Below are 230,686 nucleotides of genomic sequence, written 5' to 3' on the forward strand. Positions count from 1 at the left end.
AGGACGGAATGGGAGAGCTTGTGCCGCGGGTCGGTCGCCAGTATGGCCAGGCCACGCTCCAGCAGGTCACGCCTGTCGGCGGTCAGGCTGTCGCGCACTTTGGCGGCCTGTTCGGTGAACGCAACGCTGTACGGCAACATGTGATGCTCCTTCCCTGTCCGCATTGTGCCAGGACGTCAGTCGCAGCCGCAGCCGCTCCCCGTGGCCACCGGCAGCGGAGCCGGTGCCCCGATCTTCGGCAGGCCGAGCATCACGCCCGCCGGCTTCGCGGCCTCCGCGGTGTTGCGCTTCTCCCAGGCGTCACCCGCGCGCGTGGGACGCACGTTCAGGACGGCGCCCTCGGCGAGGAGGTGGTGCGGGGCGGCGTACGTGATCTCGACCGTGACCACGTCCCCGGGGCGTACCTCGGTGTCCGGTTTGGTGAAGTGGACCAGGCGGTTGTCGGGAGCGCGGCCGGAGAGACGGTGGGTGGCGCCGTCCTTGCGGCCCTCGCCCTCGGCGACCATCAGCTCCAGGGTGCGGCCGATCTGCTTCTTGTTCTCGTCCCAGGAGATCTCCTCCTGGAGGGCGGCGAGACGCAGGTAGCGCGCCTGGACGACCTCCTTGGGGATCTGGTTCTCCATGGTGGCGGCGGGCGTGCCGGGCCGCTTGGAGTACTGGAAGGTGAACGCCTGCGCGAACCGGGCCTCGCGGACCGCGTGCATCGTCTGCTCGAAGTCCTCCTCGGTCTCGCCGGGGAAGCCGACGATGATGTCGGTGGTGATCGCCGCGTGCGGGATGGCGGCCCGCACCTTCTCGATGATCCCCAGGTAGCGCTCCTGGCGGTACGAGCGGCGCATCGCCTTCAGGATCGGGTCCGAGCCGGACTGCATGGGCATGTGGAGCTGCGGCATCACGTTCGGGGTCTCGGCCATGGCGGCGATGACGTCGTCGGTGAAGTCGCGCGGGTGCGGCGAGGTGAAGCGGACGCGCTCCAGGCCGTCGATCTTCCCGCAGGCCCGCAGCAGCTTGCTGAACGCCTCACGGTCGCCGATGTCTGCGCCGTACGCGTTGACGTTCTGGCCGAGCAGGGTGATCTCGGAGACGCCCTCGCCGACCAGGGCCTCGATCTCGGCGAGGATGTCGCCGGTGCGACGGTCCTTCTCCTTGCCGCGCAGGGCCGGGACGATGCAGAAGGTGCAGGTGTTGTTGCAGCCGACGGAGATCGACACCCAGGCCGCGTACGCGCTCTCGCGCCGCGTCGGCAGCGTCGACGGGAACGCCTCCAGGGACTCGGCGATCTCGACCTGGGCCTCTTCCTGCACGCGCGCGCGTTCGAGCAGGACGGGCAGCTTGCCGATGTTGTGCGTACCGAAGACGACGTCCACCCAGGGCGCCTTCTTCACGATGGTGTCGCGGTCCTTCTGGGCGAGGCACCCGCCCACGGCGATCTGCATCCCGGGGCGCTTGGTCTTCATCGGGGCGAGCCTGCCGAGGTTGCCGTACAGCCGGTTGTCGGCGTTCTCACGCACGGCGCAGGTGTTGAAGACGACGACGTCCGCGTCGCCGTCCGCATCCTTGGGAGCGCGCACATAACCGGCGTTTTCGAGCAGACCGGACAATCGCTCGGAATCATGGACGTTCATCTGGCACCCATAGGTGCGCACTTCGTAGGTCTTGACGTCCACTGCCGGGCTCCGGTCGTTGCTGCTCATGCGACAAGGGTAGGCGGTCGTGAACGGAGTCCCGGTCGGGTCATCGGTTGACCGCCATCACGGTCTTGCGGCCCGCGCAGGCGTACCAGCCGAGGGCGTCGGCCGTGAGGGCGGTGACGGGGGCGGGAGCTGTGCGGGTGTGCGTCTCGGTGAGGCCCTTCGCGGTCGTCCGCAGTGCCGCGCTGGCGCGGCCCGCTGCCGCGTAGACGGCGGGTGGGCACTGGGCGGGGCCGGTGCCCTCGAACTGCCTCTCCCGGCCGCGGGACCGGCCCGTGCGCGGATCGAGAGGGGTGAGGGTACGGCCGTCCTTCCAGTGCATCAGCAGTCCGCCGGCGACGGCGGGGACGTGGACGCCCCCGGGGCTCCAGGTCAGGCGTGCGTCGCCGAGGCCGAAGCCGTGCAGGGTGGAGCCGGTCAGGAGGAGGCCGCCGATGCCGGTGCGGGCGAGAGCCGTGGCTCCGCGCGAGATGTCGGTCTTCAGGGCGCGGGCGACCGCACGGTCTCCGCTGCGGGCGTCGACGACACGCAGCACGCCCTTCTCGGAGAACAGGGCGAGCAGGTCCGGCGGCGGTGCGCCGCGTACGCGTCTCCGGCCGGGCCCTGCCACAGGCCCCCACCGCCGGGGCGAGACCCTGACCGGCCGCTTCCGCGACCACCACGCGTTCCTGGCCCGCCTGCGTCCGGCGCTCGGCCTGCTCGACGTCGCCACTGGGGCAGAACACCTAGAGCAGGCGGTACGTGGAGCAGAGCCGTACGGGTTACCGCTCGCCCGTGTTCCACCCCTGCCGGCGCAGCACGGCCCCCACGTCCGGGGCCCGGTAGTGGTCGCCCTTGAGTACCTTGCCGTCGGCCCTGCGGGCGACCAGGCCGTCCGGGCCCAGCTTCGTCATGTTGGCGCGGTGGATCTCCGCGATCACCGCGTCGAGGTCGATCCCGTGGACCAGGGCCGTGCCGTACGCGACGTACACGACGTCGGCCAGCTCGTGCGCCAGCCGGTCCAGGGGGCCCGTGATCGCGACCTCGGCGACCTCCGCGGCCTCCTCCGCGAGCAACTCGCCCCGGTGCGCCGCGAGTTCCGGGGAGACCTCGGTGGGCGTACTGCGGGCGGCGAGTCCGAAGGCGAGGTGGAACTCCCGGACGAGGTCGGCGGGCGACGAGGCGGGGGCGTCGGTGGGGCGCATGCGGTGACTCTAGCGATCTCACGGCGCTCCTCCAGGGGCCGGTCCGATCGTCGTACGGGCGACAACCCCGCCCGTGCCGGCTCCCGCTCCCCTGGCCAGTACCGGTGCCGTACTGGCAGGATCGCGCGCATGCTCAAGGTGCTCCCCCGGATCCGCAGGCGTCAGGCCCTGATGGGCTCGGCCGCCGGTTTCGTGGTCTTCGGGCTGCTGCTGTGGTGGCTGCTGCCGCTGGACGAGGAGCCCCCGGACGGGACGATCACGTTCAGCACCGGGACCCAGGCCGGCGTCTACCAGCAGTACGGCTCGCGGCTCAGCAAGGCCTTCGCCAAGGACATGCCGAAGCTCGAAGTACGGCTGCTGACCAGCCAGGGATCGCAGGAGAACGTCGAGCGGGTGGCCACCGGCAACGCCGACTTCACCATCGCGGCGGCCGACGCGGTGGAGACGTACAAGCTGAGTAACCGGCCGGGGGCGAGTTCGCTGCGCGGGGTCGCGCGGCTCTACGACGACTACCTGCAACTCGTCGTACCCCGCGACTCCAAGATCTCGACCGTGCGGGACCTGAAGGGCAAGCGGGTGTCCATAGGGCCGGAGAACTCCGGCGTACGGCTGATCGCGAACCGGGTGCTGACCGCCGCCGGGCTCGACCCGGCCAAGGACATCAAGCCCTTCGCCGACGGCATCGACACCGGTCCCGGTCGGCTCCGGCAGGACCAGATCGACGCCTTCTTCTGGTCGGGCGGGCTCCCGACGAACGGTCTGGTGAAGCTGGCGAAGGACTTCTCCTTCCGCTTCGTGCCGATCGACGCGGACCTGGTCGCCAAGCTGCACGAGACGGGCGCCGCCTCCCGCTACTACCGGGCCGCCGACATGCCCGAGTCGGCCTACCCGACCGTCCAGGACGGCGAGACCGTGGCGACGCTCGCGGTGTCCAACCTGCTCATCACCCGCGAGGACATCGACCCGAGGCTCACCGAGTGGCTGACCCGGTCGGTGATCAACAGCCGGGACGGCATCGGCGCCCATGTCCACTCGGCGCAGCTCGTGGATCTGCGCACCGCCATCTACACCGACCCGCTGACCCTGCACGAGGGCGCCCGGCGCTACTACCGCTCGGTCAAGCCGTAGGGCCCTTCAGGACATAGGCCCCTTCAGGACGCCGGACCCGACCTGGGCACCCGGACGGTCACCTTGAGGCCGTGCGGTTCGTGATGGTCGTACGAGATCGTGCCGCCGCCCGCCGCCAGCAGGACCCGGGAAATGGACAGCCCGAGGCCCGAACCCTTGACGTTCTGATGCCGGCCGCTGCGCCAGAAGCGGTCGCCGATCCGGACGAGTTCCTCGTCGGTGAGGCCCGGGCCGCCGTCGGTGACCACGACCGTCGAGGTCTCGCCGTTCGACGCGACCGACACCTGCACGCGTTCGTCCTCGGGGGTGAACTTCACCGCGTTGTCGATCACCGCGTCCAGGGCGCTGGACAGCGTGACCGGGTCGGCCCACGCGGTGGTGGCAGGGCAGTCGCCGACCAGCCGCACGCCCTTGGCCTCGGCGAGCGGGGTCCAGGCCGCGACGCGCTCGGCCGTCAGCGCGCCGATGTCGGTGAGGGCGAGGTCCGCCTCGGCGTGCTCGGCCAGCGCCAGGTCGAGGAGGTCGTCCAGGACCTCGGCCAGACGCTTGCCCTCGGTACGGACCGAAGCGATCTCCTCGTTGTCCTCCGGCAGTTCGAGTGCGAGCAGTTCGATCCGCAGCAGCAGCGCCGAGAGAGGGTTGCGCAGTTGGTGCGAGGCGTCGGCGACGAAGGCGCGCTGCTGCTCCAGCACGTCCTCGACGTTGTCCGCCATCTCGTTGAACGACCGGGCCAGCCGTCTGAGTTCCGGCGGCCCGCCGGCCACCGCGACCCGGGACTTCAGGCTGCCGGTCGCGATGTGGTGCGTGGTGGCGTCGAGCACGCGTACGGGTCTGAGCACCCAGCCGGTGAGGCGCAGCGCGGCGCCCACGGCGAGCAGCATCGCGGCGATCTCGCCGGCGCCGATGACGATCCAGCCGTGCAGGGTCTGCGAACGCATGTGCCCGGTGGGCGAGTCGGTGACCACGACGGCCACGACATCGCCGTCCCTGATGACCGGCGACGCGACGACGAGCCGGTTCCGCTGCCAGGGCCAGACCTGTTGCGGATCGTGGCTGCGGCGCGAGAGGAGCGCTTCGGCGAACGCGTCGCGCACCTCGCCCGTTTCCGGCAGGTACCAGTCGGCCGGCGCGTTGGCCATCGGGACGTCGTTGCGGTAGAAGACACCGGCACGGATGCCGTAGACGTCGTAGTAGCTCTCCAGTTCCCGCTGGAGGGTCTCGCCGCGCTCGTCGGTGGCCGTGTCCTTGACGCGGGACCCGGTGGGCCGGTCGGTGACGAACTGGGCGAGCGCCGCGAAGCGCGCGGTGTCGTCGATCCGGTCGACGACCACGGTCTGCTGCTGAGCGGCGGCCACGCTGACGGCGAGCGGGATGCCGAGCGCGAGCAGCACGGCCGCCATCAGGACGATGAGCAGCGGGAGAAGACGTGTGCGCACCCGTCCCCGCTACGGCGTCGGGGCGACGAGCCGGTAGCCCACGCCGCGGACGGTCTCGATCAGTGCCGGCATGCGCAACTTGGCGCGCAGGGACGCGACATGCACCTCCAGGGTGCGGCCGGTCCCCTCCCAGCTGGTGCGCCAGACCTCGCTGATGATCTGTTCGCGGCGGAACACCACTCCGGGACGCTGCGCGAGGAGGGCGAGCAGATCGAACTCCTTGCGGGTCAGCTGGACGACCGAACCGTCCACGAGGACCTGTCGGGTGGACAGTTCGATCCGCAGGGACCCCAGAAGCAGCGCGTTGTCACCGGCGTCGCCGGCGTCCTCGTGGAGGGTGCGGCGGCTGACGGCGTGGATCCGGGCGAGCAGTTCCCCGGTGTCGTACGGCTTCACCACGTAGTCGTCGGCGCCGAGGTTGAGGCCGTGGATGCGGGAGCGGACGTCGGAGCGCGCGGTGACCATGATCACGGGGGTGCTGGTGCGCTTGCGGATCTTGCCGCACACCTCGTAGCCGTCCTGGTCGGGCAGGCCCAGGTCGAGCAGCACCACGCCGAAGCCGTTGCCCTCAGGGACGAGCGCCTGGAGGGCCTCCTCGCCGCTGCGGGCGTGCGTGACATCGAATCCGTGCCGCGCCAGGACCGCGGAGAGCGCGGCGGCGACATGGTTGTCGTCCTCGACCAGGAGCAGTCGCATCGCGGCCCCCTTCGGTTCATCGGCCGTACCGCTTCGACTTGTACACCACGGGCGGTGCACCAGCGGAGTACACCATGTGGACACACGCACGCGCGTGCCTGGTTCCGGGTCCGGGTCGCTTCCGTTATCCAGCCGGTACACCTCTTTCGAGGGGCGCTACAAAACGTGTTGACCTGACATCGGATCGTTATCCTCAATTCTCGCTCAGATGTAATGACGCTGGTCTCACGCGGTCACTACTGTCCTCCGAAACCGAGCAGGACGGAGCCAGTCAGCGATGACCGAAGTATCGGTGACCAAGGACGACGTGGCCGCGACCGGCGATCTGGTCGTCCTGAAGAGCGTCAACAAGCACTTCGGCGCGTTGCACGTTCTCCAGGACATCGACCTGACCATCGCCCGCGGCGAGGTGGTCGTGGTCATCGGACCCTCCGGGTCCGGTAAGTCCACCTTGTGCCGCGCCATCAACCGGCTGGAGACGATCGACTCCGGCGACATCGCCATCGACGGCAAGCCACTGCCCCAGGAGGGCAAGGAACTGGCTCGGCTGCGCGCCGACGTCGGCATGGTGTTCCAGTCCTTCAATCTGTTCGCGCACAAGACCGTGCTCGAGAACGTGATGCTGGGCCAGCTCAAGGTCCGCAAGGCCGACAAGAAGGTGGCCGAGGAGAAGGCCCGCGCCCTGCTCGACCGGGTGGGCGTGGCCACGCAGGCCGACAAGTACCCCGCACAGCTGTCCGGCGGCCAGCAGCAGCGTGTCGCCATCGCACGCGCCCTGGCCATGGACCCCAAGGTCATGCTCTTCGACGAGCCCACGTCGGCGCTCGACCCGGAGATGATCAACGAGGTCCTCGAGGTCATGCAGCAGCTCGCCCGCGAGGGCATGACCATGATCGTCGTCACCCACGAAATGGGGTTCGCTCGTTCGGCTGCGAACCGAGTGGTGTTCATGGCCGACGGCCGCATCGTCGAAGAGGCTGTGCCGGACCAGTTCTTCAGCAACCCGCGCAGCGACCGCGCGAAGGACTTCCTGTCCAAGATCCTGCACCACTGACGATCTGCGTCACTGCCAACCTGCGCGTCTCCGACAAGCCTCGCCCGTCAGGCCCCGCACGGCACCGACGGCCCGCGTCTCTCCATCAGCCAAAGGATGTTCACCATGAAGCTTCGCAAGGTCACCGCCGCGACCGCCGCAGCGCTCGTCCTCGCCCTCACCGCGACGGCCTGTGGCGGCGACGACGACAAGAGCGACACCAGCTCCGGCTCCGGCGGCGGTGACAAGATCAAGGTCGGCATCAAGTTCGACCAGCCCGGTATCGGCCTGAAGGAGCCCGACGGTTCCTTCTCCGGCTTCGACGTGGACGTGGCGACGTACGTCGCCAAGCAGCTCGGTTACGAACCCGACCAGATCGAGTGGACCGAGACCAAGAGCGCCGACCGGGAGACCGCGCTCGCCCGTGGCGACGTGAAGTTCATCGCGGCCTCGTACTCCATCAACGACGAGCGCAAGCAGAAGGTCGACTTCGCCGGCCCCTACCTGCTCACCCACCAGGACCTGCTGGTCAAGGCAGACTCCGACATCGCCAAGGGCACGGACCTCAACGGCAAGAACCTCTGTTCCGTGACGGGATCCACCTCGGCGCAGAACGTCAAGGACTCGATCGCTCCGAAGGCCAACCTGCGTGAGAACGCGGGCTACTCGGAGTGCATCGCCGCCCTTCAGAGCGGTGCCGTCGACGCGGTGACCACGGACGCCTCGATCCTCGCGGGCTTCGCCGCCCAGGACAAGTACAAGGGCCAGTTCAAGCTGGCGGGCCTCGAGCTGAGCAACGAGAACTACGGCATCGGTGTCAAGAAGGGCGACACCGCGACCGTCGACAAGATCAACACGGCCCTCGAGAAGATGGTCAGCGACGGCGCGTGGGACACCGCGGTCAAGGACAACTTCGGTCCGGCCGGCTACAAGAACGAGCCGGCTCCGAAGATCGGCGAGATCGTCAAGTAACCCAGGGTTCCGCAGGCGCACCGCCGCCCACCGCGATCAGGGCGGCGGTGCGCTGCGTCTGCCACGTACGCCACATCCGCCACACACCCGGAAGCGCGGGAGATCGTGTTCGACTTTCTTGAAGGTTACGACGTCCTCGGGGCGTTCTGGATGACGGTGAAACTCACCGTCTTCTCCGCCCTCGGCTCCCTGGTCTGGGGCACCCTGCTGGCCGCGATGCGGGTCAGCCCGGTCCCGCTCATGCGCGGATTCGGCACCGCCTACGTGAACATCGTCCGCAACATCCCCCTGACGGTCATCATCGTCTTCACCTCGCTCGGCCTCGCCGACATCTTCGGTATGACGATGGGCGCGTCCGACGACTTCGCGCTCCAGGGCTTCCGGTTGGCGATCCTCGGCCTCGTCGCCTACACCGCCGCCTTCGTCTGCGAGGCGCTCCGCTCCGGTATCAACACCGTGCCCCCGGGGCAGGCCGAGGCGGCCCGCGCCATCGGGCTGAGCTTCAGCCAGGTGCTGGGCCTCGTCGTACTGCCGCAGGCGTTCCGGTCGGTCATCGGCCCGCTGGCCAACGTACTGATCGCGCTGACCAAGAACACGACCGTGGCCGCCGCGATCAGCGTGGCCGAGGCCGCGAGCCTGATGAAGACAATGATCGAGAACGAGGCCCAGTTGGTGCTCATCGGCGCGGTGTTCGCCTTCGGTTTCGTGGTACTCACCCTGCCCACCGGGCTCGCCCTCGGCTGGCTGAGCAAGCGACTGGCGGTGAAGCGATGACCTCCGTCCTCTACGACGCGCCGGGACCCCGCGCCAAACAGCGCAACGTCGTCCTCACGGTCGTCTTCTTCGTACTGCTCGCCCTGCTCCTGTGGTGGGTCTGGCAGAAGATGGACGACAAGGGGCAGCTGAAGTGGTCCCTGTGGGAGCCGTTCACCACCTCCCAGGCCTGGACGACCTACCTGCTGCCCGGCCTCGCCGACACGATGAAGGCTGCGGCGCTCTCCATGGTGATCGCCCTTCCCCTGGGTGCGGCCCTCGGTATCGGACGGATGTCCGACCACCGGTGGGTCCGGGTTCCGGCCGGTGTGGTGGTCGAGTTCTTCCGGTCGATTCCGGTGCTGCTGCTCATGCTGTTCGCCAACGAGTTCTACGTCAGCTCCACGGACGTCAGCAGTGAGTCCCGCCCCCTCTACGCGGTCGTCACCGGTCTGGTGCTCTACAACGCCTCGGTGCTCGCCGAGATCGTACGGGCGGGCATCCTGTCGCTCCCCAAGGGGCAGACGGAGGCCGCCCTCGCGATCGGTCTGCGCAAGGGCCAGGCGATGACGAGCATCCTGCTCCCGCAGGCCGTCACGGCCATGCTGCCGGCGATCGTCAGCCAGCTCGTCGTCATCGTGAAGGACACCGCGCTGGGCGGCGTGATGCTCAACTTCACCGAGCTGCTCAACTCGCGCAGCACGCTCGCGGCCAACTACGCCAACGTCATCCCGAGCTTCGTCGTGGTCGCGGTGATCTTCATCGTGATCAACTTCCTCATCACCAGCTTCGCGAGCTGGTTGGAGGGCCGACTCCGACGCGGCAAGAAGTCGACCGGTGTGGTGCTCGGACCGGAGACGGTGGCCGGCACGGCGGCGACCGGCGCGGGCGGCGGGGGAATGTGACGGACACTCGACTCGGATGATCTGCCCGGAGGCAGCGGCGCGTTCGCCGCTGCCTCCGTTGCGTGCCGTCGGTACCGGGCGCACATGGCGTACCAGGGGAAACGTCGGGTGTGGCGGGGCGGACGCCTGTGGTGCGTCCAGCTTGACCGGGTGGCGTGGAGTCTGTTGCATACGTTCTGTGATCGTGCACCCTGCTCAAACTTCCTGTTCACTTACGTCAATGAAGACGTCGCTCTGGGCAGGGGGCGCCGCGCCATGGACCCGGTGATCATCGTCGGAGCGGGGCCGGTCGGGCTCACGCTGGCGCTTGCGCTGGCGCGCCAGGAGGTCCCCTCGGTCGTCCTCGACGAGGGACCGGGCAAGGACGATCAACGCCCCGCGCGCACGGTCGTGCTGCGCGAGGACACCGCCGCGCTCCTGGCACGGCTGACCGGTGCGCCGATCGCGGAGGCCGGTCTCCACTGGGCCGGATGGCGGTCGATGCGGCGCAAGCAGGTGATGCGTCAGATCTCTTTCGGCGCTGAGGAACCCGAAGAGCCGGCCGACGCACTCCCCTCGGGTCCCGGAACGGAGCCCTTCACCGAGTCCGACATCCCCCTGCACGTCGCCCAGCACGTACTGACCGGCGCCCTGCGGACCGCCATCGCGCGCGAGCGGCTCGTCAAGGTCGCCGTCAACAGCCGCCTCGACTCGATCGAGCAGGAGCCCTCCGGCGTCACGGCGCACACCCGCGGCCCGAACGGCACATGGTGGCGCGGCAGTTACCTGATCGGCTGCGACGGCCCGCGCTCCACCGTCCGCAAACTCCAGGACATCCGCTTCCCCGGACGTACGGCCGTGGAACGACACGCCGTTGCGGCGCTGCGTACGGAACTTCCGTGGCCCGGTGAGGCGTTGTTGCACCGGATGCCGCCGTGGCGGACATCGGGGCCGTCGGCCGGGGAGATCACCGCACGCCCGCTCCCCGACGGCGTGTGGCGACTGGACTGGCTGCTGCCGCCCGGCAAGGACCTGGTCACGCCCGAACTCCTGGTGACCCGCGTCCGGGAGACCCTCGCGGGCTGGAGCGGCGGCAGCACACCGCCGTACGACCTGCTCGACACCGGCGTCCACATCGTCCACCACCGGCTCGCCCGGCGCTGGCGGGCCGGCCGGGTCTTCCTCGCCGGGGACGCCGCGCATCTGCTCGGTGCGCTCGGCACCCAGGGGCTGGACGAGGGGCTGCGGGACGCCGACAACCTCGCCTGGAAGCTGGCCCTGGCCTGGCACCACGGTCCGCACGAGGCACTGCTGGACAGCTACCAGACCGAGCGGCGCGCCGCCGTCTCCGCCCGGCTGCGCGCCGCCGACCAGACGCTGCCGCTGCTGCGCGGCGGCGGAGGGCTGCGGTCGTACGTCCCCGGGTCGGCCCGCGGACACGACGCGCTGCTCACGGACGGTCACTTGGGGCGCGGCATCCTGGGTGCGCCGGGGGCGTACGCCCAGTCTCCGCTGGCGCCTCAGCACATCGAGGCGGAGACCCCGGTGGATACCCCGCCGGGCGCACAGGTGACGGACGTACGCGTCACCGCGGAGGACGGTTCCTTCGTGGGGCTGCGGGAGCGGCTGGGGCGCGGCGCGCTGCTGGTGGTGCTGATCGCTCCGGGTACGGGTGTGTGGGAGCGCAAGCACTGGGTGAGCGCCGGGCTCATGCCCCGGCTCGCGGCCGCGGTGGCCGCGCTGCCGCACCCCGCCGAACTGCTGGTCACCGAGAGCTACCCGGGCGCCGCCGCCCACACGGTGCTGCTGATCCGCCCGGACGGACACCTGGTCACGGCGCTGAGCGGGGTACGCCCGGCCGACCTGTACACGGCGGCCGAGGCGACGCTCGGCGGTCCCGCGCGGGACCGCACGGACGACACCACGGACAAGGCGAGCAGGGCGGGCGGGACCGGCAAGGCAGGCGAGTCGAACGCATCGGCGAACACCGAGGCCGCGGCGAGCACGCGCTGACGTCTCCCGGCAGCCCCGCCCGTCGGCCGCCTCCGCTTACCGTCCGTCCTGTGCTGTCCGCCGCCTCCCACCAGCACCCGTCCACATGGTGACAACGAGTTGACCACTCCGCACCGTCATGCTGTACTCCGGAACGTGACCGATGCCGACACCGATGTGCGCCTGTGGCGGAGGGTCCATATGGACCTCGTCCGCTACGCGGGCTGCGTGTGTCGTCCGTCCTGCTGAATTCGCATCCCCCTATTCCCGCGCACGCCGCTCTCCGGCGTTCCCGCGCTCCCGCGAACGTTCACCAGGACGGTATCCGTGTCCGTGTCACCCTCCGTTTCCGCCCCCGCTCAGGTCTCCGGGACCCCGAAGACCCCGACGCAGGCCGATCTCCTCGACTTCGTACGACGTACGGCCGCCGACGCCGAGCTGATCGCCTCCCTGCCGCTCGACCCCGAGGGCCGCACCTGGGTGCGCCTCGAGGGCCCCGGCGGCAGCGAGGCCTGGCTGATCGGCTGGCCGCCCGGCACCGGTACCGGCTGGCACGACCACGCCGAGTCGGTCGGTGCCTTCATCACCGCGACCGGCGAACTCAAGGAGCACTCGCTCGCCGCCCGGCTGCCCGCCGACGGCTGGAAGACCCTCGAACTCACCGAGGGCGTCGACCGGGAGCGGCGGCTGCCGGCCGGTCAGGGCCGGGCCTTCGGCCGCCACCATGTGCACGAGGTGCTCAACGAGTCCCGCGACCAGCATGCGATCTCGGTCCACGCCTACTACCCGCCGCTGCCCCAGATCCGCCGCTACAGCCGTACGGGCCAGGTGCTCCGCCTGGAGCACGTCGAGCGCCCGCAGGACTGGCAGTGAGTGAACAGCCCGCCGGCATCGACGAGTTACTGGACCGCGTACGCGACACCTACCCGCGCGTGGAGACACACGAGGCGTACGAAGCCGCGCAGGCCGGCGAGGCGCTACTGGTGGACATCCGGTACGCGGCCCTGCGGGAGCAGGACGGCCTGATCCCCGGCGCGCTCGTGATCGAGCGCAACGAGCTGGAGTGGCGCCTGGACCCCCGGGGCAGCCATCGCACGCCTCAGGCGACCGGCCACGACCTGCGGATCGTGGTGATCTGCAACGAGGGGTACGCGTCGAGCCTCGCGGTCGCGTCCCTGCACCAGTTGGGGCTGCACCGGGCGACCGACCTGGTCGGAGGGTTCCAGGCCTGGCGGGCGGCGGGGCTTCCGGTCACGCCGTAGACCCGCTGCCCGCGCGAAGCAGTCGTGCCGTCCGCCCGGCCCTGAACGCGATCGGCGCCCCCGCGCGTCCATCGTGTCCAGGGCCGTGGACGTAGACCTCCCGAGCCGTCAACTGCCTCTCGGGACGGTCGGATCTCGGCTCGACGGCGGGCTCAGTACCCGTCGTCCGCGAGGAACTCGGTGTCCTCGCCCTCTTCCTCCAGTGCCTGCCGGACCACTCTCAGGGCCATGCCCTGGGAGTAGCCCTTGCGGGCGAGCATGCCCGCGAGCCGCCGTATCCGCTTGTCGCGGTCGAGGCCGCGGGTCGCCCGCAGTTTGCGTGCGACGAGTTCACGTGCGGTCGTCTCCTCCTGCTCGGAGTCGAGCTGTCCGACGGCCTCGTCGATGAGCGTCGCGTTCACGCCCTTGGTGCGCAGTTCCTGTACGAGCGCCCGCCGGGCCAGTCCCCGGCCGTGGTGCCGGGACTCGACCCAGGCGTCCGCGAACGCGCTGTCGTTGATCAGCCCGACCTCCTCGAACCGCGACAGCACCTCCTCGGCGACCTCGTCCGGAATCTCGCGCTTGTGCAGGGCGTCCGCGAGCTGTTTCCGCGTGCGCGGGGTCCCGGTGAGCAGGCGCAGGCAGATGCCCCGCGCCCGCTCAGCCGGGTCCCCTGGGGGCTCCGCCGTCTCGGCCCTCGACGAGGAGACGGAACCTCCGTCCTGTGGGTCGCCGCCCGGCTCGCCGAAGCCGCGCTGCCGCCGACGACCACGTCCACCACGCGAGCCCTCGCCGCGTGAACCGCCCGCTCCGTACGAGCTGCTTTCGCCGTTCAGGCCACCGCCGCCACGGCGTCGCCTGCCTCCCGAAGAACCGTCGCCCCGACGCGAACCGTCCCCCGGCGGCTCTTCACCGCGGCGCGGTCCGGCACCGGAGCCTCCGTCGCCCTCGTACCACCCGTCGCCCTCGTGGGTCCCGCGGCCACCCCCGTATGGCCCGGCATCCCCGTCGGCGCTGTCCCCACGCCCGACGGAGCCCTCGCGGCCCCCGTCGCCCCGGTCCTCCGAGGCAGCGGGGTATGCGTACTCGGCCCAGTCGGTTCGTCGTGTCATCGGTCAGCTCTTGGCCGCCGTGGCCTTGGCCTTGGTGGTCTTGGCCGCCGACGCGGGAGCCGGGACCGTCTTGCCGGCCTCGTCCGTGGTCGCGCCCGGGGCCGTCGAGACCGCCGCGTCCGCACCCGGCTCGGCGGTCGGCTTCTCGGGCCGTACGCCGACGCCCAGCTTCTCCAGGATCTTCTTCTCGATCTCGTTGGCGAGGTCGGGGTTGTCCTTCAGGAAGTTACGGGCGTTCTCCTTGCCCTGGCCGAGCTGGTCGCCCTCGTACGTGTACCAGGCGCCGGCCTTGCGGACGAAGCCGTTCTCCACGCCCATGTCGATCAGGCCGCCCTCGCGGCTGATGCCCTGCCCGTAGAGGATGTCGAACTCGGCCTGCTTGAAGGGCGGGGCGACCTTGTTCTTGACGACCTTGACGCGGGTGCGGTTGCCGACCGCGTCGGTGCCGTCCTTCAGCGTCTCGATGCGGCGGATGTCGAGTCGCACCGAGGCGTAGAACTTCAGCGCCCGGCCACCGGTCGTGGTCTCCGGGGAGCCGAACATCACGCCGATCTTCTCGCGCAGCTGGTTGATGAAGATCGCGGTGGTCTTGGACTGGTTGAGCGCACTGGTGATCTTCCGCAGCGCCTGGCTCATCAGACGGGCCTGGAGACCGACGTGGCTGTCACCCATCTCGCCCTCGATCTCCGCGCGCGGGACGAGCGCGGCGACGGAGTCGATGACGATGAGGTCCAGGGCACCGGAGCGGACCAGCATGTCCACGATCTCCAGGGCCTGCTCGCCGTTGTCCGGCTGCGACAGGATCAGGTTGTCGATGTCGACGCCGAGCTTCTTCGCGTACTCGGGGTCGAGGGCGTGCTCCGCGTCGATGAAGGCCACCTGGCCGCCGGCCTTCTGCGCGTTCGCCACCGCGTGCAGGGTCAGGGTCGTCTTACCGGAGGACTCCGGGCCGTACACCTCGACCACTCGGCCGCGCGGCAGACCGCCGACGCCGAGGGCGACATCGAGTGCGGTCGACCCTGTGTGGATGACCTCGATGGGCTCGTTCGGCCGCTCGCCGAGGCGCATCACCGCGCCCTTGCCGAACTGCCGTTCAATCTGTGCGAGAGCGGCGTCGAGCGCCTTCTCGCGGTCAGTACCTGCTGCCATGGGTTCCACCCGATTTGCTTGAGTCGATCGCTTCACGTCAAAGACGCTAACGCCTGCCACTGACAATGCGCCCCGACGCCCGTCCGGCCTGTGGATAACTCGGGCACATCTCCATGAAAACCCTGACGAAATCCCCGTCGAGAGCCTCGCCGGAATCTCCATCAGAATGGATGTTCGATTTTTGTGTCAAGCGTGACACCCGGCACCTCCGAGACTACGTTCGCGGTCCGACAAGGGGCCGGATGCCGGGTGCGACACCCCAGGAGTGCATGACATGGGGGTGCCCTCGACCGGACAGGACGGCGCCGAGCACCCCTGTCACGCGGTTGACGGCGGGGCTACGCGGCGTCCGTCACCGGCGCTGCGGCCCGGGCGCCGCTCACTCGGGCGTGGAGCCCTTCCCGGAGCCGGATTCCGGCGGCCCGGACTCCGGCGCCCCCGCAGAGTCCGCGGAGTCCCCGGGGCCGCCGACCCGCCGCCCCTCCAGCAGACTCCGCACCCGGGTGACGACGCTCGCGCCCCGGCCCCGTCCGCGGTGCCCGTGGACACGGGGGTCGTCCGTGACGTCGTACCGCTTCACGTACGCCCCCAGGAACGCCTGGAGCGTGGCGACCGCCGGGATGGCGATCAGCGCGCCGACGGCGCCGAGGAGCGCGGTGCCGGCGATGACCGAGCCGAAGGCGACCGCGGGATGGATGTCGACGGTCTTCGCGGTCAGCTTGGGCTGGAGCACGTAGTTCTCGAACTGCTGGTAGACCACGACGAAGACCAGCACCCACAGCGCGTACCAGGGATCGACGGTGAAGGCGATCAGCATCGGCAGGGCGCCCGCGAGATAGGTGCCGATGGTCGGGAGGAACTGCGAGACGAGCCCCACCCAGACAGCCAGCACGGGCGCGTACGGCACGTCCAGGAACTCCAGCAGGATGTAGTGGGCCACCCCGGAGATGAGCGCCATCAGACCGCGCGAGTACAGATAGCCGCCCGTCTTGTCGACGGCGATCTCCCACGCGCGCAGCACCTCGGCCTGCCGGGCGGGCGGCAGCACGGAGCACAGCGCGCGGCGCAGTCTCGGCCCGTCGGCGGCGAAGTAGAACGAGAACAGGGTGATCGTCAGCAGTTGGAAGAGACCGCCGAGGACCTGGGCGGAGACGTCCAGAACGCCGGTGGCGCTGTTCTGGACGTAACTGCGCAGCCAGTCGGAGCGGAGCAGCCCCTCCTGGACGTCCACGCGCTTCAGGTCGGTGTTGAAGTGCGCGTTGATCCAGCTGATGACGGAGTCGAGATAGGCCGGGAAGTCCTCGACGATCTTGATGATCTGGCCCGCGAGCATGGAGCCGAGCAGGGTGATGAATCCGGCGATCGCGATGAGCAGGCCGATGAAGACCAGGAAGGTGGCGAGGCCCCGGCGCATCCCGCGCGCGGCCATCCGGCTCACCGCGGGTTCGATCGCGAGCGCGGCGAAGAACGCGATGAGGACGTTGATCAACAGGCCCGTGAGCTGGTGGAAGGCCCAACTGCCCAGCTGGAACAGGCCGACGAGGGCGAGGGCCAGCATCATGGCGCGCGGCAGCCAGCGCGGCATGCGCGCGCCCTGCCCGGCGGCGTCTCCGGCCGGGGGTGTGGGCGGCGTCGTGCCGAACGGGGACGCCTGTTGTCCGAGCTGCCCGGTCTCGTCTGTGGATGCCACGGAGCAAGTCTCGCCCACGCCGCCGACAATCGGTCGCCGCCCTACGATCTTCGCGGCCGACCGACGTCGATTCAGTGCGATTTCACCGGTTTTCCGCCGGAACGTTCATGGCCGTGCACACCACACGCCACACGTCCTTCGCCTCCCAGCCTGCGTCCAGGGCCTCGTGGACGGTCCGTCCGCCGAGTTCCGTCATCACGTGATCGCGCGCGAAGGTGTCGGCGTACCCCGAGCCGAAGTGATCCGCCATCCGCTGCCAGAAGACCGTCAACCGCATGACGTCAGTATCCCGCCCCTGAGAGTGGGCCCGCGCCGGGACCGCTCACCGGGACCGCTTCGCGCCCTACGGTCAGACGCATGGCCGAAACAGGAGCAGCCCCACTCCCCCCGACGCCCCCGGCGCGTTCCCCGCTCTTCCGCGCCGAGCACTTCGTGTGGCTCACCGCGCGCGTGCTGGAACAGCGCCGCTTCGCGTATCACTTCCTGAACGGGGGCGCCGACGCGGTCGAGACCGCGCTGGACGCCTACCGCAACGAGGACGGCGGATACGGCCACGCGCTGGAACCCGATCTGCGCGGCCCCGTCAGCCAGCCCCTGCACACCGGGCACGCGCTGCGGGTCCTGGACGCCATCGGGCGCTGCGGCGGGCAGCGGGTGGAGCGTGTGTGCCGCTATCTGACCTCCGTCTCCACGCCGGACGGCGCGCTGCCGGCGGTCCATCCCAGCCAGCGCGGCTATCCGGCGGCGCCGTTCGTGCAGGTCGTGGCCGAACCGCCGAGCGAACTCCTCGCCACCGGCCCGGTGGTGGGCCTGCTGCACCGCAACGAGGTGTGGCACGCCTGGCTGTTCCGGGCCACGGACTTCTGCTGGCAGGCGGTCGCGTCGCTGGAGAAGTCCCATCCGTACGAGGTGCAGGCCGCCGTGGCCTTCCTGGACTCGGTTCCGGACCGCTCACGCGCGCAGGCGGCGGCCGACCGGCTGGGCCGCCTGGTACGCGAGCACCGGCTCGTGGCCCTCGACCCGGAGCGCGTCGACGCCCACCCGGTGGCGCCCGGCTACGCGGCGGGCGAGCACCACTTCCCGTACGACTACGCGAGGACGCCGGGCTCCCTCGCGCGCGCGTGGTTCACGGACGAGGAGATGACGCGTTCCCTGGACTTCCTCGCGGGCGAGCAGCGCGAGGACGGCGGCTGGCCCGTCCGCCGACGCGCGTGGGCACCGGGCACCGCCCTGGAGGCACGCCCCATGGCGACGGTTGAGGCACTGCGCACCCTGAAGGCGTACGGCCGCCCAATCGGCTGAACACTCAGCCGGTCATCGCCCGTACCCCCGCCGTCACCACCACGGCCGCCGCGACGACCAGCAGGAAGGGAGCACGCACCATCAGCGCCACGGCGGCTGCGGCGAGCCCTGCGGCCTTCGCGTCCAGGACGAGCACCCGCCCGTCGGCGAAGGCCTGCTGGGCCGTGAGAGCGGCGAGAAGGGCGACGGGCAGCAGGGCGGCCAACCGCCTGACGAGCGGACGTTCCAGGACACCGGCGGGCACGAGGAGCCCGACGAGCTTGACGACGTAACAGCCAAGAGCCGTCACGCCGATCGCGATCCAGACGTTCAACGGTCTCCCCCCTTCCCGCCCTTCGCCCCGCGCCGACCCTCCACGCAGAGAATGACCGGCGCCGCGAGGGCGGCCACCAGAACCGGCACACCGCCCGGCAGTACGGGCAGCAGCCCGAGCCCCAGCACCACGGCGAGGCCCGCGACAGCGCGCTCCACACCGGACTTCAGCATCGGTGCGAGCAGCGCCAGGAAGACGGCGGGCCCGGCGGCGTCCAGCCCCCACGCGTCGGTGTCCCCGATGGCCTCGGCCCCCAGCCCGCCGAGCAGTGTCGTGAGGTTCCACAGCACGTACAGGGTGAGCCCGGTGACGGCGAACCCGATACGGGCACCGCGCCGCGTGGGCTGCGCCAAGGCGACCACCGTGGTCTCGTCGATGACCCATTGGGCGGCGAACGGACGCACCGCGCGCGGGAGGGCCAGCAACTGCGACAGCCGCAGCCCGTAGAAGGCGTTGCGCACCCCCAGGAAGAAGGCGCCCGCCGCCGCGGTGAGCGGATTGCCGCCGGCCGCGAGGGCGCCCACGAGCGCGAACTGGGAGGCCCCGGTGAACACCAGGAGGCTGAGCGCACAGGTCTGCAACAGCGTGAGCCCGCTGCCGACCGAGGTCACCCCGAAGGCGAAACCGGACAGTCCGACGGCGACCCCGACTCCGAGGGCGTCGCGTACGACGGCGGCGTCCGGTTTGCCTCCGCCTTGGGCACGTATGTCTGCGAGAGCTGTCTGTTCTGCCACCCGTCGGACGATAGGAGCAGCTGCCCCGAAGGGTCTTGTACGTTCTTGCGCTCACGCTGGTACGCCCCAGGAGGCACGCCCACGATCCGGGCGAAGTGCCGGTTGAGATGTGGCTGATCGGTAAACCCGACCGCAACAGCCACGTCGGCGGGCGCGGTACCCGCGTCCAGCAGCCGCCGAGCCCGCCGCACCCGCGCGTCCGTCAGCCAGGCGTGCGGCGGCAATCCGTACGTGTCACGGAACGCCCGGAGCAGCGCGAAGGGGCTGGTACCCAGATCCTTGGCGAGCCTCTCCAGGGTCGGCGGCTCGGCCATCGTCTCCTCCAGCACGGCACGCGCGCGTGCCGCGATCCGCCCGCCCGCCGTACGCACCGCCCGCTCCTGAAGGACCCCGCCGTTGAGCCGGAGCAACCGGGTCACCGCGACCCGCAGCAACGTGTCGGCGGCCAACGCGTTGCCTTCCTCGGCCGCACGCAGCACCTCATGAACAAGGGTGACCGAGTACGGATCATCAAACACGGGAGCGACGAATCCAGGCGTCCCCCGAATCCCCGTGGTCTCCGCAGCGATCTCCGCGACCACCTCGGGCGCCGGATAGACAGCCCCGTACCGCCACCCTTCGGGAACCCCCGCACGCCCGGTGTGCGGCGTATCGGGATTGACCAGAGCGAGCGCCCCCGACCCCGCGTGCTGATCGACCCCCCGATGACGAAAGACCTCCACGCCCTCAGTGATGGCGGCGATGACGAAGTTCTCGTGGGTGTGCCGGACAAAGGTCTTCTGAATGTACCGAGCACGCAGAAGATCGACACCGGGCAGTTCCACGTACCGCCAGTGCCGAGCCCGCTCCCCCGAACCCGCCATGCCCCCATTCTCCGCGAAGCCGCCCCAGCCCGCCGAGCCGCACCACCACGCACCCGCAGCCGCGCACGGCGAGCAGGGGACGTGTCGGGGGGTGTCCGCCCGCAGCGGCGGGCGTCCAACACCGAGCACATCCACATCAGACAGCACCGCCCGACCGAGGACGGACACCCCCCGGCGCGGCCCCGACCCACCACCCGACCGAAGGCGCGACCACCGACCGGGAGTCGGCACACAACCGCACCCACAGACCACCGCACCGCACCCGCCCCACCGCCGGAGGCAAACCCGCAGGTCAGCCCGATTGTCAGTGCCGAGGTGCAGGATGTACGCATGGTCAGCTCCACGCACCGAGCCCTCGACGGCTTCTCCCCCGCGACCCGCGGCTGGTTCACGGGGGCCTTCTCCGCGCCCACCGCGGCCCAGGCGGGCGCGTGGCAGGCCATCGGCGAGGGCTCGGACGTGCTGGTGGTGGCCCCGACCGGCTCCGGCAAGACCCTGGCCGCGTTCCTGGCCGCACTCGACCAGCTCACCTCGACACCCCCGCCGGCCGACCCCCACAAACGCTGCCGCGTGCTCTACGTGTCACCGCTCAAGGCCCTCGCGGTCGACGTGGAACGCAACCTGCGCAGCCCCCTCACGGGCATCCGCCAGGAGTCCGTACGTCTGGGCCTGCCCGAACCCGAGGTCAAGGTGGGCATCCGCTCCGGCGACACCCCGCCCGCCGAGCGCCGTGCCCTGGCCACCCGGCCGCCGGACATCCTGATCACCACCCCGGAGTCGCTGTTCCTGATGCTCACGTCGGCCACGCGCGACGCGCTGACGGGCGTGGAGACGGTGATCCTGGACGAGGTGCACGCGGTCGCGGGCACCAAACGCGGCGCGCATCTCGCGCTCTCCCTGGAGCGGCTGGACGAGCTGCTGCCGAGGCCCGCCCGGCGCATCGGCCTCTCCGCGACCGTCCGCCCGGTCGACGAGATCGCGCGTTACCTCTCCCCCCAGCGCAAGGTGGAGATCGTCCAGCCCAAGTCCGGCAAGGAGTTCGACCTCTCGGTCGTCGTCCCCGTGGAGGACCTGGGCGAACTGGGCGGCTCCCCGGTCGCCGACGCGAACGACGGCGCCGAACGCCCCTCCATCTGGCCGCACGTCGAGGAGCGGATCGCCGATCTAGTCCAGGCGCACCGCTCGACGATCGTGTTCGCCAACTCCCGCCGTCTCGCGGAGCGCCTGTGCAACCGGCTCAACGAGATCGCGTACGAGCGGGCCACCGGTGAGCCCCTCGCCGAACACCACGCGCCCGCGGAGCTGATGGGCGGCTCGGGCGCGGCCCAGGGCGCACCGCCGGTCATCGCCCGGGCCCACCACGGCTCGGTCTCCAAGGAGCAGCGGGCGCTCGTCGAGGAGGATCTCAAGGCGGGCCGGCTGCCCGCCGTGGTGGCCACCTCCAGCCTCGAACTGGGCATCGACATGGGCGCCGTGGACCTGGTCATCCAGGTCGAGTCACCTCCGTCCGTGGCCTCCGGGCTGCAACGCGTCGGCCGCGCCGGGCACCAGGTGGGCGCGGTCTCCACGGGCGTCGTCTTCCCCAAGTACCGGGGAGATCTCGTCCAGGCGGCCGTGGTCACCGAGCGCATGCGCACCGGCTCCATCGAGTCCCTGCGGGTCCCCGCCAACCCCCTGGATGTCCTCGCCCAGCAGCTCGTCGCGATGGTGGCGCTGGACACCTGGCAGGTCGACGACCTGCTGTCCACGGTCCGCCGTGCGGCCCCGTTCGCCGCCCTCCCGGAGTCGGCGTTCACCGCGGTCCTGGACATGCTCGCGGGCCGCTATCCGTCCGACGCGTTCGCGGAACTGCGCCCGCGCGTGGTGTGGGACCGCGTCGCCGGCACGGTGACCGGCCGCCCCGGTGCGCAGCGCCTCGCCGTCACCTCCGGGGGCACGATTCCGGACCGCGGGCTCTTCGGGGTCTTCCTCGCCGGTGCCGACCCCAAGAAGGGCGGCGGCCGGGTCGGCGAGCTGGACGAGGAGATGGTGTACGAGTCCCGCGTGGGGGACGTCTTCACGCTCGGTACGAGTTCCTGGCGCATCGAGGACATCACCAGGGACCGCGTCCTGGTGTCCCCCGCGCCCGGGGTCCCCGGCCGCCTCCCCTTCTGGAAGGGCGACCAGCTGGGCCGCCCGCTGGAACTGGGCCGCGCGGTGGGCGCGTTCCTGCGCGAGGTCGGCTCGCTGTCCGAGGAGGCCGCCCGCAGCCGCCTGCTCGCGGCCGGACTCGACACCTGGGCCGCGGGCAACGTCATCTCCTACCTGGCCGAACAGCGCGAGGCCTGCGGCCACATCCCGGACGACCGGACCATCGTCGTGGAGCGGTTCCGCGACGAACTCGGTGACTGGCGGGTCGTCGTGCACTCGCCCTTCGGCGCCCAGGTCCACGCCCCGTGGGCCCTCGCGCTGGGCGCCAAGCTCTCCGAGCGGTACGGCATGGACGCCCAGGTCATGCACGCCGACGACGGCATCGTGCTGCGCCTCCCGGACGCCGATCTGATGAGCCTGGACCTGCTCGACCAGGAACCGATGAAGTCCGGCACGGAATACGACGCCGAGCAGGCCCCCGTGGGCGCGGCGGACGTGACCTTCGACAAGGGCGAGGTCGACCGGATCGTCACCGACGAGGTGGGCGGCTCGGCCCTGTTCGCGGCCCGCTTCCGCGAGTGCGCCGCGCGCGCCCTGCTGCTCCCCCGCCGCAGCCCCGGCAAGCGCACCCCGCTGTGGCAGCAGCGCCAGCGGGCCTCCCAACTGCTCCAGGTGGCAAGCGAGTTCGGTTCGTTCCCCATCGTCCTCGAAGCGGTCCGCGAATGCCTCCAGGACGTCTTCGACGTGCCCGGGCTCGTGGAACTGATGGGCGACATCGAGTCCCGCAAGGTCCGCCTGGTCGAGGTCACCACCCCGGAGCCCTCCCCCTTCGCCCGCTCCCTCCTCTTCGGGTACGTCGCCCAGTTCCTGTACGAGGGCGACTCCCCGCTGGCCGAGCGGCGCGCCGCCGCCCTGTCGCTGGACTCGCGGCTGCTGGCCGAGCTGCTGGGCCAGGCGGAACTGCGCGAGCTGCTGGACGCCGAGGTGCTGACGGAGCTGGAGCGGGAGTTCCAGTGGCTCACCGAGGACCGACGCGTGAAGGACGCCGAAGGCGTCGCGGACCTGCTGCGCATGCTGGGCCCGCTCACCGACGCCGAACTGGCCGAGCGCGGCGCCGACCCGCAGTGGGCCCGGGAGCTGGCCGGCGCCCGCCGCGCGATCCGGGTCCGTATCGGCGGCGCCGACCACTGGGCGGCGATCGAGGACGCGGGCCGGCTGCGGGACGCGCTCGGTACGGCGCTGCCGGTCGGCGTCCCGGAGGCCTTCACCGAGCCGGTCAAGGACCCGCTCGGCGACCTCCTCGCCCGCCACGCCCGCACCCACGGCCCGTTCACCTCGGCCACGGCGGCGGCCAGGTTCGGCCTGGGTGTGGCGGTCACCGACGGCGCGCTCCAGCGGCTGGCGGCGAACGGCCGTGTCGTACAGGGGGAGTTCCACCCGGCGGGCATCGGCCAGGAGTGGTGCGACGCGACGGTCCTGCGCCGCCTCCGGCGCCGTTCGCTGGCCGCACTGCGGCACGAACTGGAGCCGGTGCCGCCCGCGGCGCTCGCGCAGTTCCTGCCGCAGTGGCAGCACATCGGCAAGGGCCACGGGCTGCGCGGCATCGACGGACTGGTGCGAGCGGTCGAGCAGTTGCAGGGCGCCTCCGTGCCCGCGTCCGCCCTGGAGAAGCTGGTCCTGCCGTCCCGGGTGGCGAACTACGCCCCGGCGATGCTCGACGAACTCACGGCAGCCGGGGAGATCGTCTGGGCCGGAGCGGGCGCCCTCCCCGGCAAGGACGGCTGGGTGTCCCTGTACCTCGCGGACGCGGCCCCGCTGCTCCTGCCTCCGCCCCACCCCCTGGAACCCACCGCACTCCATCAGTCCGTCCTCGACACCCTCACCGGGGGCTACGGGCTCTTCTTCCGCCAGATCGCCGACCAGGTCCGCGCCACCACGCACCCGGACGCCACGGACCCCCAACTGGCCGACGCCGTCTGGGACCTGGCCTGGTCGGGCCGGCTCACGAACGACACGCTCGCCCCGATGCGTTCCCTCCTGGGCTCGGGTCGCACGGCAGGCTCGACGGCACACCGGGCGAAACGCGCCGTCCCGCGCGGCCGGTACGGCTCACTGACGGCCGCCGCACGCCCCGCCTCACGCACCGGCCCCCCGACCGTGGCGGGCCGCTGGTCCCTGCTCCCCGCCCATGAGCCCGACCTCACCGTCCGCGCCCACGCCCTGGCCCGCACCCTGCTCGACCGCCACGGAGTGGTGACCCGGGGAGCCGTCGCCGCGGAAGGCGTGGAGGGCGGCTTCTCAGCCGTGTACCGCATCCTCTCCGCCTTCGAGGACAGCGGCCAGGCCCGTCGCGGCTACGTGGTGGAGGGCCTCGGCGCCGCCCAGTTCGCCATGGACGGCGCGGTGGACCGCCTCCGGGCAACAGCGAACGCCCGAGACCGCGGCGACTACCGGCCCACCCCGACCTCCCGCCCGACCGACGCGCACGACGCCACCACCCCCGCAGACCACGCCTTCGTAGAAGACCTCGACTTCGACCTCGGCCCCGATTTCCCCCGTACCCCCGCCCGGGACACCCACGGCTTCGCCGAGAGCGCCCTGTCCCGCCCCTACTCCCCTACCTCTGCCTCCTCGCTCCCCTCCTCCGGAGCCACCCGTGCCGTAGTACTCGCAGCCGCAGATCCGGCGAACGCGTACGGCGCCGCGCTCCCCTGGCCCGAGCCCCCGACCGGCGCCGGTCACAAGGCGGGCCGCAAGGCCGGTTCGCTGGTGGTGCTGGTGGACGGAGAGCTGACGCTCTACATGGAACGCGGCGGCAAGACACTCCTGGCGTGGCCCTCCGAACCGGATGTCCACCCCACCGAGGACCCCCGTCTGCGCGCGGCGGCGGAAGCCCTGGCCGCAGCGGCCCGCGCAGGCTCCCTCGGCACGGTCACGGTGGAGCGGGTCAACGGCGCCGCGGCCCTGACCTCCCCCCTCGGCACCCTGCTGGAAGGAGCGGGCTTCATCGCGACCCCGCGCGGCCTGCGCCTGCGCGCATGACCAACCACAGAACCCACCCCGACATGCCACCCTGGTCCCATGCCCGAAGGTGACACGGTCTGGCAGGCCGCGAGGAGGCTGCACACCGCACTCGCCGGGAAGGTGCTGACCCGCTCCGACCTCCGCGTGCCCAAGTACGCCACGGCCGACCTCACCGGCCGCACCGTCCTGGAGGTCACCCCGCGCGGCAAGCACCTCCTCACCCGGGTCGAGGGCGGCCTGACCCTCCACTCGCATCTGCGGATGGACGGCTCCTGGAAGGTGTACGAGAACGGCAGCCGCTGGACCGGCGGCCCCTCGCACCAGATCCGGGCGATCCTCGGCACCGCGGACCGCACCGCCGTCGGCTACCGCCTCCCCGTACTCGAACTCCTCCGCACCACCGACGAACACCGGGCCGTCGGCCACCTCGGCCCCGACCTCCTGGGCCCCGACTGGGACCCCGACCAGGCCCTCGCCAACCTCCTCGCGGACCCCACCCGCCCCCTCGGCGAGGCCCTGCTCGACCAGCGCAATCTCGCCGGCATCGGCAACGTCTACAAGAGCGAGCTGTGCTTCCTCCTGGGCGTCACCCCATGGCTCCCCCTCGGCGACCTGCCCGCCGACCGCACCGCGAAGCTGCCCGCGCTCGCGAAGAAACTCCTCGAAGCCAACCGGGACCGCCCGATCCGCAGTACGACGGGCCTGCGCGGCCAGGACCTCTTCGTGTACGGCCGCGCACCCCGCCCCTGTCTGCGCTGCCGCACCCCGATCCGCGTCGCCGACCAGGGCGACGGCTCCCGCGAACGCCCCACCTACTGGTGCCCGACCTGCCAACCGGGCCCGGCCCCGGCCCCCGGCGCCGCGCGAGCCCGGCGCACGTCACCCCCGTACAACTGACCCGTACACCTGACACCACACACAACTAGTTGACGACCCGTCAGAAACCCTCGTACCGTCCCAGCATGCCCGTACAGGCGTACGACCTCACCGGACGCACCGCATTCGTCACCGGGGCCGCCAGCGGCATCGGACGCGCATCCGCCGTACTGCTCGCCGAAGCGGGCGCCGTGGTGCACTGCGCCGACCGGGACGCGCAGGGGCTGCACGAGACGGCGACCCTGATCAAGGGGATGGGCGGCACGGCCCGTACCCACCACCTGGACGTCACCGACAGGGCCCAGGTCCGGCAGGCCGTGGCCGCGTGCGAGCAACTGGACGTCATGGCGGCGGTCGCCGGGATCATGCACAGCAGCCCCGTACTGGAGACCCGCGACGAGGATCTGGACCGGGTCCTGGGCGTCAACTTCAAGGGCGTGCTGTACGCCTGCCAGGAGGCGGCCCGTCTGATGATCGCCCGGAACACCAGGGGCAGCATCGTCACCATGGCCTCGGGCGCCGTGGACACCGGCAACCCCGGCCTGCTCTGCTACGGCGTGGCGAAGGCGGCGGTCGTCCAGCTGACGAAGACGCTGGCCGCCGAGATCGGACGCCACGGCATCCGCGTCAACGCCGTCGCGCCGGGCTGGATCCGTACGCCGATGACCGACCGCCACGACGGCGAGGCACAGGCGCACACCGAGGCGCTGATGTCCCGGATGGCTCCGCTGGGCCGGGTCGGCGAACCGGAGGAGGTCGCCCACGCGGTGCTGCACCTGGCGTCCGACGCGTCGGCGTTCACGACGGGCCAGATCCTCCGCCCGAACGGCGGCGTAGCGATGCCCTGGTAGAACCGGCTTCCCCACCGGCGCCCCGGCCGACACCCCCGTCAGCCCGCCCCGCAACCGCCACTGCGACACCCGCGGCCCCTGCCCCGCGCACCGCCCGCCCCACCCGCCCCTTCGGCACACAGTGCACCGGCAGCAGACTGAGCCCCCATCCCCCGGCCGCGACCGCCCCCTCCAGCACCCCCGCACCGGGCGCCAGCGCGAGCCGGAGTACGGCCCACCACCACACGGCACCGAGCCCCAGCAGCGCCCCCCAGCGAACTGTCCGCACCGCCATGGCTCACCTCCAGCCTCACGCTAGAACGCCACGCTCACCCGCAAACAGGGCGCATCACCGGCACAGAGGCGCACCGCAATCCCAGCCGCGACAGCCCGGGACCCCGCACGCGCCCGCCTCCTCCCCACCATGACGGCCCCACGACACACCGGCAAACGCACCCATGTGGACAGCCGCCGAGAGTGCGCACAACGCGAAAACCCCGACCGCGCTCCCCCGGGTCTCCCCGGAGAAGCCCCGGCCGGGGCTCTCACACACTCACTGGTCGTGCTGTTCGTGCACCTCAGGCGGCGACGACATCCACCGCCTCGGCGGGCGCCTTGATGGTCACCCGTTCCGGTGGCACACCGGCCACCGAGACGGAACCCAGCATGGGACGCACCGGCGTGGGTACAGGTTCGTTGGCCGCAGCAGACTGGGCCAGCTCGGCGAGGGCGAGTTCGTCACTCACTTCCCGCATGAGCTCGGACATCCGTACGTCCAGCGCGTCGCAGATCGCGGACAGCAGCTCGGAGGATGCCTCCTTCTGCCCCCGCTCCACCTCGGAGAGATAGCCGAGTGAGACTCGGGCGGACGAGGAGACTTCGCGCAGAGTACGGCCCTGGCGCTGGCGCTGCCGACGCAGCACGTCACCCAACAGGCGACGGAGCAGAATCATCGGTGGCTCCCTCCTCGGACCGCGTAGCCGCATCCTTCACGCCCCACCGTACCGCCTTGCGCCGCGGCCGTGCGGGGAGCGATGTCGTGTTCACTCAGGGCTGCAAACATCAGGTCCCCCCGTTCTGTTCCGTATCCTGTGCCCGCTCATTCCCGGTCTGTTCGCCCGCAATCCCCTCCAGGAGGAGTGCAAGTACGCTCCGTACACTCTCCATACGAATTTCCGCCCGGGAGCCGTTCAACCGCAGGGACGCCACTTTTCCGCCACCTTCGGCGCCGGAGTCCGCCCCGAAAGGGCCGTCCACAGCCACGAAAACCGTCCCGACGGGCTGCCCGTCCTGGGACTCAGGGCCGGCCACACCGGTGGTCGCGATGCCCCAGTCGGCGCCGAGAGCCCTGCGGACTCCGGCCGCCATCTGGGCCGCGACCTGCGGATCCACCGCTCCTCGGGCGGCCAGCAGGGTGGCGTCGACGTCGAGCACCCGGTGCTTCAGTTCGGTCGCGTACGCCGTCACCGCGCCCCGGAACGCCTTGGAGGCTCCGGGCACCGATGTGATCTCCGCCGCAACGAGACCACCCGTGAGGGACTCCGCGACAGCGAGCGTCTCACCCCTCACTGTCAGTAGTCTCACCACGTCGGCGGCCACGGAACTCACCGTTCCGCCTCCACCGACGCGGCCTCGCGCTCGGCGATTCCCTGCCTGCGCAGCACAATGGCCTGTCTTACATAGTCGAGCCCGGTCACCACGGTCAGCACGACCGCCGCGGCCATCACCCAGAACCTCAGCGTCGCCAGCGGACCCGTCAGCGCCAGGACGTACATCCCGACGGCCACGCCCTGCGTGAGCGTCTTGACCTTGCCGCCGCGGCTCGCGGGGATCACCCCGTACCGGATCACGACGAAGCGCAGCAGGGTGATCCCGAGCTCGCGCCCGAGGATCACACCGGTCACCCACCACGGCAGATCGCCGAGCGCGGAGAGACAGATCAGCGCCGCGCCCATGATCGCTTTGTCAGCGATAGGGTCGGCGATCTTCCCGAAGTCGGTGACGAGGTCGTACGTACGTGCCAGATGACCGTCGAAGATGTCGGTGATCATGGCAACGGCGAAGGCCGCCCAGGCGAGCGAGCGCCACGCCGGGTCGTACCCGCCGTCGGCCAGCATCAGGGCCACGAAGCCCGGCACCAGCAGCAGCCGGATCATCGTAAGAATGTTCGCGATGTTCCAGAGGCTGGCCTGATTGACGGCCGCGGCGCCCAGTTTCCCGCCGCGCACCGCCTTCACACCCCCCTGAGCACCGGAATCCACGGAGTCGAGAGAGGGAGATCCTGACGTCCCGGAGCCGACAACCGGCCCGACGGACTCAGAGACGACCGAGGAACCGGAGACCCCGGTGGCACCCAACGCGCCCGGCACACCCACCGCTCCCGGCACGCCCTTGGCGTTCCGCGCGCTGGAGGAGCCGCCCGCCGCGGATGCCGGGACTCCGGTCATCTGGCCGCCTCCTCTGACTCCGAACACGCGAGCGAGCCGAGCGAGCCCGGGAGCAGCTCGGCCACCAGGTCGACACCTTCCGTACCGACCACCTTGGCCTCGACGATACGGCCGACGCTCAGGCCTTCGCCGCCCGTGGAGCCCTCGAAGTCCGCGAAGTTGGTGAACAGCACCTGGCCGTCCGTCTCAGGCGCCTGGTGCTCACCACGGCCGTACGCGCCCTCCTCGCCGCCGACCGACTCGACCAGCACCCGCAAGGTCTCGCCGACGCGCTCCTCGGCGCGCTGCGAGACCAGCTCCTCGGCCAGCCGCGAGACCCGGGCGAGCCGGGCCGCGACGACGTCCTCGTCCAGCTTGTTCTCGTACGTCGCCGCCTCCGTGCCGTCCTCGTCGGAGTAGCCGAAGACCCCGATGGCGTCCAGGCGCGCGTTGTTCAGGAACCGCTCCAGCTCCGCCAGGTCGGCCTCGGTCTCACCGGGGAAGCCCACGATGAAGTTGGACCGCACGCCGGCCTGCGGGGCCTTGCTCCGGATGGTGTCGAGCAGCTCCAGGAAGCGGTCGGTGTCACCGAAGCGCCGCATCGCGCGCAGCACGTCGGGCGCGGAGTGCTGGAAGGAGAGGTCGAAGTAGGGGGCGACCTTGGGGGTCGAGGTCAGTACGTCGATGAGCCCCGGGCGCATCTCGGCGGGCTGGAGATAGCTCACGCGCACCCGCTCGATGCCGTCGACGTCCGCCAGCTCGGGCAGCAGCGACTCCAGCAGCCGGATGTCGCCCAGGTCCTTGCCGTACGAGGTGTTGTTCTCGGAGACGAGCATGACCTCCTTGACGCCCTGCTCGGCGAGCCACCTGGTCTCGTTCAGCACGTCGCTCGGGCGGCGCGAGATGAAGGAGCCGCGGAAGGACGGGATGGCGCAGAAGGAGCAGCGCCGGTCGCAGCCGGAGGCGAGCTTCACCGAGGCGACGGGCGCGCCGTCGAGCCGCCGGCGCAGCGGCGCACGCGGCCCGGAGACCGGGGCGACACCTTCGGGCAGGTCGGCGGGGGCCTCGACGGGCTCCACCGGTGCGGCGTCAGCGTCGGTGGCAGTGCCGTGCCCCGGAAGAGCGACCCCGGCACCCGCGCTCTGGCGTTCCGCCGGGCTGATCGGCAGCAGCTTGCGCCGGTCGCGCGGGGTGTGCGAGGCGTGGATGCCGCCGTTCAGGATGGTCTGTAGGCGGTCGGAGATGTCGGCGTAGTCGTCGAAGCCGAGCACACCGTCGGCCTCGGGGAGGGCCTCGGCGAGTTCCTTGCCGTACCGCTCGGCCATGCAGCCCACCGCCACGACGGCCTGGGTTCTGCCGTGCCCCTTGAGGTCGTTGGCCTCCAGGAGGGCGTCGACGGAGTCCTTCTTGGCGGCCTCGACGAAGCCACAGGTGTTGACGACGGCGACGTCCGCGTCCTCGGCGTCCTCCACGAGTTGCCAGCCGTCCGCCTCCAAGCGGCCTGCGAGCTCCTCCGAGTCCACCTCGTTACGGGCGCAGCCAAGGGTGACGAGTGCGACGGTACGGCGTTCAGGCATGGGCTCAAGACTACTTCGTCCCACTGACACCCCACGTCGACGGGGCTGGCCCCGTCTGGGCCAGCCCCGTACCTGTGAACCGTGTAAGCGCGCTGTCGCTCAGCCGACCTCGGGGTCGCCCTTCGTGTAGGTGAGCCGCTCGACGGCTCCGGGCTGGAACTCGTCCTCGATCTTCTTGCCGTTCACGTAGAGCTGGATCGCGCCCGCGTCGCCCAGGACGAGGTTGATCTCCTCGTTGTCCTGGAAGGTCTGGGACTGACCCTGCTTGAGCAGGCCGTCGAAGAGCAGCCGGCCGTTGTGGTCCTTGGCGGAGATCCAGCTGCGCCCGTCCGCGGCGCTCACCTGGACGGTCACCTTGTCGCGCGGGGCCGCCGCGATCGCGCTGTCCGACGGGTCCGGCTTCGGGTCTGCGGGCTTGTCCTTCTTGGGTGTGGGCGAGGCCGACTGGCTGGCCGTGGGCGTGGTGCCCTCGGCGACGCCTGCCTGCGTGCCCTCGTTGTCGTCGCCCCCGTTGACCAGGGTGAAGCCGACGAAGCCGATCACGGCGACGATCGCGGCGACCATCGCCGCGGTCCAGTTCGGACCGCGGCGCTCGGGGCGGATGCGTTCCGCCTCGAACAGGGGTGCGGCCGGGGTAGGCGCCGGACGCCCGCCGCGGGCGTCGGCGAACTCCGCGAGCAGCGGTTCGGGATCGAGGTGGACGGCGCGAGCGAGAGTCCGGATGTGCCCGCGCGCGTAGACGTCTCCGCCGCAGGCGTCGAAGTCGTCCTGTTCGATCGCGTGCACGATGGCGATCCGGACCCGGGTGGCGGAGCTGACGTCGTCGACGGTCAGCCCGGCCGCGATGCGGGCCTGCTGGAGGGCGCGACCGATCGAGGGGCGGGCTGCTTCCTCGCGGTCGTCGCGGTCTTCTTCGGACGGACGCTCGCCTTGTGGAGAGTTGCCGATGGACACGGGGGCGCCTTTCGAGCGTTTAGCCACCTGTGCTGGAGGTTCAGTTTAGGGGGGTTCGGAAAGGGTGGGGCAACTGGGCGGAGGGACTTTGTACGCCATCGGAATGGCCAGGACACGCCGATGGTCAGGTCATGGTGAGGCAACGGTCTGTCGCCTCCCTCAACTTGACGTACGCGGAAGGGAAACGGTTGCTCAATGATCCCTTACGAGTGAGTCACGATCGACCACCCGGTTGCCGCACACACGGACGCCGCACACCGGGCGAGTCCCTAGGACTCAGTCTCCCCACGAATCACCGCGAGCATCTCGTCCAGACCGTCAGCCTTCACAAGAACGTCACGCGCCTTGGAGCCCTCGCTCGGCCCGACGATCCCCCGTGTCTCCATGAGGTCCATCAGCCGCCCCGCCTTGGCGAATCCGACCCGCAGCTTGCGCTGGAGCATCGACGTGGATCCGAACTGGCTGCTGACGACGAGTTCGGCCGCCGCGCACAGCAGTTCGAGGTCGTCGCCGATCTCCTCGTCGATCTCCTTCTTCTGCTTGGTGCCCACGGTGACGTCGTCCCGGAAGACCGGCGCCATCTGGTCCTTGCAGTGCTGGACGACGACCGCGACCTCGTCCTCGGTCACGAAGGCGCCCTGCATTCGGGTGGGCTTGTTGGCGCCCATCGGCAGGAACAGCCCGTCGCCCTTGCCGATCAGCTTCTCGGCGCCGGGCTGGTCCAGGATGACCCGCGAGTCGGCCAGGGAGGAGGTGGCGAAGGCGAGCCTCGACGGCACGTTCGCCTTGATCAACCCGGTCACCACATCAACAGAAGGCCGCTGGGTGGCGAGGACCAGGTGGATGCCGGCCGCGCGCGCGAGCTGCGTGATGCGCACGATCGCGTCCTCGACGTCCCTGGGGGCCACCATCATCAGGTCGGCCAGCTCGTCGACGATCACCAGCAGGTACGGATACGGCGACAGCTCGCGCTCGCTGCCCTCGGGCAGCTTGACCTTGCCGTTCCTGATGGCCTCGTTGAAGTCGTCGATGTGCCGGAACCCGAACGCGGCCAGATCGTCGTACCGCAGATCCATTTCCCGTACGACCCACTGGAGCGCCTCAGCGGCCCGCTTGGGGTTGGTGATGATCGGCGTGATCAGGTGCGGGATGCCCTCGTACGCGGTCAGCTCGACGCGCTTGGGGTCGACGAGGACCATGCGGACGTCCTCGGGGGTCGCCCGGACCATGATCGACGTGATCAGGCAGTTGATACAGGACGATTTGCCGGAGCCGGTCGCACCTGCGACGAGCATGTGCGGCATCTTGGCGAGGTTGGCCATCACATAGCCGCCCTCGACGTCCTTGCCGAGCGCGACCAGCATCGGGTGGTCGTCCTCGGCCGCGTCGGCCAGCCGGAGCACGTCCCCCAGGTTGACCATCTCGCGGTCGGTGTTGGGGATCTCGATGCCGACCGCCGACTTGCCGGGGATCGGGCTGATGATCCGTACGTCGGGGCTGGCGACGGCGTACGCGATGTTCTTGGCGAGGGCGGTGATCCGCTCGACCTTGACCGCGGGGCCCAGTTCGACCTCGTACCGCGTGACCGTCGGACCGCGGGTGAAGCCGGTGACCGCGGCGTCGACCTTGAACTCCATGAAGACGTTCGTGAGGGAGGCGACCACCGCGTCGTTCGCCGCGCTGCGGGTCTTGCCGGGGCCGCCGCGCTCCAGGAGGTCGAGCGAGGGCAGCGAGTAGGTGATGTCCCCGGAGAGCTGGAGCTGTTCGGCGCGCGGCGGCAGGTCGCGCATCTCCTCCGGCGGTGCCTTCGTGAGGTCCGCGACCGCGGCCTTGACCGGCTCCGCCCTGAGCTTCTCCTGCTTGGGCCGCGCCGCCGGTACGGGAGTGGGTGTCGGGGTCGTCTCCTCGCGGTCGCCGCCCGCGCTCACCCCCTGGGTGAGGTCGGCGACGATCGGCGAGGGCGGCATGCCGTGCAGAACGGCCCCGTCGAGGGCTGCGGCGGCCGCTGCGGCGACGTCCACGGCGTCCATGGGCCGCCCGGGGTCGGGCTGCCGTACGGAGCGCCTGGGGCGGCTCCGGCGCTTGGAGAGCGCGTCCTGCTCGGCGCTGTCCGGGTCGTACGCCTCGGGGGCGGACCCGCGTCTGCGGGAGCGCGCGGGCAGCGAATCGCGCCACTGGTCCTCGTACTGCTCGTCGTCCTCGGAGAACGCGTCGTCCTCGGGGTCGTGGAGGATGCCGAGCCGGACCCCGAGCTGCCGCAGCCGCTGCGGGATCGCGTTGACGGGCGTCGCGGTGACCACGAGCAGCCCGAACACGGTGAGCAGCACCAGCAGCGGTACGGCGAGGACCTGGCCCATGGTGTACGTCAGCGGGGTGGCCGCTCCCCAGCCGATGAGCCCGCCGGCGTCCCTTATGGCCTGCATGCCCTCGCTGCGCGCGGGGGCGCCGCACGCGATGTGGACCTGCCCGAGCACACCGATGACGAGCGCGGAAAGCCCGATGACGATCCGGCCGTTGGCCTCGGGCTTCTCGGGGTGGCGGATGAACCGTACGGCGATGACCGCCAGCAGTATCGGCACCAGCAGGTCGAGCCGGCCGAACGCGCCGGTGACCAGCATCTCGACGAGGTCGCCGACGGGACCGCGCAGGTTGGACCAGGTGCCCGCGGCGACGATCAGCGCGAGGGCGAGCAACAGCAGTGCCACGCCGTCCTTCCGGTGTGCCGGGTCGAGGTTCTTCGCGCCCTGCCCTATCCCGCGGAACACGGCGCCGACGGCGTGCGCGATGCCGAGCCACAGGGCGCGTACGAGGCGGTAGACGCCCCCGGTCGGGCTGGGCGCCGGAGCGGGCGCGGCCTTCTTCGCCGCTGTCTTCTTGGCGGGCGCCCTCTTCGCGGGGGCTTTTTTGGCCGCGGCCTTCTTCGCCGGAGCCTTCGCGGGCGCGGCTGCCTTCTTCGCGGGCGGCTTCTTGGCTGCGGAAGGACGTGGGGCCATGTGTGTGAGGTTACCGGTGGAGGCGACAGCCGACACGTGTGTAACTGCTTCACCCGTTCGTGTCGCCCTGGCGTGAGCGCGAAACTGACGCGCGCTCACGCGCAACTACGCCCGACGGACGGGTGAGTTCGACGACTTCGGTGCGGGAAGTGACGACCGGCGTACGGGTCAGTTCTGCGACGGCAGCGAAGCCGCCCCGCTCCCGGTTCCCGGTTCGAGCGCGTCCAGGGCCCGGCGCAGGCCGGTCAGTTTGCGTTCGAGATGCGCCGCCGTGGCCACCGCGGCCGCGTCCGCCGACTCGTCGTCGAGCTGTTTGGACAGCGCCTCGGCCTGTTCCTCGACGGCCGCGAGCCGCGCGGACAGTTCGGCGAGCAGGCCCGCCGGCTCCTTGGCCGCACCGACCGCCGCCTTGCCGCCACCGCCCTCCAGCTGGAGCCGCAACAGGGCGGCCTGCTCGCGGAGTTGACAGTTCTTCATGTACAGCTCGACGAACACCGAGACCTTCGCCCGCAGCACCCATGGGTCGAACGGCTTGGAGATGTAGTCCACCGCACCCGCCGCGTACCCCCGGAAGGTGTGGTGCGGACCGTGGTTGATCGCGGTGAGGAAGATGATCGGGATGTCCCGGGTCCGCTCCCGCCGCTTGATGTGCGCGGCCGTCTCGAAGCCGTCCATGCCAGGCATCTGGACGTCCAGCAGAATGACCGCGAAGTCGTCCGTCAGAAGTGCCTTGAGCGCTTCCTCCCCGGACGATGCCCGCACCAGTGTCTGATCCAACGCAGAGAGGATGGCCTCCAGCGCCAGCAGATTCTCCGGCCGGTCATCGACCAGGAGGATCTTGGCCTTCTGCACCATGGCCCGCCCTCCTCGCCCCGGCTTGGGGCCTCCCCTGTCCTCAGGACTTGGGGCGGCACCACCGCGCGCCGCCCCAGGGGACGGCTCCCTTGCGCCGCCCGTCCTCGTGCCGGTCATGGTAGCCGCACCCCGCCCGTCGCCACACCCTGTCACCGCGATGTCACTGTGCACGTAGCAGAAACGTAGCGGGAGACCAGAAGGTTCCCCGAATCCCGTACTTCTACACGGCTTCGGCCACACTGAGTCAGCAACTCCGTGTGAACACCGGAGGTTCCCGCCCTCGCGTCGGAAACACCCAGCTCAGCCGTCACTCCTCCCGCATCCACTGCTCCATCACCGACAGCAGGTGATCGGGGTCGACGGGCTTGGTCACATAGTCCGAGGCCCCCGACTCGATCGCCTTCTCCCGGTCGCCCTTCATCGCCTTCGCGGTCAGCGCGATGATCGGCAGCCCGGCGAACTGCGGCATCCTGCGGATCGCCGAGGTCGTCGCGTATCCGTCCATCTCCGGCATCATGATGTCCATCAGTACGACTGTCACATCGTCGTGCTGTTCCAGGACTTCGATGCCTTCCCGGCCGTTCTCGGCATACAGCACCGACAGCCCGTGCTGCTCCAGGACGCTCGTCAGCGCGAACACGTTGCGGATGTCGTCGTCGACGATCAGCACCTTCTCGCCGTCGAAGTGGATGCCCCGGCGCGGCTGTTGCGCCGTCTCCTGCTCGCCCGCCGCCGCCCAATGGCCGTTCGCCCTTGAGGAGGCGTTCAGTTCGGCCACCGAGACGGCCCTGCGGCGCCGCCTGAAGAGCGCTGCGGGCCCGTTCTGTGCCTCCTGGTACGACTTCACCTCGGCCGGCGTCTCGATGTCCGCGCCGGCCAGCTCCGCCTCGGAGGCCAGCAGTTCACCGACCTCCAGGGAGGGCGTCAGCTGCGCGTAGCCCTGCGGGGGCAGTTCACTCGGGTGCAGCGGCAAATACAGCGTGAACGTCGAGCCGCGGCCCGGCTCGCTCTGCGCGTGGATCTCGCCGCCGAGCAGCCGCGCGATCTCCCGCGAGATGGACAGCCCCAACCCCGTACCGCCGTACTTGCGACTGGTCGTGCCGTCCGCCTGCTTGAACGCCTCGAAGATCACCCGCATCTTGCTGGCCGCGATACCGATGCCGGTGTCGGTCACCGAGAACGCGATCATGTCGGCGTCCGCGTCCCGCAGCGAGCCCGCCTCCAGCAACTGCTCCCGGATCGCCACCGGGACCTCCGCACCGGCCGGCCGGATCACCAGCTCGACCGCTCCCGTGTCGGTGAACTTCACCGCGTTGGACAGCAGGTTGCGCAGCACCTGGAGCAGCCGCTGCTCGTCCGTGTGCAGCGTGGCAGGCAGGTCGGGCGAGACCCGTACGGAGAAGTCGAGACGCTTCTCCGCGGTCAGCGGCCGGAAGGTGGCCTCCACGTAGTCGACGAGCTGCACGAGCGCGATGCGCGTCGGGGAGACGTCCATCTTGCCAGCCTCGACCTTCGACAGATCGAGGATGTCGTTGATCAGCTGCAACAGGTCCGAGCCCGCCCCGTGGATCGTCTCGGCGAACTCGACCTGCTTCGGGGTGAGGTTGGTGTCCGCGTTGTCGGCGAGCAGTTTGGCCAGGATCAGCAGCGAGTTGAGCGGCGTACGCAGCTCGTGCGACATGTTGGCGAGGAACTCGCTCTTGTACCGCATCGACACGGCGAGTTGCTCGGCGCGCTCCTCCAGGACCTGCCGCGCCTCCTCGATCTCCGTGTTCTTGACCTCGATGTCGCGGTTCTGCTGGGCCAGCAGCTCGGCCTTCTCCTCCAGCTCCGCGTTGGACGACTGAAGCGCCTTCTGCCGGTTCTCCAGCTCGGCCGAGCGCTCCCTCAACTGCTCGGTCAACTCCTGCGACTGCTTCAGCAGCACCTCCGTCTTGGTGTTGACGGAGATGGTGTTGACGCTCGTCGCGATCATCTCGGCGATCTGGTTGAGGAAGTCCTTCTGGATCTGCGTGAACGGCGTGAACGACGCCAGTTCGATGACCCCGAGCACCTTCCCCTCGAACAGCAACGGCAGCACGATCACCTGCGCGGGCGGCGCCTCCCCGAGCCCCGAGGAGATCTTCAGATAGCCGCTCGGCGCGTTCTCCACGAGGATCGTGCGCTTCTCCTGCGCGGCGGTCCCGACCAGCGCCTCACCGGGCCGGAACGACGTCGGCATGGAGCCCATGGAGTAGCCGTACGAGCCGAGCATGCGCAGTTCGTACGCGTTCTCCGGAACGCCTCCCGGGTCCTTGGCGTCGACCGTCTGCATCGCCAGGAAGAACGCGCCGTGCTGGGCGGTCACGACCGGCGTCAGCTCGCTCATGATCAGCGAGGCCACGTCGTCGAGGTCCCGGCGGCCCTGCATCAGGGCGGAGATCCGCGCCAGGTTGCCCTTGAGCCAGTCCTGTTCCTTGTTGGCGATCGTGGTGTCACGCAGGTTGGCGATCATCTTGTTGATGTAGTCCTGAAGTTCCTGGATCTCCCCGGAGGCGTCCACGTCGATCTTCAGGTTGAGGTCACCACGGGTCACCGCGGTCGCCACGCGCGCGATGGCACGCACCTGCCGGGTCAGGTTCCCGGCCATCTCGTTCACCGACTCGGTGAGGTCGCGCCAGGTGCCGTCGACGTCACGCACGCGTGCCTGGCCGCCGAGCTGGCCCTCCGTACCCACCTCGCGGGCGACTCGAGTGACCTCCTCGGCGAAGGACGACAGCTGATCAACCATGGTGTTGATCGTCGTCTTCAGCTCAAGGATCTCGCCACGAGCGTCAATGTCGATCTTCTTCGTCAAGTCACCCTTGGCGATGGCCGTCGTGACCATCGCGATGTTGCGCACCTGGCCGGTCAGGTTGGACGCCATCCCGTTCACCGACTCGGTGAGGTCCTTCCACGTACCCGACACACCCGGTACGCGCGCCTGCCCGCCCAGGATGCCGTCCGTACCCACCTCGCGGGCCACCTTGGTGACCTGGTCGGCGAACGAACTCAGCGTCTTCACCATGGTGTTGAAGGTGTCGGCGAGCTGCGCGACCTCACCGCGCGCCTCGATCGTCACCGTCCGCGTGAGGTCGCCGTTGGCGACGGCCGCCGCGACCTGGGAGATGTTCCGCACCTGGACGGTCAGGTTGTTGGCCATCAGGTTGACGTTGTCGGTGAGGTCCTTCCAGATGCCCGTGACACCCGACGCGTGGGCCTGGCCCCCGAGGATGCCCTCCGTGCCCACCTCGCGCGCGACTCGCGTCACCTGCTCGGCGAACGACGACAGTTGATCAACCATGGTGTTGACCGTCGTGACGAGTTCAAGGATCTCGCCCTTCGCGTCAACAGTGATCTTCTTCGACAGGTCGCCCTTGGCGACGGCGGTCGTGACTTCGGCGATGTTGCGCACCTGGATGGTCAGGTTGTTCGCCATGAAGTTCACGGACTGCGTGAGGTCCTTCCAGGTGCCGGAGACACCCTGCACCTCGGCCTGCCCGCCGAGCATGCCCTCCGTACCCACCTCACGGGCCACACGCGTGACCTCCTGGGCGAACGACGACAGCTGGTCGACCATCGTGTTCAGGGTGTTCTTCAGCTCCAGGATCTCCCCGCGCGCGTCCACGGTGATCTTCTGGGACAGGTCACCCCGGGCCACCGCGGTCGCCACCTGGGCGATGTTGCGCACCTGGGCGGTGAGGTTGCCGGCCATGCCGTTCACGGAGTCGGTGAGGTCCCGCCACACACCGGCGACCCCTGGCACCTGCGCCTGTCCGCCGAGGCGGCCCTCCGTACCCACGTCACGGGCGACCCGGGTCACCTGGTCGGCGAAGGCCGAGAGTTGATCAACCATGGTGTTGATCGTGTTCTTCAACTCGAGGATCTCGCCGCGAGCGTCAACATCGATCTTCTGGGAGAGGTCGCCCCGGGCCACGGCAGTCGTCACCTGGGCGATCTGCCGCACCTGGGAGGTCAGGTTGCCACCCATGAAGTTGACGGAGTCGGTGAGTTCCTTCCACGTACCGGACACGCCGTCCACGCGCGCCTGACCGCCGAGGCGGCCCTCCGTACCCACGTCACGGGCCATCCGCGTCACCTGGTCGGCGAAGCTCGACAGCTGGTCCACCATCGTGTTCACGGTGTTCTTCAGCTGGAGCATCTCGCCGGACACATCGACGGTGACCTTCTGGGACAGGTCGCCATTGGCCACCGCGGTCGTCACCTGGGCGATATTCCTCACCTGTCCGGTGAGGTTCCTGAACGCCGTGTTGACGGAGTCCGTCAGGTCCTTCCACGTACCCGCGGCGCCCGGCACCTCGGCCTGGCCGCCCAGCTCGCCCTCGACACCGATCTCCCGCGCCACCCGGGTCACCTCGGCACCGAACGCGGACAGCTGATCGACCATCCCGTTGACGGTGTTCTTCAGCTCCAGCATCTCGCCGGCGACCTCGACGCTGACCTTCTGCGAAAGGTCACCGCTGGCCACAGCCGTCGTCACCGCGGCGATGTCCCGCACCTGGGTGGTGAGATTCCGGAAGACCGTGTTGACGGAGTCCGTCAGGTCCTTCCATGTCCCCGCCGCGCCCGGCACGTTCGCCTGCCCGCCGAGCCGTCCCTCGCCACCGACCTCGTTGGCGACGCGGGTGACCTCGTCCGCGAACGTCCGCAGCGTCTCGGTCATCTGGTTGATCGTCTCGGCGAGCTGGGCGACCTCACCGCGCGCCGAAACCGTCACCTTCTGCGACAGATCACCATTGGCGACCGCCGTCGTCACCTGCGCGATCCCACGCACCTGGGCCGTCAGGTTGCCGGCCATAAGATTCACCGAATCGGTGAGGTCTTTCCACACTCCCGCCACACCAGGCACCTGCGCCTGGCCGCCCAGCTCGCCCTCGGTACCCACCTCGCGCGCGACTCGCGTCACCTCGGAGGAGAAAGAGGACAGCTGATCGACCATCGTGTTGACGGTGTTCTTCAGCTCCAGCATCTCGCCGGCGACGTGAACCGTGACCTTCCGGGACAAGTCACCCTTCGCGACCGCCGTCGTCACCAGCGCGATGTCCCGCACCTGCGCCGTCAGCCGGTACGCCATGGTGTTGACCGAGTCCGTGAGGTCCCGCCACGAACCGGACATCCCGCGCACCTGGGCCTGACCGCCCAGCTTGCCCTCCGTACCGACCTCGCTGGCCACGCGCGTGACCTCGTCGGTGAACGTCGACAACTGGTCGACGAGATTGTTGACCGTGCGCCCGACCCTGAGGAACTCCCCGCGCAGCGGATGCCCGTTGCCGTCGTCGGCCTGCGCCCGCAGCTCCATCCGGGGCGACAGATCGCCCTCCGCGACCGCGCTGAGCACCCGGCCGACCTCGGATACCGGACGTACGAGATCGTCGACAAGAGCGTTCGAGGCATCGATGGCGGCGGCCCACGAGCCCTCGCTCGCCCCCGACTCCAGCCGTTCGGTCAGCTTGCCCTCGCGCCCCACCATGCGCCGTACGCGCGACAATTCACCCGTCAAGTGCAGATTACGGTCGGCCACCTCATTGAAGACGGCCGCGATCTCCGACATGACGCCGTCACCGGACACCGTGAGCCGCTTACGGAAGTTGCCGTCACGCATCGATTCCAGGGCCGACAGCAACTTGTCCAGAGCAGCCGTGTCCACCTCGGTCGTGCCGTTGCGCGGTTTGCGCCGGTTGCTCAGGGACTGTCCGCCTTTCGCGCGCGTCTTAGTGCCCCGCGTCGCTGCGCCAGACTCCACTGTGTCCCTCCCGAAGGGGTCGACCGTTTCTGCTCTGCGTGCTCTGCCATCACTCGGGCGTACCCGGATACTGCCTGCCGTGCGTAGACCTTCTCCTGGAGCCTGCCCAGTGTTTCACCCAGTCCGAACCCGGCCATAACAGTTCGGCAGCTTCGCACACCGTCCGCACACTCTGGGGACGTAAACACTGCAGACCTGCATCCGCATGGACCGCGAAGGTAAGTAACCTTGCATGCGGCTGTCCAGCCACACCGGTCCGTCCGGTCTGGGCGGTGGCACGACCACGAGCGGGCAGGCATCGGAGGGGCACCGCACCATGACCACCGGACTGCATCCCGGGGAAGCACCCCAGGATCCCCGGCCGACGGGGAACCAGACCCTGCCCCGGCAGGAGCGGATCGGCCCCGGCACGCCGCACTCCGACAACCGGACGAGGAGTTCTGTGATCACCGCGCGCGCGGCAGCCACCTTCGACCCGGTCGGGCGATCGGTCGCGACCGCCCGATCATTCGTCCGCGACACCCTCCAGGGCTGGGGCTTCGCGGACATCGTCGACGACGCCGTGGTCCTCACGAGCGAGCTGGTCACCAACGCCGTGATCCACGCGGGCACCTCCGCGGACGTCCTGTGTCTACGCAGTGACGACGGTGTCCGTATCGAGGTCGCCGACCGCTACCCGGAGCGCGAGATCCCCCTCCAGGGCTCGCCCGTCAACATGGGCAGCCCCGACCGGGAGGGAGGCCGCGGCCTCCAGTTGTGCGCGGCGCTGGCCGGCCGCTGGGGCGTCGAATACACGTCCACGCAGAAACAGGTCTGGTTCCAGCTCGAACTCCCGCACCGCGCGGTGGGCACCCGCTCCGCGGGCCCGTCCCTCCCCGCCGACCTCCTCCCGCTGGCCGACGGCCGCGTCCGGGTCGCGGTCATCCAGATCGACCGCGCCGGATCCATCGCCGCATGGAACGAGGACTCCGAGGAACTCTTCGGCTACGCACCCGAGTCGGTCATCGGCAAACCCCTCACCGACCTCGCCGCCTGGCCGCACACCCCCGGCACCAGCACCGGCATCGTCGAGGCCCTCCAACTCTCCCGCTGGGAAGGCAGTTACGGCATAAGGGGTGCCAACGGCCGCGTCACCCCGGTGTACGCCTCCCACCTCCGCGTCCGCGACACGGACGGCGAGCCCTCAACGGTCTGCCTCCTCGTCCGCGACCACGAACGGGCGGTCCTCCAGACCCCGTTGCGCGGCAGCTCCTCCGACTCGACGTCGTCCTCCGACGGCCCGAACACGGACCCCTTCGAGGTGTTCATCGGCTCCCCGGCCCCGGACGACCTCGACGGCCTCCTCCAGCGCACGGTGGAACGCGCCCGCGACATGCTCGACGCCGACTCCGCCTTCCTCCTCCTGGCCACGGACGACGAAACGGAGTTGGAGGTACGGGCCTCGACCGGCCTCCCCTCCGCCCGCCAGCGCTTCGCCCGCGTCCCGGTCGAGGCCGGCCCCGGCCGCTACGGCTCGGCCCGTATGCCGGCCGTCCACGACGACCTCTCGGCCGTCCCCGGAGTCGTCCCCCTCCTCAGCGGCACGGGCATGCGCTCGGTCGTCACGGTCCCCCTGAAGGTGGAGGGCCGCCTCACCGGCTCCCTCGGCGTCGCAGCGGAGTCCCCGGGCCGCTATACGAACGAAGAGGCCCTGCGCCTCCAATTCGCCGCCGACCGCATCGCGTTGGCGGTGGAGTCGGCCCGCCTCGGCGAACTGGAACGCCTGCGCCGAGGCTCGCTGAGCTTCCTGGTGGAGGCCTCCGACCTCCTCGCGGGAACGCTCGACCGCGACCAGACCCTCGCCCTCATGGCGCAGATGACGGTCCCGACCCTGGCCACCTGGTGCGCGGTCTACACGATCGCCGACCAGGCCTCGGATCCTTACCTCTCGTACGTCCTGCACGAGGACGAGGACCGCATCGACGGCCTCAAGGCCCTCCTCTCGAAGATCTCCCCGCCGGACCCGGTACCCACCCCCGGTGCCCGCGTCTGGTCGGCCCCCGCCGAAGCGGCCCACCAGGCGGCCCTGCGCACCTCCATGCGCAGCCTGGGCCTCAACGCGCCCACCACCACGGTCAGCTCGGGCATCGGCACCACTCTCGCGACGGCGGCGGCAGTCGGCGGCGAGACGGTCGTCCTCCCGCTGGTCGCCCGCAACCGCGTGATCGGCATGCTCACCCTCGGCAAGCCGACGGACGAACACTTCCGCCAGGAAATCCTGGAACTGGCCGAGGACCTGAGCCGCCGCGCCGCCCTTGCCCTGGACAACGCCCGCCTCTACTCGGAACGCACCGCCATCAGCCAGTCCCTCCAACGCAGCCTCCTCCCCCCGGAGTTGCCGGAGATCGACGGCGTCGAGGTGGAGGTCATCTACCGCGCGGCCGGCGAGGGCAACGAGGTCGGCGGCGACTTCTACGACCTCTTCCCCATCCGCGACGGCGCCTACGGCTTCGCCATCGGCGACGTCTGCGGCACGGGCCCGGAGGCCGCCGCGGTGACGGGCCTGGCCCGGCACGCCCTCCGCCTGCTGGCGAGAGAGGGCTTCGGCGGCCCCGCGGTCCTGGAGCGCCTCAACTCGGCGATCCTCGACGAGGGCGCCCGCAGCCGCTTCCTGACCCTCCTGTACGGCGAGTTGTGGCCCCAGGAGGACGGCAGCGCCGTACTGAAGGTCGTCTGCGCCGGCCATCCCCTCCCGCTCCGCCTGCGCCAGGACGGCACGGTGGAACCGGCAGCGGAGCCCCAGCCCCTCCTGGGCGTCCTGGAGGACCTGGAGCTGTACGAGCAGACGATCACCCTCGACCCCGGCGACGTCCTCCTCTGCGTCACGGACGGCGTCACGGAACGCCGCGAGGGCACCCGCATGCTGGGCGACGACGGCCTGACGGACGTCCTCAAGACCTGCACGGGCCTGACGGCCGGCGCGGTGGCGGCCCGCATCATGCGCGCGGTCGAACGCTTCGCCTCCGACGCCCCGTCCGACGACATGGCGATCCTCGCGATGCGCGTGCCGGGCCTCCAGAAGAACTGACGGCAGACATGAGAGAGGCCCCGCCCAATTGGGCGGGGCCTTCTGCGTGGAGCCCCCCAACGGAATCGAACCGTTGACCTTCTCCTTACCATGGAGACGCTCTGCCGACTGAGCTAGGGGGGCCAGTTACTTTTCGAGGTTTCCCTCGCGGCAACGAAAGAGATCATACCCCGAACAGCCCCGTGCTCCCAACTACGCTCGCCCGATCAGTACGCAGGCTGCAACAGCCCTCCGAGCGAGTTGCACGCGGACACGATCCGTTGCATGTCCCGCTTGGTCAACGAGGCGTCCACCGGCAGCGCCAGCGTCTCGAAGGCAGCCAGCTCGGTCTCGGGCAGCGACACACAACGCCGGAACGCGGGCATGCGATGCACCGGCGCCTTCACCGGCACCCGGCAGTCAACTCCCCTGGCCCGCAAGGCCCGAGCGAAGGCATCCCGATCGGGCCGCCCATTGCCGGGCACCCGCACGACGTACTGCTGATAGGTGTGCCCGTCCCCGTCGTCGGGCGTCCGCACACCCCTCAACTTGAGATCGAGAAACGCCGCACGCTGCCGCCGCTGAGCGATCTCGTCGTACGGCGCCTCGGACTCCCCGTGCTGCAACACCAGCAGCCCGTGCCGCTGCCCGACCTCAAGCATCCGCCCCACGTCGGCCGGCCGCCCGAAGCGATGTACGACAACGACGGCCGCTGTCCGAGGAGTTGTGGCCGCCTCGACAGCCGACGGGTCGAGGCAGTACGTCACCGGATCTATGTCGGCGAACACCGGCAGCCCACCGGCCTGGATCACGGCCTCGGCGACTTCCGCGTTCCCGAAGGCCGGCACGACGACCTCGTCACCGACTCCGACGCCGGCGGCCCTGAGCATTGCAGCAGTACCCATGCTCTGGATGGTTGCCGCGCGACGTGAACGTCAAGTGACACACAACAAAAAAGGGTTGGACCCCGAACCGAAGTTCAGGATCCAACCCTTTCAATATTTGTTCGGCGGTGTCCTACTCTCCCACAGGGTCCCCCCTGCAGTACCATCGGCGCTGTAAGGCTTAGCTTCCGGGTTCGGAATGTAACCGGGCGTTTCCCTCACGCTATGACCACCGAAACACGGTGAAACACATCAACCGCACCACCCAGTGGCCCTGGGCGGGGTTGTTCGTGGTTTCAGAACCAACACAGTGGACGCGAGCAACTGAGGACAAGCCCTCGGCCTATTAGTACCAGTCACCTCCACCCGTTACCGGGCTTCCAGATCTGGCCTATCAACCCAGTCGTCTACTGGGAGCCTTAACCCCTCAAAGGGGGTGGGAACACTCATCTCGAAGCAGGCTTCCCGCTTAGATGCTTTCAGCGGTTATCCCTCCCGAACGTAGCCAACCAGCCATGCCCTTGGCAGAACAACTGGCACACCAGAGGTTCGTCCGTCCCGGTCCTCTCGTACTAGGGACAGCCCTTCACAATGTTCCTGCGCGCGCAGCGGATAGGGACCGAACTGTCTCACGACGTTCTAAACCCAGCTCGCGTACCGCTTTAATGGGCGAACAGCCCAACCCTTGGGACCGACTCCAGCCCCAGGATGCGACGAGCCGACATCGAGGTGCCAAACCATCCCGTCGATATGGACTCTTGGGGAAGATCAGCCTGTTATCCCCGGGGTACCTTTTATCCGTTGAGCGACGGCGCTTCCACAAGCCACCGCCGGATCACTAGTCCCGACTTTCGTCCCTGCTCGACCCGTCGGTCTCACAGTCAAGCTCCCTTGTGCACTTACACTCAACACCTGATTGCCAACCAGGCTGAGGGAACCTTTGGGCGCCTCCGTTACTCTTTAGGAGGCAACCGCCCCAGTTAAACTACCCATCAGACACTGTCCCTGATCCGGATCACGGACCCAGGTTAGACATCCAGCACGACCAGACTGGTATTTCAACGACGACTCCCACCGAACTGGCGTCCGATGATCAAAGTCTCCCAGCTATCCTACACAAGCCGAACCGAACACCAATATCAAACTGTAGTAAAGGTCCCGGGGTCTTTCCGTCCTGCTGCGCGAAACGAGCATCTTTACTCGTAGTGCAATTTCACCGGGCCTATGGTTGAGACAGTCGAGAAGTCGTTACGCCATTCGTGCAGGTCGGAACTTACCCGACAAGGAATTTCGCTACCTTAGGATGGTTATAGTTACCACCGCCGTTTACTGGCGCTTAAGTTCTCAGCTTCGCCACCCCGAAGAGTGACTAACCGGTCCCCTTAACGTTCCAGCACCGGGCAGGCGTCAGTCCGTATACATCGCCTTACGGCTTCGCACGGACCTGTGTTTTTAGTAAACAGTCGCTTCTCGCTGGTCTCTGCGGCCACCCCCAGCTCATGAAGTAAATTCAATCACCGGTGATGGCCCCCCTTCTCCCGAAGTTACGGGGGCATTTTGCCGAGTTCCTTAACCATAGTTCACCCGAACGCCTCGGTATTCTCTACCTGACCACCTGAGTCGGTTTAGGGTACGGGCCGCCATGAAACTCGCTAGAGGCTTTTCTCGACAGCATAGGATCATCCACTTCACCACAATCGGCTCGGCATCAGGTCTCAGACTATGTGTGATCCGGATTTGCCTAGACCACGTCCTACACCCTTACCCCGGGACAACCACCGCCCGGGATGGACTACCTTCCTGCGTCACCCCATCACTCACCTACTACAGATCTGGTTCGCCGGCTCCACCACTTTCCATTCCCCGAAGGGTCCGGAACGGCTTCACGGACTTAGCATCGCCTGGTTCGATGTTTGACGCTTCACAGCGGGTACCGGAATATCAACCGGTTATCCATCGACTACGCCTGTCGGCCTCGCCTTAGGTCCCGACTTACCCTGGGCAGATCAGCTTGACCCAGGAACCCTTAGTCAATCGGCGCACACGTTTCCCACGTGTGTATCGCTACTCATGCCTGCATTCTCACTCGTAAACCGTCCACGACTGGCTTCCGCCGCCGCTTCACCCGGCATACGACGCTCCCCTACCCATCCACACACCCGTTGGGGCTGTTGTATGAATGACACGACTTCGGCGGTACGCTTGAGCCCCGCTACATTGTCGGCGCGGAATCACTAGACCAGTGAGCTATTACGCACTCTTTCAAGGGTGGCTGCTTCTAAGCCAACCTCCTGGTTGTCTCTGCGACTCCACATCCTTTCCCACTTAGCGTACGCTTAGGGGCCTTAGTCGATGCTCTGGGCTGTTTCCCTCTCGACCATGGAGCTTATCCCCCACAGTCTCACTGCCGCGCTCTCACTTACCGGCATTCGGAGTTTGGCTAAGGTCAGTAACCCGGTAGGGCCCATCGCCTATCCAGTGCTCTACCTCCGGCAAGAAACACACGACGCTGCACCTAAATGCATTTCGGGGAGAACCAGCTATCACGGAGTTTGATTGGCCTTTCACCCCTAACCACAGGTCATCCCCCAGGTTTTCAACCCTGGTGGGTTCGGTCCTCCACGAAGTCTTACCTCCGCTTCAACCTGCCCATGGCTAGATCACTCCGCTTCGGGTCTTGAGCGCGCTACTAAAACGCCCTATTCGGACTCGCTTTCGCTACGGCTTCCCCACACGGGTTAACCTCGCAACACACCGCAAACTCGCAGGCTCATTCTTCAAAAGGCACGCAGTCACGAGACACCAAGCAAGCTTGATGTCCGACGCTCCCACGGCTTGTAGGCACACGGTTTCAGGTACTATTTCACTCCGCTCCCGCGGTACTTTTCACCATTCCCTCACGGTACTATCCGCTATCGGTCACCAGGGAATATTTAGGCTTAACGGGTGGTCCCGCCAGATTCACACGGGATTTCTCGGGCCCCGTGCTACTTGGGTGTCTCTCAAACGAGCCGTCAATGTTTCGACTACGGGGGTCTTACCCTCTACGCCGGACCTTTCGCATGTCCTTCGCCTACATCAACGGTTTCTGACTCGTCTCACAGCCGGCAGACTGTGAAAGAGAGATCCCACAACCCCGCATACGCAACCCCTGCCGGGTCTCACACGTAAACGGTTTGGCCTCATCCGGTTTCGCTCGCCACTACTCCCGGAATCACGGTTGTTTTCTCTTCCTGCGGGTACTGAGATGTTTCACTTCCCCGCGTTCCCTCCACACACCCTATGTGTTCAGATGTGGGTGACAGCCCATGACGACTGCCGGGTTTCCCCATTCGGAAACCCCCGGATCAAAGCCTGGTTGACGACTCCCCGGGGACTATCGTGGCCTCCCACGTCCTTCATCGGTTCCTGGTGCCAAGGCATCCACCGTGCGCCCTTAAAAACTTGGCCACAGATGCTCGCGTCCACTGTGCAGTTCTCAAACAACGACCAACCACCCGTCACACACCACTTACGTGATGCTGCACCGGGGTCGGCGTCGAGGGGGTTCATTCCCTCAGACACCCAACAGCGTGCCCGGCCCACTCGCCGCTTCCCTCATTCGTTCCACGCCCCGAAGGACAGTACTGGAAGGAGAAGACGATCAAGTGTGCCGAATAATCAACGTTCCACCCATGAGCAACCACCGTCGAACGTGTGCCGACGTAATGGCCCTGGACGCCGACTCCGAAGAGCTGGCGCCTAGATGCTCCTTAGAAAGGAGGTGATCCAGCCGCACCTTCCGGTACGGCTACCTTGTTACGACTTCGTCCCAATCGCCAGTCCCACCTTCGACAGCTCCCTCCCTTACGGGTTGGGCCACCGGCTTCGGGTGTTACCGACTTTCGTGACGTGACGGGCGGTGTGTACAAGGCCCGGGAACGTATTCACCGCAGCAATGCTGATCTGCGATTACTAGCAACTCCGACTTCATGGGGTCGAGTTGCAGACCCCAATCCGAACTGAGACCGGCTTTTTGAGATTCGCTCCGCCTCACGGCATCGCAGCTCATTGTACCGGCCATTGTAGCACGTGTGCAGCCCAAGACATAAGGGGCATGATGACTTGACGTCGTCCCCACCTTCCTCCGAGTTGACCCCGGCAGTCTCCTGTGAGTCCCCAACCCTCCGAAGAGGTTGCTGGCAACACAGAACAAGGGTTGCGCTCGTTGCGGGACTTAACCCAACATCTCACGACACGAGCTGACGACAGCCATGCACCACCTGTACACCGACCACAAGGGGGCGACCATCTCTGGCCGTTTCCGGTGTATGTCAAGCCTTGGTAAGGTTCTTCGCGTTGCGTCGAATTAAGCCACATGCTCCGCTGCTTGTGCGGGCCCCCGTCAATTCCTTTGAGTTTTAGCCTTGCGGCCGTACTCCCCAGGCGGGGAACTTAATGCGTTAGCTGCGGCACCGACGACGTGGAATGTCGCCAACACCTAGTTCCCACCGTTTACGGCGTGGACTACCAGGGTATCTAATCCTGTTCGCTCCCCACGCTTTCGCTCCTCAGCGTCAGTAATGGCCCAGAGATCCGCCTTCGCCACCGGTGTTCCTCCTGATATCTGCGCATTTCACCGCTACACCAGGAATTCCGATCTCCCCTACCACACTCTAGTCTGCCCGTATCGAATGCAGACCCGGGGTTAAGCCCCGGGCTTTCACATCCGACGCGACAGACCGCCTACGAGCTCTTTACGCCCAATAATTCCGGACAACGCTTGCGCCCTACGTATTACCGCGGCTGCTGGCACGTAGTTAGCCGGCGCTTCTTCTGCAGGTACCGTCACTTGCGCTTCTTCCCTGCTGAAAGAGGTTTACAACCCGAAGGCCGTCATCCCTCACGCGGCGTCGCTGCATCAGGCTTGCGCCCATTGTGCAATATTCCCCACTGCTGCCTCCCGTAGGAGTCTGGGCCGTGTCTCAGTCCCAGTGTGGCCGGTCGCCCTCTCAGGCCGGCTACCCGTCGTCGCCTTGGTGAGCCACTACCTCACCAACAAGCTGATAGGCCGCGGGCTCATCCTGCACCGCCGGAGCTTTCAACCCCCACCCATGCGAGCAGAAGTATCATCCGGTATTAGACCCCGTTTCCAGGGCTTGTCCCAGAGTGCAGGGCAGATTGCCCACGTGTTACTCACCCGTTCGCCACTAATCCCCACCGAAGTGGTTCATCGTTCGACTTGCATGTGTTAAGCACGCCGCCAGCGTTCGTCCTGAGCCAGGATCAAACTCTCCGTGAATGTTTTCCCGTAATCGGGACCACACACGAGAGCGGAACAGTCAGGCGGAATAAGCCCGACCGTTCACAGCGTCCTCGCTGTGTTGTGTTACTTCAAAGGAACCTCGACCACCACGAATGTGATGGACGGGGTATCAACATATCTGGCGTTGATTTTTGGCACGCTGTTGAGTTCTCAAGGAACGGACGCTTCCTTCGTACTCACCCTCTCGGGCTTTCCTCCGGGCAGTTTCCCTTCGGTCTTGCGTTTCCGACTCTATCAGACCGTTTCCGGATCCGATTTCCTCGGTGCTTTCCAGGTTTTCGCTTTCGCGTTTCCCTTTCCGGCGGTTCCGACTTTATCAGAAGTTCTGAGTCGGAATTTCCACCCGCTTGGGCTGGTCCCTGGTGCGCAGTTGCACCGGGTTCCCTTGCTGGCGGAGCCGTAAACCTACTGGAGCGGGGCTCCTCGATGCAAATCGAGGAGCCCCGCTCCAGGTTGGGCCGTCAGACCTCCACGACGACCGGGAGGATCATCGGGCGCCGGCGGTAGTTGTCCGACACCCATTTGCCCAGCGTGCGGCGGATGAGCTGCTGCATCTGGTGGGGCTCCACCACGCCGTCCTGTGCCGAGCGCTCCAGCACCTCGGCGATCCTCGGGACGACGTCTGTGAAGGCCGAGTCGTCGATGCCCGAGCCGCGGGCCTGGATGTGCGGGCCGCCCGTGATCTTGCCCGTGGACGAGTCCATCACCACGAAGACCGAGATGATGCCCTCGTCGCCGAGGATCCTGCGGTCCTTCAGGGTGGGTTCGCCGACATCGCCGACCGAGAGGCCGTCGACGTACACGTACCCGGCCTGGACCTTGCCGGAGATCTTCGCCTTGCCCTCGATGAGGTCGACGACCACACCGTCCTCGGCGATGACGATCCGGTCGTGCGGGACGCCCGTCATAGCGCCCAGTTCGGCGTTGGCCCGCAGATGGCGCCATTCGCCGTGGACCGGCATCAGGTTGCGCGGCTTACAGATGTTGTAGAAGTACAGGAGCTCGCCGGCCGAGGCGTGGCCGGAGACGTGCACCTTGGCGTTGCCCTTGTGGACGACCTTCGCGCCCCAGCGGGTCAGGCCGTTGATCACGCGGTACACCGAGTTCTCGTTACCGGGGATCAGCGACGAGGCCAGGATCACCGTGTCGCCCTGGACGATACGGATCTGGTGGTCCCTGTTGGCCATGCGGGACAGCGCTGCCATCGGCTCGCCCTGCGAGCCCGTACAGACCAGCACGACCTCGTGGTCCGGGAGATCGTCGAGGGTCTTGACGTCCACGACCAGGCCCGGCGGGACCTTCAGATAGCCCAGGTCCCGGGCGATGCCCATGTTGCGGACCATCGAGCGGCCGACGAAGGCGACCCTGCGGCCGTACTCGTGGGCCGCGTCCAGGATCTGCTGAATGCGGTGGATGTGGCTCGCGAAGCTCGCCACGATGACCCGCTTGCTGGCGCCCGCGAAGACCTGGCGCAGCACGTTCGAGATGTCGCGCTCGGGCGGGACGAAGCCCGGGACCTCGGCGTTCGTCGAGTCGGAGAGAAGGAGGTCGATGCCTTCTTCGCTCAGCCGTGCGAACGCGTGCAGGTCTGTGAGGCGGCCGTCCAGCGGGAGCTGGTCCATCTTGAAGTCGCCCGTGTGGACCACCATGCCCGCAGGGGTGCGGATGGCGACCGCGAGGGCGTCCGGAATGGAGTGGTTGACCGCGATGAACTCGCAGTCGAAGGGGCCGATGCGCTCGCGGTTCCCCTCCGTCACCTCAAGGGTGTACGGGCGGATCCGGTGCTCCTGGAGCTTCGCCTCGATGAACGCGAGGGTCAGCTTGGAGCCGATCAGCGGGATGTCCGGCTTCTCCCGCAGGAGGTAGGGGACGGCGCCGATGTGGTCCTCGTGGCCGTGCGTGAGGACGATGCCCTCGATGTCGTCGAGGCGGTCCCTGATGGACGTGAAGTCCGGCAGGATCAGGTCGATTCCGGGCTGCTCCTCCTCCGGGAAGAGGACGCCGCAGTCGACGATGAGCAGGCGGCCGCCGTACTCGAAGACGGTCATGTTGCGGCCGATCTCGCCGAGGCCGCCCAGCGGGGTGACCCGGAGGCCGCCCTTCGGGAGCTTCGGCGGAGCGCCGAGTTCAGGATGCGGATGACTCAAAAGACTCTCCTCACCACACGCGCCACGTACCGGTAAGGCACGTGGCGCGCATGACGTTCGTGCAAAAGCAGTTGTTGGATGTGGACTGCGGACACAGTTGTCCCGCGTATTCAGTTGTGAAGTCTGATGTCAGAGCTGTACCCCGCCGGCGGCAAGATCGATCTTGAGCTGCGCGATCTCGTCGGCCGACAGCTCGACCATCGGAGCGCGCAGGGGTCCGGCGGGCAGGCCCTGGAGGGCGAGCGCGGCCTTGGTGGTCATGACGCCCTGGGTGCGGAACATGCCGGTGAAGACCGGGAGCAGCTTCTGGTGGATCTCGGTGGCCTTCTGGACGTCGCCCGAGACGAACGCCTCGACCAGAGTGCGCAGCTCCGGTGTGACGACGTGGCCCACGACCGAGACGAAGCCGACCGCGCCCACGGACAGGAGCGGCAGGTTCAGCATGTCGTCGCCCGAGTACCAGGCGAGGCCGGAACGAGCGATGGACCAGCTGGCCCGGCCGAGATCGCCCTTGGCGTCCTTGTTGGCGACGATCCGGGGGTGCTCGGCGAGCCGGACGATCGTCTCGGTGCTGATCGGGACACCGCTGCGGCCCGGGATGTCGTACAGCATGACCGGGAGTTCGGTGGCGTCGGCGATGGCCGTGAAGTGCCGGTACAGGCCCTCCTGCGGGGGCTTGTTGTAGTACGGCGTGACGGTCAGGAGGCCGTGTGCGCCGGTCTTCTCCGCCGCGCGGGCCAGTTCGACGCTGTGGTGGGTGTCGTTCGTGCCGACGCCCGCGATGATGTGGGCCCGCTCGCCGACCGCCTCCAGTACGGCTCGTACGAGATCCGATTTCTCCGCGTCGCTGGTGGTCGGGGACTCGCCGGTGGTGCCGTTGATGACCAGGCCGTCATTGCCTGCGTCCACCAGGTGGGTGGCGAGCCGCTGAGCGCCGTCGAGGTCGAGCGCGCCGTCCGCCGTGAAGGGCGTGACCATGGCGGTGAGGACCCTCCCGAAGGGGGTCTGCGGAGTGGAGGTCGGAGCCATGGGTACCACGCTACTCGCTGCTCAGGGCGCGGTCTGCCCTAGGGGTGCGGGAAAAGTCAGGACAAATACGGAGCCCGGCACTGCCTGCTCGGGGGTTCAAGCAGTGCCGGGTCCGTTTGATCAGGCTAGATGAACCTCTCGAAATACCGCAATACGGACACTTCGCGAGGCTGATCCGCACATCTGTGCCCGGCGGTAGAACACGCGCGTGCGTCTGCCCTACGGCGCGACCCTGCCGTTCTTGTTGAAGGCCGCGTGCGTCAGCGGCATGAGCCCGGCCCATGCCGCCTCCATCTTCTCGCCGACCATCTCGATCTCCCGCTGCGGGAACGACGGCACCTTCGCCAGCTCGTGCTGTGTGCGCAGGCCGAGGAAGTGCATCAGGGAGCGCGCGTTGCAGGTCGCGTACATCGACGAGAACAGGCCGACGGGGAGGACCGCGCGGGCGACCTCGCGGGCGACGCCCTGCGCGAGCATCTGCTGGTAGTTCCGGTACGCCTGGCGGTACGCGTCCTCCATGGCGTGCTCGACGACTCCGTGCTGCTCGGGGGTGCCCTCGACGAAGACGTACTTGCCCGGCCGGCCCTGCTGGACGAGCTTGCGCGAGGTGTCCGGCACGTAGAACACGGGCTGCAGCTCCCGGTATCGCCCGGATTCCTCGTTGTACGACCATCCCACCCGGTGCCGCATGAACTCGCGGAAGACGAAGATCGGGGCGCTGATGAAGAACGTCATGGAGTTGTGCTCGAACGGGCTGCCGTGCCGGTCTCGCATGAGGTAGTTGATCAGCCCCGTCGAGCGCTCTGGGTCCTTGTTCAACTCGTCCAGGGACTGCTCCCCGACGGTCGACACACGGGCCGCGAACAGCACGTCGGAGTCCGACGCGCTGTGTTTGACCAGCTCGACGGTCACATCGCTACGCAGGTCGATCTTGAACTCGTCGTCGGGGGTGGGCGTCACGGTTCGGAGGGTCCTTCCCATCTCGTCACTTGGCGACGCCACTCTACGACCCACCAAACGGGACTTTCTCCATCGTCACGGAGTTAATTCAGTGAAACCGGGCACCATTTGGGGCGCTCGCTCGTCTGTACAGACAGCAGTGATTCGTTCGACTTCCAGAGTTCGATCCCAAGGGAGAAGTACCCCCATGTTGCGCCGGCGCGAGCCCGTACCGTTCGCCTTCATCGCCGAAGCCGACAAGTTCCGCAGCAATGTCGCTCCACCGCCCCGTGAGCGCGCGTCCGCCGGTGACATAGCCGGGCGCTGGCTCCTGGGGCTCACCATCGTCGCCGGGCTCGTGGGCTCCCTGGTCCTCGGGATGCCCGCCCTGTCGGTCGATCAGGCCGGCGGGCAGACACAGCAGTCCCAGGCGGCCGACAGCCGTTGAGGGCCCGGCGGGCCGCGGCCGAATGGCGTGGTCCGGCCCTCCTCGGACCCCCGAGGCTGGTGACCGGGCAGCCGGCTCGATAACCTCACCGGGCACAGCCCGCGCATGGAATTGAGTGAGGACCAGCCGTGCCCCTGCCCTTCCTTACGGCCGACCGCGCCTCCGACGAGGCCGCGGCCGGCGTCGCGCTGCCGTTCGACGACCGCGACCGCTGGCGGCGCCCGTACCGGCCCGGCCCGTGGCGGGTGGGTGTGGCGGCGCTTCTGCTGCTGCTCGCCTCGTACGTCCTGTTCGCGGCGGTCGTCATCGCGGCCACCGGCGAGTTGTCCGGCGGCGCCGTGTGTCTCGGCATCGCGCTGGGCGTCATCGCCGTGGCGCTGCGACTGCTGCGTGCCGGCGTGTGGGTGAGTGCGCGCGGGCTGCGCCGGGTGGGCTTCTTCGGTACGCGGACGACGCGCTGGGAGAAGGTCGTCGCCGTACGGACGGTGCAGCAGCCGGTCCGTTGGCTGGGCCTGCCGCGCACCGTCCAGGGGCAGGCACTGGTCCTCGTACGACGGGACCGGGCCGCTGACGATCTGGCGCCGCTGCTGACCACGCACAACGCGGACTTCCTGGGCCGCATGGAGGCGTTCGACCGGGCGGCGGACAGCGTCGAGGCGTGGGCCGCCGAGTTCGGGCGGGGTTAGACAGCACCTCAGCGAACAGTGCGAGGGCCGGTCCGCGGTTGCGGGCCGGCCCTCGAAATCTGTGTTCAGGCCGGCTGGGCCGGTGTCCTGCCGTCGTGCAGGGCGATCGCGCGCTGCATCGCCTTGCGGGCGCGGGGGGTGTCGCGGGCGTCGTGGTAGGCGACGGCGAGGCGGAACCAGTTGCGCCAGTCGTCGGGGGCCGACTCCGTCTCGGCCTTGCGCCTCGCGAAGACCTCGTCGGCCGAGTCGCGGTCGACCCGGCCGCTCGGAGTACGCCTCAACTCGTCGGCGGGCAGGCCGCCTTCGGCATCCAACTCGGCGGCGAGACGGTTGGCGTTCCGGACGAACTGCGTGTTCTTCCAGAGGAACCACACGCCGATGACCGGCAGGATCAGGACCGCCACGCCGAAGGTGACGGTCAGGAGCGTGCCGGTCTGTATGAGCATGACCCCACGGCTGCCGACCAGGACGAAGTAGAAGACCAGGACGGCGGCCGTGAGGGCGTAGGAGAGCTTCGCGCGCATGATGTTCCTCAGTCCTCGATCCTCAGCCGAGGTCGAGGAAGTGTTCCAGGCCGAAGGTGAGGCCCGGGGTGTCCACGACGCGGCGCGCGCCGAGCAGGATGCCCGGCATGAAGCTGCTGTGGTGGAGCGAGTCGTGGCGGACGGTCAGCGTCTCGCCCTCGCCGCCCAGCAGGACCTCCTGGTGGGCCAGGAGGCCGCGCAGGCGTACGGAGTGCACGGGCACCCCGTCGACGCTCGCGCCCCGGGCGCCGTCCAGGGCGGTGACAGTGGCGTCCGGGGCCGGAGCCGAGCCCGCCTTGGCCCGGGCCTCGGCGATGAGCTGCGCCGTGCGCGCGGCGGTGCCGCTGGGTGCGTCCACCTTGTTCGGGTGGTGCAGCTCGATGACCTCGACCGACTCGAAGTAGGGCGCCGCGAGCTGCGCGAACCTCATCGTCAGTACGGCCCCGATGGAGAAGTTGGGCGCGATGAGCACGCCCGTCTCCGGGGACTGGGCCAGCCAGCCGGTGAGCTGCGCGAGGCGGTCGTCGGTCCAGCCGGTGGTGCCGACGACCGCGTGGATGCCATGGCGTACACAGAAGTCGAGGTTGCCCATCACCGAGGCGGGGGTGGTCAGTTCGACCGCGACCTGGGCGCCCGTGTCGGCGAGCGTCTCCAGCTTGTCGCCCCGGCTGAGGGCGGCGACCAGTTCCATGTCCTCGGCGGCCTGGACCGCCCGTACCGCCTCGGATCCGATACGGCCGTTGGCGCCGAGGACCGCCACGCGCAGCTTGCTCATCTTCTTGCTTCCTTACCGGATGGACACAGGGGTCGGACGGGTACGGCCGTCAGGCGACGGCCTCGTGCAGACGTGCGGCCTGTTTGTCCTTGAGCGGGCCGATGACCGCCAGCGACGGGCGCTGTCCAAGAATCTCGCGGGCGACCTCGCGGACGGCGTCCGGGGTGACCTCGGCGATCCGGGCCAGCATGTCGTCGACGGACATCTGGTCGCCCCAGCACAGTTCGCTCTTGCCGATACGGTTCATCAGCGCGCCCGTGTCCTCCAGGCCGAGGACCGTCGAGCCGCGCAGCTGGCCGATGGCGCGGCCGATCTCCTCGTCGGAGAGGCCGTGCTCGGCGACGTGGTCGAGTTCGTCGCGGCAGATCTTCAGCACGTCGTGGACCTGCGAGGGCCGGCAGCCCGCGTAGACGCCGAAGAGGCCGCAGTCGGCGAAGCCGGACGTGTACGAGTACACGCTGTACGCGAGGCCCCGCTTCTCCCGGACCTCCTGGAAGAGGCGGGACGACATGCCGCCGCCGAGGGCCGTGTTCAGCACGCCGAGGGCCCAGCGGCGTTCGTCCGTGCGGGCCAGGCCAGGCATGCCGAGGACGACATGGGCCTGCTCGGTCTTGCGGCCGAGCAGTTCGACGCGGCCGCTCGTGCGGAGGCTGCGGCGGCCGTCGCGCGGGGCGATCGGCGTGGCGTCGAGGTGCTTGAGGGCGCCCGCCTTCTCGAAGGCCGCGCGGACCTGGCGTACGACCTTGTTGTGGTCGATGTTGCCGGCCGCCGCCACGACGAGGTGGGTCGGGTCGTAGTGCTTCTTGTAGAAGCGGCGGATGCGGTCCGCGGTGAGGGCGTTGACCGTGTCGACCGTGCCGAGGACCGGGCGGCCGAGGGGGGTGTCGCCGAGCATGGTGTGCGCGAACAGGTCGTGCACGCAGTCGCCCGGGTCGTCCTCCGTCATCGCGATCTCTTCGAGGATGGCGCCGCGCTCGACGTTGACGTCCTCTTCGAGAATCAGGGAGCCCGTGAGCATGTCGCAGACGACGTCGATGGCGAGCGGGAGGTCGGTGTCGAGCACGCGCGCGTAGTAGCACGTGTACTCCTTCGCCGTGAAGGCGTTCATCTCGCCGCCGACCGCGTCGATCGCCGAGGAGATGTCCAGCGCCGACCTGCGCGTCGTGCCCTTGAAGAGCAGGTGCTCCAGGTAGTGCGTGGCGCCGTTCAGGGTCGGCGTCTCGTCGCGAGAGCCGACGTGGGCCCAGATGCCGAAGGTCGCGGAGCGGACCGAGGGCAGGGTTTCGGTGACGATGCGCAGGCCGCCGGGGAGGGTGGTCTTACGGACCGTGCCGATGCCGTTGGTGCCCTTGATCAGGGTTTGGGTACGGGCGACGGCCCGCGCCTCAGAAGAGGTGCGGGCCGTCGCCGTGGAGCTGCTCGACGTCACTGGTCGGTGTCGTCCTTCTTGTCGTCGCTGTCTTCGCCCTCGATGACCGGGATGAGGGACAGCTTGCCGCGGGAGTCGATCTCGGCGATCTCGACCTGGACCTTCTGGCCCACGCCGACGACGTCCTCGACGTTCTCCACGCGCTTGCCGCCGGCGAGCTTGCGGATCTGCGAGATGTGCAGCAGACCGTCCTTGCCCGGGAGCAGCGACACGAACGCACCGAAGGTGGTGGTCTTGACGACCGTACCCAGGTAGCGCTCGCCGACCTCCGGCATGGTCGGGTTGGCGATGCCGTTGATCACTGCGCGAGCGGCCTCGGCCTGCGAGCCCTGCGCGGCACCGATGTAGATGGTGCCGTCGTCCTCGATCGTGATGTCGGCGCCGGTGTCCTCCTGGATCTGGTTGATCATCTTGCCCTTGGGGCCGATGACCTCACCGATCTTGTCCACGGGGATCTTGACGGTGATGATCCGCGGGGCGTTCGGGGACATCTCGTCCGGCGTGTCGATCGCTTCCATCATCACGTCGAGGATGTGGAGGCGGGCGTCACGGGCCTGCTTGAGAGCGGCGGCCAGGACGGAGGCGGGGATGCCGTCCAGCTTGGTGTCCAGCTGGAGGGCGGTCACGAACTCCTTGGTGCCGGCGACCTTGAAGTCCATGTCGCCGAAGGCGTCCTCCGCACCGAGGATGTCGGTGAGGGCGACGTAGTGCGTCTCGCCCTTGATCTCCTGGGAGATCAGGCCCATGGCGATACCGGCGACGGGGGCCTTCAGCGGCACACCGGCGTTCAGCAGCGACATGGTGGAGGCGCAGACCGAGCCCATGGACGTCGAGCCGTTGGAGCCGAGGGCCTCGGACACCTGACGGATCGCGTAGGGGAACTCCTCGCGCGTCGGGAGGACCGGCACGATCGCGCGCTCGGCGAGTGCGCCGTGGCCGATCTCGCGGCGCTTCGGGGAGCCGACGCGGCCGGTCTCGCCGACGGAGTACGGCGGGAAGTTGTAGTTGTGCATGTAGCGCTTGCGCGTCACCGGCGACAGGGTGTCGAGCTGCTGCTCCATGCGGAGCATGTTGAGGGTGGTGACGCCCAGGATCTGGGTCTCGCCACGCTCGAACAGCGCCGAGCCGTGCACGCGCGGGATGGCCTCGACCTCGGCGGCGAGCGTACGGATGTCCGTGACGCCACGGCCGTCGATGCGGACCTTGTCCTTGATGACGCGCTCACGGACCAGGGACTTGGTCAGCGAGCGGTAGGCCGCGCTGATCTCCTTCTCGCGGCCCTCGAACTGCGGGAGCAGCTTCTCGGCGGCGAGACCCTTGACGCGGTCCAGCTCGGCCTCGCGGTCCTGCTTGCCGGCGATGGTGAGCGCCTGGGACAGCTCGTCCTTGACGGCGGCCGTGAGGGCCTCCAGGACGTCGTCCTGGTAGTCGAGGAAGACCGGGAACTCGCCGGTGGGCTTGGCGGCCTTCGACGCGAGGTCGGCCTGGGCCTTGCAGAGCACCTTGATGAAGGGCTTCGCGGCGTCCAGACCGGCGGCGACGACCTCCTCGGTCGGCGCCTCGGCGCCGCCCGCGACCAGCGTGATGGTCTTCTCGGTGGCCTCGGCCTCGACCATCATGATCGCGACGTCGCCGTCCTCCAGGACGCGACCGGCGACGACCATGTCGAAGACGGCGTCCTCGAGCTCGGTGTGCGTCGGGAACGCGACCCACTGGCCGTTGATCAGCGCGACGCGGACGCCGCCGATCGGGCCGGAGAAGGGCAGACCGGCCAGCTGCGTGGACGCGGAGGCGGCGTTGATCGCCACGACGTCGTACAGGTGGTCGGGGTTGAGCGCCATGATCGTGGCGACGACCTGGATCTCGTTGCGCAGGCCCTTCTTGAAGGACGGACGCAGCGGGCGGTCGATCAGGCGGCAGGTGAGGATCGCGTCCTCGGAGGGCCGGCCCTCACGACGGAAGAAGGAACCGGGGATCTTCCCGGCCGCGTACATGCGCTCCTCGACGTCCACCGTGAGGGGGAAGAAGTCGAGCTGGTCCTTGGGGTTCTTGGAGGCGGTGGTGGCCGACAGCACCATGGTGTCGTCGTCCAGGTACGCCACGGCGGAGCCGGCGGCCTGCTTGGCCAGGCGGCCCGTCTCGAAGCGGATGGTGCGGGTGCCGAAGGAACCGTTGTCAATGACGGCCTCGGCGTAGTGGGTCTCGTTCTCCACTAGCGTTTTCTCCGATACTTTTTCGTCTTTTGTCCCGTCCTGCCCGTGTGGCAGAGGGACGTGGGTTCGGAGAAGCGCGCCTTCTGAGTGCGGGCCGGTCTTCGATCGAAGCACCCGGGGGTCGCAGTTCCCGGGGGCCACTACCGAGGACCGGCGGCGGCGAGGTGCACTTCTCCTCGTATGTGTCCTGCGTTGCGTCCTGCGTTTGTGTCCTGCGTATTGCGTTGTGCTACCACACTACAAAGAGGCAGTGACACTCCGCACGTTTCCGCACGTACGGCAAAGGGAGCGGCCCCCTAGAAGTGGGAACCGCTCCCTCTCACAGCGTCTTACTTGGCGCCCGCCGCACCGCGGCGGATGCCGAGGCGGTCGACCAGCGCACGGAAGCGCTGGATGTCCTTCTTGGCCAGGTACTGGAGAAGGCGGCGACGCTGACCGACGAGGATCAGCAGACCACGACGGGAGTGGTGGTCGTGCTTGTGCGTCTTGAGGTGCTCGGTCAGGTCCGAGATACGGCGCGAGAGCATCGCGACCTGGACCTCGGGGGAGCCGGTGTCGCCCTCCTTGGTACCGAACTCAGAGATGAGCTGCTTCTTCACTGCGGCGTCGAGCGACACGCGTACTCCTCGTAGTCTTTGTAGTAGCCACCGAGTGCCCCTGGTCCACTTCTCAGGGGAGCTTCCGTAACTCGGGAGGCCGGGAATCCGCTGGGCGCGGCCTCCGGGGTGAATGACTCCGGGGGTGCGTACACAAACGGCCGTCGCCCAGGATACCAGCAGGCAGCGGCCGTCTTCACCGCGGTGTGCAAACAGTCCGGATGCCCGGGCTCGGCCACTAGGGTGAGAACACAGATCGTAGTTGTCGTATCACGTACGTCGGGAAGGGGTCGCTTCGCCATGGCGGAGGCACAGGGCGCACAGGACACCACGGCCGCGCAGGACGAGGACGTCAAGGCGCGCAAGGAGCGGGAGCGGGACGAGCTGTACTCCCTCGACATCTCGGGCGTCGAGTGGCACAGCGCGCCCGGCACCGAGGAGCACGAGGAGCGGGTCGAGATCGCCTATCTCCCCGACGGCGCGGTGGCCATGCGGTCGTCCCTGGACCATGACACCGTCCTCCGTTACACGGAGGCGGAGTGGACGGCGTTCGTGCTCGGGGCGCGCGACGGAGAGTTCGACCTGGAGCCGACGGAGCAGAACGGCGGGCTCACGGCGGGTCCCGGTGCGGGTACGGATTCCGGCGGGGATGTGGAGTAGTTCGCCGCCCGGAAGAGGGGCGGGGCCGGTGCATCGCGCCGGCCCCGCCCCTCTTTCTTTTTCGTGCGCTTTTCGGCGAAGTGCGGTGTCAGAGAGGCCGCCTACTATGCATGTGAGGTTGTGGCGGGTGTGGGGCGGATGTCGTTCCGGTCGTGTCAACTCTCTTGCCGGAGAAGGCGGTTCGGGCACGGACGGGATCGGTTCCGGTCAGGCTGTGACGTAATGGACGGTCACTGAGGGGTGGACGGGCCTGCCGGGGCGGGGGTCGTGGTGATTAGGCTGGGTCGGGAGTACCGGGGGAAGAGCCAAGCAGATCGGACGACCTCCGCCGCCCGATACCGGACGACGTGGACACAACCCACTGAAGAACCGGCTTCGGACGACACGCATACAGACGAGAAATGGTCGCCCCAGCACGGCAAGCGGGTGCTCGACCACACCAGGAGGAACTGTGAACAGCGATCGGGACGGGATCCGCGGGGGCTGGGCCACACCCGGCGATGACCAGTCCGACGCGGAGTCCGCCAGCGAGATGACGGGCGAGTTCACCATCGATTACGCGACGCCTGCCTGGTACACGCAGAACGCGTCGGGAGGGTCGGGGGCGTCGGGGGACGAGGACGAGACGGATGCCGAATCGAACGACGAGGCGGGCCCGGTGTCGGGCGATGACTCGGATACGAGTTCGGATACGGGTTCGGGTTCGGCTTCGGCTTCGGCTTCGGCTTCGGCTTCGGCTTCGGACACGGGTGTAGACGCGGATGCGGCTACGGATGCTCGTTCGGGTGCCGGTGTCGGCGATTCGAGTCCTGTGGCGGTGAGCGGTGGGTTCCCGCCGGCGGCGCCGCAGTCGGGGGCCGCGGGCGGTCCCGCGAGCCCTACGGCTGTCCCCAGCTTTCCCGTGGGCGGATTCCATGCCCAGTGGACCCCTCCGGTGCCGGCGACTCCTCCGGCTCAGGCCGCTCCGCCGACCGCCGTGCAGCGCGACTTCACGGAACCTGCGGTCTCGGCTGCCGACGGCGGCGAGTCCGGCGACGACTCCGGCGATGCGGCCTTCGAGGCCGAGGACGTCGCCGCTGAGGTGAGTGTCCCGGAGCCCGCGGTGGGTGCCGAGGGTGAGGGTGACGAGGGTACGGATGTTGACGAGGTCACCGACGAGGTGAGCGGTGCCGTGCCCGAGCCGCAGGACGTGGAGTCTGCGGACACTGAATCCGACGAGGAGGACGCGGAGCCCGAGGGAGTAGTGGCAACGGACGTTGCCGCCTCGGAGCCCGTGGACGCCGAGCCGGTGGCTGGCGAGGTCGTCGACGTCGAACCCGAGGACACCGCGCCGGCACCGAGCGCGGTCGACGACGTACGCGACTCCGCGCCGGCCGCACCCGTGCGGGACTCGGTGCCCAGCGCACCGCTCAACCTGCCCCCGCTGCCGGAGGGCGCGCCCGGCACCGTACCGCCCGCGTGGGCTCCCCCGACGACAGGTCAGGGCAGCGGACTGCCGCCGCTGCCCCCGTCGTACCAGCCGGCCGCTCCCGTGACAGCCGGACAGTGGCCCACACAGCCGCAACCCCAGCCGCCGACGCAGCCGGAAGCCGCGCCCGTCCAACCGCAGGCCGCGTCGGCCACGCCGGCACCGGATCAGCCTCAGCCGCCTGTTGTGCCGGGCCAGCAGCCGCCCGTGCCGTCGATGCAGCCCCCGTTCCAGCCGCAGGCCGCGCCGACCGCCTGGAACGCTCCCGCGCCCCCGCAGGCTGGGTACGGCTTCCCGCCTCCCAACCCGGCCGCGGCGGTCCCTGGGGTCCCTGCCCCGGCAGGAGCCCCGGGTGCGCCGCCCGCTGGCTACGGATTCCCGCCGCAGGCGACTCCGGCTGCTCCCACGGGTCCCAACGCCCAGGACGGATACGGCTTCCCGCCTCCGGCACCGAACGCCCAGGGCGGCTACGGCGTCCCGCAGCCGGGCGCACCCTCGCCGACCCCGGCGGGCCCGAACGCCCAGGGCGGGTACGGCTTCCCGCCTCCCGGAGCCCAGCCTCCGGCACCGGCACCGGCACCGAACGCCCAAGGTGACCCCGGCACCCCCCAGCCGGGCGGACCCGCGCCGATCCCGGCAGGCCCCAACGCCAAGGGCGGATACGGCTTCCCGCCGCCTCCGGCCCCGAACACTCAGGGCGGCTACGGCGTCCCCCAGCCCGGAGCGCCCGTGCCGACCCCGGCGGGTCCCAACGCCCCCGGCGGGTACGGCTTCCCACCTCCCGGCGCCCAGCCCCCGGCGCCGAACGCCCAAGGTGACCACAACGCCCCCCAGCCGGGCGCACCCGCGCCGGCCCCTGTAGGCCCCAACGCCCAGGGCGGATACGGCTTCCCGTCCCCCGGCGCCCAACCTCAGCCCCCATCCCAGGCCCCGAACGCTCAGGGTGGCTACGGCTTCCCTCAGCCCGGCGCCCAGCCCCCGGCGCCGAACGCCCAAGGGGGCTACGACCTCCAGCAGCCGGGCGCACCCGTGCCGCCCCAAGCAGGCCCGAACGCCCAGGGCGGGTATGGCTTCCCGCCCCCCGGCGCCCAGCCCTCGACACCGAGTGCCACTGCCCCGGCGCAGGACGGCCCGCCCTCCGGGTACGGCTTCCCGCCCCCGGCAGCTCCGCCCACGGGTCCCACCCCTCAGGGTGGCTACGGCTTCCCCCAGCCCGGCGCGCCCGCCCCTGCTGGCCCCAACCCCCAAGGCGGGTACGGATTCCCGCCCTCCGGCGGCCAGCCTCCGGCCCCGGCCGCTCCCAGCCCGCAAGGCGCCGACGGCGCCCCCCAGCCCGGCGGTCAGCCTCCGGCTCCAGCCACCCCTGCTCCCGCTCCGGGCACGCCGAGTGGCACCCCTGCGTCGGCTCCGGGCACCCCCGGTTCCACTCCCCCGGCTCCAGCCCCCGTCGGCAACCCGGGACCGGTGCCCCCCGCGCCCGCCCCCAACCCCCAGGACGGGTACGGCTTCCCACCTCCCGCCGGTTCCCCGGCGCCGCAGCCCGGGTACGGCTTCCCGCACCCCGGTGGCCCCGGGGGCCCCGCCGGTGCACCCGGTGGGTACGGGTTCCCCTTCCCGCAGGGGCCCGCGCAGCAGGCGCCGCCGCAGCCTCAGGTGCCACAGCAGGCCGACGCGCCCCACCCGCACGCCGGGCCTCCGGCGCCCCCGCATGTACCGGGTGCCGTTCCCCCGTCGCCCCCGCAGCCTGCGTACGGCCAGCCCGGGGTTCCGCAAGCCGGGCAGCAGCAGCCCGTCGATCCCCGTACCGGGGCCGCCTGGCCGCAGCCCATGCAGCACGACCAGCGGCAGATGACCAACCCCGGTGCCGCGCCGCTCGGTTACACCGCGGCCGTCGAGCTGTCCTCCGACCGGCTGCTCAACAACAAGAAGCAGAAGGCGAAGAGCGGGCGGCCCGCAGCCGCACCCTCCCGGTTCAAGCTCGGCGGCAAGAAGGAGGAGGCCGAGCGGCAGCGGAAGTTGGAGCTGATCCGTACGCCGGTGCTGTCCTGCTATCGCATCGCCGTCATCAGCCTCAAGGGCGGGGTCGGTAAGACCACCACCACCACCGCGCTCGGCTCCACCCTCGCCACCGAGCGGCAGGACAAGATCCTCGCCATCGACGCCAACCCGGACGCCGGTACGCTCGGCCGCCGTGTGCGGCGCGAGACCGGGGCCACCATCCGTGACCTCGTCCAGGCGATCCCGTACCTCAACTCGTACATGGACATCCGGCGGTTCACCTCCCAGGCGCCGTCCGGGCTGGAGATCATCGCCAACGACGTCGACCCGGCCGTCTCGACGACCTTCAACGACGAGGACTACCGGCGCGCGATCGACGTACTGGGCAAGCAGTACCCGATCATCCTGACCGACTCCGGTACCGGTCTGCTCTACAGCGCCATGCGGGGCGTACTCGACCTCGCCGATCAGCTGATCATCATCTCGACACCGTCCGTGGACGGTGCCAGCAGCGCCAGTACGACACTGGACTGGCTGTCGGCGCACGGGTACGCGGACCTGGTCTCGCGGTCCCTCACCGTCATCTCGGGTGTGCGCGAGACCGGCAAGATGATCAAGGTGGAGGACATCGTCTCCCACTTCGAGACGCGCTGCCGGGGTGTCATCACCGTGCCCTTCGACGAGCATCTCGCCGCCGGTGCGGAGGTCGACCTCGACATGATGCGGCCCAAGGTCCGCGAGGCGTACTTCAACCTCGCCGCCCTGATCGCCGAGGACTTCGTACGGCACCAGCAGATGCACGGGCTCTGGACCTCGGACGGCAACCCGCCCCCGGTCGCGGCCCCGCCGCTGCCGGGACACCAGCAGCAGCAGGTGCAGCAGGCTCCGGGGCAGCCGTACCCGGCGGCTCCGCCCGTCCCCGGGCAGGGCCAGTACGTTCCGCCGCCGCCCGGCCAGCCGGGGCAGTACCCGCCGCCGCCCCAGCCCGGTCAGCCGTACGCTCCACAGCAGCCCCAGCAGCCGTACGGCTATCCGCCGCAGCCGGGGCAGCCCTACCAGCCGCCTCAGCAGCAGGCCCAGCCCCAGCCGCCCGGTTACCCGCAGCCTCCGCAGCAGCAGTAAGCCGTAGCAAGCAGAAAGGGCGGCCGATGCCCATCAGGCATCGGCCGCCCTTTCTGCTGTACGAGTCGCTACTCCGCCGCCGCGATCAGCTCGCGGCACTTCTTCACGTCCTCGGCCATCTGTACGAGCAGCGCGTCCAGCGAGTCGAACTTGGCCTGGCCGCGCACGAACGCCAGGAAGTCGACGGCGACGTGCAGGCCGTACAGATCGAGGCCGACGCGGTCGATGGCGTACGCCTCCACCGTCCGTTCCGTGCCGTCGAACTGCGGGTTCGTGCCGACGGAGATCGCGGCCGGCATCACCTCGCCGTCCGCGTGCAGCCAGCCCGCGTAGACACCGTCGGCCGGGATCGCGGTGTGGGGCAGCGTCTCCACGTTGGCGGTGGGGAAGCCGAGTTCACGGCCCCGCTGGGCACCCCGGACGACAACACCCTCGACTCGGTGCGGGCGGCCCAGGATCTCGCGCGCGCCCCCGACATCGCCCTCGCCGACCAGCCGACGCGTCAGCGTGGACGAGAACGGCTCGCCGCCGCCCGCCTCACCCGACACATACAGGTCGACGACCTCGACCTCGAAGTCGTACGTCCGGCCGAGTTCGGTCAGGAACTTCACATTGCCGGCCGCCTTGTGGCCGAAACGGAAGTTCGGGCCCTCGACGACCGCCCGGGCATGCAGCTTGTCGACGAGGACCTTGACCACGAAGTCGGCCGGGGAGAGCTTCGAGAACTCCTTGGTGAAGGGGAGGATCAGGACCGCGTCGACACCCAGCTCGGCCATCAGTTCGGCGCGGCGGTGGTGCGGGGCCAGCAGCGGCGGGTGGCTGCCGGGGCGCACGACCTCGCTGGGGTGCGGGTCGAAGGTGACGACGACCGAGGGAACGCCCAGCTCACGGGCGCGCTCCACGGCATGCCGGATGATCAGCTGGTGTCCGCGGTGGACCCCGTCGTAGGAACCGATGGTGACGACGCCGCGTCCCCAGTCCTCGGGGATGTCCTCCAAGCCACGCCAGCGCTGCACTGTGACCGCTCCTCGTCGAACCCGTGTCCGTGTCTGCCTCTTACGCAGGCCTTCTTACGCAGGTCTAAGGGTGCCATGCCGGACGCGCCCGGCTCGCATCGGCATGGAGGCTGTGACGGGGCGCACGTGACGGGGCCGGTCGGCGAGCACCGGCCACCCTTCCGAAGCGTGCGCTATGCGGGGACCCGTACCCCCGCCAGGTTCTCGATCATGCGGCGCGTGCTGGGGCCGACCACGGCGGCCCACTCCCCCGGGGTGTCGGTCAGCCAGCCCGCCACCAGCGCCGCGAACCCGGGGATCCGCCTGCTCAGCTCGACCAGGCAGCAGTCGAACCGCGTCGCGCCGTCGGGAGTGCGTACGAGCAGCAGGCCGCACCGGTGTACGAGGCCCCGCGTGCGTTCCTCGCCATGGCGGGCCATGGCCTCCACCGTGGCGCGGAGCAGCGCGTCCAGGACGGTGGGGTCGTGCTCCCGGGCCAGCAGGGCTTCGAGGAGTTCATGGCGGAGGGGGTGGGAGACAGGGGTCCCGGGCGCGGCGAGCACGGTCGCGAGGGCGGCACGCACCGGGGCCGGGCCGTCGTCGAGGAGGCCGGTGACCAGCGGGAGGAGTACGGGCCTGACGGTCGGTCCCTGGTCGAGGCGCCGGTCGACGTACGCGGCCATGTGCCCGACGGTCTCCGGCCGCCGCTCCACGGCCTGCCGTACGAGCACAGCGACCCGGCGGGCCAGGGCCGGGGGCGTGATGTCGGCGAGGGTGCGCAGCACGTCCCCCGGTTCCGGACCGAGCAGCCTGGTCCGGAACGCTTCAAGGACCGGCTCCGGGTGGGTCGTGAGGGCGGGGACCAGGGCACTCGGCGGGAGGTGCGGATCACCGGCCGTGAAGTGCCGCAGCGCCTGCGGGAGATGCTGGGCGCGAGTACGCGGATCACGGACGAGGAGCGCGAGCGCGCCGCCGTGGAGGGTGCAGTCGCCGGGGCGGGCGAGCAGTGCGAGGGCCGCGTAGCGCAGGAGGTCGAGGTCGGCGTCGGTACGCACCTGGGGTGCGACGCGCGTGCCGTACGCCACCGCCGCGACCCGCCGGGCCGGCCGCTCGTCGTGCGCCCACCGGTCCACGGCCCGGCAGACGGCGGACGGCTCCTCCTCGGCGAGCACGGCGAGGAGTTCGTCCCCGCGCCGGTGCGCACTGTCGACGAGCACCTCGGTCAGCTCGTCCAGGGCCCGGTGGCGGTGGGTGTGGAGCAGCGCCTGGGCGGCGGTCGCCACCGTCGCGTCCGGCGTCGCGGGCAGCGGACGGTCGTCGTCGAACCAGCGGGCGAGGAGCGGTTGTACGGCGGTGGGGTCGGCGGCGAGGAGCTGGGCCACGGCGTCCAGGTAACGGGGCTGGTCGGACTGGCCCGGCGGGTCGTCGCCCACGACGAGTCGGCGCAGGAGGTCGACGGCGGTGGCTTCGGGGAGGCGGAGGGCCGTCCAGAAGGCGGGGCCCAGCTCCGGGGGAACCGTCTGGCTCCGTCGGCGGCGGGCCACGATGCGGTCGGCGAGGAGGCGCAGGACGTGGGTGTACGGGGTTGCGTCGGGGACGTTGCGGAGTACGTCGGTGAGGAGGTGGGTGGCCCACCAGGTGGAGGTGGATGAGTCGGTGGAGGTCGAGGGCCGAGGCTGGGGTTGCGGGTCGATGGCTTGCGCCAACTCCCGCAGGCGTAGGGCCAGTTCGGGGGCTCCGTGCTGGCGGGCGAGGAGCAGCAGCGACTGGACGACCGGGCCGATGCGGTGGTGCGGAACGGGGACCGGCGCAGCGTTCTTGTCGTTCTCCGGGCGGCGGCGGTGGACCAGGGCGTGCAGTGCCTCGTCCAGGTCCAGGTGTGTGCCCTGGATCCAGTCGGCCAGTTCCTCGTGGGCGAAGCGGTAGCCGGTGCCGGCGGGGACGAGGAGGCCCTCGGTGAGGACTGCTGATGCCCAGCCCGTGCCGCCGCCCAGGTGGGCCGGTGCGGGGCCCCAGGGGAACACGGACTCGAAGGACGCGCGGTCCAGTTCGCCCTGGCCGGGGCCCAGGCTGCGGCGGGCGGCCTCGTGGATCTGGCCGGAGACCTTGGCTGCGAGGCGGCGTACGGGGGTGCCGCGTAGGCCGTTCTCTGCGGCTAGGCGGACTGCGATGCGGAGGCACATCAGGTCCAGGTAGGCGGTGAAGACGTCGTGGCGGTCGAGGCGGAGGGTGGGGGCGTCGGAGAGGGCGGGGAGGGCGGCTCGGACTTCCGAGAGGAGGCGGAGGGTGAGGGGGTGGCGGGCGTCCTGGGGGGTGAGGGTGGATGGGGGGATGGCGTAGCGGGTGTGGGCTTGGTGGGCTTCGGATTCGGTGAGGTCGGTGAGGTGGAGTTGGCGTGGGGGATTTTCGCCCCCGCCGCCCCTACCCGTCCCATCCCTGGGGGCTGCGCCCCCAGACCCCCCTTCGGCCTGAACGGCCTCGTCCTCAAACGCCGGACGGGCTGGAATGCCCGAGCCGGCCTCGTCCACGGACGCCGGACGGGCTGAAAGATCCAGGCCCGCCCCGGCCCCTGCCTGCTCCCAGTACTCCGGGCGGCAGGCCACCACCAAGCGGGCGTGTGATTCTCGGAGCCAGGTCTCCGTCGACCTTGTCCATTCCTTCGCTCGGTGGGCCAGGAGTGGGGGCATTTCCTCGGGGCCGTCGAGGAGGAGCAGGAGGGGGCGGGACGTTTCGTGGGACAGGTGGGCCAGGCGTTCCGGGGTGATGTCGCCCAGGTCGGTGGTGTGCTCGCCCGACGCGGAGACGATCCGGGCCGCGCGGTCCAGTGCGCGGCGGGCCGCGTCCGCCACCGAGGTGTCCTCGTCGCGCAGGTCGGCGCCGCGCAGCCACAGGGTGGGGGCCGGTTCCGGGTCGCGGTGGCGGCGGGCGGCGAGGGCCGCGAGTTCCGTCGTACGGCCGCTGCCGGGGGCGCCGACCAGGCCGAGGACGACGGCCGGGCTCTCGCGTGCGGCGGTGAACGCCTTCAACTCCCTTGCCAGTTCCGCCCGTTCGACCGGTTCGACCGCGCCCGCGTCCAGGCCGCCCGAGGTACGGCCGACGAAGCCCGCCAGTGCGCCCGGCGGCCCGTCCGAGCCCACCGAGGTGGCCGTCAGTTCCAGGACGCCCGCCAGATTGAGGTCGGCGCCGTACGCGGGGACCGTCGCCGCGTTGCGGGCCAGGAGGTCCGCAAGGGGGGCCTCCAGGGCCCGCCGGGTGTGGAGGGGGAGCGCGAAACCTGGTGCGCGGTGGCCCGCCGGTTCCGGTGACGCTCCCGTGGGCTGCGGCAGCAGAGCCGTGCCCAGTACCCCCAGCACCGCTCCCGTCGTACGGTCGAGCACCGGGCCGCCGGTCGCGCCGCCGCCCAGTCGCAGCGCGTCGCTGCCCGCCGTGCCGATCGCCAACTCCAGGGCGTCGGGGAGGAGATGGAAGCGGTCCGTGGCCGTGTAGGTGACGTCGGTCGTGCCGAGCACGCGGGCCTCGCGCCAGCCTCCCGCCGCGATCCGTACGTATGTACCAGTCGCCACCCGGTCCCGGACCGAGACGGGAAGCGGGTCCGCGCCCAGGCCCTCCGTACGCACGAGGGCCAGGCCCAGGGTCGGGAGAAGGGTCACCGCGTCTGCCGCCGACACCACACACGTACGGTCTGCGGGGCCGTGCAGGACCAGCCGGGCCAGTCCGTCGACGGCCTCGTGGCTGGTGATCAGTGTGCCGTGGTGGTCGGCCACGAAACCCGTACCGCGTGGACGTCCGGCCAGGTCGCACACCCGCACGAGCGACTCGTCGGCAGCCTCGACGGCCGCTTCGTCTTCTTCTCGCGTCTCAGGCGCGTCGGCCGACGGCCGACGGCCGCCCCCGGCGCGCGGGCCCCGTCCCGCCATCGTCGTCCTCCCCGCCGTACACGCGTGCCTGCGTACGCACGCGTCTGCTTTCGACGGTAGGCAACCGGTGATCAGCAGGACAGAGCGTGCGACGAACGCGCCCCCTTCCGCCCCCTCGGTTCACTCCGAGCGCCTGCCCGGACGGGTGAATGAATCGCGAGGGATGGATACACCCTTGGGTGGGGGAACCGAGGGGGAACCGTGGAGCGGCGGGAACGTGTCCCCGTGAACGCCGCTCCACGGCGCGGAACGTCAGACGAAGACCGCGAGGCTCTTCGCCTTGCCCTTCTCCTCCTCCACCAGGGCGAGGAACTGCCCGGCGGGGTCGAAGACGGCCACGGCGCCGACGCCCGTGTACTCCTCGGGCATCTCCAGCCGTACGCCGTTCGTCAGCAGCCGCGCCCGCTTCTCGTCCACGTTCCAGCGGGGGAACGCGGCGGTGGCCGCGTCGGCGATCGGCATCACCGTCAGCTCCTGCTGCAACTGGTCGAGCGTGCGGGCCGCGTCCAGCTTGTACGGGCCGACGCGCGTCCGGCGCAGTGCGGTGAGGTGACCGCCGACGCCGAGGTCGGCGCCCAGGTCCCGGGCCAGCGCGCGGATGTACGTACCGGAGGAGCACACCACCGACACGACCAGGTCGAATACGGGCGTGCCGTCGGCCGCGACGGCGTCCCTCACGTCGTACACGGCGAAGGAGGAGACGGTGACCGGGCGGGCCGGGATCTCGAACTCCTCGCCCTCACGCGCCCGCTTGTACGAGCGCACGCCGTTGATCTTGATGGCGCTGACCTTGGACGGCACCTGCATGATGCGGCCGGTCAGCTTGGCGACGCCGGCATCGACGGCCTCGCGGGTGATCCCGGAGGCGTCGGTGGAGGAGGTGATGTCCCCCTCGGCGTCGTCGGTGAGCGTGTTCTGTCCGAGGCGGACGGTGCCGAGGTACTCCTTCTCGGTCAGCGCGAGGTGGCCGAGGAGCTTGGTCGCGCGCTCGACCCCGAGGACGAGCACGCCCGTGGCCATGGGGTCGAGGGTGCCGGCGTGTCCGACGCGGCGGGTCCTGGCGATCCCGCGCATCTTGGCGACCACGTCGTGCGAGGTGAAGCCCGACGGCTTGTCGACGATGACAAGCCCGTCGGGCGTCCTGATGTTCTGCTGCGTCATTCGGCGGTGTCGTCCTCGTCGTCCGGCTTCTTGTACGGGTCCGCGTCACCGGCGAACGCGGCGCCCGCGGACGCCTGGCGCACCTGGGCGTCGGAGGCACGGGCCTTGTCGAGGAGGTCCTCGATGTTCTTGGCGGTGTCCGGGAGGGCGTCGGCGACGAAGGCCAGGGTCGGCGTGAACTTCACGCCCGCGGCCTGGCCGACGGCGGAGCGCAGGACGCCCTTGGCGCTCTCCAGGCCGGCGGCAGCGGCTGCCCGCTCCTCGTCGTCCCCGTAGACCGTGTAGAAGACGGTCGCCTCCCGGAGGTCCCCGGTGACCCGGGTGTCCGTGATGGTGACGTGGGTGCCGAGGCGGGGGTCCTTGATCCCGCGCTGGAGCTTCTGGGCCACCACCTCTCGGATGAGGTCAGCCAACCTCTTCGCCCGCGCGTTGTCGGCCACTGGTCCGTCTCCCGTTCTTTTCTGTTCCGCGTTCTGCGTTCTTGCAGGTCGTTCAGGTTGTTCAAGTCATTCAGGTCGTTCATTTGTTCGGCTAGTCGTCGTCGCCGTGGAGCCGTCGTCGTACGGACAGCAGTTCCACCTCGGGGCGGCCGGCGACCAGTCGCTCACACTGGTCCAGCACGTCGGTGATGTGTGCCGTGTCGCCTGCCACCACCGCGAGGCCGATGCCTGCTCTGCGGTGCAGGTCGAGGTGTTCGACCTCGGCCGCGCTCACCGCGTACTTGCGCTGGAGTTCGGCGACGATCGGGCGGACGACGGAGCGCTTCTCCTTCAGCGAGCGTACGTCGCCGAGCAGGAGGTCGAAGGACAGAGTCCCCACGTACATGTGTGTATCCGGATGACCCGCCGGTGCGGGATCGATGGCCCCGCCGACTGTATGGGCGGGGACATCAAGAACGGTACAGCGTACGGGGCGGTGGCTCGACGGGATTGTTCTTCGCCCCCGCCGCCCTTACCCGTCCCATCCCTGGGGGCTGCGCCCCCAGACCCCCCTTGTCGCGCTGAACGCGCTCGTCCTCAAACGCCGGACGGGCTGGGTATGTCACCCCGCCCGGCGTTCGAAGACAAGGCCCGGGCGGCACCATCCAGCCCGTCCGGCGTTTGAGGACAAGGCCCGTTCAGGGCCGTAGCGGGCAGACGCCCAGCTGGCCGGCGGGGACTTCTCCCTGCCGGCCAGCTGAGCTGCACGCACTACCTACCGCTTAGCCGCGCGGCTTCTCCCGCATCTCGTACGTCGCGATGACGTCGTCGACCTTGATGTCGTTGAAGTTGCCGAGGTTGATACCACCCTCGAACCCTTCGCGGATCTCGGTGACGTCGTCCTTGAAGCGACGCAGACCGGAGATGGTGAGGCTCTCCGCGATGACCTTGCCATCGCGCAGCAGCCGCGCCTTGGTGTTGCGCTTGACCTCGCCGGAGCGGACCAGCACACCGGCGATGTTGCCCAGCTTGGACGAGCGGAAGACCTCGCGGATCTCCGCCGTACCCAGCTCGACCTCTTCGTACTCCGGCTTGAGCATGCCCTTGAGGGCCGCCTCGATCTCCTCGATGGCCTGGTAGATCACCGAGTAGTAGCGGACGTCGACGCCCTCGCGCTCCGCCATCTGCGCCGCGCGGCCCGCAGCGCGGACGTTGAAGCCGATGACGATCGCGTCGGAGCCGGTCGCCAGGTCGATGTCCGACTCGGTGACCGCACCCACGCCGCGGTGCAGGACGCGGATGTCGACCTCTTCGCCGACGTCGAGCTGGAGCAGCGAGGACTCGAGAGCCTCCACCGAACCGGACGCGTCGCCCTTGATGATGAGGTTGAGTTCCTGCACCAGACCGGCCTTGAGCGCCTCGTCCAGGTTCTCCAGGGAGAACCGGACTCCACGCCGGGCGAAGTTGGCGTTGCGCTCGCGCGCCGCCCGCTTCTCGGCGATCTGACGCGCCGTACGGTCCTCGTCGACGACCAGGAAGTTGTCGCCTGCGCCCGGGACGTTGGTGAGACCCAGGACCAGGACGGGAGTCGACGGAGTCGCTTCCTCGACGTTGTTGCCGTTGTCGTCGAGCATCGCCCGGACGCGGCCGTAAGCGTCGCCGACCACCATCGTGTCGCCGATGCGCAGCGTGCCGCGCTGGACCAGGACCGTCGAGACGGCACCGCGGCCACGGTCGAGGTGGGACTCGATCGCGATGCCCTGCGCGTCCTGCTCCGGGTTGGCCCGCAGGTCGAGCGAGGCGTCCGCGGTGAGGACCACGGCCTCCAGGAGAGCCTCGATGTTGAGGCCCTGCTTGGCGGAGATGTCGACGAACATCGTGTCGCCGCCGTACTCCTCGGCCACCAGACCGAACTCGGTCAGCTGACCACGGACCTTGGTCGGGTCCGCGCCCTCGACGTCGATCTTGTTGACCGCGACCACGATCGGCACGTCGGCCGCCTTGGCGTGGTTCAGCGCCTCGATCGTCTGGGGCATCACACCGTCGTTGGCCGCCACCACGAGGATCGCGATGTCGGTCGACTTGGCACCACGGGCACGCATGGCGGTGAACGCCTCGTGACCCGGGGTGTCGATGAAGGTGATCTTGCGCTCTTCGTCGTTGACCTGAGTCGTGACCTGGTACGCACCGATGTGCTGCGTGATACCGCCGGCCTCACCCGCGACGACGTTCGTCTTGCGGATGGTGTCGAGGAGGCGGGTCTTACCGTGGTCGACGTGACCCATGACGGTCACGACCGGCGGACGCGCGACGAGGAACTCCTCGCCGCCCTCGTCCTCACCGAACTCGATGTCGAAGGACTCGAGCAGCTCGCGGTCCTCCTCCTCGGGGCTGACGATCTCGAGGACGAAGTTCATCTCGTCCGCGAGGAGCTTCAGCGTCTCGTCGGAGACGGACTGCGTGGCAGTGACCATCTCGCCGAGGTTCATCATCACGCCGACGAGCGACGCCGGGTTGGCGCCGATCTTCTCGGCGAAGTCGGTGAGGGACGCACCACGCGACAGGCGGACGGACTGTCCGTTGCCGCGCGGCAGCATCACGCCGCCGACCGACGGGGCCTGCATGGCCTCGTACTCCTGGCGCCTCTGCCGCTTCGACTTGCGACCACGACGCGCGGGACCGCCGGGACGACCGAAGGCGCCCTGCGTGCCACCACGGCCACCCGGACCACCGGGACGGCCACCGAAGCCGGGACGACCGCCGCCACCGCCACCGGGACCACCGGGACGGCCGGCGAAACCGCCGCCACCGCCACCACCGGGACCGGCCGGACGACCGGCGAAGCCGCCACCGCCGCCACCGGGACGACCGGCGAACCCGCCGCCACCGCCACCGGGACGACCGCCGCCGCCACCGCCGGGACCACCCGGACGACCGCCACCGCCACCGGGACCGCGGCCACCGGGGCCACCGCCGGGACGCGGGGTGCCCGCAGCGGGACGCTGCGGCATCATGCCGGGGTTGGGACGGTTGCCGCCGGGACCGCCACCGGGACGCGGAGCGCCACCGGGACCACCCTGCGGACGAGGCATGCCGCCCGGACTCGGACGCCCGCCGCCCGCACCCTGCGGACGGGGAGCGCCACCCTGGCCGCCGCCCGCACCCTGCGGACGCGGAGCGCCGGCACCGGGAGCGCCACCGGGGCCACCCTGGCCGCCGGGACGCGGAGCGCCCTGCGGACGGGGCGCCTGGGGACGCGCCATGCCGGTGGAGCCACCGGACGTGAAGGGGTTGTTGCCCGGACGCGGACCGGACGGACGGGCACCGCCGGGACGCGGAGCGCCCTGGCCACCCGGACGCGAGGCGCCCGGACGCTCACCGCGGCCCTGGCCACGGTCCTGACCGCGGTCCTGGCCCGGTCCTCGGTCCTGACCGGGACCCGAGGGACGGGCACCGGGACGCGGGGCGCCGGGACGGGCACCGGTGGTGGGACGCGGCGCCTGTGCGGCGGCCGGCGTGACCGGTGCCGACGGCGGAGCGGTGAACTCCGGCGTGGTGGGTGCCGCGGGGGCCGGCTTCGGCGCGGGCTTGGGGCCCGGCGTCGGACGTGAACCCTGCGGGGCCGGGGTCACCGGGGTGACCGGCGCACTCGGCGCGGCGGGCGCCGCGGGGCGCTCGGCCACGGCGGGCTTGGGAGCCGGCGGCCGCGGGGCAGCCGGACGGGCCGACTGCGCCGGGGAGGGCGCGCCGGGCTTGGGAGCCGCCTTGCGGGGGGCGCCGGGCTTGGCGCTGCTCCCGCCCTGGAAGGCGTCTGTCAACTTGCGTACTACGGGCGCCTCGATCGTCGAGGATGCCGATCGGACGAATTCACCGAGTTCCTGGAGCTTGGCCATGACGGCCTTGCTCTCAACCCCGAACTCCTTGGCGAGTTCGTATACCCGGACCTTAGCCACTTCGCTCCTTTTAGGTCCGGGTTGCGGCCGGACCGTCGCTACTTCATGGGCGTACTCATCGCGTGCTCATCGAGTGCTCATCGCAATCTCGACCTACTTCCAACTCGCGGGGGGTACCAGAGCCGCACGGTGGTTCCGTGCGACGCGTCTTACGGTGTTGCCTGCTCGACGTACCGGCGCAACGCCGCCGTGTCGAGCGCTCCCGGGGCACGCAGTGCCCTTACGAACGCCCGGCGACGTACCGCCAGGTCGAGACAGACCAGGGCGGGGTGCACATACGCACCCCGGCCGGGCAGCGTACCGCGATGATCGGGGGCGCATTCACCCTCGATCGCCACGATGCGCAGCAGATCCTTCTTGGCCGCTCGCTCCCGACACCCCACACAGGTGCGTTCAGGGCATACGCGGGCTCGCGTCCGGCCAGACACTCCTAAGTCTACCTCCCCGTACGGACCTCACTCATTCGAGATAAGGATCGAACGGTTGTTGTCGTGATCTCAGCCACCTGCGGCTTGGATCTATTCCCTACTGACCCCGGGGCTGGTCGGCGGGCCGCTCGGACGGCTGCTCGGTGTCCGGGCGGATGTCGATGCGCCAGCCGGTCAGCCGGGCGGCGAGGCGGGCGTTCTGGCCCTCCTTGCCGATCGCCAGCGACAGCTGGTAGTCGGGGACCGTCACGCGCGCGGAGCGGGCCGCGAGGTCGACGACCTCGACCTTGGTGACCCGGGCCGGGGACAGCGCGTTCGCCACCATGTCGGCCGGGTCGTCCGACCAGTCGACGATGTCGATCTTCTCGCCGTTCAGCTCGGCCATGACATTGCGCACCCGGCCGCCCATGGGGCCGATGCAGGCGCCCTTGGCGTTCAGGCCGCTGCGCGTCGACCGCACGGCGATCTTCGTACGGTGCCCGGCCTCACGCGCGATGGCCGAGATCTCCACGGAACCGTCGGCGATCTCGGGCACCTCCAGCGCGAAGAGCTTCTTCACCAGGTTGGGGTGCGTGCGCGAGAGGGTGACGGACGGACCGCGCACGCCCTTCGCCACTCGTACGACGTACGACCGCAGCCGCAGTCCGTGCGTGTAGGTCTCGCCGGGGACCTGCTCCTGCACCGGCAGGATGGCCTCCAGCTTGCCGATGTCCACGAGCACGTTCTTCGGGTCGCGGCCCTGCTGGACGACACCGGTGACGATGTCGCCCTCGCGGCCCGCGTACTCGCCGAGCGTCGCGTCGTCCTCGGCGTCGCGCAGGCGCTGAAGGATGACCTGCTTGGCGGTGGTGGCGGCGATCCGGCCGAAGTCCGACGGGGTGTCGTCGAACTCGCGTGCCTCCTGCCCCTCCTCCAGCTCCTGGGGGTCCTCCTTCGCCCACACGGTCACATGACCGGTGTCCCGGTCGAGCTTCACGCGCGCGTGGCGGCGGCTTCCCTCGGTGCGGTGGTAGGCGATGAGGAGGGCCGACTCGATCGCCTCGACCAGCAGGTCGAAGGAGATCTCCTTCTCCCGCACCAAGCCCCGCAGGGCACTCATGTCGATGTCCACGGCTACGCCTCCTCTTCCTTCTCGTTCTTGTCCTTGCGGTTGAACTCGACCTGGACGCGGGCCTTGTCGACGTCGCCGAAGGCGAGCCTGCGGGCGGTGGCCTTGCGGCCCTTCACGCCCGGCACTTCGAGGTCCATGCCCTCGTCGTCCACGGTCAGGATCCGGGCGACCACTTCGCCGCCGCCCTCGGTGAGCTGGAACCGCACCAGTCGCTCGACGGCGCGGACGTAGTGCCGGTGCTCGGTGAGTTCGCGCTCGGCGCCGGGGGTGCCGACCTCCAGGGTGTACTCCCCCGCGCCCATCGCGTCCGTCTCGTCGAGCTTCGCCGAGAGCGCGCGGCTCACATCGGCGATCGCGTCCAGATCGGCACCGTCGTCGGAATCGACGACGACCCGCAGCACTCTCTTGCGCCCGACGGACTCCACTGCGATCTCTTCGAGATCGAGACCCTGCGAGCTGACGAGCGGCTCCAGGAGCTCTCGAAGCCTCTCGCTCTGGGTGGTGCTCATCCGGGTGACTCCTCGGCCGCGTGTGCTGTTGTGGGTAGGTCGCGTGTCAGGTCAAAGGGTATCCGGTCCCGGGGGGTGTTGCCGTCCACCGGAACGCCGCCGGTGGCTCGGCTGCGCCGGTGGCGAGTGCCGGGCCGGGGCGCGGGTACGGTGATCACGGGCGTGCTGCCCTTCTCGTTGTTTTCCGTGGTCTCCCGTTCGTACGAGCCCTCCGAGGACGTCTGCCGTGCCGTTCCCCCCGCCCTCGCGCCCCCCGCTGGGAGTCCCCGCGGGTCCGCACAGAAGGACCCTGCTCGCCTCGGCCGCGGGCGCCGCCCTCCTGGTGGGCTGCACCTCCGAGTCCGACACGACGGCCACGAGTTCCGGCAGCCCGTCGGTGGCCGAGCGCACGCGCGCGCGTGCGGCGAGCGACAGCACCGGGCTCGTACAGCAGTACGACACGGCGATCGCCGCGTTCCCGGTGCTGGCGGAGCGTCTGTCGGAGCTGCGGGCGGAGGCCGTACGGCACGCGGAGGCCTTCGGGGGCACGGAGCCGACGCAGGCATCGACACCGACCTCCGCCTCGCCTTCGGCTTCGGCCTCTGCGCCGCCGCCGACCGAGCAGGACGCCCTCGCCGGGCTCGCCGCCGCCGAGCGGAGCCTCGCGGACCGGCGTACGAAGGCGCTCCTCGAAGTGCCGGGCGAGCTGGCGCGGCTGCTGGCCTCAGTGGCGGCGGCCGGAGCCGCGCATGTGTATCTGCTGACGGAGGGCGCGAAGTGAGCAAGTCGGGGAAGGCCGAGAAGGACACCGGTGAGCTGACCGCGCTCCAGGCCGCCCTGGGCGCCGAACACGCGGCGGTGTACGGGTACGGGGTCGTCGGCGGGCTGATCGGCGAGGCCCGTCGGAGCGAGGCGCGGGCCGCGTACGACGCCCATCGGGCCCGGCGCGACGAGCTGGCGCGCGCGGTGCGGGCGCTCGGGGGCACACCGGTGGCGGCGGCCGCCGGGTACGCGCTGCCGTTCCCGGTGACCGACTCGGACGCGGCCGTCCGGCTCGCGGCCGAGCTGGAGGAGCGGGTCGCCGGGGTGTACTCCGACCTGGTCCGGGCAGCCGAGGGCGAGCGGCGCCGGACGGGGGCCGAGGGGCTGCGGGAGGCCGCGGTGCGGGCGGTGCGGTGGCGGGGCGGGAGCGTACCCTTCCCTGGGCTCGCCGAGCGGGCGAGCAGGGTGTCGGCGTCGGCGACGCCCACGGCGTAGGCCGGATCGCACCCGCGTACGGACGGAAGGAAACGACTCGCGTATGGCATTCGCACCGCCGCCCCGTCTGGTGAGGGCGCTCGGCGAGACGGCACCGGACGGTGACGACTGGCTGGCGCGGGTGCCTGCGGCGGCTCAACAGGCCGTGGATCTACGCGTGTTGACCGTGGAGCGGGTACAGGTACCGGGCGGTCGGAGCAGTCTGGTGGTGCTGGTGCGGCGGGCGGACGGTACGCCCGCCGTCCTGAAGCTCGCGCCGCGCCGGGCCCGGCCGGAGAGTGAGCGGGCCGCGCTGGCGCACTGGGGTGGGGTGGGGGCGGTGCAGTTGCTGGAGCCGGCCGCCGACTCCCCCGACGCCCCCGGCTTCGCCGAGGAGGGTGTGCTGTTGCTGGAGCGGCTGCATCCTGATGTGTCGGTGCGGTCGCTGCCCGAGGCGAAGGCGCTGCTGGAGGCGGCGGGGACGTTGCGGCGGCTGTGGGTCGAGCCGCCTGCCGGGGCCGACGTCGTCTTCGAGACGGTGGCCTCGCGGACCGGGCGGCAGGCCGAGGCGATGGCGGCGAGCGCCGGTGCGGAGGTGGCGCCGCTGGTGGCGGCGGCGCTTGCCGCTCGGGAGGAGTTGGTGGTCGCACCGCCCGAGGTTCGGTTGCTGCATGGGACGTTTCGGCAGAGCAAGGTGTTGGCCGGTGAGCGGATGCCGTGGTTGGCGGTGGGGCCGGATCCGGTGGTCGGGGAGTGTGCGTTCGACCTGGCTCGGTTGGTTCGGGATCGGGTCGAGGATCTGATCGCTTCGTCTTCGGGGGCGGCGATTACTCGGCGGCGGGTGAAGCGGCTTGCTGAGTCGTTGGATGTGGATCAGGAGCGGTTGCGGGGGTGGACGTTGTTTCGGGCGGTGGAGTCGGGGGTTCGGGCGCTGCGGGTGGGGCGGCCCAAGGATGCTGAGTTGTTGCTGGAGTTTGCTGGGTGGCTTTGAGGTCGTGGGGTGGCTGCGGGTCGGTGGGGGCTGGTCGCGCAGTTCCCTTCGCCCCTTTGGGGCGCGTCACCTCGCCGTCAGTTTGAGGGCTAGGACTGGGCAGTCTGCTGCTGCTCTGCGGGCTCGCTTTGCTGTGCTGGTCGGGATCGGGGCGCCGTCTATGAGTGGGTAGCCCCACTCGTCCAAGGTGATGTGTTCCGGGAGGAGTTCGGCGCAGAGGCCGTGGGCCTGGCAGGCCGTCCAGTCGATGTCGATCGTCGTCTCTTGGGTCATGTCAGGTCCGGTCGTCGGGGACTGGCAGCAGGGGGGTTTGGGTTGTTGCCGTGCAGAAGCCCCTTGCGTGGGCGTCCAGTTCGGGGGCGAAGGTCGTCAGGGCCGAGCGGACCAGGCGGACCGTGCCGTCGGGGTGGTGGCAGGCGCCGCGGCCCTCGACCAGGCCGGACCAGCGGGCGACGTCCGTGCGGGTCGTGCCCTGGGGGCCGGGGGTGGCCAGAGTCTGGAAGGCGGCGGCGATTCGGGGCAGGCCGTTGAGGCAGGGGCCGCACTGGCCGGCCGACTCCAGGGCCAAGTACCGCAGGACGCGGGCGGTTTCGGCCAGGCCGCAGTGGTCGGCGGGGAGCATGGCGAGTACGCCTGCGCCCAAGTAGGTGGTGGTCAGGGGGAGTTGGGCTGCCTCGGACGCCGGGAGCCAGATGCCGTGGTAGCCGCCGATCAGCACCGCTCCGGTGGGGCCCAGCGGCAGCAGTCTCCCTGTCGGCATCCCGAACGGGGCCTCGACCACCCGGACTTCACGGCCGGGCACATGCACCGTGCACAGTGCGCTGCCGGGTTCCGAGGGGGTGCCCGCGGCGCGGAACCAGTCGGCGCCGTAGCGGGCGATCAGTGCGAGGTGGGCCAGGGTCTCGACGTTCTGCACGAGGGTCGGGGCCCGGTGCACCCCGCGCTCCCGCACCGGCGGGCGCTGGTGCTGCGGAAGGGCGGCGCCGCCGGAGACGTACGAGGTGAGGGCGGAGGACTGACCAGACAGGAACCGTTTGGGGACGCGGACCACCTTGACGGACAGGGGGTCGCGGCGGCGCTCGGCCAGGGCCGCCTCCAGGTAGCTGCCGCCCGCCTCCACCGCGAGGTACGCCTCTCCGGCGCCGATCGCCTCGGCCGCCAACTGGAGTCCGTCCAGGACGAGATGGGGCGAGAGGTGGAGGAGCGTCTTGTCCTTGTGGCTCGCGGGCTCGCCCTCGGCGCCGTTGGCGACGACCACCGGGGCTCGGCCGGTGCGGCGGCCGGCGTCGGCCACGGAGACGAGTTTGCGGTACGTGGCGAAGGCGGCTCCGCCGCGGCCGGTGAGGCCCGACTGGCCGACGGTTTCCAGGAGTTGGGCCGGGTTGCCGTACGAGACGGGCCCGTACCGCTGCTCGTGCGTGCCGAAGTCGGCCGGGGCGCCGCCGGGAGCCAGCAGGCGGGGCGGCATGAAGACGTCCGTGTAGGTGATGGTCATCAGCGGACCCCTTCGAGCGTGCGTTCCGGTGTGTGGAGCAGGGCGGTCGGGGTGCGGCGGGCGGCGTGTACCGCGTGGGCCGTGCGGATGCCGAAGGCGGCGAGTACTGCCGCGACGCAGGACACGGTCAGCCAGGTCATCCAGTCGGCGCCCGTGTCCGTGCCGATGCCGATGCCGTGGACGAGGGCGATCGGCCAGGAGGCGTACGCGAGCCAGTGCACGGCACGCCAGGTGCGGTGGCCGAGACGGGCGCGCAGGAGGCTGGTGATCAGCACCGCGAGCATCAGGTCGAGGGCGACCGTGCCCAGGCCCAGCCAGAGGGGCTGGTAGTCGGAGACGAAGGGGACGACTGCGTCGAGGAGCGTGATGTCGACATAGCCGTCGATCACGGCTGCGGCTATGTGGAGCGCGAGGAAGGCCGTGGCCGAGAGGGAGAGGGTGCGGTGGAGGGAGACCGTGCCGAATCTCGGCAGGCCGGGGAGTCTGGCTCGCAGGCGAACCGCGATGCCCAGCAGGACCACGACCGTGAAGAGGACCAGGCACACGGCGCCGGTGGCGCGGTTGGCGTACCAGAGGGTTTCGGAGGTCATGGCGTTGCCTCCGGGGGTGTGGTGGTGCGGGTGGTGGTGGTCGAGACGGGCCAGCCCGGCGTCGTCACGACCGTTCCGTCCGTCGTCACCAGCCGCGCCGGGAGGCGCAGGCCCGTCAGCCAGCGCTCCGCGCCCCTCCCCTTCACCAGGGCCGCCGTGCTCGCCGCGTTGGCGTCGGCGCAGTTCGCCGCCGCGACGGAGACCGTGCGCCAGGGGGTGTGGACGGGGAGGCCCGTGTCCGGGTTGATGATGTGGTGGAGGGTGTGCTCGCCCCGGCGCCAGTGGCGGGCGGCCGTGCCGGAGGTGGCGAGGCCGCCGCTGTGCAGGCCGATCGTGGCGTACGGGCCCTGGGCGGGCGCTTCGTCCACCGGGCCGGTGATGTCCTGGACGCGGATGCGCCAGCCGCCGGTCGGGGGCTCACCGGCGACCGCCGTGTCGCCGCCGAGGCTCACCAGGACTCCGCACCCGGCGGCCTCGGCCAGCGTTCGTGCGGCCCGGTCGGCGGCCCAGGCCTTCGCAGTGGCGCCCAGGTCGAGGCGGATGCCGGACGGGACGGTGACCGTGCCGGTCGCCCGGTCCAGGTGGATCCGGCGCCAGCCGGGGACGCGCCGCACGGTGAGCCGTACCGGGCGGTCGTCCTCCTGGACGAGGGTGAAGTCGCGGTCGTAGCCGAGGGCTTCGAGCGCCGAACCGACCGTCGGGTCCACGGCTCCGTCGGTCGCCTCGGCCGCGCGCAGGGCCACCGCCAGGGCCTCGGCGAGCAGCGGGCTGACCCGGGTCGGGCGGCCGTCGGTGTCGTCCAGGGCGGAGAGTTCGGAGTCGGCGCGGAAGCGGCTGCACGTCGCGTCGACCTCGGCCAGCTGGCGGGCCAGGAGCAGGTTGCAGGAGTCCAGCAGGGCCGGGTCGGTGGTGACGAGCCGGACGCTGGTACCGAGGGCGCGCCAGTCGGCGGCGGCCGTGGGACGGACGGCGGTGGTCATCACGACGCCCCCGAGGTGGAGTCGGCGGAGCCGCTGGAGTCGGAGGAGGTGACGCCGTCGGAGGAGGACTGGAGGTCGCTGGACGACGAGGAGTCCGAGGACTCCGAGGAGGAGCTGTCCGTCGTGGACGAGTCCGTCGACGAGGACGACGTGTCCGTACCGCTGTCGGTGCTGGTGCTCGTGTCCGTGCTGTCGCTCGAACTGGAGGACGTCGAACTGGACGTCGAGTCCGATGTACTGCTCGCGGCCGTCGTCGCGTCCGACTCCATCGTGCCGACGAGGGCGAACACCCCGGCCGCCGCGGCCAGCGACACCGCCGCTGCCACGGCCGCCGTACGCCGTACCCCTCTGCGTACCGCCGCTGCGGCTCTGCGCTCCCGCTCCCTGCCCGTCATGGTCGTTCCCCTCCCGTAGGACGTGACTCTGTGTCACGCCCTACGTTCGGGGACCGACCTGAGAGAAGTCTGTGAGGCGCCCATACGCCTCACGAGAACTACCTGAGAGCGGGATTTAAATAATCAGGCGGTACCGGTCAGGCGGGCGATCGCCTCGTCGACCGTCAGTTCCTCGCGCTCGCCCGTCCGGCGGTCCTTGAGCTCCAGGACGCCCTCGGCCGAACGACGGCCCGCCACCAGGATCTTCGGTACGCCGATCAGCTCGGCGTCCGTGAACTTGACGCCCGGGGAGACGCCGGCGCGGTCGTCGACCAGGACGCGGGCGCCGGCCGCGGCCAGCTTGTCGGAGACGTCGAGGGCCAGTTCGGTCTGGAGGGCCTTGCCCGCGGCGACGACGTGGACGTCGGCCGGGGCGATCTCCTTGGGCCAGCACAGGCCCTGCTCGTCGGCGTGCTGCTCGGCGAGGGCGGCGACCGCGCGGGAGACGCCGATGCCGTACGAGCCCATGGTCACGCGGACCGGCTTGCCCTGCTGGCCGAGGACGTCGAGGCTGAGGGCGTCCGCGTACTTGCGGCCGAGCTGGAAGATGTGGCCGATCTCGATGGCGCGGTCCAGCTTGAGGCCGGTGCCGCAGGCCGGGCAGGGGTCGCCTTCCTGGACGACCACGGAGTCGACGTACTCGTCGACCTCGAAGTCACGGCCGGCGACGACGTTCCTGGCGTGCAGGCCGTCCTTGTTGGCGCCGGTGATCCAGGCGGTGCCGGGGGCGATGCGCGGGTCGGCGAAGTAACGGACCTTCTCCAGGCCCTGCGGGCCGACGTAGCCACGTACGAGGTCGTCGCGGCCCGTGAAGTCCTCGGCGGTGACGAGTTCGACGGCGGCGGGAGCGAAGTGCGCCTCGACCTTGCCCAGGTCGACCTCACGGTCACCGGGGACGCCGATCGCGACGATCTCGCCGTCCACCTTGATGAGGAGGTTCTTGAGGGTGGCGGAGGCGGGGACCTCCAGATACGCGGCGAGCGTCTCGATGGTCGGGGTCTCGGGGGTCGGGATCTCCTCCAGGGCGGGGAGGGCCGAGCCGTCGACCGGCTGGAGCGCGTACGTGATCGCCTCGGTGTTGGCGGCGTAGTCGCAGTTGGGGCAGTCGGCGAAGGTGTCCTCGCCGGCGGCGGCCGGGGCGAGGAACTCCTCGGACTTGGAGCCGCCCATGGCGCCCGCGGTAGCGGCGCAGATGCGGTAGTCGAGGCCGAGACGCGCGAAGATCTTCTGGTAGGCCTCGCGGTGCAGGGCGTACGACTTGGCCAGGCCCTCGTCCTCCGTGTCGAAGGAGTACGAGTCCTTCATCAGGAACTCGCGGCCACGCAGGATGCCGGCGCGCGGGCGGGCCTCGTCGCGGTACTTGTTCTGGATCTGGTAGAGGATCACGGGCAGGTCCTTGTAGGACGTGCACTGGTCCTTGACCAGGAGGGTGAAGATCTCCTCGTGGGTCGGGCCGAGGAGGTAGTCGCCGCCCTTGCGGTCGTTGAGGCGGAACAACTCGGGGCCGTACTCCTCCCAGCGGCCGGTCGCCTCGTACGGCTCCTTCGGCAGCAGCGCGGGGAGCGTGACCTCCTGGGCGCCGATGGCGTCCATCTCCTCGCGGACGACCCGCTCCACATTGGCCAGGACCTTCTTGCCGAGCGGCAGCCAGGACCACAGTCCGGCGGCGGTACGGCGTACATAACCGGCCCTGACCAGCAGCTTGTGGCTGAGCACCTCGGCGTCGGCGGGGTCGTCACGCAGTGTCTTGACCATCAAACGGGACATGCGCTGGACCTGGGCCTGGGCCATGATTCTCGACTCCTGCTGCGTAAGGGTGATGGCAGGAGGTTAGCCGGGGGGTGCGGGGCGGTGGAAATCGGCCGTACGGGCCCTAGCGTCTGCGCAGGGGAAGGGGGGCGCCCATCACCGCGTACGGCTTCGGGGCGCTGGGGAAGAGGACCTGGCGGGCCAGGTCCTCGTAGCCGAGGGAGTGGTAGAGGCCGCGGGCCGGGCTGTCGGTGTCGATCGCGGAGAGGATCGAGCGGGGTTCGGCGGCGCTGTCGGTGATGGTGGTGATCAGGGCGCGGCCGACGCCGGCGTTCTGGAAGCTCGGGTGGACGTGCAGTTCGGTGATCACGAAGGAGTCGTCGAGCCAGCCGTCGTGACCCTGTCTGCGCAGATACGGCTCGACCACCGTGGACCACCAGTGCGTACGGTCGTTCGGCATGCCGTAGACGAACCCCGCGAGCCGTCCGTCGGGGGTGGTCGCGCCGAGTGCGCGGGCCCCGGGATAGGTCAGGTGCCGCAACACGATCTGCCTGCGTACGGCGACCTCGTCGGCGCCGAGTCCGAACGCCACGGCCTGGACGGCGAGCGCCTCGTCGACCCGGGCGGCGAGGTCGAGGGGGCCGACGACCACGTCGTGGGGGCGGGAGTGATGGCGGCCATGACCGGGGAAGCGCGGCATGTCCGGAGACTACAGGGGGTGCGGAGTGCCCTCGGCGGGTGCGGGCCGGATGTGGCTGGGGGTCGTGGTCCCGGTTGCTCGGGGCGTTTCAGAACAGGACGCTCATGAACGCGCCGACTTCCTGGAAGCCCACCCTCAGGTACGTCCTGCGGGCGGGGGTGTTGAAGTCGTTCACGTACAGACTGACCACCGGGGCCACGTCCGCGAGGGCGTAGCGCAGTACGGCGGCCATGCCGGGGGCGGCGAGGCCCTGGCCCCGGTATTCGGGGGCCACCCAGACGCCCTGGATCTGGCAGGCCTGTGAGGTCGCGGCGCCGATCTCGGCCTTGAAGGCGACCCTGCCGTGTTCGTCGAGGCGGGCGAAGGAGCGGCCGGAGCCGACCAGTTCGGCAACCCTGGCCTGGTAGAGGAGGCCGCCGTCACCCGCGAGTGGCGAGATTCCGACCTCCTCGGTGAACATCGCCACGCACGCCGGCATGATCGTCTCCATCTCGTCCTTGCGGACGCGGCGGACGTACGGATCCGGGGCGACGAGGGCGGGGTCGGGCAGGCGGTCGGTGACCATGAGGGGCTGGTGGCGGCGGACCTCCCGGGCGGGGCCCCAGCTCGGTTCGAGCAGCCGCCACAGCTGGGTGGTGGCCTCGGCGGGGCCGACGATCGAGGAGCAGCGGCGGCCCGCTCGCCTGGCCCGGTCGGCGAAGGCGCGTACGGCGCGGGGGGTGGCGCAGATCGGGACGAGGTTGGCACCGGCGTAGCAGAGGCTGGTGAGCATGCCGTCCTCGTACCAGCCCCACATCTCGCCGCCGAGGCGCCAGGGGTCGAGGCCCGCGATCTGGACACGGGAGGTCACGAAGGCGTTCGCGACCGGCTCGCGGCCGAGGACAGCGAGTGCGGCGTCCAGGTCGCCCGGTTCGAGCACCCGGGAGGTGGTCTGCGTCAACACGTGCGGGCCTCACCATGCGGTCTGCTGATCTCCGCACTGTACCTGCGGAAGCTGAGCGGCGCCGCCCTGTATTGGCTGCCGTTGCCTTGCCGAAACCGTCGCTTCTGGTGACCGCCCCTGGGGGCTGCCGCCCCCAGACCCCCGCTCCGGCCCTGAACGGGCCTTGTCCTCAAACGCCGGACGGGCTGGGAGGCTCAGCATGTCCGGCGCTCGAGAGGCACCGCCGGTCCACCCCGGGCCGGGTTTCCCACCCACCCACCCGTTTACTGCTTCTCATCCAGCCCAGGTCGGGGCATCTCAGTCCACCCGGCATTCGAGGACGAGGGCCGCCACCACCCTCCAGCCCGTCCGGCGTTCGAGGACGAGGCCGTTCGGCGCGACTTCCCACCCACCCGACGACCGCCACCACCCCCCAGCCCGTCCGGCGTTTGAGGACGAGGCCGTTCAGGCCGAAAGGGGGGTCTGGGGGCGCAGCCCCCAGGGATGGGACGGGTAGGGGCGGCGGGGGCGAAATCAGCCTGCCACCGACACCGACGGCTCGCCCGAGGCGATTCCGTCCGCCTCCATCTGCTCGGCGATCTTCATCGCCTCCTCGATCAGGGTCTCCACGATCTTCGACTCGGGCACGGTCTTGATGACCTCGCCCTTCACGAAGATCTGCCCCTTGCCGTTGCCGGAGGCGACACCCAGGTCGGCCTCGCGCGCCTCGCCGGGGCCGTTCACCACACACCCCATGACCGCGACCCGCAGCGGAACCTCCATGCCCTCCAGGCCCGCCGTGACCTCCTCGGCCAGCTTGTAGACGTCGACCTGGGCCCGCCCGCACGACGGACACGACACGATCTCCAGGCCACGCTGGCGGAGGTTCAGCGACTCCAGGATCTGGTTGCCGACCTTGATCTCCTCGACCGGCGGCGCAGAGAGGGAGACGCGGATCGTGTCGCCGATGCCCTCGCTCAGGAGCGCGCCGAAGGCGACCGCCGACTTGATCGTGCCCTGGAAGGCGGGGCCCGCCTCCGTCACGCCCAGGTGGAGGGGGTAGTCGCAGGCCGCCGCCAGCTGCCGGTAGGCGTTGACCATGACCACCGGGTCGTTGTGCTTCACCGAGATCTTGATGTCCCGGAAGTCGTGCTCCTCGAAGAGCGACGCCTCCCACAACGCCGACTCCACCAGCGCCTCCGGCGTCGCCTTGCCGTACTTCTGGAGCAGCCTGCGGTCCAGCGAGCCCGCGTTCACGCCGATACGGATCGGCGTGCCGTGGTCCTTCGCGGCCCGCGCGATCTCCTTGACCTGGTCGTCGAACTGCTTGATGTTGCCGGGGTTGACTCGGACGGCGGCGCAGCCGGCCTCGATCGCGGCGAACACGTACTTCGGCTGGAAGTGGATGTCGGCGATCACCGGGATCTGCGACTTGCGCGCGATGGTCGCCAGCGCGTCCGCGTCGTCCTGCGTCGGACACGCCACGCGCACGATCTGGCAGCCGGACGCCGTCAGCTCGGCGATCTGCTGAAGCGTGGCGCCGATGTCCGACGTACGCGTCGTCGTCATCGACTGCACCGACACCGGCGCGTCTCCGCCCACGGCCACCGAACCGACCTGGATCTGCCGGCTCTTCCGGCGTTCGGCGAGCTTGGTCGGAACGGACGGCATGCCGAGAGAAATCGCAGTCATCTGCTGTGCAACCCCAAGTTGTGGTTCAAGGTCCGGTCCCGGGAACGGCGGGCTCCGGCCTTCGAGATTACGGCACCCGCCCAGGCCCGAGCACATCCCACACGTAAACCCACACATTGGGGAACGGCCGGGCACAGTGGGTTCTCCCACTGTGCCCGGCCGTCGTGAACTCCCCGGCAAACCCCGGGTGGCTACGAGATGCGCACCGGGTTGACCACGTCCGCCACCAGCACCAGCAGCGTGAAGCAGATGAAGATGCCCGCCACCACATAGGCCACCGGCATCAGCTTCGCCACGTCGAACGGTCCCGGGTCCGGGCGCTTCAGCACCTTCGCCATGTTCCGGCGCAGCGCCTCCCACAGGGCGCCCGCGACATGGCCGCCGTCGAGCGGCAGCAGCGGGAGCATGTTGAAGAGGAACAGGGACAGGTTGAAGCCCGCGACCAGCATCAATGCCATCGCGAGCTGTTGGGTGGGCGGGATGTCCAGGGTGAAGATCTCGCCGCCCACGCGGGCCGCGCCGACCACGCCCATCGGGGAGTCCGCCGCGCGTTCGCCGCCGTCGAAAGCGGCGTTCCACAGGGCGGGGATCTTGCCGGGCAGGGCCGCGATGGAGTCGACGGCCTCGCCCATGCGGTCGCCCATCCAGGTAAGCGAGTCGCCGAAGTCCTGGCGGACGATGCCGGTGGCCGCGCTGAAGCCGAGGAAGCCGGCCGTGACGTACTGACCCTGGACGATCTGGCCGCTGGAGTCCTTCTTCGCGACCTGGTTGGTGGCGATCTTCGCGTTCAGGGTGACCTGCTCGCCCTTGCGTTCGACGACGATCGCGACGTCCTTGCCGGGGTTGGCGCGGATCTCGTCCGAGAGCTTGTTCCAGCTGTCGACCTGGACCCCGCCGAAGGAGAGGATCTTGTCGCCCGCCTGGAGGCCGGCCGCGGCGGCCGGGGAGGCCGCGTCGGTCTTGCGGCAGTCGTCGCGGCCCTCGCTCTGGGCGATGACGCACTTGGAGACCGAGCTGACGCTGGTGGTCTGCTGGGAGACGCCGAAGCCCATCAGGACGGTCAGGAACAGCGCCACCGCGAGGATGAGGTTCATGAACGGGCCCGCGAACATCACGATGACGCGTTTCCACGGCTTGCGTGTGTAGAAGAGGCGCTTCTCGTCGCCCGGGAGCAGTTCCTCGAAGGACTGGGCGCGCGCGTCCTCGATCATCACGCGCCAGGGGGAGGTCGAGCGGGCCTCGATGCGGCCGTCCGGGCCGGGCGGGAACATCCCGATCATGCGGATGTAGCCGCCGAACGGGATCGCCTTGATGCCGTACTCGGTCTCACCCTTCTTGCGCGACCAGATCGTCGGGCCGAAGCCGACCATGTACTGCGGTACGCGGATGCCGAAGAGCTTCGCCGTGGAGAGATGTCCCAGCTCGTGCCAGGCGATCGACACCAACAGGCCGATCACGAAGACGACTATGCCGAGAATCATCATCAGTGTCGTCATGCACGGGCCTCCGCGGTCGCCATGGCTTGCTCTGTCGTCGTCTGCTGTGTCTTCGTCTGTCGTGTGAGTTCACGGGCCCTCGCCCGCGCCCACGACTCCGCCTCAAGGACGTCCGCGACGGTCAGGGAAGTTCCCGTACGAGGGGTGCCGTGCTCCTCGACCACCCGGGTCACGGTCTCCATGATCCCGTTGAACGGCAGTGAGCCGCTCCGGAATGCTTCCACACACTCCTCGTTCGCCGCATTGAACACCGCGGGGGCCGTGCCCGCGAGCTGCCCGACGTGCCGGGCGAGGCCGACCGACGGGAACGCCTCGGTGTCGAGCGGGAAGAACTCCCACGTCGACGCCTTGCTCCAGTCGAACGCGGGTGCGGCGTCCGGTACGCGCTCCGGCCAGCCGAGGCCGATCGCGATGGGGCCGCGCATGTCGGGGGGCGTGGCCTGCGCCAGTGTCGATCCGTCCGTGAACTCAACCATCGAGTGGACATACGACTGCGGGTGCACGACCACCTCAATGCGTTCGAAGGGAATGTCGTAGAGGAGGTGTGCCTCGATCACCTCCAGGCCCTTGTTGACGAGGGTCGCGGAGTTGATCGTGATCACCGGGCCCATCGCCCAGGTGGGGTGCGCGAGCGCGTCCTCGACCGTCACGTCGGCCAGCTGTGCCTTCGTACGGCCGCGGAAGGGGCCGCCGGACGCCGTGACGACGAGCTTGCGGACATCGGACCGGGTGCCGGCCGCCAGGGCCTGGAACAGGGCCGCGTGCTCGGAGTCGACCGGGATGATCTGGCCCGGCTTCGCGAGCGCCTTGACCAGGGGGCCGCCGACGATGAGCGACTCCTTGTTGGCGAGCGCGAGGGTGCGGCCCGCCTCCAGGGCGGCGAGGGTCGGGGCGAGGCCGATCGACCCGGTGATGCCGTTCAGCACCGTGTGGCAGTCGGCGGCGGCGAGGTGGGTGGCCGCGTCCGGTCCGGCGAGTATCTCGGGGAGCGGCTCCCCTGCGCCGTACCGCTCGCTCAGCGCCTCGCGCAGGGCCGGTACGGCGTCCTCCCGGGCGACCGCGACCGTGCGTACGCGCAGCTGGTGCGCCTGCTCGGCGAGGAGCTCGACCCGGCCGCCCGCGGCGGAGAGCCCGGTGACCCGGAAGCGGTCCGGGTTGCGCAGCACGAGATCGATGGCCTGGGTGCCGATCGACCCGGTGGAACCGAGGATCACCACATCCCGCGGGCCGTCTCCGGCGACGGGGTCGAAGACGAGGTGCGGGTCTGCGAGGGGGGCTGGACTGTCGGTCATCTCTCCATTGTGGCCGCAACCACCGACAGTGAGGACAGTGCGTCCCTCGGGTGAGCGCCTATAAGTGAAACCGACATACAGATCATGTGATATCACTTCTGCCCTGACTGGTGGACGACCGGTCAGTCGTGGACGAAATCCTGGGGGGATCTCGATGCGCATCCGACGTACAGCCCTGCCCGCGCTCGCGGGCGCGGTCGCCCTGACCGGCGCGGTTCTCAGCACTCCGGCCGAGGCGGCCGGGGGTGTGGTCATCCGGCACGTGTGGTTCGACAGTCCTGGCTCGGACAACGGCTCCAACGCGTCCCTGAACGGGGAGTGGGTGGAGATCAAGAACACCAGCTCGGCGTCCATCTCGCTCAAGGGCTGGATCCTGAAGGACGTCGCCAATCACAAGTACACGTTCGGCAACCTGAAGATCGGTGCCGGCAAGACGATGAAGATCCGTACGGGTAAGGGGACGGACACGGCGGCTACCAAGTTCCAGAAGCGGAGCTGGTACGTGTGGAACAACACGAGTGACACGGCGATTCTGACCAGAGCGAACGGGTCGAAGGTGGATGACTGCAAGTGGACGACCAGTGATCCCAGTGACAAGAAATGCTGACAGGTAGTTCGTTGGCTGCCGGCCGGTGGGAGCTTGTCGCGCAGTTCCCCGCGCCCCTTTAGGGGCGCTTGCGCGCATCCCGCTCCACTACCCCGTCCGCCGTGTCCAGTGTCGGGGCGCTGAAGTGGAGGGACTCCGTGCGGTGGGGGTCCGGTTGTAGGTCGGTCGGGGTCGTTTCGATCTCCAGGTTGAAGACGAAGCCGACCGACTCCTCCTTGATGGCGTCGGTCATCGCGCCGAACATGTCGTAGCCCTCGCGTTCGTACTCCACGATCGGTTCGCGGCCGAGGGTCCAGCGCAGGCCGATGCCGTCGCGGAGGTAGTCCATCTCGTACAGGTGCTCGCGCCATTTGCGGTCCAGCACCGACAGCATCACTCGCCGTTCCAGCTCGCGGGTCGTGTCCGCGCCGAGTTCCGTCTCGCGGTCGTCGTAGCGGGCGTGGATGTCCGCCACTATCGCGTCGGCCAGGTGGTCCGCGGTCAGGTTGGCGAGGCCGTCGTACTCCTCCTCCAGGTCCTCCACCGTCAGTTTCGCCGGGTAGAGCTGGCGTAGCGCGCCCCACAGTCTGTCCAGGTCCCATTCCTCCGGGAAACCCGCGCTCGTCTCCTGGCGGACGTACGCCCGGACGGTGTCGTCCATGAAGTGCTGGAGCTGTTCTCGCAGGTCACCGCCCTCCAGGACGCGGCGGCGTTCGGCGTAGATGAGCGTGCGCTGACGGTTCAGGACCTCGTCGAACTTGAGTACGTCCTTGCGGGACTCGAAGTGCTGGCGTTCGATCTGGGCCTGGGCCGAGGCGACGGCCCGGGTGACGACCTTGTTCTCGATGGGGACGTCCTCGGGGAGGTTGGCCGCCGACATCACCCGGTCGACCAGCTGGGCCTGGAACAGGCGCATCAGGTCGTCCTGGAGGGAGAGGTAGAAGCGGGACTCGCCGGGGTCGCCCTGGCGGCCGGAGCGGCCGCGGAGCTGGTTGTCGATGCGGCGGGAGTCGTGGCGTTCGGTGCCGAGGACGTACAGGCCGCCGAGGTCGGTGACCTCCTGGCGTTCGGCGGCGACCCGGTCGAGTACCGCCTGGCGGGCCTCGGGGCTCGCGTCCTCGGGCAGCTCGGCCGCCACCAGCGCCTCCGGGTTGCCGCCGAGCATGATGTCCGTACCGCGTCCGGCCATGTTGGTGGCGACCGTGACCGCTCCCCTGCGGCCCGCCTGGGCGACGATCGTGGCCTCGCGGTCGTGCTGCTTGGCGTTGAGGACCGCGTGCCGGATGCCGCGCTTGGCGAGCTGTCGCGAGAGGTACTCGGACTTCTCCACCGAGGTCGTGCCGACCAGGATCGGCTGGCCCTTCCCGTGCTTCTCGGCGATGTCGTCGACGACCGCCTCGAACTTCGCGACCTCGGTGCGGTAGATGAGGTCCGACTGATCCTTGCGGACCATCGGGCGGTTGGTGGGGATGGGGACGACGCCGAGTTCGTAGATCTGGTGGAACTCGGCGGCCTCGGTCATGGCCGTACCGGTCATACCGGAGAGCTTGTCGTACAGGCGGAAGAAGTTCTGGAGGGTGACGGTCGCGAGGGTCTGGTTCTCCTCCTTGACCCGGACGCCCTCCTTGGCCTCGATCGCCTGGTGGAGCCCCTCGTTGTAGCGGCGGCCGGCGAGCATACGGCCCGTGTGCTCGTCCACGATCATGACGTCACCGTCGATGACCACGTACTCCTTGTCCTTGTGGAACAGCTCCTTCGCCTTGAGGGCGTTGTTGAGGTGGCCGATCAGCGGGGTGTGGTCGGCCTCGTACAGGCTGTCGATGCCCAACTGGTCCTGTACGTGTTCCACGCCCCGGTCGAGGATCGCGACCGTCCGTTTCTTGGGGTCGAACTCGTAGTCGTACGCGGCCCGCAGCTCCTTCAGGCGCTCCTTCTCCTCCAGCCGGATGAACTGCTCCTCCTGGACGGCCGTGCCCCGCATGGTCTTCACGATCCGGGCGAACGCCTCGTACCAGTGGGTGGCCTGGTCGGCGGGGCCCGAGATGATCAGCGGGGTGCGGGCCTCGTCGATGAGGATGGAGTCGGCCTCGTCGACGATCGCGAAGTGGTGGCCGCGCTGCACGAGTTCGTCCTTCGACCAGGCCATGTTGTCGCGCAGATAGTCGAAGCCGAACTCGGTGTTGGTGCCGTACGTGATGTCGCAGGCGTACGCCGCCCGCCGGTCGGCCGGGGTCGACTCCGAGCGGACCACACCGACCGTCAGGCCCATGAAGGCGTACGCCCGGCCCATCCACTCGGCGTCGCGCCGGGCAAGGTAGTCGTTGACGGTGACCAGGTGAACTCCCTTGCCCGACAAGGCGTTCAGGTAGGCGGGGAGGGTCGCGACCAGGGTCTTGCCCTCGCCGGTGTGCATCTCGGCGATGTTGCCCTCGTGCAGGGCCGCACCGCCCATCACCTGGACGTCGAAGTGACGCATGCCGAGGGTGCGCCGGGCGGCCTCGCGCATGGCGGCGAAGGCCTCGGGGAGCAGCTCGTCGAGGCTCGTGCCGGCGGCGTGGCGATCCTTCAACTCCGGGGTCACGGCCGCCAGTTCCTCGTCGGTCATGGACTCGAAGTCCTCTTCGAGGGATGCCACCTGTTCGGCGGTGCGCTGAAGCCTGCGCAGCACCCGCCCCTCGCCGGCCCGCATGATGCGGCCGGTGATGTTGTCGAGTCCGAGAGACGGCACGTGAATTACCCCCACTACAACGAGCTTTACCTTGCTAAACGGCGTCCGTCAGCATGCTGATCCAGTGGTTGGCCCGCTGGAGAATATGGACGCCCTGCTGATTCGCTCTGATCACTTCGCGCAGGACGGGGTCCTGCACGTAATCCGCCGCGCTGCGGAAGAGTTGTTGGATCACGGGCCGTTCGCCCGGCCGTCCGGCGTCGAGCAGATCGTCGACGTCCCGGATGTCGATCCGCCGCACAGGCAGCGGGTCGAAGGTGGGCAGCGGCGCCCTCGGTTCGCCGTCGACCACGGCGAGCGCGCAGTCGTTCAGGAGCACCGCCAGCTCGTCCCGGTGCCGGTCGAGGGTGTCCGGCTGGGTCGCGCGCAGCTTCTCCGCGAGGGGCAGCACCTCGTTGCGTACCGTCCGTAGCGCCCCTACGAGATCTGCTTCGACGAGCTGCCGACGGACGTGCGTCAGCAGACCCGGAAATCCATGACCGAATTCCTCGCCGATCTTTCTTCCTGCACCTTGGCGCATATGTTGCCGTCCCCGTTCGCCATTCTTTTCATTGTTGACGTGCCTCTTCGGTGTGGCAAGCAACAGAATGACGCCGGGGACGACAGTGAATTCCCGGGAGAATATCAGCGGATGGGACGGTGGACGTTCTCCTGTTTCGCCGGGCCGGGTGTGGCGTCCGCGATCCAGGGGCCCTCCCCCGAGAGGTCGACGACGCCCTCCTCCAGCCAGGTGTACGTGCCGGCGAGAACGCCCTTGACCACCGCGCGGTCGACGTCGTCGGTGTTGGTCCACAGGCGGCCGAAGAGTTCCTCGACGCGGACGCGGGCCTGGCGGCAGAAGGCGTCGGCGAGTTGGTAGGCCTCGCGGCCGTTCTCGCCCTGGGCGCGCAGGAGTTCGGCCCGTACGCAGGCCGCGCTCATCGCGAACAGTTCGGCTCCGATGTCGACGATCCGGCCGAGGAAGCCCTGCTTGGTCTCCATCCGGCCCTGCCAGCGGGACATGGCGTAGAAGGTGGAGCGGGCCAGCTTGCGGGCGCTGCGTTCGACGTACCGCAGGTGCGGCGAGAGATCGACCTCGTGCTTGAACTCAGCGTACGAGCGGGGCAGTTGACCCGCGCCCGTGACGAGCTTCGGCAGCCACTTGGCGTAGAAGACACCGGCGTTCGCGCCCGCCTTAGCCTTGTCCGAGAGGGACTTGTCGGGGTCGATGAGGTCTCCGGCGACCGACAGATGGGCGTCGACCGCCTCGCGCGCGATCAGCAGATGCATGATCTCCGTCGAGCCCTCGAAGATGCGGTTGATCCGGAGGTCACGCAGGATCTGCTCGGCGGGTACCGCCCGTTCCCCGCGGGCGGCGAGCGACTCGGCGGTCTCGAAGCCGCGTCCGCCGCGGATCTGGACGAGTTCGTCGGCCATCAGCCAGGCCATCTCGGAGCCGTACAGCTTGGCGAGGGCGGCCTCGATGCGGATGTCGTTGCGGTTCTCGTCGGCCATCTGGGAGGAGAGATCGAGGACCGCTTCGAGGGCGAAGGTGGTGGCCGCGATGAAGCTGATCTTCGCGCCGACCGCCTCGTGCAGCGCGACCGGCTTGCCCCACTGCTCCCGTACTGCCGACCACTCCCGCGCGATCTTCAGGCACCACTTCCCGGCGCCCACGCACATCGCGGGCAGCGACAGCCGGCCCGTGTTCAGGGTCGTGAGGGCGATCTTGAGGCCGGAACCCTCGGGGCCGATCCGGTTGGCGGCCGGGACGCGCACCTGGTGGAAGCGGGTGACGCCGTTCTCCAGGCCGCGCAGGCCCATGAAGGCGTTGCGATGTTCGACGGTGACGCCCTCGGAGGCGGTCTCGACGACGAACGCGGTGATGCCGCCCTTGTGCCCCTCGGACTTCGGGACGCGGGCCATGACGACGAGGAGGTCGGCGACGACCCCGTTGGTCGTCCAGAGCTTGACCCCGTCCAGGACGTAGTCGTCGCCGTCCGGTACGGCGCTCGTGGCGAGCCGCGCCGGGTCCGAGCCGACGTCCGGCTCGGTGAGGAGGAACGCGGAGATGTCGGTGCGGGCGCAGCGCGGCAGGAACTCGTCCTTCTGTTCCTGGGTGCCGAAGAGTTTCAGCGGCTGCGGTACTCCGATCGACTGATGGGCGGAGAGCAGCGCGCCGAGCGCCGGGTTCGCGGAGCCGACCAGGGCGAGGGCCTTGTTGTAGTACACCTGGGTGAGGCCGAGGCCGCCGTACTTGGTGTCGATCTTCATCCCGAGGGCGCCCAGCTCCTTGAGCCCGCCCACGACCTCGTCGGGGATCCGGGCCTCGCGTTCGATGCGGGCGGCGTCGATCTTCGTCTCGCAGAAGTCGCGCAGCTTGGCGAGGAACTCCTCGCCGCGCTGCGCGTCCTCGGTGGGCGGGAGCGGGTGCGGGTGGATGAGGTCGAGCCGGAAGCGGCCGAGGAACAGTTCCTTGGCGAAGCTGGGCTTTCGCCAGCCCTGCTCCCGGGCGGCCTCCGCCACCTGGCGGGCTTCCCGCTCGGTGACGGTGGGTTTGGCCGAGGGCTGGGCTGAGGGTTGGGCTGAGGGCTTGACTGGGCTTGCGGACATGAGGCACACCTCGCCGCGAATCGGGATCTTGAGGACCGTACGTTACTGATCGGTGCTACTCGATCGTTGGTACCCGATTACGGGCGACCTCACCAGTCCTCGCGCGGCCGGTCGGCCGTACAGCCCATGCACACCCCCCGCCCGTCAGCCGATGTCGACCGAGTAGGCCTTGGTGTCCAGCCGGCCCGTGCCCTTGAAGACCTCGGTGCCCGCCTCGATGCCGGAGACGTACTTGTCGTTGGTGAGCAGCTTGCGGCGGACCAGGGCCTGGGTGAAGTCGTCCAGGTTGAGGGTGGCCTTGGTGGTGTTGGCGCGGCGGACGAAGGAGTGGACCTTCCAGCCGATGTCACCCTCGTAGATGTCCCACATCGCGCCGCCGAGGCTGACGCTCGCGGTCTTGGTGCCGAGCGGACCTGCGCCGCCCTGGCGGTTGAGCCAGATCATGATCTCGTCGGTGGGCTGGTCCTGCCAGTCCGCGGTGTTCTTGCCGTGCAGCCACAGGTCGTAGGCGACGTTCATGACGCCCGGGTTCGAGCTGACCGTGAAGTCCCAGGTGGTCTTCACGGGCTTGCGGTCGCCGACGCGGATCGGCAGCTGGGTGGCGGCCTTGTCGGTCTTCCAGCCCCAGTGCCAGCCGAGGACCGAACTGGCGTACGTCTTGACGTCGTAGTCCTTGCCGGTGGCACTGTTGGCCCAGCTGTAGTTCGTGCCCCAGGAGATGGTGGAGCCGGACCGGGAGTTGTCCCAGACGCACTGGGAGCCGACGGCCTTCTCCTGGTTCCAGAGGTTGTTGTTGACGTAGTACTTGCCGAGCGTGACGGTGTCGAAGGCCGCGCACTTCTTGCTCGACTCGCCCGCCTGCGCGACGGTGACGCCGGCGGCGGCCGCGAGGGCGACCAGGGCGGAGGCGAAGGTTTTCGCCTTCTTCGAGAGGCGCGGTCTGCGGTGTTGCATGGGGGTCCTTCCGGGCGACGATTCGCGGAGCACTCCTCAGTGGCCGCCGCCGGGTGGGAAAGTTGCCACGCCGGCCGAGAAAGATCCGAGGAAGCCCCGAGAAACCTTGTCGAAGCGCTTCGACAACATATGGACACCCACCCCCGGTGGGGTTACTGTCGTTCCACCCTCACTCGCCGGTATCCGTCACCGTTATCCGTTACGCGCACTGTCGAAGCGCTTCACACAATGCTTGGAGAGCTGGATGGTCACCCTCGCCGAGGTCGCCCAGCACGCCGGAGTCTCGGCGAGCACGGTGAGCTATGTCCTCAGCGGCAAGCGGTCCATCTCCGCGGGCACCCGGCAGCGGGTCGAGCAGAGCATCCAACAGCTCGGCTACCACCCCAACGCGGGCGCCCGGGCGCTGGCGAGCAGCCGTTCCAACATCATCGCCCTGATGGTCCCGCTGCGTACGGACATGTACGTGCCGGTGATGATGGAGATCGCCATAGCGGTCGCCACCAACGCCCGCACGCACGGGTACGACGTTCTGCTGCTCACCGGCGAGGAGGGCCCCGACGCCGTCCGCCGCGTCACCGGCAGCGGGCTCGCCGACGCGATGATCCTGATGGACGTCGAACTCGACGACGAGCGGCTGCCGTTGCTGCGCGGCACGGACCAACCGTCCGTGCTGATCGGCCTGCCGGCCGCCACCGAGGGCCTGACCTGCGTCGACCTCGACTTCGGGGCCACGGGAGCACTGTGCGCCGAGCATCTGGCGAAGCTCGGTCACCGTGACATCGCTGTCATCGGCGAGGCGCCCGCGGTCTACGAACGGCACACCGGTTTCGCCGAGCGCACGCTCGACGGACTCCGGTCCCGGTCCCGGGAGTTGGGGGTGCGGGTGCTGCACCGGCCGTGCGAGGGCGGGTACGACGCGATGACGGTGACCCTGGCCCGGATCTTCGACGAACGGCCGGGCACCACGGGGTTCGTCGTGCAGAACGAGTCGGCGGTCGAGCCGCTGCTCGCGCTGCTGCGCCAGCAGGGGCGGGCGGTGCCGGAGGACGTGTCGGTCATCGCCGTCTGCCCGGACCAGGTCGCCACCCAGGCCTCGGTGCGGCTGACGTCCGTCGCCATTCCCGCGCAGGAGATGGGGCGGCGGGCGGTGGAACTGCTGATCGCGAAGCTCGAAGGAAGCGGGGGCGACGAAGTCGCGCTGATCGCACCCGAGTTGACGGTGCGGGCGAGTACGGGGCCGGCGCCGGCCCCAGCCACTTCCTGAACCCCGGCCTGATCACCACAACCGACCAACACGCTCCAACGCCCGGACATCCGACGGGCGTTGGAGACCCCTGCCTGTCCCGGATCGGCCCGCGAGAGCCGCGCCGGGGTCCCCACAACCACTCCCCCACTCCTTCCTTCAGGAGCCGCCACGTGAACCAGCCCGCCGAAACCCCGCCCCCGTCAGGCGCGGTCAGCCTCGCGCAGTCCTCCCCCACCGTCGGTACGTTCCGTGAGCGGGACGGTGCGCTGGAGTGGAGCGGCCGTCAGGAGACCGTACGGATCGAGCCCTGGGGTCCGGACGCGGTCCGGGTCAGGACACGGCTCGGCGGGCCGGTCCTGGAGGGGCTGCCGGGTGCCCTCCTCGACGAGCCGCCCTCGACGGCGTACACCGTCAAGATCGAGGACGGACAGGGACAGCTGACCGTCGGAGCGCTGACCGTCGAGGTGAGCGCCGAGGGTCTGATCCGGTTCCTGCGGACCGATGACTCGGCCGAGCTGCTCGCCGAGGAGCGGGCGCACTTCTGGTGGCCGGGCTCGCGTCTCTACACGGCCGTCGGCAACGGCTACCACCGGCTGGAGCAGCGGTTCGCCGCCTACGAGGACGAGAAGCTGTACGGCCTCGGCCAGCACCAGCACGGTCTGTTCGACCAGAAGGGTGTCGTGCTGGACCTGGTGCAGCGCAACGCCGAGGTGTCCGTCCCGGTGCTCACCTCCAGCCGTGGCTACACGCTGCTGTGGAACAGCCCGGCGATCGGGCGGGTGGAGCTGGCGGGCAACGGGACGCGCTGGGTGGCGGATTCGGCCCGGCAGATCGACTACTGGATCACCGCCGGGCAGCCGGCCGACGGCCAGCGGCGCTACAGCGCGGTGACGGGCCGTACGCCGATGCTGCCGGAGTGGGCGGCGGGCTTCTGGCAGTGCAAGCTGCGCTACCGCACCCAGAACGAACTCCTCGGCGTGGCACGGGAGTACAAGCGGCGCGGGCTGCCGTTGCGGGCCATCGTGTGCGACTTCTTCCACTGGACGCATCTGGGCGACTGGAAGTTCGACCCGGCCGAGTGGCCCGACCCGGCCGCCATGGTCGCCGAGTTGGCGGAGATGGGCGTCAAGCTCGTGGTCTCCGTGTGGCCTTCGGTGTCGCCGCTCTCCGAGAACCATGAACTCATGGAGCAGCGCGGCTACTTCATCGGCACGCAGTACGGCCCGATGGCGCACGCCGACTGGCCGGACAAGGGAGTCGCGTCCACCGTCCAGGTCGCCTTCTACGACGCCACGAACCCGGAGGCACGCGAGTTCGTCTGGTCGAGGATCCGTGACAACTACCTTGCCCCGTACGGCATCACGGCCTTCTGGCTGGACGCGTGCGAGCCGGAGCTGAAGCCGGGCTTCCCGGAGAACCTGCGGTACTGGGCGGGCCCTGGCCTTGAGGTCGGCAACCTGTACCCGGTCGAGAACGCCCGCACGTTCTACGAGGGCCTGATCGCGTCCGGCGAGGACGAGGTGATCAGCCTCAACCGCTCGGCGTGGGCGGGCAGTCAGCGGTACGGCGCCGCCCTGTGGTCCGGTGACATCGGCGTCGACTTCCCGACCCTGCGCCGCCAGATCGCGGCCGGGCTGAACACCGCCCTGTCCGGGATCCCCTGGTGGAACACCGACATCGGCGGCTTCCACGGCGGCGACCCGGACGATCCCGCGTACCGCGAAGTCATGGTCCGCTGGTTCCAGTTCGGCGCGTTCTCGCCGCTGATGCGGCTGCATGGGTTCCGGGACCCGGGTATGCCGTTGGGGCCCGACATGACCGGCGGGCCCAACGAGGTGTGGTCGTACGGGGAGGAGGCGGGGGCGATTCTGGAGCGGTATGTGCGGCTGCGTGAGCGGCTGAAGCCGTATGTGCTGCGGGTCATGCGTGAGGCGCACGAGGAGGGGTTGCCGGTGATGCGGCCGCTGTTCCTGGAGTTCCCGGAGGACCAGGCGGCGTGGTCGGTCGACGACTCGTATCTCTTCGGGCCTGATGTGTTGGTCGCGCCTGTGCTTACTGCGGGCGCTACGGCGCGTACTGCGTATCTTCCGGGGGGAGTTGTGTGGACGGATGCGTGGACTGGCGAGGTGTATGAGGGTGGGGCGGCTGTGACTGTGGATGCGCCGCTGGATCGTATTCCGGTGTTTTTGCGGGATGGGGCGAGCCTTCCGATCGCAGGGTAGTGGGGCAGGGGGTTCAGGGGCGGGTGCGGGGTGCTTCGTGGCTTGTCGCGCAGTTCCCCGCGCCCCTTTGGGGCGCGCACTCGTTCGGTACGTTTCCTCTGTCCCCTGCGGAAAGGAACCCCGCCCGTGTCTGGCACCAACCTCCCCCTCACTCTGGCCAATCTGCTGCTGCGGCCCGCGTTCGGTTCTCGGCGCGATCCTGACCGGGTCTTCGAGCGGATCGTCGGGAAGGCGGGGTGGGCGGACGGGGACGAGTGGTTCGTGGACGGATTACGGCCGCTGCTGCGTGAGTGGGCGGCCGATGAAGACCTGTCGCCGGTCGGGTGGCAATCCGCGCAGGCCCATGTGCGCAGGCATCTCACCAACCGGGCCCGGATCCGGCGGCTGATAGCCGAGAACGCCGCCATCGCCCAAGAACCCGTCGAGAAGCCGGTGTTCGTGGTGGGGCTGCCGCGTACCGCCACCACGCTCACCCATGGCGTGCTGTCCCTCTCCGGCGAGCATCGGTGCCCCCGGCTGTGGGAGCTGCTTGCCCCCGGGCTCGAACCGTCGGTCCGTGAGCGGAAGAAGGCGGTCACGGCCGCGCGGCGGACGCTCGACGGCACGTATCTGCTCTCCCCGCGCTTCCGCGAGGTCCACCCCATGACCGCCGAGGGCCCCGAGGAGGACACCTTCCTTCTGCCGCACGCCCTGGTGCCGCTGTCCCAGGCCCGGCTGCCCGAGTACCACGCCCGGCAGTTCGAGCGGGACTTCGTCCCCGACTACCGTCATCTCAAGGAGTGCTTCCAGGTGCTCCAGTACGGTCGCCCTCGGCGCCGCTGGATCCTCAAGTCCCCCATGCACACCGGGAATCTGGACGCCCTGCTCCGTGTGTTCCCCGACGCCACGCTCGTGTGGACCCACCGCGACCCGGCGACCGCCGTCGCCTCGTTCTGTAGTCTGGTCGAGTGCGGGATGGCCATCTCCCGGCGCAGGATCGACCTGCACGCCCTCGGCGCGACCTGGCTCGACCTGCTGAGCCGCTCCGTGCGGCGCGGGCTCGCGGCCCGGGACGGGTTCCCGCGCGAGGCGGTGGTGGACGTGCCGTACTCCTGGCTCGGCACCGATCCGGCCGCGGGCGCCCCGAAGCTGTACGGGGCCGTCGGCGCCCGGTGGACCGACGCGGACGCGGCCCGGCTCCCCACGGTCGCCACGCACCTGAGGGGCAGCCGCCCCCACCGCTACGACCTGGCCCGCTACGGCCTGACCAAGGCCGATGTCGAGGTGGCCTTCACCGACTACAACGCACTGCGGGTCGAGGTCGACCGCGCCTGAACGGCGCGGCCGCCCCCGGCCCCTGTCGGATCGTCAGCTGCTGCTGACGGTCAGGTTGTTGGTGGCGAAGTCCAGACCGCCGGAGGACGAGGTGATCTCGAACCCGAACTGCACGTCACCGATGGTCTCGTTGCCGAACCAGCCCTTGGTGTCCTTGATCCACTTGAGGATCGGCAGGACGTTGACGGTGCCGGAGGTGGAGTCCGAGGTGCGCAGGAACGAGAAGACCTCGTTGGCGCCGTTGTTGCCCTTGTAGACGGTCCAAGTGTGGCCGCCCAGCGTGACGTTGCCCTGCGAGGTGCCCAACGGGCCCACGGCGCCGTTGTAGTTGACCCAGAGCATGATCTCGTAGTCGTAGTCGGTGTCCCAGATGTCGTACGACGTGTTGTACGCGCCGGACGACGGGACGGTGACGTTGTAGCTGCTGGACAGCGAACCGAGCGAGGTGATCGTCTTGTTGATCACCTTCTTGGAGTTGGGGTACGACTTGATGCCGCCGGTGTTCGGGTGGTTGGCCCAGACACCCCAGTTGGTACCGGAGTTGGCCCAGATGCACTGGCTGCCGGCGCCGGAGCCCCAGATGTTGTTGTAGAGGGTGTAGCCGTTCAGCGAGGTGTTGCCCCACTGGTCGCAGGAGTTCCAGACGGCGGCCGAGGCGGGGGCGGAGGCGAGACCGATGGTGGCGCCGAGCGCGAGGGCGGGGGCCAGCAGGGCCTTGGTGATCCGGCGGCTCAGGGTGCGAGTGCGGGTGCGGGTGCGTGTTGCCATGGGGTTGCGTTCCTTCCATGGGTGGGGGGAGATGCGGGTGGTGGGGGGTTGTGTGCTGTTGTCGGCTGCGCTGTTCCTCGGTGCGGTTACCGCGGCCCCAGATCGAGGACGCGGTCTTCTCCGGCGACGAGGTCGAGCGTGCGTGCGCCGGAGGAAGTCCTGAGGTCGATGCGGTGCGTTCGGGTGGGGCGTACGACGGCCCGGCCCCGCCCCGGCCCCCAGTCGAGGTCCACTTCCGCGCCGAACCTCGTGCGTACGCCCCGGAGTCGGCCGGTGGGGCAGGCCGCCGGGAGCGCGGGCAGGAGGACCAGCCGGTCGGGGGTCGACTGGATGAGCGCCTCGATGAGCACGGCGGGCAGGGTGTGCGCGGCGTCCGCGTTGTAGACGTCCCGTTCCGGGTAGTGCGCGCTCATCAGGGAGGCGTGGAAGAAGTCGCCGTCGAGCACCTGGCCGAGGGCCTGGGTGACCCGTTCGCCGTCGCGGAGGCGGGCCGCGATCAGGGCGTGGTGGAGGTGGCCGTGGGCCGAGTCGTTCTCGGCGCCCCGGAGTTGGAGGGCGCGGTACGCGGCTGCGGCGAGGTCGGGGGTGTCGTACGGGTTGATCTCGTCGAGGGGCCAGACACCGTAGAGATGGCTGAGGTGGCGGTGGTCGTAGGTGTCGTCCAGGCCGGGCCAGACCCATTCGGCGAGGGCGCCGTCGGCGTTGATCCGGTGGGGCGGGAGCCGGTCGGCCAACGCCCGCCAGCGATCCGCCCGTTCGGGGTGGTACTTGGCTGCGGTGAGCAGGGCGTGCCGGGCCGCCGAGAGGTCCATCGCCGCGTTGATCGTGCCCCAGCTCGCGTTCGCCGGACGGTTCTCGGGCGAGTACGAGGGGACGACGACGAGGTGGCCGTCGGCGTCGGTCCGTGTGAGGAAGTCCTCGTAGAACAGGGCGACTTCGGCGAGGGCCTGTGCGGTGCGCGCGTCCTGCTCACCACGGGTCTCGTCGTGGTCGACGAGCGGCTTGAGCAGCCAGTCGGCGCCGGCCGTCCAGAGGTGCAGGGGATATTCACGGCTGAAGTGGTACGTCAGCCCGGACTCGCCGTCGGTGTGCGCGGGCGCCATGACACCCCGCGCGCCGAAGACGGTGCGGGCGTTCTCGCGCCAGTCGTCGAGCTGACCATGGATCAGGGAGGCTAGGGCTTCCGTGACTTCGGGGAGGGCGCCTAGCGCTGCTGATGCGGTCTGGAGGTTGACGTTGGCGTCGTTGGTGAACGCTCCCGCCCACGCCGTGTCCCAGTCTCCGGTCCACAGACCGACCAGGCGGGGCGGCAACATCCCGCTGGCGGACAGCAGGTGGTAGCGGCCGGCGGCGAAGAGGCGTTCCAGGAGGGCCGGGCTCTTGGTGCGGGTGAGCAACTCGGCGCCGGGCAGGGCACGTTCGGCTTCGTCGGCGGCGAGGTCGAGGGTGACACGGTCGTAGGCGGTGCGGTGGAGGGGGGTGTGGCGGGCGAGGAGGCGGTCGTACGTCTGCCTGCTCGGCGGCTGTTCGTCGTCCGCGTCCGGGAGCAGCTCACGTAGGGCGTGGGCGATGTCCGCCGTGTCCAGTTCGCCGACGTGCCGGACGACTCGCGTCAGCAGCAGCACGAACTCCGCGCCCTCGACCCGGACGCCGGGCGGGGTGAGGGTCGTAGCGCCGCCGGTGGGGACGACCAGGGTCACGCCGGTGTACGCGCGGTCGCTGTCGGGGTAGCGGGCACGGAGGGTGAGCAGGGCGCCCTCGGGGGTGCGCACCACGCTCTGGCCGACGCCCAACTCGGCCGGGGCGCCCGGGAGTCGGTGGTCGAGATCGATGTCGAGGGTGAGACCCGGGATGCCGGGGCCGCCGGATCCTCCGCTGACGTACTGGACGATGACGTCGTCCGCGCGGGACACGAAAACCCGGCTGCGCCAGCCCTCGCACCCGGCCTCGACGACCCCTGTGGTGAAGTCGACGGACCGGCGGTAGTCCCGTCGGTCCCCCGTCGGACCTCCTCCGCGCAGCCGCACCTGGAACGCCGGATGGAAGGGCTGCACCCATTGCAGCTCCCGCCCGTCGGTGAAGCTCTCGGCGGCCGTGATGTCGCCGGCCAGCAACCGGTCCTGGAGATCGGCCAGTTGATCCGCGAGCTGTGGTGGCCGCGCGTGCTCGCCGCCGTTCGGGCGGACCAGGGTGTGGTGCGTGACGACGACCCGGTCGTTGTCCGCGTCGCCGAACACCAAAGCGCCATGGCGGCCGTTGCCGCTCAGGTAACCGTCCTCCCAGCGGACGGCGGGGAGCGGCTCCCAGGTTCCGTGAACAGGTCCGCCGATGCTCATGGCTTCAGCACCGCCACTCCGTATCGGCCCAGCTGGAGCACGTCCGTGATGGTGTCCCCGGTCAGCAAGTCCCGGTGGGCACCGGACACTTGGACGGTCACCGGGTCGGTGCCGTGGTTGAGGAGGAAGAGCAGCTCACCGCGCCGGACCGCCTCGACCCTGTCGGGCAGCCCCTCCAGCACCGGCCGGACGCCCGCACCGGCGCCGATCCGGGCAAGGAGATCCCGGAGCGCGTCGGGCTCGGGGAGCGTGGAGACGTACCAGGCACGCCCCTTGCGCAGCACCGCCGGCAGCCCGTCGAGTTCGCCGCCCTTGTACGGGGTGACCTCGTCGGCGTCGTCGGCCTCCAGCTCCTCGGACCACAACCGGCCCCGGAATCCGTCGACTTCGACGCTCTCCCCCGCGTCCAGCGGCCACCACTCGTGCAGGGTGCGCAGCCCGAACAGCTCGCGCAGCCGCTCGTCCATGCCGCCGGGGCGTACCCGGTCGTCCTCGTCGGCGACTCCGGTCAGGAAACCGCAGACGAGGGTGCCGCCGTCGCGTACGTACGCGACGAGGTTGTCGATCGCGGCGTCCGTGAGCAGGTACAGCTGCGGTACGACGACGAGCCGGTAGGCCGACAGGTCGTGCTCGGGGTGGGCGAAGTCCGTCGCGAGATGCGCTTCCCACAGGGCCCGGTGCCAGGCCCGTACGACCTGCGGGTAGTCCACCTCGGAGGAGAGCCGCCCGTCCTGGGCGCCGCCCCACCAGGCGTGCCAGTCATGGAGCACGGCGATGTCGTTCGGAGTGTGACCGTCCGTCACCTCGCTGCCGATGGCGGCGAGTTCGGCACCGAGCTGCTTGACCTCCTGGAAGGTGCGGCCCTGCTCACCGGCATGGCTGACCATGCCGGAGTGGAACTTCTCGGCGCCCTGCCTGGACTGGCGCCACTGGAAGTAGCAGACGGCGTCGGCGCCGCGTGCCACCGCCTGGAACGACCAGAGGCGGTTGAGGCCGCGCGGCTTGGGGTGGTTCACGCCCCGCCAGTTGACCGGACCGGCCGCCTGTTCCATCAGCATCCACGGGCCGCGTGCCTGCGAACGCGTCATGTCCTGCACGAGCGCGGCCTGTTGGGCGCCGAGCGGGTCGCGCGGGTCGGGGTAGAGGTCGACGGAGACGAGATCCTCCTCCTGGACCCAGCGCCAGGCGTCCTGGCCCGCCCACATCGGCATGAAGTTGGTGGTCACCGGGAGGTGCGGGGTGTGGCGGCGGACGATGTCGCGTTCCGCGAGGTAGCACTCCAGGAGGGCGTCGGACGTGAAGCGTTTGAAGTCCAGGACCTGGGTGGGGTTCCGCATGTAGTGCGGGAGGCGCGGCGGCAGGATCTCGTCCCAGTCGCCGTACCCCTGGCTCCAGAAGGCCGTACCCCAGGCAGTGTTGAGGTCGTCCAGCGTGCCGTACTTGCCTTGCAGCCAGCGACGGAAGGCGGCGGCCGACTCGTCGCCCCAGTCGTAGGTGCAGTACTCGTTGTTGATGTGCCACATGGTGAGGGCGGGGTGGCCGCCGTAGCGGGCGGCGAGGTCCTCGGTGATGGCGGCGGCGTAGCGACGGTAGGTGGCGCTGGAGTGCGCGAAGTGCTGGCGCCCGCCCCACCATTCGATCCGGCCGTCCTCGGCGACGGGCAGGGTCTCCGGGTGCAGCCGGCCCATCCAGGGCGGCGGCGAGGAGGTGGGCGTGGCCAGGACGACGCCGATGCCGTTGTCGTGCATCAGGTCCATCAGCCGGTCCAGCCAGCCGAACTCCCGCGCCCCGGGCCGGGGTTCGAGCTTCGCCCAGGAGAAGACGCCGAGGGTGACGGAGTTGACGCCGGCGTCCTTCATCAGCCGGACGTCCTCGGGCCAGGTCTCCTCGGGCCACTGTTCGGGGTTGTAGTCGCCGCCGAAGAGGATGCGCCCCCGGGTGGCGTCGCTGAGGCTCGGCATCAGACGGGCTCCCCGTACTGGATGCCCCGCCCGTTGGTGGCGAGGTAGACGCGGCCGTAGACGCGCGGGTCGCCGGTGATCACCTCGCCGGTCCACCCCCACTGATGGGCGTCGTCGTTGATCCGCGTCCAGGTCTTCGCCTCGTCGTCGGAGCGGTAGACGGCGGTGATGGCCTCGGTGGAGCCGACCATGTAGACCGCCGGGTAGGCGGCGCCCTCGGCGGCCCGCCCGAACCCGAGTGTGTAGGAGGCCCAGCAGCTGGCGACCTTGGTGAAGGTGACGCCGCCGTCGGTGGACCGGTGGAGCCCGTTCCACTTGACGCTCAGCCACAGGTCACCGGACCTGCCGGGCGCCGCGACCAGCTCGAACTGGGTGTCGCCTGAGGGCAGCCCGCCCGCACGCACAGTGAACGACAGGCCACTGTCAGTGCTGGCGTATAGCGTTCCTGTGTCGGTGTCGTACGCGTAGAAGAGCGTCGGGTCGGCCGGGTCGGCGACCGGCGTGGCGCCCTTCGGAATGGAGGAGATCTCGGTCCAGGTCGTGCCGTTGTCCGTGGAGCGGTGGGCTGGGTACTTCGTGCCGTCCCAGTGCACGAAGGTCCACAGCAGCACGCTGCCGTCGGCGTTGGTGGCGATCGGCCCCGGTGCGTTCTTGGCGATGTCGGGCTGGGCAGCGAAGGGCGCCCAGCTCCGCCCGCCGTCGTTCGAGAAGGCGCCGTTGCCGTTGTCGCCCCACCCTGCCCGGACGACGTACGACGGCTTGGCCGGGGCCTGGGCGAGTCCCGTCGCCGACCCGAACACGGGGTTCGACGCCATGCCGCGCGACGGAGACGCCGTGAGCCGCTCGTGGTACATCACGCCGATGTCCCCGAGTCCGCTGAGCAGGTGCGCCTCCCCGACCGGGGGCGAGATCAGCTGGCGCACGGACGTCTCCTCCAGGCCACGGATCTGCGGGGCCCAGTGCTTGAGGTCACGGGTGCCGTAGAGGGTCGCGCCGGTCCCGTACACGAGGTGCCGCGAGTCGTACGGATCGAGGGCAAGAGCCTGGATCCACCAGCCGAACTTGGGGGCATCGCCGCCCCACTTGAGGAAAGGAGTCTCGGACACGTCGAACACAGCAGCGTCCTTGAGGGACGTCCAGGTACGGCCGCCGTCCGTGGAGCGGAACAGGGTGTCGATGTCGGCCCAGCGGTTGTTGGTGGAGACGACGACGGTGCCGGCCCGGCAGGCGTCGACGGCGACTCCGCCGTAGGCGAAGGTGTCGGCGGAGCCGTCGGCGGTGGTCCCGCCCGGCTTGACCGGGGTCACGTCCGTCCAACCACCGGTCGTGATGCGCAGCTTGTGCACGCTGCCGTCCGACTGGCCGTTGGGCCCGGGCGCGTTGCCGTACGTCACGTACAGGTCGCGGGTGTGCCGGTCATAGGCGGCGCGGATCGGGACCTTGGCGGAGGTGGCACCGACGGGCTGCCCGGGCACGGCCTCCCAGGTCGTGCCGTCGGAGGTGCGGTACAGGTTGGCCGTACCGGCGGTCCCGTCGCCGTCACCCCACCCGGCGTAGACGGCACGACCGACGGCGACCAGGAAGGTGACACCCTGCCCGCCGGCGCTCGGAGCGGCCGGGAAGGCACTGTCGGCTGCCCAAGTAGCGCCACGATCCGTGGACTTGAGCAGCCCGTCGTGCCGGGTGCCCAGCCACAGGGTGTCGCTGTCACGCGGGTCGACGAGCAGCCGCTCACCGGCACCCCGCCCGTCTTCGTTGGCCCCGAGCTTCACGGCGAGGTCGGTACGCGCCCAGGTCGCCCCTCGGTCCTCGGACCGCAGAACGGCCCCGTTCCCGGCCCACGACTGGGCATAGGCACCGAGAGAGAGGTACACCCGGTCGGGGTGCGCCGGATCGACGGCGATGGCCTCCACCCCGAGCAGATTCCAGTCGTCCCACCCGAGGTGATCGGTGAGCGGGGTCCAACGCGCGGCCCGCTCGTCCCACCGATAGGCCCCGCCGATGTCGGTACGGGCGTAGGCGAGCCCGCGTACGGACGGGTGGAACAGCACCCCGGTGACGAATCCGGTGCCGCCGATGACGGCGGTACGCCACCGGTAGGCGGGAGCAGTAGCTGCTGCCTGGGCAGCCGCACCGGAAACAGACACGGCGGAGAGCGCACCGACGGCAGCGGCCCCGGCAAGAACCACACGTCTACTCGGACGGGACGACGAAGACATGACTTACCTCGATCTGAAATGAGAGGGGGAGGAGACGCGCCCCAAAGGGGCGCGGGGCTGTATCTGTTCTGCGGCTCCGCCGCGTGGGCGCGACAGGCCACAACGCACCCGCAGCCGCCAACGGACAGCAAGAGGCACCCCATACGGCGGAACCTGACCGTCAGCCCTTGATCGCCCCGGTCAACATGCCCTTCTTGAAGTGCCGCTGCACGAAGGGCGACAGAACCGCCACCGGCACCAGAGCCAGCACCATCACCGCCATCTGAACAGCCAGCGGCGACAGCTGCCCCGTGTTGATCTGGGTGGCCAGACCGACGGGCCGTTCCTGCTTCTGGACCAGCTGGATCATGACGTTCTGGAGCGGCATCATGTCCTGGTCGGACAGATAGATCGACGCGTTGAACCAGGCGCTCCAGTATCCGACCGCGTAGAAGAGCGCGATCACCGCGAGGACGGCACGCGACAGCGGCATCACGATCGTCCAGAGGATCCGCCAGTCCCCGGCCCCGTCGATGCGGGCGCTGTCGATGAGTTCCGGCGAGATGCCCATGAAGAACGAGCGCAGGACGAGGATGTTGAAGACGCTCACCGCGCTGGGCAGGACCAGCGCGAGGTAGCTGTCGGTCAGCCCGAGGCCCTGCACCAGCAGGTACGTCGGGATGAGACCGGCACCGAAGAACATGGTGGCCAGCAGCAGCATCAGGAACCAGCGGTGCCCGAGGGACCCGGTGCGCGAGAGGCCGTACGCGGAGAGGACGGACACCGTCATGCTGAACAGCGTGCCGATCAGGGTCACGCCGACGCTGACCAGGGCGGCGCGCTGGACCTGGCCGCCGCTGAGGAGTTCCTGGTAGGCGATGAAGGTGATGTCCTTGGGGATCACCACCAGGCCACCGGTCGCGTCGATCGTCTTCTTCGACGAGAGGCTGGTGACGACGACGATCCACAGCGGGAAGAGGATCGCGAAGCACGCCAGGGTGAGGACGACCCCCTTGGCCGCGAGGCCCGCCCTGGAGGGCTCCTCCTCCCAGGCCGGTCGCTCCGGGGCCGCCCACCGACTCGGCCGATTCTCCGGCGCCGTGTACCTGTCAGGCCTGTCGATGACAGCGCTCACTTCTTGTACACCCCCTGCTCACCCATGAGATGGGCGACCTTGTTCGCGGTCAGCACGAGGGCCAGACCCACCACACCCTTGATCAGGCCGGCCGCCGCCGCGTAGCTGAAGTCCTGGTTGCGGATGCCGTTCCACCACACGTAGGTGTCGAGAACCTCGGAGGCGCCCGGCCCCACCGAGTCGCGTTGGAGCAGCAGTTGCTCGAATCCGACCGTCAGCGCGTCGCCGACACGGAGCACCAGCAGCAGGGCGATCACCGGACGCAGCGCGGGAAGCGTGATGTGCCACATGCGGCGCCAGCGTCCGGCACCGTCCATTGCGGCGGCCTCGTACAGGTCGTTGGAGACGGCGGAGAGCGCGGCGAGGAAGACGATGATCCCCCAGCCCGCGTCCTTCCAGACACCCTCGGCGGTCACCAGGAACTTGAAGATCCCCGGGTCGGTCATGAGGTCGAAGCCCTCGTACCCGTGCTGGCGCAGGGTCTGGGCGATGATGCCCGCGCCGCCGAAGATCTGCTGGAAGACGGTGACGACCAGCACCCACGAGAAGAAGTGGGGCAGGTACATGATCGCCTGGGCGACCGCCCGCACCCGGGGCCTGATCACACTGTTGATGACCAGCGCGAGCAGGATCGGGATGGGGAAGAACAGCACCAGCTGGAGGGAGAACAGCACGAAGGTGTTCTGTAGCGCGTGCCAGAAGCCGGAGTCCTGGAATATCCGCTCGAACTGCTCGAAGCCGACCCAGGGGCTCTCGAACATCGCGACGAAACCGTTGTCGCTGAGATACGGGTCGTAGTCCTGGAACGCGACCACATTGCCGAAGATCGGTATGTAGTTGAAGACCAGGAGCAGCAGGACCGCCGGCAGGCTCATCAGGATCAGCGTGCGGTCGCGTCTGAATCTGAGCCAGAGACTCAGCTTTCCCTGGCGCCGCCTGCCGTGGGGGCCGGTGGCGCCGTCGTCGGACGCCGGAGCCTGCGCGTCGGTCTTCTCGTCGGTCTTCTTCGCCTCGGCCCTGCTCCGAGGCACCGTGCTGTGGGACACGGCGTTCTCCTTGCCTCGGCCCTGGGTCAGTTGGCCGCGGAGCCGTTGTCGTCGAGCAGCTTCTTGTACCAGTCGCGCAGCCCGTCGCCGCCCTTGGACTTCCAGTCGGACACGGCCTGCTGGACGTCGCTGATCTTCTTGCGGCCGCGGACGACGTCGTCCTCCAGCTGCTCGAAGTCGTTGGCGAGGTTGGTGTAGCGGTTGGGCTCGGTGATGGTCAGACCGTAGAAGGAGGACTTCTTGGTGAAGGCGCCCATGCGCTGCTGCCACTCGACCTGGAGCTTGGCGATCTCGGGAAGGTCGGGGTGGGCGAGGTAGGAGGCCGGGTCGCCGGTGTAGTCGTAGGCGCCGAAGACCTCGTTGTTGCCCTTGGTGGTCTTGACGGGCATACCGTCCTTCAGCGTGTAGTCGGTGCCCTCGACGCCGTAGACGGTGAGCATGTACTCCTTGGTGCCGTACGGCGAGGCGCAGTAGTCGGCGAGTGCCAGGAAGTCCTTGATCTGCTGCTTCGACGCCTTCTTGCTGACGAAGGTGAAGATGCCCGCGGGCTGCGTCGCCCACAGCGTGGGGGCGCCGCCGTCGGGGCCGAAGATGTCGAACGCGCCCATCTCGAAGCCGGTCTTCTGGATCTTCTGTTCGGCCGTCGAGGCGTACCAGTAGGAGATGTCACCGTTGAAGACCAGGGACTGGCCGGCGGTGAAACGGTTGGACGCGTCGCCCTTGACGGCCTTGGCGTCGGGGTGGACGACGTCAGCGGCGTACAGCTTCCGCATCCATTCGAGGGCTTCGAGGTACTCGTCGGTCTCGATCCGGTTGACGAGCTTGCCGTCCCTGAGGTCCCACCACAGCGCCTTGTCGCTGCCGTTGAGGACGCCGTAGATGTTGAAGGCGGTCCACTTGAGGTCGTCGCAGGCCCACACCTTGCCCTTGGCGTCGGTGGCCTCCTTCGCCCAGGCGAGGAACTCGTCGGGCGTCTTGGGGAGTTCGTAGCCCTTCGCCGTGAAGATGTCCTTGCGGTAGAAGGGCACGATGTTCGTGACGTAGGAGGCCGGCATCGGGATGGCGCGCAACTGGCCGCCGAAGATGGAGCGTTGCCAGGCATCCGTCGGTACTGCCGCGAGGTTCGGGTACGCCTTGACCTTGTCGCCGGACAGATAGGGGCCGAGGTCGGCGAACTTGGCGTTGATGGCGCTCGGTATCTTGCCGTTCAGGTTCCAGCCCGGGACGACCACCACGTCGGGAATCTCGCTGGAGGCGAGGACGGCTCCCAGCTTCTCGTCGTAGGTGTTGCCGTCCTGGTTCTGCCAGGTGGCCTTGACACCGATGGCGTCGTTCATGGCCGTGTAGTACGGGTTGTCGTTGGACGGCGGACTGCCCCACATCGGCGCCATGATCTTCAGCGAGCCGCCGCTGCCGAGCTTCTTCGGCACCGCGGTCTTCAGGGAGTTCAGGTCGATCGCCTTGGTGAAACCGGCCGACGATCCGTTCTTCGAGGGAAGGTCCGGCACGACGACGCTCGACGCCACGAACGCCGGGAGGATCTTCTCGGCGGCTTTCCCGGAGGTCGTGCCCTCCTTGTTCCTCTCCTGCGTGCCACCGCAGGCGGCGAGCAGCGGCATCCCGCCCGCCACCGCGGCGGCGGCGACCGCCGTGGAGGCGAGGAAGCTTCTCCGGCTCGGTGCGGAGGAGGCGGAGGAGGCATTCGGCGTCATTGCGTCAACCCTTCATGGCGCACCAGGACACCCGGCGGTGGAGCCGTCGGCTGCGGTGTCTTGTGTGTTACTGGCGTGACTCTCGTGACTGGTCGGGTCGAGTGAGTCCTCGGATGACTGCGGAGGACTGCTCTTCCCGGATGGCGTTCCAGGAGGTGCTCCCGGTGGCTCCCAGTTAGTCGAAGCGCTTCGATGTTGCTGCGAGGTTAAGTGAACACCTGAGGGTGCACAAGGGTCGGCTCCAAGATTCCTCCGAGGTGTGGGCCCTGCCAGGCGGCCCGAACCGCCCCCGTATGCCGCTTGACATCACGGGCGGGAAACGGATTTGTTGCACCTGGGTCTCTTGACACCCACCCCCACGTCGAATGAGCATCGAAGCGCTTCGAATGTGCCTCGCCGCCAGATCGCAAAGGGAACCCCACGTGACCGCACAAACGCCGTCTTCGCCGCCATTCCGCGATCCGCAGCTGCCGACCGCGAAGCGCATCGACGATCTGCTGTCGCGCCTGACCCTCGACGAACGGGTGGCTTTCCTGCACCAGTTCGCGCCCGCCGTGGAGCGCCTCGGCATCGCCGCCTTCCGCACCGGCCAGGAGGCGCTGCACGGGGTGGCCTGGATGGGCCCGGCGACGGTGTTCCCACAGGCGGTCGGTCTGGGCGCGACCTGGAACGAGGAACTCGTGCACCGCGTCGGCGAGGCGGTGTCCAAGGAGGTCCGCGCGATGCGCGCCCGCGACGACCGCGTCGGCCTCAATGTCTGGGCACCGACGGTCAATCTGCTGCGCCACCCGCTGTGGGGCCGCAACGAGGAGGGCTACTCGGAGGACCCGAAGCTGACCTCGGCGATCGCCACCGCGTACACGCGCGGCCTGCGCGGCGACCATCCCGCGTACTGGCGTACGGCCCCGGTTCTCAAGCACTGGCTGGCCCACAACAACGAGACGAACCGCGACACGACCTCGTCCTCGGTCCGCCCGCGCGTCCTGCACGAGTACGATCTGCGCGCTTTCCGCGAGACGGTCGAGGCGGGTGCGGTGGCCGGCGTCATGCCCGCGTACAACCTGGTCAACGGCCGCCCCAACCACGTCTCGCCGCTCCTCGGCGAGCACCTGCGTACCTGGACGGACACCGACCTGCTGGTCTGCTCGGACGCGGCGGCGCCGTCCAACCTGGTCGACTCGGAGCACTACTTCGACACCCACGAGGAGGCGACGGCCGCCGCGCTGATCGCCGGCGTGGACAGCTTCACGGACCACGGAACGGACTCCACGAAAATCATCGCCCGCCTCCAAGGAGCCCTGTCCCAGGGCCTGTTGACGGAGGAGGACATCGACAGGGCGGTCCGCCGCCAGCTCTCGGTCCGCTTCCGGCTGGGCGAGTTCGACCCGCAGTACGACCCGTACGCCGATACCAAGGACTTCGACACCCCGGCCCACCGCGCCCTCGCGCAGGAGGCGGCGGAGCAGGCGATCGTCCTGCTGAAGAACGACGACGCGACGCTCCCCCTGGCCCCCGACACCCGGATCGCGGTCGTCGGCCTGCTCGCCGACGAGTGCAAGGCCGACTGGTACAGCGGCACCCTCATCCACCGCTCGACACCGCTGGAGGCCCTGTACGAGCGCTTCGGCGCCGAGCGCGTCGAGTTCGCCGAGGGCGTGGACCGCGTACGGCTGCGCACGTCGACGGGTACGTTCCTGCACGTCCCGCCCGCCGAGGACGCGCCGGACGTCGCCCGGGGCGCCGAGGGCGCGCTGGACCCGGCCCTTCTCGCGGGCCGCACGGACCTGCCTCCGCTCACCGCCGAGGCCGAGGGCACCGAGTTCGCGCTGATCGACTGGGGCGAGGGCGTCCTGACGCTGCGGGCCCCCGACGGCCGCTACCTCTCGGTCGCGGAGGACGGCTACGTACGGGCGTCGGCGGACCAGCCCGGCGGCTGGGTGGTCCAGGAAACGTTCCGCCTGGAGCCGCAGAACTATCCCGATTCGACCAATTCTGCCGAAAACCACCACCACCTCCTCAGGCACGTCGGTACGGGTCGCCACGTCTCTGTCGCCGCCGACGGCGTGAAGGTTGCCGACGAGAAGGAGACGCCTCCGGAGATCTTCGAGCTGATCGTCACCGAACGCGGTGAGGAATCGGTGAAGAGAGTGGCCGCGCGGGCGGACGTGGTCGTGGTGGTCGCGGGCAACGACCCGCACATCAACGGCCGCGAGACGGAGGACCGCGCGACGCTCCATCTCCCCGCCCACCAGGAGCGACTGCTGCGAGCGGCCCGCGCGGCGAACCCCCGGACGATCCTGACGCTGACCTCGGCATACCCGTACGCGGTGGACGTCACGGACCTCCCGGCGGCCCTGTGGACCGCGCACGGCGGCCAGGCGGCGGGCACGGCGCTGGCCCGCGTCCTGGCGGGCGACGTCTCACCGGCGGGCCGCCTCCCCCAGACCTGGTACGCGGCCGACGCCGACCTCCCCGACCTGCTGGACTACGACGTCATCGGCTCCCGGCAGACGTACCTCTACTTCGAGGGCACTCCCCTGTTCCCCTTCGGCCACGGCCTGTCGTACGCGACGTTCGCGTACGGCGACCTGACGGCGGAGGTGGCGGACGAGGAGACGCTGCGGGTGTCGTTCACGGTCGCCAACACCGGGTACGTCACGGCTGACGAGGTGGCGCAGCTGTACACGAGGGCGCCGGAGTCACCGGTGACCCGCCCGCGCCGGGAACTGGTGGCCCACCGCCGAGTCACCCTGTCCCCGGGAGAATCGGCGACCATGTCCTTCGAACTCCCGCTCAGCTGCCTGGAGTTCTGGGACGTGGGGAGCAACGGCCGGCGCCTCGCCCCGGGTTCGTACGAACTCCTGGCGGGCGCGTCGAGCGAGGACATCCGCGCTCGTACGACGGTCCAGGTGACCGGCACCCCGTCGGTGCCGCGCCCGGTGCGCCGACTCGGCCTGTCGGCGGCCGACTTCGACGAGCAGAGCGGTGCCGAGATCGTCGACCGTACGAAGGTGTCGGGGGACGCGGTGACGCCGACGGGCGACGGAGAGGCCGAACTGCTCTACCGGGACTGCGACTTCGGGGCAGGGGTCACGGAGGTCGCGGTGACGACGGCGGGCGAGGGAGCCGTGGAGGTGGAGGTCGTACTGGACGACCGCGCGGCGACGGCCGTACTGACACCGACGCCGACCGGGGGCCCGTACGACTACACGACGGGGCGGGCGGCGCTGGTCGTCGACGGCGTGCGTGACGTACGTGTGAGGCTGCGCGGCCCGCTGAGGCTGGCGCACGTCGGCTTCTCCGGCTGAGGGTCCGGAGAGGTCGACGCCCGGAAACGGGCATGGAAGGGGCCCGGCACCGGAAGGCATCGGTGCCGGACCCTTTCGTGACGGCGCGTTCGCGTCATCGGCGAGTGTATGTGAAAACGGTTCCCATTAGCTAGAGGGCGAGGCCGGTCAGTACGAGGACGCGCTCGTACGTGTAGTCGTCCATCGCGAACTTGACGCCCTCGCGGCCGACCCCGGACTGCTTGGCGCCGCCGTACGGCATCTGGTCGGCGCGGTAGGAGGGCACGTCGCCGATGACGACACCGCCGACCTCCAGGGCGCGGTGGGCGCGGAAGGCGGACTGGAGGTCGTGGGTGAACACACCTGCCTGGAGGCCGTACTTGGAGTCGTTGGCGGCGGCGAAGGCGGCGGTCTCGCCGTCCACCTTCTGCACGGTGAGGACCGGCCCGAAGACCTCCTCGCAGGAGATGGTGACATCGGCGGGAACGTCGGTGAGGACGGTGGGCGCGTAGGAGGCGCCGTCGCGCTTGCCACCGGCGAGGAGGTTCGCACCGGCTCGCACAGCCTCCTCGACCCACGTCTCGACCCGCTTGGCGGCGTCCTCGCTGACCAGCGGGCCGACGTCGGTGGCGCCGTCGGCCGGGTCGCCGGTCACCTGGGCCTCGACGGCGGCGACGATACGGGGCAGCAGCCGGTCGTACACGGAGGCGTCCGCGATGACCCGCTGCACGGAGATGCAGGACTGGCCGCCCTGGTAGTTGGAGAACGTGGCGATACGGGTCGCCGCCCAGTCGAGGTCGGCGTCGGAGGCGTAGTCGGCGAGGACGACCGCGGCGCCGTTGCCGCCGAGTTCGAGGGTGCAGTGCTTGCGCGGCACGGAGTCCATGATCGCGTAGCCGACCTTCTCCGACCCGGTGAACGAGATCACGGGCAGCCGCGGGTCCTGTACGAGGGCGGGCATGCGGTCGTTGGCGACCGGGAGGATGCTCCACGCGCCGGCGGGCAGGTCGGTCTCGGCGAGGAGTTCGCCGATGAGGAGGCCGGAGAGGGGGGTGGCCGGGGCCGGCTTGAGGATGATGGGCGCGCCTGCGGCGATGGCGGGGGCGATCTTGTGGGCGCAGAGATTGAGGGGGAAGTTGAAGGGCGCGATGCCGAGGACGACGCCCTTGGGGAAGCGGCGCGTGAGGGCGAGGCGGCCCTGTCCGCCGAGGTCGGTGTCGAGGCGCTGGGCCTCGCCGCCGTTGAAGCGCCGGGCCTCCTCCGCGGCGAACCGGAACACGGAGACGGCTCGGCCGACCTCGCCGCGGGCCCACTTGATCGGCTTGCCGTTCTCGGCGGAGATGAGCTGGGCGATGTCTTCCGTGCGCTCGGCGAGGCGGCGGCTGACGTGGTCGAGGGCGGCGGCGCGGACGTGGGCCGGGGTGGCGGCGAACTCGTCGCGGACGGCGTGGGCGGCGGCGACGGCTTCCTCGACCTGGGCCTCGGTCGGCACGCCGACCTTGCCGACGAGGCGTCCGTCCCAGGGGGAGGTGACGTCGAAGGTGGTCTCGCCGGTGGCCTGACGGCCGGCGAGCCAGAAGGCGTGGGTGGCAGTCATGGGTACACCGTAGGGCGGGGATGGTGAGGTGTTGTTTGTCCGGGGTGGAGTGGTGGGGGTGGCTTGTGCGACGGTTCGGCGGGGTGTTTCTTCGCCCCCGCCGCCCCTACCCGTCCCATCCTCGGGGGCTCCGCCCCCGAACCCCCGCTCCTCAAACGCCGGAGGGGCTAGGTTTTTCAGCCCGTCCGGCGTTTGAGGACAAAGGGGGGTCTGGGGGCGCAGCCCCCAGGGATGGGAACGGGTAGGGGCGGCGGGGGCGAAAACCAACCCCCTACTCCCCCACCGCCGCCGTCGTCTTCAGCGCCAGCCACAGTTCCATCCGCACATCCGGATCATCCAGCGACCGCCCCAGAATCTCCTCCACCCGCCGCATCCGGTACCGCAGCGTATGCCGATGCACCCCAAGATCCGCCGCAGCCGCATCCCACTGCCCATGCCGGGACAGCCACGCCCGCAACGACGCCACCAGATCCCCCCGACCCGTCGCGTCATGCTCGTACAGCGGACGCAACAACCCGTCCGCGAACGCCCGCACCGCATCGTCCGCGAGCAACGGCACCACGGACCCGGCGGCCAACTGCTCATGCCCGACCAGTACCCGCCCCCGCCTCCGGGCCACCGACAAGGCCTGCTCGGCCTGCTTGTAGGCGGCCGCAGCGGCGATGGGCCCGGCGGGCCCCGACATTCCCACCACAAGCTCGTCCTCGTCGCCCGAGGGACTGGAGGAAGAGGCCGACGCATCCCCGCGCCCCCGGTCCCTCTCCCGAACCTCCCCCCGAGCCCCCTCCACCGCCGCGGCGAACTCCCCACAGGCCGCCTCCGCCGCACCCCCGTCCACAGCGAGCACGACCAACCGCTCCCCCTCAGGCACCACCAGCACCGCCTCCCCCGCCCGCGCGGCAGCGGACTCCAGGCACTCGGCGAGCCCGCCCAGCGGATCCCCGTTCGTGTCGGCGGCGACAAGAGAACCGGCCGTAGGCCTGCTCGCCGCCCCCGCCGGCACCCCCTGCCCCACGGGCGGAGAAGCCGACTCCGCGACGACGATCCGGAACGGCGCGTCGAGCAGCTCGCCGTACAGCCCCCCGGCGACGGCACGCGCGTGATCGGGTTCGCCGGCCAGCAGCATCCGCAGCACAGCGGCCCCGATGCGCTGCTCGGCGGCCTGGAGAGACCGGGACCTCTCTGTCGTCAGGGTCAGCAGCGCGATGGCCGAGTGCAGGGCGTACCGCTCCGCCGTACCCAGCGCCGCAGCGGTCCCCACCGCCAGCGCGGCACGCGGCCGCCGCCCGGTACCGAGCGAGTGCAGCTCGACCCGGTCCTGGTCCTCACCCCCGCTGCTCTCCCCCACGCCGACCACCGCACTGGCCGGCGCCGGCCGCTCCCGCAGCCGCTCCACATCCGCCGTGAGCCGTGCCGCCCGCCGCCCGGCCCACTCGGGCGCGGTGGCGACGACGGCGCCCGAGGCGTCGTACAGCGCGGCCCAGCCGTCGACCTGCGAGGCGAGCGCGGCGAGCAGGCCTTCCGGGCCGTCGCTCAGCGCCTGCCTGGTCAGTTCCCGCTGCGCCGCGAATCCGGCGGTCACCGCCCGGTACTGGTCGGCGGCGATGGCGGCCGACACCGCCTTGCTGATGGCGAGGAAGGGCGTACGGCGCGGGACTTCGAGGAGCGGCAGCCCCTCGTGCTCCGCCGCTTCCACCAGCGCCTTCGGGATCTCCGCGTAGTTGACCCCGACGGCGAAGCCGAGTCCGACGACCCCCGCCCCGGCCAGCCGCTTCGCATAGCGCCGCATGGCCTCGGGGTCCTCGGCGTCCAGCTTGAGCGCGGTGATCAGGAGCAGCTCTCCGCCCTCCATGTAGGGGACGGGGTCGGCCAGTTCGCTGGCGTGCACCCAGCGGACGGGGACGTCCAGGCGGTCTCCGCCCGCCCGCACGGTCAGCCTGAGCGCGGAGTGGTGGAGGAGCGAGGCGAGCGTCGGGGGCATGGGGCCTTCAGATCTGTGTGGACTCCGTGAACTTTTGGCCGCCACGTATGAACGGCCTGTGCCGATTCTGCCTCACCGTACGTACTGCTGGCCCTGCTTACCCCCGCAGATCCACCAGCAGCGGCGGCGCGTGCTCGCCCTCGACGGTCGTGAGGGACAGCACCGCGTGCCCCGGCGGCACCTCGTGCGCCAGTTCGGACGCCGACCAGCGCTCCCGTTCGACCGTACGTACGGTCACGGCGTCGGTCGTGACGGCCTTGCCGGTGACGAGCTTGCGCAGGGCGTGGATGGCGCGGGTCATGGGCTGGTCGGCGAAGACCGTGTGCTTGGCCACATCCCGTGTCTCCACCCAGGCCGTGCCCCAGGCCTGCGCGAACCGGCCGCCGTCCCAGGTCGTCACACCGGAGAACGCCATCCGGCAGCCGACGGCGCCGTACAGCGGCCCGTGCAGCGCCTCCGGGACGTCGCCGATGGTCCGCAGGGCGAGCACGACGCCCGCGTTCTGGGAGCGCATCCGCTGGATACGCCGTACCGAACCGGCGGTGACCGTCCCGGTCGCGTCGTCGAGGACCAGACAGGCGAAGTGCGGGCGCCGCCCGTCCCGTACGACGGCACTGAACTGCGCGAGGACGAGCCGCGTGATCAGCCGCGCGGCCTCCTCGTGACCGTGCTCCGGCAGATCGACGCGGACGCGCAGCGGATGCTGGGTGAGGGAGCGGAGCGAGAAGGCCCGAGCGGCACCGCCCCCACCGAAGAATCCGTCGAAGACGGGCCGGTTGAGCAGCGAGAGCCGATCCGCGACGATCCGGCCGACGTCCGCCGGGCTCGCCGACTGCCGGATGCGTACGTCGAGTTCGCGCCGCATGACGGTGAACTCGTCCCCCGCGAGGGCGTCCCGCAGGGCGGTCAGCGCGGCGGGGTCGCTCTCCAGCAGCTCCCGCAGCACCGGCAGGGCCGGGAAGCGACCGTGCGCCGCCCTGTACGGCCCGAGCACCTGAGCGAGCGCGGTGGCCGCACTCTCGGTGCCGACGGTGTCGAGGTCGCCGACCAGTGCCTCGGCGAGAAAGGCGGCGGCCTCGTCGGGGTCGTCGGAGTCGGCGTACGGGTCGAGGTCGTGGACGGAGTCACGATCCCCTATCCGTACGACGACATCGAACGCGGAGTCGGCGGCAAGGGGAGTCCCCGGCGCGGAGACGGCGACAAAGGCGCACTGCCCGGTGAGCGCCCGCAGGGCCAGCGCCTCGGTCACGGGTTCGATCAGCTGCCGCGTCTTGCCCGCCCCCGACGGCCCGACGGCGAGCAACGACGTGCCGAGCACCTCGGGCCCGAGCGCGGCACCGGCACCGTGATAGACGAGCGGCGCCCGCTCGGCCGCCACCCACCGCCCGATACGCACCTGCCCCACGGACAGATCGTGCTGCGCGGTACGCCGGGCCAGGTCCCGAGCTCCGGAGGGATGCCCCCAGGCACCGGCCCCCTGCCGCAACACGGTGTCCCGGAAGCCCGCGAGCGCCCCGTCACGCCTGGCAACCGCCCAGGCGTGCTCGACCCGGGCGCAGTCGACGTCGTTCATCCGACCGCCGGCGACCTCGGCGGTGAGCAGTTCGGCGGCCTCGTACTGCCCGGCCTCGCGCAGGTCGGGCCACTGTTCACGGGGCCGGTCGGCGGGCAGGGGCCCGGTGGGCCCGGCAGCGGCCTTGCGAGCGGCGAGGCGGTCCTTGACGTACCCCCACCAGCCCCCGATCCGCGCGAACGGCCAGACGACAAGCAGGGTGATGACCGCGTACAGCCCGTACTTGAACGCGGTCGACCCGAACACATCGAACCCGCCGGAGATCAGGGCGACGAGGGCGAAGACGGCGTCGACGATCGGCAGGGCGTCCCAGCCGACGCCCGGGAAGGCGTGGGGAAACACAAAACTGAGCGTGACAAGAGCGCCGAGCAGCGCGAGCAGGGCCCGAGCGGGCTGCGGCCGGCGCGCGACGAAGTGCCGGGCGATGTCGGGCCAACTGCCCAGTCGCCCCATGGCGTAGAGCAGCACCAGAAAGAAAACACCGTTGTAGACGAGGACGGCAGCACTGCCCTCCCACCCCTTGGGCGAGACGGTGCCGCCCCACCACCAGTCCTCAGGCGTGAACAGCTTCAGCAGCACCGACTGGTAGGGCATCGCGCCCCGCCGCCAGACCGACCACAGGAACAACCCGACAACGAGCGGAACGAGTATCCCGACGACGGTGACCGGGGAGAGACGTTCCGCCGCCTGCGCCCCCTTGGGCAGCCGGTACCCGTACCGCCAGATCCCCGGCTTGGCCGCGGGCCGAGGCTCATTGAGCCACTCGGCGACGGACGCCCGAGCGGCCGCCCCCGGCGCCCGCACCGGCCGAGGCGGCACGGCGGGCCCGCCCGGCGGCCCCGCCGGACGCGGCACAGGATTCGCATGCGTACCCCGCGCGTCCTGCGTCCCGTCGCTGTCCATCGCCTTGCCCCCTGACCAGCCGTTCCGTCCACCATCAGCCATCAGACGTCAATCTAACGCCCCGACAAGGGGAGTTCACCGTTCGACCGGCCCCGGAGTCCGAGTATCTGTGCGGATGGTGGTGCGCGGAGGCTCCATGGAACGCAGTGATCGCCCTCATGGTCCCAGAGCACACCCGATCAGGACTCGGGCCAGGCCGCGAACCTTCTCCGGGCCGGGAAGCTCCCGGGTTACATCCCATCGCCGGAGCCGCGTGCTCGTCGCCCACAGAACGTTCTACCGCCGATTCAAGCGGTCTCGAACCAATGAACGTCAGGCCATTCAGGCATCCAGTCCGTCGCCAGACGCCCGGAAAACATTTCCACCAGCCACTCGACGAGGGGAAGATCCGACTCGTACCAGTCACCCCAGCCCCGTCGAAAGGCAGCCACGGTCCACATTTCGCGTCACCCCAGTCGGCCGTCTCGTGCTCAAACAGGACTGCGTCTTCCGGGTCGATGATCAGCCCATCGCAGCACCAGCACACGTGCGGGGTGGCGGTCACGACTCGCCCTCCATACGCGCGTGGCAGAACAGCCGCCTTGCTAAACCTTGCCAGTCGCCAAAAGAAAGGTTTGCATAAGGATCCGGCTCCCCAGTCCACGGATTCACCCCTGAGTCAATGAGACGTTGTTCCTGCCTGCCGCCAATGAATTTGGACGCAGAGCCCCCCCAAAGCTCTGCGTCACTCAGCGGGCGCTCATCGAACTCACGGAAAAAAGTCCACAGAGGAAGCCCGTCATACCTCGTTCGTACTCGATCCACCGCGGCGAGGAATTCTGTCGTCGCCATACGGTCACAGGCCACTGCTCAGGGTCCTCGTGCGTGATCTTCCAGCAGATGATGTCTGCGGCAACTGTCACCCCCCAGGCAACCACAGGCACGGAATCCGCATCTCGCAGCTCCACTGCATTACGCGTCTCACTTGCCTTTCCGCCGTCCTCGGCTTGATCTGGCGCGTTGGGCACCAGGACGGAGAAGGAGTCGTTGATTGCTCCTGCACCGTAGCGAGCCATGAACGCAACATAGTCCGACGGGAACCTGAGCCCCCAGGCCGATTGGAGGGATTCCCAATCGACCCCTTGGTCTTCACCGAGGTCGGGCGGCATCGCCGCCAGGATATGAAACAGATCACCATGAGGGTCGACCCCAACATCCCCTTAAGGTAATCCAGCGATCCGGACAAGTTGTTGTCGAACCTCACACCAGAGCATCTACATCACGCAGATGAAATTCCCGTTTTCATCGCGTACTGCATGCCGTCAGACTTCAGGCTGAAAGTAAGGCGGATCGACCAAGTCAGCCACGGTAAATTCTTCGAATTCAACATCCGTCAACACACGGAAGACGAACTCAGACATCGACATTTCGAATTTATTCCACCCTCCCATCTCCTCCTGGGCTACCACTCGCCATTCCTCTGGAGATCCCCCATCGACGAACCAGCCGAATTCGGACGCATTCACAGTTCCCCCCCATGGCAGCAGCCCTTTCCCTCCCGGGGTGTAAATTCCATAGGGCAGGAAGGTTTCTACCGCCTCAGGGTCTTCCCGCAGAGTCAGATTGATATCCTCCAGCCAGTCGATCACCTTGAGGGATGGCCCGCCCGACGAAGCATAGACCTCCAGATATCCGCTGAACTCACCCGCTCCAAAAACCTCGCAGAACTCCTTGAAGTCTCCAGGAAGTCGCGTACCGAGTCGAGACTCCAGGTCACTCCATGCGATATTGATCTCCATCGGTTGCCACCCGACAGCCTGCACGATCCTGTCGACCCACACCATTCCCCGATTCCCCTTCCGATCTTGGACTACCGATTGTTATTGATCACGGCGTACCCGGCACCACCCAGGTTTCCAATCCACCCCAAGTGCAGCCGAACCGGAACCAGATTGGCCCCCTCGTACTCGGGTGTCACGCTGTAGTACATCGTCTCACCCGCCTGGATCCGTGCGGCGATTCGCCCTTCGTTCTTCTTCATGACTGTTCGATTGGCCTGGGGAAACAAGGGAACCAGGTTGCGCAAGTCCTCACCGGAGCCACCGAGTTGCCCTGCGAGCAAGTGCCCACGGTCCATACCCCTCCTCAATCCTTGAGGTTGATGCTCCCAGCTGGTCAAATTATCGAGCGGGAACTCGGTGCCTGATCCGACGATCAAGGTTGGATCAGTATCGAATGCCCAGTCTCCCTTTCCGTTCGCGTAGTTGAAGTCACCCTTGTTCAAACAGGCTCGCACACCCTGGGCTCGCCCAAGGTTGTCCAGAGGCATGTAGTAGACGGCTGAATTACCCTTGGCGCACCCACTCCGGTTCACCGGGGAGCCGGTCGCCGGTTCCAGCTCGCTCTGGTTTTCTGGAGTTATGTACAAGGAATTATCGTAGTCAGCCGCGATCTCAGTGGCATCCGGCGTGTACTGCCCCTCGTACGAAGCCACCATCTGGTCGATGACCACCCGCTGGTCCCGGACCACAGCCGCCCGAAGCGTCTGCTGCTGCACCCGAGCAACATCCACCCGCGGCTTCGGCACCGGCCGCGTAGGTGCCGGGGTCGGGTTCTTGCCGCGGTTCGGGTTCTGGGGTGTGGGCGGCTTGGGCGGACGGGTGGTGCCACCGCGGGAAGTGCCGTTGCCCCGGGTCGTTCCGGTGTTGCGGTACGTCGTGGAGGTCGAGCATCCGTACGTGCAGCCGCGACCGCTGCTGCCCACGCTTCCACTGCCGGTGCGGGTGGCGGTGCGGGTCTTGCCGGAGTACCGCGTCTCCAGGCGCCGCAATTCCGTGTTGTTTCTGCGCGTCTGGGACCGAGTGCTGCTGTTGAACCGGCGGCTGCCCCCGCTCACGGAAGTACTGCGCCCCCGGCTGCTCGGACTGCGGGAGACGTACCCCTTCTGAGCGATGTCGGAGCCCCTGCCGCTGACTCCACGCCGGTTGCCGGAGCCCGCGGCCCTGGCGCTGTAGATGTTGCCGCCGCCGCACGCGCACACATGTCCCGTCGGGTCCGTCCCGTTCACGGGGTCCCCGTTCGCGTAGCCCTGCCGGTTGGCCTGGGCGGACGGGCTCGGGTCCAGCTGCCACGTGTCCCGGGACGCGAACGCCCCCGTCCCCGGCTGATACCAGCGCGCCGCCATGTTGACATCACCGCTCGTCGGATCCGTCCAGCCGGACTGGTAGCCGATCTCCGGAGTCGTCCCGTTGGTCGCGGTCTCCGTGCCGAACGGGTCGTAGGACGTGGAGCCGGTGACCTGGGTGGCGTCGGTGTTCAGGCCCGCGACCAGGTCGGTGTGCCGGTCGGTCAGGGCCAGTTGGGCGGTGGTGCCCGCGGTTCCGGTGGTGAAGGAGAGGAGAGCGCCCTCAGGAGTGCGGTTGTACGTGGTCGTGCCGTCGTTCGCGAGGTTGTTGGAGCCTCCGTCGTAGGTGAGGGTCGTCGAGCCTCGCGTCTGGACGCGGTCCAGGGAGTCGTACGTGTACGACGTCCCGGCGTCCGTGACCTTGCGCTCGAAGGCGTCGAACTCCAGGTTGCGCGGCGTGCCCGTGCCGGTGTCGACCGACGACAGGGTGCCCCGCGCCGTGTACGTGAACGTCTTCGTCCCGTCCGTCAGTCGGCGGTTGCGGGCGTCGAAGGTCGACGTCGTCGAGCCGGCCTTGGTCCGGTTGCCCGCGGCGTCCCACTCGTACGCCGTCGTGGTGCCGTCCTTCGTCCAGGAGGTCAGGCGGCCTGCCTGGTCGTAGCCGTAGGACTGCTGGCCCGCGCCCGCCGTGCCCGTCGTCTGCTTGGACGTCAGATTGTCGTCGAGGTCGTAGCCGTAGGCCGTGGACGCGACCGTTGTCGCGCCGTCGGGGGACGTGACGGCGTCTCCGCTCAGGCGGCCGAGTGCGTCGTAGGTGTACGTGCGCTTGGCCGTGACCGTGTACGACGCGCCGCCGTCGACCTTCGACGCGTACTGCTCCAGCCTCGGGCGGCCCGCGGCGTCGAAGTCGTACCAGATGTCCTTCCCGGTGACGGAGTCCCAGGCCCAGTCGACGTAGCCGGCGCTGTCGTAGCCGTAGGCGGTGGAGGACTGGCCGGTTCTGCGTTCCGTCATGTTGCCGTCGGCGTCGTAGGTGTAGCTCGCGGCGCCGCCCGGGCCTGCGGCGGTCAGGAGCTGGCCGCGGTCGTTGTACGTGTAGGTGTTGTAGGTCAGGGCGTCTGCCGTGCCGGTCGCGGTGAGGCGGCCAGCGAGGTCGTACTCCAGGGTGCGATCGGTGGTGGTCGACTCCGCACCGGTGCCGGTTTCGTGGGTGAGCCGGCCGAGGGCGTCGTAGGTGCTGGTGCGCTGGACGCCGCCCGGGAGCAGTTCCGTCACCGCCTGACCGGCCTTGTCGTAGACGGTCGTCCAGGTGCGGTCGGCGGCGGCCGGATGCGCTGTCGTGGCCGGCTCGATCGTGGACTCGGGCAGGCCCCAACTGTTGAACGTGTAGATGGTCTTGTTGCCCCGGCCGTCCGTCAGCCTGGTGCGGTTGCCGGCCGCGTCGTAACCGAACGCCGTCGTGATCGACCCGGTCGCGGAGACCGGCTCGGTCTGGGTCGTCAGCCGGCCCTGTGCGTCGTACGCGTACGTCGTGCGCGCCCCGGTCTGCGGGGAGACCGCGACCGTGCGGTTGCCGTCGGCGTCGAACTCGGCGGTAGCGGTGCGCAGCGCGGTGCTGCCGGTGCCGTAGTCGGTGGCCGCCGTGGTGTTGCCGAGGGCGTCGTACGTCGTCGTGGTCCGGCGGTTGGTGGCGTCGGTGGTCTCGACGCGGCGGCCGAGGCCGTCGTAGGCGTAGCTCGTGGTGCCCGCCGGGTCGGTCACCGAGGTGGGCTCGCCCGCCGGGTTGTGGACGGCGGAGGTGATCCGGCCCGCCGGGGTCCGCGACGCGGTCTGGTTCCCCGCGTCGTCCCAGGTGTAACTGCTGGTCAGGTTGGTCGTGCTCGGGAAACGCTCGACCGTGGTCGCCGTGAGCTGTCGTCCGAGTTCGTCGTACGTGGCCTCCGTCCGGGCACCCGTCGGGTCGGTGGCGGAGAGCTGGAGGCCGGTGGGGGCCCAGGTGTAGCGGGTGACTCCGCCGCCGTCGGTGCTCGCGGAGGCGAGCAGGTCGGGGTCGGTCTCCGCCGTCGTCGCGGCTGCGGCGTCGGCGACGGGATCCGTCTGGCTCGTGACCTGGCCGAACTGGTCGTACCCGTAGCGGGTGACGCGGCCCAGCGGATCGGTGACCGTCCGGGGCAGGCCCAGCGGTGTGTAGGCGGTGCGGGTGGTCGCAGTGAGGGTTCCGGCGACGCCCGGCGGGGTGTAGTCGGGCAGCGTCACGGCGACCGTGCGGCCGAGCCGGTCGACCTCGGCGCGGGTCACCTTCCCGCGCGCGTCCTTGGTCTCCGTGGCCTCGCCGAAGGCGTTGTAGCCGATGAGCGTGACCGGACTGACCGTGCCGCCGGTGGCCCCGTTCTCCTCCGCCGTCACCGCCGGCGCGGTCTCCTGCACCGGGCGGCCCAGCGCGTCGTAGCGGTAGGCGGTCGTGAACCCGGCCGGGTCGGCGCCGACGACGTTCCCGCGCGGGCTGACCGAGGTGAGCGGCAGGCCACGGTCGTCGTAGGTGTGCGTGGTCGTGTGAGTGGTGGTGCCGTCCGTGACCGACTGGCTGGTCACATTGCCCGCGGAGTCGTACGCCGACGTGGTGGTCAGCTTCTTGTCCGCGGTGATCGACTCGGACTGTTCCTTGATCCGGTCGTCGCCGTCGTACGCGTAGGTCGTGACGCGGGCGAGGCCACCGGGGTCCAGCACGCTGTTCGTGGTCCGGCCGAGCGCGTCGACGGTGTACGTCTCCGTGGCCGCGCCGCCCCCGGTGACCTGCTTGGTCAGGTGTCCGGCGCCGTCGTACTCGTTGGCCTCCAGCACGATGTCGTGGCGGCTGCCGTCGGCCTGAGTGACCTGCCTGGCGGTGGTGGTCGCGGCGAGCCCGTCGTCGAAGTAGGTGTACGCCGTGGTGGCGCCCAGCGCGTCCGTGGTCGAGGCCAGGCGGCCTGCCGGGTCGTAGGCGTTGGAGACCACCACCAGGTCGCGCGTGGTCCCGGAGGGATCGCCCGTCCAGTCCTTGAGGACCGTCTCGGCGTGCCGGCCGCTCGGCGTGTAACGGTAGGTGAGCCGGGTGCCTTCGGCATCGGTCGTCGCGTTCACCCGGCCGAGCGCGTCGTGTTCGTAGCGGGTCGTGTTCTGTTCGGCGTCCGTGACGCTGTCGTTGAGACCGAGTTCGTCGTAGTGGTAGGCCGTGGTGCGTTGGGGGTCGCCGCCCGTGGTGTCGGACGTCGACTCGGTCAGCAGGTTGCCGTCCTCGTCGTAGCCGCGCGTGATCGTGGCGGTGTGGGTCGTGTCGGTGATCTCGTTCCGTACGGCGGCGCCGGTCTCGGAGACGATCCGGGACCGCTTGTCGTACGTGTACGAGGTCGTCACCCCGGCCGGGAAGGTGTCGGACGTCTGCTTCTCGGCGGTCTTGCGGCCCAGACCGTCGTACGTGTACTCGGTCACCAGCCCCGACGGCGCGGTGGACCTGGCCAGGTCGCCGCCCGCGAAGTACGCGTACGTGGTGACCGCGCCGCCAGGAGTGGTCTCCGTGGCGACCAGGCCGGCCGGGGCGGTGCCGCCGCCGACCGCGGTCTCGGTGCCGGTCGTGTAGGTGGTGGTGCTCTTGCGGCCGTCCGCCAGGGTCGTGCTGTCCGGCAGGCCGAGGGCGGTGTAGGCCATGGCCGTCTTGAAGCGGTCGTCCTTGACGCTCGTCGAGCGGGCGTCGCGGACCGCTGTGGGTTTGTCGTTGCGCGGGTCGAGTTCGTTGGCGGTGTTGAGGTGGTAGTCGGTGAACGAGGTCCAGCAGGAGTCCGCGTCCCGGCAGGTCGTCACCGACACGGTGTTGCCGCGCTTGTCGTGTCCCGTGATGCTGACGTGACCGGCGGGATCGGTGGCCGTGTGGAGATATCCGCCGGTGTCGTAGGCGAAGGTGCTGACACCGCCCTCGGCGTCGGTGGCGGAGACGGTGCGCATGCCGTGCAGGGCGTCGTACATCTTGCTCGTGACGGCGCCTGCCGGGTCCGTGACCGTGACGGTCGAGGTCAGGGCGGAGGTGTCCGCGAAGGCCGCCGCACTGTAGTGGGCCGCCACCTGATCCTCCGTCAAGGGGTGCGGATAGATGGCGACTTCGTCGATCTGGCCGGTGAAGTGACTGACGTCCGCCGGAGCGCTCGGCCAGTTCTTCGCGAAGCCCGCGCCGATGTACGTACGGGAGTTGGACTGGTGGCTGACGGCGCCGGTGAGGGTGCCGACGGACACGCCGTCCAGGTAGAGGGTCTGTGTGGTGCCGGAGGCGGAGACGACGGCGTGGTGCCACTGGTTGTCGGTGACGGTCGCGGTCGAGGCCAACGGCGTCGCCGTGACAGAGGAGTTGACGTAGAACTTGCCGTGCAGCTTGCCGTCGGCGCCCACGTACAGCACCGGGGTCCAACTGCCGCTCGCCGCCGTCGCGCCGGCGATGGAGGTCGACTGGTCGCCGATGAGCACCCCGGCCCGGTCCGTCTTGAACCACATCTCGGCGGCGAGGTCGGTCGAGGCACGCATGATGCCACCCGGCACCTCGGCGTAGCCGCCGCCCGCGAGGGTGACGGCGCTGCCCTGCCCGGCCCCGAAGGCACCGGTCGTTCCCAAAGTGGCGTTGGTGTAGGTGCCGTTGCCGCTGTTCACCGTCACGGAACTCCTGGCCGTGCTGCCGGTCGTCTCGTCCAGGCGCCAGTAGCCGCCGGGTGCGTCGGCGCCGGTCGCGCCGCGGTAGTGGGCGGCGTCTCCGGTGACCATGTCGGTACGGGCGCGGAAGTGCGCGGAGACCGTGGCGGCGTCCAACGGGTGCTGGTAGACGGCGACTTCGTCGATCTGACCGGTGAAGTGACTGACGTCGGCAGGAGCGCTGGGCCAGTTCTTGGCGAACCCGGCGCCGATGTACGTGCGGGAGTTGGCCTGATGATTCACGGCCCCGGCGAGGGTGCCCTGCTTGACCCCGTCCAGGTACAGCGTCTGAGTGGAGCCCGAGGCGGAGACGACCGCGTGATGCCAGTCGCCGTCGGTCACCGTGGCGGTGGAGGCCAACGAGGTCGCTGTCACTGATGAGTTGACGTAGAACTTGCCGTGCAGCTTGCCGTCGGCACCCACGTACAGCACCGGGGTCCAGCTGCCCGCGACGCCGTCCTCGCTGTCGACGGCGACGGACTGGTCCCCGACCAGTACGCCTGCCTTGGCCGTCCTGAACCAGAGTTCGACGGCGACGTTCGTGGCGTCGTGCAGGGCGTCGTCCGGGACCTCGGCATAGCCGCCCGCGCCGTCGAAGTCGACGGCCGTGTCGTCACCGGCGGAGAACACTCCGGTCGCCGCGAGGGACACGCCGTCGCTGTACGAGCCGTCGGCGCCGTCGGTGAGCGCGCTGGCCGCGGCGGCCCCGCTGCGGTCGCCGAGCCGCCAGTAGTTGGCGGGACCGCTCGCCTGCACCACCTGGGCGTATCCGGCCGAACCGGAGGCGTAGTCGGGGGCGGAGACCTGCCAGGTGCCGCCGTTGGCGTCGGTGAGGTGGTCGACCCGGTCGGTGCCGGAGTCGTAGGTGATCCGTGCGTCGACGCGTCCCGAGGGCAGGGTGGCCTGCGTCAGGCGGCCCTTGGTCTGGCGGGCCGCGTAGTGGGCGGCGACGGCGGGTTCGGCGAGCGGTCGGTCGTAGACGGCGACCTCGTCGATGCTGCCGGTGAAGTGCCCGAACGTGTCGGTGGTGTCCAGGGAGGGCCAGCCGCCGCCGGTGTAGCCGGCGCCGACGTAGGTGTAGACCTGCTCGGTGTGATCGATCGCGCCGGCGAGCGTGCCGATCCGCGTACCGTCCAGGAACAGTGCCTGGTTGGTGCCCGCGCCAGACAGGACGACGTGGTGCCAGGTGTTGTCGTTGACCGCGCTCGTGCTGGTGATCGGGCCCTTGCCGCCCTCGCGCCAGAACTGGCCGCGCAGCTTGCCGTCGGTGCCGACGTAGAGCGCGGGCGTCCACCAGGTGGGCTTGCCGTCCTCGATGCGCTCGTCCTCGTAGGAGAACAGGACGCCCGGTCCCGCCGTCCTGAACCACAGCTCCACGGTCAGGAACGACGAGGCGTGCACGGTGTTGTCGGGCAGGATGACGTTTCCGTCGACGCCGTCGAACGAGGCGGCCGTGTCGGGCGTACCCGCCAGGGCCCCTTCGGCCCCGAGCGTGGCGTCCGAGTACTCCGCGTTGTTCAGCCCCGACCGCGAGGGCGCCTCGCTGCGGGCGGCGGCGCCGTCTGCCTCGCCGAACCGCCAGTAGGAGACCGGGTTGTCGTCCAGCACGGTGCTGCGGTAGAGCGAGCCGTCCGTGTAGTCGTACGTGGTGCAGGCCGTGGCCGAGTCCGGCGGGCAGACCCTGGTCAGCCGGTCGCCGCTGTAGGTGTACGTCCAGGTGAGCGCCCCGGTCGCCGCGTCCACGGTGCCGGTGGTGACCTGGGTGACGTGGCCGCCGGTCCAGGCGAAGGTCAGGGTGCGTCCGGAGAGCGCGTCCTTCGCCGTGGTGAGCTTGCCACTCGTGTACGTCAGGATCTGTGCGCGGCCCGCGCCGTCCGCGATCTTCGTCAGCCGGCCGGTGGAGTCGAAGGTGTACGTGGTCGCGCTCTTGTCGGTGAGCGTCCAGCCGCCCGCCGTCACGGACTTGAGGGTGGCGAAGCCGCCGGAGGGCGCCGCGTAGGTGCCGTCGGCGTTGCGGCCGAAGCGCACGGTCTGACCGCTTTGTAGGGTCACCACCAGGTCTCCGGAGGACAGCCAGCTGCCCTGGTCCGGGGTGATACGCATGTCCCAGGCCGTCGACCAGCCGGCGCCGAACACCGAATCGGTGCGCGGGTCCAGGGAGTTGTAGGTACGGGTCACCGAAAGTTCCGGGCCGACGGTACTGACCGCCGCGTCGGTGGCCGCCGTCGTGTAGTTGCCCGCCTGGGAGCCGAACGGCCTGCCCTCGTCGGCGGTCGCGAGATGGCTGGTGATGCCGGGCTGCGGAACGGCGGTGGAGAAGTGGGCGGGACGCGGCAGCGCGGAGGTGGCCTCGCCGTCACCGACCCGGACGTACCAGGCGTACCGCTTGCCCCAGGACAGCCAACCGGACGGCACGGCCCAGGACTTGGACGTCTGCGCTGTTCCGGCCCGGCAGTTCGCGCGTACGTTGCTGCCCTTCACCTCGCACACCTCGAAGATGTACGTCAGCGCGGCGTCGGGGTAGCGGTCGCTGTCCTTGCCCGAGGCCCAGAGGGTCGGTGTGAGGGTGTTCTGGACGACACCGCTCGCAGGCGACTCGGCCATCAGGACCGGCGGAATGTTGACCGCGTCGAACTTCATCGCCACGCCCGGCACACCCGAACCGGCGAAGCTGCCCGTGCCGCGGTCGTCCATGGTCCAGGCGAGCGTGTACGTGCCCGGTGTCAGCTTGGCTATGCGGGCGTCCACGGTCACCGTCTCGCCGGGCGAGATGGTGCTGGGCATGGTCGTCCACACGGAGTTGGTGCTGGTGTCCGTGATGTTCGTGCCGTCGGCGTCGTAAAGGTCGTAGCGCAGTTGGTAGTTGTTGGTCGGCGTCCAGCTCTCCTCGCCCCGGTTGGTGAGGGTGACCTTGAAGATGCCCTCCTGGGTCGCGGTGACCGGCTGGACCCAGCCGCCGAGCTTGTACGTGGCTCCGTACTTGGTCCAGGTGACGTCCAGCCGGGGCTTGCCGTTCGGGTAGTCGTCCGAGCCGAACTGCTTCCAGCCCTTGGAGTCGGTCGTGGACGCCTTGACGGCGAGGCCGTAGTTCTTCTGCCGGCCGTGCGTCCAGTCGTCGACCAGCTTGCGGCCCGCCGCGCCGAGGCTGATGCCCTCCCAGGCCGGGTCGCAGCTCCAGTTCTCGGTGCCCTCGGGCTTCCAGCCGTGCGCGAAGCTCTTGGAGGTCAGCGCCGAGCCGGTGGACGGTCCCGGGTACTTCGTGGTGGTGGACTCCGACCAGTTCGACTTGATCTGGTGGACCGTCACAGGACGTGCCTTGCACGACTGCGACCAGGAGTTGTACAGGTTCAGCTTGGCGCTGAGCACCCAGTCGTTCTTCAGCGTCGTCTCCAGACCGGAGAACCGCAGGAAGGACGCGGCCTTGTGTGAACCCGCGTCGTACGTACCGGCCTTGAGGACGGTGTCGGTGGAGAAGTTCGTGTTGTACGGGGCTTCCACATAGGTGCCCGAGGTCGCGCTCACGCCCGCGACGGAGGGGTCGACCCGCACCGGGAAGACCCGGGCCGGGTCGTGCAGCCACTCCTGGTCGAGCGACACCTTCAGGACCTGACGGCCGGACTCCTCCGCCAGGCTGTAGACGACTCCGGTGGAGATCACGCCTTCGTCGGCGTTCTCCGCGAGGCGGGAGTCCTCCATCCAGCCCTGCGGAATCCGGGCCCGTTCCGCGCCCGCGCCGTCGTCGAAGACCACCGCGCCCGCGTCGTCCAGACGGGCGGTCAGCCCCGTGGTCGCCAGCGGGAAGCTCCACTCCGTGGGAGCCTCGGGCCCCTTGAGGAGCAGGGTCTCCTTGACCGACGCGTTCCCGGCGAGGAACTCGATGTCGGACGAGGCGCGGACGTCCGGGTAGGTGATCGTGCTGCCGTCGACCTGACCGGCGGTGTGCGCGGCGCTCGACACGGCGAATCCGACCGATCCGTGTTCTCCGAGGTCCAGTTGGGCCACCGGGTCGGCGTCCGCGTGACCCGCGAACCCGATGGTCACCTCGGTCGAGGTGGTCTCCCAGAGCGGTGCGGCGACGCTCATGGTGCGGGTGCCCTCGGGCTGGGCCAGGGAGGTGTCGATCGTCCGCCAACTCCCCCTCTCGTCGCGGAAGTTGACCGGCTCGTCGTAGTACTGGGTGGTGAACGTGCCGTCGGCGTTCCGATAGGTGCGCCCCTGGGCCGTGCGCTCGCCGGCCACTTCACGGCTCGTCTTCGGGTCGAAGCCCTTGACCTGGGGCACCTCGGGGACCACGACCGGATCGGCGCTGTCGGACTCGATCGACGGCGCGGCGGCGATCAGCGGCTGCACGGGGAATCCGGTGTCGAGGGCCAGTTCACCCTTGCCGCTCACATGCCCCGAACGGCCCCCACCCGCGGCGGCGTCCGTCGCGTCGGCGGCTGCTTCGTGCGAGCGCCCCGCGGCCGTACCCCACCGCTGCTCGGGCCGCTCCCCGCTCGACAACTCCCGTTGCGCCCACGGCACTGCGACGGCCGCACCTTCCGCCATCCCCATGCCCGCCATGACCGCAGCCATGACAAGCGCCCCCGCACGCAGTCCCCGCCCCACCGCTCCACCCCCGCCACAGAACCCCCACACAGGCGGGACAGATTGGCGAATTTCCGGGAACCGACGAGCGACGGACAAATGAACTATTGATGAACTACAGACCAAGCAGAGGTCATTTCTTCGCGAGTCACCACAAGATCACCGCCCGATATCAAGGCGGCAGCATGGATCACGCACCCCGCCCCCTGTCCACCAAGGACAACGACACACCCTGACCACTCCCAAACGGTGCATGCCCGCCCCCACCCCCCAGGCCTAGCCTGCGGAGAAAGGTGCGGACAAAGACCCGCCTCCCGTCACGCCCCCAGGAGCCCCAAATGACCTCCCTCCCCCAGGAGCGCCGCGTACTCACCGCCATCCCCGGCCCCAAGTCCCAGGAGCTCCAGGCCCGGCGGCTCGCCGCCGTCGCCGGTGGGGTCGGGTCCGTGCTGCCCGTCTTCACCGCGCGGGCGGGCGGCGGGATCATCGAGGACGTCGACGGGAACCGGCTGATCGACTTCGGGTCCGGTATCGCCGTCACCTCCGTCGGCGCCAGCGCCGAGGCCGTCGTGCGGCGGGCCTCCGCCCAGCTCGCGGCCTTCACGCACACGTGCTTCATGGTCACGCCGTACGAGGGGTACGTCGAGGTCGCCGAGGCGCTCGCCGAGCTGACGCCGGGCGATCACGCCAAGAAGAGCGCCCTCTTCAACAGCGGCGCCGAGGCCGTCGAGAACGCCGTGAAGATCGCGCGGGCCTACACCAAGCGGCAGGCCGTGGTCGTGTTCGACCACGGGTACCACGGGCGGACCAACCTCACCATGGCCCTGACCGCCAAGAACATGCCGTACAAGCACGGCTTCGGGCCGTTCGCACCCGAGGTGTACCGCGTGCCGGTCGCTTACGGCTACCGGTGGCCCACCGGACCCGAGAACGCCGGGCCCGAGGCCGCCGCTCAGGCCATCGACCAGATCAGCAAGCAGGTCGGGGCCGAGAACGTCGCCGCGATCATCATCGAGCCGGTGCTCGGCGAGGGCGGGTTCATCGAGCCCGCGAAGGGGTTCCTGCCGGCCGTCCGGCAGTTCGCCGCCGACAACGGCATCGTCTTCGTCGCCGATGAGATCCAGTCCGGGTTCTGCCGTACGGGACAGTGGTTCGCGTGCGAGGACGAGGGGATCGTGCCCGATCTGATCACCACCGCGAAGGGCATCGCGGGCGGGCTCCCGCTCGCCGCCGTCACCGGGCGCGCCGAGATCATGGACGCCGCGCACGCGGGTGGCCTGGGAGGCACCTACGGCGGGAACCCCGTCGCCTGTGCGGGTGCGCTCGGCTCGATCGAGACCATGAAGGAACTCGACCTCAACGCCCGCGCCAAGCACATCGAGGGCGTCATGAAGGCCCGGCTGACCGCCATGGCCGAGAAGTACGAGGTCATCGGTGACATCCGTGGCCGCGGTGCCATGATCGCCATCGAACTGGTCAAGGACCGCACCACCAAGGAGCCCCACCCGGAGGCGACCGCAGCGCTCGCCAAGGCCTGTCACCAAGAGGGTTTGGTGGTCCTTACCTGTGGCACCTACGGCAACGTCCTCCGCTTCCTGCCTCCGCTGGTGATCGGCGAGGACCTCCTCAACGAGGGCCTCGACATCATCGAGCAGGCCTTCACCAGCGTCTGACCCGTTCCCGGCCCCCGCCGCCCCGCCGCACCACCCGTTCGTACCGGCCGACCGGCCCGGATTCCGCTTGTTTCCGGGCCCGTGCGGAGCCGGTGCGGACGCCGTCAGAGCGTGTGAAGAAGGTGTGCGGGGTGGATGGCGGGTCGCCGATCCGCCTGTTTCAGCCGCCTCCCCTGCCGTAGGTTCTATCCAGATGAGAGATACACCCCGCCCGCAGGAAACTGTGGGTGGCACCTGGTCGGGGCCTCCCCAGCTTCGATCCGGTCGTGCCCTCGCGCACACAACCGGAGCTTCCGGCTCCGGGTCTCCTCACCGATCGGACAGTCGCCCGCCCCAAACCCCCCGGGGCGTGCGACGATCCGATCTGATCGACCGGCCCGGTACTCTCCCCCCTGTTCCGGGCCGGTCGAACTCTCGGTTTCTCCTCTCCCTCCTGACCTTCGCGGTCCTCCTCTTCGCGCTGATCACCTGGCAGGTCGCCGTCCACGGCCCCCTCGCCCGCGCGGACGAACGCCTCAGCGACTCACTGGTCCACCCCACTCGCGGCTGGGCACTCCTCGCCGATCTCGGGGGCATCGCGGTCGCCGTTCCGGTCCTTCTCGTCGTCCTGGTGTACGTCGGACTGCGCGCGCGTCGGGCGGGTACGGAGCGCTGGTGGCGGGAACCGGTCGGCGCGGGCCTGCTCATGGCGGCCGTACCGGCGATCGTCGTACCGCTGAAGGAGCTGGTCGCCCGGTCCGGGCCGCCGGTCATGGGCCCCGGCACCGGCTTCTACCCCTCCGGTCACACCGCGACGGCCGTCGTCGCCTACGGTTCCGCCACCCTGCTCCTGCTGCCGTGGCTGCGCCGTACGTACGCCCGTCGGCTCGCCCTGATCAGCTGCCTCGTCCTCAACGCGGCCGTCGCCGTCGGGCTGGTCGTCCGGGGTTACCACTGGCCGCTGGACGTGGTGGCGAGCTGGTGTCTGTGCTCGGCGCTGCTGATCCTGCTGCGGTTCTTCGCCCGCCGCCGGACCCCGGTCAGCGCGCCCTCACCCTGATCCCGTCGGCGGCCAGGCCACCCGCCAGTGCGGAGCCACGTCGTGCACCGGGGTGGCCGTCTCGGTGCCGTCCGGATGGAAGGTCCGCATCTTGGTCTCCGCAGTCACCATGAGGCCCCAGTTCAGCCCGGCCCCGTAGTCGCCGCAGGTGACGTAGGCGACCAGATGCCACTCGACGAGTCCGCGGTCCTCCGTGTGCGGGGCCAGGACGATCCGCCGGGCCGTGCCGGCCGCGATCCGCATCGGCAGCCGGAAATCCGGCACGACGGGCATGCCCTGGCCGTCGAGCGCGGGGCGCACCAGCGGCGGAGTCTCGTCGAGGAACACCTCGACGTCCGGCACCAGCATCGGCTGATACCTCGCCCGGGCGCGCCTGTACACCTCCTCCAACTCCCGGTCGTAGGAGAGGCCGGGCCCGGCCTGGGGCACGAGGCTCAACCCACTCGGCTGCATCGGGCGGCGTCCGAGCACCCCGGCACGCAGGCCAAGCAGTACGACGTCCAGACCGCCGCTCGCCTCCACGTCGACGTACACGTTGTAGCCGGTGAGGGGTACGTGCAGGGGTTCCGGGCCGATGGTGGTGCTGGGGTCGAGCACGGCGTGAGCATGGCTGAGCACGCCGATCCGTACCTCGAAGTTCTCGGGGTCCGGGATTACCTCCTGCACCTGTTCCCGAGCGTCTTCCGCCCGCTTCTTGGCACGCCCGCGCCACCAGCTCGAGCCCTTCATTCTCCGTCCTCCCGGATCAGGCCGCGCGGCGGCCTGGCCGCCGTGCGGAACGGGTGGCCCGCGAGGTCCACCCTGATCGTGCCGGCGCGCCGACCGCACACCCAATCCAGCTCCAACTCCCAGGCCACCTGCCAGCGTTCGGTCTCCACACGCAGTTCGAATGTCTCGGGGTCGTCCGGCCCGACCGTGTACGAGAACGTGGCCGGTGTGTCCTCGCCGTGCGGCTCGATGCGGGGCGGGTCCTCGTCGAGCAGCACGGTGTAGGCGCGTATGGGCAGCGCCCCGAAATGCGGTGAGAACTCCCCACGTGGCGGCCGGCGTTCGAGTACGACGACCCGAAGTCCCGCCAGGACAACGGTCCGTTCCGGTGCCGTGACGTACAGCCGTACGGTGTGCCCGCTCGACGGTACGACGCGCCGCGGCTCACCGCCTTCCGCGGGCACCAGCAGGTAGTGGGCGTTCATGACGGTTACGTGGAAGTCCACCGGGTCGCCGCGGGGTATTCGGCGACGCTGGAGGCGGACCGTTTCCTCGACCAGGGCGGCGGTGACGACCGCGCTCAGGGCCGGGGCGAGCCAGCCCGGGGCCAGGTCGGTGACCCACAGGACGACCGTCGTCACGGCGGCGACGGCGAGGACGGCCGCGACCGCGCGCCCTCGGGCACGGACACACCTCACTCTGTCTCCGAGCGCCACGGCGGCTCCTGTCTCGGTCAATTGCCCGGTTGTACCCAGCTGTTGACTGTGTGACACACCTGTACGCCACATTGCCACGGTTCGCGTCGACCGCACGGACGGCCGACGAGAGCGTGGTCATGCGGTGACTACGAGAACCGCACGGGCCTCGGCATCACCTGTCTCCGTTGTCTCCGTCCGTCGCCAGACCCGCCGCCGCCTCGTGCATGGCCAGTTCGAGGAGTGCCGGGTCGGTGAGGGTGCCCGAGCCGTCCGGCGGGATCAGCCAACGGACGCCTCCGGTCGCGCGGTTGGGGTACGGCACGACGATCCACGTGCCGTTTCCCGCCGTACGCACCCCCGTACCCAGCCAGCGGGCCGCGGTGCCCGGCGGTACGAAGAACCCCATCCGGGAGTCGCCGAAGTCGACGAGTACCGGGCCGAGTTGGTCGATGACGCGGGTGAGGACGTCGAGGGTGGGGTAACCGAGTTCGCCCGGCAGGATCAGCACGTCCCAGGCCTTGCCGGCGGGCAGCAGCGCGATCCCCAGGGGATTGCGCTCCCACTCCCACCGACAGGCCTCGGGATCCGGAGCCACGGACGCCAGCCACTCGACCGCCGTTTTCGCCCCTGTCATGAGGGGTCCTCCCTTTCTCTGTGAACGCTGGTCGCGTCACGAGGGAGAGAGAGGTTTCCCGCAAGCATTACGCGGGTTCCGCTACTTATTGGTAGTGAACCAGGTCGCGATCATGAGCTGGGCGCACGCCGGCGCGCCCCAAAGGGGCGTGGGGAACTGCGCGACAAGCCCCCACCGCCCCGCAGCCGACGAACGACCCACTAGCTGTCGAATCCCAACCCGAACCGATCCATCGCCCGAAGCCACAGATTCCGCCGCCCCCCATGCGCATCCGCCCGCGCCAACGACCACTTGGTCAAGGCAATCCCCGTCCACGCGAACGGCTCCGGCGGAAACGGCAACGGCTTCTTGCGGACCATCTCCAGCGCCGTGCGCTCCGTCCGCTCCCCCGCCAGCAGATCCAGCATCACGTCCGCCCCGAACCGCGTCGCCCCGACACCGAGCCCGGTGAACCCCGCCGCATACGCCACGCGCCCCCCGTGCGCGGTGCCGAAGAACGCCGAGAAGCGCGAGCAGGTGTCGATCGCGCCGCCCCACGCGTGGGTGAAGCGGACGCCCTCCAGCTGCGGGAAGCAGGTGAAGAAGTGGTCGGCGAGCTTGGCGTAGGTCTCCGGGCGGTCGTCGTACTCGGCGCGCACCCGGCCGCCGTACGGATAGATCGCGTCGTAACCGCCCCACAGGACGCGGTTGTCGGCGCTCAGCCGGAAGTAGTGGAACTGGTTGGCGCTGTCCCCGAGGCCCTGCCGCCCCCGCCAGCCGACCGAGGCGAGCTGCTCCTCACTCAGGGGTTCGGTCATCAGCGCGTAGTCGTAGACGGGGACGGTGTACGCCCGGACGCGCTTCACCAGGCTCGGGAAGATGTTCGTCCCGAGCGCGATCCGGCGGGCGCGGACCGACCCGTAGGGGGTGCGTACGGCCATTCCCGCGCCGTACGGCCGTAGCGTGAGCGCCGGCGTGTGCTCGTACACGCGGACGCCCAGGCGCAGGCAGGCCCGCTTCAGCCCCCAGGCCAGTTTCGCCGGGTTGAGCATCGCGACGCCCGTGCGGTCGTGCAGGCCGGCCAAGAAGGTGGGGGACGCGACCTGGTCCCGTACCGCCTCCGCGTCCAGGAACTCGGTGCCGGTCGCGAGGCCCTTGGACGTCAACTCCTCGTGCCAGGCGCGGAGTTCGGCCGCCTGGTGGGGTTCGGTGGCGACGTCGATCTCGCCGGTGCGTTCGAAGTCGCAGTCCAGGGAGTGCCGGGCCACCGCCTTCTCGATCTCGTCGAGGTTCTGCGCGCCCAGTTCCTGGAGGCGGTGGATCTCGTCCGGCCAGCGGGCGAGGCCGTTGGCCAGGCCGTGGGTGAGGGAGGCGGCACAGAAGCCGCCGTTGCGGCCGGAGGCGGCCCAGCCCACCTCACGGCCCTCGACGAGCACGACGTCCCGCTGCGGATCGCGCTCCTTGGCGATCAGCGCGGTCCACAGCCCGCTGTAGCCGCCGCCCACCACGAGCAGATCGCAGCTCTCGCCGCCGGTGAGGGCGGGCTCGGGGTGCGGCTTGCCGGGGTCGTCCAGCCAGTACGCGACCGGCTGGGCGTCGGAAAGAGACTTGGTCCACATACTCATGGCGCTCGGGGCCATGATTTCAACTCCCCACGGGGTTTTTCTGATTACGCCTTTTGCTTGTTACGGCGATTACTGACGACCATTCCACTCAGCACCAGCAGCACGGCGACCAGGAACATGGCCGTACCGATGACATTGATCTGCACGGGCGTTCCGCGCTGCGCCGAGCCCCAGACGAACATGGGGAAGGTGACGGTCGAGCCCGCGTTGAAATTGGTGATGATGAAATCGTCGAAGGAGAGCGCGAAGGCGAGCAGCGCGCCCGCGGCGATTCCGGGGGCCGCGATGGGCAGGGTCACGCGTACGAAGGTCTGCACCGGGCCCGCGTAGAGGTCCCGGGCGGCCTCCTCAAGGCGCGGGTCCATCGACATCACACGTGCCTTCACGGCGACGACGACGAAGCTGAGGCAGAACATGATGTGGGCGATCAGGATCGTCCAGAAGCCCAGCTGCGCACCCAGGTTGAGGAACAGGGTGAGCAGCGAGGCCGCCATGACGACCTCGGGCATCGCCATGGGGAGGAAGATCAGGGAGTTGACGGAGCCCCGCGCGCGGAAGCGGTACCGCACCAGCGCGAAGGCGATCATCGTGCCGAGGACGGTCGCCCCGACGGTCGCCCAGAAGGCGATGCGGAGGCTGAGCGAGAGCGAGCCGCACATGTCGGCGACCCCGCACGGATCACGCCAGGCGTCCGTCGAGAACTGCTGCCACTCGTAGTTGAAGCGGCCCTTCGGCTTGTTGAAGGAGAACACCGTGACGACGATGTTCGGCAACAGAAGATAACCGAGGGTGATCAGTCCCGCGATGACGACGAAATGGCTCTTGAGCCAGCGCCCGATCGAGTTCACGAAGGCCATTTAAACCAGGTCCTCCGTCCCGGACTTGCGGATGTAGAGGGTGACCATGATGAGGATCGCCGCCATGAGGATGAAGGAGAGCGCGGCGGCCGTCGGATAGTCGAGGATGCGCAGGAACTGCGTCTGGATGACGTTTCCGATCATGCGGGTGTCCGTCGAGCCGAGCAGATCGGCGTTGACGTAGTCGCCGCTCGCCGGGATGAAGGTGAGCAGCGTGCCGGAGACGACGCCGGGCATCGACAGCGGGAAGGTGACCTTGCGGAAGGTCGTGAAGGGCCTGGCGTAGAGGTCGCCTGCCGCTTCGTGCAGCCGTCCGTCGATGCGTTCGAGCGAGGTGTAGAGCGGCAGGATCATGAACGGCAGGAAGTTGTACGTCAGACCGCAGACCACCGCGAGCGGCGTGGCCAGCACCCGGTCCCCGGCCGTGATGCCGAGCCAGCTGGTGACGTCCAGGACGTGCAGCGAGTTGAGGACGCCGACGACCGGGCCGCCGTCCGCGAGGATCGTCTTCCAGGCGAGCGTACGGATCAGGAAGCTGGTGAAGAACGGCGCGATGACCAGGATCATGATCAGGTTGCGCCAGCGGCCGGCACGGAACGCGATCAGATACGCGAGCGGATACCCCAGCACCAGGCACAGGATCGTCGCGGCGCCCGCGTACAGCACCGAGCGCAGGAACTGCGGCCAGTAGTCGGCCACCGCGTCCCAGTAGGTCGCGAAGTGCCAGGTGACCTTGTAGCCCTCCTCCAGGGAGCCCGTCTGCACGGACGTGGAGGCCTGGTAGACCATCGGCAGCGCGAAGAACACGAACAGCCAGAGAATGCCGGGCAGGAGCAGCCAGTACGGCGTCCAGCGGCCCCTCTTTCGCGGGGGCTTCTTGACCGGTGCGGGCGCCAGGGGCGGCGCTTCGGGGGTCGCGGTGGCCATCAGGCGGCCGCCTCTTCGTCGACCGTGCCCACACCCGCGTCTATGTCCTGATCCGCGTCCAGGCCGAAGGTGTGGGCCGGGTTCCAGTGCAGGACGACGTCCGCGCCGGGGGCGAGCCTGGCGTCGCGGTCGATGTTCTGGACGTACACCTCGAACTCGGGACAGACGGGGCTGTCGATGACGTACTGCGTGGAGACGCCGATGAAACTCGTGTCGGCGATCTTGCCGGTGATGCGGTTGCGGCCGGCCGGGATGTCGCCGGCGTCGTCCGCGTGCGTGAGGGAGATCTTCTCGGGGCGGACCCCGACCAGCACCTTGCCGCCGGTCCTGGTCGGCGCGGAGCAGCGGGCCTCGGGGAGCAGGAGCTTGCCGCCGCCCGCCTTGAGGACGATCTCGTCGCCGCTCTTGGCGTCCACCTCGGCCTCGATGAGGTTGGAGGTGCCGAGGAAGTTCGCGACGAAGGTCGTCTGCGGGTTCTCGTAGAGGTCGGCGGGCGAGCCGAGCTGCTCCACGCGTCCCGCGTTCATCACGGCGACCGTGTCGGCCATCGTCATGGCCTCCTCCTGGTCGTGCGTGACATGGACGAACGTGATGCCGACCTCGGTCTGGATGCGCTTCAGCTCCAGTTGCATCTGACGGCGCAGCTTGAGGTCGAGGGCACCGAGCGGCTCGTCGAGGAGCAGCACCTTGGGGGTGTTGATCAGCGCACGGGCCACGGCGACGCGCTGCTGCTGGCCGCCGGAGAGCTGGTGCGGCTTCTTGCGCGCCTGCTCGCCCAGCTGGACGAGTTCCAGCATGTCCTCGACCTGCTTCTTCACCGACTTGATGCCGCGCCGGCGCAGCCCGAAGGCGACGTTCTCGAAGATGTCGAGGTGCGGGAAGAGGGCGTACGACTGGAAGACGGTGTTCACCGGCCGCTTGTACGGCGGCAGGTGGGTGACCTCCTGCTCGCCGAGGTAGACGGTCCCGGAGGAAGGTTCCTCCAGCCCGGCGATCATCCGCAGGGTGGTCGTCTTGCCGCAGCCGGAGGCGCCGAGCAGGGCGAAGAAGGAGCCCTGCGGGACGGTGAGGTCGAGGGGGTGTACGGCGGTGAAGGAGCCGTAGTTCTTGCTGATCCCGGAGAGACGGACGTCGCCGCCGTGTTCTGTGCTGGTCATGGTGTGGTCCTTGGGGAGTCGGAGGGGTTTCGCACCGCTGGGGCAGGCGTGGCTACGCCCCTGTCAACTTCGCGAACTTCTCCTCGTACGCCGTCTCTTCCTTCTGGCTCAAGGACCTGAACGCGTGGGACTTCGCGGCCATCGCCGCGTCGGGGATGATCAGCGGGTTGTCCGCCGCCGACTCGTCGATCTTCGCGAGGTAGGGCTTCACTCCGTCGACGGGACACACGTAGTTGATGTAGGCGGCCAGTTCGGCGGCGGGTTCGGGCTCGTAGTAGTAGTCCATGAGCCGCTCGGCGTTCGTCTTGTGGCGCGCCTTGTTGGGGATCAGCATGTTGTCGCTGGACGTGATGTAGCCGCTGTCCGGGATGATGAAGTCGATGTCCGGGCTGTCCGCCTTGAGCTGGACGACGTCCCCCGCCCAGGCGATACAGGCCGCGAAGTCGCCCGAGGTCAGGTCGGCCGTGTAGTCGTTGCCGGAGAAGCGGCGGATCTGGCCCTTGTCGACGGCCTTCTGGAGGCGGGCGATCGCCGCGTCGTAGTCGTCGTCGGTGAACTTCGCCGGGTCCTTGCCCATGTCGAGCAGGGTCATGCCGATGCTGTCGCGCATCTCGGAGAGGAACCCGACGCGCCCCTTGAGCTTGGGGTTGTCGAGCATGTCGGAGACCGACTTCACCTCGACGCCGTCGAGCGCCTTCCTGTTGAAGGCGATGACGGTCGAGATGCCCTGCCAGGGGTACGAGTAGGCGCGGCCCGGGTCCCAGTCGGGGCTGCGGAACTGCTCCGCCAGGTTCGCGAACGCGTGCGGAAGGTTCGCCGCGTCCAGCTTCTGGACCCAGCCGAGCCGGATCAGCCGGCCGGCCAGCCAGTCGGTGAGGACGATGATGTCGCGGCCGGTGTCCTGGCCCGCCGCGAGCTGCGGCTTGATCTTGCCGAAGAACTCGACGTTGTCGTTGATGTCCTCGGTGTACTTGACCTTGATGCCGGTCCGTTCGGTGAACGCGTCGAGCGTGGGGTGGTGCTTCTCGCTCTCGTCGACGTCCATGTACTCGGTCCAGTTGGAGAAGTTGACGGTCTTCTCCTTGGCCGAGTGGTCGTCCGCGGAGACGCCTCCGGCGGTCTTGCCAGCCGCGGGGATGCCGCAGCCGGTCAGCGCGCCGAGGCCGCCGGCCACGAGGGCGCCGCCCGCGGAGGCGCGCAGCAGGGACCGGCGGGTCAGGGCGGCCCTGCCGTTCCGGAAGCTGCGCCGCATGGCGGCCACCTGGGCCGGGGAAAGGCGGTCGGGCTCGTACTGCTCCATGCGCTGGTGCCCTTTCGGGAGGGTGTGCGGCCGCTGGTCGGTCGGCCTGTGTCCGGTCAGCGGTCCCCGAAGATCGTGCGGTGCCAGTCCTTTCGGGCAACCGCAGTGTTGTCGAACATGACGTGCTTGATCTGCGTGTACTCCTCGAACGAGTACGAGGACATGTCCTTGCCGTAGCCGGACGCCTTGTACCCGCCGTGGGGCATCTCGCTGATGATCGGAATGTGGTCGTTGACCCACACACAGCCCGCCTTGATCTCGCGGGTGGCGCGGTTCGCCCGGTAGACATCGCGGCTCCAGGCGGAGGCGGCGAGACCGTAGGGCGTGTCGTTGGCGAGCCGGATGCCTTCGTCGTCGCTGTCGAAGGGGAGTACGACGAGAACGGGCCCGAAGATCTCGGACTGGACGATCTCGCTGTCCTGGGCGGCGTCGGCGACCAGGGTGGGCAGGTAGTAGGCGCCGTTCTTCAGCTCCCCCTGGGGAGCCTCGCCGCCGGTCACCACGCGCGCGTAGGCACGCGCCCGCTCGACGAAACCGGCGACCCGGTCGCGCTGCGCGTGTGAGATGAGCGGCCCGAGGTCGGTGCCCGAGGCGAACGGATCACCCAGCCGGACACCCTCCATAAGGGCAGCTGTTTTCGCGACGAACTCCTCGTACAGCGGCCGTTGCACGTACGCGCGCGTGGCGGCCGTGCAGTCCTGCCCGGTGTTGATGAGTGCGCCCGCGACGGCCCCGTTGACGGCCGCTTCGAGATCGGCGTCGTCGAAGACGACGAAGGGTGCCTTGCCGCCCAGCTCCAGGTGGAGCCGCTTGACGGTGGCGGTGGCGACCTCGGCGACACGTTTGCCGACGGCGGTGGACCCGGTGAAGGACGTCATGGCGACATCGGGATGCCCGACGAGATGCTCCCCTGCCTCCTTGCCGGTCCCGGTGACGACGTTGATCACCCCGTCCGGAATCCCGGCCGCGGTGGCCGCCTCGGCGAAGAGGAGCGAGGTCAGCGGGGTCAGCTCGGCGGGCTTGAGCACGATCGTGTTGCCGGCCGCGACCGCCGGGAGGATCTTCCAGGCGGCCATCTGGAGGGGGTAGTTCCAGGGCGCGATGGAGCCGACGACACCGATGGGTTCCCGGCGGACGTACGAGGTGTGGTCACCGGAGTACTCCCCGGCCGACTGCCCCTGGAGGTGCCGCGCGGCGCCGGCGAAGAACGCGGTGTTGTCGATCGTCCCCGGTACGTCGAACTCGCGGGTCAGCTTGAGCGGCTTGCCGCACTGGAGGGACTCGGCGCGGGCGAATTCCTCGGCGCGCTCGGCGAGGACGGCGGCGAAGCGGTGCAGCGCGTCGGAACGCTCGCCCGGGGTGGCACCGGCCCAGCCCGGGAAGGCGGCACGCGCGGCGGCGACGGCGGCGTCCACGTCGTCAGGACCGGCCAGCTCGTACGTGTAGACCTCCTCGCCGGTGGCGGGGTCGACGACCGCGAACGTACGGCCGGAGGTGCCGTGGGTCAGCCGGCCCGCGATGTACTGCGCGCCGGCCGCGAGCCGCTCCTGCGCCGGGAAGCGATGGCCCGGATTGTGCATGTCGCTCTCCTCCGTCGCCCTCCCCGATTTGCGGGGGTCAACGTAGCTCCAGGTCGATTTGAGTGCCGATCCTGACAGAGTAAGTGGACTCCAACAAGGGATTCCGTTGTTGCCTTTTGGTTACGCGACGGAATCTGTCGACCAGGTGTCGAGCCGAACGGGAAAAGGCAGGACGCGTTGTCAGTGGTGGCTGCCAGACTCACGTGCATGGGGAGAATCACGCAGAACAAGGGGATGTCGGGGCAGATCGATTCGTTGGAGGCCCTGACCAGGGAAGTCCGTGCGGGGGCCCGGGTCAAGTATCTGCACTTCTGGGGGCACCGGCCACGCCAGGACGGCCGCGTGGGAGCGAACTGTCTCAGCCAGTGGTGGCCGGCCGCGTTCTCGGTCGCCGGGGTGGAGTACGCGACGGCGGAGCACTGGATGATGGCCGCCAAGGCCCGCCTGTTCGAGGACCCGGAGGCGGAGCAGCGGGCGATCACGGCACCGAACCCGGCGCTCGCGAAGAAGGCCGGCCGTCTCGTACGCGGCTTCGACGAGGCCGTGTGGGAGCGCGAACGGTTCAGCATCGTGGTCGAGGGCAGCGTCCACAAGTTCGCCGCACACCCCGAACTACGGGAGTTCCTCCTGGCCACGGGCGACCGCGTCCTGGTGGAGGCAAGCCCCGTGGACCGCGTATGGGGCATCGGCCTCGCAGCGGACGACGAGGCGGCACAGGATCCGGAGCGGTGGAGAGGCCTGAACCTGCTGGGGTTCGCGCTGATGGGGGCACGGGAGCGTTTGCGGGCCTGAGGGGGGTCAGCAGATCCACGCCGGTGCGTCAGCCGCGCCCCTCAGGGGCGCGGGGAACTGCGCGACCAGCCACGACGAACCCGCAGACAGCGACAACCCAAGCCACGCAGACGCAGCCCTGATCGCCGGCTACACGCGCTGGGACAGGGACGTCGAGTAACCGTCGTCAAACGTGCTCGCGTCACTGTCGTCGCCGAAGGCGATGACGACGACGCCGAACGCCACAGCGATGACGATGCCAACCGCCCCGCAGATGATCCCGGCCAGCGCCTGCCCCCCATTGGTCGCCTCACCCCGCCGAACCTTCCCACGCCCGATCACACCGAAGATCACCGCAAGGATCCCCAGGATGATCGCCAGCGGCCACAGACAGAAGATGACGGCCGAGACGATCCCGACCACAAGCGAGGCCGTCCCCATGCCATTGCTCGGCTGGGGCGCCATGGGAGCCCAGCCGTAGCCGGGGCCACCGCCGTAGGCCGGAGGGGGCGGGGCATACACGGGACCGCCACCGCCGTACCCGGGCTGCTGCGGGTAGCCGTACACCGGCCCGGCCGGGTAGGAGTGCGGGGCCTGTCCGGGCCCGTCGGGGGCTATGGGCGGCGGAGGCACCGGCGCGGCGGGCTGCGCGTAGGAGCCGTGCGGGGCAGGGGGCGCGAAGGGGTTGTCCTGCGGGGTGCCCGCCACGTGACCGCCGGACGGGGCGAACGGGTTGGCCCAGGGCTGGGGCGCGGGCGGGGCGGCCGGGGCCGGCTGGGGAGCCGGCGGAGGCGAGGCGGACGCCGGCGTCGCGGGGACCGTCGGGTGGCCGTGACCAGAGGGGGCCGGCGGCGTCGTACCGCCGTCGTCCCAGAACAACGTGGCCCCGGAGCCCGCGGCGTCCTCGGCGGGCGGTGCCCAGGGATCGAACTCGGGCCCGGAGTCCGCGGTGCCGCCGGAAGCCGACCCGGCCGGCGGCTTGTCCAGCGGGACCCGGGCAGGCGTACCGCTCGCGGGACTCTCGCTGACGGTCTCACCGGTCGCCGCACCCTCGGAACTCGCCCCCTCCGAAGGGACGTTCTCCGGTGGATGCGGCGGCTGCGCGGCGTCGGACATGCGTGGGGTCCCCTCGTTCGTGCGTTCCCGTCATGCTACGGCCCGGGATCACAGGGCGACGGGGGACCTCGGCATCCCCTCCCGCCACTCCCCCGCCCGCCAGTCGCCGCGCCCGCGCCCGCTCCCACCCCGGGACGAAATCCTGTGGGCGTCTCCCCATGGACCCGGCCTACGATGATCCCCGAGTCATCGATCAGCCGATCACCCGCGTCCCGCCGACCGTCGCATGTCCGGGGCGCCGTTCCCGGGGAGGAACCCTTGACCGACAACCACCAGCGTGCCGCGGCGGACGTCCAGGACCCGCACGCCTTCATCGCCGGGCTGCCCAAGGCCGAACTGCACGTCCATCACGTCGGCTCCGCCTCCCCGCGGATCGTGTCGGAGCTGGCCGCGCGCCATCCCGACTCCAAGGTCCCCACCGACCTCGAAGCCCTGGCCGACTACTTCACGTTCACGGACTTCGCCCACTTCATCCAGGTGTACCTGTCCGTCGTGGACCTCATCCGGACCCCGGAGGACGTACGGCTGCTGACCTACGAGGTGGCCCGCGACCTGGCCCGGCAGCAGGTCCGGTACGCCGAGCTGACCATCACCCCGTTCTCCTCGACCCGGCGCGGCATCGACGAGCGTGCCTTCATGGACGCGATCGAGGACGCCCGGAAGTCGGCCGAGGCCGAGTTCGGGACCGTACTGCGCTGGTGCTTCGACATCCCGGGCGAGGCCGGGCTCGAAGCGGCCGAGGAGACCGTGCGGCTCGCCACCGTCGATCGGCTGCGCCCGGAGGGGCTGGTCTCGTTCGGGCTCGGCGGGCCCGAGATCGGCGTACCGAGGCCGCAGTTCAAGCCGTACTTCGACCGGGCGATCGCCGCCGGACTGCGCTCGGTGCCGCACGCGGGCGAGACCACCGGGCCGGAGACCGTCTGGGACGCGCTGAACCATCTGCGCGCAGAACGAATCGGGCACGGTACGAGTTCCGCGCAGGACGCCGAACTGCTCGCGCACCTCGCCGAGCAGCGCATCGCCCTGGAGGTCTGCCCGACCTCCAACATCGCCACGCGCGCGGTCCGTACGCTCGACGAGCACCCGATCAAGGAGTTCGTGCGGGCCGGCGTCCTCGTGACGATCAACTCCGACGACCCGCCGATGTTCGGCACCGACCTCAACAACGAGTACGCGGTCGCCGGGCGGTTGCTCGACCTCGACGAGTGGGGTCTCGCGGACCTCGCCAAGAACGCCGTCGAGGCCTCCTTCCTCGACCCGGCGGGCAAGGCCGCGCTGGCCGCCGAGATCGACACGTACACGTCGGCGTGGCTCGCCCCCTGAGCAACACCAAAGGCCCCGTCCCAGCACAATGGACCCATGCAGAACGTGACCGCCGTGGCCCATCGGGGCGACCCCTACCGCTTCCGTGAGAACACCGTCGACTCGCTGCGTTCCGCGCTCGACCAGGGCGCGGACGCCGTCGAGTTCGACGTACGGCTCACCCGTGACGGCGTGCCCGTGCTGCTGCACGACGCGACACTCAAGCGGCTGTGGGAGCAGGACCGGCCGCTGGCCGCGCTGTCGGCGGCCGAGGTGCGCGGGCTGACGGAGGGCGGGGTGCCGACGCTCGCGGAGGCGCTGGCCGTGACCGAGGGCAGCCGGGTGATGATCGATCTGCCGGGGGCGCCCGATGTGCGGGCGGTACGGCGGGTGGTGGACGTGGTCCGGGAGTGCGCAGCCGGCGAACGTGCGTACTACACCGGCGACGCCCCGGCGATGCTCGCCGTCCGCGCGGCCGACCCGTCCGCCGAGATCGCCCTGACCTGGAAGACCCTCGCACCGCCGCGCCCGGCCCTGCTGACCGCGGTGCGCCCGCGCTGGCTCAACTACCGCTTCGCCCTTGTCGACCGGAGCCTCACGGCGCGGGTGCACCGGGACGGCTGTCTGCTGTCGGTGTGGACACCGGACACCCGTCGTTCCATGCGGCGACTGCTCGACGTGGGCGTCGACTCGATCACCACGAACCGCATCGCCGCGTTGTGCGCGCTGCGCAAGGGGTGACGGAGCCTCCGACGTGTCAGGGGCGCCCGCCCGCGAACTCCCGTGGCGGCGCGATCGCCTGAGCGTCGGCCCCCTCCCCCACCCACAGCCCGATCAGCAGCGCCGCCGTCGCCTCCAGCAGGGCCGCCCGGTCCAGACTTCCGGCGTTCAACGGCTCGCAGCCCAGGTCGCGGACGAGTTGTCGTACGACGGACAGCGCGTGTTCGTCGTCGCCGCACAGGGGGACGGCGAGCGGGCGGCCGTCGAAGACCGGCGGGGTCAGACGCCAGACGTCCTCGTGGCAGAGGTTGAAGGCCTTGACCACATGGGCGGCGGGGGCGGCGGACGCCATGCGCCGGGCGGCTGAGGGGCCGCCCGCCGTCAGCAGGGCGAAGCCGGGACCCACCGGGTTGGTGCAGTCGATCAACACCCGCCCGCGCAGCGGGACTTCGAGCGCGGCGACCGTCTCCGCCGCCACCGGGTAGGGCAGCGCGAGGAGTACGGCGTCGGTACCGTGTTCCGCCGCCTCCCGCAGGCCCCCGCTGCCGACGGCTCCGATGCGGTGCGCCAGGTCCGCCGCGCGTCCGGCGTTCCGGCCGCCGACGAAGACCTGGTGACCGGCCCGCGCCCACTGAACGCCCAGGGCGTCCGCCATTCCCCCCGTACCGAGGATTCCCACTCGCCTTCTCGTTCTCATGTTGCTGACGGTAGAAGGCCGTTGGGGCACCATTCGGTACGTGACCACCGACACCGGACCGCCCTTCCTCGCCGACTGCCGGGCGCGGCTCGCCTTCGATCTGCTCGGCAACACCTGGAACGCGGTGGTGGTGTGGGCGCTGCGCCAAGAGCCCGTGCGCCATGGGGAGTTGAGGGACCGGATCGGCGGCATCAGCCAGAAGGTGCTGACCGAGACGCTGCGGCGGCTGGAGTTCAACGGGCTCGTCCGACGGCGGGCGTACGGCGGCTCACCACCGCGTGTGGAGTACGAACTCACCGGCCTGGGGCGGTCGTTGCTCGCCCCGGTCGAGGCCTTCGGCGTGTGGGCCTTCGAGCACGGTGACGAGGTCATGGAGGCGCAGGAGAACTACACGCGGGACCACTACACGCGGGACACCTGAGCGACGGTCGCCGGGTCGGCCGGGGTGGCCCGGGTGACGTACTGCGGAACAGGGGTGTCGTCGTTGCCGGTGTCGCGGACCAGGCCGTAGCGGGTGGCGCCCTCGGGGGGTCCGGCGGTCACGTCCTCCTCCACCTTGTCCCAGGTCGTCGGGAAGACGTTGAGGCCGTAGTCGGCGCCGCGTTCGTTGACGGTGAGGGTGACGCTGCCGTCGACGTAGAAGTACTCGTTCTGCCACATCTGCTGGGTGCCGGCGGGCAGGACGGTGTAGCCGGTGGTGGCGTTGCCCATGCCGGTGGCGGTCGTGTCGGTGGTGCTGACGCTGTCGTCCATGCGGCGACCGCCGCCCGAGGCCACGTGGAAGAGCTTGCCCTTCAGGGCGGTCCAGGTCGGCATGACGAGGCTGCCGGACCGGTACTGCGGCGAGATCTGCCATCGGACGAGGACATAGCCCTTGCCGGTGAGCGTCACGCTGTCCCCGCGGTGGTTCATGGTGGCGTGCGCGCCGCCGGTGCTGGTGATGCCGGTCTCGGTCCGGTGCGGGAGGGCGGCGGGGCGGGCGTTGGGGTCGGGTGCCGTGTCGACGGCGTCGACGACCGTGCCGTACACGTCGGTCTTCGGCCGGGTCGCCGACGGGGACGGGGAAGGAGAGAGGGAGGGGGACGCCGACGGGGAGCGGGGCGGGGAGGCGGTGGGGGCCTCGGGCGACTGGGCGCGGGCCGTGGGGGCGGCGATGGCCGGCGGCGGGTCCTCCGGGGCCTGCGTCACGACGTACGCGCCGCCCGCGACGATCGTCGCCCCGGCGCTCAGGGCGACGGCCGGCTTGGTCAGGGCGCCGAGCATTTTGCCCGACCAGCCGACGGAGGCGGCGGCGGTGGCTGCCGCGGCCGTCTTGCCGCCGAAGGCCAGCGACAGGGTGAAGCCGACGGGCAGCGGGACGAGCGCGATGCCGACCAGAAGCCGTTCCGCCGGTACGACGACCGCCTCGCCGGGGCTCGCGCAGTACGCGCACCCCCTGATGTGCCGGGCCAGCCGCTTGCGCCACACGGAGTCCGGGTCGCCGTCCCAGCGGGCGGTCAGTTCGCGCAGGTCGGGGCAGGCGCCGTCGAGCGCCCGGACGATTCCGCGCGAGGCCTCCAGGCGCTCCTTCATCCGCTGGACGCGGACGGCGGCGTGCTGCCGGCTGATGCCGACGGCCGCCGCCAGCTCACGCCGGGTGAGTTCGCCCGCGACCTCCAGCCACCACAGCGACAGCAGCTGCCGGTCCTCGTCGTCGAGCCAGCGCACCGCCTCCGCGACCTCGCGCCGCTGCCCCTCCAACTGGAGCCGCAGCACGGTGAGTTCGGCGAAGTCGGCGGCTCCGTCGGCGGTCTCGTCGCGCAGGGTGTCGGTCGTACGGCGGCGGGCGCGGTCCCGGATCTGACGCATCGCGATGGCGACGAGCCACGACCGGAAGCTGTCCGGGTCGCGCAGTGAGCCCAGGTTGTCGACGGCCCGGAGCATGGTCTCCTGCACGACGTCGTCGACGTCCGCGTGACCGTTCAGGGCCCGGCCGACGATGTTGTAGACCAGCGGCAGCCAGCCCGCGACCAGCTCGTCCAGCGCCCGCCGGTCACCGGCCTGCGCCGCAGCGATGGTGGAACTCCACTGGCGCCCGTCCACGAAAGCCCTTTCTCGTACGTATGTGCACCTTACGTCGCCCTGTTGCACACCTGCCCCACACCCCAGTCACACACCAGGTCGCCCGAGGAGACGGATCGGGGGCGCCCCCGATAACAGTTTTTGCCTCTCCCGCAGGCCCGCCAGGACACGGCCCCTAGGTGCGATCCCCGACAACTTCCGTACGGGGTAACCCAGTTGGCCTCGGGCCGACACCAGGGTCGACGTCATCCTCGGTGACGATCCGCGCCACCCCGCATGGATCAAGGATGTGAACATCGACACCAGCCGCCTCCAGGAGCAGCCGATGAGCACACGCCCCCGCACTCGCACACGCACCGCCTTACGCACCACGGCTCTCGCCACCGCCCTCACTCTCGCCCTGGCGGCCGGCCCACTGGCCGCACCCGCGCTCGCCTCCTCCGCCCCGGCGACCGCGCAGGTCTCGGGCCCCGACGCCAGGACCCTGCGGGCCGCGATCGCCGGGCTGCCGAACGCGGACGCGACCGCCGCGCTCGTACGGGTCGGCGGCAAAGGCCCGGACTGGCACGGCAGCGCGGGGGTGCACGACCTCGCGAGCGGGCGCCCGGCGGACCCGGGCGGGCGCTTCCGGGCCGGTTCGACGACCAAGGTGGTCACGGCGGCGGTCGTGCTACAGCTCGCGGCGGAGGGTGACGTGGACCTCGGCCGACCGGCCCGGCACTATCTGCCGGACCTGATCCCGGCCACGTACAAGGACGTGACCGTGCGCCAACTGCTCAACCACACCAGCGGAATTCCGGTCCCCGACCTCCCGGGCGACACCTTCGAGGAGGTGTACGCGCACCGCTTTGACCTCCACACGGCCCGCGAGATGGTCGCGTCGGCCACCGCGAAGGAGCCCGAGTTCGCGCCGGGCACCGGGCAGCACTACCTCAACATCGGCTACACGGTCCTGGAGGTGCTGATCGAGCAGGTCACCGGGCACTCGTACGAGCGGGAGGCGGCCCGCCGGATCTTCGGCCCGCTGGGGATGCGGGACACGTATCTCCCGGGCACCGACCCGGAGATCAGAGGTCCGCACAACCACGGCTACCAGGCCGTGCCGCGCGCGGACGGGACGACGGAGCTGCGCGACGTCACGGTGTGGGGCACCACGGACACCGGAGCGGCGGGAGCCATGATCTCCACGACGGCGGATCTGGAGCGACTGCTGACCGCCCTGTTCCGTGGACAGGTCGTACCAGAGCCTCAGCTGACGGAGATGTTCACCGTGCCCGCCGATGTCCCCGGGGCCACGATGAGCGCGGGCCTCCAACGCCATGTCACCGACGACGGCACGGAGTTGTGGGGCAAGTCGGGCGGCCGCTGGGGCTACAACACGATAGTCGTCGGCACCCGCGACCTGTCCCGCACCCTCGTCTACTCGGTCAACTCGACCGACGCCAAGGGCTACGACATGAATCCGGTCGCCGCACGCATCATCGAGGCGGCGTTCAGACGGTGACGGCCGCGGCGGCCGGAGGCATCGGGCTGAGCGCCTCCAGCCGCTTGATCCGCTTCCGTACGGCGTACAGCGGGATCACACCGAACACCCCGAACGAGATGTCGATGACCGTCCACCAGAAGGGAATGCCTCGGATCGGCCCGCAGATCAGCGCGAGCGGAACGACCCCGGCGCAGGCGATCATCCCGAACTCGACGACCCAGATGTTGCGTACGGGGTCGCGGTAGGGCCCGTAGAAGGCGACCGCGATGACGAGGTGGGCGAAGGCGAGCCAGTCCGTGCCGTAGAGGACGAACGGGAAGCGCTCGTCGGTGGCGTCGGGACCGTCACGGACGCGTACGACCCAGTCCATCAGCCCCGGCAGCTGCTCGGGGACGGACAGGGCCCGCAACAGACTCTCGGTCCAGCGCAGTTCGTGCACGAGGGGGAAGGCGGTGGCGCCGCTGAGCACCAGACAGACGACGAAGAGGGCCAACCAGGCGCGGATGCCCTTGAGAAGGGCGGCTCTGTCGCTCATGGAGGCAGCATACGCTTGAATTGAACACGTTCAAAAGAGCTGCCGACGCATGAGATCGACCTGCCGTTCAGATCACGCCGACGGAAGCGTGAGTGCCGCGAAGGCCTCGTCGAGGAGGGCGTCGAGGTCGGGGGCGCCGTCGGACGAGGTCCAGTGACTGACGGCGATGTTCAGGGCGTCCACCGCGGCGGCGGCCCGCACCAGCGGGCCCAGTGCCGTGGGCCCGGACGCGCCGGCGCGCTCGGCGAGGGCCGCGGCGATGGCGGGCCGCCAGCCGGCCTGCTTCTCCTGGCTGCGGGCGCACAGCGCGGGCGTGTCCATGATCAGGCGGGACATGACCAGAGCGCCGGCCGGGTCCTGGCGATGGGGTTCCAGGATGACGCCGAGCGCGTGCCGCAGTGCCGTCCAGTCGCCCTCGTCCGCCGGGCGGGCGCGCAGTGCGTCGGCGATCTTCTCGCCCTGCGCGTCGACGGCACTGAGGACGGCGTCCTCCTTGGTCCCGAAGTAGCGCAGGAAGGTGGAGCGGGACACGCCGGCGGCAGCGGCCAGGTCATTGACGGTGACCTTGTCGAACCCCTCGGACCGGAACAGCTCGAAGGCCACCTGGGCCAGCTCCGCCCGCACGGCGGCCCGTGCGATGTCCCTCGTATTCGTGCGCACTGTTGCACCCACCCCGCCGACGACCTCCGGTCGCTCAAATGACACCGAGTCTCAATCATACGCGGCGAACCGCCCGGTCACCGTCGACACCCCGAGTTCACCGAATGCATATATCGAATCAATACCGGGAGTGCACAGCGAGAAAACCGACTTGAAATCCCCGTAAAAGCGTGATCGAGAAGAGGCCGCACTCACCCGTGCCCACACCTCACCCGAAAAGGCAAATCGACATCTGAGCAGATCACAGGGTTTGAGGTAGGGGATCCAGGCAGAATGTCAAGCGCGATAATTGCCACACCGCATTCCCCCTCTTCCGTGGTCTCGCCGGAATGGAGAAGGTGCTACGGTCGCACTTCTCCATTCCCACGGATCAGCGGGCCGTTTCCCCATCCGAAGCTCTCGGGAATGCTGTCGCCCTCACACTCCCTCTGGAGTTCTCGCATGCCTTCCGACAGCGCGACTGTCACCCCATCGGTCCACACCGGCGCGGATACCGGCGCCCCCGGTGGCCCACGCCGTCTGGGGCTCGCCCTCGTCGTGATCGCCGCGGCGCAGCTGATGCTGATCCTCGACGCCACGATCACGAACATCGCCCTGCCGGCCATCCAGACCGAACTCGACGTGTCCGACGCGAACCTCGCCTGGATCGTCAACTCCTACGCCCTGGCCTTCGGCGGCCTGCTGCTGCTCGGCGGCCGGGCCGGCGACCTCTACGGGCGGCGCCGGGTCTTCCAGGCCGGCATCGCCGTCTTCACCGTGGCCTCCCTGCTCGGCGGCCTCGCCCAGAACGAGGGCCTGCTGATCCTCGCCCGCGTCCTCCAGGGCGTCGGCGCGGCACTCGCGGCGCCCAGTGCGCTGGCCCTGATCACCACCACGTTCCCCGCCGGCAAGGAACGCAACAAGGCCATGGGGGTCTACGCGGCCATGGCGGGCATCGGCGCCACCGTCGGCCTGCTGCTCGGCGGTGTGCTCACCGACACCCTGGACTGGCGCTGGGTGTTCTTCGTCAACATCCCCATCGGCGTGGCCGTCCTGGCGGGCACCCGGCTGCTCGTCGAGGCGGAACGCCACCCCGGCGGCCTGGACGTGCCCGGCGCGGTCACCGGCACCGGCGGTCTGATCTCCCTGGTGTACGGCATCACGCGCGGCGGCGAGCACGGCTGGACCAACGGCCTCACGCCGGCCTCCTTCGCGCTGGCCGCCGTACTGCTGGCCGCCTTCCTGGTGGGACAGCGGCGGGCCGACCACCCGATGATGCCGCTGCACCTCTTCAAGGACCGCACCCGGTCCGGCACTTACGCCACGATGCTGTTCATCGGCGCCGGGATGATCGCCTTCTTCTACTTCCTCACCCTCTACATGCAGCTCATCCTCGGCTACAGCGCCATCAGGACCGGCTTCGCCTATCTGCCGTTCAGCCTGGGTATGGGCATCGCGGCCGCCGCCAGTTCCAAGCTCGTCGCCCATGTCGCTCCGCGTGTCGTGGCGGGGCCCGGTCTGCTGGTCGCCGGGGCGGGCATGTTCTGGTTCGCCGCCCTCACACCGGACTCCTCGTTCACGACCCATCTCATGCCGGCGATGTTCGTCACCGCCCTCGGCCTGGGCATGAGCTTCGTCCCGATGACCCTCGGCGCGGTCCACGCCGTCGAGCACCACGAGATGGGCAGCGCCTCCGCGCTGCTCAACACCGCCCAGCAGATCGGCGGCGCGCTCGGCCTCGCCGTCCTGTCGACGCTCTCCACCACGGCCGCCGACGACAAGCTGCCCGAGGCGGCCTCCTCCCTCTACCGGGGCCTGGCCACCCAGGACCACGCCCTGATCGCGAAGGCGGGCGAGGCCCTGACCCACGGCTACACCGTGGCCTTCGCCGCCGCGTCGGTCATGTTCCTCGCGGCCCTGGTGATCACCGCGACGGCCCTCAACGCGAAGAAGCAGCAGCACGTCGAGGGCGCGGCCCCGGTCCACATGGGCTGACACCGGGTCGGCACGGAGCGAGTCGGCCGGCCTTCGGGCCGACCGGCTTCGTTCACCGTCCTCAACACGGACGTGCCCGGAAACGGCCCTCCGATGAAGACCTACGCCTCGCCGGGAACCGCCGACGAAGCCGATCCGGTCAGCTGCGCGCCCAGCCAGGCGCGGCTGCGCTCCAGCAGCTCCCGGGCGAGGCGCGAGTCGGGGGCCCAGGTCTCGAAGCCGTGGGGCGCACCGGGGACGAGGTCGAAGACGCAGTCCACGCCCGCGTCGCGCAGTCGTTCGGCGTAGGTGCGGCACTCGTCGGTGAACAGGTCGATGTCGCCCACGCTGATCCAGGCCGGTGGCAGTCCGCGCAGGTCGGCGCGCCGGGCGGCGACCGCGTAGTCGGGGGTGCGGGGGCCGCCGGGCTCGGCGCCGAGGTAGGCGGCCCAGCCGAACCGGTTCGCGGCGTTGTTCCACACCCGGTGCTGCACCGGGTCCAGTTCGCGGCGTACGGCGGTGCGGTCGTCGGCCATGGGAGCGAACAGCCACTGCGCGACCGGCCGGACACCGCCGGCGTCGTGCAGCCTCTGCACCAGGCAGGCGGCCAGCCCCGCACCGGCGCTGCCACCCCCGACGGCGACGCGTTCCCGGTCGATCCCCAGGGCTCCGGCCGACTTCCCCAGCCACTCCCAGGCGGCGAAGGCGTCGTCGAGAGCGGCCGGGAAGGGGTGTTCGGGGGCGAGCCGGTAGTTCGCCGAGACGACCACGATGCCGAGCGCCTGGGCTGTCGCGGAGCAGAAGACCTCGTCCTGAAGGGCGTCGCCGATGACGTAGCCGCCGCCGTGCACCCACAGCAGTGCAGCCCCCGAACCACCGCCGGCCGGGGTGTACACGCGCATGCCCTGGCCTTCGTCGACGATCTCGAGGTCGACGCCCTCGACCGGCTCACCGGGACTGTGCCGACGGGCCAGGGCGCGCACACCGCGCAGGACCCACCTCGGGCGGAGCGGCAGGCGCGGCATCCACGTGACGTTGCGACGCAGTTCCGGGGCGACCAGGTCGAGCTTCATCGGCACTCTTCCATTTGGTAAATCGAATTACCATGAGTTCGCGGTACCTTAACCACCGCGCCCGCAAGCGCACAAGACCCGAGGCCCGGAGCGAAGGAGCGAGCACGTGAGCGAGTCCACGCGTCGGTCCCCGCGCGTGACGGCCAAGGACGTCGCCCGGGCGAGCGGTGTCTCGCAGACGACGGTGAGCTTCGTCCTCAACGGTGCTGCCGGGCATGTCTCGCAGAAGACCCGGGAGCGAGTGCGGGAGGCCGCCCGCACGCTCGGCTACGTTCCCAACGGTTCGGCGCAGGCGCTGCGCAAAGGGGCGTCCCGGATCGTCCTGCTCAACGTCGAAGGGGTCCCCACCGGCAGCGGCCTCGGCAGCTACATCCGCGGCCTCGACGCCGAACTCGCCTCGCACCAGCACGTACTCCTGGTGCTGCACGGCCACCTCTCCTCGCAGGCCCTCTCCGACGTGGCCCAGGCCGTCTCCGCCCGGGCCGTGATCGACCTGGGCGACGCCGGCCACGCGGACGCGCTCGCCACCGGGGCCTCCCTCACCGCGTTCTCCGCACAGGCCGACGTCCCGGTGCGGTATCTCGTCGAGCGGGGCCACCGGCACATCGCCACCGTCCTGCCGGACTCGCCCGAACTCCGGATCCTCGCCGGTCTGCGCGAGCGGCTGATGCGGCAGGCCGCCGACACCGCCGGCCTGGCCGACTGCCCGACGCTCGTCCTCCCCGGCGCCCCCGAGGCGGCCGGCGAACGACTACGGTCCTTCCGCACCCAACACCCCGAGGTCACCGCCCTCGCCGCCTACAACGACGACCTCGCCCTCGTGACACTCGCCGCGATGCGCCACCTGGGCCTGCGGGCCCCGGAAGACCTCGCCGTCATCGGCTTCGACGACACCCCGCACGGCGCACTGTTCTCCCCGGCCCTGACCACCGTACGACTGGACGCGGAGTCCCTCGGCCGCATCGCCGCGCGCGACGCACTGGGGCTGCCGACAGACGGCCTCGCCCCCGAACCGGCACGGGTGATCGTCCGACAGTCCGGCTAGCGGCCCACGAACTGCCGGTGCCTTCACCGTTGTTCCGCACGCCGACCACTCCTCGCCGGCCAACCCCCGTACGGAGAGCCGGACAACACAACATCTGTGACCAGGAGCGGTGGTTGACACCAGGTGGCGTTCACGACCTGCGCTGATGCCAACTAGCTTCAGCAGCTGGGGATCCGGAACCAGTGAAACAGTTGGCACTCTGGTACAGCGCAGGCCATAACGCGTGTCGCCGCACCTGGGCATCCGAGTCAACCAGCAGTCGCGGCTGCGACCAGGGCGTCAACGACGTCGATCCGAGAGCCGCACGCAGGTACCTGATCGTGGACGAACAGATCCGAAATCGACTCGACCTGCTGGATCTCCTCGACGGCAACGGGACGCCTCTCGGTCGCGAGGATCTCCTCCCGCGACACCAAAGACCCTCCGGAGCACGGACGATGACGCAGGAGACCCGGCCGACTCCAGCACAGCAGCCGCGGCGCGAACGCGAACTCGCCACCCGTCTGCGCCATTGGGCCAAGGCCAATGGACGCCACACCAGCGGCAGAACCCAGATCCCGCTGGACGCCGTACGGTCCACGGTCCAGGCCGTCCGCCCAATGGCCAACGCCGTCTCGCAGCTGACCCCCTGCTCGAACCGCCTCCGGAAGCAGTCGCTGAATTCGCGCGAGTGACAGGGCATCTCCGTCCCCGAGGCGCAGAGCCTCGGTCTGCGCCGTTACGTGCGGATGTTCCCCGCACTGCGAACAACGCGGGGCAACACACCTCGTCAGTCCGCGAGTCGGCAGGGAATGTTCGGCAGCGTCAGCCAGTTCTACGAGTCCACCTGGGCGGTCAGTCTCTCGAGCCGTTTCTGCCCGCAGTGCCTCGCCGGCGACGGCAGCGCCGTCCAGGAAGCCTACGGCGGATCCTGGAACCTCCGCCGGCACCTGCCCGTAGTCTTCGCCTGCACGATCCACCACCAGCTCCTGCACAGCCGGTGCCCCAGTTGTCAGTCGGGCCTGGCCCACTCCTACAAGGGCCGTGCGACTCGGATCACCCAACCCGGCAGCACGCACGTCTGTCTCATCACGATCCTGCTGGGACGGACGACGGGCAGCCGTCAGACACCCCGTCGTTCCAGGACCTCGTACACACCGGGCTGCTCCGCAGCCGCGCCCTCACCAGTGGCTCGTCCGCCGCCGGAGACGGGCTGCGCCTTGTACTGAACCTCGCACCCACCCCGGTGGAGCAGGGCACCCGGGCCCAGCACATCGCCTTCTCCACCGGCGACATCACCGACACCGCCCGCCGCATCCGGGCCGCCGGCACCGACCTGCTCCCCGTCCCGGCCAACTACTACGACGATCTCGACGCCCGTTTCGAGTTCTCACCCGGCGAGCTGGACACCTACCGCGACCTTGGCATCCTCTACGACCGCGACGAACAGGGCGGCGAGTTCCGCCACTTCTACACGGTGACCGTCGGCCGCATCTGCTTCGAGGTCGTCCAGCGCACCGGCGGCTACGGCGCCGCCGACGCCGGCATTCGCCTCGCCGCCCAACGCGACCAGCGGCGACAGGAGGTTCGGCGCAAGAGCCGGGCGGCCAATGGCGGCGGCGCCAGGGTCTATCCGGTCCCCCGCCCGGTCAGAAGGTGATGCAGGCGGGCCTCGGTACGGGTACGGACGTGCCGGTGTCCGTGAGTCGGCCCGAGTGTGGGTCGACGCCGAAGAGGTTCACCGTGCTGCTCGCCTGGTTCGCGACGAGCAGCCATTTTCCGCTGGGGTGGAAGGAGAAGCTCCACGGTGTGAGTCCTCCGCAGGGGATGCGCTGCACCAAGGTGAGCAGGCCGGTCCTTCGGTCCGCCGAGAAGACGACGAGGGTGTTCTCGCCGCGGTTGGAGGTGTAGACGAAGCGGCCGTCCCGGCTGATGGCCAGTTCGGCGGCGCTCGTGGTGCCGGTGTGTTCGGGCACGTTGGTCGACAGGCTCTGGAGATGGGTCAGGACGCCGTCTTCCGGGCTCCATCCCAATGCCTGGATGTCGGCGGTCAGTTCGTTCAGGAGGTAGACGATCCTGCCGCTCGGGTGGAAGACCACGCGCCGTGGCCCCGACCCCGGCGCCGTCGCGTACGCGCTCGGGCCGTCGGACAGGGTGCTCGTGGCCCGGTCGAAGCGATAGACGAAGACCCGGTCGGCGCCGAGGTCCGGGACCAGCGCGAACCTGCCGCTCGGGTCGATGACCACGTGGTGGGCGTGCGGCCCTGTCTGTCGCGGGTGGGGGCCGGAACCCGTGTCCTGCACACGGGACACCACGGCGCCGAGTCCACCGTCCCTGAGGATCGGCACGGAGACGACGGTTCCGGCCGCGAAGTCCGCGGCCAGCAGCGTCTTCGAGCGGACGTCGACTCCGATGTACGACAGTCCGCCGTTGACCGGTGTCGACTGTGTCGCGATCTCGCCGAACTGCTCCAGCGCGCCGGTGGACCTGTCGACGCGGAAGGCACGGACGGTCCCGCCGGATTCACCTCCGGTGGCGTACAGGACCGCCTTCCTCGGGTGGGCGGCCAGCCAGTTCGAGCCGGCCTGTGCCACGGGCCCGACCGACGTCAGGGTCGCGTCGGACGGGTCGAAGCGCAGCGCGTGCACCTGACCGAGGGTCCAGCTGCCGACGTGGAGGAGGTCGACCGCCCCGCCCGGCGCCGCCTCGGCCGGCGCGGCGGACAACAGCGGCAGACCCGCCGCGGCGGATGCCGCCATGGCGCCCAACAGCGTTCTGCGGGACGGTGTCCGGGATCTTGAGTCGTTGCTCATCGAGCGAATCTCCGCTTCAAGAGTTGTTGGAACTTTCGTCGCACATATTGCTCACAATCTTGCCGCGCGGTTACGTTCTCGCACGCACCGTCACTCGCACAAGCCCCACTGATCCATCGGCGGCCTGCTCAGTACTCCGTCTTCTGCGACTCCAAGTAGCTCTTCAGGAAGACGTACCTGGCGTCCGTGTCCGCCGCCGCGCGGGGCGCGAAGGTGTCGCCGAGTTCCATCGAGAGCGGCCTCGTCGTGCGCAGGGCGGGCCAGGCCGGGAGTGAGCGCCCGTTGGGGTTGCCCGTGGCGGCGAAGTTCGCCACGTAGGAGGAGGTGGTGTCGGCGATGGCATGGTCCTCGTCGGTCCATGGCCGGTCGGTGCCGTAGAGGTTGCCGAAGAGGTAGTACTTCTCGGCGCCGTGGTAGGCGCCGGCGCCGTTCGCGGGTTCGATCGGGTTGGTGGTGTCCGAGCCGGGCGGCGCGTGCGTCCACCAGTAGGTGTAGACCGGGCTGCGGCTGCCCGCGGTGTTCCTGAACTGGGTTCCCCACAGGAAGGTGGAGACGCGCTCCTCGTCCCGCGCGTAGGCGTTGTACTGCGCCGCCGCCTCCGTGTCGGTGGTGGCGGGGTAGAGCGCGAGGAAGTCGGCGGCCTTGTCACCGAAGGTCGTCGCCGCGAACGCCTCGAACTGGGCGACGGTCATCGCCAGGGTCACCGAAGCGCCGTTCTCGTCCTTGTTGTTGCCGGTGAACACCGGAACGTCGTACTCGGTCCGGGACTCCATGGCGGCGGTGTAGCCGGTCGGCAGGACATGACCGTCCAGGACGTTGCCGAAGTCGGTGCCGACGGCCGGTGCCCCGGGGGCGTAGACCTTCGCCACGATCTCGTCCGCCGACAGCGCCCGCAGCCCGGCCAGCGAGGAGGCGCCCATGTAGGTGCCGAACGCGGTGCCGTTGGCCTCGGCCACCGGCAGGGTGTCGTAGCCGCCCGCCACCCGGCCGAGCGCCGGGTCCTTGGTGTACTGCACGCCCGCCGCCGGCAACGCCCGGTGGAACAGTCCTCGGGCCAGCTTCGAGATCATCAGGATGTTCACGAACGACGAACCGTGCGACCAGCCGGCCAGGGTCACCCGGTCCGGGTCGCCGCCGAACGCGGCGATGTTGCGCCGGATCCAGCGCAGTGCCGCCACCGTGTCCAGGACGCCCCAGTTGCCCGAGCCTCCGTGCCCCGACTCCGCGCTCAGTTCGGGGTGGGCGAGGTTGCCGAACGCGCCGACCCGGTGGTTGAAGGTGACGACCACCGCGCCCTTGGCGGCCAGGTTGGCGCCGTCGTAGACCGGCTGTGAGGCCCACATCGCGCTGTTGCGGCCGCCGTAGATCCAGACGAAGACCGGGCGGCGCTCACCCGAACTCGCCGCGCCCGTCCAGATGTTGAGGTTGAGGCAGTCCTCGCTCAGCGGGGGCACCTTGTCGGCGGCGATGCCGGTGACCGGCTGGGGGCAGGCCGCGCCCCAGGTGTCGGCCGTGCGGACGCCCGTCCAGGACGGCGGCGGCTGCGGCGGACGCCAGCGGTTCTGCCCGGCGGTGGACGCCGCGTAGGGGATGCCCTTGTAGACGGTGATCCCGTCGAGGGCGGCCGGTACTCCGACGACCCGACCCGACTGGGTCTTCACGGGGCTGCCGGAGGTGCTCCCGGGCGCGGCCGACGCCGGAGCCGCCGCCGGGCCGCCCAGCAGCGCCGCGCCGGCCGTCGCGCCGACGGTGCGTCCGAGGAAGTCCCGGCGGCCGAGCCCGGCCGGGTCGCCCGCCGCTGCTGCGGCGGCCACGTGCGGGTGCCCGGCGCGAACAGGTTGGCTCTCTCGCTTGCTCAAGTGAGTCTCCCGGTGGAAGAAGTGCGCGGCGCCAGGCGCAGCGCGACGACGGCGAGTGCCGCGAGTGACGCGGCGACGAGCAAGGGGTGGGCGACCAGCCAGGTCTGAACGCCTTCGAACGGGTCGGCGGACGTCAGGGCCGCGCGCTCCAGCATCCAGGAGGCCGAGAACAGCAGCCCGAGGGCGGCCAGGGTGAGACGGAACGCCGGGTAGCAGGCTGTACGGGCCAGGACGAGCAGTGACGGCATGATCAGTGCGACGACGAGCAACTGGGTCAGTTCGATGCCCAGGTTGAAGCCGAGCAGTGTGGTGACGAGGGATCCCCGGTCCAGGCCGAGGTCGCCGATGAGCGAGGCGAACGCCAGCCCGTGGACGAGCCCGAAACCACCGGCGATGAGCACCTCGCCGCGCGCCACGAGGGGGCGTATGGCGTGGACCGCCGACACCGCGATCGAGAAGGCGATCAGCGTCTCCACCGGGCGGGACGGTACGTGGACCACTCCGGCCGCCGCCAGGGCGAGGGTGAGCGAGTGGCCCGCGGCGAACGCGGAGACCACGTGCACGACGCGGACGACGACCCGCCGCCTCGACGCGCCGGCGGCGCGCCACCGACCTCCGGACGCCACCAGCGGGGCCGGGACCAGCAGCATGAGGAGGAACAGCAGGTGATCGGCTCCCTCGCCGACGTGCTCCGTCCCCAGACCGACGGTGGTGACGAAGCCCCGCAGCCATGACCCTTGCCCGGCGGGGACGTTGAGGCTGGTGGTGTCCCGGTCGAGGACCCCCAGGGTCTCGGCGTCGTCCGCTTTGAGGATGCCTCGGTCGAAGTCGTACCGGACGGTGGCGATGACCCGGTGGGTGACGAGTTCCTCGACGACGACGTCGTAGCGGAGGTCGAAGTCGGTGACACGGCCGTCGGGCGGGCGGATCTCCAGCGGGTAGACGAGATGGGCCGTGGCGTCGATCGTACGGACCGTCGGGGTGCCGAGCGTGACCGTCCAGGGGGTGCCGTCGTCGCCGACGGCGGCGATGTGCCCGGCCGTGTAATCCCTGAGGAACGACCGGTCGGCGCCGAGGACGCTCGCGGAGGTGAGTTCGCGGTGCACGGCGATGGCCAGCCGGTCGATCGGCAGCTGCACCTCCCCCTCGACGTGGTCGTCACGCACGTCGAGGAGTACCGCGGAGGTGCTCATCGGGTGGGCGCCGGCCGGTGACGCGAGGCCACCGACCAGCAGGAACGCCGTGAGCAGCAGGGTGGAGAGGAGACGGCGCACGGATGTCATCGGGAGGTCATTCCCAGCCGTAGTCGGCGGTCTCGTCCCGGAAGATCGTGTGCTGGTGGATCTCGTCGGTGGACGCGCCCGGCTGGTTGGAGAACTCGATCCAGGCCGACGGTCCGTCAAGCCGCACGTAGGTCTGGCTGTTGTCCAGGGTCGTCCCGCCGCTCCAGCCGATGTACGTCTCGTCGAACTCCGAGACGTACTTGGCCAGCAGCCGAGCCGCCGCCTTCTCGTCCAGGTCGTCGACCCACGCCCTGAGCATCGCGGTGACCTTCGCCCGCTGCTTCTTGGTGAGGCTGCTGACCAGGACGCCCTCCGGCTGGGCGGGGAAGGGACCGTCGTGGCCGGGGCCGAGGTACAGGTCGTCGAAGCTGCCGTCGATCTCGGCGGCGGTCAACTCCTCGGCGGTGAGGGACTGGATCGCGGCGATCGTGGCGGTCCGCTTGTCCTCCAGCGGGGCGTAGTACAGGTTCTCCCAGTCGAACTCCATCGGCTCCACGGCGGTGAGGGTGGGCGAGATGCTCACGCTGCCGCCGGCGTACGTGAGGTTGTAGGCGGCGTGGTGACCGCCGTACTGGAGCGTGAACTGCCCGGACTTGCTGGGCGTTCCGAAGAAGGAGACGTAGTACCACTCCGAGCCGAAGTTGGCGCCGCCGCCTCCGCCGGGGGGACGGCCGCCACCGGTGGGCGTCGCGGTGGGGGTGGCTGTCGGGGTGCCCGTCGGGGTGCCGCCGCCCGGTCCGCCGGTGTCCGGGAGCGAGGCGAGATAGTCGTCGGCCTTGCGGATCTCGACGAGTTCCTCGTAGCCCTTCTTGCTGAGCGCGGCCTCCATCACCTTCAGGGCGGCGGCCTCCTGCGTGTCGGTGAGGTCGCCCAGTTTCAGGCCGTTGCGCTCGACGACGGGTGTCGGGAAGTTGGACCAGCCGGTCTTCTTCGCCGGGTCGTCGAAGTCGTAGAGGGCGGTGTCCTTCTGCTCGTCGGACAGCGTGGCGAGGAACGCGTTGGCGGCGGCCACGACCTGCGCCGTGTTCGCACCGCCTGCGCCGGTGCGCAGGGCGGACGCCGGGACCGGATTCGGCTTCGTCAGCGCCGCCGGCGACGACGCCGAGTCGACGGTGCCACAGCCCGCGCCGCCGAGACCGAGGCACACGGCGACGGCCACGGCGCGGTGTACGCGTATCCGCCTGCGATCCAACGCGGTCGGTGCGGCCATGAGAAAGGGAACGGAGAACATGGGACTCCTGTGGGGGGGGTGTTGGTTCAGGTGCGGACCCATGCTCCGCGAGCTATCTCAGACCCGGTCGGGAGCCGGTCCGGAATTCGATGAGAACCGGTGCCCGGAATGCGAACCGGTGCTCGCAAGCGGTGTGCCATCATGCCCGGATGCCTGATCGTGTCCTCATCGCCGACGACGATCGCGCGGTCCGTGAATCCCTCGCGCGCGCACTGGAGTTGGAGGGCTACGACGTCGTCACCGCCGCCGACGGGGTGGAGACGCTGACCCGGGTCCGCCGGGAGTCCTTCGACGTGCTGGTCGTCGACGTCATGATGCCCCATGTCGACGGCATGGCCGTGTGCCGCGTACTGCGCGCCGACGGTGACCGCACACCGGTCCTCATGCTCACCGCCCGGTCCCGCACCCCGGACCGGGCGGCCGGCCTCGACGCCGGTGCCGACGACTACCTGCCCAAGCCCTTCGCGGTGCCCGAACTGACGGCCCGGCTACGGGCGTTGCTACGCAGAGCCGCCCTGACACCGAAGCCCGTGCGGGAGACCGAGGACGCGGAGCGGGACGGCACGGTTCTGTGCATGGCCTCGCTGCGGATCTCTCCGGTGGCCCGGCGTGTGTGGTGGGGCGAGGAGGAAGTGCGCCTCACCCGGACCGAGTTCGACCTGCTGGAACTCCTGGTGCGCAACGAGGGACTCGTGCTGGATCACGAGACGCTCTACGAACAGGTCTGGGGTCGTGACGTCGGCGTGGACGCCAAGAACCTGGCGGGTTACGTCGGGTATCTGCGGCGCAAGCTCGGCGCGGCCGGAGCGCCCGATCTGATCCACACCGTGCGCGGTGTGGGGTACGCGGCGCGGCCATGACCCTGCGTACGCGGTTCGCGCTCGCCTTCGCCGCCATCGGTGCCGTGGTGGCGCTGCTGGTCGGAGCGCTGAGTTATCGCGCCGCCTCCGACCGGGTCGTCGCCGAGATCGACCGGACCCTGCGGTCGGCCACGGTCGCGCTGGCGCACGCCGAGGAACGGGGAGGGCAGCCGCTGGTCTCCGAGGTGATCGCCCAGGTACCGGAGCTGTATCCCGGGCCGGACCGACCCGGTCCCGGAGACGAGCCGGAACGGCGGATGGTCCTTCAGACCGTCGCCGTCGACGGAACCGTCACCCGCCTCGGTGGCCCTGGCGTGCCGCTGCCGGTGTCCGACACCGGGCGAACCCTGGCCGCCTCGGGCAGGGCCGGGGACACGGACATCGCCGAGGTGGTCGTGGCGGGCCGCACCTACCGTCGGCTGACCACCGCTCTGGGCGGGAACCGGGGCGCGCTACAGGTGGCCGTCCGGATCGACGAGACCCGTCGTGTCCTGGGCGGTATGGCCAGGGAGATCGCGGGGGTCAGCCTCGTGGCCATGCTGGTCGCGGCCTGCGCGGGTGTGCTGCTCGCGGGACGCATCACTCTGCGCCTGGTACGGCTGGCCGAGGCCGCCGAAGAGGTCAGCGCCGACGGCCGTGCCGTGCCCGGACACGTGGACCTGACGGGCGGGCGGGACGAAGTGGGCCGACTGTCCACGTCGTTCGGCAGGATGCTCGGGCGTATCGCCGCCGCCCGTGACGCCCAGGAGAGACTGGTGCACGACGCCGCCCACGAGCTGCGGACCCCTCTCACCAGTCTGCGCACCAACGCTACGGTGCTGCGTCGCGTCGCCGAACTCTCCCCACAGGCCCGCGACCGGCTCCTCGACGACGTCGAGGGCGAGACCGGCGAACTCGCGCACCTCGTGGAGGAACTCGTGGAGCTGGCGCTGGCCGGCGGCCAGGAAGAGGCCGAGGAGGCCGTGGAGCTGGCCGCGGTGGCCCGCCGTGTCGCGCGGCGCGTGTACCGGCGCAGCGGTCGCCTGGTCCATGTCGACGCCGACGACACCGTGGTCCGTGGCCGCCCGCAGGGCCTGGAACGCGCGCTGGGCAACCTGCTGGAGAACGCCGCCAAGTTCGACCCCGACGGCGACGATCCCATCGAGGTGCGCATCCGCCGTGGAGCGGTCACCGTGTCCGACCGTGGACCGGGCATCGACGCCGCCGCGCTCCCCCGGGTGTTCGACCGCTTCTACCGCGCCGACACCGCTCGCGCCCTGCCCGGCTCCGGACTCGGCCTCGCCATCGTCCGCGACGTCGCCGAAGCCCACGGCGGCACGGTGACCGCGGGCCCTCGCCCGGGCGGCGGGGCCCGGATCGGCTTCACGGTGGCCGGGTCGCGGCTGCTGCCGGGGGCGGAGTGGCAAGGTGACAGGTGAGCTTGGCTCCGGCCGTCTGACGGAGGGTGTTCAGTCGGGCCGCCGTACCGGAAGGATCACGGCCGAAGGGTGTTCGGGGTCGTGGAAGACCCGCTGGTCCGCGGTGTGGAGGGTGGTGGCGGTGGCCCTTGGCTCGCCGGTGCCGGGGTTACGGGCGTAGCGGGGGAAGGCACCGCTGGAGACCTGGACCCTGATCCGGTGGCCGCGCCTGAAGCGGTGGGCGGTGGGCCACAGCCGGACGGCCGCGCGGGAGAGATCGTCCGCACCGGTGAGGCTGACCAGGCCGTCGCACAGGTTGGTCGAGCGGCCCTTCTCGTCGACGTCGCAGAGCCGTACGAAGACGTCGGCGACGACCGAGTCCCGCACCGCGGGCAGCCTCCGACCCTGTGTGGGACCGGCAGGCGCGGCTTCTCGGCGACCGCGGACAAGAATCACTTTCCCGGCTACGCATCGCCGTCGTCGGCCTGGGTGGTGTCGGCAGCATCCTCGTCGAAGAACTCGCCCGGCTCGGCGTCGGGGATCTCGTCCTCATCGACAACGAAACCGTCGACGCGACCAACCGCCCGCGCCTGCTGGCAGCCGAGCGCGGCGATATCGGCAAGCTCAAAACCGATCTTGCCGCCCGCAACGCGACCCGCGCGAATCCGCAGATCCGTCCGGCCGCAGTCCCACAGCGGGTTGAGGCCCCCGAGGCACTACGTGAACTGGTGCGATGCGACTGGATCTTCCTGGCCGCCGACAGCCATTCGGCCCGGCACCGGGTCGACGCCGTCGTCCACGAGTTCCTCATCCCCGCCACTCAGGTCGGCGTGAAGATCCCCGTGTCCCCGAACGGTGAGGTCGGGCAGATCCACACCGCCACACGCTTGGTCTTCCCCGGCGTCGGCTGCATGTGATGCAACGGCCTCATCGACCCGACCGAACTCGCCGTCGGCGAAGCCGTGACCCACTTCCTTCTCGCAACCGCGGGCCTGCACGAGAACGACGACGATCTCGGATCAGTCATCCACCGCCCCCGAACCCGCGAACGACATCTCCAGGATCCCCGCCAGAACACCTATGGCCGCTGGTGCACCCCCAGGGGCAATCTCGGACGCGGCGCCAACGGAGAACTCGCAATCCGACAGACAGCAGCCACTCGATGTGCCAACCAAAAATCCTCGTCACAACATCACAGGGCGGCGCTGCTACAACCCCACGATCACATTCCACCGCTTGGCGAACTCCACCCGCTCCTTCCCGGTGATGTCCCGGGCGATCGCGAGCCGCTCGCGCATGGCGGTGTCGGGGAAGATCAGCGGGTCCTCGGCGAGGGCGGCCGTGTCCTCGTCCTTGGAGGACGCCAGTACGTCCTGGGCGGCCGGCACCGGGCAGACGTAGTTGACCCAGGCGGCCAGCTCGGCGGCGACCTCGGGCCGGTAGTAGTAGTCGATCAGCGCTTCCGCGTTCGCCTTGTGCCGGGCCAGGTTCGGGATCATCAGCGACTCCGCCCACAGCTCGGCGCCCTCCTCCGGGACGACGAAGCGGATGTCCGGGTCGTCCGCCTGGAGCTGGATCACGTCGCCCGAGTACGCCTGACAGGCGAGTACGTCGCCACTGGCGAGGTCCTTGATGTAGTCGTTGCCGGTGAAGCGACGGATGTGCCCGCTGCGCACCCGCGCGGCGACCTGCTCGCAGACCAGCTCGAAGTCGTCCGCGGTCCACTTGGTGATGTCGACCCCGTTGCCCTGCATGAGCAGCGCGAACGCCTCGTCCAGCCCGGAGAGCAGGGTGACGCGCCCCTTGAGATCGTCCGCCCACAGGTCCGAGACGTGCCGGATCTCCCGGCCGACCCTGCGGCGGTTGTACGCGATACCGGTGATCCCCGACTGCCACGGCACGGTGAATTTGCGGCCGGGGTCGAAGGCGGGTGAACGGAGCTGTGGATCAAGGTACTTGGTGACGTTCGGCTGCCGGGCCCGGTCCATCTCCTGGACCCAGCCCAGCCGCACGAACCGCGCGCACATCCAGTCGCTGATGACTATGAGATCGCGGCCGGTGCTCTGGTGGTTCATCAACGCCGGGCTGATCTTCCCGAAGAACTCGTCGTTGTCGTTGATCTCCTCGACGTAGTCGACGCTGAACCCCGTGCGCTTCTCGAACCCCTCCAACGTGGGCCGCCGCGTGGTGTCCTCGTCGTCGGTGTCGATGTAGAGCGGCCAGTTCGCCCAGATCAGCCGCTTGTCCCGAACAGAAAGATCGGCCCCGGCCCGTTCCCCCGGAGCCACATAAGCAGCAGGCACACCACACCCGGCAAGCACCCCACCTCCACCGACCGCACCGAGCACACGCAGCACGGACCGGCGGGAGAGCGAGGCGGAGACACGTGACACCGACATGCGCGCAGCATGCCACTCCGTGCACACGAGCGCCCCAAAGGGGCGCGGGGCTGTTACATCATGCGGCTCCGCCGCGTGGGCGCGACAAGCCACAACGGGCCCGCACCCTCCCCGCAACCCCAGCCCCCCTCCCCCTCACGAGCCCTGCGTCAACCGAGCCGCCGCAGGCAACCGCACCTCCACCCCCAACCCACCCCCCTCCCGGGCCCAGGCCACCACCCCACCCCCATGCGCGGCAACAACAGCGGCCACGATCGACAACCCCAGACCGAGCCCCGCCCCACCGGCCCCCCGGGCCCGAACCACCCGCGCCCCACCCAACCGCCGAAACGGCTGAAACAACCCCCGCACCTCATCCGCCCCGATCACCGCCCCACTGTTCTCGATCCGCAGAACCGGCCACCCACCGTCCACCCCCGTCCACACCCGCACCCAACTCCCCTCCCCCTCGGGCAAGTTGTGCCGCACGGCGTTGTCGGCGAGATTGACCACCAGCCGCTCGATCAGCTGCGGATCCCCCAGCAGCGGCGCCGGCCCCAACTCCGCCTCCACACACGGACGTCCACCACCGGCCTCCGGCAACCGCTCCCGCACCACCTCCGCCAGATCCACGAACTCCCGCCGCTCCAATCCCTGTTGGCTGCGCGCCAGCGTGAGCAGCGCGTCGATGAGCCGTTCCTGCTCCCGGCCCGCCGCACGCACCCGTACGCAGGTGGCCCGCAGGGTCCCGGCGGACGCGTCGGGGTCGGCGAGCGCCACGTCGACCAGGGCCTGCTGAAGAGTGAGCGGGGTGCGCAGCTCGTGCGAGGCGTTGGCGACGAACTGCTTCTGCGCCTCGAACGCCCCCTCCAGCCTGGCGAGTACGGCGTCGAAGGTGTCGGCCATCGCCTTCAGCTCGTCGTCGGGGCCGGGTACCGCGAGCCGCTCGTGGAGGTTGTCGGCGGAGATACGACGAGCCGCGGCCGTCATCGTCCGCAGCGGATCCAGCACCCGCCCCGCCATCAGCCAGCCCAGGGCCACCGACACCACGATCATCACGGCCAGCGCGATCCCCGACTCCATCAGCAACTGCTGCAACTGCTCGTCCCGTTGCACCGACAGCCGCTGCTGCACGTACTGGGCGACGAAGGGCGCGTCAGGGTGTTCGGGGATGCCTTTGGCGACCGTGTCCCGGGGCTCGGGACTTCCGGCCCTCACCCCGGGCTCGGAGTTCGCCACCAGCACATACGTGAAGCTGAGCAGCACCGCCCCCGCCACCGCGAACAACGCGCTGTAGAGCAGGGTCAGCCGCCACCGGATACTGCGCGGCCCCCGCAGCGCCACCCTGACGACGGACCTCACAGCCGGTACCCCGCCCGCTCGACGGTCTCGATCAGCGGCGGCTCCCCCAGCTTCCGCCGCAGCCGGCTCACCGTCACCTTCACGGTCTGGCTGAACGGGTCGGCGGCCTCGTCCCAGGCCCGTTCGAGCAGTTCCTCCGCGGACACCACACTCCCGCGCGCCCCCATCAGCAACTCCAGTACGGCGAACTCCTTCGGGCTGAGCGGCAGTTGGCACCCGGCCCGCGTGGCGACCCGCCGCGCAGGATCGAGCCGCAGCTCACCGCTCACCAGCACCGGCGGCAACGCTGGCTGCGCACGGCGCGCCAACGCCCGTATCCGCGCGACGAGTTCCATGAACGCGAACGGCTTCGGCAGATAGTCGTCGGCACCGAGTCCGAGCCCCGCGACCCGGTCGGCCACCGTCCCGGACGCGGTCAGCATCAGCACCCGCGCCCTGCTGCCGCCCCCGGCGAGCGTCCGGCACACCTGGTCGCCGTGGACGCCGGGCAGATCGCGGTCGAGCACGACGACGTCGTAGCCGTTGACCGCTGCGCGCTCCAGCGCCGTCGGGCCGTCGAAGGCGAGGTCGACCGCCATCCCCTCCCGGCGCAGGCCCGCGGCGACGGTCTCGGCGAGTTCTTCGTGGTCCTCGACCACCAGCACACGCATGCCGGTCAGTGTGGCGCGCGGCCGGTTACAGGGCGATAAGTCCGCCCGTTCCGCTGCTGTAACCGGCGGCGCGCTTCCGTGGATCCCGCATCACCCACGACATCACATCACCACCACCCACGACCCCACCTGGAGGCACCCATGCCCGTACTCGCGGCCCGCCCCCGGCGTCTCGCCCTGGCCTGCGCCATGATCTCGGTCGTCGCGCTGGGCACGGTCAGCGCGACGGCGGCCACGGCGACCGGAACCACCGGAACCACCGCGACCGGATCCGGATCCACCGGCACGCCGGGGCCCACAACCCCCGAACCACCGCGCGGCGGCGAGGCGTTCGGCCTCAAGTACGAGCCGACCGACAACGCCCCCGACGACGTCAACGAGGCGAACGACGACTTCGCCGCGTGCATGCGCGACGAGGGCCAGACCCGCTTCCCGAGCTTCCACGCCGTCAAGGACGACGACGGCGAGATCCGCCTCCAGGCGAAGCTGGGAGGCGAGCGCGGCGACCGGAACCGCACCGATCTCGACGCCTTCCGCAAGGCCCTGAAGAAGTGCGCGCCCATCATGGAGAAGACGGGCATCACCTTCCCCGACGAGGACGAGTTCCCCGGATCCCCCGACCACGACCTGCCGGGCCCGCCGGACTGCGGAGCGATCACCCGCACGGACCACGCGGGGACGCAGGCGTCCTGACCCAACGCGGCCCCGGACGGAGAACTCCCGCCCGGGGCCGCACACGTACCCGATCCACCCGACCGTCAGCCGTCGAGCGACGTCATCACATGCTTGATCCGCGTGTAGTCGTCGAACCCGTACCCCGAGAGGTCCTTGCCGTAGCCGGACTTCTTGAAGCCGCCGTGGGGCATCTCGGCGACCAGCGGGATGTGGGTGTTGATCCACACACAGCCGAAGTCCAGGACCTTGGACATCCGCATCGCGCGCGAGTGGTCCTTCGTCCACACGGACGAGGCGAGGGCGTAGTCCACGCCGTTGGCCCACTCCACGGCCTGCGTCTCGTCCGTGAAGGACTGGACGGTGATGACCGGTCCGAAGACCTCGTTCTGGATGATCTCGTCGTCCTGCTTCAGGCCGGACACGACGGTCGCGGCGTAGAAGTAGCCCTTCTCGCCGACCCGGTGACCGCCCGCCTCGACCTTCGCGTGGGCGGGCAGCCGCTCGATAAAGCCGGTGACCTGCTTGAGCTGGTTGGGGTTGTTGAGCGGCCCGTACAGCACGTCCTCGTCGTCCGGCTGCCCGGTCTTGGTCTCGGCGGCGGCCTTGGCGAGCGCGGCGACGAACTCGTCGTGGATGGACTCCTGGACGAGGACGCGCGTGGCCGCCGTACAGTCCTGGCCCGCGTTGAAGAAGCCCGCGACCGAGATGTCCTCGACGGCCTTGGCGATGTCGGTGTCCTCGAACACGACGACCGGCGCCTTGCCGCCCAGCTCCAGGTGGACGCGCTTGAGGTCCTTGGACGCGGACTCGGCGACCTGCATACCGGCCCGCACCGAACCGGTGATCGACGCCATCGCGGGCGTCTTGTGCTCGACCATCAGCCGCCCGGTCTCACGGTCACCGGTGATGACGTTGAAGACACCCTTCGGCAGGACCGAACCGATGATCTCGGCGATGAGGACCGTGGACGCGGGCGTCGTGTCCGACGGCTTGAGCACCACGGTGTTGCCGGCCGCGATCGCCGGGGCGAACTTCCATACGGCCATCATCATCGGGTAGTTCCAGGGCGCGACCTGCGCGCAGACCCCGACCGGCTCCCGGCGGATGATCGACGTCATCCCGTCCATGTACTCACCGGCGCTGCGCCCCTCCAGCATCCGGGCCGCACCCGCGAAGAAGCGGATCTGGTCCACCATCGGCGGGATCTCCTCGGACCGGGTGAGCCCGATCGGCTTGCCGGTGTTCTCCACCTCGGCCGCGATCAGATCCTCGGCGCGCTCCTCGAACGCGTCCGCGATCTTCAGGAGGGCCTTCTGCCGCTCGGCCGGAGTCTGGTCGCGCCAGGCGGGGAAAGCGGCGGCGGCCGCCGCCATGGCGGCGTCGACGTCCGGCTGCCCGGACAGCGGCGCGGTCGCGTACGCCTCGCCCGTCACGGGGTTGACCACCTCGGTGGTCCGCCCGTCGGCGGCGTCCCGGAACTCACCATCGATGTAGTTGCGCAGACGACGCAGCTCGGTGCTCACTGCCGGCCCTCCAGTTCAGGTGTCCAATGACTCTCGGATGTCCATTGACTGAGACACCCACCCTATTCCGCAGCCCGACGTTTTCAACACCCCCGATCCCCTATGGGCTGCGAAATCCGCAAGACAGACACCCGTCGACAACGAATTTCATCGATCGAGCCTTGCGAAACCGTCGACCCCTCGTGCACAGTGAGCGCGTGGCCAGTCGAAGCGCAGAGCACAGGGACGCCCGGGAGCCCAGGAACGGCACGCCCCAGCTGGACGCCGTCTCCCTCGGCATCATCGAACAGCTCCAGGAGGACGGCCGCCGGCCGTACGCGGCGATCGGCAAGGCGGTGGGCCTCTCGGAGGCGGCCGTGCGCCAGCGCGTGCAGAAGCTGCTCGACCAGGGCGTGATGCAGATCGTCGCCGTCACGGACCCGCTCACCGTGGGTTTCCGCAGGCAGGCGATGGTCGGCATCAATGTCGAGGGAGACACGGAGTCGGTGGCGGACGCGCTCACGGCCATGTCGGAGGTCGAGTACGTGGTGATGACCGCGGGCTCCTTCGACCTCCTCGCCGAGATCGTCTGCGAGGACGACGACCATCTGCTGGACGTCATCAACAAACGCATACGGGCTCTGCCCGGCGTGCGCTCCACCGAAAGCTTCGTCTACCTCAAGCTCAAGAAGCAGACCTACATGTGGGGAACCCGATAACCGTGACGACATCCGACAGCCCCAAGGACCTCAGCCGCACCGCGTACGACCATCTGTGGATGCACTTCACCCGCATGTCGTCGTACGAGAACGCGCCCGTCCCGACGATCGTCCGGGGCGAGGGCACGTACATCTACGACGACAAGGGCCGGCGCTACCTCGACGGTCTGGCGGGGCTGTTCGTGGTCCAGGCCGGACACGGCCGCGTCGAGCTCGCCGAGGCCGCCTTCAAGCAGGCCCAGGAGCTGGCCTTCTTCCCGGTGTGGTCGTACGCCCACCCGAAGGCGGTGGAGCTGGCGGAACGTCTGGCCGACTACGCGCCGGGCGACCTCAACAAGGTCTTCTTCACCACGGGCGGCGGCGAGGCCGTCGAGACCGCCTGGAAGCTCGCCAAGCAGTACTTCAAGCTCACCGGCAAGCCCACCAAGTACAAGGTCATCTCACGCGCGGTCGCCTACCACGGCACCCCGCAGGGCGCCCTGTCCATCACCGGTCTGCCCGCCCTGAAGGCCCCCTTCGAGCCACTGGTCCCCGGCGCCCACAAGGTCCCGAACACCAACATCTACCGCGCCCCGCTCTTCGGCGACGACCCGGAGGCGTACGGCCGCTGGGCCGCCGACCAGATCGAGCAGGAGATCCTCTTCGAGGGCGCGGACACGGTGGCCGCGGTATTCCTGGAGCCGGTCCAGAACGCGGGCGGCTGCTTCCCGCCCCCGCCGGGCTACTTCCAGCGGGTCCGCGAGATCTGCGACCGCCACGACGTCCTGCTCGTCTCGGACGAGGTCATCTGCGCCTTCGGCCGCCTCGGCACGATGTTCGCGTGCGACAAGTTCGACTACGTACCGGACATGATCACCTGCGCCAAGGGCATGACCTCGGGCTACTCCCCGATCGGCGCCTGCATCATCAGCGACCGTCTCGCGGAGCCCTTCTACAAGGGCGACAACACCTTCCTGCACGGCTACACCTTCGGCGGCCACCCGGTGTCGGCGGCGGTGGGCCTCGCCAACCTCGACCTGTTCGAGCGCGAGGGCCTCAACCAGCACGTCCTGGACAACGAGAGCGCGTTCCGCTCGACCCTGGAGAAGCTGTACGACCTGCCGATCGTCGGCGACGTCCGCGGCAACGGCTTCTTCTACGGAATCGAACTGGTCAAGGACAAGACGACCAAGGAGTCCTTCGACGCGGAGGAGACGGAACGTATCCTCTATGGCTTCCTCTCCAAGGCCCTCTTCGAGAACGGCCTCTACTGCCGTGCCGACGACCGCGGTGACCCGGTCGTCCAGCTCGCCCCGCCGCTGATCTCCAACCAGGAGACGTTCGACGAGATCGAACAGATCCTGCGCGCGACGCTGACGGAGGCGTGGACGAAGCTGTAGCCCCAGCGGTCCGACCGCCGACTCCGACGATTCAGCTGTTCATACGGCCCGGGTACACCCGTACGAGTGAGAACGGGCGTACCCGGGCCGTGTGCTGTCCGGCCTCGCGCCGCCGAAAACCTAGCGTGCCTGTAACCGATCGGCCCTGCCTTCGTTCCCCCGCACGGGGGATTTCGCGGATTCCACCCGCGATCCGCACGGCATTTCTGATCTGAACCGAGGTGTACGCGATGGTGGCCCCGCCGGACAACGACGTGCTCTGGGCACGCGCCCTGCACTTCCAGCACAACGACGGCTCGCCGGCGCTGAGCGGTGTCTCGCTCGGCGTCCGGGAGGGCGAGATCCTCGCCGTCAGCGGCCCGCGCGGCAGCGGCAAGACGACCCTGCTGCGCTGCCTCTCGGGCCTGGTACGGCCGCAGCGGGGCGAGGTCTGGTTCAACAGCGTGCCCGTGCACACGATGGGCCCGTTCGCCCGCGAACGGCTGCGCCGCGACCGGTTCGGCTGGATCGACCCGGCCCCCGTCCTCGTACCGGAACTGAACGTCTGGGAGAACGCGGCCCTGCCCCTCATGCTGCGCGGCACCAGCCGCCAACGCGCCAAGACGGCGGCCCTGGAGTGGCTGGAACGCCTGGACATCGGCGACCGAGCCCGCAAACGCCCGCACGAACTGCGCCAGTCCGAACGCCAGCGGGTCTCGATCGCCCGCGCACTGGCCCCGGCCCCCACGGTCCTCTTCGCGGACGAACCGACGGCGCCCCTGTACCAAGCGGACCGCGCGCACGTTCTGCGAACCCTGACGACAGCGGCCCGCTCACACGGCATCACGGTGATCCTGGCGACCCATGACGCGAACACGGCGGCGCTGGCGGACCGCACGGTCTCGCTGCTCGACGGACGGCGCGTGAACACCGTGCATCTGCCGCCGGTCGACGGCAGCGAGAACGGGAACGGGACTGAGTCCGGGGGCGAGACCGGGGCCAGGGCCGGAGCCGGGAACGGAACCGGCAGCGAGACCGGTGCCGGGGCCGGGACCGACACGGAAGGCCGGGCGGCGTGCTCGCTCTCCGTCTAGCCCGCGGCTCCCAGTCGGCCGTCCAGCTCCGCCGTCTGCTGGTGGCGACGGCGTCGGCGGCCACGGGTTTCCTCCTCCTCGGCACCCTGGGCCACGCCCTCGCCCACCAGGACTCGGCCGGCGGCTCGGCCCTGCGGCTGGCCTGGTGCGTGGCCCCCATCGCGGCCACGGTCCACTTCGCGGTGACGGTGGCCCGCACGGACCCCGGCACGAGACCGCGCCCGGGCCTGTCGGCGATCGGCCTGGGCCCGGCCCGCCTGATGGCCGTCTCGGCCGCGACAACGGCCCTGTCCTGCACCCTGGGTTCGATGGTGGCCCTCCTGTTCTTCCTCCACCTGCGAGGCGACCTGACGGGCATGCCCTTCGACGGCGACGCCTCGGACTTCCTGGCCGCCGACCACCCCCTCCCCCTCCCAGCAGCCCTGACCCTGCTGACCCTGGTCCCTGCGGCGGCATCGATCTCGGTCGCACTGTCACTGCGCCCACGGGACACACGCCACCGCACAGGCGCCCAAGCCGCGGGCACACGCACACACCCTGCGGCACGCGCCCAAGCCACGGGCGCAAGCGCACGAGCTGCGGCACGCGCCCAAGCCACAGGCACACCCACCCAAGCCGTGGCACACGCCCAAGCTGCGGGCGCAAGCGCACAAGCCGCGGCACGCACACAAGCCGCAGGCACACCCACCCAAGCCGCGGGCGCAAGCACACAAGCTGCGGGCAGCAGTGCCGCTGGGGCGGCACCCGTCCCACCGAGAGGCGGCACCCCGCAAGCGCCGGGCAGTGCGGCCAACCCCCCAGCCCCCACCCCGGGCACCCTTGAATCCCCGGCCCAGGAACAAGACCTCACCCCCACCGACCCGCACCCCCTCCCCGCCCCCAACCCCACCCCCCGAGACCTCCCCTGGGGCATCGCGGTGCTGGCGGCAGGCCTCGCCGTAGAGGCCTACGCCAGCCGCGACACCCACACCCCCGGCCTCACCATCCCCGGCGGAGCCACCGGCAGCCCCGCAGCCGTGCTCGCCGGCTGGACCCTCACCGCCCTGGGCCTCGCCCTGGCCGGCCCAGGCCTCACCCACCTCTGCGGGCGCCTGCTGCAAGCAGTCCGCCCCGGTGCCCTCCGCCTCCTCGCCGGCCGCGTCCTCATGGCCGAGTCGACCCGCATCGGCCGCCCCCTGGGCGTCGTGTGCGCGGTGGCCTCGGGCGCGTACGCCATGGCCACCCTGTACGCCGCCGACGACCCGTCCCTCGGCCCCCTCACCGCCCTCGGCGCCCTGGTCGTGGCCGGCTGCACGGTCGCCACGCTCCTCACGGCCGCCGCCGAGGCCAGAGCCGCCCGCGCGGACACCACCGCGGCCCTGCTCCGCCTGGGCGCACCGGCGACGACCCTGCGCACCGCCGCGGCCCTGCGCGCAGGTGCCCTCCTCGCCCTGTTCGCCCCGCTGACCTTCCTGGTCGCGGAACTGGCGGCGCTCCCGCTGACCACCTGAACCAACCACCTGAACCCCCACCGAACCCCGCGAAAAAAATCCCGCACCCACCGATGAGTTCCGCCCGACCCCCGGGTCTACCCCTCCGAACAGCACACATCACGAATGGGAGAGACTCCGATGACCTCGCCGACCTACCAGCAGATGATCTTCGTGAACCTGCCCGTGAACGACCTCGGCGCCTCGAAGAAGTTCTTCACGGAACTCGGCTACACGATCAACCCGCAGTTCAGCGACGACAACGCCGCGTCCATCGTGATCAGCGACACCATCGTCGCGATGCTGCTCACCAAGGCGTTCTACGCGACCTTCACCCAGAAGGAGATCGCGGACGCGACGAAGACCAGCGAGGTGCTGGTCGCCCTGAGCGCCGAGAGCCGCGAGAAGGTCGACGAGCTGGTCGACAAGGCGCTCGCTGCGGGCGGTTCCCCAGCCGGCCAGACGCAGGACCTCGGCTTCATGTACGGCCGCTCGTTCGACGACCTCGACGGCCACACCTGGGAGGTCGTGTGGATGGACCCGGCGGCCGTCCAGGGCTAGTCCGAGCGCGTACACGGACCGTGCTTACATGGGCGGGTGCAGACGAGCCCCGCCCATGCGGCCCACCACGACGACCGTGAGATCGAGACGCTGGAGGAGTTCGACGCCGTGGTCTCGGCGCGCGGCACCCTCGCCGGATTCCGCGTCCAGGCAGTCGATCTGACGGACCGTACGAAGGAACTGCTGACCAGCGACACCGCGGGCGCCGTCTTCCTCGGCTGCCGGATGCGCCAGGACGCGGCGGCGAAGGTCCGCGCGAGCGGCGCCCTGGTCTTCCCACCCGCCCCGGAGCTGCCCTTCGACCCGTACCGCGGCCATCTCTACACGCCGGACGAGCTGTTCGCCGGGCTCGACAGCGGCTACGAACGCACCCCCGACGCCCTCGCGTACGCCTGGTTCCAGCGCACCAAGGCCGACGGCGACATACTCGCCTCGATGCTGCGCTCCGTCCACGACGACTCCGTCACCGACGCCATCGACGAACTCCTGCGCGGAACACAGGTCGTGGGGGTGATGGGCGGGCACGCGATGGCACGCGGGACCGAGGCGTACGCCGGTGCCGCGCGCCTGGGGCGCGAGCTGACCCGCGCCGGGTTCACGGTGGCCACGGGCGGCGGCCCGGGCGCGATGGAGGCGGCGAACCTGGGCGCGTACGCGGCGCCCTTCGAGGACACCATGCTCGACGAGGCGTGCGAACTCCTCGCCGCAGCGCCCTCGTTCACCCCCTCGATCACCGACTGGGCGCGCGCCGCGTTCGAGGTCCGCTCGCACTGGCCCAGGGGCGGCAACTCGGTCGGCATCCCGACCTGGTTCTACGGGCACGAGCCGCCGAACGCCTTCGCCTCGCACATCGCCAAGTACTTCGCCAACGCCACCCGCGAGGACGGCCTGTTGGCCCGCTCGAACGCGGGGGTCGTCTTCCTGCCGGGCGCCGCCGGGACCGTACAGGAGATCTTCGACAACGCGACCCCGAACTACTACGAGTCGCGCGGCGAGCCCACACCCATGGTGCTCGTGAACCGCGCGCACTGGACCGAGCGGCTGCCCGCCTGGCCGCTGCTCCAGGCACTCGCGCGGGAGCGGGCGATGGAGGACCGGATCGCCCTGGTCGACCGGATCGAGGAGGCTCCTGAGGCCTTGAAACGTCTCGCTGGTTAACGGGTAGGCAAAACCAATCGCTGTAGCCCGCATACGGATTGACAGCCCTTATCCCGCGCTTATAAACCTGTGAGACTCCTGGGGGTGATGAGGTGATGAGGTCTCTTCACTCCCTCCACCCCCCTCAGTTGCGCATCCCGTGAAGGGCAATCGTGTCCATATCTCGCCGTACCGCACGTTCCGTGCGTTTTCTCGGTGTCGCCTCCGCCTCGGCCGCGCTCGCGCTGGGTGTCGCCGGCAACGCGTTCGCCTGCAACATCAGTGAGTTCTCCGCCGTCGCCAAGTGCGACGGCGAAAACGGTGTCATCAGCGTCACCGACAAGGACCCGTCGGGCACCCCGGCCACCGTCACCGTGTACCTGGGCGACAAGGTCATCGGCACCGAGGACGTCGTGGGCACCCGCGAGGGTGTCACCGTCGACTTCTCGGAGGACTGGGCGCCGAACACGACGTACCGCGTCCACGTCAAGGCCGGCAACCAGGTCGACGAGTACATCAAGGGTGACGTGACCACCCCGGACGAGGCCTGCAAGACGGAGCCGACCCCGACTCCGACCCCGCCGGCGTCGGAGACCCCGGAGCCGTCCGAGCCCGCGACGCCGACCCCGTCGGCCTCGGAGCCCGAGGAGTCGGCCACCCCGACCCCGTCGGCCGACGAGAGCACCCCGGGTGCCCCCGCGAGCAGCGTTCCGACGCCCGCGGGCGGCAGCTCCAACCTCGCCGAGACCGGCGCCAGCTCGAACACCGGCGTGATCGCCGGTATCGCGGCTGCCCTGGTCGCCGTCGGCGGCGGCGCAGTCTTCTTCGGCATGCGCCGTCGTGGGGCGTCCAGCAACCGCTGACGTTCCACAAGTGGTATCCGGTTGTACGTACGTTGTGGCCCGCCCCTCGTGAGGGAGGCGGGCCACTCCACTGTCAGCCGAAGGTGGCCCTCTCCAGCCAGAAGTCCAGCAGCTCCCGCTCCCCGAGAACCTCCAACTCCGGGCTGTCCAGCGGAAGTCGCCGATAGAAGGCGAGCAGGACATCGGTGAGGGGCCCGCGCAGAGCGACCGTGGCCTTCTCATGACCGCGACGCCACACGACACCACCTTCGGTGAGCTCGACGAGCCACTCGGCGTTCAACTCCGGGGCGGTGTCCGTGGCATGGAGATGAATACTGCGCCCGACCCCCCGCAACTCCCGCGCCGCGTCGTGCGGATCGGTCCGCTGCACGAACTCGACGATCTGCAGCCACTCGTCGATCGCGTCGGCGGCGATGTCGGCGGCGACCTCGTACGGCAGCCCGGCGGCGAGGGTCGCGTCCGCGCGGTGAACGGTGATCTCGTGGGCCATCCGCCGCGCCCAGAACCCCGAGTTGTGGATCCCGGCCCAGGCCCACACCTTGGTGTCCGGCCCGGCCTCACGCAACGCCCCGACAACCAACTCCCCGGTCTCGGCGAGCCAGGCGTCCAGCGCACCGACATCCCCCCCGAACCTCAGGCCCACCCCCCAAAGGCACCCGCTCCTCATCGACGTTCTCGTCGGCCCGAGTACGCACCAGCGTGTCCACCCACCGCAGGGCACCACCGGTGTGCCGCACCAACTGCTCGAACGACCAGTCGGGACAGGTCGGCACGGTCGCGGCCAGATCGACACCGGAGGTCACGACAGCTCTCAACTGTCCAACCTGATGGGTGATTTCATCGCAATAGCGGGCATGTGCGAGAGTCGTCATGCCGCGAACCCTAATGCCGCACCTTCACTCCGGGCCGGGTATTTTCCGCCCGCCCGATGCCTGCGGCATCCCAGGGACGGCCACCACCCACTCAGCCCGTCCGGCGTTTGAGGACGAGCGCGTTCAGCGCGACAAAGGGGGGTCTGGGGGCGCAGCCCCCAGGAACGGGATGGGACGGGTAGGGGCGGCGGGGGCGAGAAAGGCCCCCAAGCTCACCCGAGCACAACAGTCTCCGCCCCCTCAAAGACCACCCCCACCACATCCCCCTGCTCCGGCGCCTCCCGCAACGCACACGCAGCCTCCACCCAAGGCACATCCCCGGACACACCCTCAGGCCGAAGCCGCACAGCAACATGCGTCCCCCGAAAGCTCCGCGCAGCCACAACACAACGCAGCCCCTCGTCAGCAGCCACCAACCGCACACCCCCAGGCCGCACAAGCACCATCCGCGCCCCCTGCAAACTGCCCTCAGGCACCGGCACCTTCCCCCACGCCGTATCCGCGACCTGCCCACTCACGGTCGCCTCGACAACATTGTCGAAGCCAAGAAACCGCGCCACGAACTCGTCGACAGGCCGCTGCCACACCTCGAGCGGCGTACCGGACTGAGCGATCCGCCCCTCCCGCATCACCACCACCCGGTCGGCAAGAGCAAAGGCCTCCCCCTGATCATGGGTGACCGCGAGCACGGTGGTCCCCAACCGCCCAAAAAGCTCCCGGAGTTCGACGACAAGCCGCTCCCGCAGCGACCGATCCAGCTGCCCCAGCGGCTCGTCGAGCATCAGCAACCGAGGCCGAGGCGCAAGCGCCCGAGCAAGAGCGACCCGCTGCTGCTCCCCACCGGACAAGGCGGCAACGGCCCGCCCCGCGGCCCCCGGCAACCCCACCAGCTCCAGCAACTCCCGCACACGTACGCCCTGTTGTTCCTTCGACACCTGATGCATACGCAACCCGAACCCGACGTTGCCACCGACGTCCCGCTGCGGGAACAGCTGATGATCCTGGAACATCAGCCCGACCCCCCGCTTGTGCGCGGGCACCCCGGCAAGATCCCGCCCGTCCAGCAACACCCGCCCCGCGTCCAACGGCTGAAGCCCGGCAACCGCCCGCAGCAGCGTCGACTTCCCGCTCCCGCTCGGCCCGAGCACACACACGATCTCGTGCTCGGCGACATCGAGGCCGACCCCGTCCAACACGGCCCGCGCGCCGAACCGTACGGACGCCCCTTCGAGACTGAGCATGGTCATGGTCAGAACTCCCCCGTCCGGTCGGTCCGCAGCCGCTCCAGCACCAACAGGGCCACCGCGCACACCACCATCAAGATCGTCGAAAGGGCCATCGCCTGGCCGTAGTTGAGGTCACCCGGGCGACCCAGCAGCCGGGCCACGGCGACCGGCAGGGTCGGATTGTCGGGCCGCGCGATGAACACGGTCGCCCCGAACTCGCCCAGCGACACGGCGAACGCGAACCCCGCCGCGACCAGCAGCGCCCGCCGCACGATCGGCAGATCGACCTCGCGCCAGACCCGCCAGGGCGAGGCCCCGAGCACGGCCGCCGCCTCCCTGAGCCGCCCGTCCACGGCCCGCAGCACCGGCAGCATGGTCCGCACCACGAACGGCACCCCGACCAGCGCCTGCGCGAGCGGTACGAGGATCCAGCTGCTCCGCAGATCCAGCGGCGGCTCGTCGAGCGCAATGAGGAACCCGAACCCGACGGTCACCGCCGACACCCCGAGCGGCAGCATCAACAGCGCGTCGAATCCCCGTACGAGCCGCCCGGCATCGCGCCGGGTGAGCGCCACGGCGGCCAGCGACCCCACCACGACGGCGATGCCGGTGGCGGCGAGGGCGTACTGGAGCGAGTTCACGATGGCGGCGATCGGCGCGACGAGGAAGATCCCGGAGTCGTCACTGGTGAGCGCCCTGTAGTAGCCGAGCCCCGGCCCGCCAGGCGTATCGAACGACCGCTGTACGAGAACACCGAGCGGCAGCACGAGCAGCAGGGCGATACTCACCAGCACCCCACCCAGCAACGCCCACTGCCCCCGCCCACGCGGCGGACGCGAGGTGGTCTCCGGCGCCACGAGCCGAAGCGCGCTCTCCCGCCGCCGTACCGTTCCGGCGTGCACGGCGAGGATCGCGCCCACGGCCACGAACTGGACGATCGTCAGGACAGCGGCCGTACCGAGGTCGAAGATCTCGGAGGTCTGCCGGTAGATCTCCACTTCGAGGGTGGCGAAGGTCGGTCCGCCGAGGATCTGCACCACCCCGAAGGAGGTGAAGGTGAAGAGGAAGACCATGAGCGCGGCGGCCGCGACGGCGGGCGCGAGGGCGGGCAGGGTGACCTGCCGCCAGGCCGCGAACCGCGAGGCACCGAGCACCCGCGCGGCCTCCTCCTGCCCGGGGTCGAGCTGCGCCCAGAGCCCGCCGACGGTCCGGACCACGACGGCGTAGTTGAAGAAGACGTGCGCGAGCAGGATCGCCCACACGGTCGTGTCCAGCCGTACGCCCCACAGCTCGTCGAGCAGTCCGCCGCGCCCGACCAGCGCCAGGAACGCCGTACCGACGACAACGGTCGGCAGCACGAACGGCACGGTCACCACGGCCCGCAGAATCTGCTTGCCCCTGAAATCGAAACGCGCGAAGACATACGCGCCGGGGAGCGCGATCAGCAGCGTGAGCACGGTGGACGCGAGCGCCTGCCAGGCGGTGAACCAAAGCACACGCCGGATACCGGAGTCCCCCAGCACCTCCCCGATCTGCCCGAACCGCCAGACCCCGTCGACGTGCAGACCGCGCGCGACGATGGCGGCGACGGGATAGGCGAAGAAGAGCGCGAAGAAGACGACGGGCAGCACGAGCAGGGCGCCGCGCAGAGCGACACCCTTCCCGCGCCCGACCGCCGGACCCGCCTCGGGACCCGCATCCGGGGCTACTTCAGTACGAGCGATGTCCACGACTTGACCCACTGGTCACGGTGTTCGGCGATCTTCGCGGGGGCCATCGTCTCCGGGTCCTTGGCCTGCGGCCCGTACTCGGTGAACTCGGCGGGCACCTGAGCGCCCTCCCGCACCGGGTACACGAACATGTTGAGCGGCATGTCCTCCTGGAAGGTCTTGCCGACCAGGAAGTCCAGCAGCGCCTTGCCGCCGGTGGCGTTCTTGGCGTTGCTCAGCAGCCCGGCGTACTCGACCTGCCGGAAGCAGGTGCCGGTCGCGACCCCGGTGGGGGCGGTGGCCGGCTTCGGGTCGGCGAAGATCACCTCGGCGGGCGGCGAGGAGGCGTACGAGACGACGAGCGGCCGGTCGCCCTTGGCCTTCTTGCCGCCGGCCGACCCGGAGAACTCCTCGTTGTAGGCCTGCTCCCACCCGTCGACGACCTTGACGCCGTTGGCCTGGAGCTTCTTCCAGTAGCCGGTCCAGCCGTCGTCGCCGTACTTGGCGGCGCTGCCGAGCAGGAAGCCGAGACCCGGCGAGGAGGTGGAGGCGTTCTCGGTGACGAGGAGGTCCTTGTAGGCGGGCTTGATCAGATCGTCGAACGTCTCGGGCGGGGTCAGCTTGTGCTCGCTGAACCAGGCCTTGTCGTAGTTGACGCAGATGTCCCCGGTGTCGATCGGCGTGACCCGGTGCTTGTCCTCGTCGGCCCGGTACGCGGGCAGGATCGCGTCGGCGTCCTTCACCTCGTACGACTGGAAGAGCCCGTTGTCGAGCGCGCGGGAGAGCAGGGTGTTGTCGACGCCGAAGAAGACATCGCCCTGCGGGTTGTCCTTGGTCAGGATCGCCTTGTTGACGGCCTGCCCGGCGTCGCCGTCCTTGAGGACCTTGACGGTGTACCCGGACTGCTTCTCGAAGGCGGCGAGAACGTCCTTCGACACGGCCCACGAGTCATGGCTGACGAGGGTGACGGTCTTGGACTCCGTCGCCGACCCGCTGCCGCCGTCCTCGGACCCGCACGCGGCCAGCGTGACGAGCCCCAGCCCGACGACCACGGCCGTGACCTGCTCGGTGATGCTCACGGAATGCACTGAACTCTTCCTCCTGGGATGACCAGGAAGAGACGCGGCCCTGCCCGGGACCTCATGGAGGGTTCCCGGGCAGGGCGCAACAGCTTGAGTGATGACCGAACTTCCTACCCAGAATGACCTGGGCGAGGTTCAGAGGGTCTGCGGTCTGTCCCGCACTCTCAGCGCTGTGGCGCTCCCCTGTCGGAATATGAAGATATGTAGGTACGACGTAAGACTACCGCTCGGTGGCCGCGAGCTGGCCACATGCCCCGTCGATCTCCTGCCCCCGGGTGTCCCGAACGGTCACGGGCACGCCGTGGGCGGCGATCGCCTCGACGAACGCCTTCTCGTCCTCGGGCCGCGAGGCGGTCCACTTGGACCCCGGAGTCGGGTTCAGCGGGATCAGGTTGACATGCACGGGCTTGCCCCGGAGCAGCCGCCCGAGGCGGTCACCGCGCCAGGCCTGGTCGTTGATGTCCCGGATCAGCGCGTACTCGATGGACAGCCGGCGCCCCGACTTGGCCGCGTACTCCCACCCGGCGTCGAGGACTTCCCGCACCTTCCACCGTGTGTTGACGGGTACGAGGGTGTCGCGCAGCTCGTCGTCGGGGGCGTGCAGGGAGATCGCGAGCCGGCACTTGAAGCCCTCGTCGGAGAACCGGTTGATGGCCGGCACCAGCCCGACGGTCGAGACGGTGATCCCCCGCTGCGACAGCCCGAGCCCGTCCGGCTCGGGGTCGGTCAGCGCACGGATGGCACCGACGACCCGCTTGTAGTTGGCGAGGGGCTCACCCATGCCCATGAAGACGATGTTGGAGAGCCGCGCGGGACCACCGGGAATCTCCCCGTCCCGCAGCGCACGCATCCCGTCCACGATCTGGTGCACGATCTCGGCGGTGGACAGATTCCGGTCGAGACCCGCCTGACCGGTCGCGCAGAACGGGCAGTTCATCCCGCACCCCGCCTGCGAGCTGATGCACATGGTCACCCGGTCCGGGTACCGCATGAGCACCGACTCGACGAGCGTCCCGTCGACCATCCGCCACAAGGTCTTGCGGGTGGTCTCCTGGTCGGTCGACAGATGCCGCACGACCGTCATCAGCTCGGGAAGCAGCGCCTCCTGGAGCTTGGTGCGCGAGGCGGCCGGGATGTCCGTCCACTCGGTCGGGTCGTGCGCGAGGCGCGCGAAGTAGTGCTGCGAGAGCTGCTTGGCACGAAACGGCTTCTCACCGATCGCGGCAACGGCCTCTTTACGCTCTGCGGGCGTGAGATCGGCAAGATGCCGCGGCGGCTTCTGGGCTCCGCGCGGGGCGACGAATGTGAGTTCTCCGGGCTTAGGCATGGCCATACCAGTGTCGCAGACATCCGGACAGCCCCTCGCCGCCCTGTGGACAACCCCCGAAGCATGCGCAAAAGGCCGGCTCAGCAGAGCTGGGACGCCCTCACCGAGGCGCCGCCGCCATCGCCCCCCGCAGCTCCGCCACCTCTCGCTCCAGCTCGCGGTAGTGGTCGCTGACCTTGCGGCGGGCCGTCGGTACGACGTGGCCGCCGTCCAGTTCGGTCAGTCGGGTGGCCAGGGCGGTGAGGGCCGTCTGCCAGGTGTGCCAGCCGTCGGCGCCCTCGGCGGCGGCCAGCTCGTCCTGGGCGGCACGCAGGGCCTCGTGGGCCCCCTCCCGCAGCGGGACCAGGTCGGCGCGCAGCCGCTCGGTGCGTTCGCGGAGGTAGGCCAGGGACTCGCCGACCCCGGAGAACGTCTCCCCCAGCTCGGTCATCGACCCGGTGTGCTCCCCGAGCGCCGCCAGCCAGGGAGCGGCCACCTCGACGCCGTGCTCGGCCGCCTCGACGGTTGCCGTACGGATCTCCTGGTACTGCCGGGACACGCCGTCCAGGTCGGCGAAGACGGTCACCGCGCCGAGCGTCTGCTCCCGGATCGTGTCCGAGGGCACGCCGTCGCCACGGTCGAGCAGCGCTTCGAGCCGCGCCAGCTCGCCGCGCATCTCCCGGCTCAGCTCCAGCAGCGCCTGATGAGCAGCGTCGGCCGCCTCGACGGGACCGGTGACAGCGGCCAGCCCCTCGGCCTGCCGCTCGCGTCTGGCACGACTACGCCCCCACATGCACGCCACCCCTTCCGGACACATCGACCACACTGAAGTCGATCTTAGGTTCGAAAGGGGTGGTTTCAGACCGACTCAGGTGTTTCACAGGAAACCCGGACCGTACTGGAACATTCCGACCGCCCTCAACCCACGAAGGCGACGAACAGCAGCCACACCACGGGTGCCGTGGGCAGCAACGAGTCCAGCCGGTCCATGATCCCGCCGTGGCCCGGCAGCAGCGTGCCCATGTCCTTGATGCCCAGGTCCCGCTTGATCATGGACTCGCCGAGGTCGCCGAGCGTGGCGCTGACCGCGACCGCGAGGCCCAGCAGCAGGCCCTGCCACCAGGTGCCCTCGTCGATCGCCAGTTCCATCAGCAGCGCGCCCGCCACCATCGCGAAGACGACCGCTCCCAGCATGCCCTCGCGGGTCTTGCCGGGGCTGATGCGCGGGGCGAGCTTGTGCTTGCCGAAGCGCCAGCCGATCGCGTACGCGCCGGTGTCGCTGACCACGGTCAGCACCAGGAACGTCATGACACGCTGCGCACCGTCGTCGGCGGTGAGCATCATCGCGACGAACGTGGCCAGGAACGGGACGTAGAAGGCCGCGAAGACGCCCGCCGTGACGTCCTTGAGGTAGCCCTCCGGTGGTTCCGTCATACGCCAGACCAGGACCGCGAGCGCGGTGAGCGCCATCGCGACCCACGCGCCCTCGGCACCCCGGACGTATCCGGAGACGACCATCGCGGCCCCGCCGAGCGCGAGCGGCACCAGGGGTGCCTTGATGCCCTTGCGCTCCTGGAGCCGGGACGTCAGCTCCCACAGGCCCACCACGACGGCGACGACTATCACGCCGACGAAGACGGCCTTGACGACGAACAGCGACGCGAGGATCACCGCACCGAGCCCGATGGCGACCCCTATGGCCGCGCCCAGGTCCCGGCCCGCGCTCTTCTTCTGCGGGGCGGGGGCGGGCTGGGCGGCGTCGTCGGGCGTGGGCATGGAATCCGGCTTCTGCGGCACCGTCCCGTGGGGCTGCGCCTGTGGCGTCTCGTCGCGGAACAAGGGGCCGCCCGGCCGAGCGGCCCCCCGGTCGTCATCCTGGTCCCCGCCATGTGCGGGTACGTCGGGCACGATGGGCATGGGGCGAGTCTGCTGCGCGTGGTGCGCATCGTACGCGGGACCCGCCGGGGCAGCCCCCTGGACAGGCCCCCCGTCGGACGGCCCCCAGTACCCGGCGTGTGGCGGCGCCCCCCAGGAAGAGTCGTTCATCAGACTTCGAGAAGCTCCGCTTCCTTGTGCTTGAGAAGCTCGTCCACCTGTGCGACGTACTTCGCGGTGGTGTCGTCGAGTTCCTTCTCCGCGCGGCGGCCCTCGTCCTCGCCGACCTCGCCGTCCTTGACGAACTTGTCGATGGCGTCCTTGGCCTTGCGGCGGATGGACCGGATCGAGATCTTGGAGTCCTCGGCCTTGGTCCGGGCGACCTTGATGTAGTCCTTGCGTCGCTCCTGGGTGAGTTCGGGGAACACCACGCGGATGATGTTTCCGTCGTTGCTCGGGTTGACGCCGAGGTCGGAGTCGCGGATCGCCTGCTCGATGTTGCGCAGCGCGCTCTTGTCGAACGGGGTCACCACGGCCATGCGCGGTTCGGGCACGGAGAACGAGGCCAGCTGGTTGATCGGCGTCAGCGCGCCGTAGTAGTCGGCCACGATCTTGTTGAACATCGCCGGGTGCGCACGACCGGTGCGGATCGCGGCGAAGTCCTCCTTGGCGACCACGACGGCCTTCTCCATCTTCTCCTCGGCCTCGAGGAGGGTCTCTTCGATCACCACTTGCTCCTGCGTGTCTTGAGTAGGCCCGGCTGCGGTTCGCTGTGCTCTGTCAGGTCGGCGGCCGGCTGCGTCGCGTCTTCTTCCTGCACGGTTCCCGACCGGCAGGCCATTGTCCATCCCCCGCTCAGGGTCCGTCCCCGGGCAGGGCTGATACCCGGTCAGTCCCGGCTGGCGTGTTCACCGACGAGAGTGCCGATCTTCTCACCCTTGACGGCCCGCGCGATATTGCCCTCGGTCAGAAGCTCGAAGACGAGGATCGGGAGCTTGTTGTCGCGGCACAGCGTGATCGCGGTCATGTCGGCGACCTTGAGGTCCCGGGTGATGACCTCGCCGTAGCCGAGCGAGTCGAACTTGACGGCCTCGGGGTTGGTCTTCGGGTCGGAGTCGTAGACCCCGTCCACGCCGTTCTTGCCCATCAGCAGCGCCTCGGCGTCGATCTCCAGGGCGCGCTGTGCGGCGGTCGTGTCGGTGGAGAAGTACGGCATGCCCATACCCGCACCGAAGATGACCACACGGCCCTTCTCCAGGTGCCGTACGGCGCGCAGCGGGATGTACGGCTCGGCGACCTGTCCCATGGTGATGGCGGTCTGCACCCGCGAGTCGATGCCCTCCTTCTCCAGGAAGTCCTGGAGGGCGAGGCAGTTCATGACGGTGCCGAGCATGCCCATGTAGTCCGAACGCGCGCGGTCCATGCCGCGCTGCTGGAGTTCCGCGCCGCGAAAGAAGTTGCCGCCGCCGATGACGACGGCGATCTGCGAGCCGTCGCGCACGACGGCCGCGATCTCGCGGGCAATCTTGTGCACCACGTCAGGGTCGACGCCCAGGCCCCCGCCACCGGAGAAGGCCTCTCCGGACAGCTTCAGCATGAACCGGCCGCGTACCTTGCCGTCTTCGCTCTTCTGGGCCTTGGTGGTCATGGAGAATCTCGCCTCTTCACGTGTCACACATACGAAGAAGGCCACTGCCGGTGGGGTGTCGATCGCATCCCATGCTCGGCAATGGCCTCCTCGTCAGATCTGCTGTCGTCCGCCACGCGCGCGTGCGTGACGGCGTACGCGCGTGACTGCCGTCGACCCTATAGGCATGCCTACGTGGGCCGCGCGTCGATCGCGGTACGGACTCAGATGCCGACCTTGATGCGCGTGAAGCGCTTCAGGGTGACACCGGCCTCGTCCAGGACCTTCTGGACGGACTTCTTGTTGTCCAGGGCGTACGGCTGGCCGAGCAGCGTGGCGTCCTTGAAGAAGCCGTTGAGGCGACCCTCGACGATCTTCGGCAGAGCGGCCTCGGGCTTGCCCTCGGCGCGGGTGGTCTCCTCGGCGACACGGCGCTCGGTCTCGACGACCTCGGCCGGCACGTCCTCCTTGGAGAGGTACTTCGGCGCGAAGGCGGCGATGTGCTGGGCGATACCCTTGGCGACGTCGGCGTTGGGCTTGTCCAGCTCGACGAGGACACCGATCTGCGGGGGCAGGTCGGGCATCGTGCGGTGCATGTACGCCAGTACGAAACCGTCCGCGTACTGCGCGAAGCGGTCCAGGACGATCTTCTCGCCCAGGTTGGCGTTGGCCTCGTCGACGTACGCCTGAACCGTCTTGCCGGGCTCGATCTCGGAGGCGAGCAGCGCCTCCAGGTCGGCCGGGGACGTCTTGGCGACGTGCTCGGCGAGCGCGTTGGCGGCAGCCTGGAACTTCTCGCCCTTGGCGACGAAGTCCGTCTCGCACTTCAGCTCGACGAGGACACCGGAGGTGTTGTCGTCGGCGATCAGGGAGACGACGGCGCCGTTCTCGGCGGACCGGCCCTCGCGCTTGGCGACGCCCTTCTGGCCCTTGATGCGCAGGGCCTCTACGGCCTTGTCGACATCGCCCTCGGCCTCGTCCAGCGCCTTCTTGCAGTCCATCATGCCGGCGCCGGTGAGCTCACGGAGCTTCTTGACGTCGGCGGCGGTGTAGTTCGCCATGATTCTCGGAGTCTCTCTCGAAGTCTGAAAGATCTACGGATCGAAGGCGGGGGCCCGATGGAGGTGCCCCCGCCGTCAACAACCCGAAGGGGTGAGGGTCAGGCCTGCTCGGCGTCCGCGGCCGGAGCCTCGGCGACGGGAGCCTCGACGGGGGCCTCAGCGGCGACCTCGGCCTCGGCAGCGGCCTCGACCGGAGCCTCGGCGGGGGCCTCAGCGGCAGCGGCCTCGGCGGCGGGCGCCTCGGCGTCGTCAGCCTTCTTCTCGCCCTCGAGGAGGTCGCGCTCCCACTCGGCGAGGGGCTCGGCGACGGCCTTCTCGCCCTTGTCACCGGTGTTGACGCCGGAACGGGAGATGAGGCCCTCGGCGACAGCGTCGGCGATCACGCGGGTGAGCAGGGTGACGGAGCGGATCGCGTCGTCGTTGCCCGGGATCTTGTAGTCGACCTCGTCGGGGTCGCAGTTGGTGTCGAGGATCGCGACGACCGGAATGTTGAGCTTCCGGGCCTCACCAACGGCGATGTGCTCCTTCTTGGTGTCCACGATCCAGACGGCGCTGGGCACCTTCTGCATCTCGCGGATACCACCGAGGGTCTTCTCCAGCTTGGCCTTCTCGCGCGAGAGCACGAGAAGCTCCTTCTTGGTCAGACCGGACGCGGCGACGTCCTCGAAGTCGATCTGCTCGAGCTCCTTGAGGCGCTGCAGACGCTTGTAGACGGTCGAGAAGTTGGTGAGCATGCCGCCCAGCCAGCGCTGGTTGACGTAGGGCATGCCGACGCGGGTCGCCTGCTCGGCGATCGCCTCCTGCGCCTGCTTCTTCGTGCCGACGAACATGACCGTGCCGCCGTGGGCGACGGTCTCCTTGACGAACTCGTAGGCGCGGTCGATGTACGACAGCGACTGGAGCAGGTCGATGATGTAGATGCCGTTGCGCTCCGTGAAGATGAACCGCTTCATCTTCGGGTTCCAACGACGGGTCTGGTGACCGAAGTGGACGCCGCTTTCCAGCAGCTCCCGCATCGTGACGACGGCCATGGCCGTTCTCCTTGTGTTTCTCGGTTGTGCCGCGGGTACCGGCCGGCACCCGCGCCTGACGCCCGATTGCGCCTTGCCGCGAGGGACCGAGAGGCGCTGACACCGACTCCATACGGGGCCTGATGTCGGGGCGTGCGAAGTCGACCCGGTGACCCGGATCGCCAAAGGAAGTGTACGGGACCCGCGAGGCCCCGGGTGACGCCGTTGTCCACAACCGGTCAGTACTCCACAGCCCCGAACGAACCACCGCGAATCGCGCCACTCTCCCCCCATGCGAGCGAACCGAGGAGCGTGCTGGACCGTGGGCCTACTACTGACACTGACGACGTCGACGGCACAGGGAGCCGCAGATCCCGGCCCCCTCGCACCGGAGCCCCCGCCCACCCCCACGATCGCCCGCACCTGGCCGGTGGGCACCCGCCCCTTGGTCCTACGGGCCTGGGAACCACCCCCGACGCCCTACGCGAGGGGCCACCGAGGCGTGGACCTGGTGGCAACGACGGGTGCCCCGGTCCGGGCGGTGGCCCCGGGCCGAGTGCACTTCGCGGGCCGGGTGGCAGGCCGAGGAGTCGTCTCGGTGGAACTTACGGGCACAGGCACTCCGCCCCTACGAACAACGTACGAACCGGTGACGGCGGCGGTGAGGAAGGGAGCGGAGGTGAGGGCGGGCGAGGTGGTGGGCACGGTGGAGACGGGAGGCAGCCACTGCACGACGACGTGCGTGCACTGGGGCCTGCTGCGGGGCAACACCTACCTGGACCCGCTCACACTCCTGCCCCCATGGCTGGTACGCAGGGGCCCCTCACGCCTCCTACCGGTACAGGGCGTACCGCTGCCGACATAGCTGCGGGCATGCGCCGCCGCCCAGCCTGCGGGCATGCGTGCCGCTAGGGGCGGCACGGGTGGGCGCAGGCGGCACCCCGCAAGCGCGGGCAAGCGACTCCCCGACCCCAGCCACCCCAACCTCAGCCCCGCACACCCCGCAGAGCCATCCCCACAGCCGCATCCGTGATCACCGCAGGATCCTCGGCAACCCCGAACTCGATCCGCCGCACGGCAGCATCGACAACCCCTTGCAGCAACATCGCGGCCAGCCGAGGCTCCGCATGCCCGACGTCCCGCAACGCCTCGACCACCATCGCGACAAGCCCCCCGTGCGCGGCCCGGATCTTCTCCCGGGCCCCCGCATCCAGCTCACTCGCCGAGATCGCCACGACAGCCCGATGCCGCCGATCCCCCACCAGCGCGAGCTGCCGACGCACATACGCCTCGACCTTGCCCTCGGGCCCCTCCGCCGCAGCCATCGCCGCCTCGACCTCGGCCGCCCAGACCGGGAAGTCGACCTCGCACAACTCCTCGACAACCGCCGCCCGCGACCGGAAGTACTCATAGACGGACGACCGCGCGAGCCCCGTCCGCTCGGCCAGGGCCGGGAAGGTCAGCGCCTCCGTCCCGCCCTCGGACAGCAGGGACCTCGCCGCGTCCAGCAGGGCGGCTCGCTGCATCGACCGGTGCTCGGCCACGGAGGCCGCTCGAATCCTTGGCACGTCAACCACTGTACGGACGGACGGCCCCGGAGGGGAGTCAGCGCCCGAAGCTCGCCAGTTTCGCGCGCAGTTGCAGGACCGACTTGGTGTGGATCTGACTGACCCGGCTCTCGGTCACGCCCAGGACGTTGCCGATCTCCGCGAGGGTGAGCCCCTCGTAGTAGTACAGCGTCACCACGGTCTTCTCCCGGTCGGGCAGCGTGTTGATCGCCCGCGCCAGGAACCGCCGCAGCTCCCGGCCCTCGGCCACCTCGACGGGGTTGTCGGCGGCGGTGTCCTCCAGGGTGTCCATGAGGCTCAGCCGGTCGCCGCCCTCGCCCCCGGCGTGCAGCAGCTCCTCCAGCGCGACCACGTTGGCCAGCGACAACTGGCTGAACACGGCGTGGAGTTCGTCGACGGCGATACCCATCTCGGCGGCCACCTCGCCCTCCGACGGCGTCCGCCGCAGCCGCGCCTCCAGCGTCGTGTACGCCCGCTCCACGTTGCGCGCCTTCTGCCGTACGGACCGCGGAATCCAGTCCAGCGCCCGTAGTTCGTCGATCATCGCGCCCCGGATACGCGTGATCGCGTACGTCTCGAACTTGATCTCCCGCTCGATGTCGAACTTCTCGATCGCGTCGATCAGCCCGAACACCCCGGAGGAGACGAAGTCCGCCTGTTCGACATTGGGCGGCAGCCCGACGCTCACCCGGCCGGCGACGTACTTCACGAGCGGCGAGTAGTGCAGGATCAGCTGCTCGCGCAGCCGCTCGTCGCCCGTCGTCTTGTACGAACGCCACAGCTCGTCGAGCGTCGAAGGAGCGGGCGGGCGCCCGCTACCGCCGTCGCGGGCGGCCGGTGGGGCCGCCGCCCGGTCTGACCCGGAGGTGTGCTGGGGCATACGTCGCCTAGTGCCGTTCTGCCGTGAACCGGTGGTGTCTGGATGAGTGCCCGGTCGGGCCGTCGGTCTGATGCGGTCTGATGTCGAATTACCCGTCTGGTCGAATTGCCTGTCCGACTGCCGGTCTGCGCCGGAATCCACGTGAGCGTAGCGTGACTGGGGCGTCGCAGTGTGCGAGGTCGGGGGGACGGGGTGTGCGCAGATACGTTCCGCTGGACGCCCTCCAGGGTCATGGTCGTTGCCCTGTGTGACCATCGGTGCGGACCAACTGCGGGAAACGGCAAGGGCGTCGGGCATCCCCCGGACGGCCGAACACGCTCGGTCAGCACCGGTCCCGCCCGGACCGGACGGAGATCATCGCCTCGCGTGTCAACTTCCAGCCGTCGTCGTGTCGTTCGACGTAACCAAGTGATCGGAGCTCGTACAGCCTGGCGACCGCGTCGTCCCTGGCCGTCGACGCGCCCCGCGCGATGTCGTCCACCGTCGCCGTCCCGCGTGCGGGCAGCGCGGCCAGGACGCGTTCCGCCGCCGGCTCCAGCAGGTCACGCGGGAGCACCGGCCCGCGCCGGTCCGGCGCAAGCTCGCCCATGTCCCCGACCAGCTCGGCGACTTCCGCGGCGTCGGTGACCAGCATCGCGTCCCCGCGCAGGAGTTCGTGCACACCCGCGGAGAGCCCGCTGGTGGCGGGTCCCGGCACTCCTATCGTGAACCGCCCCAGCCGCTGCGCCGCCCGCGCGGTGACGAGCGAGCCGCTGCGGTACGCGGCCTCGACGACCACGGTCCCCCGGGTGAGGGCCGCGATCACCCGGTTCCGCTGCACGAACCGGCTCGGCGTCGGATGGTCCCCGGGCGGCAACTCACCCACCACCAGCCCTTGTTCGGCGATCCTGGTGATCAACTGGGTGTGCCCGCGCGGGTAGGGCCGGTCGACCCCGCAGGCGAGTACGGCGACGGTGGCCCCGCCCGCACCGAGCGCGCCCCGGTGCGCTGCCCCGTCGACCCCGTACGCCCCGCCCGACACGACCACCCACCCCCGCTCCGCGAGCCCGGCGGCAAGGGTGGCCGCCATATGGGCCCCGTACTCGGTACAGGCCCGGGCCCCGACAACGGCGACGGACCTCAACGCCCACATCCGCAGACTGGGCCGCCCACGCACCCACAACCCCACCGGCCGCGCATCCCCGAGATCGTCCAGCTGGGCCGGCCACTCGGGCCCGCCGGGCCACACGAACCGCACCCCGGCCGCCCGCGCGACGGCGAGATCCCGCTCGGGCTCGGCCTGCGCCGCCCGCGCGCACAGCCCCGCCCACCGGGTCGCGGTGACCCCGGTCAGCATGGGCCCACCGTCTCGCAGCCGCCGCGCGACCTCCACGGCCCCGAACTCCCGGATCCACCGCCCGGCAACCTCGTCGCCGGGCTCGACGACCCGCGTGAGAAAGACCCGGGCAACCCCTTCCGCCCCCAACGGACTCGCCACCTCGCCGCCGACCGCATCCCCCGTCACGTCGGCGCCCCGACGGCCATGGACACCCCTCGGGACGCCCCCATACGCAGTTGCAGCGGCACGCCCATCGCACCAGGACAGTCACGACCCGCGATTACCCACGCCCCCGCTCGCGTCCTCGTCACATCAACGCCCCGACACCCATCGACACCCTGCACGGCACCCCCCAGCCCGACTGCACCGCCAGGACGGCACCCATCGCGTCGGGACGATCGCGGCCGGTCACCCAGCTCACCACCGACCGCGCCCCCGCCCACACCCCCCGTCGCCTCAACGCCCCGATCGCCATCGGCCCCCCTCTCGGCATCCCCGTACGCAACTGCACCGCCAGGACGACACCCATCCAGCCGGGCCGGCCGCGGCCGGCCACCCAACTCACCACCGACCGCGCCTCCGCCCACACCCCCCATCACGTCAACGCCCCGATCGCCATCGGCACCCCTCGCGGCACACCCGTACGCAGTTGCAGCGCCAGGGCGACGTCCTGCGCGTCGGGACGGTCGTGGCCGACGAGGTCCGCGACGGTCCAGGCGACCCGCAGGACGCGGTCGATGCCGCGTGCGGTGAGCACGCCCCGTTCCAGGTTCCGCTCGGCCTCCTCCATCGCGCCGGGCACGGCATGCCAGCGGCTGCGCAGCTCCCGTCCCGGCACCTCGCTGTTGGTCAGCCACGGGGTGCCCACGAGCCGGGCCGTCGCCCGCTCCCGGGCCGCCCGGACCCGTTCGCGGACCGTCGCCGTGGACTCGCCCCGCGCCCCGCACTCGGTGAGCTGGGAGCGCGTGACCCGGTCCACCTCGACCCGCAGGTCGACCCGGTCGAGCAGGGGGCCGGAGAGCCGGGCCTGGTAGCGCCGGATGACGGAGGGCGGGCACTCGCAGAGGGTGTCCCGCTGCGAGAAGCGGCCGCACGGGCAGGGATTCGCCGCCAGGATCATCAGAAACCGGGCCGGGAACCGTACGACCCCCGCGCTCCGCGCGATCACCACATGCCCGGCTTCCAGGGGCTGGCGCAGGGCGTCAAGCGCTTGGCTTCCGAATTCTGGGGTTTCGTCCAGAAAAAGTACGCCACGATGAGCGAGCGACACCGCTCCGGGCCGTGCGACGCCCTGTCCGCCGCCGACGAGGGCCTGCATGGTGGCGGAGTGGTGCGGGGCGCAGTAGGGCGCCGCGTCGATCAGGGGCTTGCCCGGTGGCAGCAGGCCCGCGACCGAGTGGACCGCGGTGACCTCCAGCGACTCCTCCCGGGTGAGCCGGGGCAGGACGGCGGGCAGCCGCTCGGCGAGCATCGTCTTGCCCGCTCCTGGTGGTGAGCGCAAACGAATGGTGATGCTTCACACACGGCACCCCTGTGACCAGGCAAAACGCCGCGTCACCACCTGTGCACTATTCACGGCACTCCCCCGCGTCGCCATGGTGAACTGGCCCGAACCCACCGACGACAAAGCGGCGGACGGACTCCACTAAAAAAACCCGGCCCCCTCCTGGCCTGGGTGGACGCCCCTTCGCGTGGATCGACGACGAGATCACCCACCGCGACCAGCACTGGACGCAGGCCCACCACCCAGGACCCGTCCTCCTGCACCGCATCGACCCCCGACACGGGCTGACAGACCAGGACCTCGCCACCCTCAACCATCGGCTACAGCTCCACCAGAGCTGATCACCTCACCCGACGGGCATCAACGCGTCCCTGCAGAAGAGGAGCAGGAGGTTCGTCGAGTGTGGAGACGGTGACGGACATCAGGAGACGCCGTCCGCGAGCTGCAGTGCGACCTCGTCGGGGGATAGAAGCCTCGGCCACATCGTCCTGGCAGGCGAGCCAGGAACGTAGCTCCTGGGCGGTGATGGTGCGAAGAGAGGCGTCGCGGTCGGCTTCACCGCGTTGCGCCGCGTCGATCTCGTCCTGGGGGAACAGAGGCATGGGGCAACGCCGTCCCGTCAGGGGACGGTCTCGACGGTGCGGTGGCGGCCGGAAGAGGCTGGGTTCGGTCGGCGCACTTGGTGCGCCGCAGCTGCGGAAACAGCAGGAGTAGGAGCTCGTCGCTGGTGGAGACTGCGACGGAGATCAGGGCGCCGTCGGCGGTCTGGTGCTGCCTGGGGCTGTGGGTCGATTGCCGCAGACGGCCGTGCTGGCCTATCTTAGACACGGAGGCGTCGTTTCAACGGATGGGAGTGTGTGGTGATGGTCGAGCGCACCGAAACCCCTGCTGTCCGTCCGTGGCCACTCGTGGAGTGGCATGACGTGCTCAGCGCCTACACGCCGACGGACCGGCCTACAGAAGCGCGGCTGCGTACGCTGCGGCGCAATGACATCGTCTCCGAGGGCGTCCAGGGCCTGCTCAAAGCACGTGCTGGCCGTTTCAGCGGAAAGCTGTCCCTGTTTTGCGAGCTGAACCTGGACGCTGCCGTGCTTTCACGCCGCGGCCTGGCCGACATGGCGGGACAGTATCGCTCGGCGGCCAGCACCCTGGAAGAGAGCCTGCGGAAGCTGCTCGTCGAGCACAGCGTGCAAATCGCGGAGCTCATGCGCCCCACTGAGCCCCGTAGACGTGAGGCCTGGCACGTCCTGCTGCTCTTCAGCGAGGCGGTGAGCGAGGCCCGTGAGCATCTTCCTCCCGTTCCGGACGAGGACGCAGTGCCGGGAATTCTTGAGGCTCGGACAGGGCAGTGGGTGCGCTTTGTCGCCTCCGTCGGCACGGGCCGTTACGACGTGCCCTGGCAGATGGTCCGGTCGGCAGACCTCTCGGTCGGGGATCCTGCTGTCCTCTTCCGTGAGCTGCTTCCCAACGGCAACGCCGTGCTGCGCCTGCAGGCCGGCCTTGACCCGAGGCAGGTCGAACAAGCGGACGACGTCGATGAGGAGCTGGATCCCTTGGAGGCAAGGGCGCTGAGACGTCCCCAGCCGCAAGCGGCGAGAGCAACCCTGCTGGCATCCCTGGAGCACGAGGAGCCCCTGGCCAGGCGGGTCCTGGGGTGAGCGACGTCCGGTGGCGCCCGGCGGCCAGAGCAGACCGGCAGACACTGCAGCAGTTCACCTGTTGCCCCGATACCGACCATCCGCGCAAGAGTGACTGCGAACAGCCCTGGGCCCATGAGGTCCAGGGCTATCTGCGCCAGAAGGCGCTGCCCTTCTGTCTGCGCAACCCGGCATCACGTGATCAGCGGCTGCTCCTGGTCGAGGACGGGCCTGCCCTCGTCGGAGCGGCCGTGCATGCCCTCACCGATGTTGACGACCCACAGGGCGTACGCGACCGCGCCATCGTCGTCTACGCCGTTGCCCTCGACTGCCAGGGCAAACAGCTCTCGGACGGAAGGCGGGCCTCCCACGCCGTCCTGGACGCGGTCGTCGAGGACGCCGTCTCACGTCACGAGCAGGGCGTACGTATCGTCATGAACGCCCTGGTCGACCCGCGAAACATCTCCTCCTGCGCCTGCCTGCGCAACTACGGACTTCCGCCTCGCGGCCGCGATGAGTCCGGAGAGTTCGTCCTCCACTCCGCGAGAATCAGCTAAGCCCTCCACGGGCGACCGGCTGAGGCGGCAGCCGGCATCGACCAAGCTCTGGAACCCGGCCGCTCTCGACGCTGCGGGTGCCGATAACCCATCCGTGCGGGTATGGGCAGTCTTGCGGCTTCCAGAGCGGCGCTGAGCGGCTGGCTGGAGAGCAGTTTCATCACCGGGCAGACGGCGGTGTTACCGCTCTCCGCGCGAAGTCCACGCCGAGTACAAGAAGTTGCGGATCGCCGCCTGACATAGACAATCAGCCGCCAGCCGGAAGCCATGAGGCTCCTCACTCACATGGGCCCGCGATCGTGTTCCTGGAACCGATGTACCTCGATCGTCAGACGTTCGCGTTTGCGGGCGTCGCTGTGGGGGCCAGTTTGAACACCGTTCCCTCCAGGTATTCCTTCGGCCCTCCCGGCTCGGCCCATGGTGTCTTTGCGTGCCACATGTTCAGCAGGGTCCGGCCTGCCTCAATGGCGTCCCGGGCACCGATGATGGCGTTGAACGAGGTGATGTCCTCGATGCGTGGCAGATCGCCGGCCGGTTTGTCATACCTGTCGTGTTCCTCGGCGTCTTGTCCGCGGTAGCAGTGGAAGTTCTCGATCTCGCCGTAGCGGCCGTAGGTGCCGGGCTTGAACGCGTCGTTCCGGTCCGGCAGGAGGTCCTCCGGGTTGAGCAATGTTCGCTTGACGTGCCCGCGGGCGTAGGAGTCCTGCACGAGGTGGAGCAGCGAGCCGATCGCGCGTCGTCCCAGGTCGACGGAGGCACAGGCGCTGTCGAGGGTGAGCAGGTGGCGGAGGGTCTCGGTGCCCTTGGGGCGGGTCGAGTCGTCGAAGTACCGGGCGAGCGCGTACGAGTAGGAGGTGTCCTCGGCGGCGACGTTCGACGCGATGGGGACGGCCGCCAGCTGTTCGGTGCCCGAGAGGCCCTCACGGATGGACAGCCGGTACATCACCTCGGCCCAGAGCATGATCTGGGCGAGGGTGTCTTCCGGCCGTTCGCCGGCGCGCTGAGCCATGGCGTGCAGGAACTGCAGGTCGAAGTAGTGCGAGCGGCCTGTGAGGTTGGTGCGGTCGTTGGCCGACGCCCGGCCGGCCGCCTTGAAGGCGAAGGCCCAGGAGATCCCGCTGCTGAAGTTCCAGTTGTTCTCCACGTCCTCGTCGAACATCAGGATCGCGGGGTCGTCGTTCCAGATGACGCCGCGGCAGAACTCGTTGGTCGCCTGGTCGGCGCCCACCTTCACGCCAGAAGGTACCGGAACGTCAGAGCGGGACAGCGCCGAGAGGGTCACCGTCTCGTGGATGGGTTCGTGGATGTTGAACGGGCCTTGGAGCTGGAAACCCTCCGCCACATCGCGTCGCTCGATGAAGTGCACGACCTGCGCCCGCAGGCGGACGTCGGGGCCGGTTTTCCGGACAACGTCCTCGTAGTCCCGGACGAACGCGGCGAACTCCATGGTCGCCTCGCTGCCGGTGTCTGGGTCGACGAAGGTGAAGTAGGTGCCGGAGCCGTCCTCGGTGCCGGTCCCGGAGATCCGGACCAGAACCTTGGCGTGCGGCGAAAACTGCGATCTGGGCGTTCCGTCTGTGGTCAGCCAGAGGGGACCGTAGGTCTTCAGCCAGTCTACGTACTGCCCCAGCCGGTAGCTCTCCGGCGGCTCGGCGACCATCCGGAGCCGCAGGACGAAGTCGTCCTTGTCCTGTGCGAGTAGGCCGGTGTCGGCAAAGTAGAGGTCCCGGTACTTCCGTCCGGCGGCGGTCACCACGGGAAGGGGGTCAAGGACCCGTTTGTCCCTCCAGCCGACCATGATCGCCGCGGTCACCGCCCAGCAGTCATTTTCCCTGCGCTGCCGCAGGTGGGGAACGGTTCCCTGCACCTCGGCCAGCACCCGGGACGAGGATGCGCCACGGATCGTCACCGACTCGCTGTTGCCGGAGCTGTCGAGCCGACTGGCCGTGACGTCCTTGCCCTGGGCCACGGCCTGGACGGCTGCCTGGCTGAGCGGAGTGGCCGTCGTCTGTCCCTCCGCCTCGGCCTCGGCCCTGCGGCCCGTCCCGCCGTCGATCTGCTGGCGCAGATGGTCCTTGACGAGCAGACCGTGGTCCTCCTGGCTGATCGCTCCCGAACTCCTGGCGGCGGTGATCGAATCCATGATCCGGCCGCTGTTTTGGGTGTTGTGGCGCTGCGTCGCCATCTCTTTGGCCATCTCGGCGAAGGCCTTGACGTTCTCCTGGTTCGATAGGTAAGTCCTGATGGCGTTCTGTTGGTTGGCATCGAGCCCGGTGATGTCCCTGAACACCCCGCTGTTCGCGAGCAGTTCGGACAGTCCGGCGAGTCCGGCGCCCGGTGCGGGCGCCGCGGGAGTGCTCTGGACGTTGACCATCGGGGCGGCGAAGTCCCGGAAGGAGGCCTTCCATTCGTCCAGGGTGGGGGTGGGCAGCGTGACCGGTGTGATCGCGGGCGCCTCGTCGAGGCCGAACCGGCTCCAGTCCTGCAGCCGGTCGGTCTCGATCTTCTCGCAGGCGTTGCACACCCCCTGGACCGCCTCGGTGAACACTCCCCGCGTCGGGACGCTGACCCGGTACGGCTCAACAGGGGTGAGCGGCTGGTAGTGGTCCAGCAGCGAGATCACCGCCGCGTCGCCGTCCGCGGCGGCTCGGACGAAGGAGCCGCTGACGCGGTACCCGGGGGCCACCGGTAGGACCAGTGAGTTGCCGGCGACGGTGACGACCTCGTTCTTCACCACGGACGCGAGGCTGCGCAGGCCAGCCGGTCCCGGTACGGGAGTGCCGTCGGCGTGGAACACCTGGATGCTGAACCCGTCCAGCAGCATGTAACGCCGGTCTGGGTCGAGCCGGACCCAGAGCAGCTTGTTGTAGTGCTCCAGATTGTTGTTCAGGTGCTCGACGAGTGCGGCGGCCAGATAGCGGTCCTCCCTGCGCGGGTTGCGTTTCTCGTCGGGGCGCAGGGGGATGTCGAGCTGAACCCCGTCCAGCAGGTCGTTCCGCAGTCCGCCGGCGTACAGGGGCCCCCGGTAGTGAGCGGTGGCATAGTCCAGCCGCACGTTCTCCACGTTCAGAGTGACGTAGCCGCGCAGCGCCCGGGCGCTGGCGCTGGTGACGTTGAGGTGGAGCTGGTCGGGGAGTTGGTTGCGGCGCTTGCTCGTTGTCCCCGAGAGGGTGACCTCGATCAGTCGCTCGCCGCCGGTGTAGCGGCTCGACGCGGTGGTGTCGACGGCGAATTCGCCCAGCCGCACGCTGTTGATGATCCTGTCGAAGACCAGCGGGGCAATGTCGTTGTGGAAGATGTCGTCCCACTCCGAGAGCAGTCGGCCGCGGAAGTAGTACGTGAGCATGTCGAGCACGTCGCCGTATCCGAGGAGGCGGGCGTACAGTTCCCAGTGCTCGCGGTCGCGCTGCCCGTCCTGGAAGAAGTCCAAACCTGACACGGTGATGGTCACCCCGTTGGCGGTGATGCTCACGGGGTCGAAGTTCTTGACCCGCATGCACCGGGCGGGCGGCACGCTCTCGTAGTTGGCGTCGAGGGTCATGAACGCGTCGAACACGGCCTTCCTGCCTTCGACCTGGGCCGTCTTGTACTCGATGTTGCTTCCGGGTGGTCCGGTGAACAGGAGGGACAGGCCGCCGGTCAGGCCCGCGGCCACGGAGTCGACCCACGCGGACTTGAGCGTCGCCGGCACGTCCACCCGGTCGGTGACCACCGTCTTGGCGATTACCGGGAAGGTCTTGATCCGGTCGTAGCGTGTCTTCGGGCGGGGCAGGGCGACCCGCAGCTGCAGGCGGCCGGTCAGGAAGCGGATTGGTTCTTCGTCATAGGAGGAGGACGGGAAGTCCACGTTGGCGTAGCTGGTGCGCAGCCGTTGGACGGCGTCGAAGGCGGGCAGCAGCGGGTGTTGACGTCGGCTGGGAGTGGTGAGGCCCGTGGACGGCTGAAGGTAGGTGTCCGACGGCATGGGCAGCAGGGCGGGGGCGAGCACGTCCCGCCACGCGGCGATGTTCTCCACGGAGAAGCGGGCCAGCAGCAGGGGCACGAAGACGCACTCCTCCACGGCGGCGAGTTCGTGGAAGATGGCGTAGTGCCGCAGTACTTCGAAGTACATCATGGTGAGGCTGTGGCAGTGGTTGTGGTTGGCGACCGCTTCACTGGTGACGCCGTACCGCTGGCTCTGCTGGACGCTGGTGACGACGGAGGCGTTGAGCTGCCGGTATCCCTCAGCGTTCTGCATAATCGACTGCCGTAGCCGCTCGCTGAAGAACTGGGCCACGTCGCGTGATCCGTGCTGGCCAGCCTCGCTGCTCGCCTGGGACGTTCCGCCGGCAACGCCGATGACGGCACCGCCCGAGCCGCCGTACGTGCCGGTGCCGGCGGAACCTTGGCCTGCGGCTCCGAAGCCGTAGCTGACGCCGGAGGTGTCGGCGCGGGAGGTGCCACGCAGCGACTCGGCGATGCCGCCGGCCAGCGTGCTGGTCACGTCGCGTTCGTTCACCAGCCCCATGGCCAGTCCCTCGTCCTGGCCCACCTGCTGGGACTCAGCGCCGCTGAGGGTCCTCGACGCCTCGAAGACCACGATCTCCTTCTTCTGCCCCGGGGCCAGTGGGAGGGAGTAGACCAGGTCGCCGAGGGAGTACCCGTCGGCCTTGAACAGCACCTTGTAGTGCAGGATATGCCCGGTGGCGACACTGACCGCCTGGGAGAACTCGGCGTGGAGGTCGGCCGGCTGCGCGGGGGCGGCCTGCGGCCGGGGCAGGCGCGGGAACGACGGAATGTGCGGCCACTGCAGGGAGGCCGGTGCGGTTAGGGAGCCCTGAGAGGCCGCCCACCAGTGGGGGAACGAGACCGGGCCCGTGATGGCTGGCGAGTCCGGGGTCTCCGGCGCGTTCTGCCACTCGATGGGGTTGTGCAGCCCCACCGGCTGGCGGGTGCGGGTCGTGGTGGCACCGGTCAGCTCGTAGTGGACCGAGGTGCCGACGGTGTCGACGGCTTGGCCGACGAGCGGTTCGAGGGTCTCGGCCGCGCCTATGGTCTGCGCCGCCTCGGTCGGAAAGGCGAAGCCGTCCGCGGCCGCCCGGTCACGGGTCGCCCGCAGGGTGGAGATGAGGGAGGCGAGGTGCTCCCGGGCGGCGGTGAGGACGGTCAGGGTGATCGGCGGGCCGTCGGCGGTGAAGGCGGCGTGGACGGCCAGGACGTGCGATTGCGCGGCTTCGACGGCCTTCAGCACGGTGAGCGCCGCCGGCCCCGTGTTCAGCTCGACGCTCCGCCGCGCCGCGAGGAGGGAGGCGGCAGCCCGGGTTTGCAGGGCAGCGGCGCCAGCGGCCAGTGCGGCGACCTGTGAGACGTCCACGGCGGCGAGTCCGGTCTGCTTCCTGGTGAGGCGGCAGGTTGCGACGTCCGGATCCGAGGTGCGTATGACGGCCTGGAAGGCGAACTCGTTGATGGTGCGGTTGGGCGTCGACAGGCTGACGCACGAGCCGCCGATGTCCTGGGAGTAGGTGTCGGAGCCGATCAGGTCGGAATGGTCGGGTAGCCGACGGGGGCTCTCCGAAGTGCCGCAGCCGCAGTCGTCGCCCGCGCAGGGACCGTCCGTCGTATAGGGGTTGCGGACCTGGAGGTACAGGAAGTCGGTGGAGATGGTCCGGTCGCCCTCGGAAGCGACGATCGGGATGTCGCCAGGTTCGTCCGGCGCGACCGAGCAGACGGCTTGGGCCTGCGTGTGGGTGCCGTAGGGGTAGGACATGGTGAAGTTGCCCGCGCCGTCCGCCTTGGCCGCGCCCACGACCCGCCAGGGCTGATCGGCGGCGCTCCTCGCCCGCACCAGCACTAGCACGTCTTTGACGGCGCAGTTCTTGTTCAGGACCACGACCCGGCCGCGCAGCCGCAGGTTGGCGTCACGGGGCGGGGAGTCGGGCCGGGCCAGTGTGGTCGGTGTCTGGACCGGGACGGTGGCGCGCAGCCCCGCCAGGGCGGGATCGTCCGGCGGCAGGCTCCGGCTCCACAGCGTGGAGCCGTCCAGGCCACGCACGCTCACGCGCACGTCGGCCAGCACGGCGCTGACGTAGAACGGCCTGCTGTCGGCGAGGTCGAACGGGGCGGAGCGGTCGGTCACCACCACATCCGGATCAAACCGGAACCGGCGTGCCCGGGGGCGGCCCTCGGTGTCGGTCCACTCGGCGGAGATGTCGAAGGGGGCAAAGTCCTGCGCGGAGACGGTGCTGTCCGTGGAGCCGGCGATGGTCAGGGTGCCGGCGATGGTCAGTGTCTTCGGTTCGGGAACCGTCAGCGGGTTGTCGACGAGGGAATCGTGCGTCCGCCGGATGGTGCTCACCAGCCGGTCGGCGTCACGCACCGAGGACTGGGCCCGCAGCAGCGCGGTGATCTTCTCGGCATCGGCGTCGGCGAAGCCGGGGATGTCCTCCACCAGTTGCGTCAGGTACGACAGCAGCTCCAGCAGGGGAAGGCCCTCACCGTGGACGGCAAGTTTCTCGCGAAGCGCCAGGAACCTCGTTTTGTTGACGAGGAAGTAGGTCGTCCTCGGCTGAAAACCGTGGGGGCGCTGGGGGCCCTCCCGGTCGGCATCGGGAGTGAGCTTCGGCAGCATCAACACGTCGAAGGCCTGTTCGCCCAGCCACTGTCCGTCGAGCGAGCGGTACCGCACCTGGACCGGGAGCGTGAGCGCGTCGGTGTCGCCCGCAGTGATCGCGGCACGGAAGAACCGCGCGGCCGCGGTGACCGAGTCGTCGGTAGGACCGGTCAGGACGGTCTCGGGGAGGCCGACCTGGTACCGATTTCGATCGGCGAGGTGGACGAAGGACACCGATTGCGGGGCGCCGCCGGGGGTCCGTGTCGCCTCGCCGTTGGCTCCGGTGGTGAAGAGCGTGGTGGGCACCTCGACTATGACGTCCACTGGGGTGGACTCCGCGGCGCCGCCGTCATGGGAGATGCTCTGCCGAAGGATGATCAATGTCCCGTCCCCTCTGGTCCGGTTTCCCGGGCGTCGGCCCGATACCGGTGGGACAAGGTTCTTTTTACGGATTGAAGTTGACAAGCAGGGCTGATGCGAAGCAGCCCGACAATACGTCTGCGTGTGTAGCCGCTGTGTCGTCCCCTGACGGGCTCACCCCGAGCGGTGGCTAGGGCGGTCGTCAGCGGGTCCTGGCGCGATTTCCGTGAAGTCGATCACGCTGCTCGCGTGTGGGACACGGCATGTGAGCGTCAGAAGGCAGCGACGAACAGACGCTCTTTCTCAGCAGAGGCCTTCGAGCGGGGGCACCTGTTCCACACGGGAGTTAAGCGGTTTGTCGGCCGCGTACAGCCGGGCAAGTTGAGGTGCATGTCCGCAACTGCGGACGGCACGCGGCCGCATGAACCCCCCTCCCGTGGTTCATGCGGCCAACATGCACTTATCCGAGGGGTGGAGCCTGCGTTGGCGCCTGAAGGCAACTGCCCTGGCAGTGCTTGGCCAACCGAATGAGCGAAGGGGGAGACTTCCCCACCAGCGTTCCTCGGCAATGGCTACCGAATGGCTACGGCGAGGGGCAGGCCAAGCTCAGCGGTGAAGTCGAGTTCGGCGCGCGCTTCGTGCTGCCGCCCTCAACCACACTCAAGGAAGCCGCCGGGGTGCTCAGCAGGGTGGCCGTGATCGGGTCACGGATGGCACAGCACACGGCTCAGCCGCAAGCCAAGGAGACTGTGATTGGGTTGCTCGACGGAAAATCTGATAACGGCGACGCAGGGGTGGACGGATAGATGACGGGCGACTTCGGACCCGACCGCTTGCGGCAGCTCTTCGGCGACCCGAACGGGGACGGGGTCTACCTTGTCGGCGTCGTGGAGTTCTCAGACGATGCGAGCGAGGACCAGTGGTCGTACGTCGGGAACACTCAGATGGGCACCCTGGAGTCAGTTGCCAGCAGGCTCGGCTATGAGCGGCGTGACATCACGATTTCGGAGCCTTACCGAGAGCCTGGCCGTGGGGTGCTGCCGGACGGCACAGAGCTGGCGGTCACGTCGATTACCGTGCGAGGGAGTGCATCCTGGCGTCGGAGTAGCCGGGAGCCAACTCCGGAGGAACGGCTCCGGTGGGCAGGGCATCCAGTGCCACCGCCACCTCCGGCCGAGGAGGAGCAGCCCGCAACGGTCCTCGCCATCGCCGAATACGAGGATGATCTCGGCCTCTGAGTGATGCGGCCGCACCGAACGCTGAGGGGTGCATCCGGCGCGGCCGGTATCACCTGCGGACGTTCCGTTTCACTTCATCGCGCACCGCGCGAACGGAGCGAATTGCGGTGATCATCTTCTGGGCGAGCGCCGGGATTTGGTCGAAGAGGTGTCCGAGAACGGTGAAACCTCCCACGACCGCCACCGTGGCGACAGTCACCCAACCCGCGAGTTCCATGCAGCTCCTTTCGAGAGAGATCGGCGAAGGCACCGGGGCACCGCCCCGATCCCCCTCGTTCAGAGGAGCACCCGCTCTGGTGCCTTAGCAGCACCGATCTCTTCCGTGAACTACACGACTTTTAGGCTGAGTTGAGCATAGCTGGCCTGGCAGGTTCTGTCCTTAGAGCCCGGAAGGTGGGACGGGTTTATGCTCTCAACTGAAGAGATCGAAGCCCTCGGCCCGACCTGGGCATGCGGGCCCAACGGTTCATGGAAGCTCCCAGAGCGGACACTCGGGTGGCAGATCCCCGCCTCTCCCCTGGGGGCTGAACCCCTGAGCTGGGATGTCCGCCAAAACGGACCGAGCCCACCTCCGGGGCGGCAGGGTGCCGACACCCTCTACGGCAACGTCAGAACGGACACTCATTGGGGCAACAGCGGCGGTGACGTCCTACGCGGCGGCGCGGACCGCCGACAAGTTGTACGGCGGCCCGGGCCGGAACGCCGTCCGCCAGGACTGACAACAGCGGCGGCGTCAGCCCCTTTTTTTTCCGGTGGCAGGCTGAGCCGACGGCTCGCCACGTGCTTGACTGCACCGACGAATGACGCCCACATGTTGGTTTTGCGGCAGTTGGGCCAGACTGGTGGTCCCGACCGGTGGACACAGCAGCAGGCTCGCCCCGACACAAGGAGACCTACGGATGGCTCAGGCGTCGCGCCCCTCGATGCGGCAGCTGATCCAGCAGCGCAGACGCGCCGGTTTCGTCGGCCGGGGTGCCGAACGGGCCGCGTTCCGGGCCAACTTCGACCTGTCGCCCGACGACGAACGCCACCGCTTCTGGTTCCATGTGCACGGCAATTCGGGGGTCGGGAAGACCTTCCTCGTAAGGGAGTTGGAGCAGCAGGCCAAGGAATGCGGCGCGCTCACCGCGCACGTCGACGAGAGCGTCGGCAGCGTCCCGGAGGCGCTGTTGGTGATGTGCCGTCAGTTCGCTGCCCAGGGGCGGCGGTTCAAGGAGCTGGAGCGGCTGCTCGCGGCCCATCGCGAGCGGCGGCACGAGGCCGAGTCCGCCGTCGCCAGCCTCGAAGGTCTGGAGCCGCAGTCCGGCAGCCCCTCCACCGGCAGTCTCACGGCCGCCCGGATCGGGCTTGCCGGCGCCGGACTCATCCCGGTCGTCGGGTCGTTCGCCGCTGCCCTCGACGCCGAACGCATCGCCCAGGGCGCCGACCGACTGCGCAACCAGGACGACGTCCAGCTCGTCCTCGCGCCCGAGCGCGTCCTCACCCCGGTGCTGCTCGCCGAGCTGGACGGCATCTGCGCGGCCGTGCCCTGGATCGTCCTGTTCCTCGACACGTACGAGCGCACCGGGCCGTTCCTCGACGGCTGGCTGCACGACATCATGACCACCGACCACTACGGCGACCTCTCCTTCCCCGCCAACCTCGTCCTCGTCACCGCAGGTCAGCGGCCCTTCGACACCGGGCGCTGGGGCGGCTTCGCCGACTTCGTCACCGAGGTCCCGCTCGGGCCGTTCACGGAGGCCGAGGCGCGTGGACTGCTCGCCGACAAGGGGGTGACGGCCGAGCCGGTCGTCGAGGAGGTGCTGCGGCTCACCGGCGGGCTGCCGGTGCTGGTCTCCACCCTCGCCGAGGCCCGGCCCACCGATCCCGACGACGTCGGCGACCCGAGCGCGACCGCCGTCGGACGGTTCCTGAAGTGGGAGACCGATCCCGTACGCCAGGCCGCCGCCCTCGCCTGTGCGCTGCCCCAGCGCCTGGACGCGGATGTGTTCCGCGCCGCTGTCGACTGCGAGGAGGGTCAACTCGACTCGCTGTTCGGGTGGTTGAGGTCGCTGCCGTTCGTCAGCGAGCGGGGTGACCGGATCCAATACCACGATGTCGTCCGCGCCCCGATGCTCCGCCTCCAGCGGCGTCGCTCCCCGCGCGGCTGGGCCGAGCGGCACACCCGGCTCGCCGAGACCTTCTCCGGCTGGCGCGTTGAGGCCGAAGTGCCCTTCTCCGCAGACAAGTTGTGGGCGGCGGAGGAGTGGCGGGAGCTGCGGCTCGCCGAGTCGTACCACCTGCTGTGCGCGTCCCCTCGTACCGCGCTGCCCGTCGTGCTGCGCGATGTCGTCGACGCCTGTGATCAGGGGGAGGTCGTCGCCCGGCGGTGGGCGCGGGTGCTCGTGGAAGCGGGTGACGACAACGAGGCGCTGGTGGTGGGCAGTTGGGGGCGTGCTCTGCTCGAAGCCCTTGACGCGGACGGGAACGGGGGCGGCGGGGAAGACGGGGGCGTGCTCGGTGCGCTCGCGTTGCTGCTCAACCGGGCCGGGCTCGACGCTCGCGGGCAGGCCGTGGCGCGCATGGTGCGTGGGCGTGAGCTGCGCATCGGGAGGGAGTACGCGAAGGCCCTCGGCGCTGAAGACGTGGCGCTCGCTGCATCCACGGCAGTGTCGCGTTGCCAAGCCCGTCTGACGCTCCTGGACGACCGTCCCCGTGCTGGGGCCCCTGTTCGCCTGACCGTGGAGTTGGTGGCCGAGCCCTCGCATCCCTGGGCCCGCCCGGGCAACCGGCCTTCGCTGGATATCGTGGCGGTGCCATTGAGTAGTGCGGAGGTTGCACCGGCCACGATGCTGTACGGCCCTGGCAGCGCCGAGGCCGCGCAGTTCCGCGTCACGGCCACGGAGCCCGGTACGCACACGATCCGGTTCACCTTTCTGCACCACGACACCGGCGTCGCCCTGCATCAGGTGGAGACGGACCTGGACATCGCAGGTCCCGTGCCCACCGAGACGGGGCAGAGATGGGCAGCGCCGCGCAAAGGGAGGTCCTGACCCGGTGCCCCGTGAATTGACCACCCGCGTCGTTCAGGACCCCAGCGACGGATTCCGCTTCCTGCCGCATCTGGAGACGACGGAGCCTCCCGATCTTCGCGTGAGTTTTGACGTCCTCGGCGGCGGCCGGATCCGGGCTCGTATGTCGGGCACGTCTGTTCCGGCGCTCGTGGGCACCGAGCACAAGGCCGACCTGATAGCCCGGCCTGACGAGGCCCTCGGCGCGGCGGCCCGGCTCCGCGCTCGCTGGAATTCACAGTTTGTCGACTTCCAGCCGGTCGACGACCGAGCCCGGGACCTGCGAAAACGCCAGCGTCCCTACGCGGTGGCGGCAGATCTCAGCGGTGAACCGGAGGACGAGCTGCGCGAGGCGGTAGCCGATCTGGCCCGCATCGGTGAGTCCCTGCTGTTCGACACCCTGCTGCGCGGAGACGACGATCGGATCAAGGCGTTCCGCACCTTTCTCCACTCAGCCTTGTCCAAAGAGGGACTACGAGTGCGGTTCGACTCCGATCTTCAGCTTCCCTGGCCGATGCTCTGCGTCAGCGAGGAATCCACCGCGTCCGACACACCCCTCGGCGCACTCTTCGCGCGATTCCTCGGCCATAGGCATCAGGTCGAGCACACGGGCGATGCCTATGCGTGGATCGGACCGCCCCGTACGGCACAGCAGAAGCCTGTCGTCAGCCTGAACCACGACGCCAACCTGGGCCGGACAACCCGGGCTGACGAGGTCGCGAAGGCGCTGGCGGAAGGCACGGCGTGCACCGTGCGTACGAAATACAAAGAATTGGTCCGCGACTTCGAAAAGCCGGATCTGGACGAGCAGTTGATGTACTTCTGGTGCCACGGCGAGTTCATGGCCAACGAGCCCGAACCCCACGTCCTGGTCATCAGACTCACGGATGCCCACCCCTTCGACGGCCTTACCGTACGTGAGCTGCGGGCAAGCCACCGCAACAGTTGTTTCCGACCGCTCGTCCTGCTCAACGCCTGCCAAGCCGGAATCTCCGGGGCGAGCGCGGACCGCGCCTTCCTGGGGCGCATGCTCATCGAGCATGGCGCGCAGGGCGTGCTCGGGCCGCATATCGCGATGCCACAGGCGTTCGCTGCTGAGTACGCACTTGAGTTCGTCAGGCGATACCTGCGCGGCGAGTCGACCGCCGGCAGGATCGCGCACGAGCTGGCCCGGCACTTCGCGGCCCGGTACCGCAACCCGCTGGGCTTCGCCTATGGGCTGCACGGCGGCATGGACTCCCGCCTGGAACTGACAAGCGGAGGCGGCGCGTGAGCCCTGCCGCTGCGGTCGTCGAGGCCGTTGACCTGGACGAGAGCGGCTGGCTGCTAGATGCGAGTTTGGGGAACCCGGTGCCTGCCCACCGGCTGCGCCACTACTTCGCGGAGCGCCTGGCCCCGCCTGCCTGGGCGACGGACATCTTCGTTTACGTGCACGGCTGGCAGACGTCCCCCAGGTCCGCTCACCGCACGGCCGAGCGGCTGCTCACTCTGGCGCACGGAAACCTGGAAGCAGCCCCGGACAGGTATCCGGCCCTGGCGGCCGGGGGCTTCAACCCGTGGTGTGTGGTGGTGCGCTGGCCGTCGTCCAGCCCGATCACACCTACCGGCTACCGCAGGATCCGGGACCGGGCGCACGCAATGGGAGCGCGTGACGGCGACGGACACGCCGCGCACATCCTGGGCCGGCTGCTCGGCTATTTGGACGCGGAGCGCGCCGCCCCCGGGGCGGCACCGGTACTGGCCAACCGCGATGGGCAGTACCTCCACCTCGTCGGACACTCCTTCGGCTGCCGGTTCCTGTGTGAGGCGGTGCAGTGGGCGGCAGACGACCAGCGCGAGGACACACTTGGCTGGAGCGCGGCAGGCCGTTCGCCGAATCGCCCGTTCACAGTCGACAGCATGCTGCTGTTCCAGATGGCCGCACGGCGTGACGCGTTCCTCTCGCTCTTCCCGCGCATCCTGCCGAGCGACCAGCACGATGGTGCCCCCCTGAGGGGCCCCATCGTCGCCACCTACTCCCGCCACGATCGGGCAACAGGGTTCTGGCACCTCCGGGCCGAGCACCAGCTCGGCATCGGGCACTCCGGGATCGGGCCGGCACCCGCGCCCATGTTCACCACGCGCCTGCTGTCCCTCGACGAGCGGTATCCACTCCCCACACTCGACCACCACTTTGTCAACGTCGACGCCTCCGACGTGTACGTCCGCGGACGCCGCTTCAGCCCGGCCGGTGCCCACTCCGACCACGTGCGCCCGGAGTCGTCCCACCTGTTGCTGAGTCTTGCGGACTACTCGCGCTGACTGCCCGCGCTGGTCAGGATGTGTGCACCCCGCGATCGTCTACAGGGCCCACCCTCGTCGTGTTGCTATGTGATGTGTGCGCGCGGTCGAGCAGACGTGCGGGGTGTCGGCGAGTGCAGGAGTCCGACATGACCGCCTCGCCGAGCCTGGCCGAACTCGGTCGGAGGGCCGGCGCGAGCGAGCGGACCCTGTCCAGGGCTGTTTTGCGACGAGCTGGGGATGGGCTACACGGCCTGGCGCACACAGCTCCGCCTGCACCGGGCGGTCATGCTCCTCGCCGAGGGACGGACCATCACGCAGGCGGCGGCCGCGGTCTGCGGGTTCTCCTCGCCCAGCGCCTTCGTCAGCGCGTTCAGGGCCGCCTTCGGACGGACTCCCGGGTCGTTGTACAGACAGCCGGCACGCCGCGAACGACGACCATCCCGCCCCCGAGGGCCACTCCGGACGAGGTGCGTCGATGCGGAAAATCAGGACCTCTACGGCCATCCGAACCAGAGCTCCGGGGTGCGATTCCGTTCGTCTACGAGGCTTCCATCAACTCTGCGTTTAAAGAGTGGTGACCCGGTGGAGTGCGCAAGCGATTGGTGATACCTCGCATGTGGCACCCCTGTGAACAGGCAAAACGCCGCGTCACCACCTGTGCACTATTCATGGCACTCCCACCGCTGGATCGCTGCTGGCGAGAAACGAGCGTCCCCAGCCTTCCGTCTGGTTCCAGTAGACGCGGACCCCGAATCGGCCGATGTGGAGGTGGCCGTCGCTCCTCCATGGGATGGGAACCCCGGGCGCTGACCAGGCGTGACGGCCCACACCGCGCGGATCACTGTGGGACCGTGCTGTTCGGGCGGCGACGCCGAGCTCCTTGCGAGTGCGGTGGACGAACTCGCGGACGGTCGGCTCGCGCCGCCACGGGGCCAGGGCCGCGTTGAACAGCCGCACCTCGCCTGGCAACGAGGGTCCGGGCGAGGACTCTTCTACGATCAAGCGCATGGGACTTCACCCCGTGGCGCCAACTGCTGCTGAAGCATGTTCGATGGCGCTCTCCCCGGACTGCAATCCCGTCAGGGTGTTCCTGATCGGTGATGCGACAGATCCGCATGTCAGCACCGTCCTCGCGCGGCTTCCGAAGCAGGGCACCGTGGTCATCGATGCGGCTACGCTGCCCTCCGCGCTCTACCGCCTGAGCCCGGAGGAAGGCACATTCATCGACTTGGCCGGCGAACAAGTCCGCTTGTCACCGCAAGTGGTTGCTCGCGGTTGGATCAGGCGCTTGGCTCCCGCTGGGTGGGATGCAGGAACCATGCTGGGCAGTCGGGCCGCTGCTCGTCTTGCCGCTCGTATGACGGTGCTGGCCGCTCTGCTTCGTGATGCCCGTATCTCGTGGATGTGCGGAGTGGACGCGTTGTTCGCTGCCGAGAACAAGCTCGTGCAGTACAGGGCTGCTCAGATGGCCGGGCTGCGTGTCCCGGAGACCTTCATTTGTGCGGACCCGGCGTACTTGGCGGCCGAGCTCGGTGAGCCCTTCGTCATCAAACCGCTCGGCCCCGGCAACTTCACCACTGGTGACGGCCGCGACCAGGTCGTGCACACTCAGGCCGTGACCGCCCGGGACCTGGCGGGGGTCGATCTGCTCGGCGCGCCCTTCCTCGCGCAGAAGCTGCTCACTGCCCGAATGCATCTGCGGATCGTCACCGTCGACGGACACGCCTGGACTGCCGAACTCGATGCTGCCGAATTGCCCCTCGACTGGCGCCAGGCCGCCCGTGCCCACCGGTCCTTCGTACCCTCCGCCCGCTGGGAGAGCGTTGAACGAGACGCCATGCGCCTGGCCCAAGATCTGCAGACCGGTTTCACCTGTCAGGACTGGATCGTGGAAGATGCCGGACCTGCCTTCGTGGACCTCAATCCCGGTGGCCAGTGGCTCTTCCTGCCCGACGACATGACTTCACAGATTGCTGACTCTCTGGCCAGCTGGCTGCGGGGCGCCTGATGCCCGTTATCAGAGGACGATTCGCCGAAGCCCGGCTCTACCTCGTCTACTGCGTGGCCCTCCTGCATCCCGGGCACACCATGCCTACGTTTGCTGAGCCCGAACCCTATACCAGGAACGTGCCGCCCCTGAGTGATGAGGAACTCGGACTTCTGATAGAGGAAGGCCGTCGCCAGATCGATCGGCAGATGGCTGACCTCGATCGCATCCGCAACCGAGCGGGCGTCCTCGCCACAGTCGCTCTTGCACTCATCGCAGCTGTTATAGGGAAGTTCGCCGACGTGCTGGAACAGCACTGGTCTCTCATCGCGCTATGGGCCGCCTCGTGCGCAATGGCAGTCTTCTCAGTCGCCGGCGCCGCGTCGGTCCTTTCTGCGCGGGCGGTCCTGGGCCGCACCGATACGCGGCTTGCCGCTCAAGGAACTCGGCCGATGCGAGCGAGCCTTGCGGAGGCATACGTCGGAACGGTGAGCATCGGGGAGGAAACAGTCAGGACGTTCCTGACGGTGTTCCGCGACGCGGTTACGCTGGCAGTCGCGGCCGCGCTTGCATTTTTCATCGTGCTGGGGGGCATCGCACTCAACGAGCACGGCACGAAAAGAACAGATGAAACGGAACAAAAATGCCTGATCTCTACGACCTGTTCGGCGCCCCCGTCCCCGAGGTAATGTCTCCGACTCCGCAGCCGCCCAGGCCAGGAACGGTGCTCACTCACTCAGTTGAAACGATCGACAACGACCGGGCTGGCATGCTGCTTGGCGCTGTGAGCATCTGACGGACTCGCGCGCCCCGGAGCGGGAGGAGGACTCCGCACGTGAGTTCTACGTCGCCTCGAAAGACGGTTCAGTTGTGCTCTGAGCCGACTTGCTCACAGCCGGCCGCGTACCGGACCCGTTCACGCCAATCCTGGTGCGACGACCACATCACGGCGATGCTGCGTGCTGGCGGTCTGGAACCCCTGGAGCCGTTCACCAAGCCGACTGCGTGGCGTCTGACGCGCTGCCTGGCGTGTGGGGTCGAGGCGCATTACCGGTTCGAGTACACCCTCGAGAAGAACGCGCTCGGGGAAGCGACGTGCCGGGCCTGCTACTGGCGACATTGGGCGGAGGAGGACCGGCGCCTCAAGGGGGCGTACGCGAACTTGATACCGGTGCCGACAGCGGAGGCGCGCGAGCACGCCGAGAAGAACGGCTACGACTACTTCGGGCCGCTCACGGAACCATCACTGTCTGAGGACCCGCACCACGTGCGATGCCGGTACTGCGAACGACTGAGTGCCGAGCGACTGGGCGACATCGGGTTCGGGTGCAGGTGCCAGACCAACCCCAGGCGCGACCGGCAGACCTCCACCACAGCCGCGGCGAGGCAGGCGAAGAAGCGTGACCTGCTCAAGGACTCGGGCCTGCCCGTCGTCGACTGGTGGGATCACGAGAGCAACGAGACCGCGGATTGGGAAACCGTCACGGTCAAGGCCCGCCGCGAGGTGTCCTGGCGCTGCCCGGACTGCGGGTTGCGGTTCACCAAGCGGGTCCTGGACATGGTCGGCGCTCGCGAATGCCCCGAGTGCGAACCGAAGCGGCGCGCGGCGTGGGAAGCGGAGTACGAGCGCTACAAGGTGATGCCGGTTGCCGACATCCCCGAGTTGCTGGCGGCCTGGGCGGATGACGACGACCCCCGTACCGTGACAGTCGCCGGTCACGGTTCCGAGCATCGCTTTCGCTGCCCACAAGGACATCATCCGCGGCTGTCACCGCACACGTACCTGACGGCCGGCTGCCCTTCCTGCCATGGTCAGGACACACATGATGAACGGCTTGCGGCTGTCGAGACGGATCCGTCGGCGTTCAGTCTCGCCGCGGAGATCGCCTCACAGTGGCACCCGTCCAAGAACGGCAGCATCCAAGTCACATCCGTGTCTCCCGGCTCCCGCAAGAGCGTGTGGTGGCAGGACCCGAACTGCGGCCACGAGTGGCAGGAAACGCCGACTCAACGCGACAAGGGCCAGCGCCTTCGGTGCCCCGAATGTCGCACGATCCTGGACTCGCTCGCCTACCACTTCCCGGACCTGGCAGCCGAATGGTCCCCGTTGAATCCGTGCTCCGCATGGCAGGTACGCCCGAGCGGGCAGACATCCTTCATACCCGCCTGGATCTGCCCCACGAACGCCGATCACGTCTGGCGCGCCTCGCTGGCGTCCCGGACCGGCGGCAGCGGCTGCCCCGAGTGCAGGGAACACGGGAAGTCGCAGGTAGAACTCGATCACCACGCCGCCTCCGAACGCGCCTTCGGCGGGGCCGCGTCCGGCCGATCGGTGCGGCACGACGCGTTCGCCCGACGCTCGCACTGGCTCGTCGACATCACCGTCGAGCTCACCACCGGCCGGACCCTCGTCATCGAGTACGACGGCTCCTACTGGCACGCGGACAAGTACGAGGTCGACATCGAGAAGTCCCGGGACCTCCTCGCCGCCGGATACCTCGTGGCCCGGCTGCGTGAACACCCTCTGACCCCACTGCCGATCGACGATCCAACCTATGCCGAGTTCGTCGTCCACTCAGCAGCGCCCACACCGGACGCCACCATCGAACAGGTCAAGCAGTGGGCATTTGCCGCGCAAAGGCGCGGCGTCGTGTGAGTCGGGCTGCCGCTTGCCTGACCGCCAGGCAAGTGGCCCAAGCGATCAACCGGCGCTCGGCCCACAGCCTCCGCGCCCGGTGCTCAGGCGTCCCGCCCGGCGTCCTGGTAGGTGACGACCCAGGACGCGAGCAGGCACAGGCCGTCATGGAGGGGGTTCCCTGCTCGGCGGTCTACACGATTCAGGCCAGGCTGAGCGTGGGCCGAGCAGACGCCCGTCTGCAGACGCAGGCGTTCTGGCCGCTCGCGATGTACCTGCTCAACGGCACACCCTGTTCGTCCTCGTCGGACTTGAGGCGCAGGCGGCCGACCGCGGCCTGTCCGGTACGGACCTGACCGGCGCACTCGTCACGGTGACCGTGGTCTCGGTGACGCTCGCCGTGCTCCGCTTCACGTTCCTGACCGCCTCGACCTACACCATCCGGCTCCTGGACCGGCGCCCCCAGCAACTCGAACGCCGCATGGGCCACCGCGCCCGCGTGGTCAGTGCCCTGGCCGGCTTCCGGGGAGGTCGTCGGCTGGGCCGCGAAGCCCAGCCGGTTGTGCGGCCGCCACTTGGACTCGAACAGTTCCTGGTCCGCAGTCGCGGTCGCGCCATGTGGTCGGCTCCTCCCGTGTTGGGTCCCAAAAAGAGGGCTCGGGCGCTCTTCGGCACCTCCGCTTTCGCGCCAACTCCCCGCCGCGTTCCAGGGCCGCTTTCACGGCGTCGACGCAGGTGAACTGTCGGCAGCCGGCAGCGAATCGGCGAGATGCTGTGGCGTGCATGCCAACGGACGACGACCGCATGGCATCGAGAACCTCCAAGTCAGAGGCACGATGCTCGCTCACCTCATCGGTCGATGAGGACGATCCGAGCGGCCCTGGCCGGTTTGCGGTCGATGCAGTCCGGCCCTCGTGATGATCCATCAGTTTTTGTCAGTGCCCGCTGATACACCCATAACCACAGGGCAGCATCATCAAGTTGCCAGGTCACAGGAGGGGGAAAGGGCATGCCGCCGGAGGGATTTCACGAGGTTCGTCGCCACATCCGCAGGAACCCTCGGCCACGCGGCAAGAAGCTGGGCGGCTGGACCATCGCAGGAGTCGTCGCCTTCGTCTGGCTGTGGGGGCAGGTCTTCGGGTTCGGCAGCAGCGACAGCGGGGCCGAGACGAACAAGCCGGCCTCCACACCGTCGGTGTCCGCGTCGTCGAGCCGGTGATGGGCGGCATCCGGTTGCGATTGCGCGCGCCGCGCGGTCGCCGCGAACGGGTGGCAGCGGCTGTCGTCGCCCTGGCCGTGGCGACCATGCTGGTCCAGGCGGCCACGGTGCTGTGGCACGCGATCGTGCGCGGGTGGCCGCTCGCCGCCGCCGTGGCGGTGGCGGCCCTGCTGGCTGTCGTCTGGTGGCAGGTGCGGAGGGTTCGGCTGCGGCGGGCCCAGGCCGCGCTCGTCGCGACTCTGCGGCTCCCGCTCGTCCGGATTGACGCCCTCAGTGATGCGGAGTTCGAGTTCGCGCTTCGGGATCTCCTCATCCGGGACGGCTGGTCGGCGCAGCAGGTCGGGCAGGCTGGCGATCAGGCGGCCGACGTCATCGGCCAGCATGCGCAGCGTGGGCGGATCGTGCTGCAGGCCAAGCACACCACCGTCGGCGGCAAGGTCGACTCGAAGGTGATGTACCAGGTCAAGGGGACCGCCGGCCCCGTCCACAAAGCCGATGTCGCGGTCGTGGTCACCAACGGCGGCTTCACCCGGGATGCCAAGGCATGGGGCGAGCGGCATCAGGTCCACTGGGTCGATCGTGAGCGGCTGCGGCAGTGGGCCGAAGACGGAGTCCCGCTGCACACCCTGCTGCGCCTGCCCGCCCGCAGGACACGCAGGACATCGGTGCGACGGGCCGCATAGCGCGGGGGTCGCCGAGAGGCCAGGTCGGGGTAGACAAGGGGGAACGTTGTTCGACGAGGACGGGTCGCTGGACCCGGTGTTGAAGGTCATCCTCTGGCTGGTCCTCGGCTTGGCCATCGCCAAGGTCGCCTGGCAGTGGCTGACCGAGGACGCGTGGCCTTGGCTGCGCGACGATGTGGGTGGCTGGTTCACGGAGGACGTCTGGGGGTGGCTCATGGGGCATCCCTGGTGGTTCGCGCTGATCATCCTGGGCACCCTGGTGCTGCTGTGCTTCGTGGTCTTCTCCGACCGAGGCGGCTACGTTGTCGCCTACAGCGACACCGAAGACGTGGAGGAGGAGCACGCCACCGCGCCGGTCGCCGATGCGCCCAAGGTCCTGACCTTCCGGATGAAGCAGCTCGCCGCCATGAGCGCGGACGGCTTCGAGCAGGCGTGCGCCGACCTGCTCGCGCGGGACGGGTTCCAACGCGCCCGCCGGATCGGCGGCTCCGGAGACCTGGGGGCGGACGTCGTGGCCTGGGACGACGACGGCGACAAGATCGTTTTACAATGCAAGCAGTACAGCGGCACCGTCGGATCCGAAGCCGTTCAAAGGTTCAACGGCACCGCGGTGCCCGAACATCACGCGCAGGTGGCCGTCATCGTCGCCCTGAACGGGTTCACCCGGCCCGCGACGGACTTCGCCCGGCGCCACGGAATCGTCCTCGTGGGCCGGCCGGAGCTCAAACGCTGGGCCCACGGCGAGCATCTGTACGCCGTCGTCGACGAACAGCACTCACCGGCGTAGCCGACTAGCCCGATTTGGGCTGGCCGCCACGATCGCCGCAGCAACCCGCTGCTCGTGCGGGACGCGAGGGGTGACGTTGCTGAGTGCCACTACGAGGAGATGCAGGAAATCGTCGTCAACAACGTCGTGGTCCGGCAGACCCACAAGCAGCGTGCCCCGATTCCGGACAACGACCTGACGTCCCAGCGGGAGCTGCCGGGCCACCACGACCGGCCCAGCGTCATCAGCGAGTACCGCGAGTTCGTTCAGCGGCACTCAGGTGAACTCCCCTGGAACGCAAGGCCCAGGACGTAAAGGTCACCGGGCGGCAGGCCTACCTGTGGGCCGGAGCAGCCGCGTTCACTACGGGCGTGAACGCTGATGCCTACCGTTCCGTTGGCTACAATTCGTGACGGTATGACTGGGGGCAGAGTGATCCGCGCTCAGGTTCAATCTTGACTGGTACGCATCAGTGCGCCATTGGAGCCGGGGGCGTACTCGCGACGTGTGTTCTTCGCGATCTTTTGCCTGACGGCGTCGGCAAGGTCGACACCCTGCATCTCCGCGATCGCCGTCAGGTAGAGGAAGACGTCGGCGAGTTCTTCGCCGTGGTCAGGCAGGCCTTTGCGCCACGCCGTGAATGCCTCGCCGACCTCGGCCGTGAGCAAGCCGAACTCCAGGGCGATGTCGGTGGTGTTGAAGCCCTTGGCGAGTTTGTTCTCCCAGGCGAGCTTCTGGGCCTCGGCGATGTCCACGGCAGATCCCCTTGATGGTGCAGTGCGGCGTTCTCGGGGAACAGTAGCGAGGCTCAGGCGCCGGAGAGGCAAGAACGGGACAGGAGTCAGCCGGTGGGGCGGCAGCCAGCTTCTGGCGCCGTCTTGTAGGTGAGAACCGTCGCATGACTGTCCAGGAGCCGGAAGACGCGCTGGTAGGCGTGGGATATTTCGGCGATCACCTCCAGATCGGGTGCCTGACCGTCGCGGGCCTTGAGGCGGCCGTGCACGATGGCCGCGGGGGCGGTGAGGTGGAGGAAGACTCCGTCGCGGGTGGTGACGAGGTCGGCGAGTTCGAGTGCCTGGTCCCAGGTGAGGCGCGAGCGGTCGCGGTAAAGAGGGCCGTAGACGAGCTCGCTGACGAAGCTGCGGTCCAGGACGAGCCGGCCGGGCCGGGCGAGGAGACCACGGTAGCGGCTGGTCAGGTCCTGATGGTCCGGCGTGCGGGGTGAGTGAGCTGCGGTGAAGTCGTGCTGGGTGACGAGGAGGTCGGCCAGCGTGCTCTTGCCGACGCCGTCGCCGCCTTCGAGTACGACCGTGCGGTGGCCGGCGATCTCCTGCAGAGTCATCCGCCGAGCCACGCGGTCACCTCGTCCGGTGTACGGAGCACGGCGTCGACGCCGTACTGGATCATCAGGTTGCGGAAGTTGGGCTCGCGGCCTGCCGCATGGGTGTAGGCGCTGCATGGCAGATACGCGGCGACCGGCTGGCCCGTGGCGCAGGCTGCCCCGATGAGAAGGGCGGCTCCTGGCGGGGTCTCGGGGCCGGAGGTGTCGACGACGATGCGGGTGGAGCGGAGAGCGGTGGCCCAGTCGTGGCGCGCGGCCGTGAGGGGGTCGCCGGCGTCGAAGCGGGTCGGATGGAGGACTGTGGTCCCCGTGGTGGAGGGAAGTCCGGCGCGTGCTGGGGTGTACGGGCTGGGTTCGACGAACACCGTGTGGGCGTCTCGGGATGGGCGGGGTGTTGCCGCGGCCGGGGAGGGGAGTTGGAGGACGGCGTCGACGCAGGCCTCGGTGGCCTCCTGGATCTGGGTGTGGTTGCGGGCGGCGAAGTCTGCGAAGCGGCTGCCGCCCGTCGGCTCGCCGGGGGTGCCGAGACGGGGGACGCGGACGATGCGGGTGGCGAGGGCGTCCAAGAGAGGATCGGGGAACACGGAGCGTGGGCCGTGGAGGGTGGCGGAGTAGTCCTGGAAGTCGGTGGTCATCACGATCACGGGTGCGCCGAGGGCTGCGGCGTAGCCGATCTCCATGCAGACGCCGTCGTCCGGGCTGGGGCCGTGGACGATGGCGATGAGGGCGCGGATGCGGCGGAGGCGGTCGCGGTCGAGTTCGAACAGACGCTTGCCCTTGATGTCGGCGATGAGGTCCTCTTCGTCGGTGTCGCAGAAGGGGAGGAAGACCTGGTCTTCGCCGAGCTTGACGGCGAGGCGGTCGGCCAGGTCGGCGGCGAGGGCACGGTCGTGGGCGGCGAAGAGACGGTGTGCGACGTAGTGCATCGGGCGGCCTCCTGCTACGGGTCAGGACGTGGCGCGGCGTGGTGCGGGGACGGTAAGAGGGAACCGGGCCGTGTGGCGGGTGGCGGCCTGGACTGCGAGGTCGAGGGCGGCTGCTGGTGGAAGGTGTCGCGCGCGGTGCGCGAGGTAGGCGCCGGCCAGGGTGTCCCCGGCACCGGTGATCTGCCGGACGGTGGGAACGGTGGCGGGAGCGACAGGTCGTGGAGCGTGGCGGTGCGCGAGCACGCGGGCGGGGCGGGGGCCGTCGGTGATGACGGTCTCCGGGCAGGGGCTTGGGCGGCCGGTGTGGTGGCTGAGGAGCGCGTGTTCCTGGGCGTTGACGAAGATCGTGGTCGCGTGGTGAAGCCAGGGGGTGGCGGCGGGGATGAGCTGGGGGGCACTGGGGAGGTGGAAGTCCAGGCTGAAGGCGCAGCCCTGTGCGGTCAGTGCTTCGAGGACCGTGGGGACGTCAAGGGGGTGGCGGCAGCTGACGTGGAAGACGGCCCGGGGATGGCGGTCGATCACGTGGAGGGCGTGGGCGGTGAGGTGCCCGGCGGCCCCGTAGTCGGTGTCGACGTCCGTGACGGTTTCCGTTTCGTCGTAGTGGATGGTGAACGCGGCCGACGGCTCGGGGGCGTGGTGGAGGAGGCTCCAGTCCAGGCTGGGAAGACGCGTGTCGTCGGCCAGAGTGGAAAGGTCGTCTCCGACGGCGGCTGCGGGCGCGGCCGTCAGTCCGGCGCGGGCGGCCGCGGCGGCCAAGTGGAGGGCGGCGCCGCCGAGTTGGTGTGCCGGCCGGTGGCCGGGACGGTGGATGTGGTCGAGGGAGATGTTGCCGATCACGATGGTGCGCTGCATCGCGGCTCTCTCCTCGGTCAGGTCCGGGTGTGCGTGCAGTCGGTCAGAGCGGCGCAAGTAGGACGGCGCGTGCACAGGCGGGCGGGTGGCCGGTTGAGGTAGAGGCGTTTGAAGTAGATCAACACGAGGTGGGTCCACCAGGCCGGTGCCGCCTCGACCGGGATGGTGACATCCTGGCCCGCGGCCAGGGTCCGCAGGGCGTCGGTGTGGCGGGCGACGGCGTGCTCCAGCAGGGTGCGCAGGTGTTCGTGGGCGGCGGGGCCGGAGGGGAGGGTGAAGCCGAGGGCGGGGGCGAGCGTGGTGACCATGCCGGAGTCGACGGGGATGATGCCGCAGTGGTAGCCGCGGGCGTACAGGGCGGCGCACTGGGCGACCTTGTAGGAGGCTCCGCGCACCTCGCGGGCGAAGGCAGCGATGAAGGACTTGGCGTCCCAGGCGGCCGGGTCGGCGCCGTCCTTGTCCCAGCGAGCCAGGGTGTCGGCCAGGGAGTAGAGGTAGGTCAGACGGGCTTCGGTCAGGCCGAGCGGGGCGACCAGGTCGCGGGCCTGGTCGTCATCGAGGTCGATGAGGTCGTCGAAGCCGATCGTGTCGGCGTGTGCGAGGACGGCCGCGTAGGTGTCGACCATGCGGTAGTTGATCCGGGTGGACCAGCCGGCCGCGAGCATCCGCATGCGCGGGTCGGTGATGGTGGGCGGCCACCAGCGGTTGTGGTCGTGGTTGGCCTCCACCTCGGCGCGTACGTCGTCGAGGGCGGCTGCGCGGGTGACGAACGCCAGGACGCGGTCGTCGCTGCGCTTGGTGGGTCTGGTGACGGTCACGGCGCTGCTCCTGGAGCGGGCGAGTGGGTGTGGGTGGCGAGGGCGAGGTTGGAGGAGATCACGGGGATGCGCAGCTGCTCGTGCAGGGCGGCCGCAGCGGTCAGGGTTCGCCAGCCGGTGCACGACAGCACGAGTGCGTTGGCCTGGGCGAGCGCGGCCGGCGGAAGGCCGTCGCACAGCGTGAGGATCTGCCCGGGGGTGATGTGGGGGTAGCCGTCGTCGAGGCCGAGGCTGGCGTGGGCGGTTACCTCGATGCCGTGCGCTGCGAGGGCTTCGGCTTCGGCCTGGGTGACGGGCTCGGGGTAGGGGGTGGCCAGCGCGACGCGGGCCACGTGGCGCTGGTGCAGCGTGGCAGTGACGGCGTCGAAGGCAGTGATCACGCCCGGCGGCAGCGCGGGCCCGCCGGTGAAGCCGGCGGAGGTGCACGCCAGCACGGTGGTGTC

General features: G+C 69.6%; 176 protein-coding genes, 1 tRNA gene, 3 rRNA genes, 6 pseudogenes and 1 riboswitch (2 of these 187 running past the window's edge). Of the genes and pseudogenes, 67 read left to right on the forward strand and 119 right to left on the reverse strand.

Annotated features, from left to right (window positions below; all coding sequences use genetic code 11):
• From OG787_RS10955 to OG787_RS10970, 4 genes are all read right to left on the reverse strand, one after another.
• Nucleotides 1–140, reverse strand: partial view of a hypothetical protein gene (locus OG787_RS10955; RefSeq protein ID WP_235474419.1) — the 5' portion only. Its footprint begins 130 nt before the window's first position; the window shows 140 of its 270 coding nt (coding positions 1–140); the start codon lies at nucleotides 138–140; the stop codon falls past the left edge of the window.
• A gap of 36 nt (nucleotides 141–176) precedes the next feature.
• Nucleotides 177–1,694, reverse strand: a complete 1,518-nt coding sequence (miaB, locus tag OG787_RS10960) for a tRNA (N6-isopentenyl adenosine(37)-C2)-methylthiotransferase MiaB (RefSeq protein WP_405535057.1) — start codon at nucleotides 1,692–1,694, stop codon at nucleotides 177–179.
• 40 nt (nucleotides 1,695–1,734) lie between these two features.
• Nucleotides 1,735–2,301, reverse strand: a complete 567-nt coding sequence (locus OG787_RS10965) for a hypothetical protein (RefSeq protein ID WP_405535058.1) — start codon at nucleotides 2,299–2,301, stop codon at nucleotides 1,735–1,737.
• Between the two features lie 151 nt (nucleotides 2,302–2,452).
• Entirely contained in the window at nucleotides 2,453–2,875 is a 423-nt protein-coding gene (locus OG787_RS10970) for a MazG nucleotide pyrophosphohydrolase domain-containing protein (RefSeq protein ID WP_369029304.1), read from the reverse strand.
• 129 nt (nucleotides 2,876–3,004) lie between these two features.
• Between OG787_RS10970 and OG787_RS10975 the strand changes: the two genes are divergently transcribed.
• Entirely contained in the window at nucleotides 3,005–4,003 is a 999-nt protein-coding gene (locus OG787_RS10975; RefSeq protein WP_369029303.1) for a TAXI family TRAP transporter solute-binding subunit, read from the forward strand.
• Between the two features lie 23 nt (nucleotides 4,004–4,026).
• Here OG787_RS10975 and OG787_RS10980 read toward each other — a convergent pair whose 3' ends face one another.
• Nucleotides 4,027–5,439 carry an ATP-binding protein gene (locus OG787_RS10980; protein ID WP_369029302.1) on the reverse strand — a complete coding sequence of 471 codons (1,413 nt, stop codon included), beginning with the start codon at nucleotides 5,437–5,439 and terminating at the stop codon, nucleotides 4,027–4,029.
• A gap of 9 nt (nucleotides 5,440–5,448) precedes the next feature.
• Nucleotides 5,449–6,135: a response regulator transcription factor gene (locus tag OG787_RS10985; protein ID WP_235474433.1), complete on the reverse strand. Its 687-nt coding sequence runs from the start codon at nucleotides 6,133–6,135 to the stop codon at nucleotides 5,449–5,451.
• 277 nt (nucleotides 6,136–6,412) lie between these two features.
• Between OG787_RS10985 and OG787_RS10990 the strand changes: the two genes are divergently transcribed.
• The 8 genes from OG787_RS10990 to OG787_RS11025 all read left to right on the forward strand — a co-directional run bounded on the left by OG787_RS10990 (nucleotide 6,413) and on the right by OG787_RS11025 (nucleotide 13,031).
• Complete coding sequence (locus OG787_RS10990; protein WP_369029301.1) at nucleotides 6,413–7,189, forward strand: amino acid ABC transporter ATP-binding protein; 777 nt, start codon at nucleotides 6,413–6,415, stop codon at nucleotides 7,187–7,189.
• A gap of 105 nt (nucleotides 7,190–7,294) precedes the next feature.
• Complete coding sequence (locus OG787_RS10995; protein ID WP_369029300.1) at nucleotides 7,295–8,140, forward strand: glutamate ABC transporter substrate-binding protein; 846 nt, start codon at nucleotides 7,295–7,297, stop codon at nucleotides 8,138–8,140.
• Between the two features lie 105 nt (nucleotides 8,141–8,245).
• The gene (locus OG787_RS11000; RefSeq protein ID WP_369029299.1) at nucleotides 8,246–8,914 is read left to right on the forward strand and encodes an amino acid ABC transporter permease; all 669 of its coding nucleotides are present in this window, start codon (nucleotides 8,246–8,248) and stop codon (nucleotides 8,912–8,914) included.
• Nucleotides 8,911–9,798: an amino acid ABC transporter permease gene (locus OG787_RS11005; protein WP_369029297.1), complete on the forward strand. Its 888-nt coding sequence runs from the start codon at nucleotides 8,911–8,913 to the stop codon at nucleotides 9,796–9,798. The genes OG787_RS11000 and OG787_RS11005 overlap by 4 nt, the downstream gene beginning before the upstream one ends.
• Nucleotides 9,799–10,053: 255 nt before the next feature.
• Nucleotides 10,054–11,790, forward strand: a complete 1,737-nt coding sequence (locus tag OG787_RS11010; RefSeq protein ID WP_369029296.1) for an FAD-dependent monooxygenase — start codon at nucleotides 10,054–10,056, stop codon at nucleotides 11,788–11,790.
• Between the two features lie 156 nt (nucleotides 11,791–11,946).
• Nucleotides 11,947–12,018, forward strand: a complete 72-nt coding sequence (locus OG787_RS11015; RefSeq protein ID WP_309544753.1) for a putative leader peptide — start codon at nucleotides 11,947–11,949, stop codon at nucleotides 12,016–12,018.
• A 78-nt stretch (nucleotides 12,019–12,096) separates the two neighbouring features.
• Nucleotides 12,097–12,642: a cysteine dioxygenase gene (locus OG787_RS11020; RefSeq protein WP_369029295.1), complete on the forward strand. Its 546-nt coding sequence runs from the start codon at nucleotides 12,097–12,099 to the stop codon at nucleotides 12,640–12,642.
• Nucleotides 12,633–13,031, forward strand: a complete 399-nt coding sequence (locus tag OG787_RS11025; protein ID WP_405540463.1) for a rhodanese-like domain-containing protein — start codon at nucleotides 12,633–12,635, stop codon at nucleotides 13,029–13,031. Before OG787_RS11020 ends, OG787_RS11025 begins: the two co-directional genes overlap by 10 nt.
• A 152-nt stretch (nucleotides 13,032–13,183) precedes the next feature.
• Here the strand turns inward: OG787_RS11025 and recX are convergent, their stop codons facing one another.
• From recX to OG787_RS11045, 4 genes are all read right to left on the reverse strand, one after another.
• Nucleotides 13,184–14,122, reverse strand: a complete 939-nt coding sequence (gene recX / locus OG787_RS11030) for a recombination regulator RecX (RefSeq protein WP_405535059.1) — start codon at nucleotides 14,120–14,122, stop codon at nucleotides 13,184–13,186.
• Nucleotides 14,123–14,125: 3 nt separating this feature from the next.
• The gene (gene recA, locus OG787_RS11035) at nucleotides 14,126–15,271 is read right to left on the reverse strand and encodes a recombinase RecA (protein ID WP_369029293.1); all 1,146 of its coding nucleotides are present in this window, start codon (nucleotides 15,269–15,271) and stop codon (nucleotides 14,126–14,128) included.
• Between the two features lie 379 nt (nucleotides 15,272–15,650).
• Nucleotides 15,651–16,961, reverse strand: a complete 1,311-nt coding sequence (locus OG787_RS11040) for an AI-2E family transporter (RefSeq protein ID WP_369029292.1) — start codon at nucleotides 16,959–16,961, stop codon at nucleotides 15,651–15,653.
• Between the two features lie 82 nt (nucleotides 16,962–17,043).
• Entirely contained in the window at nucleotides 17,044–17,238 is a 195-nt protein-coding gene (locus OG787_RS11045; protein WP_235474444.1) for a DUF3046 domain-containing protein, read from the reverse strand.
• Between the two features lie 80 nt (nucleotides 17,239–17,318).
• On the opposite strand from OG787_RS11045, the gene OG787_RS11050 reads away from it, so the two are divergent.
• Nucleotides 17,319–18,263 carry a hypothetical protein gene (locus tag OG787_RS11050; protein WP_405535060.1) on the forward strand — a complete coding sequence of 315 codons (945 nt, stop codon included), beginning with the start codon at nucleotides 17,319–17,321 and terminating at the stop codon, nucleotides 18,261–18,263.
• Between the two features lie 4 nt (nucleotides 18,264–18,267).
• Here the strand turns inward: OG787_RS11050 and OG787_RS11055 are convergent, their stop codons facing one another.
• From OG787_RS11055 to OG787_RS11065, 3 genes are read right to left on the reverse strand one after another with little or no spacing between them, the layout of a single operon-like run.
• Complete coding sequence (locus OG787_RS11055) at nucleotides 18,268–18,576, reverse strand: AzlD domain-containing protein (protein ID WP_405535061.1); 309 nt, start codon at nucleotides 18,574–18,576, stop codon at nucleotides 18,268–18,270.
• Nucleotides 18,573–19,283 (reverse strand): AzlC family ABC transporter permease, encoded by a 711-nt coding sequence (locus tag OG787_RS11060; RefSeq protein WP_405540465.1) that lies wholly within the window; start codon nucleotides 19,281–19,283, stop codon nucleotides 18,573–18,575. Before OG787_RS11060 ends, OG787_RS11055 begins: the two co-directional genes overlap by 4 nt.
• Nucleotides 19,184–20,173, reverse strand: coding sequence for an AraC family transcriptional regulator (locus OG787_RS11065; RefSeq protein ID WP_405535062.1), 990 nt, complete (start codon nucleotides 20,171–20,173; stop codon nucleotides 19,184–19,186). Before OG787_RS11065 ends, OG787_RS11060 begins: the two co-directional genes overlap by 100 nt.
• A gap of 330 nt (nucleotides 20,174–20,503) precedes the next feature.
• Here OG787_RS11065 and OG787_RS11070 point away from each other — a divergent pair, with 330 nt between their 5' ends.
• The 3 genes from OG787_RS11070 (at nucleotide 20,504) to OG787_RS11080 (ending at nucleotide 27,054) form a co-directional block, all read left to right on the forward strand.
• The gene (locus OG787_RS11070; RefSeq protein WP_405535063.1) at nucleotides 20,504–25,345 is read left to right on the forward strand and encodes an ATP-dependent helicase; all 4,842 of its coding nucleotides are present in this window, start codon (nucleotides 20,504–20,506) and stop codon (nucleotides 25,343–25,345) included.
• 39 nt (nucleotides 25,346–25,384) lie between these two features.
• The gene (locus OG787_RS11075) at nucleotides 25,385–26,224 is read left to right on the forward strand and encodes an Fpg/Nei family DNA glycosylase (protein WP_405535064.1); all 840 of its coding nucleotides are present in this window, start codon (nucleotides 25,385–25,387) and stop codon (nucleotides 26,222–26,224) included.
• 65 nt (nucleotides 26,225–26,289) lie between these two features.
• Complete coding sequence (locus OG787_RS11080) at nucleotides 26,290–27,054, forward strand: SDR family NAD(P)-dependent oxidoreductase (protein WP_369029285.1); 765 nt, start codon at nucleotides 26,290–26,292, stop codon at nucleotides 27,052–27,054.
• Here the strand turns inward: OG787_RS11080 and OG787_RS11085 are convergent.
• From OG787_RS11085 to OG787_RS11125, 9 genes are all read right to left on the reverse strand, one after another.
• Nucleotides 27,002–27,328 (reverse strand): hypothetical protein, encoded by a 327-nt coding sequence (locus OG787_RS11085; protein ID WP_369029284.1) that lies wholly within the window; start codon nucleotides 27,326–27,328, stop codon nucleotides 27,002–27,004. The two genes, OG787_RS11080 and OG787_RS11085, sit on opposite strands and share 53 nt — an antisense overlap.
• A 283-nt stretch (nucleotides 27,329–27,611) precedes the next feature.
• A complete protein-coding gene (locus OG787_RS11090; protein WP_235474452.1) occupies nucleotides 27,612–27,986 on the reverse strand; it encodes a helix-turn-helix domain-containing protein in 375 nt (124 codons plus the stop codon).
• Nucleotides 27,987–28,095: 109 nt separating this feature from the next.
• Nucleotides 28,096–28,641 (reverse strand): CinA family protein, encoded by a 546-nt coding sequence (locus tag OG787_RS11095; protein WP_405535065.1) that lies wholly within the window; start codon nucleotides 28,639–28,641, stop codon nucleotides 28,096–28,098.
• Entirely contained in the window at nucleotides 28,638–29,480 is an 843-nt protein-coding gene (gene pgsA, locus OG787_RS11100) for a CDP-diacylglycerol--glycerol-3-phosphate 3-phosphatidyltransferase (RefSeq protein WP_405535066.1), read from the reverse strand. Before pgsA ends, OG787_RS11095 begins: the two co-directional genes overlap by 4 nt.
• Entirely contained in the window at nucleotides 29,477–31,036 is a 1,560-nt protein-coding gene (rimO, locus tag OG787_RS11105) for a 30S ribosomal protein S12 methylthiotransferase RimO (RefSeq protein WP_369029281.1), read from the reverse strand. Before rimO ends, pgsA begins: the two co-directional genes overlap by 4 nt.
• A gap of 99 nt (nucleotides 31,037–31,135) precedes the next feature.
• Nucleotides 31,136–31,990: a helix-turn-helix domain-containing protein gene (locus OG787_RS11110; RefSeq protein WP_369029280.1), complete on the reverse strand. Its 855-nt coding sequence runs from the start codon at nucleotides 31,988–31,990 to the stop codon at nucleotides 31,136–31,138.
• A 269-nt stretch (nucleotides 31,991–32,259) separates the two neighbouring features.
• Complete coding sequence (locus OG787_RS11115) at nucleotides 32,260–34,983, reverse strand: DNA translocase FtsK (protein ID WP_369029279.1); 2,724 nt, start codon at nucleotides 34,981–34,983, stop codon at nucleotides 32,260–32,262.
• A 168-nt stretch (nucleotides 34,984–35,151) separates the two neighbouring features.
• Nucleotides 35,152–35,838 (reverse strand): two-component system response regulator, encoded by a 687-nt coding sequence (locus tag OG787_RS11120; protein ID WP_369029278.1) that lies wholly within the window; start codon nucleotides 35,836–35,838, stop codon nucleotides 35,152–35,154.
• A 307-nt stretch (nucleotides 35,839–36,145) separates the two neighbouring features.
• Nucleotides 36,146–41,620, reverse strand: a complete 5,475-nt coding sequence (locus OG787_RS11125) for a HAMP domain-containing protein (protein ID WP_405535067.1) — start codon at nucleotides 41,618–41,620, stop codon at nucleotides 36,146–36,148.
• A 316-nt stretch (nucleotides 41,621–41,936) separates the two neighbouring features.
• On the opposite strand from OG787_RS11125, the gene OG787_RS11130 reads away from it, so the two are divergent.
• Entirely contained in the window at nucleotides 41,937–44,687 is a 2,751-nt protein-coding gene (locus OG787_RS11130) for a SpoIIE family protein phosphatase (protein WP_369029553.1), read from the forward strand.
• A 47-nt stretch (nucleotides 44,688–44,734) separates the two neighbouring features.
• Here the strand turns inward: OG787_RS11130 and OG787_RS11135 are convergent.
• The 8 genes from OG787_RS11135 to thyX form a co-directional block, all read right to left on the reverse strand.
• Nucleotides 44,735–44,810, reverse strand: a tRNA-Thr gene (locus OG787_RS11135).
• A gap of 83 nt (nucleotides 44,811–44,893) precedes the next feature.
• Nucleotides 44,894–45,556, reverse strand: a complete 663-nt coding sequence (locus OG787_RS11140) for a DegT/DnrJ/EryC1/StrS family aminotransferase (RefSeq protein ID WP_405540466.1) — start codon at nucleotides 45,554–45,556, stop codon at nucleotides 44,894–44,896.
• A gap of 114 nt (nucleotides 45,557–45,670) precedes the next feature.
• Nucleotides 45,671–45,787: ribosomal RNA gene (rrf, locus tag OG787_RS11145) — 5S ribosomal RNA — on the reverse strand.
• Nucleotides 45,788–45,876: 89 nt separating this feature from the next.
• Nucleotides 45,877–49,000: ribosomal RNA gene (locus OG787_RS11150) — 23S ribosomal RNA — on the reverse strand.
• Nucleotides 49,001–49,306: 306 nt separating this feature from the next.
• Nucleotides 49,307–50,831, reverse strand: a 16S ribosomal RNA gene (locus tag OG787_RS11155).
• The 16S, 23S and 5S rRNA genes sit together here, the layout of an rRNA operon.
• Before the next feature lie 485 nt (nucleotides 50,832–51,316).
• Nucleotides 51,317–53,002, reverse strand: coding sequence for a ribonuclease J (locus tag OG787_RS11160; protein WP_235474460.1), 1,686 nt, complete (start codon nucleotides 53,000–53,002; stop codon nucleotides 51,317–51,319).
• A gap of 129 nt (nucleotides 53,003–53,131) precedes the next feature.
• Entirely contained in the window at nucleotides 53,132–54,031 is a 900-nt protein-coding gene (gene dapA / locus OG787_RS11165; RefSeq protein WP_369035561.1) for a 4-hydroxy-tetrahydrodipicolinate synthase, read from the reverse strand.
• Nucleotides 54,032–54,250: 219 nt separating this feature from the next.
• Complete coding sequence (thyX, locus tag OG787_RS11170; RefSeq protein WP_369035560.1) at nucleotides 54,251–54,991, reverse strand: FAD-dependent thymidylate synthase; 741 nt, start codon at nucleotides 54,989–54,991, stop codon at nucleotides 54,251–54,253.
• A gap of 187 nt (nucleotides 54,992–55,178) precedes the next feature.
• On the opposite strand from thyX, the gene OG787_RS11175 reads away from it, so the two are divergent.
• Nucleotides 55,179–55,418: a hypothetical protein gene (locus OG787_RS11175; RefSeq protein WP_235474463.1), complete on the forward strand. Its 240-nt coding sequence runs from the start codon at nucleotides 55,179–55,181 to the stop codon at nucleotides 55,416–55,418.
• A gap of 128 nt (nucleotides 55,419–55,546) precedes the next feature.
• Complete coding sequence (locus OG787_RS11180; protein ID WP_369035559.1) at nucleotides 55,547–56,104, forward strand: PH domain-containing protein; 558 nt, start codon at nucleotides 55,547–55,549, stop codon at nucleotides 56,102–56,104.
• Between the two features lie 65 nt (nucleotides 56,105–56,169).
• Here the strand turns inward: OG787_RS11180 and OG787_RS11185 are convergent, their stop codons facing one another.
• The 5 genes from OG787_RS11185 to rpsO all read right to left on the reverse strand — a co-directional run bounded on the left by OG787_RS11185 (nucleotide 56,170) and on the right by rpsO (nucleotide 61,662).
• Nucleotides 56,170–56,628 (reverse strand): hypothetical protein, encoded by a 459-nt coding sequence (locus OG787_RS11185; RefSeq protein ID WP_369035558.1) that lies wholly within the window; start codon nucleotides 56,626–56,628, stop codon nucleotides 56,170–56,172.
• Between the two features lie 22 nt (nucleotides 56,629–56,650).
• The gene (gene dapB / locus OG787_RS11190; RefSeq protein WP_369035557.1) at nucleotides 56,651–57,403 is read right to left on the reverse strand and encodes a 4-hydroxy-tetrahydrodipicolinate reductase; all 753 of its coding nucleotides are present in this window, start codon (nucleotides 57,401–57,403) and stop codon (nucleotides 56,651–56,653) included.
• Nucleotides 57,404–57,452: 49 nt separating this feature from the next.
• Nucleotides 57,453–58,832 (reverse strand): M16 family metallopeptidase, encoded by a 1,380-nt coding sequence (locus OG787_RS11195; protein WP_405535068.1) that lies wholly within the window; start codon nucleotides 58,830–58,832, stop codon nucleotides 57,453–57,455.
• Nucleotides 58,829–61,045, reverse strand: coding sequence for a polyribonucleotide nucleotidyltransferase (locus OG787_RS11200; RefSeq protein WP_369035556.1), 2,217 nt, complete (start codon nucleotides 61,043–61,045; stop codon nucleotides 58,829–58,831). The genes OG787_RS11195 and OG787_RS11200 overlap by 4 nt, the downstream gene beginning before the upstream one ends.
• Nucleotides 61,046–61,374: 329 nt before the next feature.
• Complete coding sequence (gene rpsO / locus OG787_RS11205; RefSeq protein WP_189149835.1) at nucleotides 61,375–61,662, reverse strand: 30S ribosomal protein S15; 288 nt, start codon at nucleotides 61,660–61,662, stop codon at nucleotides 61,375–61,377.
• Nucleotides 61,663–61,941: 279 nt separating this feature from the next.
• Between rpsO and OG787_RS11210 the strand changes: the two genes are divergently transcribed.
• The 3 genes and pseudogenes from OG787_RS11210 (at nucleotide 61,942) to OG787_RS11220 (ending at nucleotide 66,889) form a co-directional block, all read left to right on the forward strand.
• A complete protein-coding gene (locus OG787_RS11210; protein WP_369035555.1) occupies nucleotides 61,942–62,301 on the forward strand; it encodes a DUF397 domain-containing protein in 360 nt (119 codons plus the stop codon).
• Nucleotides 62,302–62,752: 451 nt separating this feature from the next.
• Nucleotides 62,753–62,914, forward strand: a pseudogene (locus OG787_RS11215) (SCO5717 family growth-regulating ATPase); the annotation flags it as partial.
• A 321-nt stretch (nucleotides 62,915–63,235) separates the two neighbouring features.
• The gene (locus tag OG787_RS11220; protein ID WP_405540467.1) at nucleotides 63,236–66,889 is read left to right on the forward strand and encodes an AAA family ATPase; all 3,654 of its coding nucleotides are present in this window, start codon (nucleotides 63,236–63,238) and stop codon (nucleotides 66,887–66,889) included.
• A 68-nt stretch (nucleotides 66,890–66,957) separates the two neighbouring features.
• On the opposite strand, the gene OG787_RS11225 is transcribed toward OG787_RS11220, so the two are convergent.
• The 9 genes from OG787_RS11225 to rimP form a co-directional block, all read right to left on the reverse strand.
• On the reverse strand, nucleotides 66,958–67,905 hold the full coding sequence (locus OG787_RS11225; protein WP_369035554.1) for a bifunctional riboflavin kinase/FAD synthetase: 948 nt from the start codon (nucleotides 67,903–67,905) through the stop codon (nucleotides 66,958–66,960).
• A gap of 173 nt (nucleotides 67,906–68,078) precedes the next feature.
• The gene (locus OG787_RS11230; protein WP_405535069.1) at nucleotides 68,079–71,801 is read right to left on the reverse strand and encodes a trypsin-like peptidase domain-containing protein; all 3,723 of its coding nucleotides are present in this window, start codon (nucleotides 71,799–71,801) and stop codon (nucleotides 68,079–68,081) included.
• A gap of 252 nt (nucleotides 71,802–72,053) precedes the next feature.
• Nucleotides 72,054–72,962 (reverse strand): tRNA pseudouridine(55) synthase TruB, encoded by a 909-nt coding sequence (truB, locus tag OG787_RS11235; protein WP_405535070.1) that lies wholly within the window; start codon nucleotides 72,960–72,962, stop codon nucleotides 72,054–72,056.
• The gene (gene rbfA, locus OG787_RS11240; protein WP_369035551.1) at nucleotides 72,959–73,402 is read right to left on the reverse strand and encodes a 30S ribosome-binding factor RbfA; all 444 of its coding nucleotides are present in this window, start codon (nucleotides 73,400–73,402) and stop codon (nucleotides 72,959–72,961) included. The genes truB and rbfA overlap by 4 nt, the downstream gene beginning before the upstream one ends.
• A gap of 91 nt (nucleotides 73,403–73,493) precedes the next feature.
• A complete protein-coding gene (locus OG787_RS11245) occupies nucleotides 73,494–73,787 on the reverse strand; it encodes a DUF503 domain-containing protein (protein ID WP_369035550.1) in 294 nt (97 codons plus the stop codon).
• Nucleotides 73,788–74,163: 376 nt separating this feature from the next.
• Entirely contained in the window at nucleotides 74,164–77,334 is a 3,171-nt protein-coding gene (gene infB, locus OG787_RS11250; RefSeq protein WP_369035549.1) for a translation initiation factor IF-2, read from the reverse strand.
• A gap of 149 nt (nucleotides 77,335–77,483) precedes the next feature.
• The gene (locus OG787_RS11255) at nucleotides 77,484–77,762 is read right to left on the reverse strand and encodes a YlxR family protein (RefSeq protein ID WP_369035548.1); all 279 of its coding nucleotides are present in this window, start codon (nucleotides 77,760–77,762) and stop codon (nucleotides 77,484–77,486) included.
• 97 nt (nucleotides 77,763–77,859) lie between these two features.
• The gene (gene nusA / locus OG787_RS11260) at nucleotides 77,860–78,873 is read right to left on the reverse strand and encodes a transcription termination factor NusA (protein ID WP_235474478.1); all 1,014 of its coding nucleotides are present in this window, start codon (nucleotides 78,871–78,873) and stop codon (nucleotides 77,860–77,862) included.
• Between the two features lie 2 nt (nucleotides 78,874–78,875).
• Nucleotides 78,876–79,382 carry a ribosome maturation factor RimP gene (rimP, locus tag OG787_RS11265; protein WP_369035547.1) on the reverse strand — a complete coding sequence of 169 codons (507 nt, stop codon included), beginning with the start codon at nucleotides 79,380–79,382 and terminating at the stop codon, nucleotides 78,876–78,878.
• Between the two features lie 226 nt (nucleotides 79,383–79,608).
• On the opposite strand from rimP, the gene OG787_RS11270 reads away from it, so the two are divergent.
• From OG787_RS11270 to OG787_RS11280, 3 genes are read left to right on the forward strand one after another with little or no spacing between them, the layout of a single operon-like run.
• Nucleotides 79,609–80,142: a hypothetical protein gene (locus OG787_RS11270; protein ID WP_369035546.1), complete on the forward strand. Its 534-nt coding sequence runs from the start codon at nucleotides 79,609–79,611 to the stop codon at nucleotides 80,140–80,142.
• Entirely contained in the window at nucleotides 80,139–80,618 is a 480-nt protein-coding gene (locus tag OG787_RS11275) for a ferritin-like domain-containing protein (protein WP_369035545.1), read from the forward strand. The genes OG787_RS11270 and OG787_RS11275 overlap by 4 nt, the downstream gene beginning before the upstream one ends.
• A 43-nt stretch (nucleotides 80,619–80,661) precedes the next feature.
• Nucleotides 80,662–81,588 carry an aminoglycoside phosphotransferase family protein gene (locus OG787_RS11280; protein WP_405535071.1) on the forward strand — a complete coding sequence of 309 codons (927 nt, stop codon included), beginning with the start codon at nucleotides 80,662–80,664 and terminating at the stop codon, nucleotides 81,586–81,588.
• Between the two features lie 66 nt (nucleotides 81,589–81,654).
• Here OG787_RS11280 and OG787_RS11285 read toward each other — a convergent pair whose 3' ends face one another.
• From OG787_RS11285 to OG787_RS11300, 4 genes are read right to left on the reverse strand one after another with little or no spacing between them, the layout of a single operon-like run.
• Nucleotides 81,655–81,861, reverse strand: a complete 207-nt coding sequence (locus OG787_RS11285) for a ferredoxin (protein WP_369035543.1) — start codon at nucleotides 81,859–81,861, stop codon at nucleotides 81,655–81,657.
• Nucleotide 81,862: 1 nt separating this feature from the next.
• Entirely contained in the window at nucleotides 81,863–83,083 is a 1,221-nt protein-coding gene (locus OG787_RS11290) for an NADH-ubiquinone oxidoreductase-F iron-sulfur binding region domain-containing protein (RefSeq protein WP_405535072.1), read from the reverse strand.
• Nucleotides 83,083–83,673, reverse strand: a complete 591-nt coding sequence (locus tag OG787_RS11295; protein ID WP_405535073.1) for a ferric reductase-like transmembrane domain-containing protein — start codon at nucleotides 83,671–83,673, stop codon at nucleotides 83,083–83,085. The genes OG787_RS11290 and OG787_RS11295 overlap by 1 nt, the downstream gene beginning before the upstream one ends.
• Entirely contained in the window at nucleotides 83,670–84,653 is a 984-nt protein-coding gene (locus OG787_RS11300; RefSeq protein ID WP_369035540.1) for an FAD:protein FMN transferase, read from the reverse strand. The genes OG787_RS11295 and OG787_RS11300 overlap by 4 nt, the downstream gene beginning before the upstream one ends.
• Nucleotides 84,654–84,668: 15 nt before the next feature.
• On the opposite strand from OG787_RS11300, the gene OG787_RS11305 reads away from it, so the two are divergent.
• The gene (locus OG787_RS11305) at nucleotides 84,669–85,067 is read left to right on the forward strand and encodes a hypothetical protein (protein WP_369035539.1); all 399 of its coding nucleotides are present in this window, start codon (nucleotides 84,669–84,671) and stop codon (nucleotides 85,065–85,067) included.
• Nucleotides 85,068–85,171: 104 nt separating this feature from the next.
• Here OG787_RS11305 and OG787_RS11310 read toward each other — a convergent pair whose 3' ends face one another.
• The 6 genes from OG787_RS11310 to dxr form a co-directional block, all read right to left on the reverse strand.
• On the reverse strand, nucleotides 85,172–86,878 hold the full coding sequence (locus tag OG787_RS11310) for a proline--tRNA ligase (protein ID WP_369035538.1): 1,707 nt from the start codon (nucleotides 86,876–86,878) through the stop codon (nucleotides 85,172–85,174).
• Nucleotides 86,879–86,960: 82 nt separating this feature from the next.
• Nucleotides 86,961–87,536, reverse strand: coding sequence for a GNAT family N-acetyltransferase (locus OG787_RS11315; RefSeq protein WP_405535074.1), 576 nt, complete (start codon nucleotides 87,534–87,536; stop codon nucleotides 86,961–86,963).
• An 88-nt stretch (nucleotides 87,537–87,624) separates the two neighbouring features.
• Nucleotides 87,625–88,479 (reverse strand): GNAT family N-acetyltransferase, encoded by an 855-nt coding sequence (locus tag OG787_RS11320; protein ID WP_369035536.1) that lies wholly within the window; start codon nucleotides 88,477–88,479, stop codon nucleotides 87,625–87,627.
• A gap of 513 nt (nucleotides 88,480–88,992) precedes the next feature.
• Nucleotides 88,993–90,150 (reverse strand): flavodoxin-dependent (E)-4-hydroxy-3-methylbut-2-enyl-diphosphate synthase, encoded by a 1,158-nt coding sequence (ispG, locus tag OG787_RS11325; RefSeq protein WP_105974985.1) that lies wholly within the window; start codon nucleotides 90,148–90,150, stop codon nucleotides 88,993–88,995.
• A 191-nt stretch (nucleotides 90,151–90,341) separates the two neighbouring features.
• Nucleotides 90,342–91,634, reverse strand: a complete 1,293-nt coding sequence (locus tag OG787_RS11330) for a M50 family metallopeptidase (protein WP_405540469.1) — start codon at nucleotides 91,632–91,634, stop codon at nucleotides 90,342–90,344.
• A gap of 8 nt (nucleotides 91,635–91,642) precedes the next feature.
• Entirely contained in the window at nucleotides 91,643–92,938 is a 1,296-nt protein-coding gene (gene dxr / locus OG787_RS11335) for a 1-deoxy-D-xylulose-5-phosphate reductoisomerase (RefSeq protein ID WP_369035535.1), read from the reverse strand.
• A 154-nt stretch (nucleotides 92,939–93,092) separates the two neighbouring features.
• On the opposite strand from dxr, the gene OG787_RS11340 reads away from it, so the two are divergent.
• A complete protein-coding gene (locus OG787_RS11340; RefSeq protein ID WP_235474492.1) occupies nucleotides 93,093–93,545 on the forward strand; it encodes a lamin tail domain-containing protein in 453 nt (150 codons plus the stop codon).
• A gap of 184 nt (nucleotides 93,546–93,729) precedes the next feature.
• On the opposite strand, the pseudogene secA reads toward OG787_RS11340, so the two are convergent.
• From secA to OG787_RS11360, 4 genes and pseudogenes are all read right to left on the reverse strand, one after another.
• Nucleotides 93,730–96,213: pseudogene (gene secA, locus OG787_RS11345) on the reverse strand (preprotein translocase subunit SecA); the annotation flags it as partial.
• Between the two features lie 73 nt (nucleotides 96,214–96,286).
• Nucleotides 96,287–96,772, reverse strand: a complete 486-nt coding sequence (locus OG787_RS11350) for a hypothetical protein (RefSeq protein WP_405535075.1) — start codon at nucleotides 96,770–96,772, stop codon at nucleotides 96,287–96,289.
• Between the two features lie 104 nt (nucleotides 96,773–96,876).
• Nucleotides 96,877–98,844: an acyl-CoA dehydrogenase family protein gene (locus tag OG787_RS11355; RefSeq protein WP_405535076.1), complete on the reverse strand. Its 1,968-nt coding sequence runs from the start codon at nucleotides 98,842–98,844 to the stop codon at nucleotides 96,877–96,879.
• 144 nt (nucleotides 98,845–98,988) lie between these two features.
• Nucleotides 98,989–99,798, reverse strand: a complete 810-nt coding sequence (locus OG787_RS11360; protein ID WP_369035532.1) for a GH12 family glycosyl hydrolase domain-containing protein — start codon at nucleotides 99,796–99,798, stop codon at nucleotides 98,989–98,991.
• 244 nt (nucleotides 99,799–100,042) lie between these two features.
• On the opposite strand from OG787_RS11360, the gene OG787_RS11365 reads away from it, so the two are divergent.
• From OG787_RS11365 to OG787_RS11375, 3 genes are all read left to right on the forward strand, one after another.
• On the forward strand, nucleotides 100,043–101,062 hold the full coding sequence (locus tag OG787_RS11365; RefSeq protein WP_235479866.1) for a LacI family DNA-binding transcriptional regulator: 1,020 nt from the start codon (nucleotides 100,043–100,045) through the stop codon (nucleotides 101,060–101,062).
• Between the two features lie 152 nt (nucleotides 101,063–101,214).
• A complete protein-coding gene (locus OG787_RS11370; protein ID WP_369035531.1) occupies nucleotides 101,215–103,266 on the forward strand; it encodes a TIM-barrel domain-containing protein in 2,052 nt (683 codons plus the stop codon).
• A gap of 126 nt (nucleotides 103,267–103,392) precedes the next feature.
• Nucleotides 103,393–104,580, forward strand: coding sequence for a sulfotransferase family protein (locus tag OG787_RS11375; RefSeq protein ID WP_405535077.1), 1,188 nt, complete (start codon nucleotides 103,393–103,395; stop codon nucleotides 104,578–104,580).
• A gap of 33 nt (nucleotides 104,581–104,613) precedes the next feature.
• Here the strand turns inward: OG787_RS11375 and OG787_RS11380 are convergent, their stop codons facing one another.
• From OG787_RS11380 to OG787_RS11410, 7 genes are all read right to left on the reverse strand, one after another.
• Nucleotides 104,614–105,348, reverse strand: coding sequence for a GH12 family glycosyl hydrolase domain-containing protein (locus OG787_RS11380; RefSeq protein WP_369035529.1), 735 nt, complete (start codon nucleotides 105,346–105,348; stop codon nucleotides 104,614–104,616).
• 86 nt (nucleotides 105,349–105,434) lie between these two features.
• Nucleotides 105,435–107,684, reverse strand: coding sequence for a glycosyl hydrolase family 95 catalytic domain-containing protein (locus OG787_RS11385; protein WP_405535078.1), 2,250 nt, complete (start codon nucleotides 107,682–107,684; stop codon nucleotides 105,435–105,437).
• Nucleotides 107,681–109,645: a beta-galactosidase gene (locus OG787_RS11390; protein ID WP_405535079.1), complete on the reverse strand. Its 1,965-nt coding sequence runs from the start codon at nucleotides 109,643–109,645 to the stop codon at nucleotides 107,681–107,683. The genes OG787_RS11385 and OG787_RS11390 overlap by 4 nt, the downstream gene beginning before the upstream one ends.
• A complete protein-coding gene (locus OG787_RS11395) occupies nucleotides 109,645–111,864 on the reverse strand; it encodes a 1,4-beta-glucanase (protein WP_405535080.1) in 2,220 nt (739 codons plus the stop codon). Before OG787_RS11395 ends, OG787_RS11390 begins: the two co-directional genes overlap by 1 nt.
• Before the next feature lie 160 nt (nucleotides 111,865–112,024).
• Nucleotides 112,025–112,978, reverse strand: a complete 954-nt coding sequence (locus OG787_RS11400) for a carbohydrate ABC transporter permease (RefSeq protein ID WP_405535081.1) — start codon at nucleotides 112,976–112,978, stop codon at nucleotides 112,025–112,027.
• Nucleotides 112,975–114,024, reverse strand: a complete 1,050-nt coding sequence (locus tag OG787_RS11405; protein ID WP_405535082.1) for an ABC transporter permease — start codon at nucleotides 114,022–114,024, stop codon at nucleotides 112,975–112,977. The genes OG787_RS11400 and OG787_RS11405 overlap by 4 nt, the downstream gene beginning before the upstream one ends.
• A 26-nt stretch (nucleotides 114,025–114,050) precedes the next feature.
• Nucleotides 114,051–115,736 carry a Tat pathway signal sequence domain protein gene (locus OG787_RS11410; RefSeq protein WP_369035523.1) on the reverse strand — a complete coding sequence of 562 codons (1,686 nt, stop codon included), beginning with the start codon at nucleotides 115,734–115,736 and terminating at the stop codon, nucleotides 114,051–114,053.
• A gap of 422 nt (nucleotides 115,737–116,158) precedes the next feature.
• Between OG787_RS11410 and OG787_RS11415 the strand changes: the two genes are divergently transcribed.
• On the forward strand, nucleotides 116,159–119,044 hold the full coding sequence (locus tag OG787_RS11415) for a glycoside hydrolase family 3 C-terminal domain-containing protein (RefSeq protein WP_405535083.1): 2,886 nt from the start codon (nucleotides 116,159–116,161) through the stop codon (nucleotides 119,042–119,044).
• Between the two features lie 130 nt (nucleotides 119,045–119,174).
• Here the strand turns inward: OG787_RS11415 and OG787_RS11420 are convergent, their stop codons facing one another.
• The 6 genes from OG787_RS11420 to OG787_RS11445 all read right to left on the reverse strand — a co-directional run bounded on the left by OG787_RS11420 (nucleotide 119,175) and on the right by OG787_RS11445 (nucleotide 137,465).
• The gene (locus OG787_RS11420; protein ID WP_405535084.1) at nucleotides 119,175–120,620 is read right to left on the reverse strand and encodes an aldehyde dehydrogenase family protein; all 1,446 of its coding nucleotides are present in this window, start codon (nucleotides 120,618–120,620) and stop codon (nucleotides 119,175–119,177) included.
• Between the two features lie 271 nt (nucleotides 120,621–120,891).
• A complete protein-coding gene (locus OG787_RS11425) occupies nucleotides 120,892–122,601 on the reverse strand; it encodes a PucR family transcriptional regulator (RefSeq protein ID WP_369033166.1) in 1,710 nt (569 codons plus the stop codon).
• Between the two features lie 97 nt (nucleotides 122,602–122,698).
• The gene (locus OG787_RS11430; protein WP_405540470.1) at nucleotides 122,699–125,077 is read right to left on the reverse strand and encodes an ATP/GTP-binding protein; all 2,379 of its coding nucleotides are present in this window, start codon (nucleotides 125,075–125,077) and stop codon (nucleotides 122,699–122,701) included.
• A gap of 728 nt (nucleotides 125,078–125,805) precedes the next feature.
• Nucleotides 125,806–126,225 carry an SMI1/KNR4 family protein gene (locus OG787_RS11435; protein WP_405535085.1) on the reverse strand — a complete coding sequence of 140 codons (420 nt, stop codon included), beginning with the start codon at nucleotides 126,223–126,225 and terminating at the stop codon, nucleotides 125,806–125,808.
• 153 nt (nucleotides 126,226–126,378) lie between these two features.
• Nucleotides 126,379–126,855, reverse strand: coding sequence for an SMI1/KNR4 family protein (locus OG787_RS11440; RefSeq protein ID WP_405535086.1), 477 nt, complete (start codon nucleotides 126,853–126,855; stop codon nucleotides 126,379–126,381).
• 71 nt (nucleotides 126,856–126,926) lie between these two features.
• Nucleotides 126,927–137,465 carry a LamG-like jellyroll fold domain-containing protein gene (locus OG787_RS11445; RefSeq protein ID WP_405535087.1) on the reverse strand — a complete coding sequence of 3,513 codons (10,539 nt, stop codon included), beginning with the start codon at nucleotides 137,463–137,465 and terminating at the stop codon, nucleotides 126,927–126,929.
• A gap of 350 nt (nucleotides 137,466–137,815) precedes the next feature.
• Between OG787_RS11445 and gabT the strand changes: the two genes are divergently transcribed.
• The gene (gene gabT / locus OG787_RS11450) at nucleotides 137,816–139,150 is read left to right on the forward strand and encodes a 4-aminobutyrate--2-oxoglutarate transaminase (protein WP_405535088.1); all 1,335 of its coding nucleotides are present in this window, start codon (nucleotides 137,816–137,818) and stop codon (nucleotides 139,148–139,150) included.
• 349 nt (nucleotides 139,151–139,499) lie between these two features.
• Complete coding sequence (locus OG787_RS11455) at nucleotides 139,500–140,189, forward strand: phosphatase PAP2 family protein (protein ID WP_369033170.1); 690 nt, start codon at nucleotides 139,500–139,502, stop codon at nucleotides 140,187–140,189.
• On the opposite strand, the gene OG787_RS11460 is transcribed toward OG787_RS11455, so the two are convergent.
• The 9 genes from OG787_RS11460 to OG787_RS11500 form a co-directional block, all read right to left on the reverse strand.
• A complete protein-coding gene (locus OG787_RS11460; RefSeq protein WP_369033171.1) occupies nucleotides 140,181–140,918 on the reverse strand; it encodes a hypothetical protein in 738 nt (245 codons plus the stop codon). The two genes, OG787_RS11455 and OG787_RS11460, sit on opposite strands and share 9 nt — an antisense overlap.
• Nucleotides 140,915–141,634 (reverse strand): hypothetical protein, encoded by a 720-nt coding sequence (locus tag OG787_RS11465; protein WP_405535089.1) that lies wholly within the window; start codon nucleotides 141,632–141,634, stop codon nucleotides 140,915–140,917. The genes OG787_RS11460 and OG787_RS11465 overlap by 4 nt, the downstream gene beginning before the upstream one ends.
• 133 nt (nucleotides 141,635–141,767) lie before the next feature.
• Complete coding sequence (locus OG787_RS11470) at nucleotides 141,768–142,229, reverse strand: hypothetical protein (RefSeq protein WP_369033173.1); 462 nt, start codon at nucleotides 142,227–142,229, stop codon at nucleotides 141,768–141,770.
• A gap of 200 nt (nucleotides 142,230–142,429) precedes the next feature.
• Nucleotides 142,430–143,848, reverse strand: a complete 1,419-nt coding sequence (locus OG787_RS11475) for an NAD(P)/FAD-dependent oxidoreductase (RefSeq protein WP_369033174.1) — start codon at nucleotides 143,846–143,848, stop codon at nucleotides 142,430–142,432.
• 29 nt (nucleotides 143,849–143,877) lie between these two features.
• Nucleotides 143,878–144,690 carry an ABC transporter permease gene (locus tag OG787_RS11480; RefSeq protein ID WP_369033175.1) on the reverse strand — a complete coding sequence of 271 codons (813 nt, stop codon included), beginning with the start codon at nucleotides 144,688–144,690 and terminating at the stop codon, nucleotides 143,878–143,880.
• Complete coding sequence (locus tag OG787_RS11485; RefSeq protein ID WP_369033176.1) at nucleotides 144,691–145,617, reverse strand: ABC transporter permease; 927 nt, start codon at nucleotides 145,615–145,617, stop codon at nucleotides 144,691–144,693.
• Complete coding sequence (locus OG787_RS11490; protein WP_369033177.1) at nucleotides 145,617–146,774, reverse strand: ABC transporter ATP-binding protein; 1,158 nt, start codon at nucleotides 146,772–146,774, stop codon at nucleotides 145,617–145,619. The genes OG787_RS11485 and OG787_RS11490 overlap by 1 nt, the downstream gene beginning before the upstream one ends.
• 52 nt (nucleotides 146,775–146,826) lie before the next feature.
• On the reverse strand, nucleotides 146,827–148,074 hold the full coding sequence (locus OG787_RS11495; RefSeq protein WP_405535090.1) for a spermidine/putrescine ABC transporter substrate-binding protein: 1,248 nt from the start codon (nucleotides 148,072–148,074) through the stop codon (nucleotides 146,827–146,829).
• Between the two features lie 56 nt (nucleotides 148,075–148,130).
• Entirely contained in the window at nucleotides 148,131–149,654 is a 1,524-nt protein-coding gene (locus OG787_RS11500) for a gamma-aminobutyraldehyde dehydrogenase (RefSeq protein ID WP_405535091.1), read from the reverse strand.
• Between the two features lie 207 nt (nucleotides 149,655–149,861).
• On the opposite strand from OG787_RS11500, the gene OG787_RS11505 reads away from it, so the two are divergent.
• The gene (locus OG787_RS11505; protein ID WP_369033180.1) at nucleotides 149,862–150,446 is read left to right on the forward strand and encodes an NADAR family protein; all 585 of its coding nucleotides are present in this window, start codon (nucleotides 149,862–149,864) and stop codon (nucleotides 150,444–150,446) included.
• A 129-nt stretch (nucleotides 150,447–150,575) separates the two neighbouring features.
• On the opposite strand, the gene OG787_RS11510 is transcribed toward OG787_RS11505, so the two are convergent.
• Nucleotides 150,576–151,541, reverse strand: coding sequence for a DUF4190 domain-containing protein (locus tag OG787_RS11510; protein WP_369033181.1), 966 nt, complete (start codon nucleotides 151,539–151,541; stop codon nucleotides 150,576–150,578).
• A gap of 158 nt (nucleotides 151,542–151,699) precedes the next feature.
• Between OG787_RS11510 and OG787_RS11515 the strand changes: the two are divergent.
• Together OG787_RS11515 and OG787_RS11520 are read left to right on the forward strand one after the other, a co-directional pair.
• Nucleotides 151,700–152,864 (forward strand): annotated as a pseudogene (locus tag OG787_RS11515) (adenosine deaminase).
• Nucleotides 152,865–152,900: 36 nt separating this feature from the next.
• Nucleotides 152,901–153,584, forward strand: coding sequence for a glycerophosphodiester phosphodiesterase (locus OG787_RS11520; protein WP_405535092.1), 684 nt, complete (start codon nucleotides 152,901–152,903; stop codon nucleotides 153,582–153,584).
• A gap of 16 nt (nucleotides 153,585–153,600) precedes the next feature.
• Here OG787_RS11520 and OG787_RS11525 read toward each other — a convergent pair whose 3' ends face one another.
• A complete protein-coding gene (locus tag OG787_RS11525) occupies nucleotides 153,601–154,260 on the reverse strand; it encodes an NADPH-dependent F420 reductase (protein ID WP_405535093.1) in 660 nt (219 codons plus the stop codon).
• A 40-nt stretch (nucleotides 154,261–154,300) separates the two neighbouring features.
• Here OG787_RS11525 and OG787_RS11530 point away from each other — a divergent pair, with 40 nt between their 5' ends.
• Nucleotides 154,301–154,681: a winged helix-turn-helix transcriptional regulator gene (locus tag OG787_RS11530; RefSeq protein ID WP_369033184.1), complete on the forward strand. Its 381-nt coding sequence runs from the start codon at nucleotides 154,301–154,303 to the stop codon at nucleotides 154,679–154,681.
• On the opposite strand, the gene OG787_RS11535 is transcribed toward OG787_RS11530, so the two are convergent.
• The gene (locus OG787_RS11535) at nucleotides 154,663–156,342 is read right to left on the reverse strand and encodes an RNA polymerase sigma factor (RefSeq protein WP_405535094.1); all 1,680 of its coding nucleotides are present in this window, start codon (nucleotides 156,340–156,342) and stop codon (nucleotides 154,663–154,665) included. The two genes, OG787_RS11530 and OG787_RS11535, sit on opposite strands and share 19 nt — an antisense overlap.
• 304 nt (nucleotides 156,343–156,646) lie before the next feature.
• Between OG787_RS11535 and OG787_RS11540 the strand changes: the two genes are divergently transcribed.
• Nucleotides 156,647–157,825, forward strand: coding sequence for a serine hydrolase domain-containing protein (locus tag OG787_RS11540; RefSeq protein WP_405535095.1), 1,179 nt, complete (start codon nucleotides 156,647–156,649; stop codon nucleotides 157,823–157,825).
• Here OG787_RS11540 and OG787_RS11545 read toward each other — a convergent pair.
• Together OG787_RS11545 and OG787_RS11550 are read right to left on the reverse strand one after the other, a co-directional pair.
• Nucleotides 157,815–158,342, reverse strand: a complete 528-nt coding sequence (locus OG787_RS11545) for a hypothetical protein (protein ID WP_405535096.1) — start codon at nucleotides 158,340–158,342, stop codon at nucleotides 157,815–157,817. The two genes, OG787_RS11540 and OG787_RS11545, sit on opposite strands and share 11 nt — an antisense overlap.
• Before the next feature lie 72 nt (nucleotides 158,343–158,414).
• Nucleotides 158,415–159,002: a TetR family transcriptional regulator gene (locus tag OG787_RS11550; RefSeq protein WP_369033188.1), complete on the reverse strand. Its 588-nt coding sequence runs from the start codon at nucleotides 159,000–159,002 to the stop codon at nucleotides 158,415–158,417.
• A gap of 441 nt (nucleotides 159,003–159,443) precedes the next feature.
• On the opposite strand from OG787_RS11550, the gene OG787_RS11555 reads away from it, so the two are divergent.
• On the forward strand, nucleotides 159,444–160,976 hold the full coding sequence (locus OG787_RS11555; RefSeq protein ID WP_405535097.1) for an MFS transporter: 1,533 nt from the start codon (nucleotides 159,444–159,446) through the stop codon (nucleotides 160,974–160,976).
• A gap of 101 nt (nucleotides 160,977–161,077) precedes the next feature.
• Here OG787_RS11555 and OG787_RS11560 read toward each other — a convergent pair whose 3' ends face one another.
• On the reverse strand, nucleotides 161,078–162,028 hold the full coding sequence (locus tag OG787_RS11560; RefSeq protein WP_369033190.1) for an alpha/beta hydrolase: 951 nt from the start codon (nucleotides 162,026–162,028) through the stop codon (nucleotides 161,078–161,080).
• Nucleotides 162,029–162,134: 106 nt separating this feature from the next.
• Between OG787_RS11560 and OG787_RS11565 the strand changes: the two genes are divergently transcribed.
• From OG787_RS11565 to OG787_RS11580, 4 genes and pseudogenes are all read left to right on the forward strand, one after another.
• Nucleotides 162,135–163,073 carry a LacI family DNA-binding transcriptional regulator gene (locus OG787_RS11565; protein WP_405535098.1) on the forward strand — a complete coding sequence of 313 codons (939 nt, stop codon included), beginning with the start codon at nucleotides 162,135–162,137 and terminating at the stop codon, nucleotides 163,071–163,073.
• Nucleotides 163,074–163,510: 437 nt separating this feature from the next.
• Nucleotides 163,511–163,747, forward strand: coding sequence for a hypothetical protein (locus OG787_RS11570; protein ID WP_405535099.1), 237 nt, complete (start codon nucleotides 163,511–163,513; stop codon nucleotides 163,745–163,747).
• A gap of 117 nt (nucleotides 163,748–163,864) precedes the next feature.
• Complete coding sequence (locus tag OG787_RS11575) at nucleotides 163,865–164,281, forward strand: TniQ family protein (RefSeq protein WP_405535100.1); 417 nt, start codon at nucleotides 163,865–163,867, stop codon at nucleotides 164,279–164,281.
• A pseudogene (locus OG787_RS11580) lies at nucleotides 164,173–164,628 on the forward strand (sugar phosphate isomerase/epimerase and 4-hydroxyphenylpyruvate domain-containing protein); the annotation flags it as partial. The gene OG787_RS11575 and the pseudogene OG787_RS11580, both read left to right, overlap by 109 nt.
• A gap of 73 nt (nucleotides 164,629–164,701) precedes the next feature.
• Here OG787_RS11580 and OG787_RS11585 read toward each other — a convergent pair.
• The 4 genes from OG787_RS11585 to OG787_RS11600 all read right to left on the reverse strand — a co-directional run bounded on the left by OG787_RS11585 (nucleotide 164,702) and on the right by OG787_RS11600 (nucleotide 170,238).
• Nucleotides 164,702–165,865 (reverse strand): lactonase family protein, encoded by a 1,164-nt coding sequence (locus OG787_RS11585; protein WP_405535101.1) that lies wholly within the window; start codon nucleotides 165,863–165,865, stop codon nucleotides 164,702–164,704.
• A 128-nt stretch (nucleotides 165,866–165,993) separates the two neighbouring features.
• A complete protein-coding gene (locus OG787_RS11590) occupies nucleotides 165,994–167,724 on the reverse strand; it encodes a carboxylesterase/lipase family protein (protein ID WP_405535102.1) in 1,731 nt (576 codons plus the stop codon).
• Nucleotides 167,721–169,007: a HupE/UreJ family protein gene (locus OG787_RS11595; protein ID WP_369033196.1), complete on the reverse strand. Its 1,287-nt coding sequence runs from the start codon at nucleotides 169,005–169,007 to the stop codon at nucleotides 167,721–167,723. Before OG787_RS11595 ends, OG787_RS11590 begins: the two co-directional genes overlap by 4 nt.
• 7 nt (nucleotides 169,008–169,014) lie before the next feature.
• Nucleotides 169,015–170,238, reverse strand: coding sequence for a DUF3500 domain-containing protein (locus tag OG787_RS11600; protein WP_405535103.1), 1,224 nt, complete (start codon nucleotides 170,236–170,238; stop codon nucleotides 169,015–169,017).
• Between the two features lie 149 nt (nucleotides 170,239–170,387).
• Between OG787_RS11600 and OG787_RS11605 the strand changes: the two genes are divergently transcribed.
• Nucleotides 170,388–171,098 (forward strand): response regulator transcription factor, encoded by a 711-nt coding sequence (locus OG787_RS11605; protein ID WP_369033198.1) that lies wholly within the window; start codon nucleotides 170,388–170,390, stop codon nucleotides 171,096–171,098.
• Complete coding sequence (locus OG787_RS11610) at nucleotides 171,095–172,516, forward strand: ATP-binding protein (RefSeq protein ID WP_405535104.1); 1,422 nt, start codon at nucleotides 171,095–171,097, stop codon at nucleotides 172,514–172,516. Before OG787_RS11605 ends, OG787_RS11610 begins: the two co-directional genes overlap by 4 nt.
• 30 nt (nucleotides 172,517–172,546) lie before the next feature.
• Here OG787_RS11610 and OG787_RS11615 read toward each other — a convergent pair whose 3' ends face one another.
• Nucleotides 172,547–172,882, reverse strand: coding sequence for a CocE/NonD family hydrolase (locus tag OG787_RS11615; protein ID WP_405535105.1), 336 nt, complete (start codon nucleotides 172,880–172,882; stop codon nucleotides 172,547–172,549).
• Nucleotides 172,883–172,902: 20 nt separating this feature from the next.
• Between OG787_RS11615 and OG787_RS11620 the strand changes: the two genes are divergently transcribed.
• Nucleotides 172,903–173,412 carry a ThiF family adenylyltransferase gene (locus tag OG787_RS11620; RefSeq protein ID WP_405535106.1) on the forward strand — a complete coding sequence of 170 codons (510 nt, stop codon included), beginning with the start codon at nucleotides 172,903–172,905 and terminating at the stop codon, nucleotides 173,410–173,412.
• Nucleotides 173,413–173,703: 291 nt separating this feature from the next.
• Here the strand turns inward: OG787_RS11620 and OG787_RS11625 are convergent, their stop codons facing one another.
• The 3 genes from OG787_RS11625 to OG787_RS11635 all read right to left on the reverse strand — a co-directional run bounded on the left by OG787_RS11625 (nucleotide 173,704) and on the right by OG787_RS11635 (nucleotide 176,885).
• Nucleotides 173,704–174,894, reverse strand: coding sequence for a spermidine/putrescine ABC transporter substrate-binding protein (locus OG787_RS11625; protein WP_405535107.1), 1,191 nt, complete (start codon nucleotides 174,892–174,894; stop codon nucleotides 173,704–173,706).
• A gap of 135 nt (nucleotides 174,895–175,029) precedes the next feature.
• Nucleotides 175,030–176,235 carry a sensor histidine kinase gene (locus OG787_RS11630; RefSeq protein ID WP_405535108.1) on the reverse strand — a complete coding sequence of 402 codons (1,206 nt, stop codon included), beginning with the start codon at nucleotides 176,233–176,235 and terminating at the stop codon, nucleotides 175,030–175,032.
• The gene (locus tag OG787_RS11635) at nucleotides 176,232–176,885 is read right to left on the reverse strand and encodes a response regulator transcription factor (RefSeq protein WP_369033204.1); all 654 of its coding nucleotides are present in this window, start codon (nucleotides 176,883–176,885) and stop codon (nucleotides 176,232–176,234) included. Before OG787_RS11635 ends, OG787_RS11630 begins: the two co-directional genes overlap by 4 nt.
• 141 nt (nucleotides 176,886–177,026) lie before the next feature.
• On the opposite strand from OG787_RS11635, the gene OG787_RS11640 reads away from it, so the two are divergent.
• Nucleotides 177,027–177,578, forward strand: coding sequence for a hypothetical protein (locus tag OG787_RS11640; protein ID WP_369033205.1), 552 nt, complete (start codon nucleotides 177,027–177,029; stop codon nucleotides 177,576–177,578).
• Nucleotides 177,579–177,643: 65 nt separating this feature from the next.
• Here OG787_RS11640 and OG787_RS11645 read toward each other — a convergent pair whose 3' ends face one another.
• The gene (locus OG787_RS11645; RefSeq protein WP_369033206.1) at nucleotides 177,644–179,083 is read right to left on the reverse strand and encodes a gamma-aminobutyraldehyde dehydrogenase; all 1,440 of its coding nucleotides are present in this window, start codon (nucleotides 179,081–179,083) and stop codon (nucleotides 177,644–177,646) included.
• Nucleotides 179,084–179,265: 182 nt separating this feature from the next.
• Between OG787_RS11645 and OG787_RS11650 the strand changes: the two genes are divergently transcribed.
• The 7 genes from OG787_RS11650 to OG787_RS11680 all read left to right on the forward strand — a co-directional run bounded on the left by OG787_RS11650 (nucleotide 179,266) and on the right by OG787_RS11680 (nucleotide 186,263).
• Nucleotides 179,266–179,781: an Lrp/AsnC family transcriptional regulator gene (locus tag OG787_RS11650; protein WP_369033207.1), complete on the forward strand. Its 516-nt coding sequence runs from the start codon at nucleotides 179,266–179,268 to the stop codon at nucleotides 179,779–179,781.
• Nucleotides 179,766–181,160: an aspartate aminotransferase family protein gene (locus OG787_RS11655; protein ID WP_405535109.1), complete on the forward strand. Its 1,395-nt coding sequence runs from the start codon at nucleotides 179,766–179,768 to the stop codon at nucleotides 181,158–181,160. Before OG787_RS11650 ends, OG787_RS11655 begins: the two co-directional genes overlap by 16 nt.
• A 230-nt stretch (nucleotides 181,161–181,390) precedes the next feature.
• Complete coding sequence (locus tag OG787_RS11660; RefSeq protein WP_369033209.1) at nucleotides 181,391–182,233, forward strand: ABC transporter ATP-binding protein; 843 nt, start codon at nucleotides 181,391–181,393, stop codon at nucleotides 182,231–182,233.
• On the forward strand, nucleotides 182,215–183,723 hold the full coding sequence (locus OG787_RS11665) for a hypothetical protein (RefSeq protein WP_405535110.1): 1,509 nt from the start codon (nucleotides 182,215–182,217) through the stop codon (nucleotides 183,721–183,723). The genes OG787_RS11660 and OG787_RS11665 overlap by 19 nt, the downstream gene beginning before the upstream one ends.
• Nucleotides 183,724–183,843: 120 nt before the next feature.
• Nucleotides 183,844–184,263, forward strand: a complete 420-nt coding sequence (locus tag OG787_RS11670; RefSeq protein WP_369033211.1) for a VOC family protein — start codon at nucleotides 183,844–183,846, stop codon at nucleotides 184,261–184,263.
• A gap of 36 nt (nucleotides 184,264–184,299) precedes the next feature.
• Entirely contained in the window at nucleotides 184,300–185,421 is a 1,122-nt protein-coding gene (locus OG787_RS11675; RefSeq protein WP_405535111.1) for an LOG family protein, read from the forward strand.
• Between the two features lie 152 nt (nucleotides 185,422–185,573).
• The gene (locus tag OG787_RS11680; RefSeq protein ID WP_369033213.1) at nucleotides 185,574–186,263 is read left to right on the forward strand and encodes an LAETG motif-containing sortase-dependent surface protein; all 690 of its coding nucleotides are present in this window, start codon (nucleotides 185,574–185,576) and stop codon (nucleotides 186,261–186,263) included.
• 73 nt (nucleotides 186,264–186,336) lie between these two features.
• Here the strand turns inward: OG787_RS11680 and OG787_RS11685 are convergent.
• The 11 genes and pseudogenes from OG787_RS11685 to rpsB all read right to left on the reverse strand — a co-directional run bounded on the left by OG787_RS11685 (nucleotide 186,337) and on the right by rpsB (nucleotide 198,052).
• Nucleotides 186,337–187,135, reverse strand: a pseudogene (locus tag OG787_RS11685) (maleylpyruvate isomerase family mycothiol-dependent enzyme).
• A 212-nt stretch (nucleotides 187,136–187,347) separates the two neighbouring features.
• Complete coding sequence (locus OG787_RS11690; RefSeq protein WP_369033214.1) at nucleotides 187,348–188,382, reverse strand: ABC transporter ATP-binding protein; 1,035 nt, start codon at nucleotides 188,380–188,382, stop codon at nucleotides 187,348–187,350.
• Between the two features lie 2 nt (nucleotides 188,383–188,384).
• Nucleotides 188,385–190,091 carry an ABC transporter permease gene (locus OG787_RS11695; protein ID WP_405535112.1) on the reverse strand — a complete coding sequence of 569 codons (1,707 nt, stop codon included), beginning with the start codon at nucleotides 190,089–190,091 and terminating at the stop codon, nucleotides 188,385–188,387.
• Complete coding sequence (locus tag OG787_RS11700) at nucleotides 190,067–191,149, reverse strand: thiamine ABC transporter substrate binding subunit (RefSeq protein WP_405535113.1); 1,083 nt, start codon at nucleotides 191,147–191,149, stop codon at nucleotides 190,067–190,069. The genes OG787_RS11695 and OG787_RS11700 overlap by 25 nt, the downstream gene beginning before the upstream one ends.
• A 92-nt stretch (nucleotides 191,150–191,241) precedes the next feature.
• Nucleotides 191,242–191,347, reverse strand: a riboswitch (TPP riboswitch).
• Between the two features lie 25 nt (nucleotides 191,348–191,372).
• Nucleotides 191,373–192,479, reverse strand: a complete 1,107-nt coding sequence (rlmN, locus tag OG787_RS11705; RefSeq protein ID WP_369033216.1) for a 23S rRNA (adenine(2503)-C(2))-methyltransferase RlmN — start codon at nucleotides 192,477–192,479, stop codon at nucleotides 191,373–191,375.
• 100 nt (nucleotides 192,480–192,579) lie between these two features.
• Entirely contained in the window at nucleotides 192,580–193,251 is a 672-nt protein-coding gene (locus tag OG787_RS11710; protein ID WP_369033217.1) for a hypothetical protein, read from the reverse strand.
• A 125-nt stretch (nucleotides 193,252–193,376) separates the two neighbouring features.
• Nucleotides 193,377–194,504 carry a phosphatidate cytidylyltransferase gene (locus OG787_RS11715; protein ID WP_369033218.1) on the reverse strand — a complete coding sequence of 376 codons (1,128 nt, stop codon included), beginning with the start codon at nucleotides 194,502–194,504 and terminating at the stop codon, nucleotides 193,377–193,379.
• The gene (gene frr, locus OG787_RS11720) at nucleotides 194,504–195,061 is read right to left on the reverse strand and encodes a ribosome recycling factor (RefSeq protein ID WP_053739750.1); all 558 of its coding nucleotides are present in this window, start codon (nucleotides 195,059–195,061) and stop codon (nucleotides 194,504–194,506) included. Before frr ends, OG787_RS11715 begins: the two co-directional genes overlap by 1 nt.
• Nucleotides 195,062–195,222: 161 nt before the next feature.
• Nucleotides 195,223–195,981, reverse strand: a complete 759-nt coding sequence (pyrH, locus tag OG787_RS11725; RefSeq protein WP_369033219.1) for a UMP kinase — start codon at nucleotides 195,979–195,981, stop codon at nucleotides 195,223–195,225.
• Between the two features lie 203 nt (nucleotides 195,982–196,184).
• A complete protein-coding gene (tsf, locus tag OG787_RS11730; protein ID WP_369033220.1) occupies nucleotides 196,185–197,021 on the reverse strand; it encodes a translation elongation factor Ts in 837 nt (278 codons plus the stop codon).
• A gap of 98 nt (nucleotides 197,022–197,119) precedes the next feature.
• On the reverse strand, nucleotides 197,120–198,052 hold the full coding sequence (rpsB, locus tag OG787_RS11735; protein ID WP_369033221.1) for a 30S ribosomal protein S2: 933 nt from the start codon (nucleotides 198,050–198,052) through the stop codon (nucleotides 197,120–197,122).
• A 271-nt stretch (nucleotides 198,053–198,323) separates the two neighbouring features.
• Between rpsB and OG787_RS11740 the strand changes: the two genes are divergently transcribed.
• Nucleotides 198,324–198,896: a M23 family metallopeptidase gene (locus OG787_RS11740; protein WP_405535114.1), complete on the forward strand. Its 573-nt coding sequence runs from the start codon at nucleotides 198,324–198,326 to the stop codon at nucleotides 198,894–198,896.
• Between the two features lie 121 nt (nucleotides 198,897–199,017).
• Here OG787_RS11740 and OG787_RS11745 read toward each other — a convergent pair whose 3' ends face one another.
• The 5 genes and pseudogenes from OG787_RS11745 to OG787_RS11765 form a co-directional block, all read right to left on the reverse strand.
• Nucleotides 199,018–199,575, reverse strand: a complete 558-nt coding sequence (locus tag OG787_RS11745; protein WP_369033266.1) for a TetR/AcrR family transcriptional regulator — start codon at nucleotides 199,573–199,575, stop codon at nucleotides 199,018–199,020.
• A 61-nt stretch (nucleotides 199,576–199,636) separates the two neighbouring features.
• Entirely contained in the window at nucleotides 199,637–200,479 is an 843-nt protein-coding gene (gene whiG, locus OG787_RS11750; protein WP_369033223.1) for an RNA polymerase sigma factor WhiG, read from the reverse strand.
• Nucleotides 200,480–200,801: 322 nt separating this feature from the next.
• Complete coding sequence (gene dprA / locus OG787_RS11755; protein WP_405535115.1) at nucleotides 200,802–201,983, reverse strand: DNA-processing protein DprA; 1,182 nt, start codon at nucleotides 201,981–201,983, stop codon at nucleotides 200,802–200,804.
• A gap of 121 nt (nucleotides 201,984–202,104) precedes the next feature.
• Nucleotides 202,105–202,353 carry a hypothetical protein gene (locus tag OG787_RS11760; protein ID WP_405535116.1) on the reverse strand — a complete coding sequence of 83 codons (249 nt, stop codon included), beginning with the start codon at nucleotides 202,351–202,353 and terminating at the stop codon, nucleotides 202,105–202,107.
• Between the two features lie 39 nt (nucleotides 202,354–202,392).
• A pseudogene (locus tag OG787_RS11765) lies at nucleotides 202,393–203,298 on the reverse strand (ATP-binding protein); the annotation flags it as partial.
• 866 nt (nucleotides 203,299–204,164) lie between these two features.
• Here OG787_RS11765 and OG787_RS11770 point away from each other — a divergent pair.
• Entirely contained in the window at nucleotides 204,165–204,959 is a 795-nt protein-coding gene (locus OG787_RS11770) for a hypothetical protein (protein ID WP_405535117.1), read from the forward strand.
• Nucleotides 204,956–205,495 (forward strand): hypothetical protein, encoded by a 540-nt coding sequence (locus OG787_RS11775; RefSeq protein ID WP_405535118.1) that lies wholly within the window; start codon nucleotides 204,956–204,958, stop codon nucleotides 205,493–205,495. Before OG787_RS11770 ends, OG787_RS11775 begins: the two co-directional genes overlap by 4 nt.
• A gap of 328 nt (nucleotides 205,496–205,823) precedes the next feature.
• Here the strand turns inward: OG787_RS11775 and OG787_RS11780 are convergent, their stop codons facing one another.
• Complete coding sequence (locus OG787_RS11780; RefSeq protein ID WP_405535119.1) at nucleotides 205,824–212,465, reverse strand: papain-like cysteine protease family protein; 6,642 nt, start codon at nucleotides 212,463–212,465, stop codon at nucleotides 205,824–205,826.
• 494 nt (nucleotides 212,466–212,959) lie between these two features.
• Between OG787_RS11780 and OG787_RS11785 the strand changes: the two genes are divergently transcribed.
• Both OG787_RS11785 and OG787_RS11790 read left to right on the forward strand, forming a co-directional pair.
• Entirely contained in the window at nucleotides 212,960–213,250 is a 291-nt protein-coding gene (locus tag OG787_RS11785) for a hypothetical protein (protein ID WP_405535120.1), read from the forward strand.
• Nucleotides 213,251–213,682, forward strand: coding sequence for a hypothetical protein (locus tag OG787_RS11790; RefSeq protein ID WP_405535121.1), 432 nt, complete (start codon nucleotides 213,251–213,253; stop codon nucleotides 213,680–213,682).
• A gap of 49 nt (nucleotides 213,683–213,731) precedes the next feature.
• Here OG787_RS11790 and OG787_RS11795 read toward each other — a convergent pair whose 3' ends face one another.
• Entirely contained in the window at nucleotides 213,732–213,899 is a 168-nt protein-coding gene (locus OG787_RS11795) for a hypothetical protein (protein WP_405535122.1), read from the reverse strand.
• Between the two features lie 682 nt (nucleotides 213,900–214,581).
• Between OG787_RS11795 and OG787_RS11800 the strand changes: the two genes are divergently transcribed.
• From OG787_RS11800 to OG787_RS11850, 11 genes are all read left to right on the forward strand, one after another.
• A complete protein-coding gene (locus tag OG787_RS11800; RefSeq protein ID WP_405535123.1) occupies nucleotides 214,582–216,714 on the forward strand; it encodes an ATP-binding protein in 2,133 nt (710 codons plus the stop codon).
• Between the two features lie 4 nt (nucleotides 216,715–216,718).
• Nucleotides 216,719–218,005 (forward strand): CHAT domain-containing protein, encoded by a 1,287-nt coding sequence (locus OG787_RS11805; RefSeq protein WP_405535124.1) that lies wholly within the window; start codon nucleotides 216,719–216,721, stop codon nucleotides 218,003–218,005.
• Nucleotides 218,002–219,033, forward strand: coding sequence for a hypothetical protein (locus tag OG787_RS11810; RefSeq protein WP_405535125.1), 1,032 nt, complete (start codon nucleotides 218,002–218,004; stop codon nucleotides 219,031–219,033). The genes OG787_RS11805 and OG787_RS11810 overlap by 4 nt, the downstream gene beginning before the upstream one ends.
• A gap of 219 nt (nucleotides 219,034–219,252) precedes the next feature.
• Nucleotides 219,253–219,621 (forward strand): helix-turn-helix domain-containing protein, encoded by a 369-nt coding sequence (locus OG787_RS11815; RefSeq protein WP_405535126.1) that lies wholly within the window; start codon nucleotides 219,253–219,255, stop codon nucleotides 219,619–219,621.
• A 400-nt stretch (nucleotides 219,622–220,021) separates the two neighbouring features.
• Nucleotides 220,022–221,023 carry a RimK family alpha-L-glutamate ligase gene (locus tag OG787_RS11820; protein ID WP_405535127.1) on the forward strand — a complete coding sequence of 334 codons (1,002 nt, stop codon included), beginning with the start codon at nucleotides 220,022–220,024 and terminating at the stop codon, nucleotides 221,021–221,023.
• Complete coding sequence (locus OG787_RS11825; protein ID WP_405535128.1) at nucleotides 221,023–221,691, forward strand: hypothetical protein; 669 nt, start codon at nucleotides 221,023–221,025, stop codon at nucleotides 221,689–221,691. Before OG787_RS11820 ends, OG787_RS11825 begins: the two co-directional genes overlap by 1 nt.
• 263 nt (nucleotides 221,692–221,954) lie before the next feature.
• A complete protein-coding gene (locus OG787_RS11830) occupies nucleotides 221,955–223,658 on the forward strand; it encodes a zinc-ribbon domain-containing protein (protein WP_405535129.1) in 1,704 nt (567 codons plus the stop codon).
• Nucleotides 223,659–224,646: 988 nt separating this feature from the next.
• Nucleotides 224,647–224,856, forward strand: a complete 210-nt coding sequence (locus OG787_RS11835; protein ID WP_405535130.1) for a hypothetical protein — start codon at nucleotides 224,647–224,649, stop codon at nucleotides 224,854–224,856.
• Nucleotides 224,856–225,539, forward strand: a complete 684-nt coding sequence (locus tag OG787_RS11840) for a restriction endonuclease (protein ID WP_405535131.1) — start codon at nucleotides 224,856–224,858, stop codon at nucleotides 225,537–225,539. Before OG787_RS11835 ends, OG787_RS11840 begins: the two co-directional genes overlap by 1 nt.
• A gap of 46 nt (nucleotides 225,540–225,585) precedes the next feature.
• Nucleotides 225,586–226,326 carry a restriction endonuclease gene (locus tag OG787_RS11845; protein ID WP_405535132.1) on the forward strand — a complete coding sequence of 247 codons (741 nt, stop codon included), beginning with the start codon at nucleotides 225,586–225,588 and terminating at the stop codon, nucleotides 226,324–226,326.
• A gap of 99 nt (nucleotides 226,327–226,425) precedes the next feature.
• Complete coding sequence (locus OG787_RS11850; RefSeq protein WP_405535133.1) at nucleotides 226,426–226,620, forward strand: hypothetical protein; 195 nt, start codon at nucleotides 226,426–226,428, stop codon at nucleotides 226,618–226,620.
• Between the two features lie 134 nt (nucleotides 226,621–226,754).
• Here OG787_RS11850 and OG787_RS11855 read toward each other — a convergent pair whose 3' ends face one another.
• From OG787_RS11855 to OG787_RS11880, 6 genes are all read right to left on the reverse strand, one after another.
• Nucleotides 226,755–227,060, reverse strand: a complete 306-nt coding sequence (locus OG787_RS11855; protein WP_405535134.1) for a MazG nucleotide pyrophosphohydrolase domain-containing protein — start codon at nucleotides 227,058–227,060, stop codon at nucleotides 226,755–226,757.
• Nucleotides 227,061–227,146: 86 nt separating this feature from the next.
• Nucleotides 227,147–227,647 (reverse strand): hypothetical protein, encoded by a 501-nt coding sequence (locus OG787_RS11860; protein WP_405535135.1) that lies wholly within the window; start codon nucleotides 227,645–227,647, stop codon nucleotides 227,147–227,149.
• The gene (locus tag OG787_RS11865) at nucleotides 227,644–228,573 is read right to left on the reverse strand and encodes a nucleoside 2-deoxyribosyltransferase (protein ID WP_405535136.1); all 930 of its coding nucleotides are present in this window, start codon (nucleotides 228,571–228,573) and stop codon (nucleotides 227,644–227,646) included. The genes OG787_RS11860 and OG787_RS11865 overlap by 4 nt, the downstream gene beginning before the upstream one ends.
• A 21-nt stretch (nucleotides 228,574–228,594) precedes the next feature.
• Nucleotides 228,595–229,425 (reverse strand): PfkB family carbohydrate kinase, encoded by an 831-nt coding sequence (locus tag OG787_RS11870; protein WP_405535137.1) that lies wholly within the window; start codon nucleotides 229,423–229,425, stop codon nucleotides 228,595–228,597.
• Nucleotides 229,426–229,442: 17 nt separating this feature from the next.
• Nucleotides 229,443–230,243, reverse strand: a complete 801-nt coding sequence (locus OG787_RS11875; protein ID WP_405535138.1) for a hypothetical protein — start codon at nucleotides 230,241–230,243, stop codon at nucleotides 229,443–229,445.
• Nucleotides 230,240–230,686 carry the 3' portion of a hypothetical protein gene (locus OG787_RS11880; RefSeq protein ID WP_405535139.1) on the reverse strand. It continues 228 nt past the right edge of the window, so the window shows 447 of its 675 coding nt (coding positions 229–675); its start codon lies beyond the right edge, outside the window; its stop codon occupies nucleotides 230,240–230,242. Before OG787_RS11880 ends, OG787_RS11875 begins: the two co-directional genes overlap by 4 nt.

The organism is Streptomyces sp. NBC_00075, assembly GCF_045041225.1.
GTDB classification, from domain to species: Bacteria; Actinomycetota; Actinomycetes; order Streptomycetales; family Streptomycetaceae; genus Streptomyces; species Streptomyces adonidis.

Bases quoted from the DNA above. Each gene is read 5' to 3' on its own strand.
- miaB (WP_405535057.1), bottom strand. From the start codon at position 1,694: ATGAGCAGCAACGACCGGAGCCCGGCAGTGGACGTCAAGACCTACGAA.
- OG787_RS10970 (WP_369029304.1), bottom strand. From the start codon at position 2,875: ATGCGCCCCACCGACGCCCCCGCCTCGTCGCCCGCCGACCTCGTCCGG.
- OG787_RS10975 (WP_369029303.1), top strand. From the start codon at position 3,005: ATGCTCAAGGTGCTCCCCCGGATCCGCAGGCGTCAGGCCCTGATGGGC.
- OG787_RS10985 (WP_235474433.1), bottom strand. From the start codon at position 6,135: ATGCGACTGCTCCTGGTCGAGGACGACAACCATGTCGCCGCCGCGCTC.
- OG787_RS10990 (WP_369029301.1), top strand. From the start codon at position 6,413: ATGACCGAAGTATCGGTGACCAAGGACGACGTGGCCGCGACCGGCGAT.
- OG787_RS10995 (WP_369029300.1), top strand. From the start codon at position 7,295: ATGAAGCTTCGCAAGGTCACCGCCGCGACCGCCGCAGCGCTCGTCCTC.
- OG787_RS11005 (WP_369029297.1), top strand. From the start codon at position 8,911: ATGACCTCCGTCCTCTACGACGCGCCGGGACCCCGCGCCAAACAGCGC.
- OG787_RS11010 (WP_369029296.1), top strand. From the start codon at position 10,054: ATGGACCCGGTGATCATCGTCGGAGCGGGGCCGGTCGGGCTCACGCTG.
- recX (WP_405535059.1), bottom strand. From the start codon at position 14,122: ATGACACGACGAACCGACTGGGCCGAGTACGCATACCCCGCTGCCTCG.
- recA (WP_369029293.1), bottom strand. From the start codon at position 15,271: ATGGCAGCAGGTACTGACCGCGAGAAGGCGCTCGACGCCGCTCTCGCA.
- OG787_RS11045 (WP_235474444.1), bottom strand. From the start codon at position 17,238: ATGCGGTTGACGGTCTTCTGGCAGCGGATGGCGGATCACTTCGGCTCG.
- OG787_RS11050 (WP_405535060.1), top strand. From the start codon at position 17,319: ATGGCCGAAACAGGAGCAGCCCCACTCCCCCCGACGCCCCCGGCGCGT.
- OG787_RS11065 (WP_405535062.1), bottom strand. From the start codon at position 20,173: ATGGCGGGTTCGGGGGAGCGGGCTCGGCACTGGCGGTACGTGGAACTG.
- OG787_RS11070 (WP_405535063.1), top strand. From the start codon at position 20,504: ATGGTCAGCTCCACGCACCGAGCCCTCGACGGCTTCTCCCCCGCGACC.
- OG787_RS11075 (WP_405535064.1), top strand. From the start codon at position 25,385: ATGCCCGAAGGTGACACGGTCTGGCAGGCCGCGAGGAGGCTGCACACC.
- OG787_RS11080 (WP_369029285.1), top strand. From the start codon at position 26,290: ATGCCCGTACAGGCGTACGACCTCACCGGACGCACCGCATTCGTCACC.
- OG787_RS11085 (WP_369029284.1), bottom strand. From the start codon at position 27,328: ATGGCGGTGCGGACAGTTCGCTGGGGGGCGCTGCTGGGGCTCGGTGCC.
- OG787_RS11090 (WP_235474452.1), bottom strand. From the start codon at position 27,986: ATGATTCTGCTCCGTCGCCTGTTGGGTGACGTGCTGCGTCGGCAGCGC.
- pgsA (WP_405535066.1), bottom strand. From the start codon at position 29,480: ATGACCGGAGTCCCGGCATCCGCGGCGGGCGGCTCCTCCAGCGCGCGG.
- rimO (WP_369029281.1), bottom strand. From the start codon at position 31,036: ATGCCTGAACGCCGTACCGTCGCACTCGTCACCCTTGGCTGCGCCCGT.
- OG787_RS11115 (WP_369029279.1), bottom strand. From the start codon at position 34,983: ATGGCCCCACGTCCTTCCGCAGCCAAGAAGCCGCCCGCGAAGAAGGCA.
- OG787_RS11120 (WP_369029278.1), bottom strand. From the start codon at position 35,838: ATGGTGCAGAAGGCCAAGATCCTCCTGGTCGATGACCGGCCGGAGAAT.
- OG787_RS11130 (WP_369029553.1), top strand. From the start codon at position 41,937: ATGACCACCGGACTGCATCCCGGGGAAGCACCCCAGGATCCCCGGCCG.
- OG787_RS11140 (WP_405540466.1), bottom strand. From the start codon at position 45,556: ATGCTCAGGGCCGCCGGCGTCGGAGTCGGTGACGAGGTCGTCGTGCCG.
- dapA (WP_369035561.1), bottom strand. From the start codon at position 54,031: ATGGCTCCGACCTCCACTCCGCAGACCCCCTTCGGGAGGGTCCTCACC.
- OG787_RS11175 (WP_235474463.1), top strand. From the start codon at position 55,179: ATGTTGCGCCGGCGCGAGCCCGTACCGTTCGCCTTCATCGCCGAAGCC.
- OG787_RS11185 (WP_369035558.1), bottom strand. From the start codon at position 56,628: ATGCGCGCGAAGCTCTCCTACGCCCTCACGGCCGCCGTCCTGGTCTTC.
- dapB (WP_369035557.1), bottom strand. From the start codon at position 57,403: ATGAGCAAGCTGCGCGTGGCGGTCCTCGGCGCCAACGGCCGTATCGGA.
- OG787_RS11210 (WP_369035555.1), top strand. From the start codon at position 61,942: ATGGCGGAGGCACAGGGCGCACAGGACACCACGGCCGCGCAGGACGAG.
- OG787_RS11230 (WP_405535069.1), bottom strand. From the start codon at position 71,801: ATGGCGGGACGGGGCCCGCGCGCCGGGGGCGGCCGTCGGCCGTCGGCC.
- truB (WP_405535070.1), bottom strand. From the start codon at position 72,962: ATGACGCAGCAGAACATCAGGACGCCCGACGGGCTTGTCATCGTCGAC.
- OG787_RS11245 (WP_369035550.1), bottom strand. From the start codon at position 73,787: ATGTACGTGGGGACTCTGTCCTTCGACCTCCTGCTCGGCGACGTACGC.
- rimP (WP_369035547.1), bottom strand. From the start codon at position 79,382: ATGAGCACCACCCAGAGCGAGAGGCTTCGAGAGCTCCTGGAGCCGCTC.
- OG787_RS11280 (WP_405535071.1), top strand. From the start codon at position 80,662: ATGGCATTCGCACCGCCGCCCCGTCTGGTGAGGGCGCTCGGCGAGACG.
- OG787_RS11285 (WP_369035543.1), bottom strand. From the start codon at position 81,861: ATGACCCAAGAGACGACGATCGACATCGACTGGACGGCCTGCCAGGCC.
- OG787_RS11290 (WP_405535072.1), bottom strand. From the start codon at position 83,083: ATGACCATCACCTACACGGACGTCTTCATGCCGCCCCGCCTGCTGGCT.
- OG787_RS11295 (WP_405535073.1), bottom strand. From the start codon at position 83,673: ATGACCTCCGAAACCCTCTGGTACGCCAACCGCGCCACCGGCGCCGTG.
- OG787_RS11300 (WP_369035540.1), bottom strand. From the start codon at position 84,653: ATGACCACCGCCGTCCGTCCCACGGCCGCCGCCGACTGGCGCGCCCTC.
- OG787_RS11310 (WP_369035538.1), bottom strand. From the start codon at position 86,878: ATGGCCCAGGCCCAGGTCCAGCGCATGTCCCGTTTGATGGTCAAGACA.
- OG787_RS11315 (WP_405535074.1), bottom strand. From the start codon at position 87,536: ATGCCGCGCTTCCCCGGTCATGGCCGCCATCACTCCCGCCCCCACGAC.
- ispG (WP_105974985.1), bottom strand. From the start codon at position 90,150: ATGACTGCGATTTCTCTCGGCATGCCGTCCGTTCCGACCAAGCTCGCC.
- OG787_RS11330 (WP_405540469.1), bottom strand. From the start codon at position 91,634: ATGATGATTCTCGGCATAGTCGTCTTCGTGATCGGCCTGTTGGTGTCG.
- dxr (WP_369035535.1), bottom strand. From the start codon at position 92,938: ATGACCGACAGTCCAGCCCCCCTCGCAGACCCGCACCTCGTCTTCGAC.
- OG787_RS11340 (WP_235474492.1), top strand. From the start codon at position 93,093: ATGCGCATCCGACGTACAGCCCTGCCCGCGCTCGCGGGCGCGGTCGCC.
- OG787_RS11350 (WP_405535075.1), bottom strand. From the start codon at position 96,772: ATGCGCCAAGGTGCAGGAAGAAAGATCGGCGAGGAATTCGGTCATGGA.
- OG787_RS11355 (WP_405535076.1), bottom strand. From the start codon at position 98,844: ATGTCCGCAAGCCCAGTCAAGCCCTCAGCCCAACCCTCAGCCCAGCCC.
- OG787_RS11360 (WP_369035532.1), bottom strand. From the start codon at position 99,798: ATGCAACACCGCAGACCGCGCCTCTCGAAGAAGGCGAAAACCTTCGCC.
- OG787_RS11365 (WP_235479866.1), top strand. From the start codon at position 100,043: ATGGTCACCCTCGCCGAGGTCGCCCAGCACGCCGGAGTCTCGGCGAGC.
- OG787_RS11380 (WP_369035529.1), bottom strand. From the start codon at position 105,348: ATGGCAACACGCACCCGCACCCGCACTCGCACCCTGAGCCGCCGGATC.
- OG787_RS11385 (WP_405535078.1), bottom strand. From the start codon at position 107,684: ATGAGCATCGGCGGACCTGTTCACGGAACCTGGGAGCCGCTCCCCGCC.
- OG787_RS11390 (WP_405535079.1), bottom strand. From the start codon at position 109,645: ATGCCGAGCCTCAGCGACGCCACCCGGGGGCGCATCCTCTTCGGCGGC.
- OG787_RS11395 (WP_405535080.1), bottom strand. From the start codon at position 111,864: ATGTCTTCGTCGTCCCGTCCGAGTAGACGTGTGGTTCTTGCCGGGGCC.
- OG787_RS11410 (WP_369035523.1), bottom strand. From the start codon at position 115,736: ATGACGCCGAATGCCTCCTCCGCCTCCTCCGCACCGAGCCGGAGAAGC.
- OG787_RS11420 (WP_405535084.1), bottom strand. From the start codon at position 120,620: ATGACTGCCACCCACGCCTTCTGGCTCGCCGGCCGTCAGGCCACCGGC.
- OG787_RS11425 (WP_369033166.1), bottom strand. From the start codon at position 122,601: ATGCCCCCGACGCTCGCCTCGCTCCTCCACCACTCCGCGCTCAGGCTG.
- OG787_RS11430 (WP_405540470.1), bottom strand. From the start codon at position 125,077: ATGGACAGCGACGGGACGCAGGACGCGCGGGGTACGCATGCGAATCCT.
- OG787_RS11435 (WP_405535085.1), bottom strand. From the start codon at position 126,225: ATGCCGCCCGACCTCGGTGAAGACCAAGGGGTCGATTGGGAATCCCTC.
- OG787_RS11440 (WP_405535086.1), bottom strand. From the start codon at position 126,855: ATGGAGATCAATATCGCATGGAGTGACCTGGAGTCTCGACTCGGTACG.
- OG787_RS11445 (WP_405535087.1), bottom strand. From the start codon at position 137,465: ATGGCTGCGGTCATGGCGGGCATGGGGATGGCGGAAGGTGCGGCCGTC.
- gabT (WP_405535088.1), top strand. From the start codon at position 137,816: ATGACCTCCCTCCCCCAGGAGCGCCGCGTACTCACCGCCATCCCCGGC.
- OG787_RS11460 (WP_369033171.1), bottom strand. From the start codon at position 140,918: ATGAAGGGCTCGAGCTGGTGGCGCGGGCGTGCCAAGAAGCGGGCGGAA.
- OG787_RS11470 (WP_369033173.1), bottom strand. From the start codon at position 142,229: ATGACAGGGGCGAAAACGGCGGTCGAGTGGCTGGCGTCCGTGGCTCCG.
- OG787_RS11475 (WP_369033174.1), bottom strand. From the start codon at position 143,848: ATGGCCCCGAGCGCCATGAGTATGTGGACCAAGTCTCTTTCCGACGCC.
- OG787_RS11480 (WP_369033175.1), bottom strand. From the start codon at position 144,690: ATGGCCTTCGTGAACTCGATCGGGCGCTGGCTCAAGAGCCATTTCGTC.
- OG787_RS11485 (WP_369033176.1), bottom strand. From the start codon at position 145,617: ATGGCCACCGCGACCCCCGAAGCGCCGCCCCTGGCGCCCGCACCGGTC.
- OG787_RS11490 (WP_369033177.1), bottom strand. From the start codon at position 146,774: ATGACCAGCACAGAACACGGCGGCGACGTCCGTCTCTCCGGGATCAGC.
- OG787_RS11495 (WP_405535090.1), bottom strand. From the start codon at position 148,074: ATGGAGCAGTACGAGCCCGACCGCCTTTCCCCGGCCCAGGTGGCCGCC.
- OG787_RS11500 (WP_405535091.1), bottom strand. From the start codon at position 149,654: ATGCACAATCCGGGCCATCGCTTCCCGGCGCAGGAGCGGCTCGCGGCC.
- OG787_RS11505 (WP_369033180.1), top strand. From the start codon at position 149,862: ATGGGGAGAATCACGCAGAACAAGGGGATGTCGGGGCAGATCGATTCG.
- OG787_RS11510 (WP_369033181.1), bottom strand. From the start codon at position 151,541: ATGTCCGACGCCGCGCAGCCGCCGCATCCACCGGAGAACGTCCCTTCG.
- OG787_RS11520 (WP_405535092.1), top strand. From the start codon at position 152,901: ATGCAGAACGTGACCGCCGTGGCCCATCGGGGCGACCCCTACCGCTTC.
- OG787_RS11525 (WP_405535093.1), bottom strand. From the start codon at position 154,260: ATGAGAACGAGAAGGCGAGTGGGAATCCTCGGTACGGGGGGAATGGCG.
- OG787_RS11540 (WP_405535095.1), top strand. From the start codon at position 156,647: ATGAGCACACGCCCCCGCACTCGCACACGCACCGCCTTACGCACCACG.
- OG787_RS11545 (WP_405535096.1), bottom strand. From the start codon at position 158,342: ATGAGCGACAGAGCCGCCCTTCTCAAGGGCATCCGCGCCTGGTTGGCC.
- OG787_RS11555 (WP_405535097.1), top strand. From the start codon at position 159,444: ATGCCTTCCGACAGCGCGACTGTCACCCCATCGGTCCACACCGGCGCG.
- OG787_RS11560 (WP_369033190.1), bottom strand. From the start codon at position 162,028: ATGAAGCTCGACCTGGTCGCCCCGGAACTGCGTCGCAACGTCACGTGG.
- OG787_RS11570 (WP_405535099.1), top strand. From the start codon at position 163,511: ATGACGCAGGAGACCCGGCCGACTCCAGCACAGCAGCCGCGGCGCGAA.
- OG787_RS11575 (WP_405535100.1), top strand. From the start codon at position 163,865: ATGTTCGGCAGCGTCAGCCAGTTCTACGAGTCCACCTGGGCGGTCAGT.
- OG787_RS11585 (WP_405535101.1), bottom strand. From the start codon at position 165,865: ATGAGCAACGACTCAAGATCCCGGACACCGTCCCGCAGAACGCTGTTG.
- OG787_RS11595 (WP_369033196.1), bottom strand. From the start codon at position 169,007: ATGACATCCGTGCGCCGTCTCCTCTCCACCCTGCTGCTCACGGCGTTC.
- OG787_RS11600 (WP_405535103.1), bottom strand. From the start codon at position 170,238: ATGTTCTCCGTTCCCTTTCTCATGGCCGCACCGACCGCGTTGGATCGC.
- OG787_RS11605 (WP_369033198.1), top strand. From the start codon at position 170,388: ATGCCTGATCGTGTCCTCATCGCCGACGACGATCGCGCGGTCCGTGAA.
- OG787_RS11610 (WP_405535104.1), top strand. From the start codon at position 171,095: ATGACCCTGCGTACGCGGTTCGCGCTCGCCTTCGCCGCCATCGGTGCC.
- OG787_RS11625 (WP_405535107.1), bottom strand. From the start codon at position 174,894: ATGTCGGTGTCACGTGTCTCCGCCTCGCTCTCCCGCCGGTCCGTGCTG.
- OG787_RS11635 (WP_369033204.1), bottom strand. From the start codon at position 176,885: ATGCGTGTGCTGGTGGTCGAGGACCACGAAGAACTCGCCGAGACCGTC.
- OG787_RS11640 (WP_369033205.1), top strand. From the start codon at position 177,027: ATGCCCGTACTCGCGGCCCGCCCCCGGCGTCTCGCCCTGGCCTGCGCC.
- OG787_RS11660 (WP_369033209.1), top strand. From the start codon at position 181,391: ATGGTGGCCCCGCCGGACAACGACGTGCTCTGGGCACGCGCCCTGCAC.
- OG787_RS11670 (WP_369033211.1), top strand. From the start codon at position 183,844: ATGACCTCGCCGACCTACCAGCAGATGATCTTCGTGAACCTGCCCGTG.
- OG787_RS11690 (WP_369033214.1), bottom strand. From the start codon at position 188,382: ATGACCATGCTCAGTCTCGAAGGGGCGTCCGTACGGTTCGGCGCGCGG.
- rlmN (WP_369033216.1), bottom strand. From the start codon at position 192,479: ATGCCTAAGCCCGGAGAACTCACATTCGTCGCCCCGCGCGGAGCCCAG.
- OG787_RS11710 (WP_369033217.1), bottom strand. From the start codon at position 193,251: ATGTGGGGGCGTAGTCGTGCCAGACGCGAGCGGCAGGCCGAGGGGCTG.
- OG787_RS11715 (WP_369033218.1), bottom strand. From the start codon at position 194,504: ATGAACGACTCTTCCTGGGGGGCGCCGCCACACGCCGGGTACTGGGGG.
- pyrH (WP_369033219.1), bottom strand. From the start codon at position 195,981: ATGACCACCAAGGCCCAGAAGAGCGAAGACGGCAAGGTACGCGGCCGG.
- tsf (WP_369033220.1), bottom strand. From the start codon at position 197,021: ATGGCGAACTACACCGCCGCCGACGTCAAGAAGCTCCGTGAGCTCACC.
- rpsB (WP_369033221.1), bottom strand. From the start codon at position 198,052: ATGGCCGTCGTCACGATGCGGGAGCTGCTGGAAAGCGGCGTCCACTTC.
- OG787_RS11740 (WP_405535114.1), top strand. From the start codon at position 198,324: ATGCGAGCGAACCGAGGAGCGTGCTGGACCGTGGGCCTACTACTGACA.
- whiG (WP_369033223.1), bottom strand. From the start codon at position 200,479: ATGCCCCAGCACACCTCCGGGTCAGACCGGGCGGCGGCCCCACCGGCC.
- OG787_RS11770 (WP_405535117.1), top strand. From the start codon at position 204,165: ATGGTCGAGCGCACCGAAACCCCTGCTGTCCGTCCGTGGCCACTCGTG.
- OG787_RS11790 (WP_405535121.1), top strand. From the start codon at position 213,251: ATGACGGGCGACTTCGGACCCGACCGCTTGCGGCAGCTCTTCGGCGAC.
- OG787_RS11795 (WP_405535122.1), bottom strand. From the start codon at position 213,899: ATGGAACTCGCGGGTTGGGTGACTGTCGCCACGGTGGCGGTCGTGGGA.
- OG787_RS11800 (WP_405535123.1), top strand. From the start codon at position 214,582: ATGGCTCAGGCGTCGCGCCCCTCGATGCGGCAGCTGATCCAGCAGCGC.
- OG787_RS11815 (WP_405535126.1), top strand. From the start codon at position 219,253: ATGGGCTACACGGCCTGGCGCACACAGCTCCGCCTGCACCGGGCGGTC.
- OG787_RS11820 (WP_405535127.1), top strand. From the start codon at position 220,022: ATGGGACTTCACCCCGTGGCGCCAACTGCTGCTGAAGCATGTTCGATG.
- OG787_RS11825 (WP_405535128.1), top strand. From the start codon at position 221,023: ATGCCCGTTATCAGAGGACGATTCGCCGAAGCCCGGCTCTACCTCGTC.
- OG787_RS11830 (WP_405535129.1), top strand. From the start codon at position 221,955: ATGCTGCGTGCTGGCGGTCTGGAACCCCTGGAGCCGTTCACCAAGCCG.
- OG787_RS11835 (WP_405535130.1), top strand. From the start codon at position 224,647: ATGCCGCCGGAGGGATTTCACGAGGTTCGTCGCCACATCCGCAGGAAC.
- OG787_RS11840 (WP_405535131.1), top strand. From the start codon at position 224,856: ATGGGCGGCATCCGGTTGCGATTGCGCGCGCCGCGCGGTCGCCGCGAA.
- OG787_RS11850 (WP_405535133.1), top strand. From the start codon at position 226,426: ATGCAGGAAATCGTCGTCAACAACGTCGTGGTCCGGCAGACCCACAAG.
- OG787_RS11860 (WP_405535135.1), bottom strand. From the start codon at position 227,647: ATGACTCTGCAGGAGATCGCCGGCCACCGCACGGTCGTACTCGAAGGC.
- OG787_RS11865 (WP_405535136.1), bottom strand. From the start codon at position 228,573: ATGCACTACGTCGCACACCGTCTCTTCGCCGCCCACGACCGTGCCCTC.
- OG787_RS11870 (WP_405535137.1), bottom strand. From the start codon at position 229,425: ATGCAGCGCACCATCGTGATCGGCAACATCTCCCTCGACCACATCCAC.